The following is a 230,686-nucleotide window of genomic DNA, read 5'->3' on the forward strand; positions in this document are numbered from 1 at the left end:
GAATGCCGCTAAGATCATAGCCATAACAATGGTGTAAACCAGCGTGTGCTTCTGAATGGAACCTGGCATGCCAAAATGACTGTGTGGAACAAGCTTCATATTGGTCAACATGGCTAACATTCTTGAAACGGCAAACGCGCTGGCAATCACTCCTGATACCGTTGCTACAATTGCAAACGCAACCGTCACCCAGAGTCCAGTTTCACCGTAGACGGGTCTGGCTGCTTCAGCAAGCGCATAGTCTTTCGCTGTCACAATCTCATCAATCGACAAGCTCGAACCAACGGCCAGGGTGACTAGCACATATATTAGCGCGCAGATAACCAGCGAAATAATAATGGCACGCCCGACGTTCTTCTTAGGCTCAACAATTTCACCGCCACTATTCGTTATTGTTGTAAACCCTTTGTATGCAAGTATGCTTAAAGCAATACCCGCTAAAATACCGCCACCCGAAGCTTCTTCTGGAATAGCAGATATCGATTCAAACTGAATGCCTGAAGCCCACAAACCACCAGCGGCTAAAATCACCAATCCTAAAGCCTTCACAAAGGCCATAAAGAACGAGAACGTTTGAATAAACTGATTACTCAAAATATTGATAAAAAATGCGAAGAGCAGCAACCCAACCGCCAACAACGGAATAAGCCACTGCGCTTCAAAAGAAATTAACTGGCTTGTATAGGACGCAAATGTGCGAGCGACTAGACTTTCATTAATGACCATAGAAAAGTACATTAAGAGTGCGAATATCGCCGTCACACTTCCTTTTCCATAAGCTTTACTGAGGAACATCGCAATACCGCCCGCTGACGGATAGGCTTTCGCCAACTTAACGTAAGAGTAAGCGCTAAAGCCGGCAATGATACCGCCGCACACAAACGCCAGGACAAACCATTCTCTTGCCAGCTGAGCAACTTGTCCGGTCAGTGCAAAAATACCAGCGCCAATCATCACACCAGTCCCCAGCGACACCGCCCCCCAAAGACTCAGGCTGCTTTTCTGATAATCCTGATGTCCGTGTTCATGATCGTGTTCTGCCATAATCAGCTCCTGTGATTGAACTCAGTTGGACCAATGGATCCGGATAATTTTCCAGCCAGACTCAGTCGTATTTGATACGGTTACGGTTTCATTCATCGTTAAATCAACCTCACGCCCGTTATACTCCCCGGAAACGCTATACCGAGAAGTGATCACAGCAAGGCCATCGGCTTCTTGTACTGTCCTTTCAAGCAACTGTGAAGGAACCGCCTGGCTAAACTTAATATCTGACTTAAGGTGATGAGCACTGTACTCGGCCAAGGACCGTTCAACGCCACCACCTTCAAAGATAAGCACATCATCGGAAAGCACGTCTTTAACGACCTCCGTGTCACCTTCAGTTAAAGCAGTTCGAAATGCATCAAGCACAGCGGTCGGCTCAGATAGTTTTTCGGCGCTACTGGGCGCTGAAATAAACATTACCGAAACCATAAAAACACTCACAAGTAATTTCATTCTTCTTATTCCTTACATTAACCGGGGGAAAACGCGCTGCTTAGCGCAGAGGCCAGGGTAAAAATAGTGACAGCCAATACCATTTCCGCCGTTATGGAGTTTTTGAGTCGCTTGGCGGCCGCGTTATCATTTAATTGCGGTACGAACTTTAATTTATGCAATGCGGCAACAAGGAGAATCAGCGCCACAAACACAAGTTTCGCTAGTAGTACCGTGTCATACGACGTAAGCGGCAGCTCTGGCATCCATCGCCCTGTTGCACTACGATAAATAACCAAGCCCGCAATAAGGAGTATTGGAACCGCTGCAGACATATGCACACCAAAACGCTCCATAATGGCTTTCGCTTTAGCAAGCGGTACCGACGTTGCCAGCTTTCGCAATGAGTTAAGACTGCCGAACCAAACCCAAGCGACTAACAAGTGTGTTAAAAGCGCTAGCTTTCCCCACCAGACGGCGTCACTGCCGTGACCAATACTTAAAAAGCTCCATCCCATGAGTCCAATGGCGACAACATATAGCACCCACTTTATACGTTTTAGCTTAACAACGGAGTAAACAATCCAAGCAATAGCAACCGCTATCTGAAGTTGCATGAACAACCCAACAGGGCCGGTCCATATAAACTGCATGTAGGTCGTGTCAATCATGCCGGCAAAGCCTTCAGCAGCAAAACTACCGACTTTCAGAAAAAAATACAGAAGGCTTGCCAGTAATAGAAGCAACGCAACAAGGCTATTCTTTCGTTCAGACTGCTTTTTTAAACCGGACAAATAAACGATATAAGGCGAGGCGGTCATCACCGCGTTAAGCCAGAATATAAAGGCCAACGTTAAAACGCTGGCCACACTCCAAAGGGTCATCATTTCACCTCAAAGCTAAAATCACCCGATATTTTATGACTGTCCCCACCCATTGCCGTCCAATAAACCGTATAACCACCTGACGCCAAATTGTTTTTAACAGCAATTTCGTACGCTGCTTTGGGAGTCATGCTCATCGAAAAGTCCAGCGGATGCATTTTACCGTCATCTGAGTGCAGCATAATTTTAGCCAGACGAACATCACCGGAAAAATTCATCGTAATTTCCGTTGGTGACTCGGACAAAGTCGCACCGTCCTCCGGGCTACTGGATGTTAGGCCGACGTGAGCGCTGGCCCATGCACTAAAAAATAACGTGGTACCGAAGGCTAACTTAAGTATGTTTTTCATGTTGTTTCCTCTTTGTTTATTATCAATTAAAACCAAACTCTGGCCCCAAGGACCACGCCTGTTTCTGTGGTGTCCTCACCCATTCGTTTCATTTCATCTGCCGTGTTGCCTAACGCGCCGTTCCAATAAACACCAATGTAGGGTGCAAACTCACGACTGATTTCGTGACGATAACGCAACCCCACACGCAAGTTGCTCAAGCCACTTTGCCGTTCATATTTGTCTGAATCTGTCAGGTTGGCTGTAAACTCAATGCGAGGCTGTAAGTACGATGTTTGTGTGAGCTGCCACTCGTACTCAGTTTCGCTAACAAATTGGACGTCGCCTTCTTCATTCACCATCAGCGAGTTATCCATTTCGAACCAATAGGGCGCCAACCCCATAAAACTCACGACAGCATAATTTTCCATAGACGCGTCCGACGATAAGGTACCTCGCGTACCAATACCGGCCTGAAACGACCAAAACGGAGACATCAGGTAGCCGTATAACAACTCAGCACTTTCCAAGTCAGTGGGCTCTCCGTCATCTTGAATATTTTCCCCCTCACTTTTGAAGACAAACCGATGATAATCACCACCGTACCAAGCCATCATGTCCCAAACGGCAACGTTCTCTTCCTCGTCTGTTCGCGTTAATTCCAGCCGGTCAAATAATACCTGCCCGGTGTAATATTCTTTAACGGGCTCTGGCCAGCCTTCCTCTGCATGTCCCGCCATTGCCACTGCGGGTAAAAGTGCTGTAGTGAACAACAATGATTTAGCGTACATAGCCTTCCTCCTTATGCCACATTTACCACACGAAACATGCCCGCTTTCATGTGATAAAGCAGATGACAATGAAATGCCCAGCTTCCCGGTGCATCAGCGGATATCAGTAGTGATACTTTCTCGCTTGGTTTTAAACTAATGGTGTGCTTACGAGGACGAGGATACTGTCCATTTTCAAGTTCCATCCACATACCGTGTAAGTGGATTGGATGATCCATCATGGTGTCATTAACCATCACCAACCTTAAGCGCTCGCCGTGACGGAACTGCACAGGGCCGTCAACTTCGGTGTATTTCTTCCCGTCAAACGACCACATATACCGTTCCATATTACCGGTCAAATGCAGTTCAATCTGGCGCTCTGGTTCCCGCTTATCTGGCCATTCTTGGGCGCCAATAAGATCGCTATACACTAAGACTCTATGGTCAACATTATCCAAACCTATGCCCGGTTCATGGAGACGACTGGTCGGATTCATAGCTATCATGGCGGCAGCAGCTCCGTGACCACCTTCACTGTGCTCAATTTTAATGTTTTCCACAGGAAGCTCTTTTTTGTGTGTCATTTTATGCGTCATATGGCTGTTATTGCCGCCCATATGCTTCATATTCATGCTATTGCCTTTCATATCACCGGACATCGCCATCGCTCCCATGCCCATAGCGGCCATGCCTCGCTCAGGAACTTGCCGTAGTTCAGGCACTTCAGCCTCAAGACCAAGTTCCGGCGTTAATGTACCTCTGACATAACCACTTCGATCAAAGCTCTCAGCATAAATAGTGTAAGGCTTGTTTTGCTTAGGCTGGACAATTACATCGTAGGTTTCCGCCACACCAATGCGGAACTCGTCAACTGGCACTGGCTTCACAGGCTGCCCGTCAGCGGCCACTACCGTCATCTCCAATCCAGGGATTCTTACGTCGAAGAAACTCATTGCCGAACCATTAATGATACGCAGGCGTACTTTTTCACCAGGCTTAAACAATGCTGACCAGTTCATCTGTGAATCGCGGCCATTCATCAGGTAGGTATAAGTACTGCCCGTCACATCCGCAATATCACGGGGGCTCATTCGCATTTGCCCCCACATTTCTCGTTGCTTCCAGGTTTTCTCTAACCCTTGCTGTCGCACGTCCTCGAAGGTCTCAAATATCGTACGTTTTTGATAGTTATAGTACCCCTCCGCAACTTTCAAGTTACGAAACACGGTATCCGGATCTTCGAATGTCCAGTCGCTGAGAATAATGGTATGTTCTCGATCAGCACCAATGTCTCCGTCTTTCGGTTCAATCACTAACGGCCCCAGGTGTCCCAATTGCTCCTGCAAACCGGAATGGCTGTGATACCAATAAGTTCCGTTTTGCTCGACATCGTAGCGGTATTTGAACGTTCGTCCTGGCTTTATCCCTTCGAAAGATACGCCAGGCACGCCATCCATATTCTCCGGCAATATAATTCCGTGCCAGTGAATTGACGTGTCTTCCGACAACCGGTTAGTCACATTTAGCTTTGCTCGCTGCCCTTCTTTTAAACGAATCAAAGGGCCCGGCATTTGGCCATTGATGGTTATTGGTGCTCCTACTTTATTTCCCACGAGCAGTGGGGACTTTGCAATGGTCAGATCAATCTCATCGTTTGTCAGGATCTGATCTTTAAAACTGCGTCCCTGAGGAGCAGCCCAAGTTGGGGCTACTTTGGCGATTGCTAAAGCAGACGCCACAGTGAATGCAGATTTAATAAACTTTCGACGCCCTTTGTTAAACTCATTGCTCATTATGACGCTCCTCTTTTGAGGTTAAATTTTGATAACGTTGAACGTCCTGTTCCTTATCAGACGGCTCATCAGAAACCGATGATTTAAACCCTTTAATCGCACTACCAAGATCGGAGCCCAGGGTTCGTAGCTTTTTACTACCAAAAAGAAGAATGACAATAACCAGTAAAACTCCTAACTGAACCATACTCATGCCGCCAAATCCCATAGCTAAAGCCCTCCATTTGAGAGTGCTTGCTGCTGCTTTAAACTTGCTATCTGCTTACAAGGTGTAATTGAACCGTCCTTTTTGATTTCATAGACCGTATACGGTTGAAACCGAGTACCCATTTCCATACCAACAGACCCTACCGGCATGCCAGGAACAGTTAATCCAATGCCATTGGCTGACTTTTTCCCAGCTAAATAATGAGAAACCAATGTAGGAGGAACGTGCCCCTCAAAGACATAGCCATTACTAGAAATAGCGGTATGACAGGATTGGACCTCGGCACTAATACCGGAGTCACGTTTTCGTTGGGTCAGGTTGTTCGGATGTTGTACGGACACACTAAAGCTATCGGGTAAAGCTTGTAACCACTTTTCACAGCAACCGCAGTTGGGATCTTTTAGAACGGTTAGTTGCTGCTCTTCTACATCGGTTGCAGATACAGACACGGAAAACAGCATCGCCAAAACAGCGATATTGCGTTTGATAGACATAATTATTCACCGATTAATAAGTTTTAAGGAAACACGCCGAGCGTGTGTTAAATTTCTAGTAACTTATTAAGCGGTAATTATTGGGGGACGGAATAAATTAGACGCGTGTTTAGCACGAATTGAGGTGTCGATGGGCGCATCGACTTTGGCAGAGAGGTTAACTGCAGCGGCATTAACCGAAGAAGACTGTCCGACAAATAAAACCGAGCCGCCGGAGCAATGCCGAATGGTCATGTCAGCACAGCACGAGTTGTGCTTTTGCGTCTCATGCTCGCAATCGTTTGTGTCGGCTTCGTACATCATGCTGTGCTGCATTTGGCTGTTATCATGACATGCGTGAGCTTCTGCCGTTTGCGAAAACGACATCGACACCAATAGCACTGTCATTAATAACAGAATTCGAATTAGCACGAGCACCCTGCTTTTTGCAATTTAATAAACTTTAGTCTAACGTCATTTTAACGCATGTCAAATAAGGAGCAGATAATGATGAATCACGAAATGTTCGCAGGTATGGGCTTTCTATGGATGCTGATTGTGGGAGCTATTTTTATTGTTCCCGCATGGCGTATCTGCCAACGAGTTGGCTACCCTGGTCCATTGGGTCTTCTGATTGTTATCCCTATCGCAAATATCATTCTTCTTTACTTTATAGCGTTCGGCCCATGGAAAAATGTTGATAAATAGCTAATTCACTTTAACCAAAGCAACAAGTATAGCTTTTCATCTCTGATCAGAAGCACGAATTTATTTGCCACTACACGTTCACAAGTTGCAGACCACTATAGCTATGTTCAACGTGTTAAGCGAGTATTGGGCATAGCCAAAAAGTTAAAAGATTCATTTGTGAAAAAGCTTTCAATCAAAAAACTAAAGCTGAAGTTTTAGTAACAAGGTAAGTAACACGCTTGAATCTTAATATTTTTTATCCACTATAAAACAATAAGTTATTAGATCTTATCGATTCCGCCTCCAAAGCTAATCTCACAGCTAACCGACTTTAACGACAATACGCCCTCTAACTTTGCCTTCTATTAAGTGATTTGCGGTATCACAAACCTCAGATAAAGGTATTTCCGTAGCTACGTTTTCAAGCGTTTTGCTGTCTAAAATTTTAGACAGTCTACCCCATGCTTCTACTCGATCATCGAGGGGACGCATAACACTGTCAATTCCGGCTAAGGTTATACCTCTTAATATAAAGGGTGCGACTGTTCCCGGCAGGTCCATTCCTTGCGCTAAGCCACAAGCAGCCACTATGCCACCGTATTTAGTGCTCGCGCATGCATTCACCAATGTATGACTCCCCACTGAGTCTATCACGCCGGCCCAACGTTCTTTGGCTAATGGACGTCCAGGCTCTGACAGTAAATGCCTATCGATAACATCGGCCACTCCAAGTGATTTCAGATAATCGGCTTCTTCAACTCTACCGGTGGCGGCCACGACGGTATAGCCTAGTTTAGCGAGTAGCGCGATAGCATAACTACCCACCCCTCCATTGGCACCTGTGACAAGGATTTCCCCAGAATCAGGAGTCACACCGTGTTTTTCGATAGCAATGATGCATAACATGGCGGTATACCCTGCGGTACCAACAGCCATAGCCTGCTTCGCTGATAACGATTTGGGTAACGGAATTAACCAGTCACTGCTTAATTTTGCTTTCTCTGCCAATCCACCACAGTGCACTTCACCTACGCCAAAACCGTTAAGCAATACCTCTTCGCCAACATTAAACTTATCAGAAGTGCAGCTGACTACAGTTCCTACCAAATCAATCCCAGGGATCATGGGGAATTTTCTCACCACTGGTGATTTTCCGGTAATGGCAAGTGCATCTTTGTAATTAAGCGAACTGTAGGACACGTTAACGAGCGTATCACCATCCATTAAAACACTTTCATCTAAGCCCTTGATAGTCGCCGTATACTTCTGCTCGTCCTTTTCAATTAATACCCCATTAAACATAACGCCTCCAATATAGACCGACCGTCTACTAAATGACAAAAAAATTACTTAGGTAAGCCCTGAGTAAAAAGTTCTAAATACTTATCTAGCGGCTGCGTACTTTTCTCAAGCCGTGAACGGCTTACCGCGCCTTCCCATCCAATCCAGAAAAATTCAGCTAGAGCGTCACAATCAGCATCTTGTGATAACTCACCTGTTGCTTGCGCCTCACGAAGGCAACTTGCAATACGCTGCTGCCAGGTTGCGAAAATTTCTATTAGCACGGGTCGAAAGCTCTCCGGTATTGCATCGACTTCTTGCCCCAAGTTACCAACCAGGCAACCTCTTTTAAACTGATGCTTGGCAATACCTTGTTTAGCGTCTTCAACAAAGTTTCGAATTCGCTGTAACGGCGAAAATGAAGTATCAAGTAAGCAACTATCTAATTTTTTCGCGAAATAGTTAGCGTAATTATTCAAGACTGCATGACCAAAAACTTCTTTGCTGGAGAAGTAAAAGTAAAACGATCCTTTGGGCACACCGACTTTTCTCAGGATTTTATCTAAGCCTGAGGCGGTAAAACCTATTTCGGTTAAATGCTCAAGACCACTTCTAATTAGAGCGGCTCTGGTATCTTGTTTTTTAACCGCTGCTTTTGGCGGTCTTCCTCTTCGAGGTTTAGCGATTAAATTTGTCATGTGAAGAACACTAGACTGATCGTCTACAAAAAACAACTTAGACAAAAGTCGAATCCTATTGCCGCTGATGCAAAACTTTATGGTGTTACTTGGAGTTTTGATACCAGGCGGCCCAATTGAAAACAGAGATTTTTCACATATACCTCCCCTGAAACTAGGGGCATTTAATGTGTTTCTGACCATTTTGGGCATTGCTAGCTTTGCGTTAGTCTATTTTTCAATTGAAGGATCCACGTTTTCATTCATCGTAGCAGCGATTTGTGGCGTATCCTATTTCCTAGTGTATGCTCTGGATTTAGGAAAGATCTTTCCCGTATCTCCCACGAGAATGCCACGCGCATTATTCTGGATTGAAATTGTCGGACTCATCTTATCGATACCACTAACACTGCTGTCGCTTGTTTATGTATTTATATCGAAGGGTAGCGGCCACGCCACTGGCGTTCAATCGGACACAATGATTATGGCATTAATTGCCATCATGGCCTTAGGTATTGGGGTCGTCATATTTGCCACAAAAGCAGCAATGAGAAAGTCGCCTAGCAAGGCAAATTCAGACGATGCGAAAAAGCAAACGGATGATTAGCAGCGAGCAGACACCAACACTCTCCGCTAGAGATATAAAATTCCGAGATGAGCTTATAGATTACTTGAATAATCAAGCATGATTCAAAGCTACTTTTCAAAAGCTGCGGCTCTCGTATCGCATTAATTTGTCGATGCTCTATTGGGTTTAGTCACTACTACCCCAGCTAACACCAAGCCAATGGCGGCAGCTATTAACGAACTGTTGAATGTCTCACTATAAGCTCTCAACGCCTCGGCCAATAGAGGAGCTATAATTTGCCCCACCCCATAAGAAAGCGTCATGACTGCCAGCATATTAAACTTTACTCTGTACTTTATTTTTTGTGCAGCTGACATTGCAATTGTCACGGTTCCCATAAAGGTAGAACCGACCAAAATAGCGCTTAAAAGATAAAAGCTAGAGGACGACCCCATCGTCGGCAGCGCTACACCTAAAGCCTGTACGCCGAGGTTAGTTTGTAAGGCAAGCTGGGAACCTAGACGTTGATGAATTTTGTGCCAAATAAAGCACGAGGGCATGGCACCTAATCCGAATACCGCCCAGATATGTGACGAATCAACCTCGGGTAACACTTGATGGACTAAAAACGGTAGATAGGTTGCGGTAATAATGTACCCTAAGCCAGCCAGCGATAAAGCGTATCGCGGACGGTCACCAGGTCACTGAGGCAGTATTTGATGGTGCGTGGTCTCGCTTACGCCCGGTGTTGATGACAGCCATCACCTCAGCACTCGGGCTGATACCCATGCTGTTTGCCACGGGAGCAGGCGCTGAGATCCAACGACCCTTGGCCACGGTCATCGTCGGTGGACTGGTTTCCGCCACGTTACTGACCCTTGTGGTATTACCGGTGCTCTACCCTTGGTTCTCTAAACAGAAAGTGAAGGAGCTTACGCGAACCTGATTTGTTTCACTGCTTACAGTTTGTAACAAAGCAGATTCGCTTTTCGTCTCCACCGTGATTATTGTTTAATCAAAGTCAAAATGAGGGCGTTGAAATGTACAGCGACAAAGATATTCGCGCGGCCGTCGAGGCAGGTGTCATGCCTAAACAAACGGCGAACGCGTTTCGTGATTTTATTCAACAACAGCGCGGTGGAGTCCTAAATCAGGACCAAGAGTATATTCCTCTAGTACACGGCTTTAACGACATTTTTGTCGTGATCGCCGCAGTGATTGCTTTGGCAGGTCTGTGGACGATTGGTAATACCATGTCGCCGCTGATCGGTGGCGGTTTAGTCGCGGTGGCAAGTTGGTTGTTGTCCGAGTACTTCACTCGCCGTCGACATATGGCGCTGCCATCGATCGTGCTATTGGTGACTGCATTGGGCGGTACCTTCGGTGGCGTGATTATGCAATTACTTGCCATGACGGTACGACCCGACATTGCTAGCGGTGTCGCATTTATTGCTGCTAGTGCCGTTGCAACAGCACATTGGTTTCGGTTCCGTGTTCCTATCACGCTCGCGGCTGGGGTCGCTACGGTGATTGGTATCATTGTGTCGTTCTTAAGCACCACCTGGTTGCTAGACAGCATCTTAATTGACGTAGTGATCATGACAGGGGGCTTAGTCACCTTTGGCATCGCCATGTATTGGGATGCTTCGGACGTCGATCGCACCAGTCGCCGTTCTGATGTCGCGTTTTGGCTTCATCTACTAGCGGCGCCGCTGATGATCCATCCATTGTTTAACGTCATTCTTGGCAGTGATTTTGAAATCGGTGTCACTCAAGCAGCCGCCACACTGGTGGTTTATGTTGTGTTGAGTATCGTATCTCTGATTATCGATCGTCGCGCCTTGATGGTATCTGCATTGGCTTACGTTATCTTTATTTTCAGCCAAGTGCTGACAAGCGTTGGCTTGGTCGACTTAGGTAGCGCAGTGATGGGCTTAATCGTGGGGGCTGGCCTACTACTTGTATCGGTGTTCTGGCATCCGTTACGCAGTTCATTGGTATCTAAATTACCACCTGCGCTACTTAATAAATTACCTTCACTGCAATAAAGCATTGAGCGGCGCAAGTCGCTCTTTCTAACTTATTAGTTAAAAGTTGTATATATTTTGTAAAAATGAGCTTTGAAAAGCCGTCAAAGCGAGCCATAATTTAATAAATTAAACATTTAAATAACATTTGGAGCCGCTATGGCTGTGAAATTTGAAGACCGTCCTCTGGATAAAATCCGCGAAGAGGTGATAGACCAGCTGGTTATGAATTACAGTCATGGTGAATTATCGCAAGAGGCTTTTGAGGCTCGGCTTGACCAAGCATTTGATGCGACTGCTCATCAGCAACTGGCCGACTTGGTTGAGGACTTACCCCTGCAAGTCGATGCACAGTACGAACAAAGCAAAGCCGCGCGCTTTGAGGCACGCTCTACCAAAATATTTGCTGGTAGCGAGCATTCAGTTGTGGCAGTGCTTTCATCGCAGAGTATGAAAGGCGCTTGGCAAGTACCGGCTAAAATTAAAGCCTACAGCGTGTTGGGATCACTCAAGATCGACTTTACTGATGCACACTTCGAGAGCGATGAGATTCATGTTCAACTACTCGATCTGGTTGGCGACATTAAAATTTTTGTACCCGAGTTTGCCCGCGTGACCTGCAATGTTGCCAACATTATTAGCTCACTCGATAATCACCTCGAGGCGCCAATACAAGAGCCTAAAGTGCACATCCATATTTCCGGCTATTCCGTACTTTCTTCTATTGATATAAAAGTACGCCAAACGATGCGCGAGCGTTTTATTGCGTTTGCTGATAAGTTAAAGCGTAACTGGACCACCTAAAAACAACAACCTGGAGTCTAATCAATGAAGCTCTACGAAATGGCAAAGGCGCCTAATCCGCGTCGCGTACGTATGTTTCTCGCAGAAAAGGGATTACTTGAAAAAGTCGAACGGGTTGAAATCGATTTATCAAAAGGTGAAAACCTCAGCGACTCTTTCAAAGCCAAAAACCCCATGCAAAAAGTCCCCGTACTTGAGCTCGATGACGGTACTTTTATCTGCGAAACCACGGCAATTTGCCATTATTTTGAAAACCAATATTCCGACTCACCTAAACTACTTGGCGACAATGCCAACGACAAAGCCATTATTGAACAGTGGACGCGTTGGGTCGATTTTTATTTGTTCTATCCGATTGGCATGGGCTTTCAGCACACGACCGATTATTTCAAGCACCGCATGCAGCCAATCCGCGAATGGGGAGAGCACAATATCAAAGAGGCCGAGCGCTTTTTTGACTTCCTAAACGACCAACTCGAAGGTAAAGACTTTATTGCCTGCGGTAAGCTCACGGTCGCGGATATCAATGCCTTCTGCTCAGTCGACTTTGGCAAAGTCGTGAATCTACGCGTTGATGAAAGCCGTCCCAATTTATTCCGTTGGTATCAAGCGATGAAGCAACGCGCTTCTGCTAACGTTTAATTCGAGCCTAATATGCAAGAAGAAGCATCGAGTTTATGGGCGGACTTTAGCTCCGCTTTTACAACCCTATGGCAGACACCACTTTACACCTCCGGCGATACTAAAATTCATTTTAGCCAGGTGGTCATTGCACTGACCATTATCATCGTCGGTGTCATCGTTGTTCGCATTATAGGCCGCCAGTTACTGAACCGTGCACTACTACGCAACGGCGCGTCGGAAAACACCCTATTTACCTTTCGTCGGCTATTTCAGTTTATAGCCTACTTGTTACTGGTTTTACTTGCTCTACCGTTAGCTGGTATTCCGATTACCATATTTGCAGTACTCGGTGGTGCGTTCGCCATTGGTGTGGGGTTTGGTGCGCAGAACTTGCTCAATAACCTGATATCGGGTTTTATTCTATTAACCGAGAGTCCAATTCGTATTGGCGATATCGTTGAGCTCGAGAACGAGCAAGGTCGCATTGAAGAAATAGGTAATCGTTGCGTACGTATTCGCCGTTTTGATGGGATTCATGTACTTGTGCCAAACAGCTACTTTTTAGAGCAGCGCGTAGTGAACTGGACACTGGTTTCAAAAGATATCCGCAGCAATGTCAGTGTGGGTGTCGCTTATGGTTCGCCGACCGAAAAGGTACGTGACTTAATGCTGGAAGCGGCGAAAGAGCATAAAAAGATTAACACCGAATACCCCATCGAAGTGTTATTTGAAGACTTTGGTGATAACAGCCTTACCTTCAATTTGCTGTTCTGGACTTCGGTCAGTGCACCGATGGATTTACGTCGGGTGCAGTCAGATTTGCGCTATAAGATCGACTCACTATTCGCCGAGAATGATATCGTTATCGCCTTCCCACAACGGGATGTGCACCTCGATACATTAAGACCTCTCGAAGTCTCTATTCAACGAGCAAAAAAAAGCGATGCTAATTAGCATCGCTTTTATCAAAACTCTCCGCGTATTTAGAATTCACGCTTATACGTTAGCGAGAAGCTAACACCACGCGTTTCTGAACGAAGCAACGTATCATCAAACTCAATCTCTTTATCTTGGTTCAAGATATTTTGTACCTTGAGCGTGATCTGAGAATTAAAGTCTGGATAGTAGCTATAAACCGCGTCTAAACTATGGAAAGGTTGCTCAAACGCATCGCCACGGCCTTCGATACCTGGAATGATAATGCGCTCGCCAAACACGTTGTAAACCAACGATGCAGAGTGCTTACCATTGTCAGAATCAAAGCCAAGTTGACTGTTTACAACCCATTTTGAGTGACCCGTTAAGCGACGTTCGGTATTGGTAATCGACGTCGAAACACCGGTTTGTTCAACGATATTTTGAGTATTCAATTGAATTTCTGAATCACTCAAAGTGACGTTGCCCGATGCGAAGAAGTTGTTGCTGATAGACTTCAACCACTCCATCTCAACACCGTATACTTCACCGGTCTCAGCGTTAGCAATACGTACTAATGGAGGACCATCTTGGGCGGGCGACTGAACAGATTCAATCGGGTCAGTCATGTCCTTGTAGAACATACCTAGTGACAAGGTATCGCCATTTTCTTGATACCACTCCCAACGTGCGTCATAGTTCTTGATCGACGTTGTCCGCAAGCCCGGTGTGCCGCCGACAGGGAACAAAGTCAACGGATCGAGGTACGTTGAACTAGAGACTTCACGCAAGTCAGGACGTACTACCGTTTGTCCGTAACTGAAGCGCAACTGCTGCTCATCGGTTAAGAAGTAAGTTAGCGCCAGCGAGGGGTAGAAGTCATCCTCCTGGAATGCCAGGTCCGCTAAGTCGTTAGGTGTCGGGTTGGTTGGCAAGTCGATTTCACCTGTTGTCGGTACCAGCGGTACCACAACTTGGCGGAAGTCTTCCCAACGTACACCCGCAGTGATACGCCACTGATCTTTCAAGAACACATCGCCTTCAAAATAGTAGGCATCAATGGTCTGTGCAGAGATGTAATCATCGCCCGCAACCGTAGTGTCATTTAAAATCGGAGTGAAACTTAACTCAGTATTTGCCAGCAAGTCATCGTTTAGCACTTCACCTAACTGATAGCCCTGCAAAACGCTCGAGTCAGGGAACGCACGCGTATTGATATCAAAACGGCGGTTGGTAGCAAAACGCGTTTTCTGAACAAAATCCGCGCCCGCTTTTAAGGTAATATCCCAATCATCCAGCATGATAGGAAGCGTCACATTCCCACCCCAGTTTTCAACTTCGTCATTGAGATCTTGGAATGAGTAACGCGCTGCTGTTGTGGCGTTGGTCAAGTTACTTTCATTCTCACGATCGAAAACACCGTCTTCATTGCGATCCGTGATGATGAAGCGCGTCTCTAAATTGCCTGGCGCGTAACGACTTGAACGAGACTTTGAGTATTTCCAATCAACACCCAAGAAGTTCCAATCAGTGAAGGTGTGCATCCCTTTAATTTGGTTTGCTACCATGCGACGCTCTTGGTAGTTCACGTCAAATTCGCGAATGCGCTGATTTGAGCCAAAGTTAATATTGTTGTTATTACCTAATTTCTCGCGCAGGCGATCTTCGGTATCGTTCAAAATAACGTGGCTAAAATCGACTTTATGGTTAGCACCGTAGTTCACACCAAAGGTAAACATCCCCGACCACGTCACTTGATGCTCAGTTGACTGAACATCATCCCAACCACGTACCAGCGTATAAGTATCGTCTGGGTTTAGGCGGAAGTTTTCCCCTAAAAACTGCTCTGATACTTGCCACTCATTATCGTATGCAGCCGTTGCCAAAAAACCCACCGCCCAATCATCGGTCAAATCATAGCGGTTACCGTATGTAACATCTAAACCGTAGTCCGGGTCGATCGACTGCATCGTTGGATCGTAATCACGGTTCAGCGCTAGCGCGACATCGCGGTTTTCTTCAATGCTGATTTCGTCAAGGAATGTGCGTTGTCCCCACAATGCCTGTAACATTTGAGGCGCAGCGCGGGTTCCGTCATCTTTACCTTTCCAACTGCTACCACCGTCATACCAGTAGGCATCATCAAAGTTTTCTGAATTGCCACCCACTTTAACCGATGCATTAAATACTTCTTGCGTCGGTGCAGACTTCAAACGGATATCAACATTACCACCGCCGAAGTTAGCAGGCATTGAAGCCGAATAAGACTTCTGAACCGCCAAACTTGAAATGATATCGGCTGGGAACAAGTCGAGTGGAATGACAGCACGTGTTGGATCTGGACTCGGCACAGACATGCCATTGAGTTGTGTACTTGAGTAACGTTCACCCAATCCACGTACATAAATGAACTTACCGTCAACTAACGTTAAGCCCGTAATACGGCGTAGTGCAGCGGCTGCATCAGAATCACCTGTGCGTGAAATTTGATCGGCACCCATGATATCTGCGACGAACGCCTGCTCTTTACGCTCTTGCACAACAGCTGCGGCACTGCCCTGTAAACGAGTACCTGTGGTAACCACTTCCTCGATGACTTGCTCAGGATTGCTTGCCTGCTGCGTTGCGTCAGTTTCGGTTTGCTCAGCATCTTGCCAAGCGAGGGCCGCAGGTGTTGCCAAACAGGCAAGCACTGCGAGAGAAATATTTGCCAGAGGGAATCGGTTGGCACGCATGATATTAGTTACCTCTTGTTACTATGGAAGCCGGAGGTGTCCCGAAGGCCACCTCACGGCTTTTAAAGAGCACGGTGTGCTACTTAAGGGGTTACTCTAATCCTACAGTCCAACCTGCAGTCCAATCGTTACCTTCCTCAACTGCACCTACGAAAGTTGCGTTGTCGAAGAATGTATCGCCGCTGAGGTCTGCTGCAGTTGCGTCAGTAATACTAAAGATACCGTTTAAAGTATCGGCTGCCGCCGCGATGCTATTGCCGTCCTGGTCAGTGAACCAAGTTTCGAGGTTGACGTCACCTGAACCAAACTTGAAGTTTTCACCGTTTTCACACGCCATAACCGAGTTGGTCATCGCGATGCCACCATCCTGCAAGTGCTGCTGGCTCACTGGGTTGCTTTCAACTTCAAAGCATTCACCCATGCCTGCTGGACCCGAAACAATCGTGTTGTAGAACGTTGCTTGAGTACCTTCACGGAGGTAGATACCCTCTGAAGAGTCTTCACCTTCGAACGTATTACCAATGATGGTCAAGTTAGCGATGGTCGGATTAGACATTGGCGTTGCCGCTGGGTTGCTACCGTCGTTATCGGCTTCGATACCGCGGTTTGTATCTGAATTGTCTGGGTTTTGGCGAACCAATACATACTGCATTTTGCCTTGATAGCCGTTATCCCAGTCGATGCTGTCATCTTGCATGTTAGTCAAAACAACATACTTAAAGTTAACCGCGCCGCCGAACATCTCGATACCGTCGTCTGAGTTGTTATGCACCTGCAAATACTCAACTGTCGTACCAGAGCCCACGCCACCAAAGGTGATGCCGTTCAGCTCATTGTCTGGTGCGATTTCAAAACCACCGTTCATGACACGTACGTACTGCAATGTGCCTGAACTATCGGCCGCATCGGTACCACCGAATACAGCGCCTTCAGCGGCACCTTCAACTTGCAATGCACAGTCAGAACCGTCAGATGGGCATTTATTGCTTGGGGCGTTACCTAAGATAACTAAACCGCCCCACTGACCCGGTTGACCTTCGCCAGTCTCCACGTAGGCTGCTGAAGTGAAAGTGATAGGGTCAGCTGCTGTACCTTCAGCCATGATGTCTGAACCACGGCTAATCACTAAGTAGTCACCACCTGTACGGCCATAAACAGTTACGCCTGGCTCAATCGTCAATGTCATTGAGTCTGCATTATCGCCGCCCATAAATACTGGACCACTTAAGGCGTAGATATTGTCAGCCGTTAGCGTTAAATCACTAGTGTAAGAACCTTCGAGCTGACAAGTCGTCGTTGAACCGTCAACAGGAGTAATCGCTTCGGTTCCGTCTGGACAACCCGCTACTGGCGCTTCTGAACCGCCCGCAGTGACTTCACCGCCGCCAAAGCCAAATGCCCAACCCTGACGCCAATCGCTGTCCCCGGGTACTGCACCAACAAAATCAACTGATTCAAAGAAGCTACCATCAACGGTGTTCGCAACGTCTTGACCTGCACCTAATAACGGTGAGTTTGCCATTGGCTGACCGTTAGCACCTAACATAATTGAAGTGCTCACTTGGTTGTTTTCTTGCTGATTTAAGAACCAATCCTCTAAGTCAACGTCGCTAGCGCCAAACTTGAAGTTCTCGCTGTTGTTACACGCCATGAAGGAGTTTTCCATGGTGATAGTGCCGTCACCCAGGTTAGCTTGTGATTGTGGGCTTCCTTCGACTTCCAAACACTCGCCCATTTCAGATGGACCTGTAACCACTACGTTGTAGAGTTGCGCACCTGTACCTTCACGCAGATAAATACCTTCCGATGAATCTTCACCTTGGAAGTTATTACCAATGATGGTTAAGTTAGCGATAGTCGGATTAGACATCGGCGTTGCAGCAGGATCGCTGCCGTCGTTATCTGCTTCGATACCACGGTTGGCATCGCCGCCGTTTGGATCTTGCTCGACGTAAACAAACTGCATTTTACCGCGGTAACCGTTATCCCAGTCGATACTGTCATCTTGCATGCTGGTTAGCACGACGTGCTTAAAGTTAACCGTACCACCAAACATTTCGATACCGTCATCCGCGTTACCGTGAACTTGTAAGTAGTCAACTGTCGTGCCTGAACCAACACCGCCAAACGTGATACCGTTTAATTCGTTGTCAGGTGCGATTTCGAAACCAGCGTGTTTAACGACAACGTAGCGTAAAGTACCTGAGTTATCGTCGTCTTGAGAGCCACCAAATACTGCGCCTTCTTCAGCACCTTCCACCTGCAGTGCACAGTCAGAACCATCTGAAGGACACTTGTTACTTGAAGCGTTACCTAGGATAACCAAGCCACCCCATTGACCAGCGCCTGTCTCTTCGCCAACCACATCTTGTGATGAAGTAAAGATGATTGGTGAATCAGAGGTTCCATCTGCCATGATTTGTGAACCACGGCTAACAACAAGGTAGTCATTGCCTTGACGACCGAAGACCACGGTACCCGGCTCGATAGTCAATGTTGCTGAATTTTCGTTATCACCACCGACAAACGTAGGCCCGTCGATAGCGTACATAACTGTTGTACCGTCATCTTTGCTGTTCACTAGCGTGGTGTCAGCAGTAATACGACCTGAGATGACTTGAACTTGTACTTCTTCGCCCAGCGCTTCTGACGCTGCTAACGAAAGTGAACCACTCGTAGTACCCGGCAAATCAGCGCCTGTATCGCCGCCGTTGTCGCCGCCATTGTCACCACCATTATCTGGTTGCTGCACTTCAGCACCCGAATTGATATTGATGTCGCCACCGCAACCAGCAAGCGCTAACGCTGCTGCAATCGCAGATGCTTTGAACAAAGAATTCAGATTCATTGGGTTCTCCCGACTTGGATGTTATCCATAGGTTAAAAGTCGAGGAGAATCTTAGGGAGCTAGCGTGACAAATTTGTGACAATCACAAACTGTCATCAAATCTTCATATTAGAGTAACGCAACTGCAACGTACGAAATTAATTTGATGAGCTGCTTTCACAGCCCATACTCCATCGCAATTTCATCGCAACAGTGTTTCTTAGGACACAACTCACAGTCTTTCATTACCTTTTCTGGTAACTGTGCTTTGTCGCACAGCGTAAAGCCTTGCTGTTTAAAAAAGTCAGGCACACGGGTCAACACAATCACGCGCTTTAAACGTATTTGACGCGCTTTGTGGCACAAATGTTCAACCAGCATACGACCTTGCCCTCGTACCTGGCTTTGTGGATTAACACCCAACGAACGTATCTCAGCTAAGCCTGTGGTGTAGATATAAAGCGAAGCGCACCCAGTGACTTTGCCATCGACTTCAGACACGGCAAATTCATTGATTGAGTGCACAATGTCATCTTTCGCTCGTGGCAGGTTTTCGCCTGCACCTGCCCAGTGACCAACCAAGCCGACAATCGCATCAATATCATCCAACGTAGCATCACGAACCTTAATACGCAGACCTTGCTGAAGCTTCTTAAGCGCAGCTTGTGTCTGTTCAATGCTGGTGCCCCCGAGTGCATTTCGTTTTGCCAATAGCGCCTCAATGCTCAACCATTCATAAACGTCAGGCATAATCACCGAATGCACTGCTTGCAAAGTACTGAGAGGCAAATCTTCGAGCGGTTGCTGGTGCTGAAGCGCTATCTGCACGCATTCTCCCACCACTTCATGCGCGGTTCGAAATGGAACGCCTTTGCTAACCAAATAATCGGCAAGCTCAGTCGCATTTGAGTAGCCGCCTTTCGCTGCTTGTAACGCCCGGGGCTGATTGACAGTAAGACCATTCACGCATTGCTGTGCAATATCGATAGAGGCTCCCCACTGGGTATAGCTGGCAAACAAGCCCTCTTTGTCTTCTTGCATGTCTTTGTTGTACGCCAACGGGAGTGCTTTCAATGTCATCAACAGTCCCACTTGCGCGCCAACTACACGTCCCGACTTGCCGCGAATTAGCTCAAGCGCATCGGGATTCTTTTTCTGGGGCATCAGTGACGAGCCACTGCTCACATCATCGGCTAATTCAACAAACCCCGCTTCACCACTGGCATAAAAAATTAAATCTTCAGCCATACGAGAGAGATGAATCATCGACAGTGAAGCCACCGATAGCAGTTCGACAATAAAATCGCGATCGGATACGGCATCTAAACTGTTCGTCGCCGGCGCGCTAAACCCCAAACGAAGCGCTAATTCCGTTCGATCGACCGGATAAGCCGTACCGGCTAGAGCGCCCGCTCCGAGTGGGCACACATTGATACGCGCTAACGCATCTTTTAACCGTGCCTGGTCGCGCTTAAACATCTCAACATAGGCTAAGCACCAGTGCGAAAATAGTACCGGTTGTGCGCGTTGCAAATGTGTATAGCCAGGAATCACCGTTGTTGCTTCGCGCTCAGCTAAATTAGCCAGCGCTGCAATTAGTTGCTCGAGTCGCTGCCATTGGGTCTCGACCTGCGCTCGGCACCACAGTCGAATATCGGTGGCGACTTGGTCATTACGGCTACGACCTGTATGCAGTTTTTTACCCAGATCGCCAATGCGTTCGATCAGCTGACGTTCAATAAAGGCGTGAATGTCCTCATCACCGGCCACCGCGACATCACCTAAACACCCACTCCAGTGCTGTAAAATGTCATGCAATGCATGCTGTATATGGCTGTACTCATCGGTCGTTAACACGCCCACCTGTTGCAGCGATTGCGCCCAAGCAATACTGCCCCGAATATCAAACTCAAGTAGTACACAGTCAAATGGCAGAGAGTCATTAAACTGCTGAAAAGCTTGGCTGGGAGGCGCACTAAACCGGCCTCCCCAGAGTCCCTTGGTCATATTCACCTCCTACACTTTTGCCGTTTGTTTTAACGCGCGGATACGGCTCGACAGTGAATAGAGGCGAATAAAGCCTGCGGCATGCTTTTGGTCATAAACATTATCGGCACCGAAGGTGGCAAACGCCTCGCTGTAAAGTGAATAAGGAGAACACTTTTGCGTGACAGTAACATTACCTTTATAGAGCTTAATCACGACTTCACCGGTTGCCACTCGGTTCAGACTTTCGGCGGCGGCTAACACCGATGCTTGGTTAGGGGTAAACCAACGTCCATCGTAAAGCAACTGAGCAAACTGCTCGCTTAGCTGTGTTTTCCATGAGCGCGTCATTTTATCGAGAACCAACTCATCGATGCCACGTAAAGCGTGCATCATGATGGTCCCTCCCGGCGTTTCATAACAACCACGGCTTTTCATACCCACTAGACGATTCTCGACAATATCAACGCGACCAATGCCATGCTTGGCACCCAGTTTATTCAGTTGCTCGAGGCATTTAAGAGGCGACAACGCTTCACCGTTAACACTCACCACAGCGCCCTGCTCAATCGCTAGACTGATATATTCAGGTTTATCGGGTGCCTGTTCAGGTGAGCAAGTCAATGTCCACACTTCGTCACTCGGTTCACACCAAGGATCTTCAAGCTCGCCTCCCTCATGTGAGATATGCCACGCGTTGGCATCGCGACTATAGATTTTCTTGAGTGACGCAGAGCAGGGAATATTACGCTCTGCAAGATACGCAAGTAAGCTCTCCCGACTACTTAAATCCCATTCTCGCCACGGCGCAATCACCGTCAGTTCAGGCGCCAGCGCGGCATAGCATGATTCAAAACGTATCTGGTCATTACCTTTACCCGTGCAGCCATGCGCTAAGGCATCCGCATTGACTTTACGCGCCAATTCTACTTGCGCTTTGGCAATTACCGGACGAGCCATCGCCGTGCCAAGTAAATAGCTCTGCTCGTAAACAGCACCGGTTTTCAAACTTGGATAAATGTAATCAGCTGCAAACTCATCTTTAAGATCGACAATATGACACTCACTAGCGCCCGAGGCTTTTGCTTTTGCTTCCACGCCTTCGAGTTCTTCTGCCCCCTGCCCTACGTCGGCCACAAAAGCCACCACTTCACAGCCGTAGTTTTCACGCAACCAAGGCACAATGACGGATGTATCTAAACCACCAGAATAAGCCAATACTACTTTGTTCATTGTTTGCTCCTTAGCTCGCGTGTTGCTGGGTCAGTGTGTTTTTGGGGTTAAGTAAAAGATGAAGCAGCGCATTTTGTGCAAATAGCCGATTTTCTGCCTGCTTAAGACACAGTGAATCGTCGCTATCCATCACTTCAGAGGTGATCTCGTAATCACGATGGGCGGGTTGGCAGTGCATCACCGCACTCGCTCCAAGCCGTTTAATGAGGGCGGCGTTCACCTGATAAGGCATAAAGGTGGCTTTAACCTCATCGAGACTTTGCTGTTGTCCCATCGAAACCCAAGTATCGGTATAAACAACATCGCTCTGCTCACAGGCCTCAGGATCATGAATTTGTTTGACCGAGCCGAACCCTGCTTGGTTGAGTTGGTCGATATCAGCCACACTGAGACCATGTTCAACAGGGGTTACTAAAGTGACATGCATGCCGAGTAGACAACCATAAAGTGCCAGCGAACGCGCCACGTTGTTACCGTCTCCCCAATAGCTCAACGCTTTACCACTCACATCGCCATAGTGCTCGACCAATGTAAGACAGTCAGCCAGGGCTTGGCACGGATGAAACTGATCGCAAAGGCTATTAATCACAGGCACAGAAGCATGCTTAGCCAATTCTTGTAAAGTTGCATGCTGATTCACCCGTGCCACAATAGCGTCGCACCAACATGACAGGTTTTTGGCGTAATCAGCGATGGTTTCGCGTTGCCCGAGTTGGCCGTTTTGCTCGTCGAGGTAAACACAATGACCACCTAAGCGTTGGATGCCCACATCAAGGGATAGCCGTGTACGCAAACTAGGCTTCTCAAACAACGTCACGATGCTTTTTCCAGCTAGACTCTGAGTAAATTTTTGCGGCTGTGACTTTTGCTCAATAGCCGTATTGATTAACTGTAACAGTTGGCTTTGGGTAAGCTCATTACCCGTTAAAAAATGTGTGTTCATACGAATCTCGAATATTAAAAAACTAAGGATTAATCAATGTGCCGGAGTGATGACGGGTGTCGCACGAACACCCGCAGATTCGCACTTGCTTTTGTAGGAATTGAGCAACGTTTAGCGCCTGCTCTACTTTGAGTCGCATGCCCCCCATGAGGGTGCCCGATTGGATAAGCTGTTCGATACTATCACTATCGAGTTGCGCGATAGGTTGTTGTTGGTCGTCAAGCACCGCAGGTACATCGCTGACAAAGGTAAGGGTCGCGGAAAGCGCTTTAGCGAGTCCTGCTGCCGCCTCATCAGCGTTTACATTGAGCCACTGGCCTTGGCTATCAAACCCGACACAGCTCACGATAGGTAGGTGCTTCTGCTCTAATAACGTCAGTAATAACTCACTCACTTCAAAGGGCTCAATACAATGACCCGTCATACCCAATTCGGGCTGCCCTTGATGGACGCGCAAACCCGTTTCAAATAACGTCAGCCCGACCGGCTTGAGTGTTTGTTTAATTGCCATGCCCAGTAGCTGCTTGTTAACGGTGCCGGCGAGTGCCCCCACAATCAGCGGCATTTGCTCTGCCATACTCACACGTAAACCGTGATACTTAACAACTGACAGATTCAACTTGGCAAACAAGTCGTCAACCTGCTGGCCACCGCCATGAACGATAAGCGTGGGCTCTAAGTTTTGTTGCTGAGCAATATGTTGAAACAGCGTCGTTAAACCTTGCGGATCATCAAGTACACGCCCACCGAGTTTGATGACATTCATAGCGGTACGCCCTCCTCACTCGGTAAACCCAACTTTAAGTTGAAGCATTGCAGAGCCTGACTAGCAGCGCCTTTGAGCAAGTTATCAATGGCACTGAAGATCACCAACACGTTGCCATTCAAATGCCAGCCGATATGACACCGGCCGCTATTAACCACATCGTTCAGTGCCGGGTATTCACCCTCGGCTATGTGAACGAGGGCGCTGGCTTGATACACGTCGAAAACTGTTTTTAATTGCGCCTGAGAAGGTGCTTCACTGAAGTGAATTGTAATGGTCGCAAGTATGCCCCGCTTAAAGTCACCTAAGTGAGGCAAAAACAACGTATTCAGTCCACTGTAGTAATCAATTTCTGGCTGATGACGGTGAACACCAGCATTGTAGCCTTGTAGCGATAACTCCGCGGCTTGGGTTTTGAGGCTTACGGAACGACCCGCGCCGGTCACGCCTGACACCGCGTTAATGACGGTATGATTTATTTGGTGGTTAAACACTGCAAGCGGTTTGAGCGCCAGCAGACTAGCGGTGGGATAACAACCCGGCACGGCTATCCAGCGGGCATTATCAAACCCTTCATCTAGCCATTCCGCTAGTCCATAGACTGCTTTGGCTAATGCCTCAGTTGCTGGGTGTTCAAAGCCATAAAAGCGCGGATATAAATCTGCAGTGGGCAACCGGAAGCCGCCTGACAAGTCAAACACTGTCGCCGTTAACTGACTCAGTTGGGCATACCATTGGCAACTCACCTCGTGCGAGGTACATAAAAACACAGCATCGGCATTTGCCAAAGCATCCGTAACCGTGCCTACGGTCAAACCGAGTAAAGGTAGATCAACACGCCCCTTAAAACGCGGGTAAAGCTGAGCAATAAACTTATCACGATCATGACTCTGCTCAGATACATATAGCGTCAGCTCACCGACAAGCGGGTGATCATTTAACAATGACACCAATTCGGCGCCCGCGTAACCACTGGCACCGATGACCACCACATTCTGGAGTGAATATTTTTTTGCTGACTGCTTTCTTTCCATCTCAAAGTCTGCTTACTTATTTGCATCTAGCTGAATTTATATGCAGACTAACTGAATAAATATATTTATGCAACTTTTATGGATAATTATCTATGTCGATTCCATCCTTTTTTAATATGTACCAAGCGCTGATAGCCCGCCCATCCATCAGCTCCCTCGATCCAAGCTGGGATCATTCCAATAAAGCAGTTATCGAGTTACTGGCAGACTGGTTGGAACAATTAGCTTTCGATGTCGAAATTCAACCGCTAAACAATAAGCCAAATAAGTTTAACCTCTTGGCTACTAGAGGCGTTGGCTCAGGCGGACTGTTGCTCTCTGGACACACCGACACGGTGCCTTATGACCAGCAACGTTGGAATTTTGACCCTTTCAAGCTTACTGAAAAGGATAACCGCTGGTATGGCTTAGGTGCCATTGACATGAAAGGGTTCTTCGCATTTATCATCGAAGCACTGCGTGATTTACCGGCTAACCAGCAAACCAAGCCGATTCAGATTCTCGCCACTGCCGACGAGGAAACAACCATGGACGGCGCGCGTCAGCTTAATCGTTTTAATCAGCTCAAGCCCGATTACTGTATCATTGGAGAACCGACTGAAATGCGCCCTATTCGAGCTCATAAAGGCCATCTCACAGAGTCGATACGAGTTACTGGCCGCTCTGGACACAGCTCGAATCCTGCCCTAGGCATTAACGCAATTGAGATCATGCATCAGGTTATCAGTAAGTTATTAGAATTCCGCAATGGGATTTCGCATAAGTATTCAAATAAGTTGTTTGAAATTCCGTACCCTACTTTGAATCTGGGAGCCATTCATGGTGGCGATAACGCTAACCGCATTTGCGGTTGTTGTGAGTTGCATATCGATATTCGTCCATTGCCAGGGATGTCACTCACCGATCTTTACAGCGAACTCAATACTGCACTCAATCAACTGATGCTGTCATCAGCGGGGACAATAGAGCTAACGTCGATGCATCCACCCATTCCAGGGTTTGAACAAGCTGAAAACTCAAAATTTGTGCAGCTAACGGAACAAATTTCCGGTGTTCAAGCAGAATCAGTTAATTACTGCACCGAGGCCCCGTTTATTCAACAACTAGGCTGCGACACGTTGGTGCTCGGCCCCGGGTCAATTAAACAAGCTCATCAGCCCGATGAGTTTTTAGATTTAAGCACCGTTAATCACAGTCAGCAGGCCATAAATAATCTCATTCGACGCTTATGTTTTTAGCATTTGCTGCCGATACGACTGTATTAATTTTTGATTAGGTTTTGAGAGGTTATTCCATGATTCGACAATATTCGGTGGGGGTGCGTGCCGCAGGTGCGTTTGGCTTAATTGGCCTACTTCTGCTTGCACTCGGTTTATTCGCACTCGACCGCTTGTCGAGCGTCGTTGAGCAAATGGATTTCATTACTGATGAGCAAGTCCCTGCTATTGATAACGTCAATGACCTCGACCGCGAGTTCTTGCGCGTCCGCGTTCATTCAGCCAACGTCGCGGCGTATATCAATGACGAACAGCGGAAACAGGCCTATATAGAACGTTTAGACGATGCGAACCAAAGTTTAGAACGTAACCTTGATGAGTATGAGGCTTTACTCAACGATACTGAGAGCAAAAGGCTTTTCAAGGAACTCAAAGCTAACTTAAACGAATATTGGCAACTCAACGATCAGTTTATGCAACTGGTTAATGCCAAGTTAGTCGAGCCTATTGCGTCCCTGCGTGAATCGACGATTCTGCCATTGACCAGTAAGATATCGACAAACTTAGATAAGCTACTTGCTCATGAAATGGAGCTCATTAATACAGCAACTGATACCGCGGGTGACGTATCAAGTGCCGCATTCACAGGTATTGTTATCGCTTTGGTGGTGGTATTGGCATTAACTGTACTGTTCGCTTGGGTATTGACTCAAAGTATCGTCAAACCGATACAACAAGCCGTCGATTTCTCAAAAACGATTGCGGAACGTGACCTCACTCATAGTATTGAAATTGATGGTAAAGACGAGCCTGCGCAGCTGCTCAAACAATTGCGTAAGACCCAAGAAGAGCTACGCCAATCCATCGGTCACATTGCTCAGTCTTCGCAACAACTCGCTTCGACTTCGGAGGAACTCAGTTCCGTTACCGAAGATTCGACACGCACAATCCAGCAACAAACCGAAGAACTCGAGCAAGCGGCGACTGCAGTCAATGAGCTCACCACAGCGGTTGAAAACGTAGCGCAAGATGCGCAAAGCGCTTCTGAAGCTTCAGAGGCAGCCGATGAGCAAGCCCAATTTGGTAACGACCGAGTGGCTAAGACAGTCACCGCTATTGAAGAGTTGTCACAAGAAATTGGCGACTCATCAAGCAATGTTACAGAACTGGCTGAAAAAGTTACCGGGATCACCAAAGTACTTGAAGTTATTCGAGGCATTGCCGAGCAAACTAACTTACTCGCACTCAATGCCGCTATCGAGGCCGCCCGTGCCGGTGAGTCGGGTCGTGGTTTTGCGGTAGTTGCTGACGAAGTGCGGTCATTGGCCCATAAGACTCAACAGTCAACGGTCGAAATTGAAGAAATGGTGTCGGCCATTAACGAGTCCAGTGACCGTTCAGTTTCTACTATGAAGCAGAGTCTAGAACGCGCTGCCAAAACACTCGATATCGCTCGTGAGGCTGGGACTGCGTTGAAGCAAATAGCGACCGCCGTGAGCGAGATCAATACACACAATACGTCGATTGCGAGTGCATCAGAAGAACAAGCAAACGTAGCGCGTGATGTTGATAAGAACTTAGTCAGTATCCGCGACTTATCTAATTCCACCGCCTCAGGTGCTGAGCAAACCAGTGCTTCGAGCCAAGAACTATCGCGGTTAGCGGTTGAGTTGAATAATTTAGTCGAGCGTTTCAAAGTATAAGATGGAAGTGCGGGGATGCATGTCCCCGCACAATTTTTAATCGCCTAGAGACAATAAGTAAAATAAGTATAGAAAATAGCCATCATCATCCGTATAAATTAGACGAATATCACACCCCACTCTAAGCTGAATCTGTGTTAACAAACTACTAACATCAGGTTCAGATTATGACATCTCGACTTTCATTTAATGCGAAATCAGTGCCCCATCAAGCGCGCTTATTTACGCCACAGTTTATGTCCTATTTTGTCGACTTGTGCGAACGCTTCATGCCACGTCACGCACAATTGCTAGATACTCGGTCAAAAAGACAACAGCGTATCGATGCGGGCGAACTACCTGACTTTGATCCGAGCACGAAAACCATTCGCGAGGGCGATTGGCATATTCGTCCATTACCCAAAGACCTGACTCGTCGTCGCATAGAAATTACCGGTCCAGTTGATCGTAAAATGGTTATTAATGCACTCAACGCCAATGTTGACTGCTACATGGCAGACTTCGAGGACTCCCAATCACCCACTTGGGATGGATTGCTCGACGGTCAAGTTAATTTAATTGACGCTAATCGCGACACGCTGAGCTATCAAGACCCAAAGAGCGGCAAAGCGTATAACGTTAATCCCAACCCGGCGCTGTTAATTGCGCGAGTACGTGGATTACATCTGCCAGAAAAGCATTTGTGCTTTGAAGACACGCCTGTGCCGGGCGCCCTGCTCGACTTTGCGCTGTACTTTTACCACAACTATCGCGTCCGATTAGATGAAGGTACTGGGGTTTATTTCTATTTACCCAAATTAGAACACAGCAGCGAAGCACAGTGGTGGAGCGACGTGTTTCACTACTCGGAACAACGTTTTCAGCTCAAGCCGGGTACCATTCGCGCCACTGTACTTATCGAAACACTACCGGCCGTTTTTCAGATGCATGAAATTTTGCATGCACTTCGTGACCATATCGCCGCACTCAACTGCGGTCGTTGGGATTATATTTTTAGTTATATAAAAACCCTGAAAAACCACTCCGATCGTGTGCTTCCCGATCGCCAGCAAGTCACGATGTCGCAGCCGTTCCTTAACGCTTATTCGCGTCTACTGGTACATACCTGCCACAAACGGGGGGCGCTCGCGATGGGCGGTATGGCAGCGTTTATTCCGAGTAAAGATGCCAGCGAAAATGAACAAATTCTTGCTAAAGTCGCCAAGGACAAGCAGCTCGAGTTTGATAATGGCCACGATGGTACTTGGATTGCTCATCCTGGGCTTGCCGACACCGTTAGCGCGATATTTGTTGACCAGCTCAGCGGCGATAATCAACTACATGTCTTGCGTGAGCAAGATCATGCCATCACTGCATCACAATTACTCACCCCATGTGACGGTGAGCGTACTGAGACAGGCATGCGCACCAATATCCGAGTTGCATTGCAATACATCAGTGCGTGGCTCGATGGTCGCGGTTGCGTGCCTATATACGGATTGATGGAAGACGCAGCTACCGCAGAAATTTCGCGGGCATCAATTTGGCAGTGGATAAAGCACGAAAAATCCCTCAGTAACGGGACTTCTGTCACTAAGGCTCTATTCAAACAATTCCTCGCCGAAGAAGCAGCGAAAGTGAAACAAGAAGTGGGCGAATCGATGTGGCAACAGCAGCCTTTTGATAAAGCCGTCGCGTTACTCGAAGACATTACAACTGCCGATGAGTTAGTGGAGTTCCTCACACTGCCCGGCTACCAACAACTTGATTAATTAACCAGACAACAGGACAACATCATGACTTTATCAACACAACAAGCAGAACAAGCTAAAGCGCTCGAACAAAGCTGGAAAAGCGATGCCCGTTGGGCACAGGTTAAACGCCCCTATAGCGCCGAAGAAGTGGTAAAACTTAGAGGCTCATTGCAAGTGCAACATACATACGCGCAACACGGTGCCGACAAACTATGGCGCTTGATTAACGGTGAAGCTCAGCAAAAATTTGGCAAAGATTACGTCAATGCACTTGGCGCTTTGACTGGTGGACAAGCGGTTCAACAAGTAAAAGCGGGGTTACAGGCGATTTATCTCTCGGGCTGGCAGGTTGCGGCAGACAATAACTCGTCACGCAATATGTATCCAGATCAGTCGCTTTATCCCGTCGATTCTGTACCAACCGTTGTTGAGCGCATCAACAACTCGTTTGCTCGTGCTGACCAAATTCAATGGTCAAAAGGTATCAGCCCAGATGATGAGCAATACATTGACTATTTTGCACCTATCGTCGCAGATGCCGAGGCAGGCTTTGGCGGTGTATTAAACGCCTATGAATTAATGAAGCGCATGATTCAATGTGGTGCGGCGGGCGTGCACTTTGAAGATCAGTTAGCGTCAGTTAAAAAGTGCGGCCATATGGGCGGTAAGGTTCTAGTGCCTACCCAAGAGGCGGTACAAAAACTCATAGCAGCGCGTTTTGCGGCCGATGTTGAGGGCGTACCCACCTTGATCGTAGCACGCACCGACGCCAATGCCGCCGACCTGCTAACCTCGGACTTCGACGATAACGATAAACCATTCGTTACCGGTGAACGCACGGCTGAAGGTTTTTACCGTGTTAAACCAGGTATTGAGCAAGCTATTTCGCGCGGTCTTGCTTATGCGCCATATGCGGATTTAATTTGGTGTGAAACTGCCAAGCCTGACCTCGACGAGGCACGTCAATTTGCCGAGGCCGTGCATGCTAAGTATCCGGGTAAACTATTAGCCTACAACTGTTCACCTTCGTTTAACTGGAAGCGCAATCTCGACGATGCCACTATCGCTAAGTTCCAACGCGAACTGGCTGCCATGGGCTATAAGTTCCAGTTCATTACCTTAGCGGGTGTTCACAACATGTGGTATCACATGTTTGAGCTTGCGCACGACTACGCTCGTAACGATATGTCAGCGTACGTTCGTCTGCAACAACAAGAATTTGATGCCGCAGAAAAAGGTTATACGTTTGTCGCTCACCAGCAAGAAGTCGGTACTGGCTACTTTGATTCACTCACTAATGCGATTCAAGGCGGCAGTTCATCTGTCACCGCATTAACCGGTTCAACTGAAGAAGACCAGTTTAAAACGACCGCGTAAAGCGTAAATCGGCAGCGTACGGGAAGATATCTTTAATTACCCCCGCCTTGATATCTTGCTGGCGCTGCCGCCAATACGTTGGGTCGATCAACTCGGGGTGAGCACTTAACAGGAGTTCGCGGTAGCGTGGTTGTGGCACCGCGAATATGGCCAACTGTTCGGGAAACACATCGTCCGGCGCAAAAGACACCTCATGATCGGCTTTAGCCAGTGACTTAAAATTCATGTCAGTGAGGTAACGCACCTCGTCATAATCGTAGAAAACCACGCGCTTGTGGCGTGTCACGCCAAAGTTCTTCAGTAGCATATCGCCGGGAAAGATATTCGCCGCGATCATATCTTTAATAGCACGACCATAGTCATCAATAGCCGCTGCCTGTTCAGCCTCACTGGCATACTCTAAATACATGTTGAGCGGGATCATGCGACGCTCAACGAAACATTGGCTGATGACTAGCAAATCGCCTTCGAAACGAATACTGCTGCCAACGGTCGCTAACAGCTCATCCATTAAGTCATCGGCAATACGGTGCTTAGGGATTGCCACGTCAGAGAACTCGAGGGTATCTGCCATACGTCCCACACGATCGTGTTGTTTAACCATGCGATAGCGTTCGACCACCGTACTGCGACCGAAGCCTTTGGTATCGCCTAGCTCGTCCTTAATAACTTTAAACACGTAAGGGAACGATGGCAGTGTAAATACCGTCATCACCATTCCTTTTACCCCAGGTGCTGCGCTAAGTTGCTCATTTGAGTTGGCAAGTTGCTTTAAAAAGTCGCGATAAAACTCGGTCTTAGCCTGCTTATGAAAGCCAATTGAAGAATAGAGCTCGGAAAACGTCTTGCGCGGCATGAGTTGTTTCAGAAAGCGTACTAACGCCGATGGAGCCTCGGTTTGCACCATAAAATACGAACGCGCAAAACCAAATATCGCCGCCATTCTGTCCGACTGAGTAATAAAGGCATCCACATACAACCGTCCCTCGGGATTAATCAAAATAGGTACAATAAACGGATAGCTGTGTTGCTGAGTGACTATGCGGCCAACTACGTAGGCCGCTTTATTTCGATAAAAGGGCGTTTTCAGTACGTCGATACGTACTTCGTGTGGCTCAACTTCGTCTTCTATAGCACGTTGCAAAAACGTCGCGCGCAGTTGTTCAACATCGTGTTTAAGGTTCTCGAAGGTATCCCCTAAGCCTAAATCTAAAAATAACTGTTCTAATGTTTGGGTGAATCCTTGATAGACAGGGAAATAAGACTGATAAACGTGCTCAATAGGAACCGGGGTACGTTCCTCTAAAGTCGACTCAACAAAAATAAAAGCATTGTGAAAGTACTGACGCTCAAACGCACGACAGAACACCGAATTATAAAAAGTTTCGGCTAAATCCGCTTGCGGATGAAACTGCAACAGCGACTGATAACGTTGCCGAACGCTCAACCATAACTTCTCATCAAATTGCGTTTGATACTGCAGCAACTCATCGCTGGTTAGCGCCACTTGTTTGTCATAGTAACTTATCCGCTCTGCCGCCGCGCCAATAACGTCCTGCCAACGTTGCGCTAAAAAGCGTTCAGCAGCGCCCTGCGTAAGCAATTGAAAGCGACTAAAGTGGCTGTGAAAGCCCGCTAAGATAAGTCGCGCAAGTTCATCGGCTCGGTTTAAATCAGTGCTCATTCAGCTTTTTCTCGCGGTTGATATATCTGCTTACATTCTTACACACATCAAAATACAACCCTTTTCTCTCTTATAGCGACTTATTAATCAAGTTAAATCAGAGGGAACCTTATGACTAAGATATCAGACACCAGCGGACAAGACGTTGTTCGCGCACCTAAAAAAACACCTTGGCTCAAATGGGGGGTGGGCGGTATTGCCGCTGCGGCCCTTATCGCTGTGAGCATTCCGATGCTCACCACCTGGTCTTCAGCCGAGGCTGCTGTGGAGTCAAGTGAGCTACGCTATGCCACCGTAGAGCAAGGCAACTTTACGCGAGATGTATCAATTCAGGGCAAAGTGGTGGCAGCTGTAAGCCCCACTTTATATGCGCCAGCGGAAGGGGTGATTACTTATCACGTTGGAGCAGGCGACGCGGTGGAGCAAGGCCAAGCGCTGGCAACCATCGAAAGTCCAGAGTTAAAAAGTAAACTCGAGCAAGAACAAGCGAGTTTAGCCAGCTTAAAAATGGAACTGGACCGCCAGCGCATCAACTCCAAAAAAGCGGCTTTAGAAAATCAAAAATTGGTTGATTTAGCACACGTCACCCTGACAGCCGCAGATCGCGAAAAGCGCCGTGCTGACAGAGCTTGGGAAAAGCAAGCGATCAGCGAAATCGATTATGAAAAAGCGCAAGACGAATTGGATAACGCCCAAGTCGTATACAAGCACGCGGTACAAGATGCCAAACTCAACAGCGAGAGCTTGGCTTTCGATATTCAGTCACTGCAACTTAAAGTGGACCGTCAACAATTACTCGTGAACGAATTGCAACGCCAGGTCGATGGTTTGACTATCGCTTCGCCAGTTAACGGTATTGTCGGTAACTTAGAAGTCGATCAAAAGAATCAAGTCGCCAAAAACCAAGCTGTGTTGGGTGTTGTCGACTTATCCGAGTTTGAGGTAGAGCTCGGTATTCCAGAAAGCTACGCCGATGACCTCGCCATTGGTATGGCGGCTGAAATCAACTACAACGGCCAGCTCCATAAAGCTACTCTCGTCGCGGTTTCGCCGGAAATTCGCAATAACGAAGTTATCGGTACATTGCGTTTCAGCGAAGATACACCTGCGGGTCTGCGCCAAAACCAGCGTTTGACGAGCCGCATTATTCTTGACCAAAAAGACGATGTGATGACTCTGCAACGAGGCCCTTTCCTGCAGAATCAAGGTGGTCGTGTTGCCTACGTGGTCAACGACGGTATCGCACTAAAAACCCCCATTCAAACAGGCGCTAGTAGCCTATCAAAAGTGGAAATCATTTCCGGTCTAAAGGTCGGCGATCGCGTCATCATTTCTGATACTCAATCTTTCAACGGTGCCGAAAGCGTCGTTATCAATCAATAAGGAATACATCATGCTTGCAATGAACAACATCACTAAAGTGTTTCGTACAGAAACTGTTGAAACCCACGCACTTAAGCAATTTAGTCTCACCGTTAATGAGGGCGATTTCGTTGCGGTCACCGGCCCTTCAGGCTCTGGCAAGACCACATTTTTAAATATCGCCGGTTTGCTCGAGTCGTTTGATGACGGCGAGTACACGCTTGACGGGCGCTCAGTTAAGAACCTTAACGATAAGCAACTCTCGCAACTGCGGAATGAAAAAATTGGCTTTATCTTTCAAAGCTTCAATCTCATCCCAGATCTCAATTTATTTGATAACGTCGACGTGCCACTGCGCTATCGCAAACTGAGTAAAGCTGAGCGAAAAGAGCGTATCGAACATAGCTTGGATGTCGTGGGTCTCGCCAACCGTATGCGTCACCTACCGTCACAACTTTCTGGAGGACAACAACAGCGCGTTGCGATCGCTCGCGCGTTAGCGGGTAACCCGTTGTTTCTACTCGCCGATGAGCCCACCGGTAACCTCGACAGCAAAATGGCAGACAGTGTCATGAGTTTGCTCGAGGAAATTAATCAGTCTGGGACGACGATTGTCATGGTCACCCATGATTTATCACAAGCGGAACGCGCCCACCGCCATATTCAAGTGTTGGATGGGCAAGTCACTGAGCAAAAGCGCGTTGCGCCTGAACTCTCCACAGTGAACGCATAGGAGGCGCTTATGTGGCTATATTATACTCGGCTTGCTTGGCTCAGCTTAAAGCGTCATCCACTGTTATCACTACTCATGAGCGGTGCTATTGCCTTGGGCATTGGTGCTGCCATGACGACGATTACTATCAATTACTTAATGTCGGCGGATCCTATCCCAGAAAAAAGTGATCGTTTGTTTTATGTACAGTTAGATAATTGGTCACCTAATGAACCCTATGACGAGCCCAATGAGCCACCCGATCAGTTAACGTACACCGACGCAACCGCACTAAAAGCGCAAGCGCCCGCTCAACTGCAAACGGCTTTAGCACAGTCGGGTGGTGTTATTGAACCACAAGGCTTAGGTAAAGAACCGTTCTTGGCACGCTTGCGCCTCACCCACAACGACTTTTTTACCATGTTTAATTCGCCGTTTTTATATGGTCAAGGCTGGAGCGATAGCGCAGATGAAGCGGGTGACAGAAGCATCGTGCTGAGCAAAAGCGCCAATGAGGAGATCTTTGCTGGCGAAAATTCAGTGGGTCGGACGGTCAGGTTAGAGGGTAAAGAATTTCGTGTGGTCGGCGTGCTCGATGAATGGGTGCTTAAACCCCGCTTTTATGATGTCACGACCGGTGCGTTTAACGAAATGGAAGATGCTTACTTACCCTTCAAGCTAAAAGAAACCATGGAGCTTCCTAACAGCGGCAATACGAACTGCTGGAAGATGCCCGAGGGAGAAGGCTTTAAATCATTTTTGACCTCTGAATGCGTGAACTTTCAGTTCTGGGTACAGCTCGACAGCGCGCAAGAACAACAAGAGTACATGAGTTTTCTCAACGCGTATGTCGAAGAGCAAAAGAAACTCGGTCGCTTCCCACGTCCTTTGAACAATCGACTTACCGATGTCATGGGGTGGATGGAGCATGAGAATGTGGTTGATGACGATGCTGAAGTGATGATGTATCTGTCGCTCATGTTCTTAGCCGTATGTTTGCTGAATACTATCGGGCTTTTACTAACCAAGTTTAGCTTTAAAACCGGTGAAATTGCCCTACGTCGTGCCGTGGGTGCAACTCGCATGCAGCTCTATCAGCAACAGTTGGTAGAAACCGTATTCATTGGCGTTGCCGGCGGTATCGGTGGTCTTATTTTGGCTGCGTTAGGCCTGCTAGGGATCGAATATTTATACGGTGATCAGGTTAAAGATCTTGCCTCACTCAACCTGCCGCTGCTGGGTATCGGTATTTTGCTCGCGATCATAAGCAGTGTATTGGCCGGTGCCTACCCAACGTGGCGCACATGCCGTATTCCGCCTGCTTCACAACTTAAATCAGAGTAACTAAGGAGATAATCATGAGTCAGATAGGACCCATTTTCAGAGCTCTGATGCGCAATAAAGTCGGTGCCCTGCTCATCGCGCTACAAGTGGCTGTGACCATGACCATTATTGTCAACGCTATACACCTTATCAACGCCCGAGGCGACCTCATGGGTCGTTCATCAGGCCTTGATGAAGCCAACCAGTTTTACGTGACTAGTGTCGGCTATGCCAATGATTTTGATGCGCCGTACGTGATCGATACCGACTTGGGCGGCATACGCCAACTCCCGAGTGTGGATGATGCGGTACAGATTAATGCGATCCCGATGAGCAACGGTGGCTGGTCAATGGGCTTACAAACCAAAGCCGGTGAAGGCGAAAACTCGGTGCCAACGGCGCTCTATATGACCGATGAACACGGACTCAATACGCTCGATGTTGAGTTGATCGCTGGTGAGAACTTTAAAGCCACCGAAATCAGTTATCGCGATCGCAACACTCGGGATTGGCCGCAGTCGGTAATACTGACCGAAGCGTTAGCAAAGAGTCTGTTTCCTGACTTGAGCCCAACAGAAATCGTTGGCCAAACGGTTTACATTCAAAGTAACGAGCCGTTGACCATAATCGGTATTATGGATCATTTACAGGCTCCGTGGACAGGCTGGACAACCGTCAATCACTCGATGCTAGTACCGAACAAATTCGACTCGCCGTACTCGCGGTATCTGGTGCGAGCTAAGCCTGGACAACGTGAACAAGCCATCGAGCAAGTTGAACAGTTTATGAAACAGCGCGAAGTGGGGCGTATGGTCAGAGAAACTGAAACCATGACACAGGTGCGTATGGATAGCTATCGCGGTGACTCTGCGTTACAAGCCATTCTGTGGACCATCATTGTAGTACTCTGCATCATCACAGCTTTAGGTATTGTCGGCTTAGTCAGCTTTTCGATTAACCGTCGCCGTCGCCAAATTGGCACACGTCGGGCACTCGGCGCTCAAAAGGCTGACATCATGAGCTATTTCCTAACCGAGAACGTGATGATTACCAGTGTTGGTGTGATACTGGGCATCGCTGGCAGTATTGCGCTCAACATGTGGCTTGTTTCGAGTTTTAACTTACCAAGATTGAGCTATATCTACTTACCTATCGCTATGATAGCCATGTGGACAATAGGCTTGTTCGCAGTATGGGGGCCTGCCTTGCGCGCTGCACAAATATCGCCCGCTATCGCAACTCGTAACGTATAACACTAGCGTTACACATTCATAACATTTATAATCCCGATACATGCTTTGTATCGGGATTATTGCGTTTTATGAACACCATCAAGGACATCGACCTAAATCTTTTAGTCTATCTAGACGTGCTGTTGCGAGAACGCAACGTCACCCGCGCGGCGGCACAATTAAATATTACGCAACCGGCCATGAGTAATGGGCTAAAACGTCTACGTAACCTCCTCAACGATCCGATTTTAGTAAGAACATCCGATGGCATGACACCCACTCAAAGGGCTTTAGACATGCAGGAGTCCTTGCGCACAGTGCTCTACTCTGTGGAAGAAATGATCCAGCCCGTACGTGAGTTTGATGCCCCCACCAGCAAGCGCGTTTTTCGTATCATGGCATCAGATTACGCAGCTTCAACGTTGATGCCTCGTTTACTAAGTCAGCTTGAAGAGCAGGCACCTCATGTATCCTTAGATATCATGACACCCAGCGATATCAGTTTTCACGACGTTGAAAATGGTAAAGTCGACTTAGCCATCAATCGCTTTGAAAAGCTACCGCAGTCGTTTCATCAAAAAGTACTTTGGCAGGATGAATTCTCTTGTCTCATCCATCGTGAGCATCCGCTACTAAATAGCTACACGTTAGACGAGTATTTAAAAGCCCAGCACGTATGGGTATCAAAAACAGGCTTTGGCGTGGGCGTTGGTATGGACCCTCAAGACGTACAGAAGCTGGGTTGGGTTGACGAAGCTTTAGCAGAGCTGGGTAAACGTCGACAAATTAAAGTATTTACCCGCAACTACCACGTTGCTATGTACCTTGCTCGACAGGGGCTGATTGCCACACTGCCGACTCGAGCTGCGGCGCTATATAAAGATGACGACCACTTAGTGACAAAGGAGCCACCGTTTCGCATTCCTGGGCTGACCTTAACCATGATCTGGAGTCCTCTACTCCAGCATGATGCTGGGCATCGCTGGTTCCGCCAACTGGTCGCCGATACAGCAGCAAACGAAGCCTTTTGATGAAGGATTCGACAATAAGCTCGACTGTTGTATAGTGGAGCTACAAGCAATCGATAAATAATGTCATGGTCGAGAAACTCGAGAATATCCTCTTGCAGGTTTCTAAGTCGCCTATTATCGACGAAGGAAAACTCGAACAAGCAACTCAACTGATTATAAAATCAGTCATTGAAGGACTTGATATTAGTCGTGTTGGCGTCTGGTTGTACGATGATGAAAGCGCCTGCATTACCAGTCAGTATTTGCTAGATGCAAATAAAGGTGAGCAGTCGTCAGCTACCATTTGTGCCACCGACTTCCCCAATTACTTTAATGCGCTCAAGCAAGAGCGCACAATTATCGCTAATCGCGCGAGTGAGCATCCTGCGACCTCGGAACTCAAAGCTTACCTGGAACAGTTTGGTATCGTAGCGATGCTTGATGTACCACTACGCCATAAAGGTAAAATGATAGGCGTAATGTGTTGTGAAAGCACCCAACCCGAGCGTCAATGGACCGGTGATGAAGTCGCATTCGTGGGCATCCTCGCCGATATCTACGGTCGTGCCGTCAGTGCAGCAGAACGCGTAAGATATGAGCAGCTTCTCATCAAACACAATGAAGACCTCGAACAACGTGTAGCCGAACGTACCAAGTCGTTAGAAGACGCGCTCAGTAACTTTAAACAAGCCCAAGATCGCCTCGTTGAAACGGAAAAAATGGCGGCTTTAGGAAAGCTGGTGGCCGGCGTTGCTCACGAGGTCAATACGCCATTAGGCATTGCAGTTACAGCCACGACACACTGCGAGCACCGCCTCAAAAAACTCAAACAAAGCTTTGATGAGGGCAAAATATCCCGCAACACGCTCACGCAATATATTCATGATACTTTAGACGCCTACGCGCTAATGAACAGCAACCTAGAGCGCGCGGCTAGCCTCATACAGAACTTTAAGAAAACCGCTGTAGACCAGTCGAGCTTTGAACTCGTTGAGTGTTCATTAGGTGACTACATTAGTTCACTTGTGATCAGCCTACGCCCCATGGTGAAGAAGAAGAAAGTCACTATCCAAACGCACTGCGAGGAAGAGCTAACCATAAAAACATACCGCGGTGCACTCGCTCAAGTGATCACTAACTTAATCAGTAACTGTGCTGAGCATGCGTTTAAGACCCCCGATGAAAACCATCAAATTGATATTTTCGTAGAAAAAGAAAATGCCGACGCGGTGGTGCGGATTACCGATAATGGTGCAGGAATCGAGCCCGATATTCAGCATAAAATATTTGAACCGTTTTATACCACGGCTAGGGATGATGGTGGTTCGGGCTTGGGTTTATCAATAGTCTATAACCTAGTACAACGTAAGTTAAATGGAACCATTGATGTGCAATCGCAACTAAATAAAGGAACCACCTTTACTGTGCGTTTGCCTAATATCATTGACTGAACATGAGAGTGAAAGAAGTATCATGCTACAAAAATTAAAAACTTGGTTGAGTACCCGTGTCGCGGATGAAAGCGATACTCGTCCACATTTCGGCAGTTTAGATGCGAACGAGACACTGAGTGTTATCTTAATGATGGAAATTGCGCTCGCTGATGGCAAGTTCGAACAAAGCGAACATGACTACTTAGTCCATGAGCTGAAACGTGACTTCGACCAAGCTAAAGAAGCTGCAGACGAAATCATCACCCACGCTAAAATGCATGTTCGCGATGCAGCCTCACTGCAAGAATCAACAGCCCCGCTCAAAGCACTCGCCTACGCAGATAAGGTCGTACTGCTCGAGTCACTATGGGAAGTTGCCTATGCCGATGGTGAGCTCGACCCGTTAGAGGAAAGCATGTTGCGCAAGCTTGCCGATTTACTGTATGTCGACCATTCAGATTATATTCGTTGTAAGTTAGCGGCCCAAGAGTCGATTGGATGAGAACTTATCAATGGCTTTTACTTGTCGGCGTAACGGCCTTTGGATTGCCTACAGCGAATTCAAAGGAAGTACTCACCGTTGGTTTAGCCAAAGGCTACGAACCCTATCAGTTTGTTGATAACAAAGGCGTCGCAAGCGGCTTTGATATTGATGTAGCAAAAGCCGTTTTTGATAAGCTAAAAGTCAATTACCAGTTTAGTGCGTACAGCTGGGATGATGTCATGAGCCTACTACGCCACAATGCGATTGACGCCGCGGTAGGCGCTGAAATAAGCGCAGCCCGAATGCCGTATTTTTTATTTACTGAGAGCTATTATACTCGGCAACCCGCATTACTCACGTTAGCAGATAACACGCAAATACAGCGCGTAAAGGATTTAATCGGTCAGCATATCACTGGCGATCGTCACTCCTCCTTGGAAGCATACCTTAGCCAACTGGGTCTGAAAACTCAGTTCCGTATCGAACAAATGGAATCGAAAGAAGACGCAATAACTGCTTTAGCCAAGGGCAATGTGAAGGCTGTGATCATGCCCAAGCGCGTTGCGTTGTACCTTGCCGATAAGATAGGGATCAAGCTAAAAGTGCTGTGGCAGTCACCGCAACCCACGCAAGTAGCTTTTGGTGTTTCGAACAATAACCCCGAATTGGTCAACCAGATTAATAATGCCCTTGATGCACTGCGCGCCGACGGCACATTGCAACGCATCAAAGGCAAATGGTCGATTAATGACCCTGTTGATTAGCCGCTTCTAATTCGTCGTGCAAACGCTGGGCTTCATCTGCACGCGGTTTGGTAAAGCGTGCTAGCCAAAGATATAAAACAGGCGTCAGGTACAACGTAAACACCGTCGCCAAACCTAAGCCGCCGAATACAACCCAACCAATTGAGTTACGCGCTTCTGCACCCGCACCGGTTGATAGAATCAGTGGCAACCCACCTAAAATAGTTGAGACTAAGGTCATCATGATAGGACGCAAGCGGATAGATGCAGCTTGCTCCACCGCATCACGCACCGAAAGTCCGCGGTCACGTAATTGGTCAGCGAATTCGACCAACAATACCGAGTTTTTCGCCAAAAGACCTATCAACATCACTAAGCCGATTTGCGAGTAGATGTTAAGTGAAATGCCTGTGAGCGCCAAAGCATAAATCGCTGCTGCGATACCGAAAGGTACCGTCAACATCACCACAAAGGCACTATTTACACTCTCGAACTGGGCGGCAAGTACTAATAACACAATCAAAAATGCCAAGATGTAAGTCATTGCTACTTCGCGATTGGTGTCTTCGAATGTTTGTGCTTCGCCCAAGAAAATAAGTCCCATACTATCGGGCAACACATCCTGAGCGATGGCACGTAATTCGTCAGTCGCCTCAGATAATGGATACTCTGGCGGAATTTCAACTTCAACCTCAATGGCGCGCCGTTGAGCATGTCGCTCGAGCTCTGCAGACACGCCTTCCTCGACAATTTCCGCTACACTCGAGATAGGCACTAACTCACCTGATGTCGATGACACATAAAGGTTCTGCATGTCCTGTGGCGACTTGATCGAGCTTAAGCGAGTCTGCAAAATCACTGGGATTTGTTGATCGCCTACATTCAGATCCGCCACGTCATCGCCGTTGATAGCCGCACGTAACGTCGAAGAAACATCATTTAATGATACGCCTAGCTCAGCGGCTCGGCGTCGGTCGATTTTAAAGCGCAGCTGCGGCTGCGTTGGTTGATACGAAATATTGGGATTGGTGTACGTTTCAGAGCGTTCTTGAATCGCCGCAGTGAACTTACGTGCAGCTTGGAAAATATCGCCATAGCTTTCACCCGTAATCGCCATCTGCACAGCACCGCCGCCTTGGCCACCGCGAACATTGAGTGAGTTGCTACCAAAGGCTCGACCGGGCGCACCAGGATTTTGTCCAAGCGGTCCACGTATTTCGTTGATCACTTCCTGCTGAGTGATATCGCGTTCTTCCCACGGATACATGTTGGCCGTGATAAAGACGATGTTCGGATCCCATTGCCCCACCACGGTATAAAGCGTCTCGAACGCGCCCTCCTGTTGATAGGGAATGAGGACTTCCTCAAGTGCGCGTGCCTGGCGATCCATAAAGTTAAGGCCAACACCATCAGGACCCCGTGCAAAAATGCGCACAACACCGCGGTCCTCATTCGGTAGTAGCTCACTGGCAACTTTATCGTAGACAAACACAGCGCCGGTAGCCGCCACCAAAGATAGCGCAACAATCAACCATGATGTGTTCAACGCTACTTTAAGCGTACGCTCATAGCCCGTTTTGAACCAGTGGCCTACAGGTCCGAAAATGTTATTTTTTCCAGCATTTTTCGGTAATCTCGCAGTAAACGCGGGCACAAGTGATAAGGCTACAAATGAGGATATGACAACAGCGACCGCTAACACGCCGCCAAACTCTCGGAATAAGCGTCCCGCAGTCGAAGGAAGAAACGCGATAGGTACAAAAACCGCTGCCAACACGGCCGTTGTTGCGACAACGGCGAAGAACACCTCACGCGTCGCCAAAACCGCTGCTGCTCTGCTTCCCAAGCCCATTGAACGACGTCGCTGAATATTTTCAGCAACCACGATGGCATCATCGACAATGAGTCCAGTGGCAAGCACCAGTGCTAACAACGTAAGAATATTGATAGAAAAGCCCATCAACCATATGGCAGCAACTGCGCCGAATAACGCAACCGGTATCGATAATGCGGGTACGATAGTGGCACGAAACGAGCCAATAAAGACCCACAGCGTTGCGACTACCAACGCGATGGTTATTGCCAAAGTTGTTACCACTTCAGCAACCGACTTGCGAATAAATAATGCGTCGTCGTTAGTGACGGTCATTTCCATATCCGGGAAACGATCACGTAAACGTTCGAGCATCGCCAGCGCTTGATCAGAGATTTCAATGGTATTTGAGCCCGCTTGGCGAATCACACCCACGCCGACCACAGGTTTTCCGTTTAAGCGAACAAAGCTATCCGCATCGGCAGGACTAAAATAGGCTTGCGCTACATCACCGATACGGGTATCACCAGAGATAATAATATTTTCAACTTGTTCGGCATTAATCGACGTTGCATCGGCACGAATAATAATACGTTGATCCGTTGAGCGTAAGCTACCTGCAGGCACGTCAAAAGGTGCCTGACGCAATGCATCGGCGACATCCGTTACCGATAGCCCGAAACTCGTCAAACGCAGCGGGTCGAGCGCAACGCGCAGCACACGCTCACGAGCGCCGTTAAGGCGAACATCCGCCACGCCCTCGATAGACAAAAACTCGGGCGCGAAATCTGTCTCTAATCGACGAGTTAATTCCTCTAAGCTTAAACTTTCACTCGATACGGCAATATCTAATACTGCGCGCGCATCGTCATCTGCTTTTACGACGTTTACTTGTTCAACGTCTTCGGGTAGTTCTCGTCGGACTTGGTTAACTGCTTCACGAACTTCGGCAGCCACAACATCAAGGTCGACACTCGGCTGGAACTCAACCACGGTGCGAGCCGAGTTTTCTTCTGACTGCGAACGAATCGATTTCACTCCAGACACACGGGCTGCAGCACCCTCTAAAATGCTCGTCACTTCAGCGTCAACAGTCTCGGGAGCACCACCGGGCAATGTTGCGCGAACAGTGACTACGGGTTGGTCGACATCCGGCAATTCACGCACTTCAACACCCATCAGAGCCGCGATGCCTGCAAGCGCAATTAAAATATTAAGTACAACAATGAGGACGGGTCGACGTATTGAAACAGAAGGTAAGTCATTACCCTCATGTGCGGGCAATTGTTGTTTATCAGACATTACTCGACTACCTCTTCAGTGCCTGTATCCAACTCGCTCATCTCATACTTAATAGGCTGACCATTACGAAGACTTTGAACACCTTCGACAATCAACGTGTCGTCGCGGTTAATATCGCCAGAAACAAGAACGCGTCCTTCTAAACGTTGTTCGATCTGGACCTCAATACGTTTTGCCTTACTATCTTCTGCAATCCATATGTAAGGATTATCTGCGCCCCACGAGAGCGCAACTTCTGGAATTGAAGCGAACTCTTCGCCTGCGAGTTCTATCGCTGTGCGAAAACTAGTGCCCGGCAGGAAGTCATCATTTTTGTTATCAACTTTCGCACGCGCTCTAAACATCCGCGTCGTAGGGTTAATACGAGAATCGAGTTCTACAATTTCGGCATTAACAGGCTGTCCTGAATAGCGCCAAGGTTCGACTTCCAGTGTCACGCCCGGCTTGAGTAAATAAACTGCTGCTTCAGGAATTTGGAAATTAATGAGCAACGTATCGCGGTCATCAATCGTCACGATTTGCGTCTGCTCATTGATACGATCCCCTTCTTCGACATCAGTGATACCCACGATACCATCAAAGGGTGCAATAATTTTTCGATCAGCTATCTCGGTCTCTACGCGATCGACTTCCACTTCTGCCAAGTCACGCAACAAAATGGCATTATCAAGCTCCGATTGTGGTACCGCACCTTGTTCGAAGCTTTGCTTTAAACGTTCTACTGTGCGCTCGGCATCTTTTAGACTGATTTGCGCTTGTCGCAAAGCGACCTGCTCACGTCGATCGTCCAGTTGCACCAGTAAGTCGCCGGCTTGCACACGATCACCCGGTTCGAAGTTAACCTGAGTAACACGTTCACTGACCGGTGAAAATAGCGTAACAGCACGCTGCGCTTCGGCCGTGCCGACAGCTTCAACGCGATTTTTTTCATTTTCAAATTGAACCGGCGCAACATTAACAAGCGCTTCACGCGCACCATAGCTCTGAGCCGTTGCTCCAGCCGATGCAACCAATAATGAGACTAACGCAGTAACCTGCAAACACCATGTAAAACGTTTCATAATTCCCTATAAAAACCCGCGGGTGCAGAGCAGCCGCGGGCTTTTCTAACTCGCTTGGATTCAGATTATTGAGTCAGTTTAAACTGACCTTTCATGATCGCCGAGTGACCTGGGAATGTGCAGTAGAACATATAGTCTCCATCTGCGCTCATTCCTTCAGTAGAAAAAGTCACACTCGTTGATTCACCGCCACCGATAACATCAGTTGCAGCAATCACTTTATCCGAGTCAGGCACGTATTGGTTATCTAGGCCTGCCGACATACCTTGTTGCACCACTGACTGCATATCGCTTGATTTGCTCAACACCCAGTTGTGACCCATTACTTTCTTACCCATTTTGCCTGAGTGCTCTAAAGTAAGGGTTACTTCAGAACAGCTAGCAGGTACAGAAAGTTCACTTTTATCATAACGCATGTTATCCGTACCAGTGATTGTAAGTTCACATTCGTTAGCAAGTGCTGAGTTTGCGACTAACAACACCGAACCCGCGATTAAAGCTTTTAACAAACGCATTGCATTACCTCTCGTTTTGAGACCAAAATACACTCAGATCATACGCAATTGAGCTAAATTAGATTACTGAGTAAGCGATTTTATGACAAAAAAGATAGATGACAGTTTTCAAACATCTCTCGCACAAGGGGGAGAGAACATTACACAACCTTTCAAGCCGATTATCCCGGGTATTTTTACATCAACGACCTATCAAAGAGATGAGGATAATCAATATCGTAGCGGAAGAGTCTATTCTCGCGCCGATAATCCGACTTACGATGCGCCGGAACAATTAATTGCTCAACTTGAGCATGCTGCCGACGCTAAATTATTTGCCTCGGGCATGGCCGCAGCAACCGCTGTATTTCAAGCACTCAAGCCCGGCGACACTGTGTTGGCACCCGACATCATGTATTGGGCACTACGTAATTGGTTAAAGGGTTTAGCAACCGATGCTGGACTTAACGTTCACTTTGTCGATATGACACAACTCGATCAGGTGAAAAATAAAGTCGCGCAGCTCCAACCCAAACTGATTTGGCTCGAAACGCCCGGCAACCCGATGTGGACCGTGAGCGACATTCGCGCCATTGCCGATATTGCCAAGCAACACAACGCGCGCGTTGCAGTCGATTCAACCGTAGCCACACCGATACTAACACGTCCACTCGAGCTGGGCGCTGATATCGTTATGCATTCCGCGACTAAGTATCTAAACGGCCACTCTGACGTTATCGCCGGCGCACTGGCCACACGAGAAAACGATGATTTCTGGCAGCGTATTTTGGCAATACGCGCACAAGGAGGCGCAGTACCGTCCCCTATGGATGCAGCTCAGCTATTACGCGGCATGCGTACTTTATTTTTGCGCGTGCGCGAAAGCTGTGACTCGGCCATGTTTCTCGCCCAACAACTGGAGCAACACCCCATGGTCAGTGAAGTGCTCTACCCAGGACTCCCCTCCTTTGCAGGTTATGAAATCGCCTGCAAACAGATGGAAGGCGGCTTTGGCGGCATGCTGTCAATTCGGTTAGTTGGAGGCGAGCAACAAGCCGTCGGCACCGCAGCCAAAACACGTCTATGGCACCGCGCAACTTCGCTTGGCGGTGTTGAGAGCCTCATTGAGCATCGTGCCAGTATTGAAGGGTCGGGCACGCCTGTACCCAACGACTTACTAAGATTGTCCGTCGGCATTGAGCGTAAAGAAGATCTACTCGCCGATTTAGTTCATGCTATCGAGGCGTCAGCTTAAATGCTGACGCGCTTGTAATGACGGTACTCAGGTGACCAGAAGTTTTTCTCAATACGTTGCTTGAGTACCTCATCGTCGATTTCGAGCGCAACGCCCTCTTCTTGTGCCACTTTCGCAACCGCAAAGGCAATGTCTTTACTCAATTGAGCCAGCTCGGTGAAACCGGGTAATAAGTTCTTATTCTTACCGTTGGCACTCGGTGAGGCTTTCGCCAGCGTCTTACTTGCCACTCGGAACATCTCGTCACTGACACGCGTCGCCTTCACCGCGATAACACCTAAACCAATGCCCGGAAAGATATAGCTGTTATTACATTGCGCTATCGGATACGTGGTGCCTTCCCACTCAACTTCGCCGAATGGGCTGCCCGTTGCGACAATCGCTTTGCCCTGTGTCCACTTAATAACGTCATGAGGATGCGCTTCGACATGCTTCGACGGGTTCGATAGTGGGAAAATAATTGGCTGCTCAACGTAGCGTGCCATCGTGGTAATCACTTGTTCAGTGAATAACCCCGCCTGACCCGAAACACCAATCAATACGTCTGGTTCAGCACAATGAATCACATCCAGTAGCGATGGATAATCACCACTATATTGCCACTCTTTCAGGCTATCAATCGGTTGCGCTAACGCCTGCTGGAAGTCACGTAAATCACTCATGCTATCAACCACTAAGCCATAGCGATCGACCATGAAAATCTGCTTTTTAGCTTGTTCTTCGCTCAGCCCTTCAGCAACCATCTGAATCATCACTTGTTCAGCGATACCACAACCGGCCGACCCGGCGCCAACAAACACGACTTTCTGCTCACTCAGCTTTTTGCCTTTCTGGCGACACGCAGCGAGCAACGTACCGACTGTGACGGACGCCGTGCCTTGAATATCATCGTTGAAACAACACACTTCATCACGATAGCGACGAAGCAATGGCATTGCATTGGGCTGTGCGAAATCCTCAAACTGCAGCATCACACCCGGCCAACGCCGTGTCACCGCTTTAATGAATTTCTCTAAAAACTCATCGTACTGCTCTTGATTAATGCGTTTGTGACGTGCGCCCATATACATTGGGTCATTCAGCAATTTTTCATTATTCGTGCCGACATCAAGCATCACTGGCAGCGTATAGGCTGGACTGATACCGCCACAGGCAGTGTATAGCGACAGCTTACCAATGGGGATCCCCATACCACCAATGCCTTGGTCACCCAAACCAAGAATACGTTCACCGTCGGTGACGACGATAACTTTAACTTTTTGCTTAGTCGCATTGCGTAAAATGTCATCGAGCTGATCGCGTTCGGAATAGGAAATAAACAAGCCACGTGAACTGCGATAAATATCAGAGAATTTTTCGCACGCATCGCCCACTGTAGGGGTATAAATGATCGGCATCATTTCTTCTAAATGATCGGTCAGCAAGCGATAAAATAAGGTTTCGTTGTTATCTTGAATGGCGCGCAAATAGATATGCTTATTAAGTGGAGTCTCAAAGCTTTTATACTGCATATAAGCACGTTCGGCCTGTTCTTCAATCGATTCATAACGGGGCGGTAACAAGCCCGTTAGGTTAAATGCCGCTCGCTCTTCTTTACTAAACGCGCTGCCTTTATTCAGCAACGGAGTTTCTAACAACGATGGTCCCGCATAGGGAATATACAAAGGACGTTTTTGTTCGTCAGACATGCGCTCGGACTCCTAAACCAAGATAAATTGACTGCCGAGATGATAGCAGAAAATCAAGCGGTTAGGTTGAACGAAACGCACGCTCTAAAAACAGGACTGACCAGATGCGGCTAATCCCCTATAAAAATAGATGAACTTATTCGACAATAAACCAGTATCTGATGCACAATAGATTAAATTTTTTAGAACTTAAGAGTTATGGATAACCGTTCACTATCAGACGATGGCTTTTTAGAGTCCATCGCGCAGGGTCAGTTCAGCAGAGGTGATACTGATCATAATTGGCATTTAAGACTTGCTTGGATACATCTCAAGCGAGCCCCTTGGCCTATTGCCTTAGCTGAAGTAGTGTCCACTTTGCGCGCTAATCAACACATCATGTCGCTCAATGAGCGTTATCACCACACCATCACGGTGGCAACGTTACGTATCATGAGTCAACGATTAAAAGAGCAGTCAAACTCAGACTTTGCAGATTTCGAACGCCAAAACGCCGACTTGGTTGCCAATTTGGCCGGAGTTCTAGCAGAGCATTACAAACCTGAAACACTGGACTCACCGGCTGCTAGACGCACCTTTGTGAGCCCGGATAAGAAACCCCTTTAGCCTTACTTCGTCACTAAGTGAACAAGCGTAAACACTAATAAAGCTACGTTAGCTACCCAACCCAACATAAAAAAGTAGCTACGCGGGCTCGGATTTTTGTTTGTCGCTATCACATAATAAAGAATCATGTGAAGAATACGCGCGACCGCAAAAAAGCCCGTCAGTAACGCGGTCCAAAACGGGTTGGCACCACTTAATACAGCTAAAAATACCGTGCCTAACATGACACTGAGGTTTTCGATACTGTTTTGGTGCGTGCGCCACGCTCTAAAGGTAAAACTTTCATGGCCTTGTTGCTGAGGCGGCTTGCCTGGAATAGCACCGTCTTCTTTTGCTTTCCTACCACTGGCAATCAACCATTGTAGTAGGACCGTTGCCAAGATCACTGCAAGGGCAATAAAGGTTCCATTGTACGCTTCAAACATGGCTCTTCCTTATAAGTTAAGTTGCCACCGTTTTGCCACCCGACGCACCGCTTCGACATTTTCTGAAGCGTGGATGGTTATCGGTGTTTCGTCAAACTGACGTTTTAAATCTAAATGCTGACTTAACCACTGTACCATTGCTTCGCCCGAATGGATCGTTTTTGCGCCACTGAAATATTCACTAATCGCATCGCTAATCAGTGGGAAGTGAGTACATCCTAACAGCACAACGTCTGGGCGCTCTAGCGCGCTAAAGTAATGATCAAAGGTGGCATGTAAAATCGCGCCCTCGTAAAGTTCCTCCTCGACAATCGGCACAAACAACGGCGTCGCCATCGCCGTGGCATGCTCAAAACCAAGCTGCTTTATACGCCGTTGGTATTCGCCCGATTGAATCGTCGAACGTGTTGCAATCACCAGTACCTGGCTGTCATGGTTGACTTCAGTTGCTTGTTCAAGCGCCATTACGCCGGGTTCTAACACCCCATACACCGGTTTATTAGAAAACTTCTGCATGGTTTCCAGCGCCACTACACTGACCGTATTACAAGCAACGATTAAGGCATCGACATCGGTACCGTTAAAAAACTCGACCGCCTCGAGTGCGTAGCGAGTCACCGTATTACTGTCCTTACTGCCGTAAGGTACGCGCGCCGTGTCACCAAAATAGAGCAACTCGGAAAAATACCGGCTCCGTTGCAGTGAGCGAGCGACAGTCAGACCGCCCACCCCGCTATCAAAAACGCCTAACTTCACTGAGGCTCCTTACAAAGTAATACGTTTAAGACGTAACGCATTAGAAATAACAAAGACACTTGAGAGCGCCATAGCGCCTGCGGCTAGCATCGGTGACAGAGTAATCCCCCAAAACGGGTACAATAAGCCCGCCGCCACTGGAATCAACGCCGTATTGTAGGCGAACGCCCAGAATAAATTTTGACGGATATTGCGCATGGTCTGACGCGAGAGACTGAATGCATTACGCACGCCGTTCAAATCATCAGACATCATCACTACATCGGCACTTTCGATCGCCACGTCTGTACCTGTTCCAACGGCAATACCAATGTCGGCGGACGCCAGTGCGGGCGCATCATTAATACCGTCGCCAACGAAAATTAACTTACCATACTGAGCTTGCAGCTTTTCTACCGCAGCCACTTTGCCATCGGGCTTAACTCCGGCTACCACGTCACTGATACCGAGTTCTTTTGCCACTCTTTGCGCGGTCGCCTCGGCATCGCCCGTAACCATCGCGGTGCGTATGTTCTGTTCCGCTAAATGCTCAATCAAAGCCTTGGCCGAAGGTCGAATAGGATCAGCGACCGAGAACACCGCGGCTAACTGACCATCAATGGCTACATACAGCGGCGTTTGCCCATTACGTTCAATGGTTTGAGTTTGTTGCCGGGTACTGTCGACTGCAACCGATTGCTCATCCATTAAGGTACGTGAGCCGACCAATAACGTACGACCATCAACCTTACCCTCAACGCCAAGCCCCGCTAGGGCATTAAAACTCTCCGGCTGGGTCAACGGCTTGTTTTGTGCTTCAGCGTAATTAACTAACGCCTGAGCCGTTGGGTGCTCTGAGCGTTGCTCTAGACTCGCCGCTAGCATTAACGCATCATCATCATCACCTTGTATTGCTTCCCAGGTCACCACCTCTGGGTGTCCTGCGGTCAGCGTTCCAGTCTTATCAAATACTACAATACGCGCGTTCTCAATTTGCTGTAACGCACTGCCTTGTCGAAACAACACGCCCTCATCGGCACCTCGCCCGGTGCCAACCATGATCGAAGTCGGTGTGGCAAGCCCCATGGCACAAGGGCAGGCAATGATGAGTACCGCGACTGCGTTAATTAAGGCAAACGTGAGCGCGTTGTCGCCTTTAGCAAAGAACCACACCAAAAAGGTTAATGCCGCCGCCGCCATAACCGCTGGGACAAACCACAGCGTGATGCGGTTAACGGTATCTTGAATAGGTAGCTTCGCGCCTTGTGCTTGTTCAACCATGCGGATAATTTGCGCCAGCACCGTGGTTTCACCTATCGCAGTCGCCTTAAAGCGAAAACTCCCCTGCTGATTAATGGTTCCGCCAACCACCTTATCGCCCGTTTCTTTTGCCACCGGCTCGGCCTCGCCGGTAATCATCGACTCATTCACATAACTGTCGCCACTCACGATGGTGCCATCGACAGGCACCTGCTCGCCCGGACGTACTTCGATAATATCGCCTTTACTCAGTGACTTAATATCAACAGTCTCGCTGCTCTCGTCGTCACTGACACGACGCGCCGTTTTGCTTTGTAAGTTCAATAAGCGTTTAATCGCATCGGACGTGTGACTTTTCGCTCGCGCTTCTAAAAAGCGCCCAGCCAAAATCAACGTCACTATCACTGCGGAGGCTTCAAAGTAGACATTCACCGCATGCGCAGGAAGCCACTGCGGCATTAGCGTGGCAACGACGGAGTAACCCCAGGCAGCCGTCGCACCCAGCACGACAAGTGAATTCATATCAGGGGCACGACGCAACAGCGCTGGAATACCTATTTGATAAAAGCGACGACCGGGCCATGCCAACACCACCGTTGTCAGCAACATTTGTATCCAAAAATTGGTGGTTTGGCCTAAGCTGGAATCAACCCACTCACCAAATGCTGGGATCAAATGGCTACCCATCGCAATAACAAAAACGGGCAAGGTAAACAGCACAGCAATGACCAGATCGCGTTTTAGTTGTTTAAATTCGTTCGCCTTTTGCTGCTCTTGTCGCGCCATTTCCGCCTCACGATCGACAATCGCATGAGCGTCATAGCCTGCGTCCCTTATCGCCTGAATCGCATCCTCTTGCGACGCTGTGACTAGCGTCATTTCCGCGGCATCAGAGGCTAAGTTAACACTGACATCCTCAATACCTTTGACACCATTTAACGCCTTATCGACGCGACTCGCACAGGAGCCGCAGTTCATTCCTTCGACCGATAAACGTATTTGTGTGCGTGCCATACTGCCCTCTATTCGTTCGAGGAGTGTTTACGGGTGATTCCAAGTAGTAGCCAGAATACAGCTAACTGGGCAATTTCGAGGTACCGTTGAATTGCGCCTCGAACGGGCTCGAGGTTTTCGGTTGGCATGATGAAAAAGCCTAATCCGATAATGATCGCCAATAACACAAAAACAATTCGCAACGCCCAATGCGCGCGAGGGGTAAAGGCGAGCAACAACGTACCGGCGGCAAAGCCCAAGTAACTTAGAATACCGATCCAATTGTGAATCGTCTGCGATGCCGAACCGTCAATCGGACAACCGGCATCGCAAGGCGCAAGCGCTGCGCCCAAATAAGCAAAGGGGTAAAAGAACAGTAATGCGTAGCCGAGTGCACTGATACCCTCAACACGTACTCGGCTACGCGCAGACACCAAGAAACTTAACACCACAATCGCAAAGGGTACAAAGCCGACCCAGCCCAGCACGCCAGCTGCCGTTGTGCCGGTGGCATTAATTTCGCTGATGTACTGGCTCATGTGGCTGTAATCGGGCTTAACCCAGCTTGCCACCAACAATAATCCCAGCCAAAAAATCGATACCACCACCAGTTGTGGCATCATCGCTTGGTTTGCGGACGTGTGATCGGGTGTTGATGTCTGCACTATTGCTCCTTATTTTTTAAGTTTAACGGCGGTACCGCTGACGCTGACCATCATCATAGCACCTTTTTGACCAACCACTTCATAGTCGATATCAATGCCAATCACCGCATCAGCGCCTAATAACTTGGCTTTTTCTTCAACCTCTGCAAACGCAATTTCGCGCGCGCGAGTCATTTCACGTTCATAAGCGCCAGCGCGTCCGCCGACGATATCGCGTACCGCACCAAAAATATCTTTGAATACATTGGCACCTAAGATCGCCTCACCTACCACAATATCGAGATACTGTTCTACTTCATGACCTTGGATAGTTGCGGTTGTTGTTTTTATCATGTCATTCTCCTTCGAGTTGTCTGGAATAATCCTAACGAATCCTATTTCGAACTGACAATTAAATCGATACTATAGTTGTAACGATAAGTGTCCTCTTTTTATAACAGGTGTGCAATGTTTCGAGTGCTAGGCAGTAGCGGTGGGCTCAGCGGTAACCCGCAAAAAGGCTCAACCTGCATCCAATTAAACGGTGAAACGCTCATCGATGCCGGAACTGGCTTATCGTCGTTACAACTCAGCGAGATGAAAGCCATTCGCCATATCTTTTTGACCCATGCCCACATGGATCATATAGCGGCGCTCCCCACCTTCGTAAGTAACCTGTTTGACCAAAGTCGTTTACCGCTCAAAGTGTATGGCCTCTCCCATAGCTTAGAGCGCCTTAAACAGCATATTTTTAATAATGATATTTGGCCCGACTTTACTCAGGTGCAAGATAATGGCACGCCCATGCTCGAGTTAGTGGAGATTAAGCCAGGCCAGGTCATTGAGCATCAAGGCATGACGCTCACCGCGTTCGAAGTGCCACACGCCATACCCACCATTGGGTACGCAGTACAACAACCCAAAGTCAGTGAACACTCACATTTTGTGTTTTGTGCCGACTGCATCGTGACCGACGCCCTTGTCTCAAAGCTCAACGAATTCCCCCCCATTAGCACACTGATGGTGGAATGTTCGTTCCCTGACAGGCTCGAAGAAGTGGCAATCAAAACCCAGCACATGACCCCGTCATTAGTTAGCCGCCTATTAGAGCAACTCGAAAAGCCGCCACACAGCGTCTGGATAACACATCTCAAACCCAGCTATGAGGAAGAGCTCCGCGACGTTTTGCGCGCAGAGCCCTGGCATGTGCTTTAGTTAGTCAGTAATCACTTGCATTTTTACATCAATGATACCGACATCGAGGTCAGCGATTTCGCCAAAAGCGGAACGTGAAAGATCAATAATACGTCCTTTGATAAAGGGGCCCCGGTCATTGATCTTCACCACCACTGACTCACCATTAGCGAGATTGGTCACACGCACCAAGGCGCCGAACGGCAAGGTTTTATGCGCCGCGGTATCGTCAAAATGGCTGTAACGCTCGCCACTGGCGGTGGTGCGAAATTGATACTTCATCGCATAATAAGACGCCTTACCAGTCTCTACCTGACCCACCAAATGCGCTGGGCTATGCTTTGGAATAGAACTACACGCCGACATCAATAGCGACACCATACCAAGCCATACGTATTTCATTATTATCTCCACTTAATTGAACCGCACGTAGCATACGCGATTCCATCAACGGCTTCTGTAAAGGCCCGGTAAGGTTTATGCAAAGCTCTGCGTCCGGCATAAGAAAAGCGAACCCGGAGGTTCGCTTTTTTGGTTGATTGGAACAAAAATTTATTGTTATGAAATAAGTCGTTTAATCACACTCTTTGATTTTAAACTCTTCAAGAGACTTCGATATTAAATAAGTCGTTTATAGAGTTTCTTGTTCTTCTCGCAGTCGAAAAACCTTAGCTTATGATTTTTCTAATTGTTCCTTTATTTCGTCGACACTATAGGCAGGTTTTCTCCGATGTATCATCGAATGGCAATTTGGACATACTGGCTTGAGATCGCGAACAGGATCTATAACGTACTCTCTCCCAATGATCGATAACTCCAACTCATGATGAACGTGAATGAAGTCTCTTCCAATTTCCCCATAGATACTTAGAAAGTCGAATCCGCAAATAAAGCAGTAACAGCCATAGTGCTCAATACATTGTGCCCTAGCAACCGGGTTCCTCTCGTAAATGTTGACATGTACGCTTCGTACCTTACCCTCGCGAAGCTCTACAGTTTCATTAACTTCATCAGGAAAGATGTAATCATCATTTGTAGAGACTTGAGCTTGTCGAGACAACTCCTCATAAATTTCTTTGCCTTTGATTACGCTAGAATTACCAACCGTCTCGTAATAGTCAATGTGCTGCCGAAGGGAGGACAACGCATTTAGTAGCTTGTCCCTCCCGTTTTCTTTAAATATCATTTCCAAATAGTAACGAGTCGCAGCCGCGTTCGTTGTTCGAGTAAATCGCTTACCCTCGATCAAGTTCCGATAACTATATATGTAATCGACAGCCGAATTTGGATTCATACCATTACACGTTTCAAGGATTTCTATCCCTCGCGTCATTGAGATGTATCCTCTATGAACGCGCTTTGCGACATCGTATGCAGCCTCTATTGTTTTTCTGTCTATTTTAGGCATATAGATACACTCAACGATTGATGGGAGTAGATAAGGTCAATAATACCCATGTTGAGCACCTGCTATGGGTTGACCCAACAATTAGGACTTCTTGCATCAAAAAACAAAACCTCACATTGTTCGTTGAAATTGTCTCTAATAAGCTGAGTAACCCTATTACAATATGCTTGATCATTATCAACTACTGAGAATGCGATTCTATCAATGCCTGACTTTGCAACTCTGTCTAGGATGTGCTGGTCATGTTCTCCTACACCCCAACCATAGACGACTAAGCTATCCTGAACCGAAGTAAGAACCTCACGATAAACCGTATTCAAATAGTAACTACTCTGGATCGATTTCTGCTTTTGTTGCTCGGTTCCTTCGCTAACAAAAAGTGGGACGTAGCTGCCTCGTTGCCACTTTTCCAAAATGTTCTCCAGCAGCCTATTACTGCCCTGTGAACTTATCTTCCTCTCGTTTTCAATTTTATCTCGCGCCAAAATGAGATTTCCATGAGGATAAAAGACTAAAGAACAACTGTCGATGTCTCCATATACCTCACGAAACCTTGACCAATCATCGTCAAATTCAGACCTTACAAAGCAATCTTTGAAGATATGTCTATTATCCAAGTCGTTCCCGTGCATCATCGCCCAATACACGATTAAGTCATAATTGAGCGAAATTACGTTATCGAATCCTTTCATGTAGGCGGCAATCGAAGGTAATTTTTGAGCAACTTCATTATGCTCTGGATGAATATCTCTAACAGCAGCAATTAAACAATCCCGAACGTGCCTGTATGCGGCTTTTGTCTTTTCATCCTCTATCTCGAGAGCCTTATTAACATTTGTTGCTTGCCATACAATCCTCAAAACTAATTCAAAATCTTCAGTATGGAAGTAATCAAACAAGCTTTGAACCTCTTCATTGAGAAGGCCGTCTTCAATTGCATGTTGCTTTAGAGATTCATAATGAAACCGTTCATCTACTGCGATACTGGCTCCATTCCCTAGCAGTAACGTGTCAGTAAACCTATCGGAAATCTCCGTCCAAGAATGAATTTCAAAAGGCAAACTCAGTCCCCTCTCCGCTGCCAACATTCACTGAAAACACTCATTCCGAAAGCCTACTACTTAACGTGGTTATCATAATTATTGTCATCATCTAGCCTAATCAAAGCACTTCTTAAACTTATTCTTGCAGCGTAGAAGCTGAAAGCGTTTATTGATAGAGCGCCAGCAAAACCAGCAAATATCCAAGCCCCAGCCAAAGTACTTAGTGCGTCCAGAAGCCAAACAATGATGCATGGAATTGTGAAAAAGATACTGTTTGATATACCGACATCAAAGTGAATTTTAAGCTTCCAGTAATCGGGCCACTCATGCAGTATCTTCTCCTTTTTTTCACTTGGGAAAAGAACTCCCACTCCCTCCTTTAAAGTCCATACAGTTATTCCTATGGGAAAGAGCATCACCCATTGAATTGCCTCGTCATTCAGTGAAGACAAAGGAAAATACTGCGCGAAAAAGTCGTGTGAAACCATATAGACAGTCAAACATAAGACAAGGAATGCGAACTCGAAGCTAAAGAAAAAAACTTTTAAATAATATAAAATTTTCATCAGTGCTTCATATCCCGCTCATTAGAGACCTTTTCAAAATGAATTTTAGCTTTTGCCGCAAGTTCTTCGGGAGTTGGCTCTTTGTCATGAAGGAAACTCTTCTGTGTATCACTAGTTTTGATAACGACTTCATCTCCATTTTCCATCCCAACGACTTTCCCTCTACCATAACCATCGGCAGCCATTAAAATAGCGGCATCCCCAATGGCAGGAGGTTCATCTGGTTCATAGTCCGGAGAGTCCATTATTCGATCCATAAGCTCTATGATTTTAGACTTCAAACCTTCTGCCTTAGAAGTTTGTTCCTTAACTGCCACTTCGGAAGCATTTCGGTGCTCAATATATTGATTGAGGCTGCCCCATAGCCTTCCAAAAAGGGGGTTGGGGGGATGCACTGTTGCCGAAAACTCGGTGAAATAGCTCAGTTTTTTGAGGCGGGACGTAAAAGCACGATAGTCGGACACAGGTTCAACATCACAAGCCACAAAAAAGCCATCAAATGTTGCTTCTATAATAGATTTAAACCGTCTCGGAAAGACATCTTCTTGAATGCCGTTCCAAACTTGTAAGAATGCTATACCCGAGTACTCAGGCAGATATATAAATGAAGAGCTAGCTTCAAGAAGATTTGGTACATCGGCATCAACCTGCAAACGACTGGCTTCATCAATTACCGTAGCATGACCCTCCTTTGCATACTTTGACAGCTTTCCAAAGACATAAGGAGTATCTTCACTTCTGTTATCGACTACATCTGTTATCGTCCAGTCAAACTTACCGATTGAAACTGTCGGCGCATTGGCTATAGCGTCCATTATACGTTTTTGATCAAGATTTATCTTAACAACCCGGCCAAGATAGTATCTTCCTCTTCTCATTAGGTTCTCCCTGTACCCTCTGAAATTCTTACGCCTTAGTTGACGCGTTTGTAAGTTATTTTTCGGGGCAAATGATCCACATTACGCGATGAAAGGAACCAAGAGTTGTACCGCTGTACCTGCGATTATTAGGTTTCAGCTGAACGTGTACTCTTGCCACGGAATCTGGGATGGGTGGACATTGGCAAGAAAATTAACGATATCTGTGCGACCTCTATATTCAGGAATACCTCGAGAACCCTGTGCCATTAATACAACCGGCATACCCGGAAACAAAGGCATGAAAGTCGAAATTGCTTCCTCACTTTGGTGGGGCGAGTCTAAAATATGCTTCTTAACCACAACAATCGCGAACGTAACCCCCTGTTCTTTAATAACTGCGCCTTGAAATTTCATAGTAACTCCAATCTAGGTGTAGAGAAACGTAACACAAAATACCGAGGCAACTAGTCGAGCCAAGGTTTAAAATCACGAGTGATACGCCTTGCTAAGTGAATTATTCACTTTAAAGTACTGTCCCACTTCTTTGCATAATATTCAAAGTTTTCGAACGTTCCTGCATGAGTATGAATCTGCATATGCTTAATTACGTCAGAACATCGATACCATTGATTACTAAAAACTTTTAAGAAGAAGGCTTTACATACTGATTCACTTAGATCTTTCTGCTTTATCCCAATAGAAATAAACTCGAGAAAATTGAGAACATTTATAACACCATAACGAGCGCTTTCATTTTTTGAATCGATGAATTTTTCATAAGTTAATTTTTGACCAGACGGAAATACTTCTTGAAATGACTGCACCTGCTTTAAGTATGATTCGCTCAATCTCGACTGTGCAATAATTGAAACTGTAGACTGACGTTGCGCGATGTAAAGTGAAACCCACCAACCCAAAGTAATAGCCGACAAAGACGCGAAACAAGAAATCAGTATGAACAGACCATTACCAGCCGAATCAATTCCGATACAATAGATCCATCCGCCAATACAAAGGCTCAACGCACAGAACAGCCCTGACATAATTAATAGTAGTATTCTCAACTATTCCTCCGAGCAACTTAACATCTAGCGTAAACGGTATGAATGACTCGCTTCCGACGACCGCATCGAGCGAATTTAATGGCGTTATTACATGATTTCACGCTACAAGATCGCCATATCCCCAAATCAAAGTGCCCAAAAGAATGAAACACAAGGTTACGTATTCCAAGACTTTTCTGCGTTTAGGTATGCTCCAATCTTGAGGTGACCCACCAATATACCCCGCAGCAGACTGCCTGCAATCATTCATGCGTTGCTGAGCTGAATAATTTCTTGTCTCAACCCAGACAGATAAAAGCACTACGACTGCTCCCGACCGACCAAACCAGTGCGCCTCGCCAGTAGCATGGCTTAAAATGTATGATGCGACAGCAAAACAGCACCCAGAGAACAAGATAAGGATTTCCGCAAAAATTTTTCCCGCCTTTCGCTCTTCTTCCTCTTTATTTGGCATTCTATTGCTGTTTGTCAATTCTACTGACTCCCTCATTCAAACAACATATTGATACTAGACGTACGTCATTTCTACGACAGGTCACGTCTGCGAACAGTAACCGAAACTACTTTAAGGAGACCTAACCCCTAAGAAAACTTGCCTCACCCCATATCCATCACTATTGCTAGTAACTTTAATTCGCCAAACATCATGGTTACAAGTAATTTCTTAACCAAATCAACTTATACGATTGTATTAAACTCGACAACCAAAGGCAGAAATGCTTCAATTTTCTCGGAGGTGCTATTCGAACTTAAGGCTTAAGCCGCACACAAATGCGAGAAAACTTAACTGCTAGTAATTAATTCTTACATCGGTACAATTTTATCCTTTAATTGACTCTGCAAATTAAGAGACTATTGGCAAGGAGCCATATTGGAAGTTAAATTCATAAACGAGGAAAACGGTGTTCAGCTCGGCTGTCGAACTTACAGTGGGATCACACACACGATCATTCCTGCTTTCAGTGCGTCAGATCACGACATCTACTTTACGAACACCTTTGCAAAAGAGCCTCTCTACAAATCGTGGCTGATCAAGTCCATCGATATCACAGAGGGTGGTGTTGAAATTTATATCAGCGGAAATGACATTCCAGACTCGGTTTATACACATGCTACGAAGCAGCGCAAAAACTTTAACTCATTGATCAGAAAACATAACATCGTCGAAGTAGATTTTGGACATCAATCTTCTATTTTCAGTCTGTCGTCTGGTGAAGAAAAAAACACATTACGAACAGACTCTCTAATGCCTGGCGAAATGCATAAAAAGCGACCATGTATAGTCATGGGAACTCGAGCTGACTCCGTGACCGTAATTCCTTTAACGACAAGGGATTACCATAACCCTAAACATATCTCAATATCGAGTGACTCTTTTCATAACTTGCATTCAAGGTACTCTGAAAAAACATCTTTCGCTGCGTTAGATATGGTTCAGACAGTGTCTGTACATAGAGTTTTCCCGCCAAGAGAGGCCTCTACTGGTCGATATAGGCACCAATACTTCAAATACAAGTTAACAAAGACGGACGGGGAAGCTATTGATACCGCACTTGCTGACATATATAACGATGACGTCACAACGCAACTCAAAATTGCCCAAACTGCTCTAACCGGAGTTAGAAAGGAAAAATCTCTGATTTTAGATAAATATAACGCCGTTACTAACGAGTTAAAGATTATAGAATCAAATAATGAAGAACTGAGAGAAGTAGTTGATCACTTAGCGAACGCATTTGACATTGACGGGGAGTTACAGCAGGTATTAGAGCAACTCAAAGCGATTTAACAACAAAAATGTTGACTTCTCTTTATTTATTTGCAACCCTATCAACGGGTCTTGGGACTGGGAGTATCGACCTACCAAGGCGACTAGTGGAACCGTATACTCTTTAGTTTACGCGGAAACTACCGATACAAAAAAAGTTTTGAAAGGCCAGCTTTGCTGGCCTTTTCATTTTCCAACTATAAAAATGACTCTCCCTCGGCAAGCTGACATCGGATAAGCCAGTGGCTTACTGGTTCGGCTTTTTGTGCTTGATATATCAAGCTTTACACAAATCACGGTATCCTAATTCACTTCTAATCTTCAGATACCCCAACTCGAACCGAGCCAGTTCCCGCCATAACCAGCAACTGTTCGTCCTCATTGAGCTGTTTAGCCACTGCCCGACCCAAATAGATCCACTTTTCGAGCATTTCCTCAGCCGTCTTGGGCAACTTCTCTAACTCAACCTCGGCTGCGTTAATCAAATCGGCATCAATGTTTAGCTCTACTTTCTTTTCTTCTGAATGTGACATTTGTCTTTTCCTCTCAGTGTGAAAATTTCTTCGTGACTCTTCGGTAAAAGCGGCTGCAAATTGGCAACTTGTCTTGTGCTCTATTGAACCAGTTGTGTCCGCCAAGTGCTTGGTCGATTTCATATTGCGATGGTAAGCCTCCGTTATCCTGAAGAGCTAGACGAATGACTCCTTTCAGCTGAGGTAGCAGCTTTTTATCTCTCTGCGACCATAACTTATGCCCATGATATTACTGACAAATATCTCCCCCGTTGGGTATGTAAATTTGATGATTTGAATCATTTCCGTTTAAACCGCCTTTATGGCACGATATCGAAAGAATTTTTAATATATCTCACGAAGCTCGCACTAGCATGAATCAACACGGCAACACTCACATGCGTTGATACTAAGGATTAGTAAAATGATAAACAAGAAGCACCCGGAGGTACTGAGAGTGGTTGAATACGTCTTAGACAAGGCTTCAAAGAATGAAGAATTCAGCGTGCAAACAGCGACTAAAAGCAAAGAGCTAAATGGATTGAATCGACATAAATTGGCTCGAATCATGCGAGATATCTGCCTTGACCCAGAAGACGATGGCAGCCTTGCGAGATATACCACGGTCGACAATAACCATACCGATAATATTTCTTGTCATTGGCAGTTAAATGCCAATGCCTACTTTAGTTATTTATCATATAAATCAGTGCAAACCGCCAAGAGAGCTTTGTGGATCTCATCAGCTGCTTTAGCGTTTACAATCATGGGGTTAATTTTCAGTGGCATGGACGTATTTAGCTGAAAGTATGCTTTGGGCATTAAAACTGAACTCCTTAACACGCACTAGCTAATACATGACCTGACACTTTTCCTGAAAAGTTAAGACTTAAACCAACAGGCAGCGAAGAGCGGACCATCTGCTGCCTATTCTATTCATCTTCTAAATCGTTTATGTCAGGTAATTCCTTAATCAAGACTGTAGACTTACCGTGATTAATCTCTACAAACCCAAAAGATTCGAGACGTACAAGTTGTTCTCTTATTACCGTCCTGTTACAACCGAAAGCTTCCGAAAGCTCTCTCTCAGCGGGTAACTTAGAACCTACGGATAGGCCCAATATTCTTAAGTACACAACGAGGTCATGCAAAGAACGGTATTTTTTTAATGCAGAGAGGATACTCTTATCTAAACGAACTTGAGTTATTTCTTCTACTGTCTCTGGAGATATATCTCTGTCTAAAAACTCAGCAGCGTAATTGAGGAAAGTATCAGCGCGATACATTTGAAATTTTTGGCTAGTTTTCTCAATAAACTCCTTTGTAAGTTCTGGTCTTGGCCCTATAGTTTTGCCATTAGACTTTTTCCACCAATCTTCCTTAGTATCGTCAGTCACCAAAATCACACCTGCTTTCCTGCTTTGAGCCATTTCTATTGTTTGCTGCCAAACAATAAAGTCTCCAAACTTACGCCTTTGACTTTGCAAGTCATCCGACCCTTCTGATTTCTTTGCGTCTTTGAAGCCGGGAGGTATTCCTTGCTTATATCTTTCGCTTCCTTCTTTGCAAAGCTCTCCTAAGCGTTCGTCTGAGTATGGTGAGCCGACTTTTCCATCAAAGAGCTGGGCAAGTTTCTCTTTTATGGGATCTTCGTTAATTCTGTCAGAGTGAATTTTTTTGCTATCTTTTAACTCCCGTTCGATTTCTATAAATAATTCTTTAAGCTGTTTAGCAAGTTCTTGGCTTACGAACGGATGTTGACGATTACTTTCAAATTTTTGATGTAGCGCATCCATCTCATTGATTGTTTTGTCATAAGAGGATTCTTGGTCGTTAATCACGTTCAATCGGTTTTCAAAATACTCGTCGGCTGCTTGGTGAGGAATCCAAATTCTATCCTGAATCTCGCCCAGTAAACCGAAGAAGTCTTTACGAGTGCTCTCAGAATAACGATACATATTTAACAAAATATTCGCATCAAAAACAAAAACCGCTTTACCCCATATTTCCCTTAAATCGTCGTCAGACTCTTTAAAGTAGCCGGGAAACAACGCCTTCATATTGTTGCTCATGGCCTATTCCTCACATCGGCGTTTTGTTCGAGACTACCACATTCACTCGCGGCATGCTCACTCTCCTAATATTGTATGCTTACTATTGTGCTAAGCATTTAAGTCGTTTACTGTCAATAACATAAATAAAAGTCAAAGTTGGACCTCGTGTACCCGTTAGAGTGAAACTGAGCATACTCAAATTGCTTTAATATATTCTGTACGTTTTAGGCTCGGAATTTTGGTTAACTCAGTAACTTCAGAGTCAGTACCTACTAATCGTACGAGTCACAAAATGCGCAGACGCAATATGCAAATGTTAAGTTCTTGCAGCCCCCAAAGTTATCAAGGATTCGAAAATGGGAAAAATTAAAAATCCAGCCACGATTTCAAGTGAATTTGGTATAGATGTTGCGGTTTTGGACAAGCTTGGGGTTGTAAATGTACTACTGAATACAGATACCTTGGTCTTTATAGATCCAATGTTATTGGAAGGAAGTGCTCACAAGGAGATTAGTGATGGGGCTTACCAATCATATAGAGATCGCTTTGAAAAAATCATCAAACTTTTGTCCTTATCTAAAGCTGTAAATGATGTTCCATGGCGTAATGCAAAAAGACTTTTCCGTTTCTCAGAAATTAGCTGGACTTGTTTGGGCTACGGTACAACTGTTAAAGGATCTGGATTTGGAAAGGATTTAATCTCTAGCACACTCGATACTGCTTCTCAGATTGTCTCTCTTGGCGTGGATGATATAGATCTTTTTATGGCTTTAGCTTTATTCGAGGAGGGTATTGGGCCTGATCGGATCAGCGATATGACCACAAACATTATTTTGCCGGATTTGATTTCTTTTTCTGAGCGAGTCAATCAAACACTTAAAGTACCTACTAAACAGTTTAAGATCGGAGCCAATAACTATAATTTGGTAGTTAATCCGTACTCAGATCAACCATTAATCTTTGTGCCAAAAGATATAGTGCGTGATTTACCGATTGCTTCCGATTGGAGTGATATATCGAGAGTTGTCAGGGAAAATGAAGACCTTAGAGAGCGGGTCAATGGTCACGTTGGTGAAATCTGGGCAACAATGACTAAAAAGGATAAGCAGAGACTCAAAAAATCTGCTCTCAGGAGCAAAGAAGCTTTCCAACAGGTTATGAATATGATTCGTGAGGTGGAACCCAAGTCATATGACTTCAAAAGTGACAGAAACGGTGAGTCATTTTGGACTGAGTTACTGAAACAAATTCCCAAGGACTATCCCTACGACCTTTCTAATTATTCTGGTAGAAAACTAAGCGCAGATGAAGTTGTCGAGTTAGTTAATAAAATACTAAGCCAGTTCCAAGATTTGATTGAGAACAAGGGCTTATGGAAAGAGCTTTGGGATGAAAATGGAAAACCCAGAAAGGAGAAAGCGTCACAACGACTTTTATTTGCAGTTGCTTATAGTTATTGCAAGGCTAACAATATTGATTTAACACCTGAAGCAGATTCCGGCAATGGGCCTGTAGACTTCAAGATCTCTCAGGGCTTTGACTCAAAATTGGTGGTCGAAGTTAAATTATCTAATAATAGCAGTCTGGTCCATGGCTATGAAAAGCAATTAGAAACTTATAAGAAAGCTGACGACACAGATTTAGGTGTATTTCTAATTATCGACATTGGCGGTATTGGGAAAAAATACAGTCGAGTACAGAAGATAAGGAATGACTTCATAAAGGAACATGGTAAAGCATCCGATATTTGGTACGTCGATGGAAATCAAAAACCGTCTGCCAGCAAAAGAAACTAAAAATCGCCGCACACGGAAAAAGTTACTCCCTGTGCTTCTAACTTTCAGGTCAGCAAGGTGTTAACTTCAAGAATAAGGTCCTAGGCAATGGAACACGTTGAACCAAATTCTGAAGCCATTCATCGAGAAACAGACAAGAAGATTGAATGGCAGTATTTTGATGAAAACAGTAACCCTGTACATCTAAGCAAAGTTGTCCACAAAGACAAACCTCTGATCTATATCTATCCATTTGGTTATAGTCGTGAGAGAGGTGTAACTAAGAAAAAGGTACATACAGTAGAGCTTAGGGGGTGGGAAGAAATAAAGAATATTCCTACATCTCTCAGATCCGGTTCCACCGTGAAGCTTACAGTAGGGAAACTGAAGCTGCTCATGAATTTCATATACCAGCCCTTTCCGGAAGTTGAGAAGGTAATAGTGGATAAAAACGGCAGTAGTCGTTTCTCAGCAAAGACTATCACCTTCAACTTCCAAGACCTTGAGAGAGTATTGAAAGCTATCTCGAAAGAGACTAGGACCTATGAGACTAGGAAGAAAACCGCTATAGCAAATGAGTTGGCAAAGGTTACACAAAAAGTATCTCCCCGAGCAACGAAGCTATCGAAAGGCGCACTTTCACATCATTTAAGCTTCTACTCCGATGACGTTAGCCTCTCTGAAGCAGATGTGGACGCAGTTTTATCGCTCATATCTCTTACTCCATCTCTAAATGTTTCGGTCACAGAGAATTTCATCCAAACAAAAGATAAAATAAATGTAGCTTATTTGGATGATGTTATTAAAAAATTTAAAGAGCTGATGAAAGTCAAAAATGACAACGAAAAGAACTGGCAGTCATTCTTTGAAAGTCATGGTTGGATATTGGCAAACATATTCCCTTTTCAAGTTGTTTTGAAAGGGCGTGAGGCATACGTCGGTGGGAAGACGATAGAGAATAAAGAAGGCAGAGTCGTTGATTTTCTATATCAAAATGGCTTTAAAGACAATTATGCATTATTGGAAATAAAAACGCATAACAAAACTCTAATTCGGAAAAAGCCATATCGTGCTCCGGATACGTTTTCGGCTCACGAAGACCTATCAGGTGCAATAAGTCAGTGTCTTGACCAAAAGAGCACGTTTTTGACCGATATGGGGCAAAAGTATAAGGCGCTTGATCCGAAAGTCATACTAGTTGTGGGTCAGAAATCCAGCCTAGACGAAAACCAAGCCAGTTGTTTTGAACTTCTCCGATCTAATCAAAAAAACGTAGATATCGTAACGTTCGATGAATTACTCGAGAAGATTAAAGGCCTAAAAGATGTGTTGCAGACCTAACCATGTAGTTAAAAAATTGCGACATTCGGACACACCGCAGTGCGCTGATGCGCTTTGGCGTTAGTAAAGGGGCAGCATGTCAATTTGCGCTTATTGCGATAACGAATGCTCACCTTCGCGGGAGCATATAATTCCCGACTTCTTATACCGCTATCAAAAGAGAGATGGTGGACATCTTGGGTGGAACGAAAGCGCACAGAAGATCGTTGGTGGTGAAGCCAAAATAAAGGACGTTTGCGAACCATGCAACAATGGGCCTTTAAGCGATCTTGACGGCTACGGAAAGAGGTTTCTTACGAACGCTGGTGTTTTTGTTGAGAACTTTTTATTAGAGAGAAAAACTGTTCATTATGAATACTCCTCACTCTTAAGGTGGCTCTTGAAGATTTCCTTCAATTCTGCGCGAGCTTCCAGAAATAAACCCAAATTGTTAGAACGTTATAAAGCATTTATCTTGAATGGTGAGGACGAAGCTCAAGTTTTCAACGAGATTTTCCTATTTGTTGGCTTAGTAAAACCGGCTAGGCTCTCCAATAAAGAGGTGGAAGACTATTCCGATAAGCTACCCATTTCGGAAGATGGGTTATCAAATCCGTTCTTTGTAAGGTTATCTTGGGTTCCCGAATCCTCGGAAAGTTATATTATAAGATCTGTAGTTATCGGTGGGCTAGTTTTCCATTTAATGGTATTCGAAAGTGAACTGAAGATCGGCTTCAGACATGTGCATTCAAGACGTTGGTTGAAAACGAATAAAGGCATGAAGCTTATGAGTTCTTCTAAGAGAGTTATCACTCTGAACCAAACGAATAGGAGTTTTCTGGATTACACCAGTATGCAGCTCATGCGGGAAAACCATCTTGAGGCTGCAAATAAGCTACTAACGAGTGGTTCCAAGTGAAACCTTCGATGCACTTGAACCAAGTGTTATCAAAACATGGATTTGACTTAAGGGAACAGAATGACCAAGAACATTAATTCCGCCTCACGGATTTTAAGCATCATTGATAGCGTTAAGGCGGAGAGTGATGCAACGCCCGCACATGACGTATGGGGGAAAGTATTCGAAATTGAAAATGAAGATAAAAGCCGTAAGACATTTGCAATATCTCGTTGTCTAGCCGATCTTCATGACGAGGTGGAATCTGTTAGGTCAGAAATGAAGAAACTTGGCTATTCCGAAAACCTTTATAACACTACATTGAACAAGTGCAATACGCTTTTTGCAGTTCAGACTCTCATGTCAAAATGGCAATCGATGAAGCAGCAGATAACGCCAGAGGTTCCTGTCGCATTGGGCTTCTGCTCGGAAATATTACCCAACGAAGAGGACCTCATTGACAAAGATAGTCTTGACGACCTAAAAAGGATGGCAGCCGATCTAAGAGGTACATTGTCTAGTTCAAAGCTACCCGACTATACGCGAAACATAATAGACAAACATATTACAAAAATCGAAGAAGCATTAACCAAGTACAGGGCAGTGGGAGCGAAGGCGTTTGAAGAAGTGCTGCAATCAGCTTATGGCGAGGTAATTGCTAATGAAGAAGCATTCAAGAAAGCTAAAGGTAGTCCCGAGTTAGGGAAACTATCTGCGATGTGGCAAAAAACTAAATCTGCCCTCGACGGCGTAGTTGATGCGAACAAAAGGCTTGGAGCTATGGGAGGTATGGCCGAAAAGGGTCAGAAGGTTCTGGAGTTTTTGAGTAACCTAAATGTATAGCAAATCGCTAAACCCAACACCTCCGGCAGCGGCTTAGCTCGGCGTTAAGAAGAGATGATATGACGCTAGAAGATTGGGAAAACAGAGTTTCGACATTTCGTGATAGTTACATGTTTTATTTCACGCCGGATTTCGGCATTCTTTTAGCTTTATCTACACTAGTCCGTAACCTCTGGGGAGAACCCGTCCTGCTTTACTGGCTGTACCCGACTAAATTAAGAGTTCACTTAAGCTTTCGACCGTCCGTCCCTTCAGGCGTTCATACCCTTGCCGCAATAGCTGGAGAATTGAGCGCGGCCAATGCGTCAATTCGCTTTCTGTGAGCGATTTCTCATTAGATATCTTTCTAATCTTGCCGTTTTCTCTTACAGACTTAAGCGGCTTGCATAAGCCTTTGATATCTACACCGCATACGAATGGACTCGCCAGAGTAATTGACTCGTACCAATTTTTGCAGCGGTGCGGCCCTCGCTTACTCTTTGTTCCTCCAAGGACCTTGAACTGATATAGGTGGCAAAATTCGTGTGCCAAGGTGAGCAGAATTTCTTTGTTATCCTTAGCTACTATTCCTCCTTTACTAGATTTACAAAGGTGATTAACCAATTCTATTGTATGGGATTCAGAGTTGTACCAGCCCGAAAAGCGATTGTATGCCGATTGTGCAGTAGTCATGACGATGGGAATCTCTGCATTTACTTTGTTATTAAATGCTTTTTCACAAAGTTCCTGTAGAAACCCATACATCAGGTCTCCCAAACTTTCTCCGTAGAAAAGATTGGCTGCATTTTTAAAATCTTGGATCATCTTTATAAGCCGAGCTGTAGTATCACCAACCAATGATACTACATTATAAAAAAGCCCACGCAAGGTGGGCTTCACTTTTAAACGACTTATTTACCGTAAACGACTTATTTATTCCCATTAAACGACTTATTTCATGGAAATAAAATTTATCCCAACTTACCGATACTCTTCAATACTCGGGCATGAGCACATCAGATTACGGTCGCCATATACGTCATCGATACGGTTAACGGTTGGCCAGAACTTGTCGTAGCTTACCGCTTCAACCGGATAGGTTGCAGTGTGACGGTCGTAAGGGCGGTCCCACTCAGCATCGGTGATGTCGGCGAGCGTGTGTGGTGCGTTAACCAACGGGTTGTTGTCTTGCGGCCACTCGCCTGCGGCGATTTTGTCAGCTTCTTGCTTGATGCAAACCAACGCTTCAATAAAGCGATCGAGTTCAGCTTTAGATTCAGACTCCGTTGGCTCAACCATGATGGTGCCCGCAACTGGGAAGCTCATCGTTGGTGAGTGGAAGCCGTAATCCTGCAAGCGTTTCGCTACGTCAATCTCTGCGATACCGGCGTCTTCTTTCATTTGGCGCAAGTCGATAATGCACTCGTGCGCGACACGGTTGTTACGGCCACGGTATAAGATCTTGAAGTGCTTGCTGAGTTTTTCAGCAACGTAGTTAGCATTCAGAATCGCAGTTTCTGACGCTTCACGTAAGCCACGACCGCCCATCATCGCGATGTACATCCACGAAATAGGCAAAATGCTTGCGCTACCATAAGGTGCTGCTGATACTGCGCCATTGCCCAACTCAGTGGTCTTCAAGTTAATGATGCTGTGGTTTGGCAAGAACGGCTTTAAGTGCTCTTTCACGCCAATCGGGCCCATACCTGGACCACCACCACCGTGTGGGATGCAGAAGGTCTTATGTAGGTTTAAGTGCGATACATCCGAGCCAATGTAGCCTGGAGAAGTAACACCCACCTGCGCGTTCATGTTGGCACCGTCCATGTAAACTTGGCCACCAAACTCGTGTACCAGCTCACAAATTTCACGGATGCCTTCTTCATACACACCGTGTGTCGATGGGTAGGTCACCATGATGCATGACAGGTGATCGCCCGCCTCTTCGGCTTTAGCTTTCAGGTCTGCCATGTCCACGTTACCGTTTTTATCACAATCAACCACGACCACTTTCATGTTCATCATCTGTGCTGAAGCTGGGTTAGTACCGTGCGCTGAGCTTGGGATCAAGCAGATATTACGGTGACCTTCGCCGCGGCTTTCGTGGTATTTCTGGATTGCCAATAAGCCGGCATATTCACCCTGCGCACCTGAGTTCGGTTGCATTGAAAGCGCATCGTAACCAGTGATATCAACCAACCACTCAGACAATGACGAAATCATTTCTGCGTAGCCTTGCGCTTGCTCGACAGGGCAGAATGGGTGCAACTGAGCAAACTCAGGCCAAGTCACTGGGATCATCTCAGCGGTGGCGTTCAGCTTCATGGTGCATGAACCCAATGAGATCATTGAGTGGTTCAATGCTAAATCTTTGTTTTCCAGCTTTTTGATGTAACGCAGCATCTCGGTTTCTGAGTGATACTCGTTAAATACTGGGTGCGTTAGGTAGTCCGATTCGCGTACCAATTGCGCTGGAATTGATTCGACTTCTTTGCTCGCTACGCGGCTATCGAGGACTTCAACATCCAGACCATGGTCATCACCGAACAAGACGTTAAATAATACTTCAACGTCTGCACGTGTTTTGGCTTCATCCATGCTGATACCAAACACGGCTTCACCGTCATTACGCAGGTTAATGCCAGCCGCTTTAGCGCGCGCCAACACGTCGGTCGCGTTCTCTTTCATCTCAAAAGTCAGCGTATCAAACCAATGCGCGTTGCTGATTTGAACGCCTTTATCCTGCATACCCAAGGCTACGATGTCAGTTAATCGATGGATACGATTAGCAATGCGACGCAAACCTTGTGGCCCATGGTATACCGCATAAAACGACGCCATGTTGGCCAGTAATACCTGCGCGGTACAGATGTTCGAGTTAGCCTTCTCGCGACGGATGTGCTGTTCGCGGGTTTGCATTGCCATACGCAACGCTGGGCGACCACGTGAGTCTTTAGACACACCAATGATACGACCGGGCAATGAACGTTTGAACTTATCACGAGTTGCAAAGAATGCGGCGTGTGGACCGCCATAGCCCATTGGTACACCAAAGCGTTGTGCGTTACCAAATACGATATCCGCACCCATTTCGCCCGGAGATTTCAGCATTAACAAGCTCATCAGATCGGAAGCCACCGAAACAATCGCCCTCTTCTCTTGCAGCTCGCCAATCAGCTGTTCAATGTTGTGCAGTTCGCCGGTTTTGTCGGGGTACTGTAATAGCGCACCAAACACATCGTGGTCAGATGCTTCACGCGCCGGGCCGACAATAATGTCAAAGCCGAAGTATTCAGCACGTGTTTTAACCACGTCGATGGTTTGCGTGTACACGTTGTCCGCAATGTAAAACGCGTTTGATTTTTTGTTTTTCGATACCCGCTTCGCCATCGCCATTGCTTCGGCAGCTGCCGTTGCTTCATCAAGCAATGAGGCACTCGCAAGATCTAAACCGGTTAGATCCATGGTCATTTGTTGGAAGTTCAATAAGGCTTCCAAACGACCTTGTGCGATTTCGGGCTGGTAAGGCGTGTATGCAGTATACCAACCTGGGTTTTCTAATACGTTACGTAAAATAACGTTAGGCGTTACCGTATCGTAGTAGCCCATACCAATGTACGAGGTAAAGATCTGGTTCTTTTTCGCAATGGCTTTGAGTTCAGCCAATGCTTCACGCTCAGTTTTAGGCTCGCCGACTTTTAAAAAAGGGTCGCGTAAAATAGAGCCTGGAACCGTATCTTTGGTCAACGCTTCTAAAGTATCTACGCCAAGCTCTTTGAGCATGGCTTGCTGCTCATCATGACTCGGACCGATATGACGGCCAATAAATTCATCGTGATGTTCTAACTGCGTAAGGGTAGTACTGGTCATTTACCTCGGCCTCGTACAAATTGGGAATCGAACAGTGCAAAAAAACACGGAACCCCGGAGCATGCCGGGGTCCATCACTTTCCTTGTGGCGTTACATTAACGCTTAATCTTCGTCGATAGACGCTTCATACGCGTCGGCGTCGAGCAAGTTACCTAGCTCACCGCTGTCTTCCGCTTTAATGCGGAACAACCAACCGTCACCGTACGGGTCGTTGTTGACGTTTTCTGGCGCGTCTTCAAGATCTTCATTAATCGCGATAACTTCACCGCTAATCGGTGCATAGATGTCTGAAGCTGCTTTAACAGACTCCGCAACCGCTACGTCATCGCCGACTGACACTTTGTCACCCACTTCAGGTAACTCAACAAACACCATGTCGCCCAAAAGGTCTTGCGCGTGCTCGGTGATACCGATAGTGAAAGTGCCATCGCCTTCGTCACGCACCCACTCGTGAGTTGACGCATATTTAAGATCCGCTGGAATGTTGCTCATAACTCTATCCTTCTCAATCCAACTGCCGCTGGCAGATTGTCTGACTATTTAACTAAATTCTGACGCTATTATAAAACAGATTGACCGTTTCGCACGAATGCAGGTTTAACAACCTTTACTGTGACCTGCTTTTTGCGCATCTCAACTTGTGCGGTATCACCCACGTTCGCAGGCACGCGTGCCATTGCGATTGAAAAACCAAGTGATGGTGAGAATGTACCAGAAGTGATGACACCCTCGCCACCATCAACGATCACTTTCAGACCGTGGCGCAAGACGCCTTTGTCTTCCATCACCAAGCCAACCAGTTTGTGGTGACCGGCTTGTTTTTGTTGTTCGAGCGCTTGGCGGCCAATAAAGTCGCGGTCAGTCGGTTCAAATGCAACACTCCAGCCCATATTTGACTCAAGTGGGGTGACCGACTCATCCATGTCTTGTCCGTACAGGTTCATACCGGCTTCTAAACGCAATGTATCGCGCGCACCTAAACCACAGGGGGCTACATCAGCAGCGATGAGTTGCTTCCACAAATCATTGACTTGCTCAGCTGGCACAATAATTTCGTAACCTTTTTCGCCCGTATAGCCAGTGGTAGCGATAAATAAATCGCCCACTTGCTTACCTAAGAAAGGCTTCATGCCTTCGATGGTTGCGAAGTCTTCGCTGCTCAACACGGCGTTTAACTTAGCTTCTGACTCGGGGCCCTGCACAGCGATCATCGCCATGTCGTCACGCTCATTAATGGTGACGTCAAAGTCTGCAGCGACTTTTTCGATCCAACCGAGGTCACGTTCGCGGGTGGCTGAGTTAACCACCAAACGGTATGAGGTGTCGCTAAAATGATAAACGATGAGGTCATCAATTACGCCACCCTGCTCGTTGAGCATGCTGGTGTACTGCGCCTTACCTTCGGTTTTTAATTTAGCAACGTCGTTGACTAACAAGTAGCGTAAGAACGCTTGGGCTTGCTGCCCCGCTACATCAACAATGGTCATGTGCGATACGTCGAACATGCCGCAAGAGCGGCGAACGGCGTGGTGCTCTTCAATTTGTGAGCCATAGTTCAACGGCATATCCCAACCGTGAAAATCGACCATTTTTGCGCCGGCTTCGACGTGCGCATCATAGAGCGGAGTTCTGCTGCCCATAAGACATCCTTTTGCTTTAAATTTAGCCAGTAATATGGGCGCAAATTATAGGCGTCTTGCACTTAAGTTTAAAATCAATAATGCTTATAATTGCATTTATTTTTTAAATACCCGAAACGTTAACTATTTAAGCATTTAATTTATGAAACATTTATCCACGGATGCCCTGCGCAGTTTCGTTGCAGTGATTGAGTTTGGCGGCATTACCGCTGCCGGCGAACGTTTAGGTCGCTCACAACCGGCCATCTCGATCCAAATCAAAAAACTGGAGCAACAATTAGGGGCTGAATTATTGCAGCGCCAAGGGCAACGGTTATCGCTCACCCCCGATGGCGAGCGCGTTTACGATTATGCGCAACGTATTATTAGTTTACATGAGCAACTACTCGCGCAGTTTCAGCCGCAGGCGGTATCCGGTGATATCCGACTGGGAATTACCAGCGAATTCGCTTCGAGCTTGTTACCCAACGTGCTGGGTCAGTTCGCGCAGGTTTATCCACAAATCGCATTGCAGGTCACCTCGGCATTGAGCAAGGATCTCTTCGCGGGCTTAGGTGAACGGTTTGATATGATTTTGGCGCTCAGAGAACAACGTAACCCCAATGACATGCTGCTACAAAATGATGCCTTAGTCTGGGTGGGCACACCCGCTGCATTTGAGCAACGCCCGCTACCATTGGTTGTTGCACCGGAGGGCTGTATCTATCGTAAACGGGCTGAACAAGCGTTGCAGCGTGCACGTATTGATTATCGCATTAGCTATACCAACTCAGACTACTCCGGCTTAACCGCCGCCCTAAACAGTAACTTAGGTGTTACGGTGCTCGCCAAAAGTACCATTCCAGATAGCCAAAGCTTAATCAGTAGTCCACAGTTGAAAGAGCGATTACCTTCGCCAGGCGATATTAATATCGTATTACGCTTAGATAGTCGTGCGTCATCCGCAGCAAAACAGCTTGCCGAGTACCTAAGCGCACGTATTTAACCGCGCGCTTAGCGACCGAGTGCAACTTCTGCCAATTTTTGTTTAACTGGCGTAATACGCTCTGCGGCAAGGAATCCCAGCGAACGAACCGCCTTTATCCACGGATTAGACGTGCCGAAGCCTCGTTTGAACAGCTCCATCGCTGCAATCATCGTTTGCGTATCGGCTTTACGCTCGCGTTGATAACGCCCTAGGCTACGAGTCAGGCTACTCAGATCCGCTAACTCACGCTGCTGTAGATTCTCCAATAGGCAAACGCAATCCGCAAATCCTAAATTAGCGCCTTGTCCCGCCAGGGGATGAATGGTGTGCGCGGCATCGCCTACCAACACAACGCGTTGCGCGTGCCACTGTTGTGCATATTGCATACGTAGAGGAAAGCCTTTTACATCAGAAATCAGCTCAGCTTCACCTAAGCAACGTCCACTTTCGGCCGTTACAAACTGCGCCAGCTGGGACTTATTGGCTAAGCGGGCCTGCGCCAGTGAGCTATCCATACTCCAAACGATAGATACGACATCAGTGTCCGGGGTTGGCAATAAGGCCAAAGGCCCGGTGGGTAAGAACACTTGGCGCGCAACGCCGTTGTGCGGTTTCTCCATCCGCAGGTTCGCGACTACGCCCACTTGCTCGTAATCCCAAAACCGCACCGTTAAACCGGCTTGTTGGCGCAGTCGCGAGCGCCCGCCGTCGGCGCCAATAATCAATTGGGCTTGCGCGCGTTGTTGCTCTCCGTACTCAATTTCTGCAGCCTGCTGTGCACTGCCGCAATCACGCAAGCGCCATTGTGCGGTTTTCGTAATCACAACGCCGGCGGCTTCTGCGCGTTGCCACAAAAAATGTTCGAGTACACGGTTTTCGGTAATCGCGCCTAAGTCATCTGCATTGGCTTCGGTCGCCGAAAAATGAATGTCGGCCGGGCTGTCTTTATCCCATACATGCATATCGGTGTAAGGGCCGATACGAAAGTCACTGACCAACGGCCAGACACCTAACTCATCGAGTAAGGCTCGGCTGCGATGATTAAGTGCGCTAACACGCAATTCTAACTCATTGGGTAATGCTGGCTGCTCATGCTGCTCAATCACCATCACCGAGCGACCTTGTTGCTTTAAGCCGAGTGCCATAGTGAGGCCGATCATGCCGCCGCCAATCACAATAACATCGTAATTCATGACTTCATTCCCATGGTCAGTCGTGCAAAGCGACTACGTAGCGGTGCGCAGTGCTGTAACGTCATTAAGGCTAAATTGCGTGGCACCACCATTAAACGGTTAGTATTTGAAAACCCCCGCACTAGGCCGTCCGTCAAGTTAATGATAGCGTCATAATCCCTTGTGCGTGACTGCTGATAAGCATCAAGCACGGCAAATGTTCCCGGGTCCAGCGCTGCTGAAAGTTCCTGTACAAGGCACTCCACGTCGCGTAAGCCAAGATTAAAGCCCTGACCGGCTATCGGGTGCAGCGCGTGCGATGCATTGCCGATAATCACCGTTCGGTGATAGGTCGAGCGCACGGCCTTTTTAAGCTGAAGCGGATAGAACACCGGCTCTGAACGGGCTGTCAGGCGCCCTGCCCGGTAGCCAAACGCACGCTGACAGCGTGTCAAAAATTCCGCGCTACTCCATTGTTTCGCGGTTTCCGCCTGTTCCGGATTGAAGGTCCACACAAGTGATGCCTGTTGGTTTGCCATGGGCAGGAGAGCCATGGGACCAAACTCGGTAAAGCGTTCGTAAGCCCAACCTTGCAAATCACGATCGAGTTTAACGGTGCTGATACAGCCAATTTGTTGGTAATCCTCAACTTGCCAGGGCAATCGACAGAGCGAGCGGATCTTTGAGTTTTGCCCGTCCGCGCCAATCACGAGCTGAGTATCGATGACTGCGCCACTCACGGTTTCAACCTGCACTTTGTCGGTCTCGTGATGCAGCTGTTCAACTGACTCCCCCGCTAACCAGGTGACATTGTCCAGTTGCTGACAGGCTAAGTAGAAGCGATTAACCAGCTCTGCCGCGGATACTACATAGCCTAATGCGTCCACCTGCTCTTGCTCTGCATGGATTTCTGTCGCGCCTAAGTAGCCTTTATCGCTGATATGAATATGTCGAATAGGCGTCGCATCGGCCAGCTCGCCCAACACGCCAAGCCGCTGTAATCGCGCAGCCGAAGCAGCCGCCAAAGCAATAATACGCTTATCGTTCGGTGGCCCTTCTAAACGAGGTTCGCATACGAAGATCTGCCAATCTGGACGTTGTCGCGCGAGCATCACGCCAGTTAGAGCGCCGACCAAACTACCGCCGGCGATGACAACATCAGCTGTTAATTGTTTTGCATCCAAGACTCTATCTCTTCAATAGTTTTCGGCACAGCTTGAGTCATGTTTTCAAAGCCGTCCTCAGTCACAATCAAATCGTCTTCAATTCGCACGCCAATGCCGCGCCAACGTTCATCGACACCCGACTCGCGTGAAATGTATATGCCAGGTTCAACGGTCAACACCATACCCGGCTGAAATGTGAGCGGCTCGCCATCGGTCGACTTATAGCGCCCCACATCGTGAACGTCTAACCCGAGCCAGTGGCCTAGCCCATGAATAAAGAATTTCTTCCAACGATTGTTGGCAAAGTTCTCGTCGGCATCACCTGACAATATTTCCAATAAAGTCAGCTCATCGTTAATTACTTTTGCCGCCGCTTCAGTGGCCGCCTTGAGTGTGTCACCAGGCTTAATATGTGCAAATGCCGCTTGTTGTGCTTTTAACACGATGTTGTAAATCATCGCTTGCTCTTCAGAGAACCGACCGTTAATCGGAAACGTACGCGTAATATCCGCTGCGTAGCCTTGGTATTCTGCCCCCGCATCAACCAGCACTAGGTCACCATCGTGCAACACGTCACGGTTGTCGGTGTAGTGCAGAATGCATGCGTTGGCACCACCGCCACAGATAATGCCATAGGCAGGTGCTGGCGCGCCTTGCATCGCAAACTCATGCTGCAATTCCGCTTCAAGTTGGTATTCCATGGCGCCGGGTTTGCAGAACTTCATGATGCGCTTAAACGCATCACTACTAATACGCGCTGCTTCGCGCATTACCGCAAGCTCTTGCGTTGACTTAAATTGCCGCATGGCATCCAATGTCGGACGTAAATCCTCAATACGGTGTGGCGCAACATACCCTTTGCGCTCATTGGCACGAAGAAAATCAATCGCATCGCGCACTTGCGCTTCAAGCACGCTGTCTTCACCCATTAAGACAAGCACACTGCTCGCGCCATTGAGCAGTTCGCTGACATCATCCTCAAAGCTATCAATATCTCGCCCTTCGTCGACCGCCAGCGCATGCACCGCATTGTGGAAACCTAACCGAAGGCCATGCCAAACCTCGGCCTCTGGATCTTTATTTTGACAAAATAGAAGACTTCTTGGCTGTCCCTCAATTTTACTCAGTACCAAAACGGCATCCGGCTCATTAAACCCGGTCAGATAATGAAAGTAACTGTTCTGCCGAAACGGGTACTCTGTATCGTTACTGCGAGTCAGCTCACTGTGTCCCGATACAATTGCGACGGTGTTTTGAGGCATACGAGATAGTACTCGTTCACGACGCTGTAAAAACTCATCTTGAGGAATAACCGGTTGCATAGCCGCTCCTATGAAGTCTGTACTTAATGTAACGTTTTTGAATCGGGTTTAGATTGAGCTAGCTCACGTGCACCGAGTTCTGTAAAACACATCATCGCCGATACACGTAAATATTCGACGATTTCAAAGTAAGCGCGCTCGGACTCTTCTGAGTCATCAACCTCAAACTCCAACTTGGCGATCTCGATCATGTCGTCGAGCGCTTCACGCAAATCACCGCTGGTGGCCGCGATATTCGCTTGGTTAACCCCAAAGCCCACTAAAAATGATTGCACCCAGCCCGCTAACGCATTTAAGCGCTCTTGCAATGGGGCGTTATCTTCAGGCAATAAAAGTTGAAAGCCGAGGTCGCGGTCAGCCAAAGCATGCTGAATTTCCGTTGCCTGCTGCTTCAATAACTTGGCAAGCTCCGCAGGTAATTGTTGACCATCGTAAATCAGGTCACTGAGCAACCCGTCAAGATCGGGTGAATCGGGCTGTGTACCTGTTGCCACGAGACCAGCCAGTATCCCTTGTACTTCGGCGGGCTGTGGCGTCACATCATGTTGCGCATAGAGTGATGAGATGCGATCATAGTTAAATCGAGCTGTCATAGATATCGTTCTATTTAAAATCTGGTGCTGTCATCCTAACACTCGGCTTTGCAATTCGCTAGCTGACAAACATCGCTAAGACATGCCATAATAAGCATCAGAACGCATGCAGAGCATGCACTTAACACAATGTGTAGCAGGGAGTCGGCATCATGGCGAGTCGCACAATGGACATCACTTTATTGGACCGAAGCTATCGGGTAAACTGCCCGGTAGGTCAAGAAAGTGCTTTGCAAGAAGCGGCTGATGCGTTAAACGAACGGCTCAATGACACAAAAGAACGCACGAATTTGCACAATGTTGAGCAAATTGCCGTCATGACAGCGCTGAACTTGTGTCATGAGTGGATGAACGATCAGAAAGAGCAAGCCGCGAAAACGGCGAAGCTCGAAGAAAAGATTCAATTGCTGCAGGCAACGATTGAACAAGCCATGAGCGAACAACGCGCTCAGCGCGGCCCGCAGCGTTAACAGTTTAGGGTTTCCTGGGTCGTACGCTAATAGACGTATGTCCCTGAGCCGATGCTTTTACTTAAGGGGATCACTGGCCCGTCATGAGCAAGCCCGGCACGCACCGGGAAGCCTACGATGGATCCCACTTGCTCCCCGCCTTGAACCAATGGGTTCAAGGGCTACCGTCAGATGGCGGCGTCACCGGGAAACCACCCTTTGTTTGCTTAAAGCCTCACGATTCTCGTGAGGCTTTTTCTTTGGCTACTATCTCACGCACATCCTTGAGCAGTTGTTGCGCATCAAAAACAATGCCGTCCTTAATGGTGTAACGAATGCCCTGCGTACGGATCGGCTGATTATCCTCATTAAGCTTAAAGTGGCCTGTACCATACAGCACTTTAAAGTTCGCTAACGGATTCTCTTTTACAATAACCATGTCCGCTTTTTTACCAATCGCGACACTGCCGATATCATCATCCATGTTGAGCGCTTCAGCACCGCCCATAGAGGCCGCATAAATAACTTCAAGCGGATTAAGCCCGGCCTCTTGCAGCAGTTCCATTTCTCGGATGTAGCCAAAGCCGTAAATTTTGTAAATGTAACCCGCATCAGAACCCAGCGTGAGTCGACCACCATGGTTGTGAAAATCATTTAAGAAGGTCATCCATTTTTGGTAATTATGCTTCCAGGCAATTTCATCTTCCGTCGTCCAATCAAACCAATAGGAACCGTGTGCATAGCGGCTTGGCTCAAAGAAATCCCATAAGCGCGGTAAGGTGTAATCTTCGTGCCATACTGCTTGACGCTCACGCATTAAGTCTCGTGATGCCTCGTAAATGGTTAACGTCGGATCGATAGTGAAGTCGAGTTCAATTAACTCGTCACGCACCGCATTCCACTTTTCAGACCCCGGTTCTGCTGCTTGTTTCCAGAGGCGCCCGGCCTCTTCAAAACGATTCTGTTCGTCGTTGTAGTTATAATCAGCCGGATAGTTCTGAATCGTTTGGTCTTCAAATAATGCTTCGGGTAAGCCATACCAGTGCTCCATCGACGTCAGGCCCAGTCGCGCTGAATCCAATGCATTCATCGATTTCACGTTCAGTTGTGCGTGATGCATCATGGTACCTAAGCCTTGCTTATTCGCCTCGTCGAGTGCTGCTTCCATGACACGCCGTGAAGCGCCAAAGAACTTAATCCCTGCTGCGCCCTGCGATTTGATATAACGCACCCAATCGCGAGCTTGCTCAGCCGTATAGATGGGCTCTTCACGTCCCATACCAAATCCTACGTACGGTACGATCCGCGGTGCAGTAATGCGGTTATCTGCTGCACGTTGTTGATGCCATTTCACCCAGTCTAAGCCATTAAAGCTGCCGGGCTCACGAATGGTGGTAATACCATGCGCCAGCCACAATTTGAGTACATATTCAGCGGGAATCCCCTCCGCTGAGCCACCAATATGCGCGTGCATATCAACAAACCCGGGTAAGATATAGTGACCACTAACGTCCATCTCTTTATCACCCGATCTAGCCTCGGGACGCCCATCGGATTTGATGGGCACACCGGGATGTCCGACACTGACGATATTTACGATTCGATCATTCTCGATCACGATATCGACAGGTCCCTGTGGTGGTGCACCCTCGCCGGTGACTAAAGTCGCTCCGCGTAAGATCAAGCGCTCATAAGGACCTTCGCCGCGATCACGCTCAGGTGCTTTCGGTGGTCCCAGTTGCGCCAGTGCACTGGACGCGATGATAAAGCCACACAAAAGGCATATCGTTTTTATCATTTTCATAAGGTATGCTCTGTTTCATGTTAAAAAGATTGGAGTAAGCATGACCCGAGATGAATGGCGACGCAAGTTAAAAGCACGTCGAGCCGCTATTTCTGAACCGATGCAACGGCAAGCTAGCCAAGATGTTGCAGCTCGTGTTGCAGAGCGCGCACAACAATCATCGGGATACGCTGCCATTTTTTTAAGTTTTGCCAACGAACTCAATACGACGCCAGCTATCGAGGCATTATGGCAAGCCAACATGGCTACCGTGGTGCCTGTCTTACATCCATTTAGCCCTGGCCATTTACTATTTTTAAAGTTAACCCCCGATACGCGACTGACTAAAAACCGATATGGCATAAAAGAGCCACAACTGCGCGTCGACAACGTGGTTCCGCTTAGCAATATCGGCTGTATGTTCATGCCGTTGGTTGGGTTCGATTCGTATGGTAACCGTTTAGGCATGGGCGGTGGTTACTATGACCGCACACTCGCCGCTTGGCGCGCCGGTCAACTACCTCAACTGCAACCGATTGGTATCGCCTACGATGAGCAATATGTTGAACAATTACCAATACAAGCGTGGGATGTGGCGATACCTGAAGTGATCACGCCGACACGACATTGGTCCTTTAAACACGAACCTAAGTTTTCTTAGCGATGAGTCATCAAAATCGGTATACTGATGTGCCATCAAGTATCACAACAATCTGTATGGGAACCCCGCTATGTCCGCTTCCGATAAGTTAAAACAACAAGCCGCGCAAGCTGCCATTAAGTACGTCGAGAAAGGCGCTATCGTCGGCGTCGGTACTGGCTCTACTGTTAACTTCTTTATTGATGAATTAGCTAAGATCAAAGACGATATCGAAGGCGCTGTTTCAAGCTCAGACGCCTCAACCGAACGACTCAAACAACATGGTATTGAGGTTTTCGAACTGAACAGCGCCCCTGAGGTTCCTGTTTATATTGATGGCGCTGACGAAATTGACGAACACGGTCAAATGATTAAAGGGGGCGGTGCCGCGCTTACACGTGAGAAAATCGTCGCTGCGGTCGCCAAAAAGTTCGTCTGCATCGCTGATGAAAGCAAATTAGTCGGTCGACTGGGTACATTTCCGTTGCCCGTTGAGGTGATTCCCATGGCACGTTCCTATGTTGCACGTGAAATAGTCAAGCTCGGCGGCGATCCTGTTTGGCGTCAAGGCGTGACCACCGACAACGGTAACTGGATACTTGATGTGCACAACTTAGATATCCTTAATGCCGTTGAACTCGAAGAACAACTGAACAATGTAGTCGGTGTTGTCACCAACGGACTATTTGCAGCCCGTTCTGCCGATGTTGCCTTACTGGCAACCTCAGAGGGTGTTAAAGAGCTGACGTGGGGAAACTAAATGGCCGTTACATCACTCGCAAAAGATAAGATTAAAGTCCTATTACTCGAAGGAGTCCATGACAGCGCCATCGAGTTACTCAAGCAACAAGGCTATGACCAGCTAGAAATTCTCAAAGGCTCACTCAATGAAGATGAGCTGTGCGAGAAAATCAAAGACGTACACATGATTGGTATCCGCTCGCGTACTCAGTTAACTGAGAGAGTATTCGCTGCGGCAGACAAGCTTATCGCCGTTGGATGTTTTTGTATTGGAACCAATCAAGTCGACTTAAAAGCCGCACAAAAGCACGGTGTGGTCGTATTTAATGCACCGTTTTCAAATACGCGCAGCGTCGCTGAGTTGGTGCTAGCCGAAACCATTATGTTGTTGCGTGGCATTCCGCAAAAAAACGCACAAGCGCATAAAGGTGGCTGGCTGAAGTCGGCCAACCATGCGTACGAGGTGCGTGGAAAGGTGCTTGGTATCGTCGGTTATGGTCATATCGGTAGCCAACTGAGCGTATTAGCTGAGCAGCTCGGTATGCAGGTTATTTATTATGATGTCGAGACCAAGCTACCCATGGGTAACGCGCGCTCTATCAAACGCCTGGATGATCTACTCGCAAAAGCCGATGTGGTGACTTTGCACGTGCCAGAAACACCTTCAACCCGCTGGATGATAGGCTCTGCCCAGCTGGCTAAAATGAAACCAAATAGTTTGCTGATTAATGCTTCTCGCGGCACCGTCGTCGATATCGAAGCACTTGCTGAGGCGTTAACCAGCGGTCATTTAGCCGGAGCCGCTATCGACGTATTCCCAGTGGAGCCTCAAAGCAACCAAGATCTCTTTGAATCTCCGTTATGTGGTATCGAAAACTGCTTACTAACGCCGCATATTGGCGGCTCTACCGTTGAGGCACAAGAAAATATTGGTATCGAAGTCGCCGGTAAGCTGGTGCACTACTCTGATAACGGTTCAACACTGTCGGCGGTGAACTTTCCTGAAGTTTCTTTACCACAGCACGCAACCGCTCGCCGTTTACTGCATATCCACAAAAACCAACCCGGTATGATGAATGCGATCAACGGTATCTTAAGTGATTTTGAGATTAACGTAGCAGCCCAATACCTACAAACAGATGAAAACGTCGGTTATGTGGTGATGGACATCGATACCGATAATGGCACTGAACTGCTCGAAAAAATGAAAGCGATTCCGGGCACGATCCGTGCCCGGCAATTGTTCTAAGGGGCTTTATCGCCTTTGACTGTGCGCTCAATGCTCTCCGGAGAGACATGGCGCACATCTTTTCCTTTAACGAAAAAGATGATGTATTCGGCAATATTCTGGCAACGGTCGCCCATGCGTTCCAGTGAACGCGCGGACCACAATACGTTCATAATTTTAGGAATTGAACGCGAATCTTCCATCATATAAGTCATTAACTGACGTGTCAGTGCCTCATACTGACGGTCTGCCTGCTCATCTTGGCGGTGTACTTCATAGGCGGCATCAAGATCCATACGAGCAAATGCGTCGAGTACTTTACGTAGCATTGTCAAAATTTGATGACCTAAATTCTCTAAACTGACCAGTAACTGCTGTTGATCATTACTGAAGCTTTCTTTCGCCACTTTAGCAATGCGCTCTGCTTCATCACCAATACGTTCCAAATCAGCAATCGTCTTGATAATGGCAATAACTAAACGTAAGTCACTGGCAGCAGGTTGCCGTTTGGCAATAATGTGCACGCACTCTTCGTCAATTTGGACTTCGAGCTTATTGACCTTGTGGTCATTGCTCAGCACTTTTTCCGCTAACTCAACATCAGCGGTTTGAATCGCCGTAATGGCGTCGCTTAATTGTTGCTCGACCAAACCACCCATACTCAATACGCGGTTACGCACGGCTTCCAATTCCTCGTTAAACTTGTTGGAAATGTGCTTACCCATGTTTAATTTATCCATGCCTGTACTCCTTAACCGTACCGTCCAGTGATGTAATCTTCCGTACGTTTTTCCATGGGCGTGGTAAACAACGTGTCGGTGTTGGCATATTCAATGAGCTGACCCATATACAAGAATGCGGTCTGGTCAGACACACGTGCCGCCTGTTGCATGTTGTGCGTAACAATCACAACGGTATATTTTTGCTTCAAATCGGTGATGAGTTCTTCAATTGTCAATGTCGAAATCGGGTCCAACGCAGAGGTCGGTTCATCTAATAGTAAAATTTCCGGTTCAATCGCGATCGACCGGGCAATAACCAAGCGCTGCTGCTGACCACCCGATAAACTATAGGCACTCGCATTCAGTCGGTCTTTTACCTCATCCCATAGTGCCGCGCCTCTGAGCGAGCGCTCGACAGCTTCGTCCAACACACGGCGATCTTTAACGCCTTGCAAACGCAAACCATAGACCACGTTCTCATACACCGACTTAGGAAAAGGGTTTGGGCGCTGGAAAACCATACCAATACGGCGTCGTAACGCAGCGACATCCACGCCCTTGTCATAGATGTTTTTACCGTGCAGTAAAATATCGCCTTTAACTTTGCAGCTCTCAACCAGATCGTTCATGCGGTTGATGCAGCGCAGTAAGGTCGATTTACCACAGCCAGATGGACCAATGAATGCAGTGACACCGTGTTTAGGGACACTCATCGAGATATCGTGCAACGCACGATCTTCTCCATAGTATAGACTCAAATTCTTAATTTCGAGTGCGCGCTGTTCGTCTGTTAAATTCGCCAGATCCAATTTTTCGCTGGCGCTATTTGGACTAACCGAAATCATCAATGCTGCCCTTCTATTGGTAAGTGATTATTGCTCAAGTGCACGATATTTCTCGCGTAAGTGATTACGCACACCGATAGCCGTAAGGTTGAGTCCTACAATCACTGTAATCAGTAAAAACGATGTGGCATAAACCAATGGCCGTGAAGCCTCTACGTTTGGACTCTGAAAGCCGACATCGTAAATATGGAATCCTAAATGCATAAACTTGCGATCAAGGTGGAAGTAAGGAAAGTTACCATCAACCGGAAGCATTGGCGCAGATTTAACCACCCCAACCAACATTAAGGGCGCCACTTCACCTGCTGCCCGAGCCACCGCAAGAATAAGGCCGGTCATTATTGCCGGAGACGCCATAGGCACGATAATTCGCCAGATGGTTTCCCACTTAGTGGCGCCTAGCGCAAGCGACCCTTCACGCAAAGTACTTGGAATACGGGCAAGCCCTTCCTCTGTCGATACAATCACCACTGGCAACGTTAAGATCGCTAGGGTAATAGCAGACCACAACACACCAGGCGTACCAAAGGTTGGGTTGGGAAGAGCCTCTGGATAAAAAACTTGGTCAATGCTCCCCCCCACCATGTAGACGAAAAAGCCAAGTCCAAACACGCCATAAACGATTGAAGGTACACCCGCGAGGTTAATCACAGCAATCCGAATCAGCTTGGTCACCGGGTTTTTGCCAGCATATTCATGTAAGTAGATCGCCGCGACAACACCAAAAGGTGTGACAATCACCGACATCAACAACACCATGAAAACCGTGCCAAAGATGGCTGGAAAAACACCGCCTTCAGTATTCGCCTCACGGGGTGGTTCAGAGACAAACTTGCCAATCTGCTGGAAGAAGTGCCCGATCTTTGCAAGTAAATGCATATCGTTCGGGAAATTAACATCCAACACACGGTACAACGGGATAGCGACCTCTTCTCCTCGGAAGTCCTCGACAATAAGTGTGTCGCGCGAGGCTTTATCGCGTATCGCAAACAGCTGTTTTTCTAACTGTTGATAATCGGTCTGTAAGCGTTCCCGCTCCGCATCGAGTTCTGCCAGCGCCTGTTCAGTTAATTGACCTTCTAATTTTAAGCGGCGCTCCTCGAGGCCTAACTCACTCAGCTGGTAGTTAATACGACCGATTTCATCTTCTTGCAGATCCAGACCTTGCTCATGCAGTTCGACAGCGCGCTCAACACGTTCAAATAGGACATCGCGAAAATCACTCTCTTGGTGATTAGCAATTCGCTCACCCTGTTGTTCAATGGCGACGATACGACCATAAAAGTTGCCGTCTTTTGTACGTTCGATTATCGCCATATCGGTTGGTGTTTGATCGTCAATGATGGTTGGCTCAACGACCCAAGTAAAATCCAACGGCACGTATTCACGGTTACCGATTTTCATCAAGTAACGTGTAATTAATTCACCTTCGCTCGCATCGACCTCAACACCCGATTGACGAACGCGGTCAATAGGCACTTCCTCGCTATCGTAGACTTCGCCAATTAACGTACGTGTCTCGCCCGTTGTTGTTTCGATGGTCATTTGATGAATCGCTGTCGGCCAGAAAAATGATAATCCGCGCCAGCCAATCATTAACACTAAGCCTATGACCGCCACCAAGCTCACGCTTACCGCGCCAGCCGTCAACCAAATCCAAGGCTTTCCAGTTCTAAACCATTGCTTCATGAGTAACCTCTAACTGTCAGCCCTACATCGAACTGTATTTGTCGCGTAACCGCTGACGGACAAATTCGGCGATGGTGTTAAAGAAGAACGTGAAGATAAACAACACGAATGCAGCTAAGAACAAGATGCGGTAATGCGAGCTCCCCACTTCAGACTCTGGCATCTCCACCGCGATGTTTGCTGACAAGGTGCGCATACCCTCGAAAATATTCCAATCCATAATCGGTGTATTACCGGTCGCCATCAGTACAATCATAGTCTCGCCGACGGCGCGTCCTAGGCCCATCATCACTGCCGAGAAGATACCCGGACTAGCTGTCAGTAACACGACTTTTGTCAGGGTCTGCCAAGGTGTGGCACCGAGCGCTAACGAGCCATTGGAAAGATGCTTAGGCACACTGAATACCGCATCTTCAGCAATCGAGAAGATAGTCGGTATCACGGCAAACCCCATTGCAATGCCGACGACCAATGAATTCCTCTGATCGAAAGTGACGCCAAGCTCATTGGTCAAATAGCCACGCACATTACCATCAAATAAGAGCGCTTCCACCCACGGACTCATCGAGAACGATAACCAGCCGACGAATAACACCAGCGGTACGAGAATTAGCGACGCACGTCCCTCGCCTAACGTAGTGCGTATATGGGACGGCAGCAACTGCCAAAGTGCCGCGAAACCAATGATCGATAACGGCGTTAAGATAATCACCGCAAGCACACCGGGTAAGTAGGCTTCAATGATTGGTGCAAGCCACAGTCCCGCCAAGAAACCCAGGATAACCGTCGGTAGGGCTTCCATGATTTCCACGGTCGGTTTAACCACTTTGCGCACTGAGGGCGACATGAAGTAGGCGGTGTAAACCGCTGCCGCCAAGCCAATCGGCACGGCAAACAGCATCGCATAGAGTGCGGCTTTTATCGTACCAAATGAAATAGGTACCAGACTAAACTTAGGTTCAAAGTCATCTGAGCCCGATGTCGACTGCCAAGTGTATGAGGGTTCTGGATAACCTTCATACCAAACTTCTTGCCAAAGCCCGCTCCAAGTCACTTCAGGGTGCTCGTTATTCAGTTTAAACAACGTCAGCTCACTCCCTGCTTCGGCTAATAGGTGATTAGCACGTGGATCAATGGTGATCATCTGTGTGTCTAGGTTAGGCAGCGCTTCATGATACAGATCGGCTTCTGACGTGGTATGAAACACGTTGAGTTTGCCATCGTTAGTAACGGCATAAAACGTACGCCGATAGTCCTCGACCTCTAAGTCAACAATAGGCCCACCTGCATCAAATTGACGAATATATTTAAAGGTACGTCCTTCATCGCTAGGGACTTCGAACCATTGCGAGATAATGCCACTCTCATGAGTGACTAACACGGTCGCGGCACCCGGCATCAAGTGTAACGATTGCGCCTGGCCAAACTGCCGCCCATTTAGCGTGATTACTTGGCTTTCACTTACTGTACCCGACATACTGACGGCATATACCACAATGCGATTATTTATGAGTGCAAACACTTTGTTTAAATCGGGCGTAACCGCGATATCGCGTATAGCAGCGGTCAGTGTACGCTGCTCATATTTAGGTGTGAGTGATGTTTCACCCGTCAAAAAGTTTTGCTCTGCCGCAAACTTTGTAATTAGTAACGTATCAGCGCCAGTGACAGCGGCCATCAACATGCCCTCGCCATCTGTGGCATAGGCCAACTGTTCAAGTGTGCGCCCTTGCTGATCAACTTGCAGAGGTTGCTCGTCATTGAGTGTCTCAAAGCGCGGTACAATGAGTCGTTCGACTTGACGCGTGCCTTGAGTGCGAGCGGTCTCAGGAAAAGTCACTGTGAATTTGGGTTGCACGATAATGGCTTCACCATTATCCAAACCGTAGACAAACTGTTGGTTGACCGGTAAGGACCGCGCAAAACTGGTAATTTGACCTTGTGGCACCAACATACGTTGTTCGATGATGTCGCCAGTTTTGCGATCTGCAAACTTATTATCTTGTAACGCAAAAAACTCGCCCTGACCCGACGCGCCAAAGCGATAGCCAATTTCAGCTTGTTCTTCCATCCCAAGCGCTAGGGTTTGGTCATTGGCTTTGATGTCAAAGCTATGCATCGGCTTAACCGATGCCGATTCAAAAATGGGTTGTACAACATAAAGTAGATAGAAAAATATCAACAACAGCGCAACAAGCACCAGCACACCACCTGTCGTAACACCGACACGAGCGAGTCTGTCTTTTATTAAGCGCGCTTGGTTCGCTTTAAGCTGCTGTTCTGTCTGACTTTCCATACCTTTCCTATTAACGTGTTAAGCCAGCGCACAAGCGCTGGCTATTTACATTCTAACACTACGCTATTCTGCGTTATGTAAGCCCAGCTTCTTTAACTCGGCATCAACAACCGCACGTGGCAATGCAATATAGCCGTCTTTGTCGACAATATCCTGCCCTTGCTGCGACAGAATCATTTTCACGAATTCTGCTTCCGCTTTACTCAACGGTTGGTTTGGATGCTTGTTCACATAGACATATAGGAAACGCGCCAACGGATATTTACCCGCTAATGCATTTTCACGGGTTGCTGAGACAAACTCGTGACTGTCGCCACGGGCAATCGGTACCGCGCGAACACCCGAGGTCACGTAACCAATGCCTGAATAACCCACTGCATTCAGCGACGTTGAAACCGATTGTACAACAGAGGCAGAGCCAGGTTGCTCATTTACATTGGCCTTAAAGTCACCGTCACACAGCCCCGCTTCTTTAAAGTAACCATAAGTACCTGACACCGAATTACGACCGTACAATTGCAGATCTTTACTCGCCCAATCGCCTGTTAAGCCGAGTTGACCCCAGCGAGTGACAGGCTCTGAAAAGCCACATTTACGTGTCGAAGAAAAGATGCCATCCACTTCTGCAATCGACAGACCTTCAATCGGGTTATCTTTATGAACAAACACCGCGAGCGCATCAATAGCCACGCGAATCGGCGTAGGCTTATAACCATGCCGCTGTTCAAATGCTTCTATTTCTTTTGACTTCATCGCACGGCTCATCGGGCCGAAGCTCGCTGTGCCTTCGGTCAATGCGGGCGGTGCTGTCGAGGAGCCCGCAGCCTGAATTTGGATATTTACGCTAGGGTACATGCGTTTAAACTCTTCACCCCAGAATGTCATCATGTTGGCTAAGGTATCAGAGCCTACCGAAGATAGATTGCCGGACAAACCCGACACTTTCTCATATTTAGGTAAATCATCTGTCGCGTGCGCAGGACCTGCCAGAGCGATTACCGCACTGACGCCTAAGAGCTGTTTGACTGCCTTGTTGAACCTGTTCATGGTGTGTGTCCTTATGTGACCTTCACGAAACGAGTTGATCGTATTTTCAGCAGTTTATGAGATTTGTGTGACAGTTTAATGACAATTATGACAAAAAAAAGTCAGTTTAGTGACGTTTGCCTGTCACTCTGAGCCCCGCCGGTAACCTAAACCAAAAGCGCGAACCTCTACCTAGCGCGCTATTAACTTGTAGCTCGCAGTTATGATGTTGCAGCGCTTGCTTAACAATAGACAAACCTAAGCCCGTTCCGCCTCGCTCACTATTTCTATCTTTATCAACACGATAAAAACGTTCGGTCAAACGAGGTAAGTGCTCGGATCCAATCCCTGGACCGGTATCCTCAACACTAAACTCAACTTCGCTACCAACCATTTGCCACGTGACGCGAATATCACCACCTTCTTGATTATATCGAATCGCGTTGGTAATGAGGTTTTGCATAGCGCTTCGTAGCGCATCCTCTTTACCATAGACCTTAATTGGAGCAACCTCGAAGTGGACATTAATTGATTTGGCTTTAGCTAATTTTTCAGCTTCAGTTTGTAATTGCTGCAATAACACTGGCGCATCAACGACTCGGTCAAATACATCATGAGAAGGCGTCTCCATGCGAGACAATTCCAATAATTGATCGATTAGTAGACGCATGCGTTCACTTTGACGTTGCATCTCTCCGACCGCTTTCGTCATCATCGCCGGCGGTGTCATTGAGGGATCTTCGACCATTTCTAAGTAACCTTGCAGTACCGTCAATGGTGTTTTTAGTTCGTGGGAAACGTTGGCGACAAAGTCTTTACGTAAATTATCCAACTGTTTTATTTGCGTTACATCACGAGCCACCAGCAGGTACTGATCGTCACTGTAAGGCATGACGCGAATTTCGATATCAAGCGAATCGCGTGCTGGGGACGGTATCGTGAGTGCTTCCTCAAAGTTACCTTTACTCAGATAACTGAAAAACTCAGGGTGGCGAATTAGATTTGATAACCTCATGCCCGCATCATCTGGCCATTTAAGCCCAAAATAGAACTGTGCGAGTTGGTTACTCCACAATAGCGAACCATCGCGCCGGAACACGATCGCGGCATCTGGCAACGCTTCGGCCGCTTCACGGAAGCGGCGCAGTAACTGAGCTAGCGACCGACGTCGTTGTTGGCTGCGGCGTTGATTACGGTAAATGCCATCGTAAATGTAGGACCAGCTACCCGGAGCTGTCGGTGGCATCATATTACGGCTATTCCAAAGCCAATCGGTAAGCTTTTGTTGGTAGTAATAGTGCCAGATCAATAGGCCCGCCATGGATAGAGACATCGCCTGCCAAAATACATCGAAAATGGCGCCGATAATGGCAAAAGGCACTAAGTAAAGTGCTAATCCCTTAAGTGCACCAAAACTACTATATTCCCTATCCATAGACGTCTAGTTACCGGCTTGAGAAGCGGTAGCCGACGCCACGAACCGTTTGAATCAAACGATCGTAACCATGCTCATGTAACGCTTTACGCAAGCGACGAATGTGGACGTCAACCGTACGATCCTCCACATAGACGTTAGTGCCCCACACTTGGTCAAGCAGCTGCTCACGGCTATAAACACGCTCGGGATGCGTCATGAAAAAGTGTAACAACTTAAACTCTGTAGGCCCCATATCGATACTGCTCTCTTGAGTAGAAATGCGATGTGATACAGGATCGAGTTTTAGGCCTTCTATCTCTAGTGGCTCATCAAGCACAGTCGGCGCAACGCGACGAAAAACGGCGCGCATACGTGCCATGAGTTCTTTCGGAGAAAACGGCTTCGTGATGTAGTCATCGGCACCCACTTCGAGTCCGCGCACCTTATCTTCTTCTTCACCGCGTGCTGTTAGCATAATAATCGGAATATTGCGGGTGAAATCATCGCTTTTGATTTTCTTAGCGAGTTGAATGCCTGAGCCACCCGGTAACATCCAGTCCAAAAGAACCATGTCTGGATAAGGTTCTGCAATTTTGGCTAGACCACTGTCATAGTCTTTAGCTTCAACGGCTTGGTAGCCATGTTGCTCCATAACAAAACTCAGCATTTCGCGAATTGGTGCTTCATCTTCTACTATGAGAATTCTACGCGGCATTGATTGGTTTCCTGACTCGTTAAACTATGCGACATAGTATTAACAATTATTATGACAGTTTTATTAAACTAGGTCACTTTTGTGACATTGTCACGATTTCATTGCAGCCACTGAAGTAATTGATGTAGAAACGGCAGCGTCACAAACGCCAGTAAAATTCCATAGCCGACCATGGCGGCCGATAATATGGGTGCCAAACCGGCCATTATGGCAACGGCGCCCGCCGTAATCATGGGCGGCATTGCGGCTTCAAAAATAGTGACTTGCACCAGAGTGGATTCAATACCCGTGGTAGATGCCAATACCAACAAGGTCACCGCGGGCATCACCAGTAATTTAAGCAATAAGCCGACGGTGAGTGGCGTTTTACTGCCTTTCGGTAAACGGAATTTTAACTGAAACCCGACAGCGACCATGATGACAGGCACCAACGTGACCGCCAACGACTCGGTGAGTACCGAGAATACCTCAGGGTAAGCCATATCTTTGATAATTAGAGCGATTATCAGCGCAATGAACGGTGGAAACAGCACGATTTTCTTGATGATATCCATAATGCGCGGACGCTCTGCAGACTCACCGGCCGCAAGCGGACGATACAGCGCTATGATAATTGTTGAATAGATAGCTAGCCCAAAAAACGAGCCGAACTGGTCGTAGAGCAGTCCATATACAATCGCATCACTGCCATAGAAGGCTTCAATCATGGGAAAGCCAAAAAACGAAGTATTTCCAAGTGGTACGCAGATCAGCAGCGCCCCTGTTACCTCGCGCGACCAATTAAACCAACGACTTAGCAGCAATACCATAACGGCACTCATTGCCAGTAGTAGCCACGGGGTAATAATTGGAATAATTAGATCGGAAGAAAAGTGTAAATCAGGGATCTTGGTAAAAATAACACCCGGTAAAGCAGCGTAAATGACGTACAAATTGAGCACTTGCGCAGTGTTATCAGGGAACTTCCCAGCGCGTTTAATCACTACGCCAATCAGCAAATAGATGGCAAGTACAATAAGATTCGTCATGACGTCACTCGATTATCTGGCTCAATAGATAGAGCAGCCAAAGGGTGGCTGCTCATCGCCTATCTATCTTACCAAGAAAAATCGTGACGTATACCGATAGAAAGGTAGTCTTCTGTTAACTGCTGCTGGATATCGCGGTTACGCGCAGTGTAAAAAGCAAACAAACGCGTGTTGTCGCCGAGATAATAGTCACTTCCGACAGAGATCGAGTGATCTCGGTCGTCATCTTTAATAACTTGATACTGAATCTTAGGCACCCACGCGCCATAGCGTTTGGCGGCACTGACCAAAACGCCCTGAGCACTGATTATGCCGTCAACTGACTGATAATCCTGCGCAGCAAAACCGAGCTTAATATCATTAACTTTAGTAGCGAAAGAGAATTGCACGATGTCGAAGCCATCGACCTCATTATCAAATGCGAGCGCGGCATAGATATCGCTGCTTTTGAGCTTCTCATCACCGTAGATCAGACCAAAAGATTGACCATTATCTACGCCTTCATCGTCCGAAAACACATAGGTAAAGCCCAGTTTGAAGCCTTTATAAGCGGGCGAGTAATAAGTCAGACTATTATCAGCGCGAACTTCACCTTCGAATAGATACTTAAGGTCTGCAGTATAGTCTTTGAACTGGTCAATAGCGCCTTGAGAGTCTTTCAGAAAGGTATCGTAACGACCTAGCATGAAAGTACCAAAGTCGCCGCGTAAACCGACGATTTGGTTACGGTCACTAATAGAGTCATCTTCATCAAAACCTGCGAGGTCAACACCCCACTCAAATTGATAAAAAACTTCAAGATTATTATCGAGCGACTGATAGCCCTTTAAGCCAAAACGCGATGAGTAGCTTTTGACTTCCGTATCATCTTGGTCCGCAATATCGCTGTATAACAAGCCGACGTTGGCTCGACCATAAACGGTTAGCGCATCACTATTATCTTCAGCATATGCGCTTACCGCGCTGCACACCAGTGCAGCATACATAAAATATCGAAGCATAAAATCCACACGATTGTTTCAGTCATTCACGTAGTTTACGGTTTTTGCCGTGAACTACGCGTGAAAATGAACGTTTAGTTAAAACATCATGTAGATTTTATTACAGTTTTCTTACTTTATGTACCTTTTATTGCAGAAGCATGACTAATTCATTGCGGTTTCGTTAACGCGCTGTTGGTAATCGACCTGACTCTTTGCGTACCGCTGCCACTGCTGCGCTGCCGCTTTACTCTCTGGGAACTCAATGGCTTTAGCAAACGAGTCAACAGCCTCTTCATAGTTACGCTGATTAACTGCCGCCATTCCTTGTAACAGCCACAAATTACCCTCATTACGCACTTTACCCTTATCGAGTGCCTGTTGGGCAAGAGCCGTAGCACGTTCATTTTTATCTAAATTAAGAGCAACGTGCGCTGCTTGAGCTAACATCTCACCATCTTCGCTGACTTCGTCAGCCCATAAATAAGCATCCAGCGCTTGCTGATATTCCCGCGCCTGCATCAAGCTTTGTGCATAAAACTTACGATTAGCTAAGTTTGCCTCAATTTTTTCAGCGTCAAAGCCGTCTCGCATAATTTTTGCAGCTTTGTAAGGCAATTGATTGATGTAGTAAACCTGAGCGAGGTTACGCAGCTCTCCTGGACTATCAATAAATCCCTGTTGATTAGCCGCCTCAAGCACTGCTAATTGCTTTTTACTCTGGTCAAGCTGTCCATAAATACCAGCCAACTGCAGCCAATATTCGGGTTTGCTATAAAGTTTTACTAAACGCTCAAGTACAGCCGCCACTTGCTCAGTTTGCTTGAGCTCATAGTGGATCGCGCGAGCGAGTATTAACCAGTTCTCTTGTGGCGCTTTGTCTTCTTGATCAGCCGCAGTAATTGCTTTCTGAATAAATGGCAATGCTTCAGCAAACTGTTCAGCTTGGTATAATGCTTGAGATTTAAGTACCCACGCTTTACTCAACTCGTCCGCCTTAGCGATCTTTTCCCAACGGTCCAAGTACCCGAGTGTCTCCTCGAAATCGCCTTGGGTCAGACTTAACTGTGCCAGACTAAACAATGTGTTCTTTTTTAAAGAGGCAGGAATCGGCGACTCCTCAACCACCTTGGCAAAGTAATCGATGGCTTTATCCACTTGCTCGTTGTCATAATAGGTGTAGCCGTAGAAGTTCCAGAGCATCGCACGTTCATAGCTATTCATGCTATCTGCGCGATCCTCGACCGACTTCAACGCAGCCAAACCGGCTTGCACACCATTATCTTCTGCTTCTTTTTGTGCACGAGCTAACTGGCTATATACTTTCTCACGCAATGCCGGTACGCGTTCCGTTGTCTGAGCCAGCACAGGCTGAACGAGCGTAGTACCTACAACCCAAGCAATTACGCCACTTAATAAAAGATGTTTCATTGCTCACCTCACCTTAATTCATTTCGAAGGTCATGCGGTTGCGCACCCCTTCTACTTCTACCGGCTCACCGTCGATAACACGTGGCTTATACTTAAACTTCAATACCGCTTCCATGGCTGAGTCTTCAAATATCCCTTGTGGCTCTGCTTCAACAACCACGGGATTTTTCACCGAACCCTGTTTGGTCACAGTAAACTCGACCACTACATAGCCCTCAATGCCACGTTGAAGCGCACGACGAGGATAAGTTGCCTGAACTTTAACGATAGGCAAATACTCACCATCGCTCGCTTGTAAAGATGCGCCATTACCAATATCCGCACTGGCACTGACATCGGCGCTAAAGTCATAAGACCCCGAGCTATCAGTATCAACATCTGAACTCATATCCGGTTGTGGTAAGTCTTCTGGTGGCTGTTCAGGTTCCGGCGGACGTTCTGGCTTGCGCTCTTTTTCCTGAACCTGTTCGGGTTCAGGCGTGCGCACAAAGTCCAAAACACTGCCCTTTACCGGCTCCGACATCGCGCCCTCACCTGAGCTAATTAATGACTGCATTAAATAGAACAGCCCAATGGTGACTGCGGCGGCAACTAATAGCGCGGCAATATATCTCATAATTACTGCTCATCCGTTGCTACTGAAACATCAAACACACCGGCAGCACGTGCCGCATCCATGACTTCAATCAGGGTTTTAGTATTTGACTCTTCATCGGCCTGAATAACGACTGATCCTTGCGGATTCTCGGCATAAAGACGTTCGATATTCGCTTGAACCGCGCGTAAATCAATCTGGCGCTTATTAATCCAAACTTCATTCGAGTCACTGATTGCGACCAAAATGTTGGCGCGATTCTTTTGCACAGCAGTGGCTGCGTCTGGACGGTTAACATCAATGCCCGACTCTTTCACGAATGAGGCTGTCACGATGAAGAAGATCAACATGATAAAAACTACGTCGAGCATCGGCGTCATGTCGATAGCGCTCTCTTCTTCTTCAACTAAGTTGGCAAAATGCTGTTTCATATCAGTGACGCTCCAATAAAATTCGATCTTCTAGTTTCATTCGCTCGCGGCGTGTCGTCCGTTGCAACCAAGTTGCGGCGAATACTCCAGATAGTGCTCCGACCATACCGGCCATCGTTGGGATTGTGGCTTTAGAAACACCCGATGCCATCGAACGAGCACTTCCAGTTCCTGTGATAGCCATCACGTCAAACACTTCGATCATGCCGGTGACGGTACCCATTAATCCAAGCAAAGGGCATAAAGCGACTAACGCCTTTATTACTGGCAGGTTGCCGCCGAGACCCAGCGCAACACGAGAAATCATCGCCTGACGAATTTGTTCAGCATTCCACGATGATTTATCTTCGCGCTCTTTCCAGCGTTTGCGCGCATCTTTGACCGCTTTGCGATGGCCGTTGAAAAAATAGAAAATTCGCTCGAGTATCATCAGCCACATGCTAAAGATTAGGGTTCCGATGACCAGCAGGACATGCCCGCCGGCCTCGATGAAATCTCTAATCGCATTGCTGAATTCAATCAGAAATAACACGACTATTCTCCTCGCTCAGAGCGTTCAGCAATAATGCCTGATGCTTGCTCCTGCAAAATATGGATCATGTTTTTACTGCGTGTATGTAACATTGCGAATAGCAACGTCATCGGAATCGCGACAACAAGGCCTAGCACTGTGGTAACCAATGCTTGCGAAATACCACCCGCCATCATTTTCGGGTCACCGGTACCAAACAAGGTAATTGCTTGGAAGGTATTAATCATACCGGTTACCGTACCCAACAGACCCATCAACGGCGCGACAACCGAAATGATCTTGATAAACGTGAGGTTGCGAGTAATCTTCGGTACTTCGCGTAAGATACCTTCACTGAGTTTGAGTTCGAGTGTTTCAGTATCCGCATCGGGGAACTTGTCTTTAATCAGCATAACGCGACCCAGAGGGTTGTCTTCTTTCGGTTGCGGCGCTTTAAGCTGACGTTTAACTTTGTTGCCAATGAGCATAAGTGATACGAACCGCTCAAGTGCAATCAACAAACCGATTAAGCCGAGTCCGAGAATGATGTAGCCAACAGTTCCGCCTTGGTCCACACGCTCTTTTAAACTTGGCGCCTGTACCAATAACCCAAGAATCGAGCCGCCCGTCGGATCCAAACCAAAGGCGACCACGCCATTTGAAGCGTCTTGCAACTCTTCAGCACTCTCAGTGAAACGTCCTGCTGGCTGACGGACTAATTCAGCGATGTTTCCGGTGGTTGCGTTATATTCGAGGTACGCGCCATCTGAAACAAGGTTGAATGCTCCTACACGCAAGACGTCTTCGACATCTTTCTCACCATCAGCTTCAGTAACAGGCGCTGAGAATTCCGCAATTTTGCCTGACTCGGTCATTTCTTTTTGTAGCGCCAGCCAAACTTTCTCGATATCTTCGATAGACGCCAGTTTAGACGAGTTACTGATTTGCTCAGATAGCTGTTTTAGCTCATCAGAACGACCGGGATACTGAGCTGAAATAACAGAGTTTTGGAAGCTACCCGCAGCATCATTGGTCACTTGCTGTAATACGCCAAAGAGTTCTTTTAATGAGCCCATGCTTTGCGTCAAGGTATCTTGCAAGTTACCTAATTTAGTCTCATTGCTTTCAAAGCGTGTCTCTAAGTCTGACGCTTGTTGCTCTAGCGCTTGACGCTGTGCGATGGCATCACGCAACATTTGCTTTTGCTCTTGCTCCTGCTGGCGGAAACGCTCTAAGCGAGCTTTGTTTTCTTCCGACTGTGCGTATTTACCTTGCTGAAGCTGCTCAAGCAACTGATCAAGGTTGATAGGATCTTGCGGCTTAGGTGCCGCTTGCGCGCCAGCTACCAAACCTAATGTTAGTGCTGCGCTGATTAATAGTTTCATTGGTTTCATCGACATCTTGGGACTCCTTAATCGGCAGCGTTAGTTGACGCAGTTTTATTCACGACGAGCGGTAGCATCAACATGTCTGGAGCGACCTGCTTACGTGCGATACGTATGGCAGTTTCAACAGCTGGGCGATGAGCCTGGTCAAGTTCCATCCACTGTTTGCTGTCGTTATCCCAAATACCGAGGTGTTGACCGTCACGTGATTTGTAGATCAACGCGACGCGACCTACACGTAAAAAAGTAACGTCTTGCACATCGCCATCAACTGAGTGCTCAGCAGTATACGCTTCGATGTTACGGCCATAATCAGTTTCGACTTGATAAGCTTCCATAACGCGACGGAATTTCTCAGATACATCGACGTTGGCTTTACCCATCAGTTCGCGCAGTTTCGCAATACGCTCGTCACGTTCTTGTTCTAGAAACGGCACATCGAGTTCGATAAAGTTATCGAGTGCATCAACCATACGAATCATCAACGGTGTGATTTGGCGTTCAACGTAGCTCACTTGGTCAATCGATTGATTCAAGTCAGTCATCTCAACCTGTTGGTCGTTGATCTGGTTTTGAAGTTGGTTGGTGTAAACTTGCAGACCTTCAATTTCTTTCATGATCTGCTTGTACTGCTGCATGCGCTCTTGCATGGAGTCAGAGATTTTGTCTACAGTGAGCTGAGCCTCGCGTGCAGACTCATTGATATCGGAGGCGTTCTCAACGACTGGCTCTAAGGTTTTATCCTGTGCCAATGCCGATGTTGATAGAACGCAAGCCATCGCAATGGCTGTACTTGTCGCTAGCAACTTCATATGTGACCCTTTACTTAGGTTGGTGAATTTTTAAACACCCAGATGAAAGATGCGACAACTTTAGTGATTTTTCGTGACAGCTTAATGACGTAAATATGTCAACTTTGTGACAACGATAAAGATTGCGTCTGTAAGCCTAATCGATTAGTTTAAAGAGAGTCTTTAAACTAGGTAAGCGGCACTTAAATTATAACTTATTATGGCTTACAAAAGCATATCTTATTCGCTTCTCACCCGCGTTCTGTCTGTCTATTTTTTACTAACGCTTACAGTCACAGCGGTACAAATTGGTGCAGAATATTTTGACACTAAACGCGTGTTAGTCGCCGAACTGCAAAACCAACAAAGTACCTTTAACGGTTCACTGACGCGTTCCTTGTGGGAGTTCAATACCCCACAAATTGAGACCATTGCTGACGGTCTAATCAGCATTCCGGCAATTGCGGGTGTGTTAATAAGAGACGAAAGTGGTAAGCCTGTTATTCAAATTGGTGAAACCTTACCCGTGGATAATTTACCTGAACGCGCTTCCGAAGGTTATGTCGTTCCCGAGGAAAACGGCACTTTTGGTTTCTACAATGCGTTGATTTTTGAGTTTTCTGGTCACTCAACTCGAGTTGGCGATGTATCACTTTTTACCACTCGCGATATTGCCATCGATCGCATTAAGATCAGTCTCGCATTTATTGTCGGTAATGCGATTATAAAAAGTGCGTTCTTACTTATTCTTTTTACCATCGCGTTCCAACGCATGCTTAACCAACCCTTAAACGATCTCACTCGACAAATTAATAGTTTTCGGTTGGATAATTTGGATGCATCGCGCATAAAACTCGATGAACGACATCACAATGAATTGGTACTGATTGAGCAAGCATACAACCAGCTCATCGATAACATCGAAGACTATCAAGAAGACCTTGAACGGACACAGCATAAACTTAAATTGGCAAATCGCCAGTTAGATGAACAAAATGCTATCCTCGAACAGGAGGTTGCTCGGAAAACCTCGCGTTTGAGTCAAGTGATGTTAGACCTCGAGCAGCGCAAAAATGAATTGGAAATTAGGCAAGAAAAGCTCGAGCGAGAAATTAGCCAACGCCGGTCGATGGAGACTAATTTGCGCGAATCGAACGAACAGCTTCAGTCGTCACTCGATCATCTTAAAAATACTCAACAACAACTTATTGAATCCGAGAAAATGGCTTCTCTAGGTGGTCTTGTCGCGGGTATTACACACGACGTAAACACGCCTATAGGTATTAGCGTAACGGCTAACTCGTTTTTAAAAGAAAAACTCGAAAACCTTGACCGCATGCTAAACGACAAAACATTGACCCAAGCGCAACTGGGCAAATATATAGAAGAAAGTCGCGAAAGCGTTCAACTACTTGAGAATAACCTTAATAGAGCCTCAGAGCTTATCAGTAGCTTTAAGCAAGTGGCGGTCGATCAAACGTCAGACGCGATTCGCGACATTGATTTAAAACGTTATGTAGGTGATTTGGTTCAGTCATTGCAACCGCAACTCAAAAAGCAAAATCACCACGTTCGTATTGATTGCCCTGACGATTTATATGTTCGTTGTACAGCCGGTGCTTTGTCGCAAATTTTTACCAACCTGATCATGAATTCCATACTGCACGGATTCGAGGGCATCAGTGAAGGTGAAATGCATATTGAAATCCGTACTGAGACCGATGCCAATCAAACCGACAGACTACATGTGGTATACTCTGATAACGGTCACGGTATGAATGAAGAGCAGCTTGAGAAGCTGTTCGACCCATTCTTTACAACCAAGCTAAACCAAGGCGGAAGTGGCTTAGGTACACATATCGTTCGCAACCTAGTCACGCAAACATTGGACGGCGAGATCACCGCTTCGAGTGAGCCGGGTCAAGGTTTAACGTATCGGTTCTCCTTCCCAATCATTATCTTAAGATAAAGGCGCTTAATTATGTGGTTTAAAAACGCCCGCGTGTATCGTTTTGGCGAATCATTTCAGTTACCCGAGGACTTTGAGTCTCAACTTCAAGCACAGCTATTTAAGCCGTGTAGTCGGCAGGATATGACTAGCTTTGGTTGGACGTCAGTATTTGGTGCGCAAAGTGAGGTACTCCATCATGCGGTTGAGCAATGCTATCTAGTCTGTGCTCAACGTGAAGAGAAGGTCTTGCCGGCTGCGGTAGTGAATGCTGAACTTGAGCAAAAGGTACAAGCGATTCAGGACACCGAAGGCCGTCCCGTTAATGGTAAAGAAAAGAAAAACCTTAAAGAAGATATTACCCATCAATTGCTACCCCAAGCATTCAGTAAGTTTCGTAAAACTTGGGCCTATATTGATTTAAAACGTCAACTCGTCATTGTTGATGAATCCAGTGCTAACAAAGCAGAAGATTTGCTCGGCTTATTACGTGCCAGTTTAGGCTCTTTACCCGTCAAGCCGATTGCTCTTGCGGAGTCGGCAGAAGTGCTACTCACCGAGTGGCTCACCACACAAGCACTACCCAGTCGATTCGATTTAGGCGATGAGCTCGAGCTGCGCTCGCCACAAGCGGATGGCGGTATCATCCGGTGCAAACAAGAAGATCTGACACGTGAAGATGTCCAAGCACACGCTGCTGCGGGCAAACAAGTGGTCAAGTTAGGGCTCGTTTGGAATGAACATATCGAGTGTGTCATAGAGGCCGATTGGGCCTTGAAGCGCATAAAAGCAACGGACCAACTACTGGACGATCAAGATGACTGGAATGATGCCTCGCCCGAACAAAAACTCGATAGCGATTTAGCCCTAGTATCTGCCGAGCTTGGTGCTTTACTTGACGATTTATTCAGTATTTCAGCTGAGTGAGGTGCGTAAAGCTTGATAACGGTTCTGGGTCGATTCGTCGTCCCAGAAGTCGTTTACTGGAATAATCTCTCGCTGTTGGTATTCGGCTAGCGTCATCGCCCCATCAATAGGTCTAGAATGCCCCGTTAATAAACTGGCGATATGCACGATATCGCAGTAGTTCACCACTAAGGGGTCGTTAAGATCCTCGAAACGCCCACGGTTATAAAAATAAGGCACCTTGATAAGATTGGGTGCGAAGCGCCAGTGCTCTAAAACGCTGACGCCCAAGCTACGATCAAAGTGTGTAATGGTTTGGCTCATAAACGATGGATTGGCAAAACTATCATCGAATTCATCAGCAATTTTTAGAATGGGTGCAACACCGATTCTGCATACCATGCCTGCTAATAGCGACACGTCTTGATGTAGGCGATTACAGTAGCCACGTTCGTGCAGATGCTGCGTGACGATAACTGAAGCAGCGGCGATGTCGCGCGATTCAGTTAGAAATTTCTGTGCGTATTGTTTAACGATGTCATTCTTCGGGTTGAAGATCTGTTCCACAGCCATCGCTACGACTAACGTTCGGATGCGTCGTAAACCAATACGCGTAAGTGCTTGCATCAAACTCTCTGCGCGTGCTCGCCCACTTAGGTAAGCGCTATTAGCCAACCGAATTAACCGCGCACTCAGCGCAGTGTCGTGCTGAATAATAGCTGCTAAGTCGTGTAAATTAGTATCGGGATTACTGGTCGCTTGACGGATTCGCTCTGCGGTTTCTGGCAACCCGGGTAACTTAAGCTGGTCCCGTTGAATTCTGTCTTCTATCAATAAATACAGTGCGTTGGTTGCCGTCATGACTCGTTTCCAGATCCTTATTCACTACCTAACTTGCGATATTGTCCGCATCGCATTAAATTGTTTTAATTCATTTTACTACTATACCGACAAAGTTGAACTTATGTTAAAACAAATTTTCACCATTGCGCCATTGGTTCTTGCTTTATCAGCTTGTTCAGAACAAGCGACTTCTCAGGAAACGCAAGCAAACCAAGGTTCCACTGCTTCAGCCCAGCAAACGTCTGATTACACACTTGTCAAAGGTGCTGAAGATCGCTTTGGGATTTATACCGACTACACGCTGACTGCTGATATTTCACACCTGACAACCAATCAAAAAGAAATGTTGGGACTATTGATTGAAGCCGCCAAAATCATGGATGACCTATTCTGGCAACAAGCCTTCGCCCATGACAAGCGTTCATTCTTAAATGCGGTTCCCGATTCCGCGCAATCATTCGCTGATATTAACTACGGTCCTTGGGATCGACTCAACGGTGATAAACCGTTTTTGCGTGAGTTTAGCGAGAAGCCAGCAGGCGCCAACTTCTATCCTGCTGATATGAGCAAAAAAGAGTTCAATGACTTTAACAATGAAGAGAAAACCAGCGAATATACGTTGATTCGTCGCGACGGCTCGGGTCAACTGACCGTTGTACCCTATGCAAATGCATACTCAGAAGAGCTCAAGCAAGCGGCTAAACTACTTCGTCAAGCAGCTGAGTTAGCCGAGGATCCTGACTTTGCTCACTACTTGAACCTGCGTGCCGATGCATTTTTAAGTAACGAGTATCGTCCATCCGATTTGGCTTGGATGGATATGCAAAATAATGACATTGATGTGGTCATCGGTCCCATTGAAACCTATGAGGATCAGCTGTTTGGCTACAAAACAGCATTTGAGGCCTATGTACTCGTTAAAGATAAACAATGGAGCGAGCGACTTGCTAAATACGCGCAATTTTTACCTGAGCTACAACGCGGCTTGCCTGTTGAGGGTAAGTATAAGCAAGAAATGCCAGGTGCTAACGCACAATTAAATGCCTACGATGCGGTCTATTTTGCCGGCCACTCAAACGCGGGCAGCAAAACCATTGCTATCAACCTGCCTAACGATGAATACGTGCAACTTGAAAAGGGCACTCGCCGTCTGCAACTTAAAAACGCAATGCGTGCCAAATTTGACAAGATTTTGCTGCCCATCGCAGAGCAGTTGATTGTGCCGGAACAACGCGAAAACATTACTTTTGATGCATTCTTCGCTAACACCATGTTCCACGAAGTGGCTCATGGGCTCGGTATTAAAAATACGATCAACGATAAAGGCACCGTGCGCGCTGCATTAAAAGAGCACGCGTCAGCGCTGGAAGAAGGTAAAGCGGATATCTTGGGCCTATACATGGTGACCCAGCTGTTCGAAAGAGGTGAACTTTCTACAGGTACCTTACAAGACTATTATACAACCTTCATGGCAAGTATATTCCGTTCAGTTCGCTTTGGCGCTTCAAGCGCTCATGGTAAAGCGAACATGATTCGTTTTAACTACTTCGCCAATGAAGGCGCATTTACTCGCAATGCCGAAGGCCAATACGCCATCAACATGGAAAAAATGCGCGCAGCGATGACCAGTCTTTCGGAGAAGATCTTGCAGTTGCAAGGTGACGGTAATTACCAAGGCGTCAGTGAGTTAGTTGATCGTCTGGGCGTTATTAGCCCTCAGCTACAATCCGATTTAGACAAGCTATCGAATGCTGGCATTCCAGTGGATGTCACGTTTAATCAAGGAAAAGCCGAACTTGGCCTTTAAACTGTCGCTTGAACTCAGCGTGCGCCCTATGGCGCACGCTATCAACTTTGCCTACCCCCTAACCCTGTGCTAGAATCCGCGCGCTTCAGTGGTTGAACTTTAACCACAGTGTCACATCCGTGTCAGTTCATTCAAATACACTGCATGCTCCGTACATGTGACATACAAACTAGATGCACTCCATCTCACTGTATTTTTAATTGGGTAACGTTTTATGTGGAAGTCGATCCAGGCAAACTGGTTTTCAAACCTGCGCGGTGATGTATTATCGGGTCTTGTTGTTGCTTTAGCACTCATTCCTGAAGCCATTGCTTTCTCAATTATTGCGGGCGTCGATCCTAAAATCGGACTTTATGCGTCGTTTGCCATCGCTGTGATTATCTCGTTCACCGGTGGACGTCCTGGCATGATCTCAGCTGCAACAGGCGCTATGGCACTGTTAATGGTGACACTGGTTAAAGAGCATGGTTTAGAATATCTTCTCGCCGCAACGTTACTCACTGGTGTACTACAAATAATCGCGGGTTATTTAAAACTGGGCGAACTGATGCGTTTTGTGTCTCGGTCGGTGGTTACGGGATTTGTTAACGCACTGGCGATTCTGATTTTTATGGCTCAGTTACCCGAGCTCACCAATGTCACTTGGCATGTTTATGTTATGACCGCGGCAGGATTAGCGATCATCTATGGTTTTCCCTATATCCCGGTTATTGGTCGGATGTTACCGTCACCGTTGATCTGTATTCTTTCACTGACGGTTATCGCGATTTACTTTGGCATCGACGTGCGCACCGTGGGCGACATGGGCGAATTACCCGATACCTTGCCCGTATTTTTGTGGCCCGATGTACCTCTTAATTTTGAAACACTGGCCATTATTTTCCCCTATTCACTCGGCTTGGCTATAGTCGGTATGCTTGAGTCACTGATGACTGCGACCATTGTCGACGACCTCACTGATACATCGAGTGATCGTAATCGCGAATGTAAGGGTCAAGGTATTGCCAATATTGGCTCAGGCCTGCTCGGTGGTATGGCAGGTTGCGCAATGATAGGCCAATCGATTATCAACGTTAAATCAGGTGGTCGAACGCGGCTTTCCACATTTATTGCCGGGACTTTTTTGTTGATATTGATCTTATTTTTAGATGAATGGCTCAAACAAATTCCAATGGCTGCACTCGTTGCAGTGATGATTATGGTTTCAATTGGTACCTTTAGTTGGGACTCAATTCGGAACCTCAAACAACACCCACTGTCTACCAACATTGTCATGTTAGCGACAGTTGCCGTGGTCGTTGCGACTCATAACTTGGCGCTAGGCGTATTTGTTGGCGTACTATTAGCGTCAGTGTTCTTTGCTAATAAAGTTGGCCATTACATGGCTGTAACTTCGAGTTTAAATGAAGCGTCGTTCTGTCGCACGTATAAAGTCGCAGGGCAAGTTTTCTTCAGCTCATCCGAAAAATTTATTGCTGCGTTCGACTTTAAAGAGGGTGTCGATAAGATTGTTATCGACCTTAGCGAGGCGCACTTTTGGGATATCACCGCCGTCAATGCGCTTGATCGGGTGGTTATTAAATTTAGACGTGAAGGTGCAGAAGTCGACGTCATTGGATTGAACAAAGCCAGCGCGACTATCGTCGATCGCTTTGGAGAACATAACCAAAGTGATGCCAAAGACTTGATCGGACATTAATTAAGGTAAGTCGTATGAAACACGTTATCGCTTGTATTGATGAATCACGCATGGCGCATGCGGTTACACAGTATGCCACATGGTCTGCACAGCGGCTGCAGACACCATTGACGTTATTTCACGTATTAGATGAGCTGCGTTATCCAGTCAATTCTGATATGACAGGAAATATCGGCTTAGGTAGCCGAGAGTCGTTACTTGAAGAACTTGCCGAACTCGATGAGCGTCGTAATAAGCTCGCCTTAGAGCATGGTCATCATCTACTTGAAGCGGCAAAAAGTTATGCCGAAGAAATGGGTGCAGATGAGGTGCATTTACGCCAAAGACATGGCGACTTAGCCGAGTCACTTGCGACACTCGAGGAAGAACTGCGATTATTGGTAATTGGCTTACACGGTGCTGAGACCTGTGACAGTGATCGTTTAGGTCATCAAATTGAGACCATCGTGCGCAATGTTCGCCGCCCTATTCTAGCGGTGCCAGAACACTACAAGGCGCCGACCAATGTAATGCTTGCTTTCGATGGCAGTGACGTTTCTCGTAAAGGCGTCAAGATGTTAGCTGAATCTCCGCTATTCATCGGTATGCCCATTCATGTCGTTATGGTGGGTGCGGCGACAGCTGACGCCAACGCATCGGTAGAGGCAGCGGTCAGTCATTTACAAGAATTTCGTCACCAAGTGAGCTATGAGATCAGAGCCGGTGAAGTTGAATCAACTTTGCGCGATATCCAACAAGAGCGTAATATCGACATGCTCATTATGGGAGCTTATAGTCACTCAAAGTTACGTCAGTTGTTTATGGGAAGCACCACATCAAAGGTGCTATCTCGTGCTACAACACCGGTTTTATTACTTCGTTAATTGCATACACCTTAGGAACTCATTGAATGACGCCAGATTGGCAAGAACTAGAACTCGATGATGCACTGATATCAGTGCTCAAAGCAGCAGGTTTGAATAAGCCCGCAAAGGTCCAGCAAGCCGCGTTGCCGGCAGCAATGGATGGTCACGATCTGTTGATCAGCTCGCCGACCGGCACAGGTAAAACCTTAGCTTTTTTGCTGCCCGTATTGCAGCACATGATTGATTTCCCACGTAAGCAGCCAGGCTCTGCGCGTGCCCTGATTATGGCACCTACGCGCGAGCTCGCAGAGCAAATCTATCAACAAGCCGAAATGTTTCGTGAGCTTACCAATCTTACATCGATTGTGGTGACAGGTGGGGTTAATTACGGTAGCCAATTGAATCGACTCGAAAAAAGTCATGATCTTGTTATCGCAACCCCGGGGCGCTTACTAGACTTGCTAGAAGCAGAGCAATACGAACTCGAAACCGTCGAGTGGCTGGTTATTGATGAAGCAGACCGCATGTTGGACATGGGCTTTAAAGACGTGGTTAAAGATATCGCCATGCATGCCCGAAACCGCCAACACGCTATTTTATGTTCGGCGACCATAGACAGTGAAGGCGTTGCAGCTTTCTCGCGCTCTTTGCTTAATGAGCCGGAGTTGATAGAAGTTACACCGCCTAAGAGAGAACGCGGTAAAATAATCGAACAAGCCTACTTAGCCGATACCGACGAGCATAAACGCCAGTTACTGTTGGCTTTGTTAAAGCAGCATCCAGGCCGCTCAATTATTTTTGCGCGCACGCGTGAACGAGTGCAGGCGCTAGCCAGCTTTCTTCAATCTGTAGATGTACCCGTCATGTTTTTACGCGGTGACTTGCCCCATGCTGAACGTCAGCAAAAGATCGTTGAATTTAAGCGTCGTGACAATGCCGTGTTAGTCGCCACCGATGTGGCTTCCCGTGGACTTGATATCGATGAAATTAAATTGGTTATCAACTACGACTTACCAAAACAAGCCGACGTTTATGTTCACCGCATTGGTCGTACCGCCCGTGCCGGACAAAAAGGTCTTGCGGTGTCTCTTGTGGAAGCGCATGATGCACTGTTACTCGGTAAAATTGAACGCTATATGGAGCACCGCCTCGATCGTCGAGTGATTGATGGACTTAAACCTCAATATAAGTTTCCATCAACAGATAAAAAGCGGGTTAAAAAGAAGAAGCAAGCGAAGAAAACTAAAAAGCGCCGTTAATTACGGCGCTTTCGATATAACCAGAGCAAAGAGAAGTAGGCGACCACACCCGCTGCATCAGCAAGCCAGTCCATCACATCAGAACCCCTGCCTGGGATGTAATACTGTATAACTTCTATCGCACAACCATAGATTAATAGCAACGCAATAGCGATTTTTCCTGATAAGTCGAACGCTTTATGTAACGTCACACTCAGTAAGAAAAAAGCGGTAAAGTGGACCCACTTATCAGCGTGAGGGATCATTCGACTCGCTTCATGGCTTGGAAATTGCCATAAGAATGCAATCGTAATGACCACTAACAGACTTACAAAAATTGCACGTGCCAACATGCGGGAGGTATTTAGGTTACTCAACGTCCTGTCCTTCATACACCGAAACGTTATCGTATCCTGCTTCCTGCAGTAACAACGTTTGCATTTTACTCATTACACCCTGCGAACAATATAATAGATAGTGTTTTGAGTCATCCAGTTTTACAAACTCTGACTGAACCTTAAAGAATGGCATCTCGATCACGTCCAATGACGTCGTTAACGGGTCATCATCGATTTCTTCTGCGGTGCGTATATCGACGATGACTTTAGGTTTAGCCGACTCGGTTTGCTTTAACTGAACTTGTTGCTGAGCGGCATCTGCAATATGCTGCATACTTAATACTTGTGCATTACGAACCACGTGTTCGATAAGGTGCATATCAAGTTTTTCTTCTTCAGCCAGAATCGCCTGTTCGTTTGCTTTAACCGTCGGCTTATTGGAGATGACACCACAATACTCTGGAATAGTTTTCGCCAACGCTTCGGTGCCGATGCGCTTAGCTTGATCAACGATGGTCTGCTTGTCCGCGGTAATCAAGGGACGCAAAACCAATGTATCGGTGGCTTTATCAATAACCTGCAAGTTCGCTAAGGTTTGACTTGAAACTTGGCCAATCGCCTCACCGGTCACTAACGCCTGTGCCTTTAGGAAGTAGCCAACTCGTGTTGCCGCTCGGAGCATTTGTCGTTTCAAGACAACGCCCATCGCTCCATTATCGACATTGGTTAAAATATCTTCGACGATAGGCGCAAAATCAACGCTGACAAACTTGATCGGATGCGACTTAGTAAAACGCTCCCAAAGGTAGTGACAAATTTGTTTAACAGCCACTTCGTGCGCGTCGCCACCCAAATTAAAAAAGCAAAAGTGAGTCCGCGCCCCTCGGCGAATAAACTCAAAGCTCGCAACGCTCGAGTCAAAACCACCACTCATTAAACTCAAAACAGTTTCTTGGGTTGGAATTGGAAAGCCACCTAAACCTTGTCGCCGTTCGCCCACTAACTGAATATTTTGCTCGATTATCTGCAGCGTAATCTCATGCTCTGGCGCCTTCAACTGAACTCGAGCCGTGGGTTGATGCTCCAGGAGGTAACCGCCGATATAGCGTTCAAGTTGCTGCGAAGAGAAGTCGTGATGACCTTTACGTTTGACCCTGACGGCAAAAGTTTGCTGCGCGATTTTTTCCAACCAAAACTGAGCAACCCACTCAGACAATACTTCAAACTCGTCTAGTGGACGTTCAATCACTTCTGCAAACCACGATATACCTGGCGTACACGAGAGTTTATCAATGATTGCCTGGCGCGCCTGCTCGTCATCAGAAGACGTGCTAACTTCGATACGGTCCCATAGCCATTTAACATATAGCCCAGCGTCAATATCGGCTAAAACCTTCCTGAGGTTATTCGTTAATACTTTGCCGTAACGCTTCCGGACTGATCGGCTTTTAATGGTGATTTCGGCATGCAACCGTACAACGAACTTCATGGTGCCCTCAGTTTCCGCTTGGTAGAAAAGCCACCAATTATACGATTTTTTCGCCCTTCGAGCTAGTTAAGCTACTCAATTACATCAACTGGATCGGACTCTTTTGCCTTACCTTGCATGATAGCGATATCTACGCGCCGATTAAGTGCACGGTTAGATGCTGAGTTATTAGGAACAATCGGTTTGGTATCTGCATAACCCATCGTCACTAGCCGCGATTGATCAAACCCCTCAACCGTGGTCATTTCCTCAGCGACCGCAACGGCGCGTTTAGCGGATAGATCCCATTTAGAACTGTACATCTCAGAAACCAGTGGTTGGTTATCCGTATGACCAGAAATAGTAATCTCGCCAGGAATATCCTTTAATGCTTGAGCCACTTCGCGAATGACCGGTTTAAACTGTGGCTGCAAAAAGGCAGACCCCTCAGGAAACGAGCCGTTTTCTTTAATTCGGATTATAATTTGCTGACCCAACTGCTCGAGTTCAAGCGTGCCTGCCTTAATATTATCATTGAGTTGCTCTCGGATACGCTCCATCAGCTCCTTAACTTCCTCTTCCATTGCAGGTGCGGTTTTTGAGCTTTCTGCTGCTTTCTTATCCTCACTACTATCTGCTTGCTGACCGCCGCGCTCAGTTTGTTGACCGCCTGCAAAGTCAGACTCCCCCTCCTGAAACTCCAACATCTGCTGAGTCATCTCGACGGTCTGCTGCTGAATCGTTTCGATAGGCGTCGGTTCAGGTCGTCCGGGGCGGAATTCTTGCGCAATGACACTCGTGCCTTTGGGGATATCCTTCACCTCAATTTTATTTTGTACACCCAAGGCGTACTTCATTGAGCCTGCAATTTGCTTAAACTTCAGTACATCCATCTCGGAAAAGGCTAGTAGCAGCACGAAAAAACACATCAGTAGTGTCATCAAATCGGCAAAGGTTGCCATCCACATGGGAAGCCCAGGTGGTGGGCAACGGCATTCTTCTTGATCGTCTGCAGCAGCCATAAGCGCTATTCTTCCTCGCTACCGTCGGTAACACGTTTTGATTCGGCAAGATAATTACGCAGCAGCCCTTCAATGACTCGCGGGTTCTGACCATCCTGAATACCTAAAATGGCATCAAGAATTAATTGCCGATTGAGCTTTTCTTGTTCTGCACGAAGTACCAATTTATTAGCAATCGGAATGGCGATAACGTTTGCCAAGAAGGCACCATACAACGTCGTCAACAACGCCACAGACATCGCCGGTCCGATGGCTTTCGGATCATCCATATTCGCTAACATCGCCACCAAGCCAATCAAAGTACCGATCATACCCATGGCAGGCGCCACATCTGCCAGCACCTTGAAGAACCGAGCACCTTCCTCATGACGCGAGAAACTCATACCGATATCTTTACTGAGCGTTTGCTTAACGACTTCGGCGTCGTGCCCATCAACGAGCATATCGACCCCTTTTCGAAAAAACGGGTTGGGTATTTCGGCCTCTTCTAAAGCAAGAAACCCACCTTTCCGCGCCGAATCTGCCATCTCAACAGCGCTATCAATCAGCTCTTGTGGATGCTCGATTTTAAAGAAGAACGCTTTCACCACGACTTTGCCGGTGGCAAAGAATTGTTGCAGTGGAAAGTTGGCCATGACAATGAACAAGGAACCGCCCACAACAATCAATACTGACTGAGTGTCGATGAAAAGACCGGGGTCACCACCTAGTATCATTGCGGCAATGACAAAGCCTATGGCTCCAATGATCCCTACCAGCGTTGCTATATCCACTCAGCTTCCTCCACTTGACGCGGTAAATTTGGCTACTTGCTCAATTTTAAACATCCCACTCAACGTGGCAACCCATATTGTAAAATTAAGTAAACCACGCATTGATCATCGGCTGACATTCGAGTTTCTTTATATGATAATGAGCCTATGTTAAGACTAAAGGTGACGTACTATGACTAAAAAGGAAGAAAACCTCTCTTTCGAACAAGCACTGCAACAGCTTGAGCAGTTAGTTAACGAGCTTGAACAAGGCGACCTTCCCTTGGAAACGTCACTCGAAAAATTTGAGCAAGCGGTTAAGCTCTCGCGCTTGAGTCAGACGCAGTTGCAAAACGCCGAACAGAAAGTCGCCACATTGCTCGAAAAAAACGGCGAGCAAGTACTTACCGAACAGCAAGGTGAGGCGCGGGAGTGAATATTAAGCAGTTTACAGCCGATGTCCGCGAAAACGTTGACCAAAGACTCAACCAATTAATTGAGACCAGCCTAGGCTCAAGCGCATTAAAAGAAGCAATGGCGTACGGAGTATTATTGGGCGGGAAGCGCATTCGTCCCTATTTAACGATGACAGTAGCAGAACTCTGTGGCGCTAAAATCGATGATGCACTCGATGCAGCCTGCGCTGTTGAGCTTATCCACGCTTACTCGTTAATTCATGACGATTTACCTGCCATGGATGATGATGAGTTACGGAGAGGCCACCCCACCTGCCACGTTAAATTTGGCGAGGCGACCGCTATATTAGCGGGTGATGCGCTACAAACGCTGGCGTTCGAAGTATTGAGCTCGACACACAACACAACGTTACCTGCCGCTCGTCGCATCGCTATGATTCAACAACTGGCTCAAGCAAGCGGTGCTAACGGCATGTGTCTTGGGCAGGCGCTGGATCTGAATGCAACAGGACAGTCCATTGATGAACAGGCTCTAGAGACGATTCATCGACACAAGACCGGCGCGTTGATCCGCGCGTCTGCAGCATTAGGCGCACTGTCGGGCAGTGAAAGCAGTCAACAGTACCTATCTGATTTTTGTGACTTTGCCAGTTGGATAGGGCTCGCCTATCAAGTTTACGATGACATCCTCGACGTCATCGGTAACACAGAGATAATGGGTAAGCCGCAAGGTTCAGACGAGGCACACCACAAAGCAACTTATGTTGCGTTACTCGGGCTTGACGGAGCGAACGAAAAACTGCTGTCATTACACCAACAAGCACTACTGTCACTTAACAAGATCCCGTACAATACCCAAAAACTAGAAACATTTTCTGAGATCCTGCTGCAGCGGGATCATTAAGCAATACGAGACTTATGACCAAATTATTAGACGGTATTGAATACCCAACAGACTTGCGCAGATTACCTACGCACCAATTAAAATCGGTATGCGACGAGGTTCGCGCTTACTTATTAGACTCTGTCAGCCGCAGTAGCGGACACTTGGCATCGGGGCTGGGTACTGTTGAGCTTACTGTGGCTTTGCATTACGTCTACAACACACCGCAGGATAAGTTGGTTTGGGATGTGGGTCACCAAGCGTATCCGCATAAGATACTCACCGGTCGTAAGAAGCAATTACACACAATCCGTCAAAAGGATGGGTTGCACCCTTTTCCTTGGCGCGAGGAAAGCGAGTACGATGTGTTATCCGTAGGTCATTCCAGCACCTCCATTTCAGCTGCTCTTGGAATGGCGGTTGCAGCGCAGCGCTCTGGCTCTAATGAAAAGGTTGTATCCATTATTGGTGATGGCGCCATGACTGCCGGTATGGTGTTCGAAGCAATGAACCATGCGGGCGACATCAAACCCGATATGTTAGTCGTATTAAACGACAACGACATGTCTATCTCAGAAAATGTCGGTGCTCTTAATCAACACTTTGCGCGTCTGCTTTCGGGTCGCTTTTACACGAAAATTCGTGAACAAGGTAAAAAACTACTCAAACCGCTACCGCCTATACATCATTTGGCGAGCCGAGCCGAAGAACATATGAAAGGCATGATGGCTCCGGGTACTATTTTTGAAGAGTTGGGTTTCAACTATATTGGTCCGATTGACGGACACGATGTAGACACACTGGTCGAAACACTCAAGAATATGAAACACTTACGTGGTCCGCAACTGCTTCACGTGGTGACTCAAAAAGGCAAAGGCTACCGTCCCGCAGAGGCCGACCCAATTGGCTATCATGGCGTGCCCAAGTTTGATCCCGCACAGTCAACACTGCCGAGTAAAAAGCCGGGTATACCAAGCTACTCAGAAGTGTTTGGTGATTGGCTTTGCGACCACGCGCAAGAAGATGAAAAATTAATGGCGATTACACCGGCGATGCGCGAAGGCTCGGGTATGGTTAAGTTCTCTAAGCTCTATCCCGACCAGTACTTTGATGTGGCCATTGCTGAGCAACACAGTGTCACCTATGCCGCTGGACTTGCTATTGCTGGATTAAAACCCGTTGTTGCCATTTACTCGACTTTCTTACAGCGTGCTTATGATCAAGTGATTCATGATGTCGCACTTCAGAATTTAGATGTTTTATTTGCCATTGATCGGGCGGGTATTGTCGGAGCCGATGGACCTACACACCAGGGTGCTTTTGACCTAAGCTATCTGCGCTGTATCCCGAACATGATCGTGATGACTCCAAGCGACGAACAAGAGTGTCGCGATATGCTGTTCACAGGTTATCGCTATGAGGGACCTGCCGCAGTGCGTTATCCACGGGGTAGCGGCACGGGGGTTACCCTGAGAGAACACGATAACCTGCTCGAAGTGGGTAAAGCAAAGCCAGTGCGCGACGGTAAACAAGTCGCTATCCTTAACTTCGGCACGCTGTTGCCAGAGGCCATTGCGGCCGCTGAAGCAATTGATGCAACAGTTATCGATATGCGCTTTGTTAAGCCTATCGATAAACAGGCTATTGTCAAAGCAGCTAACGAACACCAGTTGTTGGTAACGCTTGAAGAAAATGCGACAGCAGGCGGCGCAGGCAGTGCTGTGAACGAATCACTCGCTGAGGCTGGCATAGCTGTTCAAACATTGAATATCGGCTTACCTGATGAATTTATCAAGCATGGCAGTCAGAATGAGGTTAAGGAAGAAATTGGGCTCACCCAAGAAGCTATTAAAGCCCGCATTCAGGCTCACCTAAAACAGTAATGGGTATTAAGCGGCTGCTAGCCAGTCGCTACCGATTTGAGTCGCGAGTATGATTTGCAAAACAATGTTACTCGCAACCCCCGCCAGTACATCATCTAACATGATGCCTGAACCGCCATGCAAACGCTTGTCGAGCCAGCTAATCGGCCAAGGCTTTAAGATATCGAAGATTCTAAACACCAAAAAGCCTAGCGCTAAGAGTCCAAAATTAGCGGGTAACGCCCACATAGTAAACATTAACCCGACAAACTCATCCCAAACAATCGCCGGATGGTCGTGCACGCCCATCTTGTCGGCTGCGCTACGACAGATGTAGATACCTAACACCGCGCAGACCGCTGTAATAATGCTGTAGCTCGTGACATCAAGCCACAACATCAGATAAACCAAAGGTACTGCTGCGAGCGTGCCGAACGTACCCGGTGCTTTGGGGGCTAAACCCGAACCAAACCCAAGCGCTAGTAAGTCAACGGGATTTGCGAGTGAAAGTCCTGGGAAACGGCGCATGCTATGGCGTTCCAAAATGATTATAGCCGAGTTTAATATCCGGGAGCTGCCAGTGCTCACCTTGATAAGTCATGGTGACTTGACGTTGCTCGTCTTTGACGATGCGTCCAATACAAACAGGCTTATCTTTTAAATGTGAAGTGATGGTCTCTAATCGACCTCTGTTTTGCTCTGGTACAGTGAATAAGAGCTCATAGTCATCGCCGGCGGTTAACGCTAATGAGAAGGCATCGTCTAAATCGAGGGTCTCGGTCAGCGCCAAAGAGAGTGGAAGTTTATCCAACTCAAGTTGAACGCCCATCTGGCCCTGCTTTGGTAACAAGTGAGAGAGATCCGCCAACAACCCATCAGAGACATCTATACAGCTATTAGCTACACCTCGGAGTAACTGCCCCAGCGCAACACGTGGCGTAGGATAGTGCAATCGATTCACGAGCGTCTGTAAGTGGCGATGCGTGGTCGAAAAGTCACCCTGCAACAGGCGTAATGCTAGCCCGGCATCGCCTAAAGAACCACTGACATAAAGCCAGTCTCCAGCTTTAGCTTGGTCGCGACGAATCGCTGTACCCTTGGGCAGCACGCCTTGCGCTGTATAGGTCAAGGTTAGTGGCCCTCGGGTTGTATCGCCACCCACGAGGTCACACTCGTAATAGTTTGAGATTTCCTTTAGCCCTTCGCTAAAGTCGTGTAGCCAATCTTCATCAATAGCGGGTAATGTAAGCGCTAAACTGCCCCAGCTTGGTGCTGCTCCCATCGCTGCTAAGTCGCTTAAGTTGACTGCCACAAGCTTATGACCGATGGCACGGGGAGGTGTGTTCTTGTCAAAATGCACACCCTCTACCATTGTATCGGTTACGGTGACCAATTGATGATCCTCGGGCACTTCGGTCACCGCACCATCATCGCCGACGCCAACAATAACGTCGCCGCGATAAGATTCAGCTTTAAAGTAATGCTCAATGAGGTTGAATTCGTCGAGTTTTGGAGTATTTGTCATAAGGAAAAAGAGCGGCGAGCCGCTCTTATATTATTGGCGAGCAGGTCTCAGTGCATCGACAGCCTTGTCGAGTACACCGTTAACAAAGCGATGACTATCGTCAGCACCAAAAGACTTCGCTAACTCGATGGCTTCATTGATCGCTACTTTGTACGGAACATCATAGCGTTCACGCAGTTCATAGGCGGCAATACGTAATACCGCTAACTCGACAGGATCGAGTTCACTAATAGGACGATCAAGGTAAGGTGCAATCGCCTCATCTAAGCTTTTGTAAAACGCGCCCACACCACGAAGCAACTCTAAAAAGTAATCGACATCGACTTTACTGGTGTCGTTGTCTGTCAGGAACTGTGCTTCGATCTCATTAAACGTGTTTTGCGATAACTGCCATGAATATACCGCTTGTACTGCAAGCTTTCTCGCTTTTCTGCGTGCTGCTGGTTTCATTCTTAATGCGTTCCTGTTAAATCTTATCCAAGACGTTAACCATCTCTAACGCACTTAGTGCTGCTTCAGAGCCTTTATTACCGGCTTTTGAACCGCTGCGCTCGATGGCTTGTTCCAGAGTATCTGTTGTGATGATGCCAAACGCCACTGGAAGACCAAACTCCATTGCAACACGGCCTAAACCGCTGTTGCTCTCGCCGGCGACAAAATCAAAGTGAGGAGTGCCACCTCGAATAACAGCGCCTACAGCAATAATCGCATCATATTTGCCAGATTCTGCTAAGCGCTTTGCTGTCACCGGAATTTCATATGCTCCAGGAACGCGCACAACAGTAATGTCATCGTCGGCTACCTGGCCATATTGCTTCAATGTCTGAACAGCGCCTTGTAAGAGGCTTTCGACAACAAAGTGATTAAAACGAGACACGATAATGGCAAATTTTTTGCCAGGTGCATTAATGCCACCCTCAATGATATGCATGCTTGGAATTCCTTGTAATCTCAATAATGCGCAAATAATATCACATTTTAACGTTATTTTCGGGCTAACGTGTAGGAATAAAATACTTCTCGAGTGTCCCGGTTCGTTGCTACTTTGCGCGCAGCACTATTTTCCAGGACTGCTAACGCCGACTGATTGGACTCTGCAACAGGAAACAACACTTGCGCCCAGGGCCAACTAGCCCTCAACCAATCGGTAGTCAGGACAAATAGATCATTATGCAAACTACGCGCAATTGCATCCTGCCCTAACCACCATGTCACTTCAGCATGAAAGCGGCTGGCATCCAGTGCAGCACCGTTAGCTCGCTCTGATGAGACCGGCGCAAAAAACAGCATACCAACAACCTGCTGCGTCTGCTTATCAGTGACAACGAAGCTAAACCCCGCCTTACGTTTCATCTGCTTCAGCATATGCTGAATCATCGATGTGTTTTGTTCTTCGGATGTTTTGCTACTCGGCCAACTCCAGCCTAACTGCTCATACAACCACGGCTGCGAGTCCATATAGGCTCGGTAAATAGCACCCGCATCAGCACTTTCTAACGCTTCAATTTCAAGTCGTGATGACTCGGTTCCTTGAGCCATCGACCAATCATCATGCCAAAAGTCGGCCGCTTGTGCGCCTACACTCAAGGCTAGAGAAAAAACAATAATAAGTACTGTTGCCGTACGCTGAATTAACATTGGGCGCGCTTGCCCCGTGCATGCGCAAAAAAGCCTTTCACACGCTCTAATTCACGCTCTATTTCACCATTGATCATCATCGCTGGACCAATATCGATCGCCTTACGAGCAAAGTCCATAGCCACAGGGACAACCGGGACATTCGCCTGTTTTGCAATATGCAAAAAACCCGACTTCCATTGCTTAACTTTTTTGCGAGTTCCCTCAGGTGTAATCACTAACACGAGTTCGTGTTTCATCTTAAATTCCTCAACCATCCTGCCAACAACGCCGTTGGCTGCCGAACGGTCTATGGGAATCCCTCCCAGTTTTAGCATTAACCCTTTAATCGGAAAGCGAAACAAACTGGCCTTACCCAAGTAATTCAATTTGAGACCTAGCGCGAGCATGACAAACACGCCCACCGGAAAATCCCAGTTTGATGTATGCGGTGCGATGGGAATGATCGCTTGCCGAGTATCCGGCATTGAGCCGTTAATTTTCCAACCGCCCATTAGCCGCATACCGACGCGGCCCACCCAACGCGAAAAGCGATTTCCTTGTGATGGGAAATCGCCCTCTAAATTACTTGGTATTACATCTTTATTTTCTGTCATTAATTCTCTCGGAACGCTGCTTTTACTTCTCTTAATTTAGCTTTGATTCGCTCAATATTCTTAGGACCCATGCGCAAAAGTTGCTTCTGAGCAGGAGGTAACGCCTCCAATGACGAATCATGGTAAGTATACATGACACTATCGTCATCTACTTGCACCAAGGATTCCGGCACAGGCGTCTCAAGCAACACATTGATAGCTTCGATAACCGCATTTTTAAACTCACTGTCTGGATAGCCGATTTCACCATAAGCCTCCTGGAACAACGGTTTAAATAGCTGGTAGTTATCCACTAAAGCTTCTGCATTGAGACTGGTAAACCAGTCGACAATCGGATCATAGCGCTGGTAGCTCTGCTCATCGATGTATAAATCACCTTCAACTTCGATGACGGAAAAACGACCATCTGGACGCTGCACTACCGTTCTATCGGTTACCAGCATACCATTTCTTAGGTTGTCGATAATGACCACTGCATCTTTAATCAGTTGCGAGCTTTTAAGTGGCTGTATCTCGACACCGCTATTATCTAGCTCCTGTAACACCGTCGGTGTACTTTCATTAAGTTCAGGTAGCGTGATAGCCGGCTCTGGCTCTTCAGGTTCTTCAACGTTTGACTCCGGTGTCGATACCGGCTCAGGTTCAGGTTCAGGCTCGGGCTCCGGCTTAGGCTCAGGCTCCTTCGGCTCGACCGCAGGCGCTTCTTCAGGCTGCTTCGGCAATTCCATGCTTTGAGTCTGTTTCGGCTCAGTATTATTCGAACCGCTTAACATCCACCAGCTAACGCCACCAATAATAATAGCGACAACAATAACTGCAACGATCCAGCGAGCGGTGTTGCTACTGCTTTCTTTATCAGGATAATTATCTTGTTCTGCCATGCCCTGCGGTCCTCATTGTTGCAATAGATTATGGTCGATCGCTTTCAGCGCGCTTGAATACAAGTTCTTTTCCACTAGACTCAGACTCTGAAAAACGGTAGCCCGCGTAGTTAAACGCTTTTAAATCAGACACACTTTCAGGCTTTTGGTTCACCATAAAGCGAGCCATCAGCCCACGTGCTTTCTTTGCATAAAAGCTGATCACCTTAAACTGGCCGTTTTTCTCGTCCTTGAATACCGGCGTAACCAGCTCGGCATTCAATGCTTTTTTGTTCACTGACGAAAAGTACTCGTTCGAAGCCAAGTTAACCAATACATCGCTGCCCGTTTGCTCTAAATCCGCATTGAGCATTTCAGTAATTTGGTCGCCCCAAAATTCATAGAGATTTTTACCACGCTGATTATCCAATTTAGTGCCCATCTCGAGACGATAGGGTTGCATCAAATCGAGCGGTCTCAATAAACCGTACAGTCCGGACAAAATTCTCAGTTGCTGTTGCGCTGAACGTACCTCTTCGTGAGTCATTGATTCAGCATCTAAGCCGGCATAAACATCGCCATTAAATGCGTAAATTGCGGGTCGTGCATTATTTTCATTAAATGGACGGGTCCACTCAGTAAACCGAGCCGCATTTAACCCCGCCAATTTGTCACTGATTTTCATCAGCGATCCAAGCTGCTGTGGAGTCAGCTCGCGGCAACGTTGAACCAGCGTTTCGGCCTCATCAAGCAACCGAGGTTGCGTTGCCTCAACCGCAAGATGTTCGGATTCATAATCTAAATTCTTGGCCGGTGAAAGTACCGCGAGCATATTATTCTCCTATCGACTATTGCAGCGGATCTTGATCCGCACCTTCTTTTTCAACTTCAGTTGGCATGAGGTCATCACGACTGACACCCAGCGTAAGTGCCACGCTACTTGCCACAAAGATCGATGAGTAAGTACCCACAATCACACCAAATAATAACGCAGTGGCGAAGCCATGGATCAATTGTCCACCTACAAAGAACAACGCCAACAATACTAAAATAGTGGTTAATGAAGTAATTAAGGTTCGACTCATAGTATCCGTTAACGCTCGGTTAATAACCTGCGCTGGTGTCAACTTAGCATACTTCCGGAACGTCTCACGCACACGGTCCGATACCACCACGGTATCGTTTATCGAGTAACCAATCACTGCAAGTAACGCAGCGAGCACGGTCAAATCGAACTCAAGCCCTAATACTGAGAATAACCCCAAGGTCAAAATGACGTCGTGCGCTAGAGCGGATACGGCACCTACTGCCAACCGCCATTCGAATCGCATCGCGATGTAAATCAAGATACAAATCAATGCAGTCAGCATGGCTAGACCACCTTGCTCGACGAACTCGTCACCTACGTTGGGTCCAACGAACTCGATGCGGCGCATCTCAATCGACTTATCAATGTTATCGCGCAAAGTAGTCAGGATCTGCGTGCCGAGCTCCTCCGCTTTAACACCCTCTCTGGGCTCTAGACGAATCAACAGATCCTGCTGAGTACCGTAGTTCTGCACCACGGCATCATCAAAGCCACCCGACTCAAGAGTACTACGCACCTGATCGAGGTCTGCCGCTTGTGGGAAGCCAACCTCAATCAAGGTACCGCCAGTAAAGTCCAAACCAAAGTTAAGTTTGTTTACCGATAGCGAAACAATTGACGCGATAAGGAGCAAGCCACTGATGAGTGCAAATACTCCACGAAAGCGCATGAATCCTATGCGTTCTTTTGTATTAATAAACTGTCTCATCATTCACCCTAAATTGATAACTTGCTAAGGCGCTTGCCACCCCAAATGGAGTTAACAATCGCTCGCGTGCCGACAATGGCGGTAAACATCGAGGTGATAATACCGATTGCCAATGTGATGGCGAACCCTTTGACCGGACCATTGCCCACGGCAAAAAGAATGATCGCAGCGATCAACGTAGTGATGTTCGCATCAGCGATGGTCGACAAGGCACTATCATAACCATGATGAATTGCCTGCTGAGGACTGCGTTTAGCACGGATTTCTTCTCTAATCCGCTCAAATATCAGCACGTTAGCATCGACCGCCATACCGACCGTCAAAACGATACCCGCCATACCCGGTAGGGTTAGTGTTGCGCCCGGAATCATCGACATCACACCAATAATCAAAATGATGTTTGTTGCCAAGGCGACATCCGCAACGATGCCAAATTTACGGTAGTACAGCACCATAAACAGCAGTACTAGCACCAGACCCCAAATAATCGCCTGTGTGCCCGCATCGATGTTTTGTTGGCCTAAGCTCGGACCCACTGTCCGTTCTTCAACAATTTGAATCGGCGCAATCAACGCGCCCGCACGGAGCAAGAGCGAAAGATTTTGCGCTTCTTGCGGACCTACACCGGTGATACGGAAGCTGCTACCTAAACGAGATTGAATTGTTGCCACACTGACAACTTCTGCTTTTTTATTAAATTGCAGGTTACCCTCAGCATCGCGTTCGCCGGTTGATTCATATTCCATGAAAACGGTCGCCATAGGCTGACCGACATTATCTTTGGTCGCCAATGACATCTTGTCACCGCCCACGCCGTCTAGCTCAATATTGACCTGAGGACGGTTGTATTCGTCGTAACCAACGCCCGCATTAACAATGTGGTCACCTGTTAGAATCACATCTTCTTTTAACAGCTGTGGGCCGCCGTTACGCGAAGGGAGTAACTCACTACCAAAAGGTACGCGACCATTCACTGCGTCACGGACATCGTTTTCGGTATCAACGAGGCGGAATTCAAGTGTCGCGGTCGCACCTAAGATTTCCTTTGCCCGAGCCGTATCTTGTACGCCTGGTAATTCAACAACAATACGATTAGCGCCTTGACGTTGAATAACAGGCTCAGCCACCCCGAGTTCGTTAACCCGGTTGCGCATAATGGTAATGTTTTGGGATACCGCATAGTCGCGGGTTTCAGCAAGCTTTTGCTCGGTCATTTGCATGCGAATCGTATTGGTCTCCGCATCCGCCAGCATCTGGTAACCTTGGTAACGTCCATCAAGATACGCCTCGGCTTGCTGAAAATCTTCATCTGAACGGAGCTCAACGTTAATCGCATTATCTTCAACGCTTACATTGGTGTAACGAATACGCTCCTCGCGCAAAGAGCTTCGAATAGTATCCTTCATACCATCAAGAATTTTGCGCATGGCTTCGTTCATATCGATTTCCATCAAGAAATGAACGCCACCACGTAAATCTAGGCCCAACTTCATGGGTTCTGCGCCAATGGTTTTCAGCCACCCTGGCGTCGCTGGCGCTAAGTTAAGTGCAACAATATAGTGCTCACCTAAGCGCTTATTGAGTGCTTCACGCGCTTGTAATTGCTCTTTATCGGAGCTCAGTCGTACGAGTACTTGTTCTTCCTCAAGCGCAACAGATTTGGGTGAGATGTCTTCTGACTTCAGCGTTTCACGTACTAAATCAAGCGTTGAGGCATCTACTGTTGCTTGACGATCTGCGGAAATTTGAACTGCGGGATCTTCGCCGTAAATGTTAGGCAGCGCATACAGCGCTGCCAACAAAATAACGAAAATTACGAGCAGGTTTTTCCACAACGGGTATTTATTTAACACGTCGTGCCTACCTTACATTTTCAATTAGAGAGACTTCATTGTACCTTTTGGAAGAACTGAGGTAACTGCTGCTTTCTGAACAGTCACTTCCATTTCTTCACTCAGTGCGATGACGATAAAATCTTTGTCGTCACTTACTTTAGTAATTTTGCCAACCATGCCGCCTTGAGTGAGTACTTCATCACCTTTGCTAAGCGAACTAATGAGCTCTTTATGTTGCTTCATGCGTTTGGCTTGTGGGCGGTAAATCAAGAAATAAAATACCAAACCGAATAATAGCAGCATGATGATCAGTTCCATGCCGCCGCCTTGAGCAGCTGCACCATCTTGCGCGTATGCAGGGCTAATAAAAAAACTCATAATGTTTCCTCGATTGATGTTACTTTATAATAATTGAGCGCCACTCATTTCAGATGAGGGCTGATTTCTTAATTGCAAGTGCTAGCGCAACAGTTTATCGGATTTTTACCGCGTTTTATATGCCTAGCACTCAACCTAAATCTCAAGTCCCATCGCTTTTAATCGACGACGTAAACCGACTTGCGAAACTTTCAACGCCCACATCATTTTCTCCGTGTCACCGCTATAACGTTCATAGTGCTCGCGGATGGTCGCTTCGCCTAAGTCTTGGGCTGTGTGAATACCATCAAAGCGTTGAATCAACTGATAAACCGAGGCACGAGAAATATTGAGCTCGCGTGCTGTAGCTTGTAGTTCAAAACGGTTGTTTTGTAACGATTCAATGAGCTCATCTTTACTTACGCTATTAGGTTTGCGCGATTTAGTCACTTTCTTGCTGCTGCTTGGGTTAGGCGACTCTTGTTTAGAAGCAAGAATGCTGAGCAACTGCGGGTCTAAATATAAGCGCTCCTTGTCGCGACTATCAATCACAATTTGTCGAGCAACATTACGTAATTGTCTTACGTTACCCGGCCAGTTAAACATCAGCAGTTGCACCATGAGCTCGGTCGGCACTTCCGCATCAAAACTTTTCTTCACGTGAACGCGTGCCCACTGTTCACTGACAAAGTGAATAAATAGCAAACCGATATCTTCGCGCCGCTCGACCAAACTAGGTACAAACAGTTGATACGCCGATAACAGATTGTTTAATCGCCAAAGCAGCGAACTTTTATTCTCAGGACAGTTGTCATAAGTGCTTGTCAGCATAAAGCGACATTTTAATGCCACTGGGTTTGAGTCATTCATTGCGAGCACTTTCTGTGCTTTAAACGCTTTGAATACTAACTCATGGACTTTCTCCGAAGCATCCTCAAGATCTTCTAATAAGATAGTGCCGTGCCCCGCTTGCTCGAGCCATCCTTTTCGTCGCTGTCCATTTCGCACAACGCCAAACAACTCTTCTTCCGCTACAGCGTCATGAATGGCCGCAACGTTAACGGAAATAAAAGGCTCGTCGGCTTGGTCACTGTAATCATGAATACTGCGTGCAATATGCTCTTTACCAACACCCGCTGCACCGCGGATCATGACAGGCAAATTAAGGCGAGCGATATTCTTAGCCTTCTCTCTAACGGCGGCGATATCTGGACTAATACCTAAAATGAGGTTGTCATCGGGAACCAGCATGTGTTGCAGAGGTAAAAATTTAAGCAGCAGAACGACCTTTTGACTCAACGTAAGAATGACACCCTCGTGCATATCGTCAGACGTTAGCAAATACTCTTGCTGCAACGAGCGACCCGGAATCGTTACCTCGGTGCTAGTGCTATGGGCACGAACCCGGTAAAGATCGTCTGAGTCCTTTTGAATAATCAATGGCGAGCGACTAATGTGCGGATCAGCCAATGGCTTTCCAGCATAACCATTTTTAGAAAACTCGGGCCGATTGCGACTCACATAGCCTCGACCGTCTCGGTCCAAGTCTAACAGAGGCGCCACCTCACCAACACGATTTGCGTTAGGATGGAGCGCAATCACTAACATTGGCACAACAGATTGCTGCTTGTCCAAAGAGTCATGCGCATGCTGTGTTTTAATATCGGCTATATCCATAATTTGCTAGTCCTTAAGCATTATCGTCGTCTCTTGCAGCATAATACTGTGCTGCCTTAAAAACTGCTACATTTCTAATCAAATCTATGGCACTGTTGGATTTATTTTGTGTCCGAAAGCGCCTCGATCAAAATGTCCTCAATTGACTTACTATTTTACCTAACTGACTTAGCTGGTGTCGCTGTATTTGCGGTAGCAGGTACATTACTTGCGTTCCGTAAAAAAATGGACGGATTTGGTGTCATTATTCTCGCTTCTGCAACAGCCATCGGTGGTGGTACGACGCGCGACCTGATCTTAGGCTTACCAGTATTCTGGACGCACGATCCGACTTATATTTATGTCATCGTTGCCGTTGCGTTGCTAACTATCGTGTGGTTGAGGTTCAAATCTTACATCCCTATCAACACCCTGTTAGTCGCTGACGCCTTTGGCCTCGCTTTTTTCGCCACCATGGGTGCTCAAAAAACCTTGGCAGCGGGCTTTACGCCCTTCATCGCGGTGATCATGGGAACAGTATCAGCATGCTTTGGCGGTATGTTGCGTGACGTATTAGCGCGCGATGTTCCGATGGTTTTGAAAAGTGAGCTCTATGCAACGACTTGTATCATCGGCGCAACGATTTATACAGTTTTAGTGCCTTACTTTCCCGTTACGGCATTGGCCGCAAGCATGTTAGCCACGCTCGTTGTAAGACTCGGGGCTATCCGATACCAATGGTCATTACCTGTATTTAAAGAACACGAGCATCATTAGTCATGCTATCTATCGGCTGGATTATCGCGATTGCAGTCGCTTATCTTTGTCTGCTGTTTTTCATCGCCTACCGAGGCGATAACCTAAGTCGTAAACGAGTTAAACCCTATCGATATGCGTTGGCTCAAGGTGTCCATTGTACCTCATGGGCGTTTTTTGGCACGGTCACCCAGTCGGCAATTTATGGTTGGTCTTTTGCCCCCACCTATGTTGGCGCTATTCTGGTGTTCCTCGTTTTTCACCGTGTTCAACTCCGCTTGCTAAGCTATTGCAAGCAGCAAAACATCACGTCAATTGCCGACTTAGTAGGTAGTCACTTTGGTCGCTCGTCAATGTTATCAGGCTTCATTGCCATCACCGCATTGGTTGCCGTTGTTCCGTATATTTCACTCCAACTTCGTGCCGTCACTGCGAGCGTGACCACCTTAACGGGCGTAGCAACAGGCTCTAATACATTCTTTGATTTAGCACTACTTGTCACACTCGCGATGGTTAGTTTTGCGTTTTTGTTCGGTACTCGTCGCTTGTCTTTAGCGGAGCAGCATAACGGGTTGATGGACGTAGTGGCGTTTGAATCTATCGTTAAGTTGGTTGCTTTTATGATAGTGGGCGCATTTGTCTGCTGGTCGCTATTCGATGGCATGGTGGATTTGATCGAACAAAGTATAGCCATGCCTTCAGTCAAAACCATTCTTGAAGGCCGTCCCGATGGGATCTATATTTTTATTGTGCATGCCTGTCTTGGCGCGTTATCGATGTTCTGTCTTCCCCGTCAATTTCACGTTAGTTATATCGAGTGTAATCACCCTGACGAACTCAAAGTCGCACGCTGGGCGTTTCCACTTTATCTATTTGCTATCAACTTTTTTATTCTACCCATTGCGCTAGCTGGGCTAGTGCTAGCACCAGAATATGCTCACACCGACATGTTTATGTTGGCTTTGCCGATCATTACAGAGCGACCCGATATTAGTATTGTCGCTTTTATTGGAGGTCTTTCTGCTTCAACAAGTATGGTGCTCATAGCCTTATTAGCCCTTAGTATCATGATGTCTAACGATGTGGTCATTCCAAGCTGGCTGCATCTATTCAAACACCCGAGTCGAAGACTATCTCCTCGTCTAGTCCTGAACATTCGCCGTGCCACTATCATCGTAGTCATGTTGTTGGCTTATGGTTATTATCAGCTCACCTTAGAATCGCTGCCGCTCGTCAACTCCGGGCTTATTGCATTGGCTTTGCTTGCTCAGCTGGCACCCGGTATTCTAGCCACCGTGCTATGGTCCCGCGCCAGCGGTTTGGGTGTGAGTGCCGGCATTCTTGTCGGTTGGCTCGTCTGGGCTTGGCAACTACTGATGCCCGCCCTAAACACCCAGCAGCCGATGCTGGATACCGAACTTGCAGACGGTGTGGTATTGAGCTTAACACTGAACTTTTCAGTGTTTTGGTTCTTTTCCATGCTACGACCACAAATCCCAAACATCACAGCCCCAACCGTAAAAGATAGCATTGAGTCGAGTAGCCTAACCTGGGCGCGGCTCTATACGGTTTTATCAACGTTCTACACTGACGCTCAATTACGTATCATTCAGCGTCGCCTGGATATCGACTTATTCTCACAAGATAACCACGCCATCGTACCCACGGATGTCATGGTGCGTGTCGAACGAGAACTGTCTGCGGTGATAGGCACATCGGCTAGCCGGCTATTATTAGAGTCGGTATCTGAACAACACGCCCTTTCAGTAGATCGTATGGTGGACTGGGCCGCCGAAGCCTCAAAACTCTATCGGTTTAACCGCGAGCTGTTGCAAGCTTCGGTGGAGAATATTCCTCAAGGTATTAGTGTAATCGACCAAAAGCTTCGCTTGGTCGCGTGGAACCAACGCTATGCTGATATATTTGATTACCCGACCGGGATGCTAGAAACCGGTATCCCTGTCGAAAAGTTGCTTCGCTTTAATGCCCAACGCGGTATGTTGAGTTCGCAGGAAACAGACATCGAAAAGGAAATTCAAAAACGTTTAGACTACCTCAGATCAGGCAGCGCTTATTCCTACCAACGTCAGCAGGGTGACAGAATTATTGAATTACATGGCAACCCAATGCCTGGCGGTGGTTTTGTTACCACTTACAGCGATATTACAGAAAAAGTGGCGGCGCAAAACCAATTGCGTCAAATCAACGAAGAGCTTGAGCAACGCGTAGCAGACCGCACAGAGCAATTATTAATCGCCAAACAAGCAGAAGAGCATGCACACCGCAGTAAATCACGTTTTTTTGCTGCGGTCAGTCACGACTTAATGCAACCGTTTAACGCAGCCAGCCTTTTCACCGATATGTTGGTTGCCAAATCATCAGCCAGCCAGCGTCCTATTGCCGATCACTTAAAGCAGTCCTTGGAACAAGCCGAAGAACTACTCACCATGCTGTTGGATATGACAAAGCTGGATAGCGGTCACCTCAAGCCAGAGTACCAAACCTTTGAGCTCAGCTCGGTACTCAATCCTTTAGTCGAGCGCTACCGTTTTATGGCACAAGACAAACAGCTAGCGTTTCACTTCATTACGAGCCGCATTCGCGTGCGTAGCGATCGCCGACTGTTAACTCGTGTCTTCCAAAACCTGTTATCAAACGCGTTGCGCTACACTCAAACAGGACGTATCACAGTGGGTTGCAAACGCGCAGGTAGCCAAGTCACAGTATGGATTATCGACACCGGCCCCGGTATTCCCGAGCACAAGCAAAGAGAGATTTTCCAGGAATTTCATCAGTTGCATAGTGAGAGTGATAATCCAGGTTTGGGTCTGGGATTATCCATTGTTGAACGTATTTGCCGCTTGATGAACCTGCCGCTAACGCTGCGTTCGGGAGTTGGCAAAGGCACCGCTTTTGGGGTTACTTTCAATGCGCTTGCGGCGCTGCCTCCGCAATCTAATCCAGATATCGGCGAAGAGACCGATAACGTCGAACCATTACTCAGTGGTTTTCATGTTTTAGTGGTCGACAACGATCCTCAGGTGCTGTTTGCCACCAGTGAATTACTAAAAGGTTGGGGAGCCGAAGTCACCACGGCTGAAGGCATGAGGGACCTGACGTCGTTAGCAGAATGCGACTTAATTTTTGCTGACTATCACTTAAACCACGGGCAGACGGGGGTTGAAGTCATCGAAATGCTTCGAACACAGTGGAACAATGATACTCCAGCCATTATTAATTCCGCTGATCCCACAGAGTCAGTGCGTCAAGCAGCGATGTCCGTTGAAGCCTACTTTATCCCGAAACCGCTCAAAGTAGGTGCGTTAAAACGCTTACTCAAGCGAATCCGAGGCGGATAGCATCTGCCTGAATAGAATTCCAGCTTGGGTTCGGTTGACACAATGGAGTTTCCTTAAAATCGCAGAGACATGCTGCTTGATGGTGGTTTCTTGCACCCCAAGATCAAATGCGATTTGTTTATTCAGGCGCCCATCAGCAATCGCTTTTAAAACTTTCAGTTGTTGTGGAGTTAAGCTTTCTAAGCTACGAGCAAAATTCACCACGTCTTGATCGGTCTCGGTCAAGTCTACCAGTCCTTCGGGTAGCCAATTGTCACCCGCTAGCACAGTTTCCACTGCCGCGGCCCACTCTGGTAGTGGCACCGATTTAGGTATATAAGCACTGGCTCCTAGAGCCATCGCCTGACGAATAATATTGGCATTTTCATTGGCGGATACAATAACCACAAGCACATCAGGAAACTGACTTCGCAATAACGTTAAGCTCGTGAGCCCTTCGTTACCCGGCATCGATAGATCAAGAAAAACCAGTTCAAGTTGTGGGTTTTGCTTTAACTGCGACTCAAGCTGAGTAAAAGTTGACGCCTCTAACACGTCAGATTCAAGTGTTTCACCCAATGCCTGTTTAATCGCCGCGCGAAAGATGGGATGGTCGTCTGCGATGATGGCGCGTGCCATGGAGCTAAATACCGTATTAAGCATTTGTTGATGCCACCATGCTAACCAGTTTTAAGGGAATATACCAGTGCGAGCATAACTCGCACTGGTCACTGTGGGTCCATAAATAATTAAAAACGATAGCCTACTGTCAGTGATACTGTGCGAGGATCACCGTAATACCCAGTGACGATGTTTTCACCGAAGGTAGAGCCAAAGTTATAGCCCGCTAGACGATATTCTTCGTCGAAGACATTTTTGGCATGTAAGCCAACATTCCACTGACCACTGGTTGAGTACCAAACCAAGCTGGTATTAACCAAGCTATAGGCTTCTTCATCCAATGGTGAAGGGACCTCAAAAATCTGTGTATCATCTCGATACGAGACCGAGGTCGACCACACCAATGAGCCGCTATCGAGGATAAATTCTTTATTGAAACCCAAGTTCGCAGTCAGTTTAGGCGTATTGGCGAATGACCAAGTGTCCGACACATCTTCAACTTGCCCCGTTTGCGGATTGAAGAAAGCAACCTCATCAAACTCGGCATCGATATAGCCCAACGAGCCAGTAAAGTTTAGCGTTTCCGTAGCGGCCAAAGTTGCTTCCAGTTCAAAGCCCTGTACTGTCGAGTCTGCAGCATTGAGCACTTGTGATGCCACGCCGCCGGTCTCCACGGCACGCTGAACGGTCACCTGCATATCTTGGTAATCGGAATAGAATACTGCGCCGTTCAAGCGTAAACGACTGTCGAACCACTCGCTCTTAACACCGAATTCATAGGTGTCTACGATTTCAGGGTCATACGGATTGGCAGCATCAGGGTTAAGACTCACGTCTGCCCGCATATCAACACCACCGGATTTAAAGCCATTACTATAACTGGCATACCACATCATCTCGGGGGTCATTTGATAGCTAACACTCGCGTGTGGTGAGAACTTACTCCAATCCTCTTTGGTGTTAAAGTCCGAGTTAATCACAATAGGGTCCGCTGAATAATCGCCCCTATCGAGGAACTTAACCCCAGCATACGTATAGCGGTATACGTCCGCATCTTTCTCGTCACGCGTGTAGCGCCCACCGACTGTTACCGACCATTGGTCATCTAATTTGTAGCTTGCTTGGCCAAAAATCGCCTCGCTCGTCGTATCGACACAGCCACCATTATCAATCGTCAAGTTCAATAAGCCTAACACCGTGCCAAAAACGCCACAGGCTGTGCCATCATAAAAATATAAACCACCGATAAAGTTTAAGCGGTCATCCGAATAGGTTAGCTGAAACTCTTGTGTCGTTTGGTCATCATCATAGTAAGCAGGTACTAACAGTACAGGGTTAACCGTTGAGTCAAAATCGATGTTGGTATCGGTACTACCTTCACGATAAGCGGTGATCGACTTGAAGCCCCACTGCGCGTTGACATCCCAATCAACAGTCAACGAGTAGCCTTCGGTTTCAACCGAGTTATCGGTAGGCATCGCTGTATAGGAGTCGAATACGTCGTCGAGATAGGGTTCATCACTTAATAGTGATGGTAATAGTCGGTGTCCTCCACGTGCATTAGAATCGTCTTGAGTCCAATCCGCGGCAAATTTAACATCAACATCTTTGCTCGCCAGCCAGCGTGCATTGAACCGTCCTGTCATCAACTCTTTATTATAGTTATCCGCCCCCGTGTTAACGAACTCACCGTAACCATCGCGATTCAATGTTGCGAATGCACCACCAATATAGAAGTTGTTACTGAGTGCCGTTTGGCCTGCTACTTTTAAGTCGGTTTGGTTGTAAGTGCCGATGGTGCCCTTAACTTCAAACTCGTTATAGCCCGTTAAGTCGCGAGTGACATACTTCATCGCACCACCAATGGTGTTCTTACCGTACAGCGTGCCTTGTGGTCCTCTTAACACCTCAACACGTTGTACATCAAGCACTTCAAGTACAGCCCCCTGTGGACGCGCTACATAGACGTCATCAATGTAGATACCGACGCCGGGTTCAAAGCCCCACAATGGATCTTGTTGTCCAATACCGCGGATATAAGCTGTCAGCGTTGAGTTGGTTCCGCGACTGACCTGAAAGGTCGTATTGGGCATTTTGTACTGTAACTCAGTGATATCTTCGATGCCGTCTCGCTCGAGTTCTTGCTCACCAAAGGCACTGACTGCTACCGGCACTTCTTGCAAACTTTCGTTAGTCCGACGAGCAGTAACTTCAATACGTTCAAGTTTATCGGATGCCTGTTGTTCGTCTTGTTCGGCGTTGTCCTGCGCCCACACCGATGCGCTGCTCAGCGCACCTGTCATCGCTAGCGTTAACAGCGAAAGTTTAAATCCTTTGTTGTTCATGGTGTTTCCCCTGACATTTATTGTCATTGTTATTGCAATTATTGGCTGTGCATCACGCACCAGAATCATGGCTGTTAAATAACCTAGCGCAAAATGTTAAAAAAGTGATCTGTACCATAGTACTATGGGTTAACTCCACGCGTTCACGCACAATAGAGCCATGCAACGACCAGAACATGGCCCGTTATTAACTCGTTGCGAGGTATTTCATGTTAAGTATGATTGGATTAGTGGGCGGTTTACTGCTGCTCATTGTACTCACGTTAAGAGGAATGAACCTCTTTATCAGTGCACCGCTGTGTGCGGTTGTCGTCGCTTTGTGTAGCGGTATCCCGTTATTCACTGGCGATGTCAACTTTGTCGCCGCCTATATGGATGGATTTGCCGGCTTTGTCGCAGCTTGGTTCTTTATGTTCCTACTCGGCTCCATGTTCGGTAAATTCATGGAAGATACCGGCGCAGCAGACAGCGTGGCTAAATGGATTATCGACCGACTGGGTAAAAAACAAGCCGTATTAGCCGTCGTATTAGCGTGCGCTATTTTGACTTACGGTGGTGTGAGCGTGTTTGTGGTCGCTTTTTCAGTCTACCCTATGGCTCTCAGTCTATTTAAAGACGCTAATTTGCCACGTCGCTTTATTCCTGCCGCACTGTCGTTTGGTTCAGTTACCTTTACCATGACCTCGGCGGGTTCACCCGAAATTCAAAACTGGATCCCGATTAAATATTTAGGCACCTCACCCTATGCGGCTTGGGAAGTCAGTTTAGTCGTCGCTGTTTTTATGGCGGTATTCGGCTATTGGTGGCTAACCAAGATTATCAATCGCGCCGTCGCGCGTGGCGAACAGTTTGAAGCACAAGAACACGATCCGATATTGCTTGAGCGCGACTTACCCAATCCTTTGGCAAGTTTAGTACCGCTTCTGGTCGTACTGGGACTCTCGTTTTCATTTCACGAGCAACTCGCTCAAAATGCGCTAATTGTCGCGCTACTCGGTGGCGTAATTGCTATTGCGATTATCAACTATAATTACTTCCACAAGCCTCAGCTGGCGATTTCAGACGCGACAACCGGGGCGCTTGTCGCTATTGGCAATACGGCAGCCGTGGTTGGATTTGGTAGTATCGCTAAAATAACGCCCGCATTTGATACCGCCGTTAATGCCATGACCAGTCTTCCCGGCAACGAGCTGGTCGGTGCTGCCGTTGCTGTCAGTGTGATAGCGGGTCTGACCGGATCAGCTTCTGGAGGACAAGCGATTGCGTTACCAGAGGTAGGCCCGCATTACATGGATGCAGGCGTTAATCCAGAACAACTTCACCGGATTGTATCCATTTCGTCAGGTGCACTCGATTCGTTGCCCCACAATGGTTATGTGGTCACAACTATTCGTGCCATCTGTAAACAAAGTCATAAAGATGCATACCCGGCAGTGGCTGCTGTCACCGTCGCCGTACCGCTGATCGGACTCAGCTTAGCTATCGCACTCTTCATGTTGTTCTAATTGAGAGGCTAAAACGATGTTAACTACAGTACTTCCTGGCAATATGATGCAGCGACCGTTACAAATTATTGATATCTTGCGCTACGCAGCAACCCGTTACCCACATCAAGAAATCGTCACACGTCGTCTCGAAGGCGATCGGCATCGCTATGATTATCAAGCGTGTTATCAACGCACTTGCCAATTAGCACATGGACTCAACCAATTAGGTATTCAGCCAGGGGAACGCGTCGCTAGCCTCGCATGGAATACCTATCGTCATATGGAGTTATACTACGCGGTCAGTGGTATTGGCGCGGTGATGCACACGGTCAACCCGCGCTTATTTGAGGAACAAATCGCTTGGATCTTAAACCATGCCGAGAGCACCTGGGTCTTTGTTGATATATCCTTCTTAGCGATACTTGAGCAAATAGCGCCTGAACTCAAGCATGTAAAAGGGTTTATTGTGATGGTCGATGAAGACCAAATGCCCGACCCTAAGCTCGATAACCTTTATAATTATGAAACGTTGATTGCCTCTAATGCGCCAGCGTATGATTGGCCAGATATAGATGAGCAGAGTGCAGCTCTGTTGTGTTATACATCAGGTACCACGGGGCATCCGAAAGGCGTACTCGCTTCCCATCGCGCTATGGTGCTACATGCACAAGCAACAATGGGGAAGGATATGCTTGCACTTGATGAAGACACTGTCTTAATGCCGATGGTGACCATGTATCACGTCGCTGCATGGGGTGCGCCTTACGCGGCCCCCCTTGCGGGAAGTAAATTAGTGTTCAGTGGCGACGGCACATCAGGCGAAGTGATGAGCGAGCTTATAAGGCAAGAACAAGTCAGCGTCGGCTTGGGTGTGCCGACTATTTGGCTCACTCTGCACAATCATTTATCAGAATCAAAGCAGTCGATATCCACCTTAAAACGTGTTTGTGTCGGTGGCGCGGCCTCTCCGCTAGGGCTCGTTAAAACCTACGATCAAGTTTATAACGTTTACTGGCAGCCGATTTGGGGCATGACAGAAACAGGACCATTGGTGTACTCAGCCCCGCCAACTCGCGACATATTGACGCGTAGCAAGGAAGAACAATATCGGATTCAGACCACTGCGGGTCGTCCGGTATTTGGTTCTGAAGCGCGTATCGTCGATTTAGATAACAACCCTCTCCCCCATGATGGTGAAACACGCGGCGAGTTGCAGGTACGAGGCCATTGGATTGCCAGCCAGTACTTTCGCAACGACGATCTGACAAGCTTCCCCGACGGTTGGTTAGCGACTGGCGATATTGCCGTAATTGATCCAGAGGGCTTTATGAAAGTCGTTGACCGCAAGAAGGATGTCATTAAAAGCGGCGGTGAATGGATAAGCTCGCTTGATATCGAAAATATTGCCAGCCAACACCCCGCAGTGAATGAAGCCTGTGTTATTGGTGTTAAACACCCTAAGTGGGATGAACGCCCATTGCTACTTATCGTGCCTAATGCGGGTAAAACAATTGATGAAACAGAAATCAAAGACTTCTTAACCGGGAGAATCGCACGTTGGTGGATGCCTGACGCTATTCTGTTCGTCGAACAGTTACCGCACACCGGCACGGGTAAACTCCTCAAAACTGACCTTAGAACACAGTATCAAAATTTCTTACTGGAGAACGCATCATGAGTACACTAAAAACTACCAAGCTGAGCCTCGTTGCGCTCTTTGGTTTGTTTATTTCAATCACGCAGGCGCAAGAACCGCTGCTCGTAGAGAAACAAAGCTTTCAAATGGACAACTACACCACGGTGGGAGGAGAAACCATCAAGGATGTCACTGTCGGGTGGGAGGCTTACGGTGAGCTTAATGAAGCCAAAGATAACGTAATTCTTATTACTCACTTCTTTTCTGGCAACAGCCATGCGGCGGGAAAATATACGCCCAATGACCCACAAGCGGGCTACTGGGATGCCATTATTGGCCCAGGCAAAGCAATCGATACCAATAAGTTTTATGTCGTGAGTGTCGACTCCTTAGTTAACGCTTATCCAAATCTACCGAGTGTCATCACCACTGGGCCGGCAAGTATCAACCCGGATACAGGGAAGCCCTACGGTCTTGATTTTCCTGTGGTCACTATTCGCGACTTCGTCAACGTGCAAAAAGCATTGCTTGAGTCAAAGGGAATTAACAAACTCCACGCTGTGGTAGGTGCATCCATGGGCTCACTGCAAGCTATCGAATGGGCATCCGCCTATCCAAACTGGGTCGATCGAATGGTTTCGGTCATCGGCACCGCAAAAATGGATGCGTGGACCATCGCCGGTCTCGAAATGTGGTCACAAGCTATAAAGCTAGACCCGAACTGGCGTGGCGGTGATTATTACGACCATGACGCTCCACTTGATGGCGTCACTATGGCGCAGGCGATGATTACCCATGGCGCTATGCACCCCGAAATCTTCAATCAAAGTGCACCTCAGCAACCGACGTTGCCAACGGATGGACTTAAAACGGTAAACAATCAACTACCAGCGGCAAAGTGGTTATTCGACAGCAGCCGGGCGCGCGCACCACTGGCTGATGCCAACCATATTCTTTATTTAGTAAGGGCTAATCAGCTCTTTATCGCAGGCCACAAAGACACCTTAGAACAGGGGTTAGCTAATGTAACAGCGAAGTCGCTATTCTTGCCATCGAGTAATGACTTATTGCTCATGCCGTACATGGCTGAGCATGCCAATGCGATATTAAACGAGCTGGGTAAAGAATCCGAGTTAGAGTACATCGAGGGGCCGTGGGGCCACCTCAATGGGCTTTTCTCGATTCAATCAAAAGCCGCTAAGTTAGCGCAGTTTTTGAACCAATAACGTTAGGAGCCGCCGAAAAGGCGGCCCTTCAATTTATCTTTTAACGAGTCCTCAATTTTAGACTTAAGCAGCTCCTCAAGTTGTTTATCTAAACTATCAGACTGCCCTTGCCAGTCACCGAGCTGACTCAGAAATGCCTCTTCACCGCCCATTTGCTCGTTCACTTTTGCCATCAAGTCTTGCTTAATCGACTGCAGTTTTTCTGAAGCCTCGCCGAGTGCCGCTTGCGAGAGCATTTGTCCAAGCTGATCGTCTAAATCGGAATTCAACGAAAGACTCGGACTCACGATACTCCCACCCACGTCAGTATTCACATCAAGACGATTAAGTTGGCCCAAGGCGTTAGCAATCGCTTTGGTAATTTTACTGGTCCCTGACGCATCGACTTTTAAATCAAGTAATTTAACCAGTGCTGAACCGTCGAGTTCATTTCCTTTCACCCGCACTGAGCCGTCGCTATCTAGCACCGAAGAAATGAGTGATGCCGCTATCTCACTGTTATTAACTAGGCCGATATTACTCAACTGTGCACCTTTTAACTGCCACTGCTGTTTTGCGTCAATCCCACTTGGCAACAGCGCTAGCTCACCATTCAAGTTAAATGAGCGCCACAGTGATGCATTATCTGCACGGGCTTGGTAAGTCGTAGACTGACCCAATAAGTCATGCTGATAAGTAATATTTTCCCAGTTGACATCCACTTTGGTGCCTGCAATCAGAATCTCCGTGCGTGCCTTTTTGATTAATAATTCGGGCGCTGCATCCTGCTCGGCAAAACTGATGTTCTCGCCCATCCCACGAGCTTTTTCAATGGTTTGACTATCATCTGCCCGTGCAAGCATCGGTGCAATCTGCTCATAGGCGAGTAACACATAATGACTCCATTTCTTGGCTTCCTCACCGAGCAATAAGCCTGTCACATTTTGAATACCCGTCTCATTGAGCTGGAAGAACGATCGAATACGGTCGATATCATTACCCGGCGCCGCTTTCACTTCGCTGAGCTGAGTCTTCACCGTTTCAATGCTTTGCTCGAGTTCTTCTTTAAATTGCGCAACCGCTTCTTTATCTTGTCGAATTTGTTGTTTCAACTCATCGAGTTGCTTTTTACGCTCGGCAATATCACCGAGTCCTTCAACCTTGCCCGATGTCAGTTGTTCTATTTGCTGTTTATATTGTTCAATTTTTTCCTTTTTAGGCAACTGATCGCGAGCTTGCTTAAATTCAGTCTCTTGTTGCTTAACCTTTTGCTTAGCCGTCGCGATCACGTCCTCAGTCTGCAAACCGACTTGCGCGACAATCTCATCGGTCGAAGGCAGTTTAGCCTTAACTGACGACCAACCATCCGAAGCCCAACTTTTGACCTGGTCTTTATTAATAGATACATAGACCTCACCGGGTGACTCACGTTTTTGTGCCAAACGCACGCCGGTTACGTCGAGCTGTTCCATTAATACACGACCAAGAATTAGCTCGCTCAAACTCACATCACCACTGATACGTTCAGCCTGCACACGGTTTAATTCTGGCTGATTAGGGTCAGTAATTTGCACCCCCGTCAACGTCAACCGGACAGGTGACCACTGGTGAGACACCTCCGCTACATTGACCTCAGCACCGTTCAAGCGTCCGAGCGTTTGTTCAAACGTAAATTTCAAAATGGTGTCTAAAAATAGCCAAGACAATAAAACCAGCGTGCCTACCACAACAAAAAACGCGCCGAGCCCAGGCCATCTAATGATACTCTTACTCATATCAACCTCTTAAATCCGAATATACTTGCCACAGCCGGCTTCCCTTGAGAACGCGCACGATTTTTAGCTTATTAAACGTTGCCTGAATCCGCTTGCGGTAATTAATCACGATGTAGTAAGTCGTCCCCCAAACGATGGGACTGACAATGAGGCTGAAAATAAAGCTTCCCATCGTAATCGTGTGATAAAACAGCGAAACACGTCCAATGGCCGTCGCGTAAACAGCTTCATAAATTGCTTGCCAACTGTCGGCTCTGAGTATAGATTCGCCAAAACTGTGAAACATCGGATCGAGTAAATAGGCGAGCCCCGAAAACACAGCGAACGAGACCAAAAACAGTGATAAATTGACTCGGAAAATCAAGGCTGCAAGTAAGATAATTAAGTTATGAACACGCCACAGTGGCGTTAATCCTAGAAACATGCCCAGCACCACCGCAATGGCCAATGAGCGGGCGCTAGTTTCTGAGTTTAGCGCTTTCAATATTCGCGCTAATAACGTAAGCATGGCGACATCCTTTTGAATTATTTTTAACTAATATAGTGTTTGATTCGTGCCTAAAGCAAATAACCTGTTATGTTTTTATAAAAGCTTTTCATTAAAGAGATATACCCACTCATGCAACAACAAGTTCAATTAATTATCAATGATATAAGCGATTGGCAACCGTATTATCCGAGTCAATCATTGCTAACAGCCAATGAGTATCTGCAAACACCGGCTGCGGGCAAAAGTCACATTCTTAACTTATGTGACGATCTAAGTTATCTATCAACAGGCTACTATGTCAGCTTGCTAGCAGAAGCGCGTGGACAGCGCGTGTTGCCATCGGTTAACACCATCAATGATCTAAACAACTTTAATCATTATCAGCTGTTAGCAAACCCAGTCGATAAGGCAGCAAGCAAGTACCTTGCTAAGCAGACTGGCAGTAGTATGCAGCTCGTCGTCTGTTTCGGACAAACATCGGTCGAGCCGTTAAAGCACCTGGCGCGACAACTATTTGATCGGTATCCGTGCCCTATTATTAATATTAACTTCATCAAAGAAAATGATCGCTGGTTAATTCAGTCCCTGAGCGCTGGGCGCCTTGCTGACCTGAATGACGACGAACAAACTTTATTTGGCGAGTCATTGGACTTATTTAATAAACGCGTTTGGCGCAAAGCCCGCGCTAAAAAAGAATACCGCTATGATTTAGCAATTCTTTACAACCCTGAAGAAGCCATACCGACAAGTGATAAAAAAGCACTCAATTTATTTATTAAAGCGGCCAAAGAGTGCGACATTGAAGCGGAACTTATCACAGTGGATGACTACAACCGGTTGCTTGAGTTCGATGCGCTGTTTATTCGCGAGACAACCAAGATCAGCCACTACACCTACCACTTTGCAAAAAAAGCAGAAGCAAACGGTATGGTTGTCATCGACCACCCCGATTCGATCGTGAAATGCGCCAATAAGGTATTTTTAAAGGAACTGCTTGATAAGCATCATGTCGCGACACCTAAAACCGAGTTGCTATTATTGCAGTCTGATATTGATTACAAAGAGCTCGGTGAACAACTTGGCTATCCGGTGGTATTAAAAATTCCAGATGGTTCCTTTTCTATCGGCGTAGAGAAAGTCGAAAATGAGGCTGAATTTAAAGCGGCAGCTGAACGCCTATTTGAGCAGTCGACTATTTTATTAGCCCAAGAGTTTCTGAGAACCGAATACGACTGGCGCATTGGTGTACTCAATAACCGCCCCATATACGCATGCCAGTACTTTATGGCACGCAATCACTGGCAAATCTATAACCATAGTGAATCAAGCCGAGCTAAAAGTGGTTCTTTTGAAACCTATGGCGTTCATCAGGCACCTAAAGAGGTGGTAAAACTCGCATTACAAGCAACCAAACTGATTGGTGATGGGCTTTACGGCGTTGATGTGAAGATGACGCAAAAAGGCCCCGTGATCATTGAAATCAACGACAACCCATCTATCGAGTCCGGTGTTGAAGACAAGTTGCTTGGGTATGAATTGTACCGGTTAATTATGGCTGATTTTGGGCGTCGGTTAGATGAACACTAACTGCAGTTTTACGATTCATCCGTGCCAGCGCAGTGAGATCACTGCGCTTGTCGAGCTCGAGAATCAAGTTTTTGATTACTCTCGTATCAGCCGACGCAACTTTATACGTCTGCTGCAGAGTCCTGCCGCCTCCATCTTGCTTGCCAAAGACAGTGCAGACCAGTTGGCGGGTTATGCGGTCATTTTAACTCGACGCAATAGTCGCTATGCACGTATTTACTCCATTGCTGTCGCGCCCGCGTTTCGCGGTCGAGGCGTAGCTAAGCGATTAGTTAACGAAGTGGTTGAAGCACAACGTCAACAAGGTCGGCATGGATTATCATTAGAGGTGAAGTTGGATAACAAGCAAGCCATCCAACTTTACCAGTCGTTGGGCTTCGAGACCGTTGATATACTGGTCGACTACTACGATGACGGTACGGATGGTTTAAAAATGCGGCTTACTTTTGATCCGGAAAGTCACTAAATACGCCCTGTACACCGGCTTCTTTTAACCAGCCTCTTAATTGCTTGAGCGATTCAACGCCTTGAGGCAGTTGGTCAGCGCGCAATGTATAAACGTGCACTTTAAGCCCTACTTTTTCAGCATTCGCAAGCACATCGGTCCAAACAGGTTGACCGTCTTTAACGTCTTTGAGTACGTGACCTAACCACAGGCCAACGTGATCGACATAGGAAGTTAAAGACTCTAAGCCCGCATAAGTTCTCAGCGCATCGTAATCAATAGGCGTCTCGCCCCAAGCATTGTCAGCGATCAACTGTACCAACGGAAAATCACAATGAAATTCTCGTTTCACTCGCCTAAGCGTTTCGGGATCAAACGACTGAAGGTAGATAGGTGTTGCTTGTTGCTGATCAGAGTAACCGTTTTTGCTCAGCACATTCATCACCACTGCTAGCGGGTCATAATCCTGATCGCGATACCAACGCGCAGCTTTCACCTCAATGTAGACACCTGTGTTCTTATTTCTAACACGGTTGAGTTCCTGAATAAGATTCAGCGACTCAGCTAAAGTTTGAATTTTGAATTCGACCTGATCATTTTGAAACCGCTGAGGATAACGCGCAGCCTCATCGCTGTTTCGGCGTGGCGTGAGTCTTAGCTGCTTTAAGTGATTGAGAGTGAAGTCGACCACATAATAACTGCCATCGGGGCGATGCCGCTCCGGAAAAACTTCGGCGACATTCGTTACCGCATCAAGTTGGGCATCATGCAGGACGACAGCCTTACCGTCGCGGCTCAACTGCACATCTTGCTCTATATAGTCCGCCCCCAAGGCATAAGCCATCACCGTTGCAGCCTGCGAGTGTTCGGGGAGATAACCTGATGCACCTCGGTGGGCAATATCGATAAACTCAGGCAAAGTGATAGGATCAACGGCTAGCTGTTCAGTCACATTGTCTGCTTGCGCTGAAACCGATAACGACCAGAACAACGCTAGCCCAGCAACCACCGACACCCACTTCATGAGTCATCTCCTGACCAATTGACCTCGATAAGACGATCACCTAAATGCTGATAGCGCTCGGTTAACTGTTCAATCGGCTCAGGTTCAATAGTTAAACCCTTTTGCTTGAGATAATCGTCGTTATAGAGTTTACTGGCTGAGCGCTCGCCCAGATCGCAAGCAAACGTCACAATGTTACGTCCTCGTTGACCATTCAACGCGGCTGCATAAGCAGCAGCCAAGTTGAGTGCTGAGCTGCTCCCCAGGACTATCCCATCTTGCTCACGTACGTAGCGTGAAATGCTAATGAGGTCTTGGTCGGGCAAATTGACAGCGTGGTTAATGCGCGCCTGCCTAAAGTTATCCACCAAACGCATAATCCCAATACCTTCTGTCATTGAACTACCGTTTGATACATACTCACCGGTTCGCAAAAACTCAAAGATTCCTGAACCATCAGGATCAGCAAGCCACACGTCAATATCAGGGTTTTGTTCCTTAAAATATCGGCTATTCCCCCCGATGGTACCGCCGGTACCGGCAACCGAGACAAAAGTATCTATATCGCCATTCAGTTGTTGCCAAATTTCTGGCCCAGTGTGCAAATAGTGGGCGCGAGCATTACTGGTATTTTCAAACTGATTAGCCCACCAGCAATCATCACGCTCTTCCGCGATACGGCGTGCCGTGTGATAAAAATGATTAGGGTTTTTAAAGGGTACTGGGTCAACCGTCTTAAGTTCGCCACCGTGTAAAGCAATCATGCGTTCTTTCTCAGGCGACTGATCATTAGGCATAACCGCCAACATGTTCAATCCGAACGACTTAGCCACCAACGCTAAGCCAATCCCCGTATTACCAGCGGTCCCCTCGACGACTGTCATACCTGGCTTAAGTTCGCCGCGTTCCATCGCATCTTCTATTAACTGCTTAGCAGCGCGATCTTTTATCGAACCACCTGGATTCTGGAACTCACATTTTAAGTATATATTACTGCCGCTCAATTCAGACAGTGAGTGCACTCTAAGCAAATCCGTTTGCCCAACTAAATCACTGGTGCGTTGACCTACCAACATTTGTACAGTCCTCTACTTCTCTGTTGCATAGTATGCAGTATCTCCGTTGAGCAAAATTGGTTCAACTCTATTTGCATTGGATTTACTGCACTTTAAAGGTGCACCTGCACCATGCGTATGCCACTAAAACGAGCAACCATTCACAAAAAAAATCATAAACCATTGTTTTATAATGATTTTATATCTGGCACGAATCGTGAATTAACAATTTATCTACATTGACGGAGTGCTGGTTATGAAAATGATTACTGCATTAATCAAACCGTTCAAATTGGACGATGTTCGACAGGCTTTAGCCGATATTGGTTGTACCGGTATGACTATTGCTGAAGTCCGTGGTTTTGGTAGGCAAAAAGGACACACAGAGTTGTACCGCGGGGCAGAATACAGAGTCGACTTCCTTCCCAAGATCCGCTTGGAACTTGCTGTAAGCGACGAGCAACTCGAGCGCGCCGTTGAGGTTATTTCCGAAGCAGCTCACACCGGTAACATCGGCGATGGCAAAATTTTCGTTACACACCTCGAACACTGCGTGCGCATTCGTACGGGTGAAGTCGACCAAGAAGCCCTGTAACTAAGGAGAATACGTGATGAATGCAATTTCTCTCACAAACACGGAGTACGCGTTAAATACGCTGTACATTTTATTATCAGGTGCATTTGTAATGTGGATGGCAGCCGGTTTCGCCATGCTTGAGGCTGGACTCGTGCGAAGCAAAAACACCACTGAAATCCTGACTAAAAATATCGTCTTGTTTGCACTTGCCTGTATCGCTTACCTCGTTATTGGCTACACACTGATGTATGGCACCGGAGGTTCTGATAGTTTCGCCGACGATGCCGACTTTTTCTTCCAGAGTGTGTTTGTTGCCACCGCCATGTCGATTGTTTCTGGTGCGGTCGCTGAACGTATGAAATTACTCGCATTTTTTGTTTTTGCGGTCGTGTTATCTGCCTTTATTTATCCTTATCAAGGCAGCTGGAGTTGGGGGGGCGGCTTTCTTGCGGAGGCCGGCTTTGTCGATTTTGCCGGCTCGGGCATTGTTCATATGGCGGGAGCGGCGGCAGCGCTAGCAGGAGTCCTACTATTAGGTCCGCGCCGTGGTAAATACAAAGACGGCAAACCGACTGCCATTCCTGGTGCCAATATGCCGCTAGCGGCATTAGGAACATTAATTCTATGGTTTGGTTGGTTTGGGTTTAATGGGGGCTCACAGCTGGCTATTCACACGATTGACAATGCCAATGCCGTGGCTCGTGTATTTGTAAACACCAACTCAGCAGCTGCCTCGGGGGCCGTGGGGGCACTACTCATTACCGTCCTTATTTGGCGCAAGGCGGATCTCACTATGATAGTCAATGGTGTTCTAGCAGGTTTAGTCGCCATTACCGCTCAACCATTAACTCCAGAGCCAGTGCATGCGGTCATCATTGGCTTTAGTGCTGGTTTGTTGGTCGTGGTATCGATTATTACCCTTGACCGCATTCGTATCGATGATCCAGTCGGCGCGTTGTCCGTACATGGGGTAGTAGGTTTTTATGGATTAATGCTCGTCCCTTTCACCGATGCTAACGCAGCCTGGTCGACCCAACTTTTAGGTGCTGGGGCAATATTTGGCTGGACTTTTGCCACTAGTCTGGCTATTTGGTATCTGTTGAAAGTCACAATGGGTATTCGTGTGAGCGAGGAGCAAGAGTATCTGGGAGGCGATATCAGTGAATGTGGTGTCGAAGCTTACCCAGAGTTTACGGGCTCAACGAAGCGTTAGGTAATCAACGTTTGCCTGTGACCTACTCCATTGTTAAGTTAAGAAATACTTAATACGTAAGGGTTAAGTCTCATGGCATCATCAAAAGAATATTGTACTGAACTACTCAACCGAGCAGGCATTCAAATCAACGGATCCCACCCGTGGGATATGCAGGTACACGATGACAGCATCTTTGATCAGGTGCTGTCACGCGGCAATTTAGGGCTTGGAGAAACCTACATGGCGGGACTTTGGGATGCTGAGCGTTTAGACCAGTTTTTCCACCGCCTGTTGCGCTCTGGAGTGCAAGATGAAGTCAATCCAGCGCGTCTGATTTTTCACTCGTTGAAAAGTCGTTTATTTAATCTGCAAGACGATAAGCGTGCCTGGGAAGTTGGACAAAAACACTACGATATTGGTAATAAATTATACCAAGCCATGTTAGACGAACGCATGGTTTACACCTGCGGTTACTGGCGTGATGCGGATAATCTCGACGATGCACAGCGCGACAAATTAGAGCTCAGCTGTCAGAAACTACAACTCAAACCGGGCATGAGGATACTCGACATAGGGTGCGGCTGGGGTAGTTTTATGCAGTATGCTGCAGAAAACTACGGCGTTGAATGTGTCGGTGTCACGATATCAAAGGAACAGGTGCGTTTAGGTGAAGCGCGTTGTAAAGGCTTGCCAGTAGAGTTTCGTCTGCAAGACTATCGTGATCTCGACGAGTCATTTGATCGCATCATCAGTTTGGGCATGTTCGAACATGTCGGTCAGAAAAACTATGAAGATTACATGGATGTTGCGCGGCGTTGTCTGAAAGATGATGGGCTATTTTTACTACATACCATTGGTAAGAATGTTTCAGACACGGCAGCAGACCCTTGGATAAGCCGCTATATTTTTCCTAACGGTGAAATCCCATCAATTGCGCAAATTGGTGCAGCCTTAGAGGAGCGGTTTGTCTGTGAAGACCTTCATAACTTTGGTGCTGACTACGATAAAACCCTTATGGGCTGGTTCGAGAACTTCGATGCGGCGTGGCCTCAACTCCAAGATGATTACGAAAAAACATTTTATCGAATGTGGAAATACTACTTGCTGTCATGCGCAGGCGCATTTCGCGCCCGCGACATTCAACTTTGGCAATGGGTTCTTAGCAAACAAGGTATTGAAGGTGGATATCATCGACCTTTCGTTTAAGAACCAATATTAAACTCGTGCGTAAACATATCCCAGAATGCTAAAAATAGGGCCGCGATCAGCGGTCCAATCACGAAGCCAGTGATACCAAACAAACTTAATCCACCCAGTGTCGAAAATAAAACAATGTAGTCAGGCAGCTTAGTATCTCGCCCTACCAGTAGTGGACGTAAAACATTATCAGCGAGTCCGATAATAATGACTCCGTAAAGCAGCAATACCACGCCGTCAAAAATAGCGCCGGTACTTAACAGGTATACTGAAACCGGTAACCAAACTATCGCGGCACCAACAGCCGGGATAAGCGATAAAAACGCCATCACGACACCCCATAACACCGGTGCTGGAATATCCAGTAGTGCAAAAATAATACCCCCTAACGCACCTTGAACCATGGCGACAACGATGTTTCCTTTTACTGTTGCTCGCGTCACTTCAGCAAACTTCTTGAATAGTTGGTGCTCGCGTTCATCTCCTAGCGGCAATGCACGGACCATCAAGCGGATCAATTTGTTACCGTCACGAAGTAGAAAGAAAGTCAGATAAAGCATTAACCCCAGATTCATGACAAAGCCAAAGGTGTTTTGCCCAACAACAAGCGCTTCTTGCGCAAAAAACTGACTGGCACTCATCGCCCACTGAGATATGCGCTCGGGTAGCGACTCGATATCAATGCCCAAACGAGCTAGTAAATCAGGCAAGAAAGGTAGGCCTTGCTCTATTTTATCCACGATTTGAGCGACACTCACATCACCAGATGACAGTTTTTGATAAAGTTGCACACCCTCTTGAATAAACGAGTAAGTCACCAGAAGAACAGGAATCACCACAATGAAGGTCGCGACTAGCAAGGTCAGTAAAGCGGCGCGATTACTGCGTCGCCCGAGCATGCGCTTAAGTCTAATTTGCAAAGGGTAAAAAATGACTGCAACAGCACACGCCCAAAAAATCGACGCCCAAAATGGCTTAAGTATGAGCGCAAAAGCAATACTTACCGCCAGCAGCATAAGTAGAAATGAACGTGTTTCCAATTTATCTTGCATAATCATTCCGTTTAATAGAAGCTTGTCAGAACAGCATGTCCCATATTAGTAAATGATTTACGCATAAGATAGTGCGATGATCGCACGCATATGGAAACAAATGGACGATTCATCAAACCCTTACAGCTTTTCTACATGGTGTCGCGAAACACTTGTTGAGTTCACTCAGTTGAACGCAGAGAAACAAGTTTTCGGCGGATTTCTTATTGCAGTGCTACTTACAGCCTGTGTTCAACTTATCGAATTTACTGGCGGCCTGCCGAGTGTGTTCGAGCACTTAATTTACCTTCCACTGATATTTGCAGGTCTATTACTCGGCCCCCGTATCGGCGCGCTGGGCGGTTTCGTTACGGGATTAATGCTGACGCCTTTATTTTTTCCGACTGAACTCATTGACCAGGAAAGTACCCTTATTGACTGGCCCGTGCGTCTATTAATGTTAACGTTACTCCCACTAATTGCAGGTCTCATTAGCCGCTCTGTCCAGCAACTTCATCACTTAGAAAACAAGGCGAAGAAAACTTTTCAGGGGACCGCATTGCCCAACCATGAAGCGCTACTGGATCAAATCAACGAATGGTCGAAACAAAACTCAGCCCCCACTGATGCGTTAATGGATATTATTAATTTAAGACTCAGCAATATTGATAAATTACGTAATCAAGTGGGTCAGCAGAAAGCGGATAAAATCGTTGCAGAATTGGCTAAGCAATTAAAAGAGGCTCTTGGACAGTCGGCTGAAGTGGGTCAAACGGCAACCAACGAGCTCGTTGGCCTACATGCTAACACCGAACATTCGCGCGAAGAGCTGCAAGAAAAGTTACAACAGTTACTAAGCCAACCCATTGTTATTGATGGCTCTGAATTTCGCCTTGATACCACCGCAGGTGTCTTACGCGTTAAACGCGAAAGTGCCAAAGATAAAGCTAATATGGTGATACATGACGCACAACAACATAGCTATAAAGCCGCTGAAAACAACCAAACTTTCTCATTTTTAGACCACGATAATGATCTTGTCGACGACCACGAAGAACCTTTATCTAAACAGTTATTATCGGCTATCGATAGCGAGAATATTAAGCTCTACTATCAGCCCAGATTGAATACCAACTCTGGCTATTTCTCAGTCATCGAAGCGATTGTCAGATGGAAAGACAACCAGCGTGGCTATCTATCGCCGGAAGACTTTAAACCACTCATTGAGGAAGCCTCTTTAGCTAAGCAGTTCACCGGTTGGATGATTAAAACCGCTTTTAACGATGTTACTGAGTGGATGCGAAATGACTTTATTGTTCGCCTATCGTTGCACATTACGCTTAACGATATTTTAGAGCCCGCTATATTAAATGCGGTTGCAAAATCGTTAAACAAAACTAAGTTCCCACCATCTAGCCTCAGCTTAGAGGTCAGTGAGCGCTCACTAGTTCGCATTAGCGAGCAGTCAAAAGTCTACTTAAAGAAGTTACGCTCGATGGGAGTCACCATCATCGCCGACCAATTTGGTGAAGGTCAGCTGACGTTGCAAAGCATTTTTGTACTTCCAGTAGACGCAATAAAACTGTCCGAAAACTTGGTCTTAAAGGCAACATCGAATAGTGACAAAAAACGTACGCTCATTTCGATGATAAAAATGGCTCGCTCGCGCGGACTCAAAACCATTGCAACCGGCGTGGATAACCGCGCCAAACTATTATTACTAAAACACATTGGATGTGATGAGCTTCAAGGATCGATCTTAAGTAAACCGACGGCTAAAGACGATATTCCATGGGCAAGAATCCGATAGAGACAAACAGCAAAAAAGCAATCGAAAAAACGCATTTCCGCTGGTTAGCAGCATATGCCATTACTACCACGGTAATCACCGTGCTGGCTGTCAGTCTGCTGTATCTGTACCCGTTTGATGTACAAACGTTGCATTTCGGCGTCATGCTCGTCGGTGCAATTATCGTCGCTGAATCTACGTTCTTTATCTGGCGCGCGTTGCGCGCGTCCAAGGCAACGCTCACGTCGTTGCAGCCCTCTATCAACCAACTTGATGAGGGTTCAACGATAGTTTACGAATTACATAAACAAGGTAATACCTATCAACCGGTTTACGTGAGTAGTAATATTAAACAGATCCTGGGCTACTCGGTTGAGGAATCAATGGGCGACCGTTGGTGGTTTGATAACGTACACCCAGAAGACAGAGCGCTAACATTAAGCGCACTGACTAAAGTCGAGGCAAATCACACCTTTGTGCACCGCTATCGCTTTAAAACAAAACAGGGTCACTATATTTGGTTGCGCGATGAGCTACGCACCTTTCATGATGATAATGACAAAATTGCCGGTCAGTGGTCGGACATTAGCCAGGATTTGAGTTGGCTCCAAGATAACCAAGCCATCACTCAGCGTGAGCTGATTGGTTTTGCAGAACTCAATGACGATGACAGTATCCTACGCGCTGATATGAATTTCCGTAATTTAATTGGCCTGACCGACAATGAGCCCAGCGCGCACCATATTTTAGATTTTATCTCGCCAACCAACTTCAACAGTGACAACCCCACCCTAGAAGCGGGTATTGAGTATTTGGTTGAGTTTAATCGCCCTAACCATCAAGCCTTGCATGGATTGCTGAAAATCAGCGAAGACAAGCAAGGTGCGATTCGTTTTGTCACACTCGTTGACCTCTCGGCATTTGCCTCAGAGCGTCGCAGACTTAAGCAAATAGCCTATACTCAGCCGTTAACAGGCCTACCGAATCTTGAGCAACTCAAGCTCGATCTTCAGTCATCGCTAGAAAGGGCGGACGAAGATGAATTAGTGGCTGTACTGAACGTCAATATCAGAGAGTTTCATAAGGTTAATGATTCTTACGGTGTGACCAATGGTGACCGTGTTTTACAACGAGTTTCACAACGTTTCCAGCAAGCACTACCAGACAATGCTGGACTCTATTGTGCATGGGGCGATGATTTCTGGATTTTGTTATCAGGTATTAAAGAATATATGGACCTGCAAGAGCTAATGGATGATCTGATGCGCGCTCTGAACAAGCCGCTGATGCTCGACAAGCATATTCAATTGAACGTAACTGCGAATATCGGTGCGTGTACGTATCCACTTGATGGACTTGATACTGCCTCATTGTTGTCTTATGCGAGCTCAGCCTTACAGCGTGCCCGCCGTAAATCTTACTCAAGCCAAGTTATTTTTAATCAACAAATGGCGAGCGATTCCTTCTCGCAACTACTCGTAAAGCAGCAACTACAGCGCGCATTAGACCATTCGCAGTTTGAAGTTTACTATCAACCTATCGCTGACTTCGACAAGCATATTCAAGGTTACGAAGCACTTTTACGCTGGCATCACGAGGATGATGGCATCATACCTGCTTCAGACTTCCTTCACTCCTGTGATAAATCTGTCAAACAACGTCTGGGGCAATGGGTCATTGAAACAGTACTAAACGACCTTGCATCCATTCCGGCCAATGCAGATGAAAAACGTAAGGTCACAATTAATCTATTCACAGAACAACTAGATATAGACTTTGTCCAACAAATGAAAAAGGCTCAAGATCGTGTCAAAACGTTCAATGCCCAGCTATGTTTTGAACTTAAGGAAGCTTCTTTAATTGACCCTTCAGATGAGCTAAGAACAACACTGAACGCGCTAGCGACGGCTGGTTTTTCATTAATCATTGATGATTTTGGTGCTGGATTCGCCGGACTCACATACTTAAGAGAATTCCCAATATCGGCAATAAAAGTTGATCGTGACTTTATGGCTACGCTTGATAATGAGCGTGGTTACGCAATTGTCGATGGTATCGTAGAGCTGTCTCATCGAGCGGGAATTAAAGTGCACGCACTCGGCATTGAATCAGAGCACCAGTTTGCTCTGGCTAAACAACTCCGCTTTGACTTATGCCAAGGGCGTTTCATTCATCCCGCTAAACCGTTAAATAAACTCGTTGCTAATACAAATCAGTAGCATCGGTGCACGTGTTTGATATTATTGAACACGTTTATTGTGATGGTAAAAAGTTATGGATCCGGAAATATTAAAGGCTTCTTCACAAGAAGCGGCAAAAGTCATGCAACTACTGTCGCACCCCGATCGGCTGCTAATTTTGTGTCTGCTGAGTGAAAAGGAGTGCTCCGTTGGTGAAATTGAACAACAATTGGATATTCACCAACCGATGCTTTCACAACATTTAAATCGCTTACGGCAACAGTCGTTGGTCGCGACACGCCGTCAGGGCAAGTATATATACTACCAACTGAGCGACGGTAACACGAAAACGATTATGGAACTTCTGTATCAACTTTATTGTCCGAAAGACTCATTGAGTGTGAAATAAGTAGAAGTGCAATGAATCAGCGACAACGTGTCTACCAAGTATCGGCTAACCGCGACCACGCAAGTCACAAACTCCGTTATGTAGAGCGTTCAGCGCCCACCACCGGAGAGTGTCGACTCTGTGTGGGTGTGCCTAGCGTTGACCCTCGAGCAGAGGTTCAAGGTGCTGACGAATCCCCTCAACATGAGGATCCGTCACGCCCAGATTGCGCAGGCCCTGCGAAAGTTTAAGCAAGTACTCACTATTTTCTCCGCTTGGACCTCGGCTCTGCGCGATATGCTGCGCAATCTCAGCCAGTGGCGCATCGCCTAAAAACGCTGCGTTATCACTACTGGCAATATATACCAACCCATCCGCTTGCTGACCATCTGTAAACAGCATCGGTGTAAAAAATCTTAAGTAGCCATTTTTCTCTCGATGATCGAGATGCTCAAACACTTCTGGTGACACTCGGTAAGCCATCCCCGTGCATTTTTCACCCGGTGTTTCGATGAGCGTAAGCACTCTTCCCGGTTCGTCAGGTGTTCCGCGATGATCATGAGACCCCTGCCAAAAACGACGGCTCCAGCCGGTGATGGTCGCCGGCTTGCGCTCAAGATAAGGAAAGTCAACCTTGTAAATGAGCGACCCGTAGCCAAATAACCAAACAGACTCGAAAGCTGATAGATCTTGACGTTGTTTGTTTATTAAACTGGTATCATGAGACATCGAATACTCCTTTGGAATACACCTCAGTGCGGCAAAGTCTAACAAGCTTTTGTAATTGACAGTAGCTTGGCTTCGTTGCACTCTTATCCGCATTAAACTCTATTAAAAAGGTTACTTTATGAGCCGCTCACTTGTCGATCACTTAGCGCAATACGCAAAGTATCATCGTGACTCGCGCAATATATTAACCCACCTGATCGGTATTCCGCTGATCGTAGTGGCAATCCTAACCTTACTCAGCCGACCAGAATTTAGCATTGGCTACCTCTTGCTCACACCGGCTAACCTAGTTGTTTTTGTCGCTGTAGTTTTTTACATACGGCTTGATATACCGCTTGGACTGCTTATGACGGTGTTATTATGGCTTGGCTTATCAGTCAGCCGTGAACTAGCCGCTTTGCCGACCACGGCGTGGTTGATATTTGGTATCGGCTTATTTGTCGTCGGTTGGATTTTCCAGTTCATAGGTCATTATTTTGAAGGCAAAAAGCCTGCTTTTATCGACGACATTATGGGTCTTGCTATTGGACCCTTATTTGTCGTGACTGAAGTTATTTTCTTTTTAGGTTTACGTAAGCAGCTTAAAAATGAGGTTGAAAAACGTCAGTGAATTACCCGGATTGGTTTATTGAATGGGCCGAGGGACGCCCTTACGCTTATACCCTGAGTGCCTGCGTTCTGCTTGCTATTGCTGTTTGGTTAGCGCAATTTTTCACTAAGCATATTCTTTTACGCGGTGTCGCTCGGCTTTTATCACGCACCGAGTTAGGAAGTGACCCCAGCGTTGGCCTGAAAAAAATTATTAGTCGGCTCTCGCAAGTGGTTCCAGCATTGCTGCTCACAGCGGGTATCCATTGGATTCCTGATCTCTCTGCTACTATCATTACGATAGTACAAAATGTCGCCGTCGCTTATATCGTGCTCACCATTGCTCGTGCGTTCAGTGCGGCTATGAGCAGCGTGAATGAGATTTACAGCCGCCGTCCCGATGCGCATTTGAAGCCTATCAAGGGTTATTTACAAATCGCTACCATCGCGGTTTATCTAATTGCCGCCATTCTTATCATCGCAGCATTAATTGATAAGTCACCGGTGATTCTATTATCCGGTATCGGTGCCATGGGTGCCGTTACCATGCTTGTGTTTCAAGACACGATCCTCTCATTCGTCGCCAGTATTCAGCTATCATCAAACGACATGATCCGCGTCGGTGACTGGATTGAAATGCCGCAGCTGAATGCCGACGGTGACGTCATCGATATGGCGTTACACACGGTACGAGTGCAGAACTGGGATAAAACAATTACCACCATTCCTACCAAACGCCTCATTTCTGAATCGTTTAAGAACTGGCGCGGCATGCAAGAGGCGGGTGGGCGGCGTATTAAGCGCAGTCTATTTATCGATCAAACCAGTATTGGCTTTTTGCGCGACGAAGATAAGGCCCGGCTTCGCAAGTTCAAAATACTGAGTCAATACCTCAACGATAAAGAACAAGACATCAAGCAGTGGAATGAACAGTTAGTGAGTGAAGGGCATGATCCTATCAACAGCCGTAATGTCACGAATATCGGGACCTTCCGAGCTTATGTTCAAAAATATCTGCAAAGCCATCCACAAATCCATCAAGACATGACGTTAATGGTTAGACAACTCAGCCCCACCGCACAAGGCTTACCTCTAGAGATTTATTGTTTCACCAATACCATTGCATGGGTTGAATATGAGGGCATCCAAGCGGATATTTTTGACCATCTGTTAGCTATCTTACCGGCATTTGGTCTGAATGTTTTCCAAGAGACCTCGGGTCAGGATCTGCGTACCAGTATTCGTGAGTTTGGACGTCAATCGTTGCAGTCTTAACAGCAAAGTTGTATGGTTTTTGCAACGTAATTAGCTAGGTCAGCAAAAACCATACATGAAAGCATTTTCCTTTAGAATTTCAGTACTTTTAATTATTGCTTGTATATCCCCAAGCTATAGTGCCGCACAAGAAAAAGTCACTATGCCTGTCTCGTATTCGGCAATTACTGAATTACCATACACTGATGCGGACTCGACTCTCGACTACGGCAACGAGATTAGTCAGTTTATAGAGGTATGGAGACCATCTGAGCCGACCCATGGTAACCTGGTGTTTATTCATGGCGGTTGTTGGTTAAGCGATTACGACATTAAACATGCACGCCCTTTTATGTCAGCCTTGAGTAAGTTGGGCTATCAAGTATTCGGAATAGAATATCGACGCGTCGGTAATGGTGGGGGCTGGCCGACCAGTTACCAAGATATCAGATCAGCCATTCAACAGATCCTTAAGGAACCCAACGTTACCGCGCCAAATACTGCCATTTTAGGTCATTCCGCGGGTGGTCACCTTGCCTTACTTGCCGCAGCCGATGAGCAGCTCCCCAATACGTTTGCATCAATTATCGGACTGGCTGCCATAAGCGACATCGTAAAATATAGTGCAGGTAGCAATAGCTGCGAAGTAGTGACCGAACAATTTATGGGAGGTTCGTTTCAAGCGCGCACCGAAGCTTATCTCGCAGCCAATCCAGTTGAGCAACATTTTCTAAATCCAGTATATTTACTACATGGCACCGGCGATCCCATCGTGGATCCAAAGCAGTCACAGGCGCTTATTAGGCGTGCGCAGTCAGTATATTTACAAAAAGAGGCCGGACACTTTGATTGGCTGCATCCTAATACACCTGCATTTGCCCGTGTAGAGAGATTACTTAAGGACGTATTTAATGAATCAAACTGATTTTTCTCAACGTGATCGTGACGACCCTATAGCGTATAAGCGTGAAGCCTTTGAACTACCTAGTGACACGATATACTTTGATGGTAACTCACTGGGCGCACTTCCTAAACAAGTGGCACAAGCGGTCGATGAAACTACACGCATGCAATGGGGGAGTGACTTAATAAAGAGTTGGAACCAGCACGACTGGATCAACCTACCCACCACCGTAGGCGCCAAAATCGCACGGTTGATTGGTGCACATGATGACGAAGTAATTTGCTGCGACTCTATCTCTGTTAACTTGTTTAAGGTTATCTGTGCCGCCATCAGTGAAGTGGGCAATGATCAGCGGCGTGTTATTTTATCGACTCACGATAACTTTCCGACCGACTTATACATGGTGCAGGGGGTTGAATCGTTTCTGGGCCAGCAACGTTGTGAACTCAAGTTGGTTGAAGAAGCTGAGCTCATCAACGCTATTGATAAAAATACCGTTGCTGTTCTGGCCACCGAGGTCAATTTTAGGACTGGCCGCAGGCTTGATTTACAACAACTCAGTCAAGCAGCTCATGGCCAAGGCGCGTTAATAGTAGCTGATTTGGCCCACAGCGCGGGCGTCATGCCGATTCATCTCACCGAGTGGCAAGTAGATTATGCGGTCGGCTGTACTTATAAATATTTAAATGCAGGACCTGGTGCGCCGGCATTTGTTTACGTTAACCAACGCCACCATGCATCGCTTAAACAACCGTTGCAAGGCTGGTTTGGTCATACTAACCCGTTTGCCTTTGAACCTAAATATCAAGCAGCAAAAGGGATCCAAAAAATGCTAGTAGGAACCCCGCCGGTGCTCTCAATGCAAGCGGTTAACGCTGCTCTCGACTGTTTTGATGATGTACCGATGGAGCAAGTGCGCACTAAATCAATGCAACTCACCCAAGCATTTCAACAGCAAATGACCGCTCATAGTTGGTCACCCGACTTTGAGCTCATTTCGCCGCCGCATGCCGAACAACGTGGTAGTCAGTTAAGTTATGCACATCCGAAAGCTTATGAAATTTGCCAAGCACTGATTGAACGGGGAGTTATCGCTGACTTTAGAGCGCCTAATTACATCCGCTTTGGTTTTGCGCCCCTGTATAACCAATTTCAAGAAATTGAACGTGCGATAGTAATACTGGATGACATTATGACAACCCAAACTTACCTCGATCCACGTTGGCAAACACGCTTAACCGTGACTTAACCTGATAACCGAGTGTCTATCATGTGCTCGAACCATTGCGGGCACATGATGACTTGCTACCAAGACGATAGATTGAGGCAACTCACTCATCAGCCGTGCGGTAATTCGAGCAGCTAATGCGACTTCCAGGCCGGAAAAGGGTTCGTCCAAAATCACCAGAGGAGCGTCTTTAAGCAGTGCGCGGGCGAGCGCCAAACGTCGGTATTGCCCACCCGATAATCGAATCCCCTGCTCACCGATACGACTATATAACTGCTCCGGCATTTGTCGGATACGCTCAGCTAACTCAACCCACTCCAACACTTGCCAAATTCGCTGCTCACTCAGTTGGCGTCCCAGCGTGAGATTGTTAAACACGGTATCATCGAGTATGTCGGTGTGTTGGGTAAGATAGTTAAACTCGGAAAGGTTCGGCACGGCTATTTCACCAGAAAAGTCCGAATACATACCTGCAGTTGCATTTAAAAGTGTCGATTTTCCCTCGCCAGAAGGCGCGGATAACCATATCCAATCGCCCGCTACAGCTCGGAGGCTTAACGGTGCAAACAGTTGACGTGACTGTCGGTACACAGCGGTGTTATCCCATCGCAGCGATGCATCGGCGGACTCAGTCACCCTCGCTTTTACTGCATTGCTCGCTTGTTCCGCTAGTAAACGACGACTAGCTAGGGCTGTACGTCCATAATTTTGCCATTGTTGCGGTAATTCAAGTAACAACTCCTGCCACGCAAGTGAGGCAAGCAGTAACATCACCACTTCAGCACTACTCATTTGTGCATTCGAATTAATGAACAAGTGAATAGCCAGCCCGTAGATACCCACAATAGCACCGTGAGTTAGCCACTCTAAGCATAGCTTAATCTTTTGAGCGCGACGCTGTTCAACCAGAAAAGCGCGCTCTGTTTGTCGCGAGTAATGTCCAATACGCTCACTTTGCTTATCAAACTGCTGCCAAGCGAGGGTCTCCTCTATTGATTCGGTTAACGCCATACCCCGAGCTCGCATACGATGTTGATACTTCTCGACTTTCACCGCCTGTAACACCGAGTAGTGTGCCAGTCTGGCGATTAAACAGACTGCACCTAACCAAGTGGCGACCACAATACAGGCAAGTCCCCAGTGATAAAAACTAAACCAGATGGCAAAACATAAGCTGACCGCCGTGACCCCCAATGCCGGCATCGCCAACCTCAACCAGAGATTATCCATCGCCTCGATATGACGAGTCAGCCCTTGGATAGCCTGCGCGACTCGAAAGCGAGCAAGTCCTTGATAGGCGTGACGCTGAAAATGTTTGAACCACGCAATTCGCCAGCGCGCTTGTATTTTTAACACTAAGTCATGATTTACCAAGCGTTCAACGTAACGCGCTACGGTTCGCGTCACTGCGAAGAAGCGAATACCTGAGCCAGGTGCATAAATATTGACTGTGACAAAGAGCGCCGAGGCTGTAATAAACCAGCCCGATAAAGCCAGTAATCCAATGCCACAAATGATAGTGAGTAATGCCAACTTAAAGCCGAGCCACCATTGCCAACGGTGCGCGTAAAAGGCTCGAAACCAAGGCTTAAAAACTAAAGGTTTAGCCATGCGAGCCTCCCGCATCCAGCTCAAAGCGCTGATCAGCCAACGCGATTAAAGCTTCGTCGTGGCTAGCAACAATGACGGTACGCCCCTCTTTGCACAAGTTGCATAGTTCGCGACGAATCACAGCCGCCGATTCGGCGTCTAAGTTTTCTGTTGGCTCGTCTAAAATAATCAACGGATAGGAACTCAGTAAGCAGCGTGCCAAGGCTAAACGTCGCTGCTCCCCTCCTGATAACCCTGCTCCACGCTCACCAAGCATTGTGTCTAAACCCGAAGGAGCGACAGCAATTGCTTTATCGAGACCGACGCGTTGCAAAATGGGTTGGGGATCGCGCGGCCTGTCTTCGCTGTACAAAAATAAGTTAGTTCGAATAGTTGCGGGTAGTAAAAATGGTTGCTGAGAAAAGTAGGCTATAGGTTGGTCGCTATCTTTATCTCGTAACACCGTTCCGTGATAGTTTTGTAAGCCAAGCAATACCCGTAACAGAGTGCTTTTTCCCGATCCTGAAGGACCTGAAATGACGGTTAACGCGCCCTTTGGGAAACGGAAGTCACGATAGGATAGCAACGAGTCGGGTGTAATAACCGCTTCCAAGCCTCGAATAGCTACACAGTCGCCCGACACAGCCTTGGCCACATTATTGTTTACTTCATGCTGCTCATACTCTGCTAATAGAGTAGCAGCCCCTATAGCAGCTGCTCGGTCGTGATAAGTCTGCGCAAACTGTCGCAGTGGCGCAAAATATTCAGGCGCTAACATCAGCACAAGTAAGCCACTAAACAACGTGAGCTCATCAGCGCCCAACCAATTGATGTAGCCAAGTAGACCAAAACCAACGTACAGGGCCACCGCCGCGATAGCCACGCTAGAGAAGAACTCCAGCACAGCCGAGGACAAAAACGCCAGTTTTAACGTTTTCATATTCGCACGACGATAAGTTTCACCTGCTTCTGCAATTCTATTATTAGCGAAGGACAAACCATCAAATAATTTAATACTCGTAGCGTTCTTCAACATGCTGGTAAATACACGGCTCAAGGCAACATTGCTTTGCGCATGTCTTTGGCTCACACGCTCCGCACCCATACCGACAAGCGCCATAAACAGCGGTATGATAGGCCCCGCAATGAGCAGCAATACACCTACAACAGGGTTGAGCCAAAAGCACATAACTAGAATCATCAATGGGCTCAACACGGTTAAGTATTGCTGAACCAAATAGCGCTCATAATAGCCTCGTAGCTGCTCAACGGTATCAACAAGCATCGAACCATCACCGCGGTCAATATCGCTTCCTTGCCGACATTGACACTGCCACCGACGCAGCAACGCCTTCCGAGCATGATGCATTGCTTCACCTGCGGCCTCGCTTTGCCAGATTTCGCGCTGCCAACTGAACAGGCCGCGCGCGAACGACGCGGTCAGCAACAGTACCCAATACAGAGTCAAGTCGTTGAGCGGTTGTTTGAGCGCCAGCAATTCATAGGCGAGCTGGGCTATCACATAGAGTTGTAAAATGACACTCGCGGTGTGTAACACACCAAACAGCAGCGCTCGACGAGTCGAGCGCTGCGCAACAGTTTGGATTTGCTTAAGATAGTTCGCTGCAGAGCGAAAATTATCACTCATTGGTTCTTAGTGATAACCTTGATCGGCTTTTACCTTGCCGCGGAATACCCAGTAAGTCCAAGCGGTGTAAACAAGCACAATGGGGATTACGAACAGCAAACCTAACAGCAGGAATAGCTGTGACTCRTGAGCAGATGCKGCTTGGCTTAACGTGTAGTTAGGCGGCACAACATAAGGCCACTTACTCGCCAGYAGACCTAAGTAAGTAAAAATAAACATCCCCATGGTGGCGATAAAGGGCGTGCCCTCACGCTTCGCTTGAATAGAGCGGTAAATCCAAAACGCACAGGCCAGCGCCAAKATAGGTAATAACCAAATCGGCGTTATATGWGAGAACCAACGCTCTGCAACGAAGGGATCCACAAATGGTGTCCACACGCTGATAATCGCGAAGATAAGCAACACTGCGGCTAACAGCGGTTTCACTAAGCGATAGGCCCACTGCTGGGTCGAGCCCTCTGACTTCATCACCAACCAAGTGGCGCCCAGTAGCGCATAACCCGCTACCAAACCGAGTCCAGTGAGGACAGTAAACGGTGTCAGCCAGTCGAGTGCACCGCCCACATAGCGCATATTCTCGGTYTCAAATCCCTGTATATATGCACCGACCACGGCTCCTTGCGCGAACGCCGCTACAGTCGAGCCGACCGCRAACGCCCAGTTCCACAAGTAACGAGAGCTGTGTGCTTTAAAGCGGAATTCAAACGCTACGCCGCGAAAAATAAGTCCCGCGAGCAATAGGAAAACGCCGATRTAGAGCGCCGGCAAGAAAATACTGTAAACCAGCGGAAAGGCAGCCAATAAACCCGCSCCGCCCAACACCAACCAGGTTTCGTTGCCATCCCATACAGGCGCCACGGAGTTCATCATAAYATCGCGATCATGTTCACTGGGCGCAAACATGAAMAGTATGCCTTGGCCTAAATCGAAGCCATCCATCAACACRTACATGATGACACCGAAGGCAATTATCGCAGCCCAGACGTAAGTCAAATCAAAAATGGGTTCACTCATGATAGGTGCTCCTTAATCAAAGTCGGCTTCAGCAGCAGAAAGTGGACGCTTAGCACGATGCTTCTCGTCGTCGTGTTGCTCAGCGGCTTCAGTACCTGCACGGATGACGCGGGTTAGGTARTAAGCCCCTGCTGCGAATACACAGGCGTATACTGCGATATAGCCAATCAAGGTGAACAATGCCATACCACCGGTTAACGACGGTGTCAGCGCTTCKGCTTGGGTCATCTGACCGTACACAAGRTAAGGCGCTCGTCCTACCTCRGTTACAAACCAACCCGACAGTACAGCGACAAATGGTGCCAGTGACATTAACCGCAAYCCTTGTAAGAACCAGCGGTTACGCGCGTACGCTTTGTTTCGGCGTAAAATGAGGCCAGTAATGGCGAATAACACCATGAGTACGCCCATCGCGACCATYACACGGAACGACCAGAAAACGATAGGTACATTGGGTTGTAACTCCTTCGGCATCTCTTTAATGCCGGGCACTTCACCATCCCACTCGTGGGTTAAGATCAAACTCGCCATACTSGGGATACCCACTTCAAAGTGGTTTTTTTGCGCCTCTTGATCAGGAATAGCAAATAAAAGCAGGGGCACATTCTTTTGCGTTTCCCAGTTCGCCTCCATCGCGGCCACCTTGGTCGGTTGATGTTTYAGCGTATTGAGCCCATGCATGTCACCGACGAAGATTTGCAGTGGCGCAATAATCAGTAACAACCATAACGTCATTGAGAGGGCTTTACGGTGCAGTTCAGTATCACGTTTTTCAATAATAAACCAAGCACTGACCCCGGCTACCACGAAGCCCCCCGTTAGGAACGAAGCGAGCCCCATATGGGTAAAGCGGTACCAAAACGAATCGTTAAAAATTGCAGCAGACCAGTCGACTACGTGATAGAAACCGTCACGCATTTCAACGCCCGCAGGTGTTTGCATCCAACTATTGGCTGACAAGATCCAAAAACTAGAGATAAATGTTCCGATAGATACCATGAGCGCGGCAAAAAAGTGAACACCGTTCGGWACCTTACCGCGACCAAACAAAAGCACCCCCAGAAACGCYGCTTCTAAGAAGAACGCTGTCACCACCTCGTAGCTCAGTATGGGGCCTAGAAAGTTAGATGTCGCGAGCGCGAAGTTACTCCAGTTCGTACCGAACTGAAAMGACATAACAATACCGGACACCACACCCATACCGAAAACAACCGCGAACACTTGGGTCCAAAAGGCACCTAAACGCTCCCATTTCGGGTTGTTGGTTTTGAATGCAAGGCCGTAAATTAATGCAATATAAGATGCCAAACCGATAGTGAACACGGGAAATATGGCATGAAATGACACGACAAACGCGAATTGAATTCGCGAAAGCACGAGGGGGTCAAGATCCATAATACGATCTCCTTAGCCAATGACGTTATAAGTCAAGTTATTAACCTTATTTGAAAGGTTATTACATATTGTTTAACACGCTTCTTGTTGCTCTGTCGTGCGTTCACTTTGATGCATATCAATATGCTTATGATTATAATATATTAATCGCGCCCCAGCGCAATCCGCCCCGCTTTTACTGCGTTTCGGCGAACGCTTGGCTGTAAACCAATTCTAAATAAATCACCATTCATACCGGTTAGTGTCATCCTTACGCCGGCTTGTTTGGCTACTTCAGCGTGTGCTTTCATATGCTCAGGCTCACCGTGTGTCGGTATGACAATACGGGGTTTCACCCATTGGTACAGTTGTTTAAGCTCTTCTTGATTTGGATGGCCCGAGGCATGGAGTATGCGGTCACTTTGTTCGGCATGTACGACCTCTATTCGACGCGCTTTAAACTTATTCGTGAGGCGTTGAATATCAAGCTCATTACCTGGAATAATAATAGCGCTCATGATGACTTTGTCACCTTTGTCCAGCACTAAATGAGGATGGCTATCGTCGGCTAAACGACTGAGTGCTGCTCTAGATTCACCCTGGCAGCCTGTCACCACAACTAACACTTCTCGTGCTGGTAAATAACCGACATGCGTATGGTCAATGAGCTCAATATGCTCTGGCCATAATCCAAATTGGCGTGCCAAACCCACATTTCTCTCTAACGATCGTCCGAGCACTGCAAAATAGCGACCTGACGCTTCTGCCACCCGAGCTAACGTGATTAAACGCGCGATGTTACTGCTAAAGCAGCCGACAACAACGCGCCCCTGTGCTTCTTTCACCTCGGCTAACAGCCCGTCATGGCAATCCGCTTCAGAAGTCGACCATCCTGGTTTTAAGGCGTTGGTAGAATCACCTACAACGGCATCGATACCTGCTAATCCGAGCCGCTGAAATACGCCACTGTCAAAGCCCGCTGAGGTAATTGGTTGGGCATCGATTTTCCAGTCTCCGGTGTGTAAAACACGAGCAGCAGGCGTTTCTATCACCACACCAAATGGCTCAGGAAGTGAATGGGTAAAGCGTATCCACGTCACGCTAAATGGGCCAATTTGAACAGTTTCCCCCTCATTAACTTCAATAATGGAGACCAGTTCAGCAAATGCGGTATAGGCTAGTTTTCTGCGCAGAACAGCAGCTGTATAAGGTGTGGTATAAATCGGCTTTTGCCAACGCAGCCATAAGTCCTCTATAGCACCAATATGGTCTTCGTGGGCATGAGTAATAATGATCGCTTCGAGTTCGTCTTTATTATCTGTAATGAAGCGAGGGTCGGCACAGACAACTTCATGCTTGATACTGTCGGGTTTAGCAGGGTTAAGCGGTTCATCAAAGGAGACACCACAGTCGATCATCAACCAGCGACCCGCATGACCGTATAGGTTCATGTTCATGCCGATCTCGCCTGTCCCGCCAAGGGGTAGGAACCACATGTCGACTTCGCTTGGATACAACGTGAGTCTCCTCTAACTTACTGTGTAAGCGTTAGATATGCGAAACTAGTAACGTTGATGCTACTCCTTTTGGATTACTTTTACACCCTCATTCAGAGATTAAATCGTGCTGTGATGTCAATCAAATACAACACTACACTTGCTTAAACCAATCTTCGATCACATTCATGACGAGCCGCGTTTTAGCGGGGATACTCTCTCTAACAGGCAATACCGCATAAACACTATACTCAACCCCTGCCCAATCAGGTAGTAAGCGCACCAACTCACCACGTTCTAGCTGTGGCTTCACCTCGGGTTCGGGTAGCAATCCAAAGCCCACACCGTCACACGTCAATTGTACCGTTGTCTGCATATTGTCGACTTGGATGCGCGGCGCTGGCAAAGGCAAGTCATAGGTGTTTGAAAAATGCGCAATAAAGGTCTCATCTTGTAACCCATCAAGTCCACTGATTTGGCGTTTAGCAAGCGGGTGCGACGCAGCAGCACATGGTATCAAATGCCAATCTATAAGATGATGAGAGTACAATGACGAGTCGGGTAAGGGACCGATGCGAATCGCAAGATCAACGCCCGCAGTCACTAAATCAAGCGGTTCGTCGGTCATCGATAACTTAAACTGCATGTCCGGAAATTGTTCGGTTAACTGACGTAGAGGCTCACTCAATAAGCCGCCCCCAAATCCCACAGGAGCCATGATTTTCATCACGCCCGCCGGCGTTTGCGTAAGCTGCTCCATACGTTCTTGATTTTTCGCGGCAACTTGCAACACATCAAGGCACGACTGATAAAAGACTTCGCCGGCTTCGGTGAGCGTCATTACCCGCGTATTGCGATGAAAAAGCGCCAGCCCATTATCTTTTTCGAGCTTCCTAAGTTGCTGACTAACCGCCGATACGGTCATATGCAACTCACTCGCTGCCGCACTCATACTCTTTAACTCGACCGTTCGAGTAAACGCCTTCATCGACCGAATCATCTTCGGATTCATAGCTTAAGCACCTCTTAAATATGCTTACAAATAAACGAGATTGCACAAACCGTAATTATACGTATATTTGCAAATAAAAACTATTCTCATTTTTATATACGGAGAACATTGTGCATCTATCAAACACTCGCTGCATTAAACTGTCAATTATTGCGACTGCAATTAGCGCATTCACTTTATCAGCAAATGCCAACCCGCAACAGACAGATCACCGCGCAAACCATTCCCATAAACGTGAAAAGCCAATGGAAGTTTTAGTGGTTACCGCGTCCGGTGCCGACAAGACATTGCGCGATGCACCTGCATCAGTCAGTGTCATTTCGGGTGAAGTCCTATCACAGCGCTTTTACAAGGATCTGACCGATGCACTCACCGATGCGCCTGGCGTTATTGTAACCAATGGTGGAGACCGACAAGACATTAGCGTACGCGGAATGAGCAGTCAGTACACCTTGATATTAGTCGATGGACAGCGCCAAACGTCACGCGAAACACGACCGAATAGCGACGGCCCTGGAGTCGAAGGTGCGTGGACACCGCCCTTAGCAGCCATCGAACGTATCGAGATTATTCGCGGCCCAATGTCTTCGCTATATGGTTCGGATGCTATTGGTGGCGTCATTAATATTATAACGAAGAAAACGCCGCAAGAGTGGCGTAGCGAAGTACGTGTAGACTCCGTCGTACAAGAACGCAATGAATCTGGGAATAGCTACCAAGTCAATCTCTTTACCTCCGGCTCTCTCATAGAAGATACCCTCGGGCTGCAGGTATATGGCGGTTACACACGACGTTTTGAAGACGATATTGTTGATGGTTATCGCGCAAAGAAAACCGATCATGCCACCGTTAAACTCGCTTACACACCAACGGTCGACCACGAATGGCTTTTCGAAGCAGGCACCAACTCACAAACTTTAGACGCAACACTCGGTAAAACCGTTGAGCCCTTAGCCCCCGGTGAAAGCTGCGGGCGTCGCGGTTGCCCTGAGTCATCGACGACTAAGTATGACAATCAAAGTTACTCCATTGCTCACAACGGTCAATGGGGTCTTGTCGGCGCTCGAAGTTATCTAAAACGTGACGAGTACGACAACAATGCACGTCAGATGTACATCACCAATACCGATTTTCAGACCGTATGGAATGTGCCACTCACCGTTGAACAGCCAATTACACTCGGCGCCGCTTATCTAAAAGAAGAGTTAGAAGATCGCACCAGTAACCAAATCAGCAACCGCACACAAATCGATAGCTCTCAATGGTCAGTATTTGCTGAATCGACATGGCCTGTCGCAAAACATTTCGAGCTCACGACCGGTTTGCGCTACGACGATGATGAGTATTTTGGTGACCAATGGAGTCCCCGTGTCTACGGCGTCTACCACCTATCACGAGCAACCACGCTGAAAGGTGGCGTATCCACCGGCTTTCGAGCGCCTAACTTACGTCAAACAACAGAGGATTGGGGACAAGTCAGTCGAGGCGGAGATATTTATGGTAACCCCGACTTACAAGCAGAAACATCGGTTAACTACGAGCTCGGTCTATATACCCATTTTAGCCGAGGAATAAAGAGCTCTGTTACCGTTTTCTATAACCAATTCGACGATAAAATATCGCGCATTGCATGCCCCGTCACTCAATGTACCGGTGGCCCCAATCAGTTTGGCTCTATGCCCACAACGTACGTCAACGTTGATGAAGCGGTGACACAGGGTGTTGAAGCCACTTTTGATGCACGATTTAGCCGAGCTTGGAAACTGAGCGCGAACTACACCTTTACCGATTCTGAGCAAAAAACCGGTGAATATAAAGGCGAGCCACTCACACAATTACCCAAGCATTTGGTACAAACGTCGCTCAATTGGAAGCCTTCCGCGGCAATGAATACGTGGTTACGCGTTCATTATCGTGGCGAAGAGAGTCAACCCACGACTGGACCTTCGAGCGGTTCACTGATTGCCCCTTCATATACGCTGACCGATTTGGGCATCAACTACTTCCTCACACCCGATATTAAGGTCGGAGCCGGTATTTATAACCTATTCGATAAACAAATTGGTATGGAAGAATACGGCTATATTGAGGATGGACGCCGTCTTTGGGTCTCTCTCGGCTGGACTTTTTAACCGATGCGCGCTCGTCAATTTTGGAGTATTAAAAACTGGCATTGGGTCAGTTCCGCGATGTGTTTGGTCGGCATGCTGCTTTTTTCAGTGACAGGTATCACCCTCAACCATCCCACCGTGTTTGAGGGTGGTGCTGAGATCACTCAAATAGAGGCTGACGTTCCCTCCGCTATTATGGCGGGTTTAAATGCCGACCGACCTCTGAGTCAGGCGTTTCGTCAGTGGTATCAAAGCACCACAGGTAACCCATTACCTGAAACACTTAACATTCAATGGAGCGAGTTCGAAATGTACGTATCGTTACCACGTGCGGGGGGTGACCGTTGGTTTTCCGTCGACCGAGAGTTACATACCTTTTATCAAGAAACCACAGACCGTGGCTGGATTGCTTATCTCAACGATTTGCACAAAGGCCGCAACACTCACTTTTTATGGTCGCTGTTTATCGATGTCTTCGCACTGGCCGCCATTCTATTTTCAGTAACCGGCTTGTTGCTTTTGAAAAAGTACGCCAAGGGTCGTAAAACTACGTGGCCATTGGTTGCCGCCGGTGTGCTGATACCTATATTACTGTTGATTCCAAACCATAGCTCCGCCAATGAACTCAAGGTTGAGCTACCGCGCCTCGCAGTCTCTGAATATCACCCACCTTATCTCGCGGTGTGGCTGATGGACAGTGAGCGCAAGAAAGTCGCTGATGTCGCTATCTGGTATGACACTCAACTTGCTGACAAAGAAGGTGAAAAGTGGCTTAAAGATATGCGCTTATGGTGGCGCCGCAGCGGGCGCTTTTTAAGTATGCCCGTCGATGGGATCTCTGGCGCGACCCGACAACCGGGTTCACATCGAATTGACCTCAAGCCACTGACTCAGATTATCAGCCAACGGTCTCCACAATCTTACACCTTGTATATCGAGGCAGCGCGTGAACTCGGTGGACGCGAGGTACTGCAATTTAATTTCCAATGGCCATTAAACAAACCACTACAACACACCGAACAAGGCAACAACGAGCTCGGTAATGTAAAACTTACTCTGGAGCCTTAAAATGATTAAACATAAAACCACACAGCTATTGCTTATGGGCGTGTTACTAACCGCGAGCCTTTCGGTCAGCGCCCATCGCTTATGGATAAAACCGAACACGACCACAGTATCCGGTCAAGATGAATGGGTCACCTTTGATGCCGCTATCGCTAACGGTATTTTTAACCCTGATCACTTTGCGATGCCTTTAGACCGCCTGACGGCTTACAATCCAGACGGTCAGCCTATTACGTTGCAAAATCAAGCGAAACTAAAATACCGAAGTGTTTTTGACCTTCAGCTTACGCAACCGGGTACCTATGAAGTCAGTATGAATAGCCGTAGTCTGCAAGCAAGTTGGCAGGATGAACAAGGTAACCGTCAGCGTTGGCCGGGGCGTGGCGAAATAGGCACAATTGAGGGCTTTCAACAACATGTCCCTAAAAATGCAAAAGATTTAAAAGTCTTTGATAGTGCTCGTCGCGTTGAGGTATTTGTTACCGCAGGCGCGCCCAGTCAAGAGGTCATTATACCGAGTGGTAATGGGCTTGAGCTTAATGGCAAAACCCACCCCAATGATCTCTATACCGGGGAATCGGTATCACTGGGTTTCTTATTCGATGGCGAACCGGCTCAAGATGCACAGGTGACCCTTGTACGACAAGGCGAAAAATATCGTGACAATAGTGAGCCGATGCGCTTTACCACAAACGCGGAAGGCGTTTTTGAAGTGAGCTTCGATGCACCCGGCATGTACTTTATCGAAGTTGAATATAAAGACGATCGCGCAAAAGCGCCAGCGATGGTGAGATTAGGTAACTATTCAGCCGTCATCGAAGTACTGCCTCTATAACGTGTTCAGGGCGCGCCAGCGCCCTGATTATTTTACACCCTACGCTAAAAAATTCCTCGCCGAGGCAAATCCAAGCTGAGCTAACTTTGGTATCTTTTAGACGCGTTGTATCCAATCAACAGAGGAACTTTTATGTCGAATAATTCATACGTCCCACCCAAAGTATGGGAGTGGGAACCCGGTAACGGTGGTAAATTCGCTAACATTAACCGCCCGGTTTCTGGCGCAACTCATGAGCAGCCTCTGCCCAAAGGCGAACACGATCTGCAACTCTATTCCCTGGCAACACCCAATGGGCAAAAGGTAACTATCCTACTTGAAGAACTCCTTGAGGCCGGCGTTAAGGAAGCCGATTACGATGCCTATCTTATTAATATATTAGAGGGGGAGCAGTTCTCGAGCGGATTTGTTGACGTTAACCCAAACTCAAAAATACCTGCTTTGCTTGATAACAGTACCGAACCGGGTACAAGAGTGTTCGAGTCTGGCTCTATTCTGCTGTATCTTGCTGAAAAATTCGGTCACTTTCTGCCAACCACGCCGGCTGCACGTGCCGAATGTCTTAACTGGCTATTTTGGCAAATGGGCAGCGCGCCTTTGCTAGGCGGTGGCTTTGGTCATTTCTATGCTTATGCTGACGAGAAGTTAGAGTACCCAATCAACCGCTTTACCATGGAGATCAAACGTCAATTAGATGTGCTCGATAAGCAACTTGCCAATCATGAGTTTGTTGCAGGGGACGAATACAGCATTGCAGATATGGCCATATTTCCGTGGTACGGTGCGTTGGTTCGCAACGAAGTCTATGAGGCTGCTGAGTTTATTCAAGCGCACACCTATAAAAACGTGCAGCGCTGGGCAGAACAGCTATCACAACGCCCTGCAGTTAAACGCGGTCGTATGGTAAATAAAACCTGGGGCGAACCAGAAGAGCAGCTGCATGAACGCCACAGCGCTGAAGATTTTGAAACTAAAACACAAGATAAAATTGGCTAGAAAAGAAAAAGCCCCGAGTAAAAGCTCGGGGCAAAATATATCCAGGGAGTATAAATCTGTTATCTGGTGTTCACCAAAAAACGACTGCAATTATCAACACCTACGGTGACAACTTCGTTTCGGATTTATGACAATTTAATTAAATGCCACGCAAATCTAAAAAGAAGTGATTATCCGCAATAGACTCCCTTATCCTTTTTACTGCTGTTGCAACGCTTGTAAAACAGGTAGCTCAGTTCCATTTAAAACAAACTTGCCGTCCTTAAGCGTAACCTTTGTCACATAAGCGTCTTCTTGTTCTGTCAAGAAACCTTGTTGCATAAAGGTAGAGATAACCAAAGGTGCTTGCTGCTCAGCAATCTGCTGCATTTGTACAGGATCCTGCTGTGCCGGTGGCAACTGTGTCCGTAACTGCATAAGGATTTGCTTTTGCGCTAACCATAACGCAACAGGCTTTTCGATACGCATATTGGCTTCACTATTTACATGTGAGAACCAGAACGCTTGGTCATCAATCGGATCGGGCAATTGCTCGATATCAGCAAGCTGCATAAACATATCAGCGTTCATGTCGCCCTGTTCAAGGGAAGCGCTCAGCTGGTCGATCTTAAAGCTCGGATTGTCGTCGATAATTTTAGGTAGCTGCTGAATAAAAAATTCACTTTGTTGTTCGAGTAATTTAGCAGGGTCTGTTCCATCTTGCGCTGAAGCAAACTGTTGAAATGCTTCAAGCACACTGGTATCAAGATCATCCATCGACATATTGAATACGAGGTCATTTGCAGTAAACGACTCAGAGGAAACAGACTCAAGCCCCTGCTTAATTAAGATACTCGCCGTATTTTGCTCTTCATCAATAATTGAGGTACTGGTTAGCTGGTAGTTACTCAAAATCAAAGGTTGAATCATTTCAACATCTTCAAAAGAGACTTCTTTAATCGAGAAAGATGAGTCACCACCATAAACGCTTCCGGCCAAAAGGCTCGCTAATGACGCTTGCGCATCAACCTGTAAATTGAGGTCTGACATTTTAAACCGTGCTTGGTCACCAACAGCGAACGTCATATTCTTAAAGCCACCTGTATAAACCACTCGCTCTTGCTCAACGGTTCCGTGCCCTTCATAGCCAGAAAAGTTGAATGCTACACCGTCTGCGTTTTCGGCAGCAGTCAGTTCTGGCATCCAGTCATGATAATCAGCTCCGCCGAATAGCCCGACTGAGCCCGTCATTTGATAAATTGGTGTACCGTCTTCCCACTCAACGTATTCCTGTAAATCGTTGCCATCAAAGCTCAGTTTCCACGCCGCCAGACCAACACCTGGGCTGTATTGAGTCAACAACAAGCCATGCTGTGCCGAGAAATCGAGCTCTGCTTCAATGGTTTCTGGCAATTCATCATTGTCAGCAGCCATACTCGCTAGATCGATGGTTACACGCACCACCGCTGATGAAGTAAAGTAATCTTTTTCGTAACTAACAACTTCAGCAGCGTAAGCAGGTTGCGCATCGAGCGCAGCTACTTGCTTCTTAAAGTTCGTTTCTAGTGCGCTTCCTGTAAAGTATGGGCTCACAGCAAATGCGGCCGCAACGATAACGGCGCCACCCAAAAGTGCTTTTTTACTCATATTTGTCTCGCGTTTATTATCAGAAATTATTGTAATTATTTTGTTATCAGTGTATCGCATTCGCTAGCGCCGTGCATTAGGAAATATCTGAAAATTTCATGACTTTCACCATGACGTAGGAAATAAAACACGCGATAATGGCGGCTTTGTTTTATCAATTAAGCCAATCAGGTCGAAGCGCTATGGAAATCAAAGTTAATTTTTTAGAAAATCTCAAACTCGAAGCTAAGTTTGACGATTTCACCGTTATTGCCGATCAGCCTATTCGTTATAAAGGCGACGGCTCTGCGCCTAGCCCATTCGACTATTTTCTCGCATCATCAGCCTTGTGCGCGGCATACTTCATTCGCTTGTACTGTAATGCGCGCGATATTCCGACGGAGCATATTCGGTTATCGCAAAACAATATCGTCGATCCCGAAGACCGCTATAACCAGATCTTTAAAATTCAGGTCGAACTCCCAGAGGATATTTCGGACAAAGACCGCCAAGGTATTCTCAGAGCCGTCGAGCGCTGTACTGTCAAACGTGTGGTACAAACTGAACCTGATTTTCAGATTGAGGCCGTCGATAACCTCGACGACAGCGCTCAAGCACTCTTGATGGGGGCGCCTGACGGCGATCATACGACCTTTATTAAAGGCAAAGATTTACCCCTAGAGCAAACTATCGCCAACATGACTCAAATACTGGCTGACTTGGGCATGAAAATCGAGATCGCTTCTTGGCGTAATATCGTGCCTAACGTGTGGTCTCTGCATGTGCGTGATGCCGCATCACCGATGTGCTTTACCAACGGCAAAGGCGCGACTAAAGAAGCCGCCTTGTGCTCTGCGTTAGGTGAGTTCATCGAACGCCTCAACTGTAACTTCTTTTATAACGACCAGTACTTTGGTGAAGAGATTGCGCAAAGCGAGTTTGTCCATTATCCCAACGAACGTTGGTTTGAGCTCACCGAGGACGACAGCTTACCTAGCGGCATTTTAGACGACTATACACGTGCTATTTATGACCCTGAAAACGAGTTAGCTGGCTCGAATTTAATCGACACCAACTCCGGTAATATCGAACGCGGTATTTGTGCGCTACCGTTTAAGCGTCACTCGGATGGTGAAACGGTGTACTTCCCTTCTAACTTAATCGAAAACCTGTACTTAAGTAACGGCATGAGCGCCGGTAATACGCTTGACGAAGCGGTTGTCCAATGCCTATCTGAAATATTCGAACGCGCCGTCAAGCGCGAAATTATCGAAAATGAAATCGCATTGCCTGACGTACCGGACACCGTTCTTGAGCGCTTTCCCAAACTCGTAGAAGGCATCAAGGGACTAGAAGAGCAAGGCTATCCCGTATTAGTAAAAGACGCCTCGCTAGGCGGTCAATTTCCTGTAGCCTGTGTCACTCTGATGAACCCTCGCACCGGTGGTGTGTTTGCCTCGTTTGGTGCGCATCCCAGCTTAGAAGTTGCTCTTGAGCGCAGTCTCACCGAACTTTTACAAGGTCGCAGCTTTGAAGGATTAAACGACTTACCTGCGCCGACTTTTAACCAAATGGCTGTCACCGAGCCCAATAACTTTGTCGAACACTTTATCGACTCATCAGGTGTAGTGTCGTGGCGTTTCTTCAGCGCACGTTCAGAATATGAATTCGTCGATTGGGACTTTTCTGGCTCAAATCATGAGGAAGTGAATACCTTGTTTGGGATCCTTTCTGATTTAGGCAAAGAGGCCTATGTCGCCGTTTATGACGAACTGGGCGCACCGGCATGTCGTATTCTCGTGCCAGGTTATTCAGAAGTGTATCCCGTAGAAGACTTGATCTGGGATAACACCAACGTCGCACTGCAGTTCCGCGAAGATATTTTAAACCTTCACCGTCTCGGTGATGATGCCCTTGCCGATTTAGTCGAGCGTTTAGAGGAAAGCCAGCTTGATAACTACATGGACATCATCACGCTGATCGGTATTGAGTTTGATGAGAATACAGTGTGGGGTCAGCTCACGATCCTAGAGCTTAAATTGCTTATCTATCTTGCGTTAGGCGAACATGCGCTCGCTTTAGAGCATGTGGAAATGTTCCTACAATACAACGACAACACCGTTGAACGCGTCTTATTCTATCGCGCCGTGGAAGCCCTTCTTGAGGTGGAACTCGACGAAGAACTCGAGCGTAGCGACTTTATTTATAACTTCCGCCGCATGTTCGGCGATAAAACCATGGATGCAGTCGAAGGTTCCGTCGATGGAAGCGTGCGTTTTCATGGTTTGACACCCACCGACATGAATTTAACCGGGCTCGATCGTCACTTGCGCTTGATTGAAAGTTATAAAAAACTACATGCTGCTCGAGCGCGCGTTGCTACAACACGCTAGGTAGTCTCAACTGTCAACCGAGCCGGCTTCATTAAGCCGGCTTTTTTGTTGGTTGCAATTAAATGTTACATTTATTAGTCATTATTAATTTACATTCTAATATGACATGAGGTATAAATAACCCAAATCTGTCCAACAGGATGTTTATAATGAAAAGACTTTTAGCTTCTTCTGCACTTGCTTCGATGGTGCTTTTTTCTAACGCCGCGCTCGCACAAAATGCCGACGAAAAGCCTAATTATGATTTTATTGGCGCTGGCTACGCTCACGAGTCAAGTTATAACGATGGTTATCTTCTAGAATTCGAAAAGTCACTGACAGATCGATTTTTTATCAGTGCCGACTATCGCAGCTTGGAAAATGACGGCGAGGGCAATGTAGACTTGAACAACAAGCTACTTTTTGCTGACGTTGGCTATAAAGTATTCCAATACAACATGCTTGATGTATATGCCAAAGCCGGTGTGGCAAACTATAAATCTGAACTGACGATGCCGCAAAATAGTTTTGACAATGACGATACTGGTTGGCATGCAGCCATTGGTGCGCGCGCTCGTATAACCAGTTGGTTCGAAGTCGATTTCAATATCGGTATGGCCGACGTATTCGACAACACACAGGATACCATGCGCATAACAACACGTTTCTACGCAACCGATAGACTCTCGGTGGCTCTTCAAGCTGACTCATTCGACGCTTTCGACACCCTTGGTCTGTCTGTGCGCTACTCATTTTAAGTAGCACACTGTCGGGCTCAGTCAATCTCACTGAGCCCTAATTTGCCTCATAGTATACCCATTCTTCCGTGATTTCTGACTTCAAAGTCATCCTACTCGAGTTGTACCTTTTTCCTTAATTACCAAAATTAACCTGTCAATTATCACAACAGTCGTCAGGTCATGAAGAATCAACTTAATCAATCTCTTATTGCTTGCATTTTTAGCGTGTCTTTAACCGCGTGTGTCAGTACCAACCCCAGTTTAGGCGGCAGTTCTGGAAACAACATTACGGGAGCTGCCGGCGGAGCGCAAAGTCAGGGCGAGAACAAAGCGTTGGAACGCTGCGAGGCACCGCTGGGAACACTATCTATTTACGAAGATACAAACGAAAATTGGTGGTATGACTATCGCCGCATGTATCCCAAGCTGGGCACAACCGTACCGCTCATACGTGTCATGATTCAACAGTCAAACTGCTTCGTTATCGTTGAACGAGGTAAAGCAATGCAAGCACTCCAGACCGAGCGCGCCCTCATGGAAAGCGGCGAACTACGCCAGCAAAGTAACTTTGGCAAAGGTCAACTGGTTGCCGCAGACTACACGGTCAGCCCCTCCATTCAATTCTCCGAGAGTGGGACACAAAATGTAGGTGGCTTATTGGGCGGTTGGGTTGGCGTAGTTGCCGGAGGGCTCTCGAGTAATGAAGCAGCGACCACATTGCTGCTGGTTGATAACCGCTCTGGTGTACAAGTATCGGCGGCGGCGGGTAACGCCAAGAATTGGGACTTCAGTGCCTTTGGTGGCGTTTTCTCAGGCTTGCTTGCAGGTGTTGGTGGCTATACGGATACACCTGAGGGAAAGGTTATTTCAGCCGCATTCATGGACTCCTATAACAATATGGTCAAGGCATTAAAAAACTACCGTGCACAAAATGTTGCGGGAGGCCTCGGTCGTGGCGGCGCACTGGGTGTAAACGACTAATATTGTTGATAACAGCGGCTTGTTCATCAAGTCGCTGTTATGACTGCACAACGGATCGTCTGCGACTCGACTCGATGCTCAGTACCGTGACAGAACTTAATATCAGTGCAACGCCAAACACTTGAACCCAAGCTAACACTTCGCCCAAAAATAAAACACCAAATAACGAGGCCGTAATGGGCTCGGCCATCGCTAAAATCGAAGCGCTGCCCGGCGCAGTATAGTTAAGGCCGACAACATAACAAATGAACGAGACTCCGCCTCCCAAAATCCCAATAGCTAATAATAGCGATAAAGACAGTGGCGAAGCGACCTGCCTAATCTCAGCAAAGTCGATCAGCAGCGCCAAAACCAAAGATAGTACAGCAAAAGCAACCGTCAGTACCGCCTGCGGGCTACCATGAGGAGTGGCATATTTGAAGCCAAAGACAAACACAGTGTAAGACGCACCGGATAATAACCCCATGATCACGGCTACCCCACTCACCTTTTCCATATTGAGTGCGTAAGCTTCGGTCAGCAACACAATCCCCACAACGACAAATAAGACAGCTAATCCTTTAGACCAAGAGGGTGTTTCGAGTCCGAGCAGGAAAGAAATTAAGAAGATAAACACCGGTGCACAATACATTAGTGTTGCAGCCACCGTGACACTTCCCTCAGCAATACTCATGAAGTAAAACGAGAAGTTACCAGCGACACCCAACCCGGCAACAGTCGACCAAAACCAGAACGAACGATTTAAACGCCCGATGTCACGCCGCGCAAAAATCAACCAAACGCCGACAAAAGCAAAGCCGAATGTGCCACGACATAGCGCGACCGTCGTTGCACTCCAGCCCTCCTTGAGCAATATGGCCCCCATGCCGCCTGAAATCCCCCAACACATCGCAGCAAACCCAACCAACAGCGTACTACGTGCGACCCACTTGCCTGGAAAGGCCAACCGCATAGGTGCATGTAGACGAAATCCCATAACTCGCCTCCTATCAACGAAGTGGCGTGGATATTTAGGATGCCATAGGCGATTGGCGGTGAGCAAATGGGCCAAGTAACGGCGTGACGGATTAGATCTCACATAGCCATAAACACAAGAACTGACTTATAGATAAATGGTGGCCCCTCGCAGATTTGAACTGCGGACCAACCGATTATGAGTCGGGTGCTCTAACCACTGAGCTAAGGGGCCATTTTAGAAGAGAGTTGCTTAGAAAGCGGCGCAAATTATACGAACTTTTTGCTAGCTTGTCATCGGTATCTTTAAGATAAATCGAGAGATTTCGCCGTTTGATTGAAATTCAATCGACCCCTTCAAGCTGCTGACAAGATCTTTAACTAGACGTAATCCATCACCGTATTGCTCCGGTATAACATCGTCAAACCTAAATAGGTTTTGTTCGACATTACGCTTCACACTAGGGTTTTCGTCGACCATTTCTAGAATCATGTGGTCATCCTGCTTAGCCGCGCGAATAAATATTTCCCCTTCTTGTGGCCCGAATTTCAACGAGTGAAGAATAAGAATATCGAGTGTAAAGCGCAGCAGGAGCGGGTTTGTACTTATCGTGATATCACCATCGCACACCGCCGCTATGGTCTGCCTATCGTTCGCGTGTCGTTGTTGATGAAAATCGGCTAAAGTCCGCGTCCAACGGTTCATATGAACTTCTGCGACAGGCCCCTGCTTTTTATGGCGCACATCAATCTGCGCAAGTGCTTGGCAAAGATACTCAGCCGCGTCGAGTTCGCGCTGTAGTTTCTCAAATTGGAGCGTCGATGTATCCGTCACAACCGCAGTGACATCGCGTTGTAATTGCTCAATACGACCGCGGAGCTCTTCAGCGAATGCCAGCGCTGCGCGTCCAACAACTGACAGCTCGTTGATTTGCCCTAGCTTAGCTTCGAGTGAGTTGATTGCTCGTTCGGCATTATGTCGCTTTTGACGTGCCTGATATAGCAGCAACAGAAATGGCTGGACGTCATTGATAACCGTTGTAGTGGGAACAGGCGCAGTTTCATCGTTCAGCTGCTCAGTTAACTTCTCACGCTCTGTCAGCCAACCTTTCTCAAAGTTCCGGTTGAGCACCAACAGCATCGTTCCCAGCACGGCAAGCACACCAAAGATGCCAAACGACAACCAAACCAAAGTGTTAGGTAGCAATGAAGTACGCTTCATTAACCAAGCGGCTAAACCACGATGAGTGTTAATGGGACACGCGACGGTAATCACTGCTGCGTCTTCGGACTGTCGCACAGACGTCAATGTATTCGATTCATCAACCGCTTGCCGGGACAGTGCGCTGAGTAGAGCCATTTCGGATTGTGGTACATCCGTTTTAATACTAGAGCCGACATAAGTAGGAAAGGCATAACCAAAGAACTCACTGGCTACGTGCCAGTAACCGCCTTCAACACCCTGTATTTTGCCGGTCTCGCGGTACATGACCTGTTGTAGTAAGTCGGGGTTATTGACTTGATAGTGGGGCTCTGCGCCCGAAGGATAGAGTTGCGTGACCTCAGTGATCACGTGGTCACAACTGGCGGTTAAACCTTCCGAAGAACGATTAATCAGCTGCGCCGGCGAATACCAAAATGTTAGGCCAATACCGAAAATAGCGATGGCGATGATAATCATCGCCATCAATCGATTCTGGTTACTTATTGAGGAGAGCGAATACACGCGCCACCTTATCTAAAAATTAAAACACCTTAGGGTAGTTTATAGAACTCTTTGGCGTTTTGATAGAATACTTTATCGGTTGCTTCAGAATCATCAAGTGCTTCGACAATGGTATCGATATCACTTGGCTCAAACCCGCGGTTACTGCGCGTCCCTGGCAAGTCTGTACCAAACATGAGGCAGTCTGGGTTAGTCTTATACAGAGTCTTGATAGCTTCAGTAATGTTCACTTCCGTGCGTCCGAAACCGCTTGCTTTAATATTAACACCGCCTTCAGCTAACCGGCGCACTTGAGATAAGCCTGATTTCGCCATTCCCAAATGATCGACGCTCAACTTTGGCAGTTTCAATAAAGTTGGCACCATGTCATCGAGCTCACGGCTATCGACATAAATTTCTAAATGCCACCCGGCTAAATCCCAGATACGACGACCGAATTCAACGATACCTTCAATGTCACGGTGAACGCCGCGCTTTAAGTTGACGCGAACGCCGCGAATCCGGTGTTCGTTGAGTTGCTGAATTTTTTCATCGCTGACACTACCCGGTAATTGGGTAATACCCACATAATTATCACCCAGGTTTCCGAGCGCGGCTTTCAAATAACGCTGCTCGAATCCCTGAAAGGAACCTGAAACAATGACGCCGCCCTCAACAGGCATACCCGTTACAAGGCGGTTATAGTCGTCAATGTAAAAAGGCTTTGGGATGTGACCTTGGTTTTCAATCAACGGAAACGCTTCATCATAAATATGAAGATGCGAGTCTATAATCCGTTTTGGCCAATGTTCACGATTAATTCCCATACTGCCTCCTTTCTTAGTAACAGAGTCACTCAAATCGAGCCTGAGTGATTACATACGGTTACTCATCCAAAAACGATTTAAGTTGCTCTGAACGGCTTGGATGACGCAACTTACGCAATGCCTTTGCTTCAATCTGACGTATACGCTCACGCGTTACATCAAATTGTTTGCCCACTTCTTCCAATGTGTGGTCGGTATTCATATCAATGCCGAAACGCATACGCAATACTTTTGCCTCACGCGCGGTCAAGCCACCAAGTACATCGCGTACTGAGTTACGCAAGCTCTCTGAGGTCGCTGAGTCAATCGGCAAATCAAGGGTATTATCCTCAATAAAGTCGCCCAAGTGCGAATCTTCATCATCACCAATTGGGGTTTCCATCGAGATTGGCTCTTTCGCAATCTTAAGAACCTTACGAATTTTATCTTCTGGCATCGCCATGCGTTCAGCGAGCTCTTCTGGTAAAGGCTCACGCCCCATCTCTTGCAACATCTGACGCGAGATACGATTAAGCTTATTAATCGTCTCAATCATGTGCACTGGAATACGAATCGTACGCGCTTGGTCGGCAATCGAACGTGTAATCGCCTGACGTATCCACCAGGTAGCGTAAGTCGAAAACTTGTAGCCACGACGGTACTCAAATTTATCAACCGCCTTCATCAAACCGATGTTACCCTCTTGAATTAAATCAAGGAATTGTAGACCGCGGTTCGTGTATTTCTTGGCAATCGAGATAACCAAGCGAAGGTTCGCCTCAACCATTTCTTTCTTGGCTCGACGTGCCTTTGCCTCACCAATCGACATGCGGCGATTAATGTCTTTAACTTTGGCAATGGTAAGACCGGTTTCCTTTTCGATCTCATTTAATTTGGTCACGCAACGTTCAATTTCAACGCGTGCTTCTTGCAATGTTGATGCGTAGTCAACACCGGCAGAAATCTGTTCGTCGACCCAAGCTAAGCTGTTTTCATTGCCCGCAAATGCTTTCATGAAAGCACGCTTAGGCATACCGGCTTGCTCGACGGCCGCTTTCATGACGAGGCGTTCCTGTACACGAACACGCTGCATCATAGCGCGCATATCTTGCACCAAACGATCAAACTGTTTAGGTACTAAACGGAACTGCTTGAACAGGTCACTGAGCTTATCAATTTCGACGCGCGCACTCGGATGTTCACGACCGTGTTTGGTAATTGCCTGACGTGTCGCATCATACTGCTCACGCAATTCAGTGAACTTTTGACGTGCGAATTCAGGATCGATACCGCTATCGTTTTCATCTTCATCGTCGTCGTCATCTTCATCGTCGTCCTCATCTTCAAGCTCTTCATTAGAAAGCTCGGAACCCACGTGGGTTGCACTGACGGGCGCTTCATCAACCTCATCGGGATCAATAAAGCCAACAATGATTTCTGTCAGACGTAACTCTTCAGCTTCGTAAGAATCCCATTGCTCTAGCAAGAAATTAATTGCTTCGGGGTACTCAGCAACAGAACATTGAACTTGGTTGATGCCTTCTTCGATACGCTTAGCGATGTCGATCTCGCCCTCACGCGTTAAAAGCTCGACAGTACCCATTTCACGCATGTACATGCGCACAGGGTCAGTGGTACGGCCTATCTCGCCATCCACAGTAGCAAGTGCTTGTGCAGCCTCTTCCGCTGCGTCCTCGTCCGCCGCACTTTCGGACATCATCAAATCATCTGCATCAGGCGCACTTTCAAAGACACGGATACCCATGTCATTTATCATGCGAATGATGTCTTCTATTTGATCGGAATCAACGATTTCCTGCGGTAAGTGGTCGTTCACTTCCGCAAACGTAAGAAAACCTTGCTCTTTGCCTTTTGCAATGAGAACTTTTAACTGTGATTGCCGATTCTGCTGCATACAGAGATTCCACCTGTCACTTTCTACGAGAGTACCCAAAATGACCTTAAACTATAGCATAATGGCTAATTTTAAGCTACCAAAACGCTGATTATAGCCGAGTCAGTTACGTGTTCTTAAATGCTTCACCAGCATTAAATATTCTTGCTTTTCCGCTTTATTCAAGGGCGACTGCTGCCCCTTTTTGAGGAGTTCATCGGCTCTTTGTTCAACATACTGGTCAATTAAATAAACAAAGATATCCTTAAACTCCTGCTCCATATTATGTTCATCAAGACCATGCTGCCAAACGGCTAGTTTCTCTAACGCCTTTTGATAGGGCGTGTCGCGCCAATGCTCTAACACCTGCGCAGTGGTCATATCGCGTTCGTTACACTGTTGATGCAATGCCATAAATAAATCCATGCCTGGCAGTTTTAGCTCACCCAGCTCAGTTTTAACTGGCACTGCCTTTGCGAGCTGCGGATACTGGACGATCAATGCAACCGCACGCCGCAAAGGCGTCATTTTTATCGCTTCAGGTTTCGCCTTACGTTGTTGTGGTGTGTCAACGTAGCGTTCCAATTGCGATGTTTCTCGCCTCAGCAATTGCGCCAGCTTTTGCATCAGTGACTCGCGATAAAAATCACTGGCAATGCGTTCAATGCGCGGCTTTGCTTCGCTCAGTAAAGCCGAGCGACCTGACTCCGTGTTCACATCCACATCTTCAGCGAGGTGTTCAAAGAAGTAATCGACAAACGATTTAGCCTTTTTCAAATAACGCTCAAAGCCCTCTTTTCCATCCCGCTGAACAACTGAGTCGGGGTCGTCACCCTCCGGTAAAAATAAGAAACTCAGGTCAATGCCATCTTTTAATAGCGGCAATGCATTTTCTAGTGCCCGCCAAGCCGCATCGCGCCCTGCTCGGTCACCGTCATAACAGCACACCACTCTATTTGATGTACGGAACAAACGCTGTAATTGTTCAGTGGTGGTCGCGGTTCCGAGTGACGCAACCGCATAGTCGATCCCAGCTTGCGCGAGTGCAACAACATCCATGTAACCTTCAACAATACAAATTTGTTCAGGTCGACGTAGCTGCTGCTGCATATTCCAAAAGCCGTAAAGCTCTTGTCCTTTATGGAACAGCCGTGTCTCAGGCGAATTAAGGTATTTCGGGCCATCGCTATCAATGACACGCCCACCAAAACCAACAACGCGACCTCGCCGATCATGAATAGGGAACATCACACGATCGCGGAAAAAATCAAATTTTCGTCCTTGATCATTAACATTCACTAATTTGAGATCGATTAATTGTTGTCTTGCGCGCGACTGGCTACCGAGCGCACTTAGAAGACCATCCCAAGCATCGGGGGCGTAGCCAATTTGAAAGCGTTTGACGATATCGCCCGATAGACCACGCTGCTTTAAGTAATTAATCACTTTTTCTGAATTAGCGTGGTGCTTCAATTGGTGCTGAAAAAAACGCGTAGTTTGAGCCATCAGCTCCGTATCGTTTTTCAGTTGTGCCTGTTGTTGATGCTGCTTCTGCGGGTCTTGACCTTCTTCTCGAGGCACTTGCACCCCCAGACTTGACGCTAACTCTTCGATTGCATCTGGAAAGTTTAAACCATCAAACTCCATGATGAAGTCAATCGCGTTACCGTGCGCACCGCAACCAAAACAGTGATAGAACTGCTTGTCAGCACTGACTGTAAACGAAGGTGTTTTTTCATTATGAAAGGGGCAACAGGCCTGATGGTTCTTACCTGCTTTTTTCAGAGGTACACGGCTATCCACTACTTCGACGATATCAGCTCGTTCAAGTAGGTCGTGGATGAAGCTTTTCGGAATGAGTCCTGCCATGCCCTCAACTTATCTTTTATCTTCGTCTACAAACACGAAAGCCGCGTCTCGTAGGACACGGCTTCCAACACGTAACTTAACGAATTAAGTTTAAGTGCAAGCTGCGAAAAGTGAATATCGCTGTCTGCTACTCGTGTATCTTAGTACAAACGAGTGCGACGCGCGTTTTCGCGAGCCAATTTCTTGGCATGACGCTTAACTGCTGCAGCTTTTTTGCGCTTACGTTCTGCTGTTGGTTTTTCATAATGTTCGCGACGACGAACTTCAGACAGAACACCTGCTTTTTCACAAGAGCGCTTAAAGCGACGCAGTGCTACGTCAAACGGCTCGTTTTCTTTCACTTTAACGACTGGCATTAAAACATCACCTCGGAAAAAATTATCTATGTTGTTTAAAAAATAACCGCTAGGGTTCAATTGGTGGTGAATTGTACCGAGTGAAACTAAACTTGTAAAGTGTTATTCGAACACGATTCATGGGAATGATCATTTTTGATCACACGATCGATCGCGTTACGATGAGTTGCTAAGCGCAGTAGGATGGATTCACACTCCGCTGAACTGAGCTCACATTTGATACCAACATGCCATACGTTGGGGCGATGCTCTTTTAACAATCGGATACGGCCACTCAATTCAAAATCATGGGTGTCGTCGTCACTTAAGTGTAACTTAACATCGCGATCCTGAAGGTCACTCATTAAACTGGGTAACTGTTGGTGCGTTTCAAAACCAACGCCACCTCGTCCAATATCAACGACCTTTCCATGGATATAAGGGAAGTAGTTCGCTACCTGCAATTGGGCTGGATGGTCAGTAACTATACGTGGAGAGTGGCGTAGAGGTCGCACAACACCTTGTTCGGGATAACTAACGAATAATAGCTTTTCAGGAAAATGGCTAGCATGAATGAGGCGAACACGCGCTGCTATCATTTCACCCTGATCAGAAACCAGTTTGAGACGTAGGCTTTCACACTCTTTAACGGCGGGTAGTACCGTCTCCCATCGAGCTTGATGACCCAAGCCTAAAATGAGGTAATGGGGGTATCGTTGTCCCAACAGCGTAACCGAAAATGCGAACGGTTCGCCCGCAAGCGTGCCGCTGATTTCAACGCTCTGCTTATAGCTGGGCACAATTCTATGACTTATAGTATCTAACATAATAATTTTCGTTTTTATTGTTATGCAGTCAGCATAGCTAAAAGTGAGCAATTGTTAAGCTAAACGTGCATTTAATTTTTCTGACGTCAATTAACGCCAATAGACTATAACACACGTCAAGTAACCGTCTCTGATTGCCCGGCTTGTATTTCTGTCTGTACACTCAAAACAGGTAACCCCAAATAGATTAAGGACTTTTGATTTGGACGAAGCCTCGACCAATAATAAAAACGGACTACAATTCCCGTACTCAATTCCGGAGCGTTTCCGCTGCCGCGACTTTTTGGGTAGCGGCGGGAGTGGTGTCGTTTTTAAAGCTTGGGACGAGTTGCTTCAGCGCATGGTCGCGATTAAGTTCATCAAAAATCCGACTTTTCTGTCGCGACAACGACTCGTTGCCGAGGCTCGCGCACTTGCAAAACTTAATCACCCTTCCTTATGTGGCGTTTATGACGTCGGTGAGCCATCTGAAGATCATTCATCACTCTATATGGTCATGGAGCTCATCGAGGGGCCACGTGTTACCGAACTGGCAGGTCAACTGAGTATCAACGACGCGGTCAAGCTGGTGGTGCAGTTGGCTGAGGGCGTAAGTCACATGCACAACGAAGGCCTGATTCATAATGATATTAACCCGACCAATGTTATTGTTAAATATGATTCTAGCGACGAATCTATACCTACGTTAATTGACTTAAGCATTGCTGGCCGTGCTTCATCTAACCGTCATAAAGGCTTTGGGGTAAGCCCTCTGTTTTCTGCGCCCGAACAACGCGATAACGGGACCGAACCGGGCCGTTCAAAAGCTGTTGATATATACGGACTCGGTGCCCTATTATTTTTTCTTGTAACGGGACAGGCGCCATCGGACGAGCCGCACAGACAATTAAAGCATTACGCTGATCGGTGTCCTCGTCGGCTGCGTGGTATTATTATTAATTGTTTGCACCGTGACCCAAACGATCGCACTAGTAGCGCCCAGTTACTCGTACAGCAGTTAACCGATTACCGGTTCCGGCGTTTTCCATGGCTAGTGCCTGGCGCCATTACGCTACTTGCTTCAGCCGTCATGACGACAATTGCGATCGGCGTCATTCATTTCCATTTTGCCGACAATGCCTCATCAAAAAGCATCGAAGAGCTCGAAGTCGGTAGCAAAATAGAACAAGCGCTCGCCCATAGCCATTATGCGCGTGAACTTATAAAAAATAATCAGTTAGAGCGTGCAAAACAGCAATCACTGGTCGCACTAAACTACTTTAAAAGCTCTTTTAAAGAACAGCAGCACAGTACGTCGGTTGCAGCCGAAATGACAGAGCTATTGGTCGCTATTAAGCCATTGCTGAGTCGCTCCGAAATGATGGCATTGTTGCTTGAAACGACGACTTACTTAGAGAGCGAAGTGCCTGAAGAAAGAACGGCGAAGTATCATTTGGCGTTAGCTAGACTCTATCACCAGCTGACCTTGTTACATCAAGAGAAATCCGCAGAAGCTGAAATGTGGGAGCGTGAGGCATTGCGAGCCGCTACTAACGCACTCGCAATGAAGCCCGACTCAAAAGAGGTGCGGGCATTTGTCGACAAGCTATACGATCAGTCTAACACTGGAACTGATTGACCACGCGCAGCGTAAAACGCAGCGACATACTCATCAAACGTACCGGCATCAAGTGCGTCACGCATGTCTTGCATTACGCGTTGGTAAAAATGCAAGTTATGGATCGTATTAAGACGTGCACCTAGCATTTCATTGGTGCGGTCTAAATGATGGAGGTACGCCCGAGAGTAGTTTTTACAGGTGTAGCAGTCACACTGCTCATCAAGTGGCGAGGTATCATTGCGATGAACCGCATTACGGATTTTAATCACACCGTTAGAAACAAACAGGTGGCCATTGCGCGCGTTTCGGGTCGGCATCACACAATCAAACATATCAATACCGCGACGTACTGACTCAACCAAATCTTCTGGTTTACCAACGCCCATTAAATAGCGCGGCTTGTGCTCAGGCATCTGCGGTGCAGTGTGCTCAAGAATGCGCATCATATCTTCTTTAGGCTCACCGACGGAAAGACCGCCGACCGCATAACCATCAAAACCGATATCCGTGAGTCCTTCCAACGAAATATCACGTAATTCTTCGTACATTCCGCCTTGGATAATACCAAATAACGCAGCATCATTGCCTTCATGCGCATCTTTCGAACGTTGAGCCCAACGCAAAGACAGCTCCATTGATTTACGCGCCTCTGCTTGAGTGGCTGGATAAGGCGTACACTCGTCAAAGATCATGACAATATCAGAGCCCAACTCGCGCTGAACTTGCATGGATTTTTCCGGCGTTAGCAAGATTTTCTCGCCGTTGATGGGCGAACGGAAAGTCACACCCTCTTCATCGATTTTGCGCAATTCACCTAAACTAAAGACCTGAAAGCCACCGGAGTCCGTTAAAATGGGCTTATCCCAGTTCATAAAATCGTGGAGGTCACCATGCTGCTGAATCACTGATGTACCTGGGCGGAGCATCAAGTGGAACGTGTTACCCAAGCAAATCTGCGCACCGGTCGCCTCGACTTCCTCAGGCGTCATACCTTTAATGGTGCCTAATGTGCCGACGGGCATAAATGCCGGCGTCTCAACCGTGCCGCGCTCAAATACCATGCGTCCACGTCGCGCTCGGCCGTGCGTTGTATCTAATTCAAATTTCATCATTACTACAGTCTCAATTCTTATCGTAAAATTAGCATCGAATCGCCGTAACTAAAAAAGCGATATTTTTCCTCAATCGCCTGTTGATAGGCGTTCATAATCAGTTCTTTACCGGCAAATGCGGATACCAACATGATCAAGGTGGATTCAGGTAGATGAAAGTTTGTTACCAAGCCATCAATGACCTTAAATTCATAACCGGGATAAATAAAGATATCTGTATCATCAAAAAATGGAGCAATAAGTTCGTCAGTAGCTTGCGCCGCCGACTCAAGTGAACGCACCGACGTAGTGCCTACAGCAATTACACGTTTACCCGCTTGCTTCACCTTTTTAATTTGGTCGCATACCTTCGCATCGACTTTGGCATACTCGCTATGCATAACGTGTTCTTCAATCGAGTCGACACGCACAGGTTGGAACGTTCCTGCCCCAACATGCAAAGTCACATAACCGAATTCGACGCCTTTATCTTTTAGCTGCTGCAAAATGGCGTCATCAAAGTGCAGTCCAGCCGTTGGAGCAGCCACTGCACCTGGCTCTCGGTTATAAACGGTTTGATAACGCTCTTTATCAGATTCTTCGTCCGGACGATCGATATAGGGTGGGAGGGGCATATGACCGTGGGCTTCGAGTAACTCGAGAACGGTTTCCTGATGATTAAACTCAAGCTCAAACAACGCATCGTGGCGTGCCAACATCGTAGCTTTTACCGATCCTTCGAGTAAAAACTCGGCACCTGGCTTAGGTGCGCGATTGGCTCTCACATGCGCTAAAACCCGACTGTCATCTAACATGCGCTCAACAAGCACTTCAACTTTACCACCCGACGTCTTCTCGCCTAACAGACGAGCAGGGATCACGCGCGTGTCGTTGAATACGAGTAAATCACCCGCTTCTAATTGATCCACAATATCCGTGAATTGACCGTGTTCAATGCGGTCATCCTCAGCAGAAATTCGCAGCATTCGGCTGGCGGTACGCTGTTGTTGTGGATATCGAGCGATGAGTTCGTCGGGCAAGTCAAAGCTAAAGTCGCTGACTTTTAACCCGTCTGACGCATATGACATGTTAAATAAAATCCGCTGTTTACTTTCAGTGCGCGAATTTTACTCGAAACAAGGCAGCCTGTCACGGCTGCCTCAAAGGAGATTAAGCAAAGAACACCTTTAGAACTTATATTTTTGTGCTTGCTTCAACAGTTCGTCAGCCTGGCTATCACAGCTATTAATAGCTGACTTATCAAAAACGTATACATTGTCTAAACGTTTATCTTTGTTCATCGAAGCATCGCGTATCACTAAGCTAACCTGTTCATCATCCGGCAACGATTTTAAAGTAATACCGTAATCGCAAAGCACATTCGAGAACACGTTTTCAATCGCCTCGATACTTTTCTCTTGAGTGAGTAGACGTTCTTTACGCACTTTATCCTGTTTCGCTTTCAACGTTTTTTTCATTTCTGCCAACTCAACGTCTAGCTGAGCTTGCTTTTCTTTCAATTCAGCTAGCCTTGCCTCAAGTTCTTTTTCGCGTTGTTCTATGGTGTCGTTCGATGCATCCTTATCCTGCATATCACGTTGAAACTCGATGTCTCGCATTTCGCGATTGAGATCCCGTGCCTCCCATGCAAGCTCTCGTTTTTGTTCAACCAGTTCAAACCATTCGTCAGAATACTCACCACTGAACTGACTCAGTACGCGATGCGCTGTGCGCAAGCCTTCCTCTACCACTCGATCAAGCTGCAGATCTTTGGCAAAACCACTCATCTCGGGCATTTCAGGTGGCAGTGGCGGCTCTGGCACATCAGGTGCAACAAAGCGCCACGGCATCCGTGCGGAGCGAACGAAAAACACCACGCCTTGTCCCTTAAGATAGGTAAACTCAACATCTTCAAGTCGGGAGTTTTCCTCACCGGCTTGCTGCTTTGCAGCGGTTGTAAGAATGTCCTTAAAGATCTCAATTTGATTTTTAAGACCCTGATGCTCAGCTTGTTGAGCAACTGCAGATGCGCTTGGCAGCATCAGCGCACTGGCAATACTGAGTGATAGTAACCAACGTTTCATCATTGATTCTCCTCTTTTAATAGAATCGGTTTCTGTGCGACTTGGCGCAATTGTGCAGTGTAAAAGTTGAGATCTTCACTGCGTGTCTCATTTACGTACTCAACCAGTTGACTCATGTCATCCTTCCGCTCGGCACGGTTGGTCGCCATAATATAGGTAGCCAGCTGCGCGGTTGATGTTGACAGCTGTTCTCTAAAGTTTGCTCTTAGCGCCTTCTCTTGCTTAGCAAGAGCAATATTTTGTTGCTGTTCGAATACCGTCAGCTTTTCATCAACAACCGCTGCAACTCGTGCATCAAACTGCGCTGTTAACTGCTGTTTCATCACGAATACAGATAGCACTGCCAACGCTGCGCAAGAGCAAGCAAATGCCGCAAAGCTCCAGGGATTGGCCCAACGATGAGTCTTCGGTTGTGGTCCAGCCGCTGCTCTATTCCAATGTGGCACTTCATTACTTTGATAACTATTGGCTTGCTGTTGCATCCATCGCACTGACTGCATGCGTTCATAGAGCTCTGGCGCTTGGTCGGCCAATTGTGCCTCCAGTTCATGTTCATCGGACGCTGACAATTCTCCGTTTAGCCACTGACTGAACACTAGTTCATAGTTTTTGTCGTGATTAGCCATTAACCACCTCCAGCTCACGCTTTAACTTCTCGACTCCACTATACAATCGTGACTTGATTGTATTCTCCGATTCTTGCAACTGATCCGCGATAGCCCGGGTGGTAAGGTGTTGAAAGAATTTCAACTCAACCACCATGCGTTGAGGTAGTGGCAAGGTTCTGATTGCTCTGATCAACGCAGTTTGCTGCTGTGAATCGCTCAACCGCACCTCCGGCTGTGTAAAAGCCGATTCATCTATTAACTCGTGCTGTGCCTCATCGTTTGCTATTTCGGGTCGCCTACGTCGATAAAATTCGACACAGCGCCGATGCGCGATAGTCATTAACCAAGGTTTAAACTTATCGTCTTGATTCCAGTCACTCAGACTACGAAACACGCTGCTAAATGTATCTTGCAAGAGATCGAACGCATCATCGGGGCTCGGTAACATGCGTATGCCATAGTGATAAACGAGCTTTTCGTATCGCTTTACTAAATCTACCCATGCCGTTTGATTGCCCTTGAGCGCTTGACTGACGAGCTTTTTATCGCTTTTTGTAAACACTCGAATTTCCGTTGCCTATTGTTTGCTAACTAAGTCGATAGTGACTGGAAAAAAGTTTGAAAGAAAGCAAAAAAAAAGCTCGCCAATTGGCGAGCCTTTTTCTCGGAGTATGCTCTGATTAAGCGGCGAAGATGCCTTTCAACATGTAGAAGAACATGATGGACATAATCGCCCCCGCAGGCAGGGTAACGACCCACGACACCACGATATTGCGCACAACACCTAGGTTCAATGCGGCGATACCACGCGCCATGCCCACACCCAACACAGCACCAACAAGGGTTTGTGTCGTTGAGATTGGCAAACCTGTACCTGATGCCAGTACTACCGTTGATGCTGCTGCTAATTCTGCTGCGAAACCGCGGCTAGGCGTTAGGTGCGTGATGCCTTTACCGATGGTTGCAATAACGCGTTTACCGAGCATTGCAAGACCCGCAACGATACCAAATGCACCGAGTGGCAAGATCCACCATGCCAGTTGCGCTTGGCTAGAAATTTCACCGCCGCTGCTAACAACACTGACGACTGCAGCCAATGGGCCAATCGCATTAGCGACATCGTTTGAACCGTGGGCGAAAGCCATAGCACATGCGGTGACGACCATGAGTACCGCAAACACTTTCTCTACGTTCGTATAGTGCATGTCTTTATCAGCAGATTCCTTGAACTTAAGACGTCCAATAGCCACTTTACCGATAATGAATACCACTACAGCAATACCGATAGCCCAGGCAAAACCTTCTAATGTTCCCATGCCTAAGCCAACGTGCTTAAGACCTTTCTTAATGGTGACCAGTGAAAGCACGAAGCCCGCTAACCCCATGTAAAAAGGTACATACTGTTTAGCACGCTTTAATGGATTTTCTTGGTCGAAAATCAACTTTTGTGCACTCATGAAGATCAAGTAGGCAATAAAACCCGATATCGCTGGCGTAATAACCCAACTTCCGACGATACCGCCTACTTTACCCCACGAAACCGCGTCGACACTCACACCCACTGCCGCAAAACCGACAATAGCACCGACAATCGAGTGCGTAGTCGAAACAGGCCAGCCAAGGAAAGAGGCAATCAATAGCCATACACCGGCGGCCAACAATGCCGAAATCATACCAAACACCAACAATTCGGGTTGGTCGACAAAGTAAGCAGAATCGATGATGCCTTTACGAATGGTTGAGGTCACCTCGCCACCGGCTAGGTAGGCACCGGCAAACTCAAACACCATTGCGATTAAAATAGCTTGTTTAATGGTTAGGGCTTTAGAACCTACCGAGGTTCCCATTGCGTTTGCAACGTCGTTAGCACCCACACCCCATGCCATGAAGAAGCCGAAAATACCGGCCATGACAATCAGAATTAAGCCGTAAGAACTGATAATATCCATTGAGAGCTCCCGTTTAGACTCGCGCTAACATCAATTCGAAGCGTGCGCCTACACGTTCAGATAGGTCGGCTAGATCGCCTACCCAATCGAGAATACGATACAAGAACATTGCATCGAGCGGATTCATGTCGTTTTCAACTTGACGGAATTGCTGACGCAATTTGACTTGTAGCTCGTCAGTATCTGCTTCGATTTCATCAAGCTCTTTAATGAAATTATCGACCAAAGTACGCTCTCGGCCTCGGAAACCCGTTTCCAACAGGTCATCAAATTCTCCGATGGTGTCGCGTGCTTTAGCAACCGCGTCAATACAGCGATTTAAGTAGCTGTTAAAACCTTCTACTAAATGAGCAGGAATTTGCAGTTGACGGCCTGTAATAAGACCAGAGATATCTTTTGCCTTGTTCGCGATACGATCTTGCTGAGACACAAGCTCTAGCAAGTCAGTTCGCTCGACCGGCATGAAGAGTCCACCAGGGAGGTTTAAACGGATATCACGCTTTAGCTTATCCGCCGCTTGTTCAAGCGTTACGATACGTTTGCGCTGTTCTTCAGCAGCGTCCCAGTCGCCTTTATAAACCGCTTGAAAGAAGTCTTTCAACGATTCCGCACAACGATGCACTTCATCGATATGTTCAATCATCGGTTTAATAGGTGACTTTGCGAATACACCTAAAAACGAATTTACAGACATAACAGGTCCTTGGATTTTAGCCGATGTTAGCTGGCGCGAATAGTAACTAAATCGCCCCCTAAATAAAACCGCTAACAACCGATATAGCCTCGATTTAAACAGACGTTGAATGTATTGTTCATTCAACAGCTCGACTATGCTGAGCAACGATATTGTCTACTCGCCTAGTCTCCAAAGTAGACGAATTATCGTTATGTGGAAAATATACTACAAAAATATGACACTAATATGACAAAACCCCTTCCAGTAAAACTGCAAGGGGTTTTTTATAAACATTTATCAGTTTGCTTTTAGAACGTGTAGACGATAGTAACCGCGGTTTCTGTATCTAAGTTCTCAATATCCTCACTGGCGACTTCAGAGTTGTGCGTACCTGAAACAGACACTTTCAGCGCAAGCGATGAATTGATGTTTGATGAAATTGAGACCTCGGCGCGGCTCTTAGTGTTGTCCTCACCAATTTCCGACGAGACTAGCGCATTGAAGCGCGAGTTCTCAGAAATATCCCAAGTCATACTACCTGCCAAACGCAAAATTGCTGAGCCTTCGGCCTCAAGCGGATTGCGATTCTCATCGACAGGCTTCACACGCGAGTAACCAGGACCGATTTCGTAGTCTGCATACAGGTTTTCACTGTAGCGATAGCGTGCACCATAACCCACCGCGACAGTGCTTTGATATTCATAACCACTGTAGACATCTTCTTCATATGAGCCAAAAATAAACAAAGAAGACTTGCTCTCTGGGTCAAACTTGTAGTTTGACTGAGCCGAGAGAAATAAACGGTCCGCTGTTTCGGTCGTTTCACCCGTGTCTTGGTTTTCTTGCTCTGCCGTGTAGTAATCCAAAACACCTTTATGACGCCAGTTCCTAATATCTTTAGCGACATTAAGCTTAGCTTTTAAGCTCTCCGTTTCGGTGTTACCGGTAGTAAACAACAGACCGAATTCAGCACTGGCTTCCCATGCTTCTTCTGTTGTCGTGTCCATGTCTTCGGCATCGTCAAACATAAACGTTTGCGCTTGTACGCCAAACGGTAAAAGCAAACTTGCAAATAAAACTGATAAACGCACATTAACCCCGCTTAAAAAGCGAGCCGATCACTCGGCTCGTTCATGAGTAATCACTCTACTTTACGTTACTTTACAACAGCCTTCAAACTACCCGCTTCGTAAAGTTGGAACATTTTTTCCAACGTAATTGGCTTGATCTTGTCAGCCTGTCCTTCGCAACCGAATGCCAAGTAACGATCTTCACAGATTTTCTGCATAGCATCTGTAGCCGCTTGCAAATACTTGCGCGGATCAAAGTTGCTTGGGTTTTCAGCCAAATGACGACGTACTGCGCCCGTGGATGCCAAGCGAAGATCAGTGTCGATGTTTACCTTGCGAACACCGTTCTTAATGCCTTCTTTGATTTGCTCAACAGGTACACCATAAGTCTCTGGAATCTCACCACCGAACTCGTTGATGATCTGAAGCCAGTCTTGCGGTACCGAAGATGAACCGTGCATAACTAGGTGCGTATTAGGAATACGACGGTGGATCTCTTTGATTCGGTCAATAGACAGAATGTCACCTGTTGGTGGACGGGTAAACTTGTATGCGCCGTGCGACGTGCCACATGCGATAGCTAGCGCATCCACGTCGGTTGCCGCAACAAAAGCCGCCGCCTCTTCAGGGTCAGTGAGTAGCTGATCGTGAGATAGCTTACCTTCGGCACCGACGCCGTCTTCTTCACCCGCTTCGCCCGTTTCAAGTGAGCCCAAACAGCCCAACTCACCTTCAACAGAGACACCACAAGCGTGTGCCATTTCAACCGTTTGCTTGGTTACACGCACATTATAGTCATAATCTGCGGGCGTTTTACCATCATCAAGTAACGAGCCATCCATCATGACTGAGCTAAAGCCTAATTGGATAGAGCGCTGACAAACTGCAGGTGAAGTACCGTGATCCTGATGCACAACCACAGGAATATGTGGCCACTCTTCAACGGCAGATTCTATCAGGTGACGTAAAAATGGAGCACCTGCATATTTACGCGCACCGGCCGAAGCTTGCACGATAACTGGACTATTGGTCTTATCCGCTGCCTGCATGATCGCACGCATTTGTTCCAAGTTATTTACGTTAAAAGCAGGAACACCGTATCCATTCTCTGCTGCGTGATCGAGTACTTGTCTCAGTGACACAATGGCCATGTAATTCTCCTTAGTTTTCGGCGTGCGTTTATGCGTCTTTTGCGCGCTGCTCTAAAATGTCGACTGCGGGTAACTTTTTACCTTCCAAGAATTCAAGGAAGGCCCCCCCGCCAGTAGATATATAACTTATCTTATCAGCGATACCGAACTGATCAATTGCTGCCAAGGTATCACCACCGCCTGCAATCGAAAATGCGTTACTATTCGCTATAGCGTCAGCCATCGCGGCTGTGCCTTTACTAAATGCTTCAAATTCAAAAACACCTACGGGACCATTCCAGACAATTGTCCCAGCGGCTTTTAACTTTTCCGCCAGCATAGCTGAAGTTTCAGGACCCACGTCAAACACCATGTCGGAATCATTAATCGCTTCAACGGGTTTAGTCTCGGCTAATGTATCCGCACTAAATTCTTGACCAGTAACGACATCAACAGGTAACGGAATTTCTGCATTCTTTGCTTTGGCTGCAGCCATCAACCGTTGCGCCTCAGGTACTAAGTCTTTCTCGTACAAAGACTTTCCGACATTATGGCCTTGTGCGGCGATAAAGGTATTGGCAATACCACCACCCACAATTAACTGATCAACAACCTTAGATAGTGACTCCAAAACGGTCAGTTTGGTTGATACCTTGGAGCCTCCCACAATCGCGACTAGAGGGCGTTTAGGGTTATCTAAAGCTTTGCCTAATGCATCAAGTTCTGCGGCAAGTAATGGGCCTGCACATGCGATAGGTGCGTACTTTGCGACGCCATGCGTCGATGCTTGCGCGCGGTGCGCAGTACCAAAAGCATCCATTACGAATACATCACACAGATTCGCGAGCTGTTGAGCTAGGGCATCGTCGTTCTTTTTCTCGCCTTTATTAAAGCGCACATTCTCAAATACCACCACTTGCCCTTGCGCGACGTCGACACCATCAAGATATTCTTTGGCTAACGATACAGGCTGTTCGAGTGCTTCATTCAAGTAGTCGGCTACCGGTGCCATTGAGTACTGCGCTTCGTACTCGCCCTCTGTTGGGCGTCCTAAATGCGACATCACCATCACTTTTGCACCTTTTTCCAGTGCCAGTTTGATAGTCGGCAATGCAGCTCTTAAGCGCGCGTCGGAGGTGATTTTTCCGTCTTTAACAGGAACGTTTAAATCTTCTCGTATCAATACGCGCTTGTTTTGTAAGTCCAAATCAGTCATTGCTATGACAGACATTGAATCCCCTTACTCATATGAGTTCTATACAGTTATTGCTGTGTCATTAATTCAGTCGTTTCTAGCAAGCGGTTGGCAAAACCCCACTCGTTATCGCACCAACATAATAATTTCACCAATCGACGATGACTCACACGGGTTTGCGTGCCATCAACAATGCACGAGTGTGGATCATGGTTAAAGTCGATCGACACCAAGGGTTCCTCAGTATAATCGAGTATCGACGTCAGCCCATTGGAGGCGGCATCCTGAATCAAGCGATTGACTTGCTCACCGTTCACATCGGCTTGTAAAGTGACACTCAAGTCCATTGCTGTCACATTCGTGGTAGGCACTCGCACAGCAATTGCTTCGAAGCGTCCTTCCAAATGGGGCAAAATGCGCTCAATACCACGCGCCAGCTTAGTGTCGACAGGAATGATTGAACGCCCTGCGGCACGTGTCCTACGCAAGTCGGGGTGATAAGCATCTATCACCTGTTGATCGTGCATGGCTGAATGAATCGTCGTGACTGCCCCCGACTCAATACCAAACGCATCGTCGAGTAACTTAATCACGGGTACGATGCAGTTAGTTGTACATGAACCATTCGATACGATGCGATGCTCAGGCAACAATATATCTTGGTTGACGCCAAAAATGATGGTCGCATCCATATCAGGCGTGCCGGGTTGCGAGAACAACACCCGACTAACGCCCGCATCTAAATAGCGCTCTCCATCCGCATGGCTACCAAACACACCCGTGCAATCAACAACGATATCAACGCCTCGAGCTTGCCAGTCAACGCGCTCAATTTCGGTTTCGTGGCTCAACTTAATCGTATCACCAGCAACGGTAAGGTCATCACCAGACAACGTGACTGGAAACTGAAAGCGGCCATGAGATGAGTCATACTTCAACAAGTGCGCCATCGCCTCCGATGGCGCGGGCTCGTTCACCAAGACAATACTGAAGCGTTGCTGCCAGCCACGCTCATAGAACGAGCGTAGAAAACTACGCCCGATCCTGCCGAAACCGTTTATTGCGATTCTCTTCGTCAATTGAAACCTCGTTTAGCTCGCCGCGCGAACAACCGCATCCACGGTAATATCAAAGTGTTCAAAAAGTGCTTTAGCCGGAGCTGACTCACCAAACGAGTTCATGCCAATAACAGTGCCGTCTAAGCCAACGTATTTACGCCAATAATCAGCAATACCGGCTTCAACTGCAACGCGCTTACGCACAGCTGAAGGTAATACGTGCTCGCGGTATTCGGCGTCCTGCTCATCAAATACATCCGTGGATGGCATCGATACTACGCGCACGTTCATCTCTTTTGCAGAAAGTTGCTCGTGTGCTGCAACTGCTAAGTCAACCTCGGAGCCTGTCGCGATCAAAATACAGTCTGGTGTGCCATCACAATCTTTCAGAATATAACCACCACGGCTAATGTTATTCAATTGTTCATTATCACGATTTTGTTGCTGCATGCCCTGACGGCTAAACACCAATGCTGTTGGTTTATCGTTGCTTTGCAACGCACTGCGCCAAGCAACCGCGGTTTCGACGGCATCGCACGGGCGCCAGCAATTGAGGTTAGGTGTTAAGCGCAGATTAGCCAATTGCTCAACAGGCTGGTGAGTCGGTCCGTCTTCACCTAAACCAATTGAGTCGTGGGTGTAAACAAAAATCGAAGGCTGCTTCATTAAGGCGGCCATACGCACTGCGTTGCGCGCATATTCCATAAACATTAAGAAGGTTGCACCGTAAGGCTTGAAGCCACCATGCAGCGTAATTCCGTTCATTATCGCCGACATCGCAAACTCACGCACACCGTAGAACACATAGTTTCCACTCGCGTCGTCGGATGTCACACCTTTAGCGCCCTGCCATAAGGTTAGATTAGACCCTGCTAAGTCAGCCGAGCCACCGAGCAGTTCAGGTAGTTTCGGACCCACCTCATTCAATACATTTAACGACGCTTTGCGTGTTGCGGGGTTTTCAGGGTTAGCTTGCAATTGCTCAATGTAAGCCTGCAACTCGCTTTCAAAGTCGCCAGGCAACTCACCCGCTAAGCGACGTTTAAGCTCTGCTGCAAGTTCTGGGTAAGCCTGTTCATAAGCGGTCCAATGCTTATTCCACGAGGCCTCAATCGCATCACCCTTGTCTTTAGCGTCCCACGCTTGGTAAACATCCTGAGGCACTTCAAAGCGATCATACGACCAATTCAATTGCTTGCGAGCGAGTGCAATTTCGTCATCACCTAATGGCGCACCGTGGCAACTTTCTTGTCCTTGCTTATTAGGCGAGCCAAAACCAATTACGGTTTTACAAATAACCAATGTCGGGCGCTGCGTTTCGCTGCGTGCGCTTTCAATCGCCTGTTTAATAGCATCGGCATCATGTCCATCAACATCACGGATTACATGCCAGTTATATGACTCGAAACGTTTTGCAGTATCGTCCGTAAACCAGCCTTCAACTTCACCATCTATTGAAATACCGTTATCGTCGTAAAAAGCGATGAGCTTGCCCAAACCTAATGTGCCGGCCAATGAACACGCTTCGTGGGAAATGCCTTCCATCAAGCAACCATCACCCAAGAAGGTATAGGTGTAGTGGTCAACTATATTATGTTCATCGCGATTAAACTGTGCCGCCAGCGTTTTTTCCGCTAACGCCATACCTACCGCATTGGCGACGCCTTGACCCAAAGGTCCTGTCGTTGTCTCTACACCCGGTGTGTAGCCATACTCTGGGTGGCCTGGAGTTTTTGAATGTAACTGACGGAATTGCTTGATGTCTTCAATGCTTAGGTCGTACCCGGTTAAATGAAGCAACGAGTAAATGAGCATCGAGCCATGACCGTTTGACAACACAAAGCGATCGCGATCGGCCCAACTGGGGTTATTTGGGTTGTGCTTTAAATAATCTCGCCACAATACTTCAGCGATATCTGCCATGCCCATTGGTGCCCCAGGATGACCTGAGTTGGCTTGTTGGACTGCATCCATACTTAAGGCACGGATAGCGTTGGCGAGATGACGACGTTCAGACATGAAAAACCCCCGATTGGTGACACGCAATTAGATGAACCATAGTTGGTGCGCGTATTGTCCACAATTCGGGGGCTTCAAGCAAATTTATGGGCGAAAAATTCAACACCCGTAAATTAGATATCTTGCTTCAATGCATCGGCCTTATCTGTTTTTTCCCACGGAAATTCATCTCGACCGAAGTGCCCGTAGGTCGATGTAGCACGATAAATGGGTCGTTCCAAATCGAGCATTTGAATTAACCCATAAGGACGTAAATCAAAATGACGACGCACCAACGCAATCAGTTTTTCCTCACTATGTGGCGATGTACCGAAGGTTTCGATACTGATTGATGTAGGTTCGGCAACGCCAATTGCGTACGAAATCTGGATTTCACAGCGCTCCGCCAAACCTGCAGCAACTAGATTTTTGGCCACATAACGTGCCGCGTACGCTGCACTTCGGTCAACCTTCGAAGGATCTTTACCCGAGAACGCACCGCCACCGTGGCGCGCCATACCACCGTAAGTATCCACAATGATTTTGCGCCCCGTCAAACCACAGTCACCCATCGGGCCACCAATCACGAATCGACCGGTTGGGTTAATGTGGAACTTAGTATCACGGCTAACCCATTGCTCTGGGAGTACTGGCTTAATGATCTCTTCCATCACCGCTTCACGCAGTGTGGCTTGGTCAATGTCTTCACGATGTTGGGTAGACAGGACAACCGTATCAATCGCTACTGGTTTGCCGTTCTCATAAACAAACGTCAGCTGACTTTTGGCATCAGGACGTAACCAGTCTAAGGTGCCATTTTTACGCATCTCTGACTGGCGCTGAACAATACGGTGGGCATAGGTAATGGGGGCAGGCATCAATACCGACGTCTCATTTGATGCATAGCCAAACATCAAGCCCTGGTCACCTGCGCCTTGCGCTTCAGGCGACTCACGATCAACACCTTGATTAATGTCTTGGCTCTGCTTTCCAATCGCGTTCAACACCGCACAGGAATTGGCATCAAAACCCATGTCCGAGTGCGTGTATCCGACATCACGGATGGCTTGACGGGTTAAATCTTCAATATCGACCCAAGCTGAAGTGGATATTTCCCCGCCCACTAATACCATGCCAGTTTTGACATAGGTTTCACACGCCACACGGGCGCGGATATCTTTTGCTAAAATTGCATCCAGTACGGCATCAGAAATCTGGTCCGCAATTTTATCAGGATGGCCCTCTGAAACCGATTCAGAAGTAAATAGGTGACGTGACATATGCCTACCATTCCTTTATTTTGATTAAAATAACTAGTACTGACGGCGTAATTTAACCGATCAACAAAAAAATTTCTACTTCTAGACGTCCAAAAGTCTGTTTATAAACAAGGAATCAATTGAGTCGTATGAGAGTTCCACGTATTTTTCATCCCGAGCCACTCGTGGTCAACAGCACCGTTTCACTCAGTGACGACGCCTTTCAGCACACAGTAAAAGTGCTTCGTATGCAAGAGGGCCAAGCGCTCGAGTTGTTCTGTAACGATGATTTTAATTACACTGCGGTACTCACTTCAGTCGCCAAGAAAAGCGCGCAAGTTGAAATTACTGATGCAAAACCTAATACGACCGAATCTCCTTTATATGTTCACTTAGGACAGGTCGTTTCACGGGGCGACCGAATGGACTTCGCACTGCAGAAATCGGTGGAACTCGGTGTTAATGCCATCACCCCGCTGTTCAGTGAGCGTTGCGGCGTAAAATTAAGCGGCGACCGACTCGAAAAGAAGCAGCAACAATGGCAGAAAATTGTCATTTCTGCTTGTGAGCAGTCGGGTCGCAGCCATATCCCTACGGTGCTTCCCGCGGTGTCAGTGGATGACTTTGTACAGACACCTTTTGACGGTTTACGCTTAACCCTAGATCCCTATGCGCAGGTACCTCTCAATCAGATTCAAGGCGCCCGCACAGACCAACGCATCCAATTGATTATCGGTCCTGAAGGGGGCTTCACTGACGTTGAAGTGGAGCACGCGCGTAACCACAGCTTTAAACCGATTCGTTTAGGACCACGTATTCTGCGAACAGAAACCGCTGCGATGACCGCTTTAGCAGCCATCCAGTATGAACTTGGTGATCTCAACGCCAGCAACGAATAAGGAATACTGCTATGAAGTTAGCCATGATTATGGACCCCATCGCACACGTAAAAACTGAAAAGGATACCAGCTTCCGACTCTTGCTCGAAGCACAAGCGCGTGGTTACCAGAGTTACTATATTGAGATGGCCGATCTACTTATTGATTCAGGTCGCCCCTATGCGATGGCACGTAAGGTCACCGTCAAAGATCAAAAGACAGACTTTTATCAGTTAGGTGATGTTGAGAAGCTACCGCTCGGTGACTTTGATGTCATCATGATGCGCAAAGACCCGCCGTTTGATAGTCAGTTCCTCTATGCAACGCACATATTTGATTTGGCGCAAGCTGAAGGTGCGCTGGTAGTGAATAACCCGCAAAGCTTACGAGATTGTAATGAAAAGCTTTATACCAGTTGGTTTCCTGAGTTTATCACCGATAGTTTGGTGTCCGCCAATGCTGAGCAACTTAAGGCGTTTCATAAGAAGCACGGTACCGTCATACTTAAACCGCTAGACGGGATGGGTGGCGCATCGATATTTAAAGTTAACGAAGACGGTGCAAATTTAGGTGTCATCATCGAAACACTCACCGAAAAAGGTCAGCGTTATGCCATGGCACAAAAATATCTGCCAGAGATTAAAGACGGCGATAAGCGGATTCTAATTATTAATGGTGAACCTGTGCCTTACGCACTAGCTCGAATTCCTTCTGCTGGTGAGACACGCGGTAACCTTGCGGCTGGCGGCAGTGGGCGTCCGCAACCGTTGAGCGAAAGTGACGAACGCATTGCGCGTGCTATCGGTCCCACACTTAAACAAAAAGGTTTATATCTTGTTGGTCTCGATGTCATTGGTGAACGTATTACAGAAATCAATGTGACGAGTCCAACTTGTATGCGAGAGATCGAAAACGCCTATGACATCAATATAGCAGCGCAACTCTTCGCAGCTATTGAGCACGATCTGCAGCAGCGTCGTTGAAATTGCTGAATAAACCCCGATATAAGTCGTATCGTGAGTGAGGAGTGCTTTATGGAAAGCTTACAAAATCATTTTTTAATTGCTACACCCAGTATGAATGATCCGCTGTTTCGTCGTAGCGTGACTTATATCTGCGAACACAACGAAGACGGTGCGATGGGACTGATCATTAATCAACCTGCAGAGCTAACGGTTAACTCGTTGCTCGACAAACTTGAAATTGTTTATCCGGATAGCGCAGATAGTCTTAAAGGTCCAGTCTATCAAGGCGGTCCGGTGGGTCAGGAGCGAGGCTTTGTGATTCACCCACCACAACAAAACTGGCGCAGTAGCCTCAAGTTGAGTGATGAGATTATGGTCACCACCTCACGTGATATTTTAGAGGCCTTAGGTTCGTCAGCAGCACCGTTACAATTTCTACTGACGCTTGGATACGCTGGCTGGGAAGCGGGACAACTAGAGCAAGAGTTAGCCGAAAACGCATGGTTGGCGATACCCGCCGACCCCGAAATACTGTTTAACACCCCTATCAACCAGCGATGGGAGAAGGCCACCAAACAGCTTGGCTTTGATATTTGGAAGCTAGGACCGGACGTAGGTCACGCATGACAATTATCGGATTTGATTTTGGCACTAAGAGCATCGGTGTGGCAGTCGGCCAGTCGATAACTGGAACCGCTTCGATATTAAAAGCGCTAAAAGCACAGGACGGCATTCCCAATTGGAATGTCGTCGAACAATTGCTAAAAGAATGGCAGCCTGAGCGGGTTGTCGTTGGTTTACCGCTCAATATGGATGGCACCGAGCAACCGCTCACGCAACGCGCCAAAAAATTCGGTAATCGTCTTCACGGACGCTTTAATGTCCCTGTCGATTTTCAAGACGAGCGTCTGACCTCCACGGCCGCTCGAGAGGCGTTGTTTGAACGCGAAGGTTACCGTGGTCTGGAAAAAGGTAAAGTGGATAGCGCAGCCGCCCTCCTCATCGTTGAGGACTACTTACGCTCACAGTAGCTATGTTGCCAAATCATTAGAATTCGTTATAGTGATCACTAAAAATAGAAGGCTTGGGAGAGTGTCGTGCTAGGCAATGAAGAACCATTTTCAGTCACAGGTAATACCATTTTATTGCGCAACGAGAACAAAAAGTTGCTGCTAGTCACTGGTGACCGCTATAAAAATATCCTTGTATCACGTTCTGGCGTAGAGATGAGCGACTGGGGTGCCGAACGTCGACCTGGCGTGCGCGTCATTTCTCTGCAAGAGATATTCAAGCGGGACAAGACCTACTTTTTTATCAGAGCAGGCGGCGTGGAGTATCAGGTTGACCTGAAGTTCCAAGAAAGCCCCATCACTGAAATGAAGTTCTAATGAAAACCGGTATTGGCAAGAGAGTGTCAGAGTTTGCCCACGGCATCCTTTTCGCTCTCTTGACGATACTCTGCGCATCCTATTCGCACACCTTACTTGCTGAGCAGTTAAGCTTTGAGAAGTCCTCAAATGAAGGCGAACTCAGTTTTTATTACCAATGGCGAGTGCCTAATAATCAAACCGCGTCATTATCCTTCAACGTCGATCGACACGCTTTTATTCGCCCTTTTGCCAAGTTTCGCAATTACGACCGTCGTCGCGCGCTGCGAGAGCTAAACTACCGAGTGAATCAATACATACAAAGGCAACGTTGGTATGGCGTGCAAGCCTTTCTTTCTCCTCGACAAGAGCAAATGACCATAAAAGCCCGCACAGCACGAAACGAACAATTAGAAAAACGCTATCAGCAACAACTCGCTAAAGCACAACGATTCTTTACCGAGCAATGGCAAGATTACCTGTCTGCCAACGCCTATCGTTCACTGACCTTGCCGCCTGGAGAAACAGGTATCATCCCTGATGCCATTGCTATCGCTAAGCAAACACAACCGCTACTGAGCAGCCTCGTTGTCGCCATCGGCAACCAACTAAAAGACAATAGCCGACGCAGTTATGTAAACTATGTCGCTCATTTTGTGCAAGCGATCCCTTACGATAGTTTAGAAGATGACTTATCGAGTCGCGGCGATGGCTTTACTCCCCCCAACCACTTATTACTCAATAATCGTGGAGACTGCGATAGCAAGGTCAGCTTAACCTTAGCCTTACTTCGACAAATCATCCCTCAAGCCAAAATGATCGTTGTGTATTTACCCAAGCACGCCATTTTTGGCATCCAAATGGCAAAGCAGCCTAATGATGCTAAGCTCTCGCACGATGGTACCGAGTTTATCTTACTAGATGTCGCAGGTCCCGCAGTATCACCTGCGGGACAGCTCTCGAACGATGTTCAGTTCCTTATTGATACCCAGCAATACACCGTGGTACCCGCTAACTAAATTACAAATGCTCTTCGGCGTATTCAGCGAGACTACTTCTGACCACACCGTTTAAGTTGATTGTAGCGCTGCCTGGATAATCCTTAAAACGTTCCACGATAAAGGTGAGTCCTGAGGTGACAGCAGTTAAGTAATAACTATCAATCTGCGCTAAGTTTCCTGACACAACGAGTTTTGTATTCTCCCCACACCGAGTAATAATGGTTTTTAGTTGTGATGCAGTTAAGTTTTGTGCTTCATCAAGTATAACCACCGCATTTTGAATACTCCGCCCTCGCATAAAGTTTAATGATTTAAATTGGATATTCGCCTTCGTCATAATGTAATTAAGACTCGAGTCCATGCTTTCATCATTTTTATGTAATACTTCAAGCGAGTCGGTTATGGCCGATAACCAAGGCGCCATTTTTTCTTCTTCGGTACCCGGCAAGAAGCCTATAGACTCAGCAATTTCAGGTGTATTGCGCGTAACAATGATTTTCTCGTAAATCCCCTTTTCGACTACCATTTCTAAGGCAGCAGCCAGCGCTAACAAGGTCTTACCACTACCCGCCGGCCCGGTCAGAATGACCATGTCTAAACTCGTATCAAGCAGAGCATGCATCGCCATCGCTTGATAAATATTCTTAGGATGAATTCCCCAGGCGCTATAGCCCATTAAACGCTCATGACCCAAGTCCATCAGCGTTACAGACGTATCGTCAAAGGTATCCACCCGGGCTGCGAAGTGCTCTGTTTCATCAATAAAGTATTCGTTAAAGAAGATTTGCGGCATGTGTTCGCGCGAGACCGTATGATAAGCATCTCGACCCTCTTGCAACGTGCTGACATCACCTACTTGCTGCCAAAAATCTCCTTCGAACTGGTAAAAGCCCTTTGTGAGTAGGCGAATGTCATCAATTAATTGGTCGGTGCGATAATCCTCAACGTGTTTTACACCCGCGCCCTTCGCCTTTAAGCGCATATTGATATCTTTAGTCACCAGTGTAACGGTACTACTCGCAAACTTAATTTGTAGTTCTAACGCCACTTGAATGATGCGGTGATCATTTTCGTTCAACGCCAAAGCCGACGCGCTTTGCTCTAACTCATAATCTGGAAAAATGGCGAGTGTACCGTTCGCTTGGTGATCGCCACTTAGTTGCGTCAGTGGTACTCCTTCAACAATTTGCTCAGGTGTTGCATCTTTCAGCACCTCCTCCAGTGATCGGATCGCGACGCGCGCATCTCTGCTCACGTCTTTATTGCGATCCTTAATGTTATCTAACTCTTCTAACACGACCATGGGAATAACGACGTTATGCTCATCGAAGCTTAGAAAGGCTAGCGGATCATGCAACAGGATATTGGTATCTAAAACGAAGTACTTAGTAGCTTGGGAGGTTTGACTAACATTTGCGGTCATAGCGTACACCTTTTGTTATCGTTTGATTAAAGCTTAGACCAAAATTCGTGACACAGGGATGACAGCCGCATTGTTTTTTTCTAATCTCCCCATTACTATTGCCGACCTTTAAAGTTAGCGCATAGGAAGGACGAAGTGAGCGAGTTTAGTTTAGGGCAACGTTGGTTAAGCGAAACTGAAACAGATTTAGGGCTTGGCGTCGTCACAGCCGTGGATGGACGCCAGGTATCAGTGATGTTCCCCAGCACGGGTGAAACACGAATGTACGCTAAATCCGACGCGCCGCTCGCTCGATTTGTGTTAAATGAAGGACAGGAAGCAACACACGCTGATCAATGGCGTTTTGTTGTCACCGAGGCAAAAGAACACCAAGGCTTAGCTATCTATTTTGGTGAGCGTGTGGACTCAGGTGAAGAAGTGATGGTGCCAGAATCTCAGTTAGCCCATCAAATAGACACCAATCCGGCTTTAACTCGCTTTATTGCCGGACAAGCCGACCGACACGATCTCTATCTTCTGCGCATGCAAGGTCAGCAACAACTCGCTCAATGGCAACAAAGTACCGTTACCGGTTTACTCGGTGCTCGAGTGAATTTATTACCGCACCAGTGCTATGTCGCCTCCACAGTAGCCAATCGCTATCATCCACGTGTCATGCTCGCTGACGAAGTCGGTCTTGGTAAGACAATTGAGGCTGGCATGATTATCAAGCGCCAGCACGTTACTGGACGCAGTCAGCGCGTGCTCGTAGCCGTTCCTGACAGCCTCCGCCATCAATGGCTGGTTGAAATGAAGCGCCGCTTCGCACTCGATTTCAGTGTGTTTGATGAAGCCAGAATCCGAGAAGCGCAGCTCGATAGTGATAATCCATTTTCTACTGAACAACTCGTGATTATCAACAATAAGATCCTGCACGATGAACAGTGGCATGAAGCGCTCATGAGCGCCGAGTTCGACATGCTTGTGGTTGACGAGGCCCACCACCTTAATGACAACACACCGGGCTATGCGCATTTTGCTCAGCTGGCGAACGCTATCCCCGGCTTGCTGTTACTAACCGCAACACCTGAGCAAGAAGGTAACGAAGGTCACTTTAAGCGCCTGCAGTTACTTGACCCAGACCGCTTTAACGATTTCAACGCGTTCGAGGATGAGCAAACCCACTATCGTGAACTCGCCGAGAAAGCGAATGACCTTAGCGGTGAGGCATTAGACGAACTCCTTGATGAGCACGGTACTGGACGAGTGATGTTTAGAAACCGCCGGCAAAATGTAGGCGGATTCCCGGCACGTCATTTTCACCCGGTAAAACTACCTGATCCCGACGATGATATGCGTGAACCTTGGTGGCTGGGCGACTCCCGTGTTACTTGGCTTATCGACCATATAAAAAGCAACCGTGATGACAAAACGTTGCTTATTTGTCACAGCGCGAAAACGGTGAATGAGCTCGCCGAAGCATTGCGTGTGCTCGAAGGGATTAACGCAGCCGTATTCCACGAAGGGATGTCATTACTTGAGCGCGATCGTGCCGCTGAATTTTTTGCCGATGACGATAACGGTAGTCCAATTCTGTTATGTTCTGAGATTGGCAGCGAAGGCCGTAATTTCCAGTTTGTACATCAACTTGTACTCTTTGATTTACCGGAAAATCCAGACTTGTTGGAACAGCGCATTGGTCGACTTGATCGCATCGGACAGACTCATGACATCCAAATTTACTTGCCGTACATAGAAGATTCTGACGAAGGTATTTTGCTGCCGTGGTATCACACGATGAATGCCTTCGAACAATGCAACCCGGTGGGTCGACGCATGTATGATGAGTTCGCTCAATCCATTAAAAAATCTTTACTCAGTTGCCAACCTCTCCCGAAAGAGATACTGCAGCGGAGCACTGAACTCCATCAGCAGTTAATGAGTGAAGTTGAAGCAGGTCGAGATAAACTACAAGAATTGAATGCATGCCGTCCGCAACAGGCCGAAGCCGTTATTTCGGCAATCGAAGAAACGAGCGATACAGAGCACCTGAGCGAATTTATGACCACGTTCTGGGAGCGTTTTGGGATTGACGCCGAAGAACTCGACGAGACGCGAATCTTTGTCAAACCAAGCGAGCATATGCGTGTCGAAGCCATTCCAGGCTTGCAAGAAGAGGGGATGACTATCACCTTTGACCGTACCACCGCGCTTAATTATGAGGACGTCGAATTCTTAAGTTGGGATCATCCGCATGTTCAAGAAGCCTTGGATATAGTGACTCAGCAAGACTTCGGCAGTGTGTGCGTGACTAAGCTGAATAATAAAGCCCTGCCTGAGGGTGCGTGGTTTATGGAGGTTGATTTCAGCGCCCACATCAACGCACCTCAAAATGCGGTAGCCCAGGAGTTCTTCCCATTGCAAAACCACCGTATACTGCTTGACAGCCAAGGGCGCGAGTTGACGAGCAAAGTGCCCCGCGATGCGCTAACCAAGCAAGCTGATTTTATGGATAAAAAAACCTCGCGTCAGATATTAAAACAACTGCGTGACATTACAAAGTCACATTTAGAGGTCGCGCGTGGCTCTGCTGAGGCATGGTTGGTGGAACAAAGTGCGGCAGTACGCACGCGTATCAACGAAAGTTTAGGAAAAGAACTCGATCGTTTGATCAAGCTTAAGCAGCGCAATCCGTCGGTACGTGACTCTGAAATTCGTGCCATCGAACTACGCAAGCAAACGTTGTTAGAAGCACTTGAGCAACCACAGCTTTCATTGTTTGCAGTGCGTATTTTGGTTAATCACCATTAATGGCATTACTTCATTATCAGCCACCAACCGACCCTTATCTCAAGATAATATATCGAGATAATGCGTTGGTTGTGGTCGATAAACCAGCGGGAATACTGAGCGTACCTGGCAAAGCGATCGAACACAGGGACTCAGTGTACACGCGCTTAGCCCGTATTTTTCCAGAGATACGCGTCGTGCATCGGCTGGATATGGCGACCTCGGGTGTGATGGCATTTGCACTCGGTAAAGCGTCACAAAGCCATCTCAGCAAACAGTTTCAACAACGCACAACACAAAAAACCTATCTTGCCAAGGTATGGGGGCATTTGCCGGGCAATCATGGTTGCATCGATTTGCCGCTCAGCTGTGACTGGCCAAACCGACCTAAACAACAAGTCGACTTTGTTAATGGCAAGGCGAGTCAAACGTTTTATCAAGTGTTAGCGCAACAGACGCAAACCAGCTTAGTTAAGCTTTCTCCACATACGGGTCGTTCGCATCAACTACGCGTGCACATGCTCGCGTTAGACTGTCCTATTCTAGGTGATAAGTTTTATGCTCACTCCGCAGCATTCAATGCCGCGGAGCGATTATTATTACACGCATTTGAGTTAAAGATAGCTCATCCGCTAACAGAACAAGCGGTCACTTTTAGCAGCCCCAGTCCATTTAGTTAAACACCTAAAGACTTGACCACTGTTGACGATAAAGGTGTATGAACATACTTCGATGCGTCATATGCCTAGTTATAGTGTTAGGGTCTGCGGTGTGCTACGGACAGGATGACCGTGCCCGTTTTGTACCACCTCATGAAGTCGTTTGGTTGACCGATTCTGAAGGCAATGATGGTTCGTATTTAGCACTACAGCGCGAGCCATTAAAAAGCTTCGAGCGGGGACAATTTGTTGCACTCCCAGCATGGGGGCTACACCCACTCCAATCACCGTTGATTAAATCGAGTTATCATCAAGCCGCAAAAATGGGCTGGCGCAGTTGGGCGATTACGCCACCTGAGGCGCTGATTGAGCCCGACTCTTTAGGCCATTACAACGCTGATTTAGGTTATTACCAACCCGACGAGAATGCGCTCCAACCCTATCGCAACTTACTATTCAAGCGCCTTGACGCAATATACGACAAGGTAAGCGAACAACCTGGGTTTACGGTGTGGATAGTCGAAGGTATCAGCGGTGCGCTATGGCTTGACTGGATTAAACAAAACGCTGCTGCCGCACCGGACGCCGTCATTCTCATAGATGCTTACATCCCACAATTACGCCTGAACGAGTTGTTAAGCACAGAAATTGCAAAACTTCCTTTTCCAGTTTTGGACATAAAGACAGCGTCTGCTAACCGTTGGGTCACTACTCAATGGCCGATGCACAAGACCATGAGTAACAAATTTCAACAACTCAGCTATCGCCCACGGGTTTTACTCAGCCAAGTACCAGAAGCTACTCATGAGCTGCACAGTGTTATTAAAGGATGGCTTAAGTTTCAGGGGTTTTAACCATTAACGCACGTCGCGATGCTTTTTTATGACCTCGTAAGCCTGCTGAATATCTTGGGCTCGCTTCTGTGCTTCTCTCATCACATGCTCGGGCAACCCCTTTGAAGCCAACTTATCAGGGTGATGACGCGCCATTAACTTACGATAAGCCTTTTTTATTTCTGCGTCGGGCTGTTCGGCTTTCACACCTAGCACCTCGTAAGCATCCTGCAACTCATTCCGCGATGGCTTAGACTGCTGCTTTCCTGCACTGCCTTGCTGGCGATGCTGATGAAAACGAAAAGCCGCTTTCTGCATGGCTAACCACTGGTCAATTTGAAACCGTCTGAAGCCAAGCGCTTTACCGACATTAATAAGCACCTCATGCTCAGCACGATCCAATACGCCGTCATTAAGCGCCAAGGCCATCAACTGCTCCATGAACACCTGAGAGACTTCGCGGTTACCGTAAAATGATTCGCGGAAGCGCTTCATCGTGTCGTTTACTGGAAAAGTCGATTGCTTTCCTTCACGAAACGCCTGTTGCGCTTCTTCTTTGGCTTCAGCATCGAGTCTAAAGCGCTTCATCAATTCTGAAGCTTGCGCTATATCACGTTCGGTTACTCGTCCTTTTGCTTTAGCGAGATGCCCCATGACAGCGAATAAGGTATACAAAAATAATGCGTCTTTCCCAGCATCACGTTTACCGTACATGAATTGACCAAAACCACCTCGACTGGCAAAGTCTTGCGCCATTCCTCGGTCGAACCAATGACCAATCAGTACGCCGATAATAGCGCCTGGCAATCGTAAAAATAGGTAGCCAGCCAACCCACCTATCACCTTTCCCCAAATCATTGTTTGTCCTCTACTTCTTGGTTTAACTGACTTAATCGAGCGGGTGTACCCACATCGGTCCAACGTCCCTTTAATAAATGGGCAGCAACTTGTTGCTTACTCATAGCGTGCAACAACAAAGGCTTGAGGGGCCGAAAGCCCGCTGCATAGTCGGCAAAAAGTTCAGGTGAATAAAGTCCAATACCCGCAAAAGTGTAACCATAGTCATCTGGATTCTTTACGCTCACACGCCCGTCCTTCAATGCAAAGTCACCTTGGGGGTTATGTTCAGGGTTTTCGACAAGCATTAGGTGAGCCAAGTCACCAGGCGCCAGTTCCGTTGGTAAGTCACGTAAGTCAGAGTCGATAAAAATATCACCATTGATTACCCAAAAGGGTTCATAGCCGAGTAACGGCAACGCTTTGATTATACCGCCAGCCGTTTCTAAACCGCCCTCGGGCTCAGGCGAATAGTCGATCTTAACCCCCCAGCGTGAGCCATCACCTAAGCTGCTTTCAAGTTGACCACCTAACCAAGCATGGTTAATCACAATCTCTGTAATACCTACGTCGACCAGTTTCTCAATAATGTATTCAATGAGTGGTTTGCCGGCCACTTTTAACAGTGGTTTTGGTGTTAAGTTGGTTAACGGCTGCATTCGCTTTCCACGCCCTGCCGCTAAAATCATCGCCTTCATGCTTGCTCCCACGCGGGAATAATACGTTGCGTTAACCATTGATGATACTCATTGAGCTGAGCATACTTAGCACTTACTTTTTGCAAATAGCCTAATGTGCGAGGCACATCCTTTAAGTAGCCTGCTTTATCATCTCGATGCGCGAGTCGAGCAAAAATGCCCGCAGCCTTGGTATGTCGTTGCAGTCCCATCCAGTCAAACCAGTGTTGCCATTGTTGAGGAGTGACATCTGACGCTAACTGCCCAGTCGCTTGTAAATCGACTCTCAATTGCTCAGCAAGTTCACTGACTAAATCGTCTGGCCACTCGATATAGCAATCACGCAACAGCGAGACCGCATCGTAGGTCATGGGTCCAATCACAGCATCTTGGAAGTCGATAACGCCCAGCCCCTCCGGGGTCACCATCAGGTTACGCGAGTGATAGTCACGATGCACACCGACCTGTGGCTGTTCAAATGCATTACTGACCATCTGCTCACAGAATTGTTGCCAGATCTCATCGTCCTGATCATTCCAGTCGATATCGATATGCTGCATTAACAGCCAGTCTTTAAATAATGCCAACTCACGATCCAACAAGGCTCGGTCAAACTTCGGTAAAGCCCCCTCGGCAGTGTCGGTGACTTGCATCACGCGAGGCAAAATGGCTAATGCCTGGTGATAGTACTGACGTGCATTGCGTTGCTGTAGCTTTGACAGTAATACTGTGTGACCAAAATCCGTTTGCAGCATGTAGCCTTGCTTCAAGTCAACATTGAGCACTGTAGGGACAGGAATGTCAGCGGCTTGGTATGCATCGGCAACCAGCAGGAATGGACGCATATCTTCTTTATCAGGCGGACAATCAACCGCAATGAGACTGCGTTGACCATCTGATGCGCGAAAATACCGCCGAAAACTAGCGTCACCAGAAACCACTTCAAGCTGTGATTGCGGATGTCCCGTCTGCGCCTCACACCATGCTGCCAGTCCAATCTCACGAGAATCTTCCAAAGTGCCCCCTCTCTATGCCAATATTTGGCGAAATAAGTGCCAAATTAATCTTACTAAAATAGCAGAATACGCAGATTTGCTTTATTATACCAAGCTTATGCCTAATCATTAATTAACAACTAAAAACGGATTAGTATCTTGCCATTGCGTTACAAAGTTGCCAAAGCATCCGCTGTCTTATTTACACTCTTCAGCGCATCAGTTTCTGCTCAGCAGGCGCTCACGAGTGTGTGCTCAGCGCGTTATAGTCAGTGGAGTTTCGAGGAACCCGAATTTGACGTTTCCGAGCAACTGCCGGGCAGCATCTTAGTGCATTCGGATAACTCGAACGTCAGTAACAACGGCGAAGCCTTGTTCACCGGCAACGTCAGCATCCGTCAGGACGGTCAATGGCTCCTCACGGAGTCTGCACGGATTAATCAAGAAAGACAAACCATCGATGCCAATCAAGGTGTGTTGTTTTCAGATGGTTACATTCAAGTAAAAGGTAACTCATTCAACTACAACGGTGTTTCATCAACCGCAGAGTTACGCGATACTGAATATCGAATGAAAAGCACGCAAGCTCGGGGGCAAGCACAGTTGCTGCGTTTATCAGAGCAACATGTCAATCTGTTTTCTTCTAGCTTTACCACCTGCCCAACCGATGACCCTGCTTGGAAACTCACAGCGGATCGTATTGAGATAAGCCAAGATGAAGACTTTGGCGAGGCTTGGGGTGCTAAAGTTGAGCTTTTCGATATCCCAGTGATTTATTTACCGTATTTTACCTTCCCGGTGAACGATAAACGCAAAACAGGCTTTCTCTACCCGACGATAGACACCTCGTCTATTAATGGCTTAGAGGTCGAGGTGCCTTATTACTTTAATATTGCGCCCAACATGGACGCCACCTTAGCACCTGTCTATATCAGTAAGCGCGGCACGATGTTGAAGTCAGAGTATCGATTCCTGACCGATAATTACGGTGGTCAAATTAATCTAGAATACTTACAAAATGATTCGCTACGATTAGACAATGCTGACCGTTATTTATGGCATATCGATCAGCAAGCACAATTCGGAGATCACTGGCGCGCCTATGTCGACGCAACTCAGATCTCTGATGATAACTACCTCAATGACTTTGGGAGCGATTTTGCAGGTCGAGCGGACACGCACTTGTACCGTGTCGCACAAGTGGATTACTTAAACGACAATTTCTTTGCCCGTTTACGCACTGAAGATTACGAGTTGCTAGGTCAGTATCAAAGCCCGTTCCGAACGCTCCCACAACTATCGATGCGTTACGACCAAGGTAGCTATACTGGGATTAATTGGGCTGTCGAAAGCGAGCTCACTTACTTTCAAAACCAAGATGACGCGAATCAGTACGCGACACGTGCGCACCTTGAACCAAGCTTAAGTTATTCGGTCGAAGCGCCAGCGTATGATGGTGAAGCAGAATTTTCCTATCTCTATACGCACTATCGTCAGGAACGTCCGAACACTGAGTTGTCAGATTCAGTCTCACGCTCACTTCCACGCGCACGACTTCGCGGTCGTTTGCACCTTGAGCGCTTTTTTGATGGTGACGACGGATCGTATCGCCAAACTTTAGTACCTCAAGTTCAGTATCTATATGTACCGTACGAAGACCAGTCAAATATTGGCATTTACGATACAACCTTGATGCAAGATGACTATTACGGTCTTTTCCGGGCGCAGCGATACTCGGGCTTAGATCGCATTGCAGAAGCCAACCAGATCACCTATGGTGCCACCACAAGTATCTTTGATCAGCGTGAACGTGAGTTGTTACGCTTTGCGTTTGGTCAAATCTATTATTTTGATGAAAGCCGTACCGAACTGTTGGAACAGAACATCGCGCGCACGTCGAGCAATACCGAATGGGTTGCCGACTTGACTTGGGCGATAACACCCAACTGGAGTGTGAAAAGCGCAATACAGTACGACACGGAACTAAACCAGACGAGAAAGAGTCAGACCGCTGTAGAGTATCGTTTTGATAATAAAAATCTCGTTCAGATCAATCATCGCAAAGCAACGAATATATTGAACAGCGATATTGAGCAGGTCGGGGCGCAAGCGGTTTGGGAAATTAACAATCAATGGCAGGTCGCAGCCAACGTTTACTACGATTTAGTTAATAGTCGTACTAACGACGCTATTTTAGGTGTTCAATATAGTAGTTGTTGCTGGGCATTAAGAGTAAGTGCGTATCGTCGTATTAACCTTAATCTTGAACCGGCAATGGCAGGCACCGCTAACGCTGGCATGATGCAAAACACATTTGCGGCGCCGGAGTTTGACAATGGTGTCAGCTTACAGTTTATTATCAGCGGCCTTTCAAGCGACGGAAGCAGTCTGATCGAAATGCTTGAAAAAAGCATTTACGGCTACAGACGACCTTTTTACTTAAGTAACTAGTGGTACAAATAATGAAACAGTTAGTTAAATTCAGCACTTCAATCAGCATCGCTTTGATGATGTGCGTAACAGCAACGGTGGCTCAAGCACAACAAGTGTTAGACCGCGTAGCCGTTATCGTAGATGATGGTGTCATTTTAGAAAGCCAGATTGAGCAGTTAATAAAGCAAGTCAAACAATCAGACAACTTCTCAGCGGCTAATGCACCCTCCGACGAAGTGTTGCGTACCCAAGCAACCGAACGATTAATTCAGCAAGAACTGCAACTGCAGATGGCTGAGCGTATGGGTATCGAGGTATCTGAAGCACAACTCGATCAAGCAATTTCACGTGTTGCACAAGATCGTGGTATGAGTGTTGATGAGTTGCGTGAAACCACGGTTGCATCTGGCCAAAGTTGGCCTGCTTTCCGTGAGCAGATTAAAACTGAAATCATCACCAGTCAGGTTGAGCGGGCCTCGGTACAACGTCGCGTATCGGTTACGCCGCAAGAAGTCGAAAACTTAGTTAATCTAATTGAACAAAATAACTCGTCACCTACCGAGTACCGTTTGCAGCAGATCTTGATTGGTGTTGATTCTGAGGCATCGAGCGAAAAGCAAGAAGCGGCTAAACGCCGAGCGGAAGCGGTCATCGACCGTTTAAACGAAGGTGATGACTTTTCCCAACTAGCTATTCGCTCTTCATCAGGCTCAAATGCCTTGGATGGCGGTGACTTAGGTTGGATGACTGAAAACACGATGCCAACGCTGTTTGCTGAAGTTGTCAAAGGTAAGGGCAAAGGCGAGATCATCGGTCCTATCCGCAGTGGCGTAGGTTTCCATATCTTACGTGTCGCTGATAAACGTGGTGAACAAGTTGTTGAAGTGCAGGAAGTTGAAGCACGCCATATTCTCATCAAGCCATCAGTGATTTTGTCGGATAATAAAGCAAAAGAAATGCTAAGCGAGTTTCGTCAGCAAATCATGGACGGCGAGAAGACCTTTGCGGAACTTGCTAAGGAGCACTCTGCCGATCCGGGCTCTGCATCACGAGGTGGTGACCTAGGTTGGTCACGTCCTGATCGTTACGCTGAAGAGTTTAAACAACAAGTCAGTACACTTGAGAAGGGCGTCATCAGCGAACCTTTCCGCACTCAATTCGGTTGGCACATTGTCGAAGTGATGGATCGTCGTACCCTTGACGCGACGCAAGAAAGTAAGCGAGACAAAGCCTATCAAATGCTGTTCTCTCGTAAGTATCGTGAGGAAGTCGACACCTGGCGCCAAGAAATGCGTGATCGTGCATACGTTCGCGTAGTAGCTAAGTAACATGCGTCCACTGCTTGCCTTTACCCCCGGCGAACCCGCCGGGGTTGGCCCTGATTTAGCCGTAATGATCGCGCAACAGAATTGGAATGCGGATATTGTTGCCATAGCCGATAGCGACTTGCTGAAACAGCGAGCGACGGAACTCAATCTACCATTGACCTTGGTGCCCTACGACGGGACTCGACCCACCTCACCCATGCAGCCTGGTCAGCTGTTTATTAAACATGTTCCGCTTGCCACGCCGGCTATTGCTGGTGAGTTAAATGTTGCCAACGGTCAATATGTCGTAGAAACCCTAACGATTGCATCTGATGGCAACTTAACCGGAGAATTTGACGCTATCGTCACCGGCCCCGTACATAAAGGCATTATTAATGAAGCGGGTGTCGCTTTTTCAGGTCATACTGAATTCTTTGCTAACAAGGCCGACCGCTCTGATGTTGTTATGATGCTCGCAACAGAAGGACTTCGCGTGGCGTTGGTAACCACTCACATTCCTCTTGCGTACGTGGCAAAAGCGATCACAGCGGAGCGCGTGGAGAAAATCATCCGTATTTTACATGATGATTTGAAGCAGAAATTTGGTGAGCAGCAACCCAATATATTAGTGTGTGGTTTAAATCCGCATGCGGGTGAAGGTGGACACCTCGGTCACGAGGACGAAGCTATTATTTCGCCAGTAATCAGAAAACTACAAAGAGATGGTATGCACGTCTCGGGCCCTTACCCGGCTGATACATTATTTCAGCCTAAATACTTAGAATCAGCTTCGGCGGTTGTTGCTATGTATCACGATCAAGGGCTGCCTGTGTTAAAGTATAAGGGCTTTGGTAAAGCCGTGAATATCACGTTAGGACTGCCTTATATCCGCACATCAGTGGATCACGGCACTGCTTTGGATATGGCGGGCAGCCCAGACATTAATCCGGGCAGTTGTCAGCTCGCGATTCAGACAGCAATTGATATGGTAAATAACTCAAAACTATGAGCAAAACTCACTTAGGGCACCGAGCGCGTAAGCGGTTTGGTCAAAACTTTTTAAATGACGAGAACATCATTGAATCGATCGTCGATGCGATTCATCCGCTGAAAGGCGAAAACCTAGTTGAGATTGGGCCCGGTCTTGCGGCCTTGACGGAACCTGTTGCTGAGCGCTGTGAGCATTTACGCGTAGTCGAACTTGACCGTGATCTGGCGGATCGCTTAGAGTCGCATCCATTCCTCAGCAAACACTTAGAAGTGATTCGCGCTGACGCCATGAAGGTCGACTTTAAAGAATTCGCTTCTCCCGAACATAAGCTGCGCGTCTTTGGCAACTTACCCTACAATATCTCCACACCACTGATATTTCATTTACTACAGTTCAGTGATCATGTTGAAGATATGCACTTCATGCTGCAAAAAGAAGTCGTGGATCGCTTAACAGCGGAGCCTGGTAGTAAGACCTATGGCCGCATCAGCGTCAGTGTGCAACAACGTTGCGAGGTACAAAAGGTACTGGATGTTCCACCCGAGGCATTTACACCACCACCCAAAGTGGAGTCCGCGGTGGTTAGGCTGCGTCCCTATTCTGTGAGTCCACATCCAGTTAAAGACGTTAGTCAATTACAATCATTGTGTTTGACAGCTTTTAATCAAAGACGTAAAACAATTAGAAACAATCTCAAAAAGCTCATTGATGATACGCAATTAGAAACACTTGGAATAAACCCAAGTGCTCGTCCCGAGACACTCTCGGTTGCAGACTATTGTCGAATCTCTGATTGGCTGACGGATAACCAGAAGTCCCTATGACGGTAAAAACACAGGTTCAAATCGAAGTCACTACACAATATATCGCGGCACAATCAAACCCGAGCCAGGGTCAGTATGTGTTTTCGTATACCATTACCATCAGCAACAATGCCGCTCATGACGTTACCCTTAAAAGCCGCGAGTGGCGCATTACCGACGCAGAGGGTAAAGTAACTCGAGTCGCAGGCGAAGGCGTTATTGGTCAACAACCATGTATCAGCCCGGGTGACTCGTTCACATACACCAGCGGCACTGTGATAGCGACCCCCGTTGGGATGATGGAAGGCCATTATTTGATGCTCTCTGAGCAAGGCGAGCAGTTCAAAGTAGCTATTCCGTCGTTTCGTTTAGCGATTCCAAATATTATTCACTAGCGTAATGGCGACTTATTTAGTTGGCGATATCCAAGGCTGTTACGCTGAGCTAATGGAGCTACTTAATCAAGTAGGCTTCTCCAGCAAAACGGATTCTTTATGGTGTGTCGGGGATATTGTTGCCAGAGGGCCAGACTCTAAGGCCGCGTTAGATTTTTTCGTGGATAGTGGTGACGCCGTTAATACCGTGCTGGGAAACCACGACCTGAACTTGCTCGCTGTGTTAATGGGCTCACGTGAAGTTAACCCTAAAGACAAACTCAATGCGATTGTCTCATCTACCCGTCGCTTAGACTATATCGACTGGATACGAGAGCAACCCTTGCTGCATCATTTCGAACAGCACAATACGTTATTGAGTCATGCAGGTATTTATCCTTTTTGGTCTACCGCGCAAGCCAAAACATTGGCATCAGAAGTTACGCAATCACTCAAAAGTGACGCGATGCCCAGCTTGGTTGAGCACATGTTTTCTAATCAACCAAATAATTGGTGCTCAAGTCTCAGCGGATTTGACCGATACCGATTTATAATCAATGCGTTTACGCGCATGCGCTATTGCAGCGACACCGGTGAACTGGATTTTCGCCGTAAGAACCATCCACAACAAGACACGGATGCTCAGTGGAAACCATGGTTTGAATTGTCCCAAAGGAGTGAGCGTATTGTCTTCGGACATTGGGCAGCACTAATGGGAGAAACTCAAAAAACGAAATATGTTGGGTTGGACACCGGTTGCGTATGGGGTCAGTACATGACGCTGTTTCATTTAGAACAACAAAGATACTACACACAACCGTCCCAATCCCAATCGTAGTTATAGCGATGCTGAGGATTGTCTTATGAAAATTACTGTCGCAATGCGGGTTATTGGTGGCTTCGCGCTGATTACCTTGCTTTTGCTCGTTATCAGTTTGAGTTCGTTGTTCAATATCAACAGCATAGGCTCATCGGTCGAACGTCTTAATGATAAAGCCGTTCCAGCGCTAGAGAGCGTTGCCGGACTCAAGGTGGATGTACTTCAGTTAGGCGCCTTGCAAAGCGAAACCTATTACGATGAAACCATTGACCAATTGAGCACCCATACAAAGAGTTTCGATAGTACGCGTCAACAATTCTCAACGTCGTTAGATGAAACCATGAGCTTAATTCGGGGAGAGGGCTATTCCAAACTGGTAGAGCAGCTTGAAGCTGATGCGAGCCGCTACGTGGACTCGATTGATACACTGTTTGCTCAACAACGTAAGTATCTTGAACTTGAGCAAACGGCGAAAGACCAGTTAGACCAAATCGCATTCAACATCGATGACGCTTCTATTATGATGCTAGACACCTCTGATATGTCAGAGGTGCCCGAAGTAAAACAGCTTGCTCGCTCAATAGAGTCGTCTTTATCCTCGCTTGTCACACTCATGTATGACCTCAGCAAAGCTGATGCGATTGACCGTGCCGAAGTGATTCAAAGTGAAATTGGTATCAACATCGATTCATTACGCCCTCGCTTAGAGAGTCTGGAGTCTGCTGCAACAGCCGATACCGAACAGTTGGTGAACGATGGACTTGAACTTATCCGCGGAGCGCTGGGCAACCTGCAGGGTGCAGGCTCTTATCCTGATAATATCGTGAACCGCCTGAAAACGCGTGCGACGGAAGAGCAAACGCTGGCTAAGTCCAAACAGGAGTTAGATGGTTTAATCGAACTTGCCAATGAGTTGCAAGCGGCAGTGCGCAACATTGCGGACGAAACCCGTACCAACGTAGAGTCTTCTATTTCGACCTCAAGCTGGATCAACAGTATCCTGACTGTAGTGTCTATTGCGTTAGCCGTGATCATATCGTGGATAACAGTACGCAGTATCAGTAACCCACTCAGCAAAGTTAACCACATGCTTAATATCATGGCCGAAGGTAACCTGACTGAGCGTGTTTCTTATGACTCACAGGACGAGTTTGGTACATTGGCCGAAAATACCAACAAGCTCACTGACAACCTGCGCAAATTGATTGAGGGTATTGCTAACCGCGCCACACAACTCGCAACGGCGGCGGAAGAGTCTTCGAGCGTATCCGACCAAACCACGCGCTCTATCGAAGAACAACGTAGTCAGATCGAGCAAGTAGCGACTGCTACTCAAGAAATGAATAGCACAGCAAGCGAGATGGCTAGTGGTGCTGATCAAGCACTAGCTGAAATCCAGCACTCTGACCAGGAAGCCAAGCGAGTACGCGGTATCTCAGAGCAGAACCGTTCAACGATTGAACAATTGGCAAAAGAAATCGAAGGTGCATCATCGGTTATTAACCAGCTGTCAGAAAACAGCAAAAACATCGGTGGCATTTTGGATGTTATCCGTGGCATCGCTGACCAGACCAACTTATTGGCGCTTAACGCAGCAATTGAAGCGGCACGAGCAGGCGAGCAAGGTCGCGGATTTGCGGTGGTTGCCGATGAAGTACGGACCTTGGCAAGCCGAACACAAGAGTCAACCGAAGAGATCCAAAGTATGATCGAATCACTTCAGACGGACTCTCAACGTGCGGTTGAGGTAATGGAACGTGGTCGTGCACAAGCTGAGCAAAGCGTACAGCAAACGGATGACGCAGCTTCGGCGTTGAATGCTATTACCGAATCGGTTCACCAAGCGGCTGATAGCAGTAACCACATTGCCAGCGCGGCACAAGAGCAAAGCCGCACGGCTCATGACATTAGTGAGCGTCTTGAAGCGATTGTCTCGATTGCAGAGCAAACTGCGTCAGGTTCTAAACAAACTGCGCAAGCCTCTAATGAAGTCGCTAAGTTGGCAGATGAATTACAAGACTCAATTAAGAGCTTCACCGTTTAAATTAGGTGATTATCCACAAAAAAGGCTTGCCCACTGGGCAAGCCTTTTTTTATCGCCATCGCGAATTAAACAAAGATAATTTTAGCAAATTTGCGCTTGCCGACTTGATATACGCCTGAATCTTCTTTAGTGCACATCAGTTTCGTGTCAGTGATTTTCTCACCATCCCGCTTAACTGCCGACTGTTTAATCATGCGCATCGCATCCGATGTCGATGACACCAAACCAGCCGCCTTCAACGCATTACCAATAGCAATACCTTGATCGCCCGCTTCTACCTCTACTTCTTCAATATCATCCGGAATCGCATTCTTCTGAAAGCGTTGAATAAAGTCCTGCTCAGCCTTATCCGCAGCTTCCTCATCGTGAAACCGAGCAATGATTTCCTTAGCGAGCAAAACTTTTATATTACGTGGGTTTTCGCCATTAGCGACTTGTTGTTTAAAGTCCTCGATTTGCTCTAGTGGGCGGAAACTTAGCAACTCGAAATAACGCCACATAAGCTCATCAGATACTGACATCACCTTACCAAACATTTCATTGGCAGGCTCAGTGATTCCAATATAGTTATTCAGCGACTTTGACATTTTTTGAACACCGTCGAGGCCTTCGAGTAGCGGCATCATGATGACCGTTTGCGGGCGCTGACCTTCTTCTTTCTGCAATTCGCGTCCCATCAGCAGGTTAAAGCGTTGGTCGGTACCGCCCATTTCAACGTCAGCCTTAAGTTCGACAGAATCCCAGCCTTGCACCAACGGATAAAGGAACTCGTGAATGGCGATAGACTGATTGGCTTGATAGCGCTTTTTAAAGTCATCGCGTTCTAACATACGAGCCACGGTCTGACGCGCCGCTAGCTTAATCATGCCATCCGCACCGAGATTGTTCATCCACTCCGAGTTAAAGCGAATTTCTGTTTTCGCAGGATCGAGAATTTTAAAAACCTGCTCTTTATATGTTTCCGCGTTGGCCAACACATCCTCTCGGGTTAGAGGCTTACGTGTAACATTTTTACCTGTAGGGTCGCCAATCATGCCAGTAAAGTCACCGATGAGGAAAATCACTTTATGGCCATAATCTTGAAATACCCGCAGCTTATTAATTAAGACCGTGTGGCCTAAGTGTAGATCCGGTGCTGTCGGATCAAAGCCAGCCTTGATAATCAGAGGTTTACCCTGCTCTAGCTTCTCAGCAAGTTCACTCTCGATAAGGACTTCATCGGCACCGCGTGTAATTTCTGCTAAAGCTTCGGCCACCTGAGGGGTCATTGAGCCAATCTCCTACGTCGTGAATAAAGTGTAAAAGTGCTAGTTTACGCCATTTATAGCCCTGTTTTAACCTCTTTAATACTGGTATTCTTGAATTTTTCATATTATCCTCAAGAAAATCGCATTGAGCGATGTTTAATCAAATAACGAAGTGCGCACCAAAATGAATGTTCAAGTAGTACATAAAATCAAACAATTTATTGTTGATTTACCGCGTTCCCATAGAGTGCTTATTAGCTCTGTGAGCGCGCTGTTATTCTTATTGTTGTTTGTACCGACCGAGCAGGCAACCGCCTCAAAAAATAGTAGTCAGCCAGACGAGCTTCTACCCGGACAACGCTATCAGCTTGAGCTGGTGTTTGAACCGGAACAGCAGGTCGACAACCAACAACCTGAGCTGTTCTGGCAGACTTACGTTGTCAAAAGTGGTGACAGCTTAGCGAAAATCTTCGATACCCTTGGCTTTTCAGCGCAGCAACTGTATCGAGTGACTAACTCTGGCGATGAAGCTAAAAAGCTACGCAGCATGCACCCTGGCGATGAGCTGCGTATTGCAACAGATGACAATGATGAGTTAGTGCAATTAGTCCATCACATCAGTGGCCTACAAACTCTCATTATTACTCGTCAGAACGACGACTTTGTATCGGAAATCGAAACGCGCGAAGTCGAAACTCGTACCGAGTTTGCTCATGCCGTGATCGATAGTAGCTTTTGGAATGCTGCAATGGGTGCAGGCATGACCGATAACCAAATCATGAGCGTGGCAAACATTTTTGGCTGGGATATCGACTTTGCTTTAGATCTTCGCAAGGGCGATGAGTTTAGCGTACTGTTCGAACGCGAGTTTGTGGATGGTGAGTTCGTCGGTTACGGCAAGATTTTAGCGGCTGAATTTGTTAACCAAGGTGAGTTATTCCAAGCGGTTTTGAACACTGAAAATGGGCGATACTACACGCCGGAAGGGCGTGCAATGCGGAAGACGTTCCTACGCTCGCCCGTCAACTTTACGTATGTAAGTTCTAACTTTAACCCGCGTCGCTTACACCCTGTTACAGGTCGTGTGCGTCCACACAACGGCACGGATTACGTGGCCGCGGTGGGAACCCCAGTCATGTCCGCGGGTGATGGCAAGGTCATTAAAGCCAGCTACAACTCGCTTAATGGTAACTATGTTTTTATTCAACACGGTGAGCGTTACGTGACCAAGTATCTGCACTTGAGTCGTAAACATGTCAAAACGGGTGATCGTGTTTCACAGGGCCAAATCATTGGACGTGTGGGATCTACGGGCCGAGTGACTGGCGCGCATTTACATTATGAGTTCTTGGTTAACGGTACACATCGTAATCCGCGCACAGTGGAGTTGCCTAAAGCCAAATCGCTATCCGAGTCAGAGTTACCGGCATTCAGAACACATGCCCAACAGCTAGTCGCCGTACTCAACGACAACAAGCGAATCTATCTGGCTATGCGCTAATGAGCTTATATATCGGCTTGATGTCTGGCACTAGCATGGATGCGATCGATGCAGTGTTATGTGACATCAAGCCCGATAAAGTTCAATTTATTGATGCACACGCAGTGCCCATTCCAAACGACCTAAAGCAACGACTCGAACACGCCTGTCGTCCTGATCTATCCGTTACCGATTATCGATACCTTGCTCGCGAATACGCAGCGTTATGTGCAGAAGTGACCTTGCAGCTGTTAGAAAAGGCTAATGTCTCGTCCGAGGCAATTACTGCGGTTGCTAGTCATGGTCAAACACTTTGGCATGCACCTCCTACGCAAAACAACGCGATTGGTTACAGTATCCAGCTCAATGATGCCGACTGGTTATCAGCCCGAATCGGTATACCGGTTATTTTCGATTTTCGCGCACGAGATTTAGCATTAGGTGGTCAGGGAGCGCCGTTAGTCCCTGCTTTCCATCAATTTATTTTCGCCGACACGGCTCAAGCACCGATTGCCGTGGTAAACCTCGGTGGTATCGCTAATATTAGCTTTTTAGATGCCCAAAGTGGCACTGTTATTGGATTTGATACAGGCCCTGCCAACACTTTGCTCGATCTGTGGATAGAACGCCACCAAGGACAACGTTTCGATGACCAGGGTCAGTGGGCTCAACAGGGCGAGTTAAAATTGGAGCTATTAAGCCGATTGCTCAACGATCCCTTTTTTAGTAGCCCTCCCCCCAAGAGTAGTGGCCGAGAACACTTTAATTTAGCGTGGTTGAACTCGTTTATTAATGATCAATACCACCCACAAGATGTACAGCGGACGCTCGTCGAATTGACTGCAAAAAGCATAGCAAACAGCTTTCAGTGGCTGCCCAAATGCCCCGATAAGTTAATTGTATGTGGTGGTGGTGCATTTAATTCGTTTTTGTTAGAGCGTATAGCACAATGCTTGCCCAAACCAATCGTGGTAGCAGACAGCGCTGAATATGGTGTCGCTCCTCAACACGTTGAGGCGATGGCTTTTGCCTGGCTCGGTTGGTGTTTTGACAATAAAAAGCCAGCTAACCTGCCCGCTGTAACAGGGGCGAGTCAACTGGCCGTATTAGGAAAACGGGTTAACGCTTAAGATTACTCAGCGCCGAGTGCTTTAAACGCATCGCGCGTTAAGTTTTCGTTCTCGCTTTCGCCAACCACAATACTATCCTCGATACGTACACCACCGTATGGACGAAGCTCATCCACACGCTGCCAGTTGATATCTGAGCTACCTTCGAACTCCTCAAGCAACTGGTCAACGACATATAAGCCCGGCTCAATAGTGAACACTTGCCCTACTTCCACATCGCGAAGCAAGCGCAAGAATGGATGACGTTCGTTACGCGGGTAACTATCACCTTTATCATTTTTCAAGAAACCACCGACATCATGCACTTGTAGCCCAATAAAATGCCCTAAACCATGTGGCATAAAGGCACTGGTGATGCCCTTTTCATAAGCTGACGCGGCGTCAATAGTGATAAACTCGAACTGCTCGAGGATAGCGGCAATTTTATGGTGCATCGAAACGTGCAAATCGTAATAGCTTACGCCGGGTTTGATTTCAGTCAGAAGTTCTTGCTGTGCAGCGTCGACGGCATTAATGAGATCGGCGTAGAAACCTTCTTCTTTTGCGTAAGTACGCGTGATATCGGCACAATAGCCCTTATACAACGAACCCGCATCAATCAGAAATGAACGACTCACCGCAGGCGCTTCAGTATCGTAAACATCATAGTGCAAAATAGCAGGATGTTCATTTAATGCGACGATACTATTATAAGGAACCTGAGATTCGCGGAAGTTCATCGCGGCTAAGTAGTCAGCATGAATTTCAAGTTCACTTTTGCCCGCATAGAAGGCTTCTTTAGCTGCCACATGCGCTTTAGCAGCAAGCTTATTTGCTTCACGCAAGTTGTTCACTTCCCACTCGGTTTTAATCGCGCGATGAAAGTGCAAGTGCTCGATTAAGCTTTGTGGATTGCGCGCTTTCACTTTCCAGTTACAGACAGGCTCGGCAAAGTCTTCGCCAATAAATGCAGATTTCTCAAGTTCACCGCCAAGATCGGCGACCATCGCATCCAAACTATCGATAATTTTCAAATCAACGTGTTGTTGCCAATCTTCTTCTGGGATCTTGGCCTGCGAGTGCCAGAAATCGCGCGCTTGGAACAAGTAAACTGTAGGCTTACCGCTACCTTTTTTATAGAACACAGCACTTTTAGGGCTCTCGAGCACCGGCACCCAATACTTAAATAGGGGATTAACTTTATAGGGGGCAGGGTTGTCATCTAAAAAGGCAACGCGCGGCTGGCCTGCATAAACTAGTACAGACTCAAACTGGTTGTCTTCTAACGCTTTATCAAAGCGCTGCGTTACCGTTTCTAAATGCTTTGCGTATAAACTCATAATACTCCCTCAAATCGGAATGGATGGGAGCATTCTACCTAAAGGCTGAAATGAATTCAGCCTATTCGTTATATTGAGAAGCTGGAGCCGCAACCACAGGTCGTCGTTGCGTTGGGGTTATTAACAAAAAAGCGCGAGCCTTGCAGACCCTCTTCGTAATCGACAACGCCACCCACTAAGTACTGTAAGCTCATGGGGTCAACAACGAGCGTAACGCCATCCTTATCAATCTGCATATCGCCCGCGTTTATCTGCTCTTCAAAGGTAAAGCCGTACTGGAACCCCGAGCAGCCGCCACCCGTGACATAAACACGTAGCTTTAGATTGGGGTTTTCTTCCTCAGAGATTAATTTTTTAACTTGAGCCGCCGCTTGTTCAGAGAACTCGATCGGCATCGCTTGCTCTACTGCCATAACATCACCTTAGTGAGCGTATTCAATACGCAATTTTCGCTTAAATCGGGCGGTTAGGTCAAGAATCCTGACTCTTTTCTAATTCGAGCGAACGGTTTTGACGTAGGCTCTGTGTCCAATAAAACCGACGTTCTAACTGTCCTCGTCCACCCTCTGTGAGCGTCACTCTAACATCTACGTGCTCAGGAAGTACGCCCTCTGGTAAAATAAAATCGCCCTCAAGTAAACTGAAGTAGCGCATAGAGAAATGATGAGGATGGGGTTCAATATTCGCTAACTCAAGTAAATTGTAGCGCTTAACGGTCTTTTCACCGGTCCGCGCCTGCAATTCGATGGTGATATTACCTTCCACAAACTGTCGACGCTGTTCGATTTGTAACAAGGCGAGAGAAAAGTGGAAGTGCCGTTTATTTGCATTAGGCGTTAACGCAAATGACTCGATGACCACCCCACCTTGTTCGAGTTCAGGCGCCATAATCTTCTGGTAAAACGCGACATCACGTCGCAACGCGTAGTTCTCATTTTGTAACTCAGATAACTCCGCTTGCAATTCTTCGTTTGCCGACCGCTCGATATCAAGTTCTACACTCAGTACGTTCGTTTGATATTCCAGCGCCTCGATCTGTTGGTAGAGCTGGTCAAGCCGCTCATCCTGTTGCGCTACCGTTTTTTCTTTGACTTCAGCTGATTGCCCACCTACCCAATACGCGAAGTAAATACTTACACACAACAGTAAAATGGCACCGAGGTAGAAAGCCAGCGCACCTACACGCTGTTTCAGTCGTTTGAGCAAATTTCCAAGCTTCATATTTGTTAACTTCTGTTTATTCTTAGCAATCGTGGTATGTTAGATAATAAGACTGACAAACCAAGCGGTTAGCTGCGTGTAGGACCATAGAACATGCAATTTTCTCGGCAAGCGATAATTAAAAAGGCGCGTAAACAACTCGCTGCCCCGACAACGACTGTCGCGATCTGCGTATTAGGCTTACTCGGCGGTATCGTTGCCGCATTGTTCATTGTCGTTTTTCGATTTGCTATCGATCAAAGTGCCTATCTTGTCGGGAATGTGACTCACTGGCAACAGCCTTTACCGACTTTTTCTCGTTTTGCCCTACCTGTCGGTGCCGCCCTCGCACTCTTCGTTTTATTTAAACTCTCACGAGCGAAGCGAGTTCGCCTTGGCATTCCTTACGTAATTCATCGCATGAAGCAACAGTATGGCATGCTACCTTGGCGCAGTACGGTCAATCAGTTTTTTGGTGGCATCATCGCACTCGTTGCAGGTTATAGTGTCGGCCGGGAAGGACCTGCGGTGCATTTAGGCGCAGCCGCAAGTACTTGGTTAGGGTATCATATTGATACCCCGAAAAATGCCGTGCGCACGCTCGCTGCGTGCGGGATTGCAGCCGCGATAGCCGCTTCTTTCAATACCCCCCTCGCAGCAATGGTATTGGTAATGGAAGTCGTATTACGTGAATATAAAGTGCATATCTTTATCCCCGTTATGCTCGCTGCGGTAGCCGGCTCGATAATCACCGATCAAATTTTTGGCCCTGCGACGGAGCTAACCCTATTAAAAGGTCAGGAGCTACCTGAGTCACAATTCGGTTTTGTCATATTGTTAGGCGTAGCAGTCGGCATTGTGGGTGTTCTGTTTAAGAAACTCATGTTAGATGTCATGGACACAGTAAAAGATACGGCCATGCTTACGCGATTGTTATTCGCAGGACTCATAACTGCCTTTCTTGCGGTGATCATCCCAACGAGTTTGGGTCCGGGTCTATCCACCATCCAGCAAGTCGTTCAATTTCAAGACCAGCAAGCCGTTTTACTTACCTTGCTTTTAGCCAAGCTCGTTGCGAGCGCCATCGCCCTTGGTATGGGAACGCCAGGTGGATTGATCGGTGCCGCTTTTGGTGTAGGCGCAGCGGTCGCTGCGTTATTTGTTAATATCCTCGTGCAATATCAGTTGATTGGCGCTGAACACTTAGACTCTTATATTTTGTTAGGTATGGCTGGAATACTGGCTGCGTGTATTCACGCGCCGATGGCCGCTCTACTCGCGATCGTGGAGCTTTCAGGCAGTGTTGAAATTATTGTGCCGGCAATGTTGGTGATCGTCCCTGCGTATTTGATTTCGTCCCAGTTGTTTAGGTCAAAGTCTGTCTTTATCGCACAGTTAGAACTGCAAGACTTACCCTATCAGATTCCTCCCGTGGCGGTAGCATTGCAAAAAACGGGGGTCGAACACGTCATGGAGACACAATTTAAATTATTGCTAGAGCCGACCCAAAATGAGCTGTTAGATGTATTGGAAAAAGCGAGCAACCAAACCGTCATCGTAATGAATGTCGACGAAGATAACCTGCCACAATATCGTATTGTGACTTACGATATTGGCGCAGGCGATAGCCCTTCACTGAATTACATGCCGATCATAGGCCTTAAGGTTACATCAACATTATCTGAAGTATGGGATGAACTCAGCGGTCAACGTCGAGGTGCTGTGTATATTTTTGATCAAGATAATGGCGAGCCCTGCGGTATCATTACCTGGGAAATCGTACGTCGCGCTCTACAACGAGAGCTTGCTTAATAGGAGTTGTACCCATTATGTCCACTTTGCTTTGGATTAAAGCCTTACACGTTATTTTTATGGTGGCATGGTTTGCCGGTATATTTTATTTGCCGCGTTTATTTGTATATCACGCGATGACCAATCAACCCGCGGTCGATGACCAATTTAAAGTGATGGAGCGTAAACTGCTCTTTTTTGTCACGCCCTTTGCTATTCTAACGCTGGTTTTTGGTATTACCTTGATGGTGATGTATGGCACCGCGTGGATCGCTGCATCAGGTTGGCTACACGTTAAACTTGTACTGGTTGCGTTACTGTATGGCTATCACGGATATTGTTTTAAATTATTGAGTGACTTTAAAAATAATCGTAATAAGCGTAGCCATCGCTTCTATCGGGTGTTTAACGAATTCCCCGTACTGTTACTATTTGCCATCGTCATTTTAGCGATCGTGAAGCCGTTCTGATTTTTTTGCAATCAATATCTGATATACTGAGCGTCCAGTGACATCCGCTGGCAAAGGGCTTTATACGTTATGAATTTCACCGGCTCCAACATCCTCTCGGTCAACCAATTTGATCGCGACAGTGTCGAATACATTTTCTCCGTTGCGGATAAAATGCAACCCTATGCACGACGCCAAAAGCGCACAAAAGTGCTTGAGGGCGCTATTCTTGGTAATTTATTTTTTGAGCCCTCAACCCGCACACGGGTCAGCTTCGGCACCGCATTCAACCTGCTTGGTGGTGAAGTACGCGAAACGACTGGTATGGAGAGCTCAGCCATTGCTAAGGGCGAATCACTCTACGATACCGCCCGCGTGTTGAGCAGCTACAGTGATGTTATCGCAATGCGACACCCTAAATCAGGTTCAGTCGCTGAATTTTCCGAGGGCAGCCGTGTTCCGGTGATTAATGGTGGCGATGGCGCCAATGAGCACCCAACCCAAGCCTTGCTCGATTTATACACCATAGAGAAAGAACTGGCTTACCATGGCCAGACCATCGATAACATGCATATTTGCATGATCGGCGACCTCAAGTATGGACGCACTGTACACTCGTTATCGAAGTTGCTGACCATGTATAAAAATGTTCGCTTCACTTTAATTTCGCCGCGCGAGCTATCAATGCCGAGCTCAGTACTCGATGCGCTCGATAACGCGGGCCATGCTTTCCATATTACGGAAACGATGGAAGGTATCGTCGATGCCGATATCGTCTACCAAACGCGTATCCAACAA

210 protein-coding genes, 1 tRNA gene and 1 other RNA gene (2 of these 212 only partly in view) are annotated in these 230,686 nt (G+C 47.2%); 89 read left to right on the forward strand and 123 right to left on the reverse strand.

All coding sequences use genetic code 11. The features are described from left to right. The 9 genes from BFR57_RS11120 to BFR57_RS11160 all read right to left on the reverse strand — a co-directional run. A protein-coding gene (locus BFR57_RS11120; RefSeq protein WP_071464068.1) for an APC family permease crosses the window boundary here: on the reverse strand, positions 1-1,044 show its 5' portion. 267 nt of this gene lie to the left of the window's left edge; only the first 1,044 of its 1,311 coding nucleotides appear in the window; its start codon is at positions 1,042-1,044; its stop codon lies off the left edge, out of view. Between the two features lie 21 nt (positions 1,045-1,065). Beyond that, positions 1,066-1,500 carry a nuclear transport factor 2 family protein gene (locus BFR57_RS11125; RefSeq protein WP_055437789.1) on the reverse strand — a complete coding sequence of 145 codons (435 nt, stop codon included), beginning with the start codon at positions 1,498-1,500 and terminating at the stop codon, positions 1,066-1,068. Between the two features lie 17 nt (positions 1,501-1,517). Next, entirely contained in the window at positions 1,518-2,366 is an 849-nt protein-coding gene (locus BFR57_RS11130; protein WP_253183640.1) for a CopD family protein, read from the reverse strand. Continuing rightward, on the reverse strand, positions 2,363-2,713 hold the full coding sequence (locus BFR57_RS11135) for a copper resistance CopC family protein (protein WP_011234483.1): 351 nt from the start codon (positions 2,711-2,713) through the stop codon (positions 2,363-2,365). The genes BFR57_RS11130 and BFR57_RS11135 overlap by 4 nt, the downstream gene beginning before the upstream one ends. Before the next feature lie 26 nt (positions 2,714-2,739). Beyond that, entirely contained in the window at positions 2,740-3,483 is a 744-nt protein-coding gene (locus BFR57_RS11140; protein WP_071464070.1) for a copper resistance protein B, read from the reverse strand. Positions 3,484-3,494: 11 nt separating this feature from the next. After that, complete coding sequence (locus tag BFR57_RS11145; protein WP_071464071.1) at positions 3,495-5,258, reverse strand: copper resistance system multicopper oxidase; 1,764 nt, start codon at positions 5,256-5,258, stop codon at positions 3,495-3,497. Beyond that, positions 5,248-5,466: a twin-arginine translocase TatA/TatE family subunit gene (gene tatA / locus BFR57_RS11150; RefSeq protein WP_053954069.1), complete on the reverse strand. Its 219-nt coding sequence runs from the start codon at positions 5,464-5,466 to the stop codon at positions 5,248-5,250. Before tatA ends, BFR57_RS11145 begins: the two co-directional genes overlap by 11 nt. A 2-nt stretch (positions 5,467-5,468) precedes the next feature. Further along, the gene (locus BFR57_RS11155) at positions 5,469-5,960 is read right to left on the reverse strand and encodes a DUF411 domain-containing protein (RefSeq protein WP_071464072.1); all 492 of its coding nucleotides are present in this window, start codon (positions 5,958-5,960) and stop codon (positions 5,469-5,471) included. 66 nt (positions 5,961-6,026) lie between these two features. Beyond that, positions 6,027-6,371, reverse strand: coding sequence for a hypothetical protein (locus BFR57_RS11160; RefSeq protein ID WP_053954071.1), 345 nt, complete (start codon positions 6,369-6,371; stop codon positions 6,027-6,029). A gap of 75 nt (positions 6,372-6,446) precedes the next feature. On the opposite strand from BFR57_RS11160, the gene BFR57_RS11165 reads away from it, so the two are divergent. Continuing rightward, positions 6,447-6,647 (forward strand): hypothetical protein, encoded by a 201-nt coding sequence (locus tag BFR57_RS11165; RefSeq protein WP_006956255.1) that lies wholly within the window; start codon positions 6,447-6,449, stop codon positions 6,645-6,647. Between the two features lie 303 nt (positions 6,648-6,950). On the opposite strand, the gene BFR57_RS11170 is transcribed toward BFR57_RS11165, so the two are convergent. After that, complete coding sequence (locus tag BFR57_RS11170; RefSeq protein ID WP_071464073.1) at positions 6,951-7,931, reverse strand: MDR family oxidoreductase; 981 nt, start codon at positions 7,929-7,931, stop codon at positions 6,951-6,953. A 44-nt stretch (positions 7,932-7,975) separates the two neighbouring features. Continuing rightward, on the reverse strand, positions 7,976-8,608 hold the full coding sequence (locus tag BFR57_RS11175) for a TetR family transcriptional regulator C-terminal domain-containing protein (protein WP_071464276.1): 633 nt from the start codon (positions 8,606-8,608) through the stop codon (positions 7,976-7,978). A 58-nt stretch (positions 8,609-8,666) separates the two neighbouring features. Between BFR57_RS11175 and BFR57_RS11180 the strand changes: the two genes are divergently transcribed. After that, positions 8,667-9,194 carry a hypothetical protein gene (locus BFR57_RS11180; RefSeq protein WP_216096954.1) on the forward strand — a complete coding sequence of 176 codons (528 nt, stop codon included), beginning with the start codon at positions 8,667-8,669 and terminating at the stop codon, positions 9,192-9,194. Between the two features lie 122 nt (positions 9,195-9,316). On the opposite strand, the gene BFR57_RS11185 is transcribed toward BFR57_RS11180, so the two are convergent. Then, a complete protein-coding gene (locus BFR57_RS11185) occupies positions 9,317-9,826 on the reverse strand; it encodes a YbfB/YjiJ family MFS transporter (RefSeq protein ID WP_290439330.1) in 510 nt (169 codons plus the stop codon). Between the two features lie 11 nt (positions 9,827-9,837). Here BFR57_RS11185 and BFR57_RS12770 point away from each other — a divergent pair, with 11 nt between their 5' ends. From BFR57_RS12770 to BFR57_RS11205, 5 genes are all read left to right on the forward strand, one after another. Continuing rightward, on the forward strand, positions 9,838-10,101 hold the full coding sequence (locus BFR57_RS12770) for an efflux RND transporter permease subunit (RefSeq protein WP_290439331.1): 264 nt from the start codon (positions 9,838-9,840) through the stop codon (positions 10,099-10,101). A 94-nt stretch (positions 10,102-10,195) separates the two neighbouring features. Further along, a complete protein-coding gene (locus BFR57_RS11190) occupies positions 10,196-11,203 on the forward strand; it encodes a hypothetical protein (RefSeq protein WP_071464075.1) in 1,008 nt (335 codons plus the stop codon). Positions 11,204-11,341: 138 nt separating this feature from the next. Continuing rightward, complete coding sequence (locus BFR57_RS11195; protein WP_071464076.1) at positions 11,342-11,986, forward strand: DUF1707 domain-containing protein; 645 nt, start codon at positions 11,342-11,344, stop codon at positions 11,984-11,986. Between the two features lie 24 nt (positions 11,987-12,010). After that, a complete protein-coding gene (locus tag BFR57_RS11200) occupies positions 12,011-12,628 on the forward strand; it encodes a glutathione S-transferase family protein (protein WP_071464077.1) in 618 nt (205 codons plus the stop codon). 12 nt (positions 12,629-12,640) lie between these two features. Beyond that, on the forward strand, positions 12,641-13,564 hold the full coding sequence (locus BFR57_RS11205) for a mechanosensitive ion channel domain-containing protein (protein WP_071464078.1): 924 nt from the start codon (positions 12,641-12,643) through the stop codon (positions 13,562-13,564). Between the two features lie 29 nt (positions 13,565-13,593). Here the strand turns inward: BFR57_RS11205 and BFR57_RS11210 are convergent, their stop codons facing one another. The 7 genes from BFR57_RS11210 to argC form a co-directional block, all read right to left on the reverse strand. Next, complete coding sequence (locus BFR57_RS11210) at positions 13,594-16,260, reverse strand: TonB-dependent receptor (RefSeq protein ID WP_071464079.1); 2,667 nt, start codon at positions 16,258-16,260, stop codon at positions 13,594-13,596. A 91-nt stretch (positions 16,261-16,351) separates the two neighbouring features. Then, positions 16,352-19,108, reverse strand: a complete 2,757-nt coding sequence (locus BFR57_RS11215) for a hypothetical protein (RefSeq protein WP_071464080.1) — start codon at positions 19,106-19,108, stop codon at positions 16,352-16,354. Between the two features lie 156 nt (positions 19,109-19,264). Continuing rightward, positions 19,265-21,094: an argininosuccinate lyase gene (gene argH / locus BFR57_RS11220; RefSeq protein WP_071464081.1), complete on the reverse strand. Its 1,830-nt coding sequence runs from the start codon at positions 21,092-21,094 to the stop codon at positions 19,265-19,267. A gap of 9 nt (positions 21,095-21,103) precedes the next feature. Next, entirely contained in the window at positions 21,104-22,306 is a 1,203-nt protein-coding gene (locus BFR57_RS11225; RefSeq protein ID WP_071464082.1) for an argininosuccinate synthase, read from the reverse strand. A 10-nt stretch (positions 22,307-22,316) separates the two neighbouring features. Continuing rightward, the gene (locus tag BFR57_RS11230; RefSeq protein WP_071464083.1) at positions 22,317-23,249 is read right to left on the reverse strand and encodes an ornithine carbamoyltransferase; all 933 of its coding nucleotides are present in this window, start codon (positions 23,247-23,249) and stop codon (positions 22,317-22,319) included. Positions 23,250-23,271: 22 nt separating this feature from the next. Continuing rightward, entirely contained in the window at positions 23,272-24,015 is a 744-nt protein-coding gene (argB, locus tag BFR57_RS11235) for an acetylglutamate kinase (RefSeq protein WP_071464084.1), read from the reverse strand. Next, positions 24,012-25,049: an N-acetyl-gamma-glutamyl-phosphate reductase gene (argC, locus tag BFR57_RS11240; protein ID WP_071464085.1), complete on the reverse strand. Its 1,038-nt coding sequence runs from the start codon at positions 25,047-25,049 to the stop codon at positions 24,012-24,014. Before argC ends, argB begins: the two co-directional genes overlap by 4 nt. Before the next feature lie 92 nt (positions 25,050-25,141). Here argC and argE point away from each other — a divergent pair, with 92 nt between their 5' ends. The 4 genes from argE (at position 25,142) to aceA (ending at position 31,079) form a co-directional block, all read left to right on the forward strand. Then, the gene (gene argE, locus BFR57_RS11245) at positions 25,142-26,287 is read left to right on the forward strand and encodes an acetylornithine deacetylase (protein ID WP_071464086.1); all 1,146 of its coding nucleotides are present in this window, start codon (positions 25,142-25,144) and stop codon (positions 26,285-26,287) included. Positions 26,288-26,343: 56 nt separating this feature from the next. Continuing rightward, positions 26,344-27,969, forward strand: coding sequence for a methyl-accepting chemotaxis protein (locus BFR57_RS11250; RefSeq protein ID WP_071464087.1), 1,626 nt, complete (start codon positions 26,344-26,346; stop codon positions 27,967-27,969). A gap of 167 nt (positions 27,970-28,136) precedes the next feature. After that, on the forward strand, positions 28,137-29,720 hold the full coding sequence (gene aceB, locus BFR57_RS11255; protein ID WP_071464088.1) for a malate synthase A: 1,584 nt from the start codon (positions 28,137-28,139) through the stop codon (positions 29,718-29,720). Positions 29,721-29,744: 24 nt separating this feature from the next. Beyond that, positions 29,745-31,079 (forward strand): isocitrate lyase, encoded by a 1,335-nt coding sequence (gene aceA, locus BFR57_RS11260; RefSeq protein WP_071464089.1) that lies wholly within the window; start codon positions 29,745-29,747, stop codon positions 31,077-31,079. On the opposite strand, the gene aceK is transcribed toward aceA, so the two are convergent. Beyond that, entirely contained in the window at positions 31,063-32,763 is a 1,701-nt protein-coding gene (aceK, locus tag BFR57_RS11265) for a bifunctional isocitrate dehydrogenase kinase/phosphatase (protein ID WP_071464090.1), read from the reverse strand. The genes aceA and aceK overlap by 17 nt on opposite strands. Positions 32,764-32,874: 111 nt before the next feature. Between aceK and BFR57_RS11270 the strand changes: the two genes are divergently transcribed. The 8 genes from BFR57_RS11270 (at position 32,875) to BFR57_RS11305 (ending at position 41,083) form a co-directional block, all read left to right on the forward strand. Next, positions 32,875-34,146: an HlyD family efflux transporter periplasmic adaptor subunit gene (locus BFR57_RS11270; RefSeq protein ID WP_071464091.1), complete on the forward strand. Its 1,272-nt coding sequence runs from the start codon at positions 32,875-32,877 to the stop codon at positions 34,144-34,146. 10 nt (positions 34,147-34,156) lie between these two features. Further along, positions 34,157-34,858 (forward strand): ABC transporter ATP-binding protein, encoded by a 702-nt coding sequence (locus BFR57_RS11275; RefSeq protein ID WP_071464092.1) that lies wholly within the window; start codon positions 34,157-34,159, stop codon positions 34,856-34,858. Between the two features lie 9 nt (positions 34,859-34,867). After that, positions 34,868-36,181, forward strand: a complete 1,314-nt coding sequence (locus BFR57_RS11280) for an ABC transporter permease (protein ID WP_071464093.1) — start codon at positions 34,868-34,870, stop codon at positions 36,179-36,181. A 14-nt stretch (positions 36,182-36,195) separates the two neighbouring features. Further along, positions 36,196-37,413 carry an FtsX-like permease family protein gene (locus tag BFR57_RS11285; protein ID WP_040488083.1) on the forward strand — a complete coding sequence of 406 codons (1,218 nt, stop codon included), beginning with the start codon at positions 36,196-36,198 and terminating at the stop codon, positions 37,411-37,413. Positions 37,414-37,481: 68 nt separating this feature from the next. After that, positions 37,482-38,423 (forward strand): LysR family transcriptional regulator, encoded by a 942-nt coding sequence (locus tag BFR57_RS11290; protein WP_071464094.1) that lies wholly within the window; start codon positions 37,482-37,484, stop codon positions 38,421-38,423. A 65-nt stretch (positions 38,424-38,488) separates the two neighbouring features. Continuing rightward, a complete protein-coding gene (locus BFR57_RS11295; protein WP_071464095.1) occupies positions 38,489-39,853 on the forward strand; it encodes a GAF domain-containing sensor histidine kinase in 1,365 nt (454 codons plus the stop codon). Between the two features lie 22 nt (positions 39,854-39,875). Continuing rightward, a complete protein-coding gene (locus BFR57_RS11300; RefSeq protein WP_071464096.1) occupies positions 39,876-40,337 on the forward strand; it encodes a TerB family tellurite resistance protein in 462 nt (153 codons plus the stop codon). After that, the gene (locus BFR57_RS11305) at positions 40,334-41,083 is read left to right on the forward strand and encodes an ABC transporter substrate-binding protein (protein WP_071464097.1); all 750 of its coding nucleotides are present in this window, start codon (positions 40,334-40,336) and stop codon (positions 41,081-41,083) included. The genes BFR57_RS11300 and BFR57_RS11305 overlap by 4 nt, the downstream gene beginning before the upstream one ends. Here BFR57_RS11305 and BFR57_RS11310 read toward each other — a convergent pair. From BFR57_RS11310 to azu, 3 genes are all read right to left on the reverse strand, one after another. Continuing rightward, positions 41,064-44,177, reverse strand: a complete 3,114-nt coding sequence (locus BFR57_RS11310; protein WP_071464098.1) for an efflux RND transporter permease subunit — start codon at positions 44,175-44,177, stop codon at positions 41,064-41,066. The two genes, BFR57_RS11305 and BFR57_RS11310, sit on opposite strands and share 20 nt — an antisense overlap. Beyond that, positions 44,177-45,238, reverse strand: coding sequence for an efflux RND transporter periplasmic adaptor subunit (locus BFR57_RS11315; protein WP_071464099.1), 1,062 nt, complete (start codon positions 45,236-45,238; stop codon positions 44,177-44,179). Before BFR57_RS11315 ends, BFR57_RS11310 begins: the two co-directional genes overlap by 1 nt. A gap of 65 nt (positions 45,239-45,303) precedes the next feature. Further along, positions 45,304-45,753: an azurin gene (azu, locus tag BFR57_RS11320; protein WP_071464100.1), complete on the reverse strand. Its 450-nt coding sequence runs from the start codon at positions 45,751-45,753 to the stop codon at positions 45,304-45,306. 82 nt (positions 45,754-45,835) lie between these two features. On the opposite strand from azu, the gene BFR57_RS11325 reads away from it, so the two are divergent. Further along, the gene (locus BFR57_RS11325; protein WP_071464101.1) at positions 45,836-46,987 is read left to right on the forward strand and encodes a PLP-dependent aspartate aminotransferase family protein; all 1,152 of its coding nucleotides are present in this window, start codon (positions 45,836-45,838) and stop codon (positions 46,985-46,987) included. On the opposite strand, the gene BFR57_RS11330 is transcribed toward BFR57_RS11325, so the two are convergent. After that, a complete protein-coding gene (locus BFR57_RS11330) occupies positions 46,984-48,675 on the reverse strand; it encodes an NAD-dependent malic enzyme (protein ID WP_071464102.1) in 1,692 nt (563 codons plus the stop codon). The genes BFR57_RS11325 and BFR57_RS11330 overlap by 4 nt on opposite strands. Positions 48,676-48,873: 198 nt before the next feature. On the opposite strand from BFR57_RS11330, the gene BFR57_RS11335 reads away from it, so the two are divergent. Beyond that, positions 48,874-49,281, forward strand: a complete 408-nt coding sequence (locus tag BFR57_RS11335; RefSeq protein WP_071464103.1) for a hypothetical protein — start codon at positions 48,874-48,876, stop codon at positions 49,279-49,281. Positions 49,282-49,283: 2 nt separating this feature from the next. Here BFR57_RS11335 and BFR57_RS11340 read toward each other — a convergent pair whose 3' ends face one another. The 5 genes from BFR57_RS11340 to BFR57_RS11360 are packed head-to-tail and all read right to left on the reverse strand — an operon-like array spanning position 49,284 to position 53,692. Further along, on the reverse strand, positions 49,284-49,706 hold the full coding sequence (locus BFR57_RS11340) for an MAPEG family protein (protein ID WP_071464104.1): 423 nt from the start codon (positions 49,704-49,706) through the stop codon (positions 49,284-49,286). A gap of 9 nt (positions 49,707-49,715) precedes the next feature. Continuing rightward, positions 49,716-50,462: a glutamate racemase gene (murI, locus tag BFR57_RS11345; RefSeq protein ID WP_006956304.1), complete on the reverse strand. Its 747-nt coding sequence runs from the start codon at positions 50,460-50,462 to the stop codon at positions 49,716-49,718. A gap of 9 nt (positions 50,463-50,471) precedes the next feature. Further along, the gene (locus BFR57_RS11350; protein ID WP_071464105.1) at positions 50,472-52,715 is read right to left on the reverse strand and encodes a heavy metal translocating P-type ATPase; all 2,244 of its coding nucleotides are present in this window, start codon (positions 52,713-52,715) and stop codon (positions 50,472-50,474) included. Between the two features lie 8 nt (positions 52,716-52,723). Further along, positions 52,724-53,359, reverse strand: coding sequence for a DUF998 domain-containing protein (locus BFR57_RS11355; protein WP_171903969.1), 636 nt, complete (start codon positions 53,357-53,359; stop codon positions 52,724-52,726). A gap of 9 nt (positions 53,360-53,368) precedes the next feature. Next, on the reverse strand, positions 53,369-53,692 hold the full coding sequence (locus BFR57_RS11360) for a heavy metal-binding domain-containing protein (protein WP_006956310.1): 324 nt from the start codon (positions 53,690-53,692) through the stop codon (positions 53,369-53,371). 114 nt (positions 53,693-53,806) lie between these two features. Here BFR57_RS11360 and BFR57_RS11365 point away from each other — a divergent pair, with 114 nt between their 5' ends. Continuing rightward, positions 53,807-54,553, forward strand: coding sequence for a 3',5'-cyclic-nucleotide phosphodiesterase (locus tag BFR57_RS11365; protein ID WP_071464106.1), 747 nt, complete (start codon positions 53,807-53,809; stop codon positions 54,551-54,553). On the opposite strand, the gene BFR57_RS11370 is transcribed toward BFR57_RS11365, so the two are convergent. The 7 genes from BFR57_RS11370 to BFR57_RS11405 form a co-directional block, all read right to left on the reverse strand. Then, the gene (locus BFR57_RS11370; RefSeq protein ID WP_071464107.1) at positions 54,554-54,934 is read right to left on the reverse strand and encodes a septal ring lytic transglycosylase RlpA family protein; all 381 of its coding nucleotides are present in this window, start codon (positions 54,932-54,934) and stop codon (positions 54,554-54,556) included. A gap of 1,068 nt (positions 54,935-56,002) precedes the next feature. Next, on the reverse strand, positions 56,003-57,001 hold the full coding sequence (locus BFR57_RS11380) for a DUF4917 family protein (protein ID WP_071464278.1): 999 nt from the start codon (positions 56,999-57,001) through the stop codon (positions 56,003-56,005). A 56-nt stretch (positions 57,002-57,057) separates the two neighbouring features. Next, positions 57,058-57,549 carry a hypothetical protein gene (locus BFR57_RS11385; protein WP_071464109.1) on the reverse strand — a complete coding sequence of 164 codons (492 nt, stop codon included), beginning with the start codon at positions 57,547-57,549 and terminating at the stop codon, positions 57,058-57,060. Further along, on the reverse strand, positions 57,549-58,427 hold the full coding sequence (locus BFR57_RS11390) for a hypothetical protein (RefSeq protein WP_083405131.1): 879 nt from the start codon (positions 58,425-58,427) through the stop codon (positions 57,549-57,551). Before BFR57_RS11390 ends, BFR57_RS11385 begins: the two co-directional genes overlap by 1 nt. Positions 58,428-58,562: 135 nt before the next feature. Then, entirely contained in the window at positions 58,563-58,823 is a 261-nt protein-coding gene (locus tag BFR57_RS11395; RefSeq protein WP_071464110.1) for a hypothetical protein, read from the reverse strand. A gap of 104 nt (positions 58,824-58,927) precedes the next feature. Beyond that, on the reverse strand, positions 58,928-59,452 hold the full coding sequence (locus BFR57_RS12985) for a DUF4760 domain-containing protein (protein WP_071464111.1): 525 nt from the start codon (positions 59,450-59,452) through the stop codon (positions 58,928-58,930). Between the two features lie 118 nt (positions 59,453-59,570). Next, entirely contained in the window at positions 59,571-59,945 is a 375-nt protein-coding gene (locus BFR57_RS11405) for a hypothetical protein (protein WP_126753166.1), read from the reverse strand. A gap of 399 nt (positions 59,946-60,344) precedes the next feature. On the opposite strand from BFR57_RS11405, the gene BFR57_RS11410 reads away from it, so the two are divergent. Continuing rightward, a complete protein-coding gene (locus tag BFR57_RS11410) occupies positions 60,345-61,262 on the forward strand; it encodes a type II toxin-antitoxin system PemK/MazF family toxin (protein ID WP_071464113.1) in 918 nt (305 codons plus the stop codon). Between the two features lie 293 nt (positions 61,263-61,555). Here the strand turns inward: BFR57_RS11410 and BFR57_RS12825 are convergent, their stop codons facing one another. Next, positions 61,556-61,774: a hypothetical protein gene (locus tag BFR57_RS12825; RefSeq protein WP_143441097.1), complete on the reverse strand. Its 219-nt coding sequence runs from the start codon at positions 61,772-61,774 to the stop codon at positions 61,556-61,558. 403 nt (positions 61,775-62,177) lie between these two features. On the opposite strand from BFR57_RS12825, the gene BFR57_RS11420 reads away from it, so the two are divergent. Further along, a complete protein-coding gene (locus tag BFR57_RS11420) occupies positions 62,178-62,558 on the forward strand; it encodes a hypothetical protein (RefSeq protein ID WP_071464115.1) in 381 nt (126 codons plus the stop codon). A gap of 127 nt (positions 62,559-62,685) precedes the next feature. On the opposite strand, the gene BFR57_RS11425 is transcribed toward BFR57_RS11420, so the two are convergent. After that, on the reverse strand, positions 62,686-63,825 hold the full coding sequence (locus BFR57_RS11425) for a PIN domain-containing protein (protein ID WP_071464116.1): 1,140 nt from the start codon (positions 63,823-63,825) through the stop codon (positions 62,686-62,688). A 338-nt stretch (positions 63,826-64,163) separates the two neighbouring features. Between BFR57_RS11425 and BFR57_RS11430 the strand changes: the two genes are divergently transcribed. The 4 genes from BFR57_RS11430 (at position 64,164) to BFR57_RS11445 (ending at position 68,643) form a co-directional block, all read left to right on the forward strand. Next, complete coding sequence (locus tag BFR57_RS11430; RefSeq protein ID WP_071464117.1) at positions 64,164-65,603, forward strand: hypothetical protein; 1,440 nt, start codon at positions 64,164-64,166, stop codon at positions 65,601-65,603. 87 nt (positions 65,604-65,690) lie between these two features. Continuing rightward, entirely contained in the window at positions 65,691-66,923 is a 1,233-nt protein-coding gene (locus tag BFR57_RS11435) for a Shedu immune nuclease family protein (protein WP_071464118.1), read from the forward strand. Between the two features lie 76 nt (positions 66,924-66,999). Further along, a complete protein-coding gene (locus BFR57_RS11440; RefSeq protein WP_071464119.1) occupies positions 67,000-67,821 on the forward strand; it encodes a hypothetical protein in 822 nt (273 codons plus the stop codon). 60 nt (positions 67,822-67,881) lie between these two features. After that, positions 67,882-68,643, forward strand: a complete 762-nt coding sequence (locus BFR57_RS11445) for a hypothetical protein (protein ID WP_071464120.1) — start codon at positions 67,882-67,884, stop codon at positions 68,641-68,643. A 210-nt stretch (positions 68,644-68,853) separates the two neighbouring features. On the opposite strand, the gene BFR57_RS11450 is transcribed toward BFR57_RS11445, so the two are convergent. From BFR57_RS11450 to gcvT, 4 genes are all read right to left on the reverse strand, one after another. Then, positions 68,854-69,447, reverse strand: coding sequence for a SprT-like domain-containing protein (locus BFR57_RS11450; RefSeq protein ID WP_071464121.1), 594 nt, complete (start codon positions 69,445-69,447; stop codon positions 68,854-68,856). Between the two features lie 156 nt (positions 69,448-69,603). After that, positions 69,604-72,492 carry an aminomethyl-transferring glycine dehydrogenase gene (gcvP, locus tag BFR57_RS11455; protein ID WP_071464122.1) on the reverse strand — a complete coding sequence of 963 codons (2,889 nt, stop codon included), beginning with the start codon at positions 72,490-72,492 and terminating at the stop codon, positions 69,604-69,606. Between the two features lie 103 nt (positions 72,493-72,595). Further along, positions 72,596-72,985 carry a glycine cleavage system protein GcvH gene (gcvH, locus tag BFR57_RS11460; protein WP_006956317.1) on the reverse strand — a complete coding sequence of 130 codons (390 nt, stop codon included), beginning with the start codon at positions 72,983-72,985 and terminating at the stop codon, positions 72,596-72,598. 68 nt (positions 72,986-73,053) lie between these two features. After that, on the reverse strand, positions 73,054-74,133 hold the full coding sequence (gcvT, locus tag BFR57_RS11465; RefSeq protein ID WP_006956320.1) for a glycine cleavage system aminomethyltransferase GcvT: 1,080 nt from the start codon (positions 74,131-74,133) through the stop codon (positions 73,054-73,056). 142 nt (positions 74,134-74,275) lie between these two features. On the opposite strand from gcvT, the gene BFR57_RS11470 reads away from it, so the two are divergent. Then, on the forward strand, positions 74,276-75,118 hold the full coding sequence (locus BFR57_RS11470) for a LysR family transcriptional regulator (protein ID WP_006956322.1): 843 nt from the start codon (positions 74,276-74,278) through the stop codon (positions 75,116-75,118). A gap of 8 nt (positions 75,119-75,126) precedes the next feature. Here BFR57_RS11470 and BFR57_RS11475 read toward each other — a convergent pair whose 3' ends face one another. The 4 genes from BFR57_RS11475 to BFR57_RS11490 are packed head-to-tail and all read right to left on the reverse strand — an operon-like array spanning position 75,127 to position 79,353. Beyond that, complete coding sequence (locus BFR57_RS11475; protein ID WP_071464123.1) at positions 75,127-76,293, reverse strand: FAD-dependent oxidoreductase; 1,167 nt, start codon at positions 76,291-76,293, stop codon at positions 75,127-75,129. Next, a complete protein-coding gene (ubiH, locus tag BFR57_RS11480) occupies positions 76,290-77,456 on the reverse strand; it encodes a 2-octaprenyl-6-methoxyphenyl hydroxylase (RefSeq protein WP_071464124.1) in 1,167 nt (388 codons plus the stop codon). The genes BFR57_RS11475 and ubiH overlap by 4 nt, the downstream gene beginning before the upstream one ends. Next, a complete protein-coding gene (pepP, locus tag BFR57_RS11485; RefSeq protein WP_071464125.1) occupies positions 77,438-78,760 on the reverse strand; it encodes a Xaa-Pro aminopeptidase in 1,323 nt (440 codons plus the stop codon). The genes ubiH and pepP overlap by 19 nt, the downstream gene beginning before the upstream one ends. 23 nt (positions 78,761-78,783) lie before the next feature. Beyond that, a complete protein-coding gene (locus BFR57_RS11490) occupies positions 78,784-79,353 on the reverse strand; it encodes a UPF0149 family protein (RefSeq protein ID WP_071464126.1) in 570 nt (189 codons plus the stop codon). A gap of 152 nt (positions 79,354-79,505) precedes the next feature. On the opposite strand from BFR57_RS11490, the gene zapA reads away from it, so the two are divergent. Continuing rightward, entirely contained in the window at positions 79,506-79,823 is a 318-nt protein-coding gene (gene zapA / locus BFR57_RS11495) for a cell division protein ZapA (RefSeq protein ID WP_071464127.1), read from the forward strand. Positions 79,824-79,831: 8 nt separating this feature from the next. Next, positions 79,832-80,017: non-coding RNA, 6S RNA (gene ssrS, locus BFR57_RS11500), on the forward strand. Positions 80,018-80,037: 20 nt separating this feature from the next. Here ssrS and BFR57_RS11505 read toward each other — a convergent pair. After that, positions 80,038-81,606 (reverse strand): amidohydrolase family protein, encoded by a 1,569-nt coding sequence (locus tag BFR57_RS11505; RefSeq protein WP_071464128.1) that lies wholly within the window; start codon positions 81,604-81,606, stop codon positions 80,038-80,040. Between the two features lie 40 nt (positions 81,607-81,646). Here BFR57_RS11505 and BFR57_RS11510 point away from each other — a divergent pair, with 40 nt between their 5' ends. The 3 genes from BFR57_RS11510 (at position 81,647) to serA (ending at position 84,215) form a co-directional block, all read left to right on the forward strand. Beyond that, positions 81,647-82,246, forward strand: coding sequence for a 5-formyltetrahydrofolate cyclo-ligase (locus BFR57_RS11510; protein ID WP_071464129.1), 600 nt, complete (start codon positions 81,647-81,649; stop codon positions 82,244-82,246). A gap of 70 nt (positions 82,247-82,316) precedes the next feature. Then, positions 82,317-82,985 (forward strand): ribose-5-phosphate isomerase RpiA, encoded by a 669-nt coding sequence (rpiA, locus tag BFR57_RS11515; protein ID WP_071464130.1) that lies wholly within the window; start codon positions 82,317-82,319, stop codon positions 82,983-82,985. Next, complete coding sequence (serA, locus tag BFR57_RS11520; protein WP_071464131.1) at positions 82,986-84,215, forward strand: phosphoglycerate dehydrogenase; 1,230 nt, start codon at positions 82,986-82,988, stop codon at positions 84,213-84,215. Here serA and phoU read toward each other — a convergent pair. The 15 genes from phoU to BFR57_RS11595 all read right to left on the reverse strand — a co-directional run bounded on the left by phoU (position 84,212) and on the right by BFR57_RS11595 (position 100,077). Next, entirely contained in the window at positions 84,212-84,934 is a 723-nt protein-coding gene (gene phoU / locus BFR57_RS11525; protein WP_071464132.1) for a phosphate signaling complex protein PhoU, read from the reverse strand. The two genes, serA and phoU, sit on opposite strands and share 4 nt — an antisense overlap. Before the next feature lie 11 nt (positions 84,935-84,945). Further along, on the reverse strand, positions 84,946-85,761 hold the full coding sequence (pstB, locus tag BFR57_RS11530) for a phosphate ABC transporter ATP-binding protein PstB (RefSeq protein WP_071464133.1): 816 nt from the start codon (positions 85,759-85,761) through the stop codon (positions 84,946-84,948). A gap of 27 nt (positions 85,762-85,788) precedes the next feature. Next, the gene (gene pstA / locus BFR57_RS11535) at positions 85,789-87,450 is read right to left on the reverse strand and encodes a phosphate ABC transporter permease PstA (RefSeq protein ID WP_071464134.1); all 1,662 of its coding nucleotides are present in this window, start codon (positions 87,448-87,450) and stop codon (positions 85,789-85,791) included. A 22-nt stretch (positions 87,451-87,472) separates the two neighbouring features. Further along, complete coding sequence (locus tag BFR57_RS11540; protein WP_071464135.1) at positions 87,473-89,746, reverse strand: ABC transporter permease subunit; 2,274 nt, start codon at positions 89,744-89,746, stop codon at positions 87,473-87,475. A gap of 63 nt (positions 89,747-89,809) precedes the next feature. Next, positions 89,810-90,793, reverse strand: coding sequence for a phosphate ABC transporter substrate-binding protein PstS family protein (locus BFR57_RS11545; protein ID WP_071464136.1), 984 nt, complete (start codon positions 90,791-90,793; stop codon positions 89,810-89,812). A gap of 106 nt (positions 90,794-90,899) precedes the next feature. Continuing rightward, positions 90,900-92,207, reverse strand: a complete 1,308-nt coding sequence (gene phoR, locus BFR57_RS11550) for a phosphate regulon sensor histidine kinase PhoR (RefSeq protein WP_071464137.1) — start codon at positions 92,205-92,207, stop codon at positions 90,900-90,902. Between the two features lie 10 nt (positions 92,208-92,217). Continuing rightward, on the reverse strand, positions 92,218-92,904 hold the full coding sequence (gene phoB / locus BFR57_RS11555) for a phosphate regulon transcriptional regulator PhoB (RefSeq protein WP_071464138.1): 687 nt from the start codon (positions 92,902-92,904) through the stop codon (positions 92,218-92,220). 98 nt (positions 92,905-93,002) lie between these two features. After that, complete coding sequence (locus BFR57_RS11560; RefSeq protein ID WP_071464139.1) at positions 93,003-93,932, reverse strand: AEC family transporter; 930 nt, start codon at positions 93,930-93,932, stop codon at positions 93,003-93,005. Positions 93,933-94,000: 68 nt separating this feature from the next. Next, a complete protein-coding gene (locus BFR57_RS11565; protein WP_071464140.1) occupies positions 94,001-94,933 on the reverse strand; it encodes a porin in 933 nt (310 codons plus the stop codon). A gap of 144 nt (positions 94,934-95,077) precedes the next feature. Next, entirely contained in the window at positions 95,078-96,343 is a 1,266-nt protein-coding gene (locus BFR57_RS11570; protein WP_071464141.1) for a tetratricopeptide repeat protein, read from the reverse strand. 13 nt (positions 96,344-96,356) lie between these two features. Then, on the reverse strand, positions 96,357-96,959 hold the full coding sequence (locus BFR57_RS11575; RefSeq protein ID WP_006956344.1) for an energy transducer TonB: 603 nt from the start codon (positions 96,957-96,959) through the stop codon (positions 96,357-96,359). A 2-nt stretch (positions 96,960-96,961) separates the two neighbouring features. Then, positions 96,962-97,369 (reverse strand): biopolymer transporter ExbD, encoded by a 408-nt coding sequence (locus tag BFR57_RS11580; protein ID WP_006956345.1) that lies wholly within the window; start codon positions 97,367-97,369, stop codon positions 96,962-96,964. A 1-nt stretch (position 97,370) separates the two neighbouring features. After that, positions 97,371-97,901 carry a MotA/TolQ/ExbB proton channel family protein gene (locus BFR57_RS11585; RefSeq protein ID WP_071464143.1) on the reverse strand — a complete coding sequence of 177 codons (531 nt, stop codon included), beginning with the start codon at positions 97,899-97,901 and terminating at the stop codon, positions 97,371-97,373. A gap of 2 nt (positions 97,902-97,903) precedes the next feature. After that, entirely contained in the window at positions 97,904-99,280 is a 1,377-nt protein-coding gene (locus BFR57_RS11590; RefSeq protein WP_071464144.1) for a MotA/TolQ/ExbB proton channel family protein, read from the reverse strand. An 11-nt stretch (positions 99,281-99,291) separates the two neighbouring features. Beyond that, positions 99,292-100,077, reverse strand: a complete 786-nt coding sequence (locus tag BFR57_RS11595; RefSeq protein WP_071464145.1) for a DUF3450 domain-containing protein — start codon at positions 100,075-100,077, stop codon at positions 99,292-99,294. Between the two features lie 199 nt (positions 100,078-100,276). Between BFR57_RS11595 and BFR57_RS11600 the strand changes: the two genes are divergently transcribed. Then, complete coding sequence (locus BFR57_RS11600; RefSeq protein WP_071464146.1) at positions 100,277-102,025, forward strand: ATP-binding protein; 1,749 nt, start codon at positions 100,277-100,279, stop codon at positions 102,023-102,025. 12 nt (positions 102,026-102,037) lie between these two features. Next, positions 102,038-102,931, forward strand: a complete 894-nt coding sequence (gene rdgC, locus BFR57_RS11605) for a recombination-associated protein RdgC (RefSeq protein WP_071464147.1) — start codon at positions 102,038-102,040, stop codon at positions 102,929-102,931. Here rdgC and BFR57_RS11610 read toward each other — a convergent pair. Next, entirely contained in the window at positions 102,920-103,771 is an 852-nt protein-coding gene (locus tag BFR57_RS11610) for an HDOD domain-containing protein (protein WP_071464148.1), read from the reverse strand. The two genes, rdgC and BFR57_RS11610, sit on opposite strands and share 12 nt — an antisense overlap. A gap of 103 nt (positions 103,772-103,874) precedes the next feature. On the opposite strand from BFR57_RS11610, the gene BFR57_RS11615 reads away from it, so the two are divergent. The 4 genes from BFR57_RS11615 (at position 103,875) to srmB (ending at position 109,363) form a co-directional block, all read left to right on the forward strand. Then, positions 103,875-105,560, forward strand: coding sequence for a Zn-dependent hydrolase (locus tag BFR57_RS11615; RefSeq protein WP_071464280.1), 1,686 nt, complete (start codon positions 103,875-103,877; stop codon positions 105,558-105,560). A 214-nt stretch (positions 105,561-105,774) separates the two neighbouring features. Further along, positions 105,775-107,259: a SulP family inorganic anion transporter gene (locus tag BFR57_RS11620; protein ID WP_071464149.1), complete on the forward strand. Its 1,485-nt coding sequence runs from the start codon at positions 105,775-105,777 to the stop codon at positions 107,257-107,259. A gap of 14 nt (positions 107,260-107,273) precedes the next feature. Continuing rightward, positions 107,274-108,122, forward strand: a complete 849-nt coding sequence (locus BFR57_RS11625; RefSeq protein WP_071464150.1) for a universal stress protein — start codon at positions 107,274-107,276, stop codon at positions 108,120-108,122. 26 nt (positions 108,123-108,148) lie between these two features. Next, the gene (gene srmB, locus BFR57_RS11630; protein WP_071464151.1) at positions 108,149-109,363 is read left to right on the forward strand and encodes an ATP-dependent RNA helicase SrmB; all 1,215 of its coding nucleotides are present in this window, start codon (positions 108,149-108,151) and stop codon (positions 109,361-109,363) included. Here srmB and BFR57_RS11635 read toward each other — a convergent pair. The 4 genes from BFR57_RS11635 to pomA all read right to left on the reverse strand — a co-directional run bounded on the left by BFR57_RS11635 (position 109,360) and on the right by pomA (position 112,943). Beyond that, a complete protein-coding gene (locus BFR57_RS11635) occupies positions 109,360-109,719 on the reverse strand; it encodes a VanZ family protein (protein WP_253183643.1) in 360 nt (119 codons plus the stop codon). The two genes, srmB and BFR57_RS11635, sit on opposite strands and share 4 nt — an antisense overlap. Further along, a complete protein-coding gene (gene thiI, locus BFR57_RS11640) occupies positions 109,712-111,169 on the reverse strand; it encodes a tRNA uracil 4-sulfurtransferase ThiI (protein WP_071464153.1) in 1,458 nt (485 codons plus the stop codon). The genes BFR57_RS11635 and thiI overlap by 8 nt, the downstream gene beginning before the upstream one ends. Positions 111,170-111,240: 71 nt before the next feature. Further along, a complete protein-coding gene (locus BFR57_RS11645) occupies positions 111,241-112,170 on the reverse strand; it encodes a flagellar motor protein MotB (protein ID WP_071464154.1) in 930 nt (309 codons plus the stop codon). A 5-nt stretch (positions 112,171-112,175) separates the two neighbouring features. Then, complete coding sequence (pomA, locus tag BFR57_RS11650) at positions 112,176-112,943, reverse strand: flagellar motor protein PomA (RefSeq protein WP_071464155.1); 768 nt, start codon at positions 112,941-112,943, stop codon at positions 112,176-112,178. Positions 112,944-113,115: 172 nt separating this feature from the next. On the opposite strand from pomA, the gene BFR57_RS11655 reads away from it, so the two are divergent. From BFR57_RS11655 to dxs, 3 genes are read left to right on the forward strand one after another with little or no spacing between them, the layout of a single operon-like run. Beyond that, positions 113,116-113,358 (forward strand): exodeoxyribonuclease VII small subunit, encoded by a 243-nt coding sequence (locus tag BFR57_RS11655; protein ID WP_071464156.1) that lies wholly within the window; start codon positions 113,116-113,118, stop codon positions 113,356-113,358. Continuing rightward, positions 113,355-114,242, forward strand: coding sequence for a (2E,6E)-farnesyl diphosphate synthase (gene ispA, locus BFR57_RS11660; protein ID WP_071464157.1), 888 nt, complete (start codon positions 113,355-113,357; stop codon positions 114,240-114,242). The genes BFR57_RS11655 and ispA overlap by 4 nt, the downstream gene beginning before the upstream one ends. A 14-nt stretch (positions 114,243-114,256) precedes the next feature. Then, a complete protein-coding gene (gene dxs / locus BFR57_RS11665; protein ID WP_071464158.1) occupies positions 114,257-116,104 on the forward strand; it encodes a 1-deoxy-D-xylulose-5-phosphate synthase in 1,848 nt (615 codons plus the stop codon). 6 nt (positions 116,105-116,110) lie between these two features. On the opposite strand, the gene BFR57_RS11670 is transcribed toward dxs, so the two are convergent. The 12 genes from BFR57_RS11670 to BFR57_RS11725 all read right to left on the reverse strand — a co-directional run bounded on the left by BFR57_RS11670 (position 116,111) and on the right by BFR57_RS11725 (position 126,367). Beyond that, complete coding sequence (locus BFR57_RS11670; RefSeq protein ID WP_071464159.1) at positions 116,111-116,611, reverse strand: phosphatidylglycerophosphatase A; 501 nt, start codon at positions 116,609-116,611, stop codon at positions 116,111-116,113. Position 116,612: 1 nt separating this feature from the next. Beyond that, positions 116,613-117,608, reverse strand: coding sequence for a thiamine-phosphate kinase (gene thiL / locus BFR57_RS11675; protein ID WP_071464160.1), 996 nt, complete (start codon positions 117,606-117,608; stop codon positions 116,613-116,615). 30 nt (positions 117,609-117,638) lie between these two features. Then, positions 117,639-118,058: a transcription antitermination factor NusB gene (gene nusB / locus BFR57_RS11680; RefSeq protein WP_006956365.1), complete on the reverse strand. Its 420-nt coding sequence runs from the start codon at positions 118,056-118,058 to the stop codon at positions 117,639-117,641. Between the two features lie 16 nt (positions 118,059-118,074). After that, a complete protein-coding gene (gene ribE, locus BFR57_RS11685) occupies positions 118,075-118,539 on the reverse strand; it encodes a 6,7-dimethyl-8-ribityllumazine synthase (protein ID WP_071464161.1) in 465 nt (154 codons plus the stop codon). Between the two features lie 53 nt (positions 118,540-118,592). After that, entirely contained in the window at positions 118,593-119,246 is a 654-nt protein-coding gene (locus BFR57_RS11690; protein WP_071464162.1) for a GNAT family N-acetyltransferase, read from the reverse strand. Next, positions 119,240-119,842, reverse strand: coding sequence for a lysophospholipid acyltransferase family protein (locus BFR57_RS11695; protein ID WP_071464163.1), 603 nt, complete (start codon positions 119,840-119,842; stop codon positions 119,240-119,242). The genes BFR57_RS11690 and BFR57_RS11695 overlap by 7 nt, the downstream gene beginning before the upstream one ends. Continuing rightward, positions 119,842-120,723 carry a DUF3014 domain-containing protein gene (locus tag BFR57_RS11700; RefSeq protein ID WP_071464164.1) on the reverse strand — a complete coding sequence of 294 codons (882 nt, stop codon included), beginning with the start codon at positions 120,721-120,723 and terminating at the stop codon, positions 119,842-119,844. Before BFR57_RS11700 ends, BFR57_RS11695 begins: the two co-directional genes overlap by 1 nt. A gap of 28 nt (positions 120,724-120,751) precedes the next feature. Next, entirely contained in the window at positions 120,752-121,534 is a 783-nt protein-coding gene (gene yaaA / locus BFR57_RS11705) for a peroxide stress protein YaaA (RefSeq protein WP_071464165.1), read from the reverse strand. A 16-nt stretch (positions 121,535-121,550) separates the two neighbouring features. Beyond that, positions 121,551-122,459 (reverse strand): protein translocase subunit SecF, encoded by a 909-nt coding sequence (gene secF, locus BFR57_RS11710; RefSeq protein ID WP_216096959.1) that lies wholly within the window; start codon positions 122,457-122,459, stop codon positions 121,551-121,553. Positions 122,460-122,506: 47 nt separating this feature from the next. After that, positions 122,507-124,351: a protein translocase subunit SecD gene (secD, locus tag BFR57_RS11715; RefSeq protein WP_071464167.1), complete on the reverse strand. Its 1,845-nt coding sequence runs from the start codon at positions 124,349-124,351 to the stop codon at positions 122,507-122,509. A 24-nt stretch (positions 124,352-124,375) separates the two neighbouring features. Continuing rightward, on the reverse strand, positions 124,376-124,711 hold the full coding sequence (gene yajC, locus BFR57_RS11720; RefSeq protein ID WP_071464168.1) for a preprotein translocase subunit YajC: 336 nt from the start codon (positions 124,709-124,711) through the stop codon (positions 124,376-124,378). 135 nt (positions 124,712-124,846) lie between these two features. Continuing rightward, positions 124,847-126,367 carry a sigma 54-interacting transcriptional regulator gene (locus tag BFR57_RS11725; protein WP_071464169.1) on the reverse strand — a complete coding sequence of 507 codons (1,521 nt, stop codon included), beginning with the start codon at positions 126,365-126,367 and terminating at the stop codon, positions 124,847-124,849. 141 nt (positions 126,368-126,508) lie between these two features. Here BFR57_RS11725 and BFR57_RS11730 point away from each other — a divergent pair, with 141 nt between their 5' ends. Together BFR57_RS11730 and BFR57_RS11735 are read left to right on the forward strand one after the other, a co-directional pair. After that, positions 126,509-127,123, forward strand: a complete 615-nt coding sequence (locus BFR57_RS11730; RefSeq protein WP_083405145.1) for a trimeric intracellular cation channel family protein — start codon at positions 126,509-126,511, stop codon at positions 127,121-127,123. Between the two features lie 2 nt (positions 127,124-127,125). Beyond that, on the forward strand, positions 127,126-130,461 hold the full coding sequence (locus BFR57_RS11735; protein ID WP_071464170.1) for a PAS-domain containing protein: 3,336 nt from the start codon (positions 127,126-127,128) through the stop codon (positions 130,459-130,461). Here the strand turns inward: BFR57_RS11735 and BFR57_RS11740 are convergent. Both BFR57_RS11740 and BFR57_RS11745 read right to left on the reverse strand, forming a co-directional pair. Next, the gene (locus tag BFR57_RS11740; protein WP_071464282.1) at positions 130,435-131,079 is read right to left on the reverse strand and encodes a response regulator transcription factor; all 645 of its coding nucleotides are present in this window, start codon (positions 131,077-131,079) and stop codon (positions 130,435-130,437) included. The genes BFR57_RS11735 and BFR57_RS11740 overlap by 27 nt on opposite strands. 110 nt (positions 131,080-131,189) lie before the next feature. Continuing rightward, positions 131,190-133,406 (reverse strand): TonB-dependent receptor, encoded by a 2,217-nt coding sequence (locus BFR57_RS11745; RefSeq protein WP_071464171.1) that lies wholly within the window; start codon positions 133,404-133,406, stop codon positions 131,190-131,192. Between the two features lie 209 nt (positions 133,407-133,615). Here BFR57_RS11745 and BFR57_RS11750 point away from each other — a divergent pair, with 209 nt between their 5' ends. From BFR57_RS11750 to BFR57_RS11760, 3 genes are read left to right on the forward strand one after another with little or no spacing between them, the layout of a single operon-like run. Further along, entirely contained in the window at positions 133,616-134,911 is a 1,296-nt protein-coding gene (locus BFR57_RS11750) for a GntP family permease (RefSeq protein WP_071464172.1), read from the forward strand. Between the two features lie 16 nt (positions 134,912-134,927). After that, the gene (locus BFR57_RS11755; RefSeq protein ID WP_071464173.1) at positions 134,928-136,571 is read left to right on the forward strand and encodes a long-chain fatty acid--CoA ligase; all 1,644 of its coding nucleotides are present in this window, start codon (positions 134,928-134,930) and stop codon (positions 136,569-136,571) included. Further along, positions 136,568-137,755 (forward strand): homoserine O-acetyltransferase, encoded by a 1,188-nt coding sequence (locus BFR57_RS11760; protein WP_071464174.1) that lies wholly within the window; start codon positions 136,568-136,570, stop codon positions 137,753-137,755. The genes BFR57_RS11755 and BFR57_RS11760 overlap by 4 nt, the downstream gene beginning before the upstream one ends. Positions 137,756-137,757: 2 nt before the next feature. Here BFR57_RS11760 and BFR57_RS11765 read toward each other — a convergent pair whose 3' ends face one another. Both BFR57_RS11765 and BFR57_RS11770 read right to left on the reverse strand, forming a co-directional pair. Further along, entirely contained in the window at positions 137,758-139,509 is a 1,752-nt protein-coding gene (locus BFR57_RS11765) for a TIGR03545 family protein (RefSeq protein ID WP_071464175.1), read from the reverse strand. Between the two features lies 1 nt (position 139,510). Then, positions 139,511-140,017: a TIGR03546 family protein gene (locus BFR57_RS11770; RefSeq protein ID WP_006956386.1), complete on the reverse strand. Its 507-nt coding sequence runs from the start codon at positions 140,015-140,017 to the stop codon at positions 139,511-139,513. 111 nt (positions 140,018-140,128) lie between these two features. On the opposite strand from BFR57_RS11770, the gene BFR57_RS11775 reads away from it, so the two are divergent. Both BFR57_RS11775 and BFR57_RS11780 read left to right on the forward strand, forming a co-directional pair. Beyond that, positions 140,129-141,586: a RimK family protein gene (locus tag BFR57_RS11775; protein WP_071464176.1), complete on the forward strand. Its 1,458-nt coding sequence runs from the start codon at positions 140,129-140,131 to the stop codon at positions 141,584-141,586. After that, positions 141,576-142,052: an N-acetyltransferase gene (locus BFR57_RS11780; RefSeq protein ID WP_071464177.1), complete on the forward strand. Its 477-nt coding sequence runs from the start codon at positions 141,576-141,578 to the stop codon at positions 142,050-142,052. Before BFR57_RS11775 ends, BFR57_RS11780 begins: the two co-directional genes overlap by 11 nt. On the opposite strand, the gene glpQ is transcribed toward BFR57_RS11780, so the two are convergent. Next, entirely contained in the window at positions 142,027-143,055 is a 1,029-nt protein-coding gene (gene glpQ, locus BFR57_RS11785) for a glycerophosphodiester phosphodiesterase (protein WP_083405133.1), read from the reverse strand. The two genes, BFR57_RS11780 and glpQ, sit on opposite strands and share 26 nt — an antisense overlap. Continuing rightward, positions 143,052-144,110, reverse strand: coding sequence for a cysteine synthase A (locus tag BFR57_RS11790; protein WP_071464178.1), 1,059 nt, complete (start codon positions 144,108-144,110; stop codon positions 143,052-143,054). Before BFR57_RS11790 ends, glpQ begins: the two co-directional genes overlap by 4 nt. 235 nt (positions 144,111-144,345) lie before the next feature. Here BFR57_RS11790 and BFR57_RS11795 point away from each other — a divergent pair, with 235 nt between their 5' ends. From BFR57_RS11795 to cfa, 3 genes are all read left to right on the forward strand, one after another. Then, entirely contained in the window at positions 144,346-144,684 is a 339-nt protein-coding gene (locus tag BFR57_RS11795; protein WP_071464179.1) for a P-II family nitrogen regulator, read from the forward strand. Positions 144,685-144,700: 16 nt separating this feature from the next. Next, entirely contained in the window at positions 144,701-145,879 is a 1,179-nt protein-coding gene (locus BFR57_RS11800; RefSeq protein WP_071464180.1) for an ammonium transporter, read from the forward strand. A 72-nt stretch (positions 145,880-145,951) separates the two neighbouring features. Continuing rightward, positions 145,952-147,067, forward strand: a complete 1,116-nt coding sequence (gene cfa, locus BFR57_RS11805) for a cyclopropane fatty acyl phospholipid synthase (RefSeq protein ID WP_071464181.1) — start codon at positions 145,952-145,954, stop codon at positions 147,065-147,067. Here the strand turns inward: cfa and BFR57_RS11810 are convergent. Next, complete coding sequence (locus BFR57_RS11810) at positions 147,064-148,110, reverse strand: AI-2E family transporter (protein ID WP_071464182.1); 1,047 nt, start codon at positions 148,108-148,110, stop codon at positions 147,064-147,066. The two genes, cfa and BFR57_RS11810, sit on opposite strands and share 4 nt — an antisense overlap. 100 nt (positions 148,111-148,210) lie before the next feature. On the opposite strand from BFR57_RS11810, the gene BFR57_RS11815 reads away from it, so the two are divergent. From BFR57_RS11815 to BFR57_RS11825, 3 genes are read left to right on the forward strand one after another with little or no spacing between them, the layout of a single operon-like run. Then, positions 148,211-149,899, forward strand: coding sequence for an EAL domain-containing protein (locus BFR57_RS11815; RefSeq protein WP_071464183.1), 1,689 nt, complete (start codon positions 148,211-148,213; stop codon positions 149,897-149,899). Beyond that, on the forward strand, positions 149,881-152,097 hold the full coding sequence (locus BFR57_RS11820) for an EAL domain-containing protein (protein WP_071464184.1): 2,217 nt from the start codon (positions 149,881-149,883) through the stop codon (positions 152,095-152,097). Before BFR57_RS11815 ends, BFR57_RS11820 begins: the two co-directional genes overlap by 19 nt. Before the next feature lie 55 nt (positions 152,098-152,152). Further along, positions 152,153-152,467 (forward strand): metalloregulator ArsR/SmtB family transcription factor, encoded by a 315-nt coding sequence (locus BFR57_RS11825; protein WP_071464185.1) that lies wholly within the window; start codon positions 152,153-152,155, stop codon positions 152,465-152,467. Between the two features lie 132 nt (positions 152,468-152,599). On the opposite strand, the gene BFR57_RS11830 is transcribed toward BFR57_RS11825, so the two are convergent. Beyond that, complete coding sequence (locus tag BFR57_RS11830) at positions 152,600-153,175, reverse strand: gamma-glutamylcyclotransferase (RefSeq protein WP_071464186.1); 576 nt, start codon at positions 153,173-153,175, stop codon at positions 152,600-152,602. Positions 153,176-153,293: 118 nt separating this feature from the next. Here BFR57_RS11830 and BFR57_RS11835 point away from each other — a divergent pair, with 118 nt between their 5' ends. The 4 genes from BFR57_RS11835 to kynU are packed head-to-tail and all read left to right on the forward strand — an operon-like array spanning position 153,294 to position 157,170. Then, on the forward strand, positions 153,294-153,785 hold the full coding sequence (locus tag BFR57_RS11835; RefSeq protein WP_071464187.1) for a DUF962 domain-containing protein: 492 nt from the start codon (positions 153,294-153,296) through the stop codon (positions 153,783-153,785). Continuing rightward, positions 153,782-155,038, forward strand: a complete 1,257-nt coding sequence (locus BFR57_RS11840; protein ID WP_071464188.1) for a mechanosensitive ion channel family protein — start codon at positions 153,782-153,784, stop codon at positions 155,036-155,038. The genes BFR57_RS11835 and BFR57_RS11840 overlap by 4 nt, the downstream gene beginning before the upstream one ends. Before the next feature lie 55 nt (positions 155,039-155,093). Further along, complete coding sequence (locus tag BFR57_RS11845; protein ID WP_083405134.1) at positions 155,094-155,942, forward strand: alpha/beta hydrolase; 849 nt, start codon at positions 155,094-155,096, stop codon at positions 155,940-155,942. Continuing rightward, positions 155,929-157,170 (forward strand): kynureninase, encoded by a 1,242-nt coding sequence (kynU, locus tag BFR57_RS11850; protein WP_071464190.1) that lies wholly within the window; start codon positions 155,929-155,931, stop codon positions 157,168-157,170. The genes BFR57_RS11845 and kynU overlap by 14 nt, the downstream gene beginning before the upstream one ends. On the opposite strand, the gene BFR57_RS11855 is transcribed toward kynU, so the two are convergent. The 6 genes from BFR57_RS11855 to BFR57_RS11880 all read right to left on the reverse strand — a co-directional run bounded on the left by BFR57_RS11855 (position 157,156) and on the right by BFR57_RS11880 (position 165,283). Beyond that, entirely contained in the window at positions 157,156-158,760 is a 1,605-nt protein-coding gene (locus tag BFR57_RS11855; protein ID WP_071464191.1) for an amino acid ABC transporter ATP-binding/permease protein, read from the reverse strand. The two genes, kynU and BFR57_RS11855, sit on opposite strands and share 15 nt — an antisense overlap. Continuing rightward, positions 158,753-160,387 (reverse strand): ABC transporter transmembrane domain-containing protein, encoded by a 1,635-nt coding sequence (locus tag BFR57_RS11860; RefSeq protein ID WP_071464192.1) that lies wholly within the window; start codon positions 160,385-160,387, stop codon positions 158,753-158,755. The genes BFR57_RS11855 and BFR57_RS11860 overlap by 8 nt, the downstream gene beginning before the upstream one ends. A gap of 6 nt (positions 160,388-160,393) precedes the next feature. Further along, on the reverse strand, positions 160,394-161,401 hold the full coding sequence (gene cydB / locus BFR57_RS11865; RefSeq protein ID WP_071464193.1) for a cytochrome d ubiquinol oxidase subunit II: 1,008 nt from the start codon (positions 161,399-161,401) through the stop codon (positions 160,394-160,396). Positions 161,402-161,413: 12 nt separating this feature from the next. Next, entirely contained in the window at positions 161,414-162,796 is a 1,383-nt protein-coding gene (locus BFR57_RS11870) for a cytochrome ubiquinol oxidase subunit I (protein ID WP_071464194.1), read from the reverse strand. Positions 162,797-162,939: 143 nt separating this feature from the next. After that, positions 162,940-164,232, reverse strand: coding sequence for a ribonuclease J (locus BFR57_RS11875; protein WP_083405136.1), 1,293 nt, complete (start codon positions 164,230-164,232; stop codon positions 162,940-162,942). Between the two features lie 193 nt (positions 164,233-164,425). Beyond that, positions 164,426-165,283 carry a LysR family transcriptional regulator gene (locus BFR57_RS11880; RefSeq protein WP_071464196.1) on the reverse strand — a complete coding sequence of 286 codons (858 nt, stop codon included), beginning with the start codon at positions 165,281-165,283 and terminating at the stop codon, positions 164,426-164,428. Between the two features lie 161 nt (positions 165,284-165,444). Between BFR57_RS11880 and BFR57_RS11885 the strand changes: the two genes are divergently transcribed. The 4 genes from BFR57_RS11885 (at position 165,445) to yghU (ending at position 170,290) form a co-directional block, all read left to right on the forward strand. After that, positions 165,445-167,415 carry a ligand-gated channel protein gene (locus BFR57_RS11885; RefSeq protein WP_290439332.1) on the forward strand — a complete coding sequence of 657 codons (1,971 nt, stop codon included), beginning with the start codon at positions 165,445-165,447 and terminating at the stop codon, positions 167,413-167,415. Positions 167,416-167,418: 3 nt separating this feature from the next. Continuing rightward, complete coding sequence (locus BFR57_RS11890) at positions 167,419-168,462, forward strand: PepSY-associated TM helix domain-containing protein (protein WP_071464197.1); 1,044 nt, start codon at positions 167,419-167,421, stop codon at positions 168,460-168,462. A gap of 1 nt (position 168,463) precedes the next feature. Next, a complete protein-coding gene (locus tag BFR57_RS11895; protein WP_071464198.1) occupies positions 168,464-169,294 on the forward strand; it encodes a DUF4198 domain-containing protein in 831 nt (276 codons plus the stop codon). A 132-nt stretch (positions 169,295-169,426) separates the two neighbouring features. Then, a complete protein-coding gene (yghU, locus tag BFR57_RS11900) occupies positions 169,427-170,290 on the forward strand; it encodes a glutathione-dependent disulfide-bond oxidoreductase (protein ID WP_071464199.1) in 864 nt (287 codons plus the stop codon). Between the two features lie 198 nt (positions 170,291-170,488). On the opposite strand, the gene BFR57_RS11905 is transcribed toward yghU, so the two are convergent. Continuing rightward, on the reverse strand, positions 170,489-171,916 hold the full coding sequence (locus tag BFR57_RS11905) for a DUF945 family protein (RefSeq protein ID WP_071464200.1): 1,428 nt from the start codon (positions 171,914-171,916) through the stop codon (positions 170,489-170,491). Positions 171,917-172,098: 182 nt separating this feature from the next. Here BFR57_RS11905 and BFR57_RS11910 point away from each other — a divergent pair, with 182 nt between their 5' ends. From BFR57_RS11910 to BFR57_RS11920, 3 genes are all read left to right on the forward strand, one after another. Next, entirely contained in the window at positions 172,099-174,288 is a 2,190-nt protein-coding gene (locus tag BFR57_RS11910; protein ID WP_071464285.1) for an OsmC domain/YcaO domain-containing protein, read from the forward strand. A 149-nt stretch (positions 174,289-174,437) separates the two neighbouring features. Next, complete coding sequence (locus BFR57_RS11915) at positions 174,438-175,025, forward strand: porin family protein (protein WP_071464201.1); 588 nt, start codon at positions 174,438-174,440, stop codon at positions 175,023-175,025. Between the two features lie 162 nt (positions 175,026-175,187). Next, entirely contained in the window at positions 175,188-175,988 is an 801-nt protein-coding gene (locus tag BFR57_RS11920) for a CsgG/HfaB family protein (protein ID WP_071464202.1), read from the forward strand. 37 nt (positions 175,989-176,025) lie between these two features. Here BFR57_RS11920 and BFR57_RS11925 read toward each other — a convergent pair whose 3' ends face one another. From BFR57_RS11925 to BFR57_RS11960, 8 genes are all read right to left on the reverse strand, one after another. Then, positions 176,026-176,964: a DMT family transporter gene (locus BFR57_RS11925; protein ID WP_083405140.1), complete on the reverse strand. Its 939-nt coding sequence runs from the start codon at positions 176,962-176,964 to the stop codon at positions 176,026-176,028. A 137-nt stretch (positions 176,965-177,101) separates the two neighbouring features. Then, a tRNA-Ile gene (locus BFR57_RS11930) sits at positions 177,102-177,177 on the reverse strand. A 51-nt stretch (positions 177,178-177,228) separates the two neighbouring features. Then, complete coding sequence (locus BFR57_RS11935) at positions 177,229-178,629, reverse strand: ATP-binding protein (RefSeq protein ID WP_071464203.1); 1,401 nt, start codon at positions 178,627-178,629, stop codon at positions 177,229-177,231. Positions 178,630-178,697: 68 nt separating this feature from the next. Next, on the reverse strand, positions 178,698-179,474 hold the full coding sequence (locus BFR57_RS11940) for an amidohydrolase (RefSeq protein WP_071464204.1): 777 nt from the start codon (positions 179,472-179,474) through the stop codon (positions 178,698-178,700). A gap of 58 nt (positions 179,475-179,532) precedes the next feature. Beyond that, the gene (gene rpoD, locus BFR57_RS11945; RefSeq protein WP_071464205.1) at positions 179,533-181,368 is read right to left on the reverse strand and encodes an RNA polymerase sigma factor RpoD; all 1,836 of its coding nucleotides are present in this window, start codon (positions 181,366-181,368) and stop codon (positions 179,533-179,535) included. 102 nt (positions 181,369-181,470) lie between these two features. Further along, the gene (gene dnaG / locus BFR57_RS11950) at positions 181,471-183,216 is read right to left on the reverse strand and encodes a DNA primase (RefSeq protein WP_071464206.1); all 1,746 of its coding nucleotides are present in this window, start codon (positions 183,214-183,216) and stop codon (positions 181,471-181,473) included. Positions 183,217-183,356: 140 nt separating this feature from the next. Further along, positions 183,357-183,572 (reverse strand): 30S ribosomal protein S21, encoded by a 216-nt coding sequence (gene rpsU, locus BFR57_RS11955; RefSeq protein ID WP_006954239.1) that lies wholly within the window; start codon positions 183,570-183,572, stop codon positions 183,357-183,359. An 86-nt stretch (positions 183,573-183,658) separates the two neighbouring features. Beyond that, positions 183,659-184,378: a PilZ domain-containing protein gene (locus BFR57_RS11960; protein ID WP_071464207.1), complete on the reverse strand. Its 720-nt coding sequence runs from the start codon at positions 184,376-184,378 to the stop codon at positions 183,659-183,661. A 202-nt stretch (positions 184,379-184,580) separates the two neighbouring features. On the opposite strand from BFR57_RS11960, the gene BFR57_RS11965 reads away from it, so the two are divergent. Beyond that, positions 184,581-185,996: a serine/threonine-protein kinase gene (locus BFR57_RS11965; protein WP_071464208.1), complete on the forward strand. Its 1,416-nt coding sequence runs from the start codon at positions 184,581-184,583 to the stop codon at positions 185,994-185,996. Here the strand turns inward: BFR57_RS11965 and tgt are convergent. The 13 genes from tgt to metK form a co-directional block, all read right to left on the reverse strand. Continuing rightward, a complete protein-coding gene (gene tgt, locus BFR57_RS11970; RefSeq protein WP_071464287.1) occupies positions 185,972-187,087 on the reverse strand; it encodes a tRNA guanosine(34) transglycosylase Tgt in 1,116 nt (371 codons plus the stop codon). The two genes, BFR57_RS11965 and tgt, sit on opposite strands and share 25 nt — an antisense overlap. Before the next feature lie 20 nt (positions 187,088-187,107). Further along, on the reverse strand, positions 187,108-188,157 hold the full coding sequence (queA, locus tag BFR57_RS11975) for a tRNA preQ1(34) S-adenosylmethionine ribosyltransferase-isomerase QueA (protein WP_071464209.1): 1,050 nt from the start codon (positions 188,155-188,157) through the stop codon (positions 187,108-187,110). A gap of 99 nt (positions 188,158-188,256) precedes the next feature. Continuing rightward, on the reverse strand, positions 188,257-189,156 hold the full coding sequence (locus tag BFR57_RS11980; RefSeq protein ID WP_071464210.1) for a hypothetical protein: 900 nt from the start codon (positions 189,154-189,156) through the stop codon (positions 188,257-188,259). Next, on the reverse strand, positions 189,153-189,779 hold the full coding sequence (locus tag BFR57_RS11985; RefSeq protein ID WP_071464211.1) for a hypothetical protein: 627 nt from the start codon (positions 189,777-189,779) through the stop codon (positions 189,153-189,155). Before BFR57_RS11985 ends, BFR57_RS11980 begins: the two co-directional genes overlap by 4 nt. Further along, positions 189,772-190,323, reverse strand: coding sequence for a sigma-70 family RNA polymerase sigma factor (locus BFR57_RS11990; protein ID WP_071464212.1), 552 nt, complete (start codon positions 190,321-190,323; stop codon positions 189,772-189,774). Before BFR57_RS11990 ends, BFR57_RS11985 begins: the two co-directional genes overlap by 8 nt. Before the next feature lie 118 nt (positions 190,324-190,441). After that, positions 190,442-191,710 carry an inorganic phosphate transporter gene (locus BFR57_RS11995; RefSeq protein ID WP_071464213.1) on the reverse strand — a complete coding sequence of 423 codons (1,269 nt, stop codon included), beginning with the start codon at positions 191,708-191,710 and terminating at the stop codon, positions 190,442-190,444. A gap of 13 nt (positions 191,711-191,723) precedes the next feature. Further along, positions 191,724-192,404 (reverse strand): TIGR00153 family protein, encoded by a 681-nt coding sequence (locus BFR57_RS12000; RefSeq protein ID WP_006954248.1) that lies wholly within the window; start codon positions 192,402-192,404, stop codon positions 191,724-191,726. A gap of 290 nt (positions 192,405-192,694) precedes the next feature. Continuing rightward, positions 192,695-193,477, reverse strand: coding sequence for a YdiY family protein (locus tag BFR57_RS12005; RefSeq protein ID WP_071464214.1), 783 nt, complete (start codon positions 193,475-193,477; stop codon positions 192,695-192,697). A 65-nt stretch (positions 193,478-193,542) separates the two neighbouring features. Then, complete coding sequence (fba, locus tag BFR57_RS12010) at positions 193,543-194,607, reverse strand: class II fructose-bisphosphate aldolase (protein WP_071464215.1); 1,065 nt, start codon at positions 194,605-194,607, stop codon at positions 193,543-193,545. Between the two features lie 28 nt (positions 194,608-194,635). Continuing rightward, a complete protein-coding gene (locus BFR57_RS12015; protein ID WP_071464216.1) occupies positions 194,636-195,817 on the reverse strand; it encodes a phosphoglycerate kinase in 1,182 nt (393 codons plus the stop codon). A 32-nt stretch (positions 195,818-195,849) separates the two neighbouring features. After that, positions 195,850-196,860 carry an erythrose-4-phosphate dehydrogenase gene (gene epd, locus BFR57_RS12020; RefSeq protein WP_071464217.1) on the reverse strand — a complete coding sequence of 337 codons (1,011 nt, stop codon included), beginning with the start codon at positions 196,858-196,860 and terminating at the stop codon, positions 195,850-195,852. 12 nt (positions 196,861-196,872) lie between these two features. After that, entirely contained in the window at positions 196,873-198,858 is a 1,986-nt protein-coding gene (tkt, locus tag BFR57_RS12025) for a transketolase (RefSeq protein ID WP_071464218.1), read from the reverse strand. Positions 198,859-198,971: 113 nt separating this feature from the next. After that, complete coding sequence (gene metK, locus BFR57_RS12030; protein WP_071464219.1) at positions 198,972-200,117, reverse strand: methionine adenosyltransferase; 1,146 nt, start codon at positions 200,115-200,117, stop codon at positions 198,972-198,974. Positions 200,118-200,245: 128 nt separating this feature from the next. Between metK and BFR57_RS12035 the strand changes: the two genes are divergently transcribed. The 6 genes from BFR57_RS12035 (at position 200,246) to BFR57_RS12060 (ending at position 204,325) form a co-directional block, all read left to right on the forward strand. Next, positions 200,246-200,995: a 16S rRNA (uracil(1498)-N(3))-methyltransferase gene (locus BFR57_RS12035; protein WP_071464220.1), complete on the forward strand. Its 750-nt coding sequence runs from the start codon at positions 200,246-200,248 to the stop codon at positions 200,993-200,995. A gap of 11 nt (positions 200,996-201,006) precedes the next feature. Then, positions 201,007-201,957: a glutathione synthase gene (gshB, locus tag BFR57_RS12040; RefSeq protein ID WP_071464221.1), complete on the forward strand. Its 951-nt coding sequence runs from the start codon at positions 201,007-201,009 to the stop codon at positions 201,955-201,957. A gap of 51 nt (positions 201,958-202,008) precedes the next feature. Beyond that, complete coding sequence (locus BFR57_RS12045) at positions 202,009-202,566, forward strand: YqgE/AlgH family protein (protein WP_071464222.1); 558 nt, start codon at positions 202,009-202,011, stop codon at positions 202,564-202,566. Next, complete coding sequence (gene ruvX, locus BFR57_RS12050; RefSeq protein WP_071464223.1) at positions 202,563-202,970, forward strand: Holliday junction resolvase RuvX; 408 nt, start codon at positions 202,563-202,565, stop codon at positions 202,968-202,970. Before BFR57_RS12045 ends, ruvX begins: the two co-directional genes overlap by 4 nt. Before the next feature lie 66 nt (positions 202,971-203,036). Then, positions 203,037-203,327: a hypothetical protein gene (locus BFR57_RS12055; protein WP_071464224.1), complete on the forward strand. Its 291-nt coding sequence runs from the start codon at positions 203,037-203,039 to the stop codon at positions 203,325-203,327. Next, positions 203,327-204,325 (forward strand): hypothetical protein, encoded by a 999-nt coding sequence (locus BFR57_RS12060; protein WP_071464225.1) that lies wholly within the window; start codon positions 203,327-203,329, stop codon positions 204,323-204,325. Before BFR57_RS12055 ends, BFR57_RS12060 begins: the two co-directional genes overlap by 1 nt. Position 204,326: 1 nt before the next feature. On the opposite strand, the gene BFR57_RS12065 is transcribed toward BFR57_RS12060, so the two are convergent. Continuing rightward, entirely contained in the window at positions 204,327-205,730 is a 1,404-nt protein-coding gene (locus tag BFR57_RS12065) for a PhoH family protein (protein WP_071464226.1), read from the reverse strand. A gap of 135 nt (positions 205,731-205,865) precedes the next feature. On the opposite strand from BFR57_RS12065, the gene rapA reads away from it, so the two are divergent. The 3 genes from rapA (at position 205,866) to BFR57_RS12080 (ending at position 210,012) form a co-directional block, all read left to right on the forward strand. Further along, positions 205,866-208,520, forward strand: a complete 2,655-nt coding sequence (gene rapA, locus BFR57_RS12070) for an RNA polymerase-associated protein RapA (protein WP_071464227.1) — start codon at positions 205,866-205,868, stop codon at positions 208,518-208,520. Further along, positions 208,520-209,179: a pseudouridine synthase gene (locus tag BFR57_RS12075; RefSeq protein ID WP_071464228.1), complete on the forward strand. Its 660-nt coding sequence runs from the start codon at positions 208,520-208,522 to the stop codon at positions 209,177-209,179. Before rapA ends, BFR57_RS12075 begins: the two co-directional genes overlap by 1 nt. Positions 209,180-209,268: 89 nt before the next feature. Further along, on the forward strand, positions 209,269-210,012 hold the full coding sequence (locus BFR57_RS12080; RefSeq protein WP_071464229.1) for a DUF3530 family protein: 744 nt from the start codon (positions 209,269-209,271) through the stop codon (positions 210,010-210,012). A 3-nt stretch (positions 210,013-210,015) separates the two neighbouring features. Here BFR57_RS12080 and djlA read toward each other — a convergent pair whose 3' ends face one another. From djlA to BFR57_RS12095, 3 genes are read right to left on the reverse strand one after another with little or no spacing between them, the layout of a single operon-like run. Continuing rightward, the gene (djlA, locus tag BFR57_RS12085; RefSeq protein ID WP_071464230.1) at positions 210,016-210,849 is read right to left on the reverse strand and encodes a co-chaperone DjlA; all 834 of its coding nucleotides are present in this window, start codon (positions 210,847-210,849) and stop codon (positions 210,016-210,018) included. After that, on the reverse strand, positions 210,846-211,526 hold the full coding sequence (murU, locus tag BFR57_RS12090; RefSeq protein WP_071464231.1) for an N-acetylmuramate alpha-1-phosphate uridylyltransferase MurU: 681 nt from the start codon (positions 211,524-211,526) through the stop codon (positions 210,846-210,848). Before murU ends, djlA begins: the two co-directional genes overlap by 4 nt. Further along, a complete protein-coding gene (locus tag BFR57_RS12095) occupies positions 211,523-212,521 on the reverse strand; it encodes a phosphotransferase (RefSeq protein ID WP_071464232.1) in 999 nt (332 codons plus the stop codon). The genes murU and BFR57_RS12095 overlap by 4 nt, the downstream gene beginning before the upstream one ends. A gap of 138 nt (positions 212,522-212,659) precedes the next feature. Here BFR57_RS12095 and BFR57_RS12100 point away from each other — a divergent pair, with 138 nt between their 5' ends. Genes BFR57_RS12100 through BFR57_RS12130 form a run of 7 tightly spaced genes read left to right on the forward strand, consistent with a single transcriptional unit; the run spans position 212,660 to position 221,272 of the window. Further along, on the forward strand, positions 212,660-214,951 hold the full coding sequence (locus BFR57_RS12100) for an LPS assembly protein LptD (protein ID WP_071464233.1): 2,292 nt from the start codon (positions 212,660-212,662) through the stop codon (positions 214,949-214,951). 11 nt (positions 214,952-214,962) lie between these two features. Then, positions 214,963-216,261, forward strand: a complete 1,299-nt coding sequence (gene surA / locus BFR57_RS12105) for a peptidylprolyl isomerase SurA (RefSeq protein WP_071464234.1) — start codon at positions 214,963-214,965, stop codon at positions 216,259-216,261. Position 216,262: 1 nt separating this feature from the next. Beyond that, positions 216,263-217,249, forward strand: a complete 987-nt coding sequence (gene pdxA / locus BFR57_RS12110) for a 4-hydroxythreonine-4-phosphate dehydrogenase PdxA (RefSeq protein ID WP_071464235.1) — start codon at positions 216,263-216,265, stop codon at positions 217,247-217,249. After that, complete coding sequence (gene rsmA / locus BFR57_RS12115) at positions 217,246-218,055, forward strand: 16S rRNA (adenine(1518)-N(6)/adenine(1519)-N(6))-dimethyltransferase RsmA (RefSeq protein ID WP_071464236.1); 810 nt, start codon at positions 217,246-217,248, stop codon at positions 218,053-218,055. The genes pdxA and rsmA overlap by 4 nt, the downstream gene beginning before the upstream one ends. Continuing rightward, positions 218,052-218,429, forward strand: a complete 378-nt coding sequence (apaG, locus tag BFR57_RS12120) for a Co2+/Mg2+ efflux protein ApaG (RefSeq protein ID WP_071464237.1) — start codon at positions 218,052-218,054, stop codon at positions 218,427-218,429. The genes rsmA and apaG overlap by 4 nt, the downstream gene beginning before the upstream one ends. Positions 218,430-218,433: 4 nt before the next feature. Further along, positions 218,434-219,246: a symmetrical bis(5'-nucleosyl)-tetraphosphatase gene (locus BFR57_RS12125; protein ID WP_071464238.1), complete on the forward strand. Its 813-nt coding sequence runs from the start codon at positions 218,434-218,436 to the stop codon at positions 219,244-219,246. Between the two features lie 25 nt (positions 219,247-219,271). Then, the gene (locus tag BFR57_RS12130; protein ID WP_071464239.1) at positions 219,272-221,272 is read left to right on the forward strand and encodes a methyl-accepting chemotaxis protein; all 2,001 of its coding nucleotides are present in this window, start codon (positions 219,272-219,274) and stop codon (positions 221,270-221,272) included. Positions 221,273-221,337: 65 nt separating this feature from the next. Here BFR57_RS12130 and tyrS read toward each other — a convergent pair whose 3' ends face one another. Then, the gene (gene tyrS / locus BFR57_RS12135) at positions 221,338-222,540 is read right to left on the reverse strand and encodes a tyrosine--tRNA ligase (protein ID WP_071464240.1); all 1,203 of its coding nucleotides are present in this window, start codon (positions 222,538-222,540) and stop codon (positions 221,338-221,340) included. A 163-nt stretch (positions 222,541-222,703) separates the two neighbouring features. Between tyrS and BFR57_RS12140 the strand changes: the two genes are divergently transcribed. After that, complete coding sequence (locus BFR57_RS12140) at positions 222,704-224,020, forward strand: peptidoglycan DD-metalloendopeptidase family protein (protein WP_071464241.1); 1,317 nt, start codon at positions 222,704-222,706, stop codon at positions 224,018-224,020. Next, positions 224,020-225,129 (forward strand): anhydro-N-acetylmuramic acid kinase, encoded by a 1,110-nt coding sequence (locus BFR57_RS12145; RefSeq protein WP_071464242.1) that lies wholly within the window; start codon positions 224,020-224,022, stop codon positions 225,127-225,129. The genes BFR57_RS12140 and BFR57_RS12145 overlap by 1 nt, the downstream gene beginning before the upstream one ends. A 2-nt stretch (positions 225,130-225,131) precedes the next feature. Here the strand turns inward: BFR57_RS12145 and pepQ are convergent, their stop codons facing one another. From pepQ to BFR57_RS12160, 3 genes are all read right to left on the reverse strand, one after another. Further along, positions 225,132-226,448, reverse strand: coding sequence for a Xaa-Pro dipeptidase (pepQ, locus tag BFR57_RS12150; RefSeq protein WP_071464243.1), 1,317 nt, complete (start codon positions 226,446-226,448; stop codon positions 225,132-225,134). 68 nt (positions 226,449-226,516) lie between these two features. After that, the gene (erpA, locus tag BFR57_RS12155) at positions 226,517-226,861 is read right to left on the reverse strand and encodes an iron-sulfur cluster insertion protein ErpA (RefSeq protein WP_071464244.1); all 345 of its coding nucleotides are present in this window, start codon (positions 226,859-226,861) and stop codon (positions 226,517-226,519) included. Positions 226,862-226,919: 58 nt separating this feature from the next. Next, entirely contained in the window at positions 226,920-227,669 is a 750-nt protein-coding gene (locus BFR57_RS12160; RefSeq protein ID WP_071464245.1) for a DUF6776 family protein, read from the reverse strand. A gap of 93 nt (positions 227,670-227,762) precedes the next feature. Here BFR57_RS12160 and BFR57_RS12165 point away from each other — a divergent pair, with 93 nt between their 5' ends. The 3 genes from BFR57_RS12165 to BFR57_RS12175 all read left to right on the forward strand — a co-directional run. After that, positions 227,763-229,460 (forward strand): chloride channel protein, encoded by a 1,698-nt coding sequence (locus tag BFR57_RS12165; protein WP_071464246.1) that lies wholly within the window; start codon positions 227,763-227,765, stop codon positions 229,458-229,460. Positions 229,461-229,477: 17 nt separating this feature from the next. Then, positions 229,478-229,909: a protoporphyrinogen oxidase HemJ gene (hemJ, locus tag BFR57_RS12170; RefSeq protein WP_071464247.1), complete on the forward strand. Its 432-nt coding sequence runs from the start codon at positions 229,478-229,480 to the stop codon at positions 229,907-229,909. 69 nt (positions 229,910-229,978) lie between these two features. Beyond that, on the forward strand, positions 229,979-230,686 hold the 5' portion of the coding sequence (locus BFR57_RS12175) for an aspartate carbamoyltransferase (RefSeq protein ID WP_071464248.1). Its footprint extends 300 nt past the window's final position; the window shows 708 of its 1,008 coding nt (coding positions 1-708); its start codon is at positions 229,979-229,981; the stop codon falls past the right edge of the window.

This window comes from Idiomarina sp. MD25a (assembly GCF_001870515.1).
Classification (GTDB): domain Bacteria; phylum Pseudomonadota; class Gammaproteobacteria; order Enterobacterales; family Alteromonadaceae; genus Idiomarina.

Bases quoted from the DNA above. Each gene is read 5' to 3' on its own strand.
- BFR57_RS11230 (WP_071464083.1), bottom strand. From the start codon at position 23,249: ATGAACACACATTTTTTAACGGGTAATGAGCTTACCCAAAGCCAACTG.
- BFR57_RS11210 (WP_071464079.1), bottom strand. From the start codon at position 16,260: ATGCGTGCCAACCGATTCCCTCTGGCAAATATTTCTCTCGCAGTGCTT.
- tatA (WP_053954069.1), bottom strand. From the start codon at position 5,466: ATGGGATTTGGCGGCATGAGTATGGTTCAGTTAGGAGTTTTACTGGTT.
- erpA (WP_071464244.1), bottom strand. From the start codon at position 226,861: ATGGCAGTAGAGCAAGCGATGCCGATCGAGTTCTCTGAACAAGCGGCG.
- BFR57_RS11430 (WP_071464117.1), top strand. From the start codon at position 64,164: ATGGGAAAAATTAAAAATCCAGCCACGATTTCAAGTGAATTTGGTATA.
- BFR57_RS11860 (WP_071464192.1), bottom strand. From the start codon at position 160,387: ATGAGTGATAATTTTCGCTCTGCAGCGAACTATCTTAAGCAAATCCAA.
- BFR57_RS11960 (WP_071464207.1), bottom strand. From the start codon at position 184,378: ATGTTAGATACTATAAGTCATAGAATTGTGCCCAGCTATAAGCAGAGC.
- BFR57_RS11770 (WP_006956386.1), bottom strand. From the start codon at position 140,017: ATGCTTACGTTATTAGCGCGAATATTGAAAGCGCTAAACTCAGAAACT.
- BFR57_RS11510 (WP_071464129.1), top strand. From the start codon at position 81,647: ATGACCCGAGATGAATGGCGACGCAAGTTAAAAGCACGTCGAGCCGCT.
- BFR57_RS11145 (WP_071464071.1), bottom strand. From the start codon at position 5,258: ATGAGCAATGAGTTTAACAAAGGGCGTCGAAAGTTTATTAAATCTGCA.
- rpiA (WP_071464130.1), top strand. From the start codon at position 82,317: ATGTCCGCTTCCGATAAGTTAAAACAACAAGCCGCGCAAGCTGCCATT.
- BFR57_RS11695 (WP_071464163.1), bottom strand. From the start codon at position 119,842: ATGACAGAAAATAAAGATGTAATACCAAGTAATTTAGAGGGCGATTTC.
- BFR57_RS11625 (WP_071464150.1), top strand. From the start codon at position 107,274: ATGAAACACGTTATCGCTTGTATTGATGAATCACGCATGGCGCATGCG.
- BFR57_RS11200 (WP_071464077.1), top strand. From the start codon at position 12,011: ATGAAGCTCTACGAAATGGCAAAGGCGCCTAATCCGCGTCGCGTACGT.
- BFR57_RS11335 (WP_071464103.1), top strand. From the start codon at position 48,874: ATGGATAACCGTTCACTATCAGACGATGGCTTTTTAGAGTCCATCGCG.
- BFR57_RS11835 (WP_071464187.1), top strand. From the start codon at position 153,294: ATGAGCCGCTCACTTGTCGATCACTTAGCGCAATACGCAAAGTATCAT.
- surA (WP_071464234.1), top strand. From the start codon at position 214,963: ATGAAACAGTTAGTTAAATTCAGCACTTCAATCAGCATCGCTTTGATG.
- phoB (WP_071464138.1), bottom strand. From the start codon at position 92,904: ATGCCGCGTAGAATTCTCATAGTAGAAGATGAAGCACCAATTCGCGAA.
- BFR57_RS11450 (WP_071464121.1), bottom strand. From the start codon at position 69,447: ATGATCCAAGATTTTAAAAATGCAGCCAATCTTTTCTACGGAGAAAGT.
- BFR57_RS11360 (WP_006956310.1), bottom strand. From the start codon at position 53,692: ATGATAAAAACAACAACCGCAACTATCCAAGGTCATGAAGTAGAACAG.
- BFR57_RS11915 (WP_071464201.1), top strand. From the start codon at position 174,438: ATGAAAAGACTTTTAGCTTCTTCTGCACTTGCTTCGATGGTGCTTTTT.
- aceB (WP_071464088.1), top strand. From the start codon at position 28,137: ATGACATCTCGACTTTCATTTAATGCGAAATCAGTGCCCCATCAAGCG.
- BFR57_RS11750 (WP_071464172.1), top strand. From the start codon at position 133,616: ATGTTAAGTATGATTGGATTAGTGGGCGGTTTACTGCTGCTCATTGTA.
- BFR57_RS11980 (WP_071464210.1), bottom strand. From the start codon at position 189,156: ATGATGAAACGTTGGTTACTATCACTCAGTATTGCCAGTGCGCTGATG.
- BFR57_RS11285 (WP_040488083.1), top strand. From the start codon at position 36,196: ATGAGTCAGATAGGACCCATTTTCAGAGCTCTGATGCGCAATAAAGTC.
- BFR57_RS11790 (WP_071464178.1), bottom strand. From the start codon at position 144,110: ATGTTGGTAGGTCAACGCACCAGTGATTTAGTTGGGCAAACGGATTTG.
- pstB (WP_071464133.1), bottom strand. From the start codon at position 85,761: ATGATTTCGGTTAGTCCAAATAGCGCCAGCGAAAAATTGGATCTGGCG.
- BFR57_RS12145 (WP_071464242.1), top strand. From the start codon at position 224,020: ATGAGCTTATATATCGGCTTGATGTCTGGCACTAGCATGGATGCGATC.
- rpsU (WP_006954239.1), bottom strand. From the start codon at position 183,572: ATGCCAGTCGTTAAAGTGAAAGAAAACGAGCCGTTTGACGTAGCACTG.
- yajC (WP_071464168.1), bottom strand. From the start codon at position 124,711: ATGAGTTTTTTTATTAGCCCTGCATACGCGCAAGATGGTGCAGCTGCT.
- BFR57_RS11880 (WP_071464196.1), bottom strand. From the start codon at position 165,283: ATGAATCCGAAGATGATTCGGTCGATGAAGGCGTTTACTCGAACGGTC.
- BFR57_RS11620 (WP_071464149.1), top strand. From the start codon at position 105,775: ATGTGGAAGTCGATCCAGGCAAACTGGTTTTCAAACCTGCGCGGTGAT.
- BFR57_RS11155 (WP_071464072.1), bottom strand. From the start codon at position 5,960: ATGTCTATCAAACGCAATATCGCTGTTTTGGCGATGCTGTTTTCCGTG.
- hemJ (WP_071464247.1), top strand. From the start codon at position 229,478: ATGTCCACTTTGCTTTGGATTAAAGCCTTACACGTTATTTTTATGGTG.
- BFR57_RS12165 (WP_071464246.1), top strand. From the start codon at position 227,763: ATGCAATTTTCTCGGCAAGCGATAATTAAAAAGGCGCGTAAACAACTC.
- BFR57_RS11425 (WP_071464116.1), bottom strand. From the start codon at position 63,825: ATGAGCAACAATATGAAGGCGTTGTTTCCCGGCTACTTTAAAGAGTCT.
- BFR57_RS11800 (WP_071464180.1), top strand. From the start codon at position 144,701: ATGAATGCAATTTCTCTCACAAACACGGAGTACGCGTTAAATACGCTG.
- BFR57_RS11165 (WP_006956255.1), top strand. From the start codon at position 6,447: ATGATGAATCACGAAATGTTCGCAGGTATGGGCTTTCTATGGATGCTG.
- argB (WP_071464084.1), bottom strand. From the start codon at position 24,015: ATGAATGTCATCAAACTCGGTGGGCGTGTACTTGATGATCCGCAAGGT.
- BFR57_RS11340 (WP_071464104.1), bottom strand. From the start codon at position 49,706: ATGTTTGAAGCGTACAATGGAACCTTTATTGCCCTTGCAGTGATCTTG.
- BFR57_RS11910 (WP_071464285.1), top strand. From the start codon at position 172,099: ATGGAAATCAAAGTTAATTTTTTAGAAAATCTCAAACTCGAAGCTAAG.
- djlA (WP_071464230.1), bottom strand. From the start codon at position 210,849: ATGATTTGGGGAAAGGTGATAGGTGGGTTGGCTGGCTACCTATTTTTA.
- phoR (WP_071464137.1), bottom strand. From the start codon at position 92,207: ATGGATAGGGAATATAGTAGTTTTGGTGCACTTAAGGGATTAGCACTT.
- BFR57_RS11270 (WP_071464091.1), top strand. From the start codon at position 32,875: ATGACTAAGATATCAGACACCAGCGGACAAGACGTTGTTCGCGCACCT.
- BFR57_RS12985 (WP_071464111.1), bottom strand. From the start codon at position 59,452: ATGTCAGGGCTGTTCTGTGCGTTGAGCCTTTGTATTGGCGGATGGATC.
- BFR57_RS11170 (WP_071464073.1), bottom strand. From the start codon at position 7,931: ATGTTTAATGGGGTATTAATTGAAAAGGACGAGCAGAAGTATACGGCG.
- BFR57_RS11775 (WP_071464176.1), top strand. From the start codon at position 140,129: ATGCAACAACAAGTTCAATTAATTATCAATGATATAAGCGATTGGCAA.
- BFR57_RS12065 (WP_071464226.1), bottom strand. From the start codon at position 205,730: ATGACCGCAAATGTTAGTCAAACCTCCCAAGCTACTAAGTACTTCGTT.
- BFR57_RS11140 (WP_071464070.1), bottom strand. From the start codon at position 3,483: ATGTACGCTAAATCATTGTTGTTCACTACAGCACTTTTACCCGCAGTG.
- kynU (WP_071464190.1), top strand. From the start codon at position 155,929: ATGAATCAAACTGATTTTTCTCAACGTGATCGTGACGACCCTATAGCG.
- BFR57_RS11315 (WP_071464099.1), bottom strand. From the start codon at position 45,238: ATGAAACGTTTTACATGGTGTTTGCAGGTTACTGCGTTAGTCTCATTA.
- BFR57_RS11330 (WP_071464102.1), bottom strand. From the start codon at position 48,675: ATGTCTGACGAACAAAAACGTCCTTTGTATATTCCCTATGCGGGACCA.
- murU (WP_071464231.1), bottom strand. From the start codon at position 211,526: ATGAAGGCGATGATTTTAGCGGCAGGGCGTGGAAAGCGAATGCAGCCG.
- yghU (WP_071464199.1), top strand. From the start codon at position 169,427: ATGTCGAATAATTCATACGTCCCACCCAAAGTATGGGAGTGGGAACCC.
- BFR57_RS11645 (WP_071464154.1), bottom strand. From the start codon at position 112,170: ATGGCTGCTGCAGACGATCAAGAAGAATGCCGTTGCCCACCACCTGGG.
- BFR57_RS11580 (WP_006956345.1), bottom strand. From the start codon at position 97,369: ATGAAACAGCATTTTGCCAACTTAGTTGAAGAAGAAGAGAGCGCTATC.
- fba (WP_071464215.1), bottom strand. From the start codon at position 194,607: ATGGCCATTGTGTCACTGAGACAAGTACTCGATCACGCAGCAGAGAAT.
- dxs (WP_071464158.1), top strand. From the start codon at position 114,257: ATGACCAAATTATTAGACGGTATTGAATACCCAACAGACTTGCGCAGA.
- BFR57_RS12825 (WP_143441097.1), bottom strand. From the start codon at position 61,774: ATGTCACATTCAGAAGAAAAGAAAGTAGAGCTAAACATTGATGCCGAT.
- cfa (WP_071464181.1), top strand. From the start codon at position 145,952: ATGGCATCATCAAAAGAATATTGTACTGAACTACTCAACCGAGCAGGC.
- BFR57_RS11825 (WP_071464185.1), top strand. From the start codon at position 152,153: ATGGATCCGGAAATATTAAAGGCTTCTTCACAAGAAGCGGCAAAAGTC.
- BFR57_RS11445 (WP_071464120.1), top strand. From the start codon at position 67,882: ATGACCAAGAACATTAATTCCGCCTCACGGATTTTAAGCATCATTGAT.
- BFR57_RS11225 (WP_071464082.1), bottom strand. From the start codon at position 22,306: ATGAACAAAGTAGTATTGGCTTATTCTGGTGGTTTAGATACATCCGTC.
- apaG (WP_071464237.1), top strand. From the start codon at position 218,052: ATGACGGTAAAAACACAGGTTCAAATCGAAGTCACTACACAATATATC.
- BFR57_RS11300 (WP_071464096.1), top strand. From the start codon at position 39,876: ATGCTACAAAAATTAAAAACTTGGTTGAGTACCCGTGTCGCGGATGAA.
- BFR57_RS11690 (WP_071464162.1), bottom strand. From the start codon at position 119,246: ATGTTAATTCAGCGTACGGCAACAGTACTTATTATTGTTTTTTCTCTA.
- zapA (WP_071464127.1), top strand. From the start codon at position 79,506: ATGGCGAGTCGCACAATGGACATCACTTTATTGGACCGAAGCTATCGG.
- BFR57_RS11475 (WP_071464123.1), bottom strand. From the start codon at position 76,293: ATGAATTACGATGTTATTGTGATTGGCGGCGGCATGATCGGCCTCACT.
- BFR57_RS11545 (WP_071464136.1), bottom strand. From the start codon at position 90,793: ATGAACAGGTTCAACAAGGCAGTCAAACAGCTCTTAGGCGTCAGTGCG.
- thiI (WP_071464153.1), bottom strand. From the start codon at position 111,169: ATGAAGTTCGTTGTACGGTTGCATGCCGAAATCACCATTAAAAGCCGA.
- BFR57_RS11905 (WP_071464200.1), bottom strand. From the start codon at position 171,916: ATGAGTAAAAAAGCACTTTTGGGTGGCGCCGTTATCGTTGCGGCCGCA.
- rpoD (WP_071464205.1), bottom strand. From the start codon at position 181,368: ATGCAGCAGAATCGGCAATCACAGTTAAAAGTTCTCATTGCAAAAGGC.
- BFR57_RS11390 (WP_083405131.1), bottom strand. From the start codon at position 58,427: ATGAGAAGAGGAAGATACTATCTTGGCCGGGTTGTTAAGATAAATCTT.
- BFR57_RS11725 (WP_071464169.1), bottom strand. From the start codon at position 126,367: ATGGATATAGCCGATATTAAAACACAGCATGCGCATGACTCTTTGGAC.
- ruvX (WP_071464223.1), top strand. From the start codon at position 202,563: ATGACAATTATCGGATTTGATTTTGGCACTAAGAGCATCGGTGTGGCA.
- BFR57_RS11325 (WP_071464101.1), top strand. From the start codon at position 45,836: ATGACAAAAAAGATAGATGACAGTTTTCAAACATCTCTCGCACAAGGG.
- BFR57_RS11595 (WP_071464145.1), bottom strand. From the start codon at position 100,077: ATGAAGTTGCTAGCGACAAGTACAGCCATTGCGATGGCTTGCGTTCTA.
- argH (WP_071464081.1), bottom strand. From the start codon at position 21,094: ATGACCAAGGGACTCTGGGGAGGCCGGTTTAGTGCGCCTCCCAGCCAA.
- BFR57_RS11875 (WP_083405136.1), bottom strand. From the start codon at position 164,232: ATGAACATGAACCTATACGGTCATGCGGGTCGCTGGTTGATGATCGAC.
- secF (WP_216096959.1), bottom strand. From the start codon at position 122,459: ATGCGCTTTCGTGGAGTATTTGCACTCATCAGTGGCTTGCTCCTTATC.
- BFR57_RS11795 (WP_071464179.1), top strand. From the start codon at position 144,346: ATGAAAATGATTACTGCATTAATCAAACCGTTCAAATTGGACGATGTT.
- gcvP (WP_071464122.1), bottom strand. From the start codon at position 72,492: ATGACCAGTACTACCCTTACGCAGTTAGAACATCACGATGAATTTATT.
- BFR57_RS11780 (WP_071464177.1), top strand. From the start codon at position 141,576: ATGAACACTAACTGCAGTTTTACGATTCATCCGTGCCAGCGCAGTGAG.
- BFR57_RS11670 (WP_071464159.1), bottom strand. From the start codon at position 116,611: ATGCGCCGTTTCCCAGGACTTTCACTCGCAAATCCCGTTGACTTACTA.
- BFR57_RS11890 (WP_071464197.1), top strand. From the start codon at position 167,419: ATGCGCGCTCGTCAATTTTGGAGTATTAAAAACTGGCATTGGGTCAGT.
- BFR57_RS11295 (WP_071464095.1), top strand. From the start codon at position 38,489: ATGGTCGAGAAACTCGAGAATATCCTCTTGCAGGTTTCTAAGTCGCCT.
- serA (WP_071464131.1), top strand. From the start codon at position 82,986: ATGGCCGTTACATCACTCGCAAAAGATAAGATTAAAGTCCTATTACTC.
- aceK (WP_071464090.1), bottom strand. From the start codon at position 32,763: ATGAGCACTGATTTAAACCGAGCCGATGAACTTGCGCGACTTATCTTA.
- BFR57_RS11575 (WP_006956344.1), bottom strand. From the start codon at position 96,959: ATGAGATATATTGCCGCGCTATTAGTTGCCGCCGCAGTCACCATTGGG.
- BFR57_RS11765 (WP_071464175.1), bottom strand. From the start codon at position 139,509: ATGAGTAAGAGTATCATTAGATGGCCTGGGCTCGGCGCGTTTTTTGTT.
- queA (WP_071464209.1), bottom strand. From the start codon at position 188,157: ATGTCATATGCGTCAGACGGGTTAAAAGTCAGCGACTTTAGCTTTGAC.
- BFR57_RS11420 (WP_071464115.1), top strand. From the start codon at position 62,178: ATGATAAACAAGAAGCACCCGGAGGTACTGAGAGTGGTTGAATACGTC.
- BFR57_RS11250 (WP_071464087.1), top strand. From the start codon at position 26,344: ATGATTCGACAATATTCGGTGGGGGTGCGTGCCGCAGGTGCGTTTGGC.
- tgt (WP_071464287.1), bottom strand. From the start codon at position 187,087: ATGAAATTTGAATTAGATACAACGCACGGCCGAGCGCGACGTGGACGC.
- BFR57_RS11745 (WP_071464171.1), bottom strand. From the start codon at position 133,406: ATGAACAACAAAGGATTTAAACTTTCGCTGTTAACGCTAGCGATGACA.
- BFR57_RS11215 (WP_071464080.1), bottom strand. From the start codon at position 19,108: ATGAATCTGAATTCTTTGTTCAAAGCATCTGCGATTGCAGCAGCGTTA.
- argE (WP_071464086.1), top strand. From the start codon at position 25,142: ATGTCGATTCCATCCTTTTTTAATATGTACCAAGCGCTGATAGCCCGC.
- thiL (WP_071464160.1), bottom strand. From the start codon at position 117,608: ATGACAAATACTCCAAAACTCGACGAATTCAACCTCATTGAGCATTAC.
- BFR57_RS12000 (WP_006954248.1), bottom strand. From the start codon at position 192,404: ATGTCTGTAAATTCGTTTTTAGGTGTATTCGCAAAGTCACCTATTAAA.
- BFR57_RS11350 (WP_071464105.1), bottom strand. From the start codon at position 52,715: ATGGCACGCACACAAATACGTTTATCGGTCGAAGGAATGAACTGCGGC.
- BFR57_RS11305 (WP_071464097.1), top strand. From the start codon at position 40,334: ATGAGAACTTATCAATGGCTTTTACTTGTCGGCGTAACGGCCTTTGGA.
- BFR57_RS11830 (WP_071464186.1), bottom strand. From the start codon at position 153,175: ATGTCTCATGATACCAGTTTAATAAACAAACAACGTCAAGATCTATCA.
- ribE (WP_071464161.1), bottom strand. From the start codon at position 118,539: ATGCATATCATTGAGGGTGGCATTAATGCACCTGGCAAAAAATTTGCC.
- yaaA (WP_071464165.1), bottom strand. From the start codon at position 121,534: ATGCTCGCGGTACTTTCACCGGCCAAGAATTTAGATTATGAATCCGAA.
- BFR57_RS12060 (WP_071464225.1), top strand. From the start codon at position 203,327: ATGAAAACCGGTATTGGCAAGAGAGTGTCAGAGTTTGCCCACGGCATC.
- BFR57_RS11600 (WP_071464146.1), top strand. From the start codon at position 100,277: ATGGCTTACAAAAGCATATCTTATTCGCTTCTCACCCGCGTTCTGTCT.
- BFR57_RS11130 (WP_253183640.1), bottom strand. From the start codon at position 2,366: ATGATGACCCTTTGGAGTGTGGCCAGCGTTTTAACGTTGGCCTTTATA.
- metK (WP_071464219.1), bottom strand. From the start codon at position 200,117: ATGTCACGTCACCTATTTACTTCTGAATCGGTTTCAGAGGGCCATCCT.
- BFR57_RS11275 (WP_071464092.1), top strand. From the start codon at position 34,157: ATGCTTGCAATGAACAACATCACTAAAGTGTTTCGTACAGAAACTGTT.
- BFR57_RS11135 (WP_011234483.1), bottom strand. From the start codon at position 2,713: ATGAAAAACATACTTAAGTTAGCCTTCGGTACCACGTTATTTTTTAGT.
- pepP (WP_071464125.1), bottom strand. From the start codon at position 78,760: ATGCAACCGGTTATTCCTCAAGATGAGTTTTTACAGCGTCGTGAACGA.
- pstA (WP_071464134.1), bottom strand. From the start codon at position 87,450: ATGAAGCAATGGTTTAGAACTGGAAAGCCTTGGATTTGGTTGACGGCT.
- BFR57_RS12140 (WP_071464241.1), top strand. From the start codon at position 222,704: ATGAATGTTCAAGTAGTACATAAAATCAAACAATTTATTGTTGATTTA.
- BFR57_RS11125 (WP_055437789.1), bottom strand. From the start codon at position 1,500: ATGAAATTACTTGTGAGTGTTTTTATGGTTTCGGTAATGTTTATTTCA.
- BFR57_RS11435 (WP_071464118.1), top strand. From the start codon at position 65,691: ATGGAACACGTTGAACCAAATTCTGAAGCCATTCATCGAGAAACAGAC.
- azu (WP_071464100.1), bottom strand. From the start codon at position 45,753: ATGCGTTTGTTAAAAGCTTTAATCGCGGGTTCGGTGTTGTTAGTCGCA.
- BFR57_RS11190 (WP_071464075.1), top strand. From the start codon at position 10,196: ATGTACAGCGACAAAGATATTCGCGCGGCCGTCGAGGCAGGTGTCATG.
- BFR57_RS11755 (WP_071464173.1), top strand. From the start codon at position 134,928: ATGTTAACTACAGTACTTCCTGGCAATATGATGCAGCGACCGTTACAA.
- tyrS (WP_071464240.1), bottom strand. From the start codon at position 222,540: ATGACCCCTCAGGTGGCCGAAGCTTTAGCAGAAATTACACGCGGTGCC.
- BFR57_RS12015 (WP_071464216.1), bottom strand. From the start codon at position 195,817: ATGTCTGTCATAGCAATGACTGATTTGGACTTACAAAACAAGCGCGTA.
- BFR57_RS11740 (WP_071464282.1), bottom strand. From the start codon at position 131,079: ATGGCACGCGCCATCATCGCAGACGACCATCCCATCTTTCGCGCGGCG.
- srmB (WP_071464151.1), top strand. From the start codon at position 108,149: ATGACGCCAGATTGGCAAGAACTAGAACTCGATGATGCACTGATATCA.
- rdgC (WP_071464147.1), top strand. From the start codon at position 102,038: ATGTGGTTTAAAAACGCCCGCGTGTATCGTTTTGGCGAATCATTTCAG.
- BFR57_RS11815 (WP_071464183.1), top strand. From the start codon at position 148,211: ATGGACGATTCATCAAACCCTTACAGCTTTTCTACATGGTGTCGCGAA.
- argC (WP_071464085.1), bottom strand. From the start codon at position 25,049: ATGGAAAGAAAGCAGTCAGCAAAAAAATATTCACTCCAGAATGTGGTG.
- nusB (WP_006956365.1), bottom strand. From the start codon at position 118,058: ATGAAACCAGCAGCACGCAGAAAAGCGAGAAAGCTTGCAGTACAAGCG.
- BFR57_RS12125 (WP_071464238.1), top strand. From the start codon at position 218,434: ATGGCGACTTATTTAGTTGGCGATATCCAAGGCTGTTACGCTGAGCTA.
- BFR57_RS11940 (WP_071464204.1), bottom strand. From the start codon at position 179,474: ATGGGAATTAATCGTGAACATTGGCCAAAACGGATTATAGACTCGCAT.
- BFR57_RS11175 (WP_071464276.1), bottom strand. From the start codon at position 8,608: ATGACAAATTTAATCGCTAAACCTCGAAGAGGAAGACCGCCAAAAGCA.
- glpQ (WP_083405133.1), bottom strand. From the start codon at position 143,055: ATGAAGTGGGTGTCGGTGGTTGCTGGGCTAGCGTTGTTCTGGTCGTTA.
- BFR57_RS11280 (WP_071464093.1), top strand. From the start codon at position 34,868: ATGTGGCTATATTATACTCGGCTTGCTTGGCTCAGCTTAAAGCGTCAT.
- BFR57_RS12045 (WP_071464222.1), top strand. From the start codon at position 202,009: ATGGAAAGCTTACAAAATCATTTTTTAATTGCTACACCCAGTATGAAT.
- BFR57_RS11820 (WP_071464184.1), top strand. From the start codon at position 149,881: ATGGGCAAGAATCCGATAGAGACAAACAGCAAAAAAGCAATCGAAAAA.
- BFR57_RS11590 (WP_071464144.1), bottom strand. From the start codon at position 99,280: ATGTCGATGAAACCAATGAAACTATTAATCAGCGCAGCACTAACATTA.
- BFR57_RS11310 (WP_071464098.1), bottom strand. From the start codon at position 44,177: ATGTCTGATAAACAACAATTGCCCGCACATGAGGGTAATGACTTACCT.
- BFR57_RS11505 (WP_071464128.1), bottom strand. From the start codon at position 81,606: ATGAAAATGATAAAAACGATATGCCTTTTGTGTGGCTTTATCATCGCG.
- BFR57_RS11560 (WP_071464139.1), bottom strand. From the start codon at position 93,932: ATGACGAATCTTATTGTACTTGCCATCTATTTGCTGATTGGCGTAGTG.
- pepQ (WP_071464243.1), bottom strand. From the start codon at position 226,448: ATGAGTTTATACGCAAAGCATTTAGAAACGGTAACGCAGCGCTTTGAT.
- pdxA (WP_071464235.1), top strand. From the start codon at position 216,263: ATGCGTCCACTGCTTGCCTTTACCCCCGGCGAACCCGCCGGGGTTGGC.
- BFR57_RS11205 (WP_071464078.1), top strand. From the start codon at position 12,641: ATGCAAGAAGAAGCATCGAGTTTATGGGCGGACTTTAGCTCCGCTTTT.
- BFR57_RS11985 (WP_071464211.1), bottom strand. From the start codon at position 189,779: ATGGCTAATCACGACAAAAACTATGAACTAGTGTTCAGTCAGTGGCTA.
- BFR57_RS11290 (WP_071464094.1), top strand. From the start codon at position 37,482: ATGAACACCATCAAGGACATCGACCTAAATCTTTTAGTCTATCTAGAC.
- BFR57_RS12035 (WP_071464220.1), top strand. From the start codon at position 200,246: ATGAGAGTTCCACGTATTTTTCATCCCGAGCCACTCGTGGTCAACAGC.
- BFR57_RS11540 (WP_071464135.1), bottom strand. From the start codon at position 89,746: ATGGAAAGTCAGACAGAACAGCAGCTTAAAGCGAACCAAGCGCGCTTA.
- BFR57_RS12160 (WP_071464245.1), bottom strand. From the start codon at position 227,669: ATGAAGCTTGGAAATTTGCTCAAACGACTGAAACAGCGTGTAGGTGCG.
- BFR57_RS11615 (WP_071464280.1), top strand. From the start codon at position 103,875: ATGTTAAAACAAATTTTCACCATTGCGCCATTGGTTCTTGCTTTATCA.
- aceA (WP_071464089.1), top strand. From the start codon at position 29,745: ATGACTTTATCAACACAACAAGCAGAACAAGCTAAAGCGCTCGAACAA.
- BFR57_RS11395 (WP_071464110.1), bottom strand. From the start codon at position 58,823: ATGAAATTTCAAGGCGCAGTTATTAAAGAACAGGGGGTTACGTTCGCG.
- BFR57_RS11700 (WP_071464164.1), bottom strand. From the start codon at position 120,723: ATGGCAGAACAAGATAATTATCCTGATAAAGAAAGCAGTAGCAACACC.
- gshB (WP_071464221.1), top strand. From the start codon at position 201,007: ATGAAGTTAGCCATGATTATGGACCCCATCGCACACGTAAAAACTGAA.
- dnaG (WP_071464206.1), bottom strand. From the start codon at position 183,216: ATGGCAGGACTCATTCCGAAAAGCTTCATCCACGACCTACTTGAACGA.
- gcvT (WP_006956320.1), bottom strand. From the start codon at position 74,133: ATGGGCAGCAGAACTCCGCTCTATGATGCGCACGTCGAAGCCGGCGCA.
- BFR57_RS11935 (WP_071464203.1), bottom strand. From the start codon at position 178,629: ATGGCGATGATTATCATCGCCATCGCTATTTTCGGTATTGGCCTAACA.
- BFR57_RS11920 (WP_071464202.1), top strand. From the start codon at position 175,188: ATGAAGAATCAACTTAATCAATCTCTTATTGCTTGCATTTTTAGCGTG.
- BFR57_RS11565 (WP_071464140.1), bottom strand. From the start codon at position 94,933: ATGCTTCGATATTTTATGTATGCTGCACTGGTGTGCAGCGCGGTAAGC.
- BFR57_RS11855 (WP_071464191.1), bottom strand. From the start codon at position 158,760: ATGGCTAAACCTTTAGTTTTTAAGCCTTGGTTTCGAGCCTTTTACGCG.
- BFR57_RS11365 (WP_071464106.1), top strand. From the start codon at position 53,807: ATGTTTCGAGTGCTAGGCAGTAGCGGTGGGCTCAGCGGTAACCCGCAA.
- BFR57_RS11735 (WP_071464170.1), top strand. From the start codon at position 127,126: ATGCTATCTATCGGCTGGATTATCGCGATTGCAGTCGCTTATCTTTGT.
- tkt (WP_071464218.1), bottom strand. From the start codon at position 198,858: ATGTCTGAACGTCGTCATCTCGCCAACGCTATCCGTGCCTTAAGTATG.
- BFR57_RS12075 (WP_071464228.1), top strand. From the start codon at position 208,520: ATGGCATTACTTCATTATCAGCCACCAACCGACCCTTATCTCAAGATA.
- BFR57_RS11570 (WP_071464141.1), bottom strand. From the start codon at position 96,343: ATGAAACATCTTTTATTAAGTGGCGTAATTGCTTGGGTTGTAGGTACT.
- BFR57_RS11655 (WP_071464156.1), top strand. From the start codon at position 113,116: ATGACTAAAAAGGAAGAAAACCTCTCTTTCGAACAAGCACTGCAACAG.
- BFR57_RS11925 (WP_083405140.1), bottom strand. From the start codon at position 176,964: ATGGGATTTCGTCTACATGCACCTATGCGGTTGGCCTTTCCAGGCAAG.
- BFR57_RS11490 (WP_071464126.1), bottom strand. From the start codon at position 79,353: ATGACAGCTCGATTTAACTATGATCGCATCTCATCACTCTATGCGCAA.
- gcvH (WP_006956317.1), bottom strand. From the start codon at position 72,985: ATGAGCAACATTCCAGCGGATCTTAAATATGCGTCAACTCACGAGTGG.
- BFR57_RS11845 (WP_083405134.1), top strand. From the start codon at position 155,094: ATGAAAGCATTTTCCTTTAGAATTTCAGTACTTTTAATTATTGCTTGT.
- BFR57_RS11995 (WP_071464213.1), bottom strand. From the start codon at position 191,710: ATGGATATTATCAGTTCTTACGGCTTAATTCTGATTGTCATGGCCGGT.
- BFR57_RS11895 (WP_071464198.1), top strand. From the start codon at position 168,464: ATGATTAAACATAAAACCACACAGCTATTGCTTATGGGCGTGTTACTA.
- BFR57_RS11440 (WP_071464119.1), top strand. From the start codon at position 67,000: ATGTCAATTTGCGCTTATTGCGATAACGAATGCTCACCTTCGCGGGAG.
- BFR57_RS11610 (WP_071464148.1), bottom strand. From the start codon at position 103,771: ATGACGGCAACCAACGCACTGTATTTATTGATAGAAGACAGAATTCAA.
- rsmA (WP_071464236.1), top strand. From the start codon at position 217,246: ATGAGCAAAACTCACTTAGGGCACCGAGCGCGTAAGCGGTTTGGTCAA.
- BFR57_RS12130 (WP_071464239.1), top strand. From the start codon at position 219,272: ATGAAAATTACTGTCGCAATGCGGGTTATTGGTGGCTTCGCGCTGATT.
- BFR57_RS11470 (WP_006956322.1), top strand. From the start codon at position 74,276: ATGAAACATTTATCCACGGATGCCCTGCGCAGTTTCGTTGCAGTGATT.
- BFR57_RS11760 (WP_071464174.1), top strand. From the start codon at position 136,568: ATGAGTACACTAAAAACTACCAAGCTGAGCCTCGTTGCGCTCTTTGGT.
- BFR57_RS11370 (WP_071464107.1), bottom strand. From the start codon at position 54,934: ATGAAATACGTATGGCTTGGTATGGTGTCGCTATTGATGTCGGCGTGT.
- BFR57_RS11385 (WP_071464109.1), bottom strand. From the start codon at position 57,549: ATGAAAATTTTATATTATTTAAAAGTTTTTTTCTTTAGCTTCGAGTTC.
- BFR57_RS11810 (WP_071464182.1), bottom strand. From the start codon at position 148,110: ATGCAAGATAAATTGGAAACACGTTCATTTCTACTTATGCTGCTGGCG.
- phoU (WP_071464132.1), bottom strand. From the start codon at position 84,934: ATGGATAAATTAAACATGGGTAAGCACATTTCCAACAAGTTTAACGAG.
- BFR57_RS11195 (WP_071464076.1), top strand. From the start codon at position 11,342: ATGGCTGTGAAATTTGAAGACCGTCCTCTGGATAAAATCCGCGAAGAG.